The organism is Pannonibacter anstelovis, from assembly GCF_036881715.1.
Lineage (GTDB): Bacteria > Pseudomonadota > Alphaproteobacteria > Rhizobiales > Stappiaceae > Pannonibacter > Pannonibacter anstelovis.
Genome location: NZ_JBAKBF010000004.1, coordinates 140,796 through 364,029, shown reverse-complemented (window position 1 = coordinate 364,029; position 223,234 = coordinate 140,796). Strand labels below are relative to the sequence as shown.

211 protein-coding genes and 1 pseudogene (1 of these 212 running past the window's edge) are annotated in these 223,234 nt (G+C 63.7%); 70 read left to right on the top strand and 142 right to left on the bottom strand.

The genetic code is table 11. The annotated features are described in order from the left end of the window. Window positions 1-146: 146 nt before the first annotated feature. Window positions 147-512, bottom strand: a complete 366-nt coding sequence (locus tag V6L75_RS09270) for a winged helix-turn-helix transcriptional regulator (protein ID WP_334251221.1) — start codon at window positions 510-512, stop codon at window positions 147-149. 138 nt (window positions 513-650) lie between these two features. On the opposite strand from V6L75_RS09270, the gene gstA reads away from it, so the two are divergent. The 5 genes from gstA to V6L75_RS09245 all read left to right on the top strand — a co-directional run bounded on the left by gstA (window position 651) and on the right by V6L75_RS09245 (window position 5,118). Beyond that, on the top strand, window positions 651-1,277 hold the full coding sequence (gstA, locus tag V6L75_RS09265) for a glutathione transferase GstA (RefSeq protein ID WP_334251220.1): 627 nt from the start codon (window positions 651-653) through the stop codon (window positions 1,275-1,277). Continuing rightward, window positions 1,274-1,651, top strand: a complete 378-nt coding sequence (locus tag V6L75_RS09260) for a nuclear transport factor 2 family protein (RefSeq protein WP_334251219.1) — start codon at window positions 1,274-1,276, stop codon at window positions 1,649-1,651. The genes gstA and V6L75_RS09260 overlap by 4 nt, the downstream gene beginning before the upstream one ends. Before the next feature lie 44 nt (window positions 1,652-1,695). Continuing rightward, window positions 1,696-1,911, top strand: coding sequence for a tautomerase family protein (locus tag V6L75_RS09255; RefSeq protein WP_334251218.1), 216 nt, complete (start codon window positions 1,696-1,698; stop codon window positions 1,909-1,911). Between the two features lie 127 nt (window positions 1,912-2,038). After that, window positions 2,039-2,962, top strand: coding sequence for a helix-turn-helix domain-containing protein (locus tag V6L75_RS09250; RefSeq protein ID WP_334251217.1), 924 nt, complete (start codon window positions 2,039-2,041; stop codon window positions 2,960-2,962). 167 nt (window positions 2,963-3,129) lie between these two features. After that, window positions 3,130-5,118 (top strand): copper amine oxidase, encoded by a 1,989-nt coding sequence (locus V6L75_RS09245; RefSeq protein WP_334251216.1) that lies wholly within the window; start codon window positions 3,130-3,132, stop codon window positions 5,116-5,118. A gap of 91 nt (window positions 5,119-5,209) precedes the next feature. On the opposite strand, the gene V6L75_RS09240 is transcribed toward V6L75_RS09245, so the two are convergent. The 9 genes from V6L75_RS09240 to V6L75_RS09200 form a co-directional block, all read right to left on the bottom strand. Further along, a complete protein-coding gene (locus V6L75_RS09240) occupies window positions 5,210-8,284 on the bottom strand; it encodes an SMC family ATPase (protein WP_334251215.1) in 3,075 nt (1,024 codons plus the stop codon). Further along, complete coding sequence (locus tag V6L75_RS09235) at window positions 8,281-9,420, bottom strand: exonuclease SbcCD subunit D (protein WP_334251214.1); 1,140 nt, start codon at window positions 9,418-9,420, stop codon at window positions 8,281-8,283. The genes V6L75_RS09240 and V6L75_RS09235 overlap by 4 nt, the downstream gene beginning before the upstream one ends. A gap of 97 nt (window positions 9,421-9,517) precedes the next feature. After that, entirely contained in the window at window positions 9,518-9,751 is a 234-nt protein-coding gene (locus V6L75_RS09230; protein ID WP_334251213.1) for a hypothetical protein, read from the bottom strand. A gap of 258 nt (window positions 9,752-10,009) precedes the next feature. Then, complete coding sequence (gene katE / locus V6L75_RS09225; protein ID WP_334251212.1) at window positions 10,010-12,109, bottom strand: catalase; 2,100 nt, start codon at window positions 12,107-12,109, stop codon at window positions 10,010-10,012. Between the two features lie 118 nt (window positions 12,110-12,227). Beyond that, window positions 12,228-12,959, bottom strand: coding sequence for a PRC-barrel domain-containing protein (locus tag V6L75_RS09220; protein ID WP_334251211.1), 732 nt, complete (start codon window positions 12,957-12,959; stop codon window positions 12,228-12,230). 137 nt (window positions 12,960-13,096) lie between these two features. Next, window positions 13,097-13,603, bottom strand: coding sequence for a ferritin-like domain-containing protein (locus V6L75_RS09215; protein ID WP_334251210.1), 507 nt, complete (start codon window positions 13,601-13,603; stop codon window positions 13,097-13,099). A 74-nt stretch (window positions 13,604-13,677) separates the two neighbouring features. Continuing rightward, on the bottom strand, window positions 13,678-14,334 hold the full coding sequence (locus V6L75_RS09210; RefSeq protein WP_334251209.1) for a hypothetical protein: 657 nt from the start codon (window positions 14,332-14,334) through the stop codon (window positions 13,678-13,680). A 441-nt stretch (window positions 14,335-14,775) separates the two neighbouring features. Continuing rightward, window positions 14,776-15,363, bottom strand: coding sequence for a hypothetical protein (locus V6L75_RS09205; RefSeq protein WP_334251208.1), 588 nt, complete (start codon window positions 15,361-15,363; stop codon window positions 14,776-14,778). Window positions 15,364-15,412: 49 nt separating this feature from the next. Continuing rightward, window positions 15,413-15,928: a hypothetical protein gene (locus V6L75_RS09200; RefSeq protein ID WP_334251207.1), complete on the bottom strand. Its 516-nt coding sequence runs from the start codon at window positions 15,926-15,928 to the stop codon at window positions 15,413-15,415. 880 nt (window positions 15,929-16,808) lie between these two features. Here V6L75_RS09200 and V6L75_RS09195 point away from each other — a divergent pair. Continuing rightward, the gene (locus V6L75_RS09195; RefSeq protein WP_334251206.1) at window positions 16,809-17,771 is read left to right on the top strand and encodes an SDR family oxidoreductase; all 963 of its coding nucleotides are present in this window, start codon (window positions 16,809-16,811) and stop codon (window positions 17,769-17,771) included. A gap of 73 nt (window positions 17,772-17,844) precedes the next feature. Here the strand turns inward: V6L75_RS09195 and V6L75_RS09190 are convergent, their stop codons facing one another. The 3 genes from V6L75_RS09190 to V6L75_RS09180 form a co-directional block, all read right to left on the bottom strand. Next, the gene (locus V6L75_RS09190; RefSeq protein WP_334251205.1) at window positions 17,845-18,975 is read right to left on the bottom strand and encodes an NAD-dependent epimerase/dehydratase family protein; all 1,131 of its coding nucleotides are present in this window, start codon (window positions 18,973-18,975) and stop codon (window positions 17,845-17,847) included. Between the two features lie 65 nt (window positions 18,976-19,040). Continuing rightward, complete coding sequence (locus tag V6L75_RS09185; protein ID WP_334251204.1) at window positions 19,041-19,538, bottom strand: YciE/YciF ferroxidase family protein; 498 nt, start codon at window positions 19,536-19,538, stop codon at window positions 19,041-19,043. A gap of 80 nt (window positions 19,539-19,618) precedes the next feature. Further along, window positions 19,619-21,991, bottom strand: coding sequence for a membrane-bound PQQ-dependent dehydrogenase, glucose/quinate/shikimate family (locus V6L75_RS09180; protein ID WP_334251203.1), 2,373 nt, complete (start codon window positions 21,989-21,991; stop codon window positions 19,619-19,621). Window positions 21,992-22,307: 316 nt separating this feature from the next. Here V6L75_RS09180 and V6L75_RS09175 point away from each other — a divergent pair, with 316 nt between their 5' ends. Beyond that, window positions 22,308-22,928, top strand: coding sequence for a sigma-70 family RNA polymerase sigma factor (locus tag V6L75_RS09175; RefSeq protein WP_334251202.1), 621 nt, complete (start codon window positions 22,308-22,310; stop codon window positions 22,926-22,928). A gap of 98 nt (window positions 22,929-23,026) precedes the next feature. Here the strand turns inward: V6L75_RS09175 and V6L75_RS09170 are convergent, their stop codons facing one another. The 6 genes from V6L75_RS09170 to V6L75_RS09145 all read right to left on the bottom strand — a co-directional run bounded on the left by V6L75_RS09170 (window position 23,027) and on the right by V6L75_RS09145 (window position 28,850). Then, window positions 23,027-23,257 carry a hypothetical protein gene (locus tag V6L75_RS09170; protein WP_334251201.1) on the bottom strand — a complete coding sequence of 77 codons (231 nt, stop codon included), beginning with the start codon at window positions 23,255-23,257 and terminating at the stop codon, window positions 23,027-23,029. Between the two features lie 171 nt (window positions 23,258-23,428). Continuing rightward, complete coding sequence (locus V6L75_RS09165) at window positions 23,429-24,289, bottom strand: BON domain-containing protein (RefSeq protein WP_334251200.1); 861 nt, start codon at window positions 24,287-24,289, stop codon at window positions 23,429-23,431. A gap of 113 nt (window positions 24,290-24,402) precedes the next feature. Further along, complete coding sequence (locus V6L75_RS09160) at window positions 24,403-24,906, bottom strand: superoxide dismutase family protein (protein WP_334251199.1); 504 nt, start codon at window positions 24,904-24,906, stop codon at window positions 24,403-24,405. A 60-nt stretch (window positions 24,907-24,966) separates the two neighbouring features. Continuing rightward, window positions 24,967-26,352: a cytochrome c gene (locus tag V6L75_RS09155; protein WP_334251198.1), complete on the bottom strand. Its 1,386-nt coding sequence runs from the start codon at window positions 26,350-26,352 to the stop codon at window positions 24,967-24,969. Window positions 26,353-26,363: 11 nt separating this feature from the next. After that, the gene (locus V6L75_RS09150) at window positions 26,364-28,133 is read right to left on the bottom strand and encodes a GMC family oxidoreductase (RefSeq protein WP_334251197.1); all 1,770 of its coding nucleotides are present in this window, start codon (window positions 28,131-28,133) and stop codon (window positions 26,364-26,366) included. 3 nt (window positions 28,134-28,136) lie between these two features. Beyond that, window positions 28,137-28,850, bottom strand: coding sequence for a gluconate 2-dehydrogenase subunit 3 family protein (locus tag V6L75_RS09145; RefSeq protein ID WP_334251196.1), 714 nt, complete (start codon window positions 28,848-28,850; stop codon window positions 28,137-28,139). Between the two features lie 168 nt (window positions 28,851-29,018). Between V6L75_RS09145 and V6L75_RS09140 the strand changes: the two genes are divergently transcribed. Then, window positions 29,019-29,609: an exopolysaccharide biosynthesis protein gene (locus tag V6L75_RS09140; RefSeq protein ID WP_334251195.1), complete on the top strand. Its 591-nt coding sequence runs from the start codon at window positions 29,019-29,021 to the stop codon at window positions 29,607-29,609. A 275-nt stretch (window positions 29,610-29,884) separates the two neighbouring features. Here V6L75_RS09140 and V6L75_RS09135 read toward each other — a convergent pair whose 3' ends face one another. Continuing rightward, on the bottom strand, window positions 29,885-30,181 hold the full coding sequence (locus V6L75_RS09135; RefSeq protein ID WP_334251194.1) for a PRC-barrel domain-containing protein: 297 nt from the start codon (window positions 30,179-30,181) through the stop codon (window positions 29,885-29,887). A 310-nt stretch (window positions 30,182-30,491) separates the two neighbouring features. On the opposite strand from V6L75_RS09135, the gene V6L75_RS09130 reads away from it, so the two are divergent. Together V6L75_RS09130 and V6L75_RS09125 are read left to right on the top strand one after the other, a co-directional pair. Continuing rightward, window positions 30,492-31,007: an MgtC/SapB family protein gene (locus V6L75_RS09130; RefSeq protein WP_334251193.1), complete on the top strand. Its 516-nt coding sequence runs from the start codon at window positions 30,492-30,494 to the stop codon at window positions 31,005-31,007. Between the two features lie 27 nt (window positions 31,008-31,034). After that, window positions 31,035-31,235 carry a DUF3008 family protein gene (locus V6L75_RS09125; protein WP_050472992.1) on the top strand — a complete coding sequence of 67 codons (201 nt, stop codon included), beginning with the start codon at window positions 31,035-31,037 and terminating at the stop codon, window positions 31,233-31,235. On the opposite strand, the gene V6L75_RS09120 is transcribed toward V6L75_RS09125, so the two are convergent. From V6L75_RS09120 to V6L75_RS09110, 3 genes are read right to left on the bottom strand one after another with little or no spacing between them, the layout of a single operon-like run. Beyond that, window positions 31,232-31,549 (bottom strand): hypothetical protein, encoded by a 318-nt coding sequence (locus tag V6L75_RS09120; protein WP_334251192.1) that lies wholly within the window; start codon window positions 31,547-31,549, stop codon window positions 31,232-31,234. The genes V6L75_RS09125 and V6L75_RS09120 overlap by 4 nt on opposite strands. After that, window positions 31,546-34,011, bottom strand: a complete 2,466-nt coding sequence (gene ctaD / locus V6L75_RS09115; protein ID WP_334251191.1) for a cytochrome c oxidase subunit I — start codon at window positions 34,009-34,011, stop codon at window positions 31,546-31,548. The genes V6L75_RS09120 and ctaD overlap by 4 nt, the downstream gene beginning before the upstream one ends. Next, complete coding sequence (locus tag V6L75_RS09110; RefSeq protein ID WP_334251190.1) at window positions 34,008-34,676, bottom strand: cytochrome c oxidase subunit II; 669 nt, start codon at window positions 34,674-34,676, stop codon at window positions 34,008-34,010. The genes ctaD and V6L75_RS09110 overlap by 4 nt, the downstream gene beginning before the upstream one ends. 48 nt (window positions 34,677-34,724) lie before the next feature. Between V6L75_RS09110 and V6L75_RS09105 the strand changes: the two genes are divergently transcribed. After that, window positions 34,725-35,261 carry a DUF2231 domain-containing protein gene (locus V6L75_RS09105; RefSeq protein ID WP_334251189.1) on the top strand — a complete coding sequence of 179 codons (537 nt, stop codon included), beginning with the start codon at window positions 34,725-34,727 and terminating at the stop codon, window positions 35,259-35,261. Here the strand turns inward: V6L75_RS09105 and V6L75_RS09100 are convergent. The 9 genes from V6L75_RS09100 to V6L75_RS09060 form a co-directional block, all read right to left on the bottom strand. Beyond that, complete coding sequence (locus V6L75_RS09100) at window positions 35,228-35,707, bottom strand: CopD family protein (RefSeq protein ID WP_334251188.1); 480 nt, start codon at window positions 35,705-35,707, stop codon at window positions 35,228-35,230. The genes V6L75_RS09105 and V6L75_RS09100 overlap by 34 nt on opposite strands. Then, complete coding sequence (locus V6L75_RS09095) at window positions 35,704-36,438, bottom strand: cytochrome c oxidase assembly protein (RefSeq protein WP_334251187.1); 735 nt, start codon at window positions 36,436-36,438, stop codon at window positions 35,704-35,706. Before V6L75_RS09095 ends, V6L75_RS09100 begins: the two co-directional genes overlap by 4 nt. A 347-nt stretch (window positions 36,439-36,785) precedes the next feature. Continuing rightward, window positions 36,786-37,784: a Gfo/Idh/MocA family protein gene (locus V6L75_RS09090; RefSeq protein WP_334251186.1), complete on the bottom strand. Its 999-nt coding sequence runs from the start codon at window positions 37,782-37,784 to the stop codon at window positions 36,786-36,788. Next, window positions 37,784-38,671 carry a sugar phosphate isomerase/epimerase family protein gene (locus V6L75_RS09085; protein ID WP_334251185.1) on the bottom strand — a complete coding sequence of 296 codons (888 nt, stop codon included), beginning with the start codon at window positions 38,669-38,671 and terminating at the stop codon, window positions 37,784-37,786. Before V6L75_RS09085 ends, V6L75_RS09090 begins: the two co-directional genes overlap by 1 nt. Before the next feature lie 26 nt (window positions 38,672-38,697). After that, on the bottom strand, window positions 38,698-39,531 hold the full coding sequence (locus V6L75_RS09080) for a carbohydrate ABC transporter permease (RefSeq protein WP_334251184.1): 834 nt from the start codon (window positions 39,529-39,531) through the stop codon (window positions 38,698-38,700). Further along, window positions 39,531-40,457, bottom strand: a complete 927-nt coding sequence (locus V6L75_RS09075) for a carbohydrate ABC transporter permease (protein ID WP_334251183.1) — start codon at window positions 40,455-40,457, stop codon at window positions 39,531-39,533. The genes V6L75_RS09080 and V6L75_RS09075 overlap by 1 nt, the downstream gene beginning before the upstream one ends. A gap of 310 nt (window positions 40,458-40,767) precedes the next feature. Continuing rightward, window positions 40,768-41,994 (bottom strand): ABC transporter substrate-binding protein, encoded by a 1,227-nt coding sequence (locus tag V6L75_RS09070; protein ID WP_334251182.1) that lies wholly within the window; start codon window positions 41,992-41,994, stop codon window positions 40,768-40,770. A 45-nt stretch (window positions 41,995-42,039) separates the two neighbouring features. Further along, on the bottom strand, window positions 42,040-42,981 hold the full coding sequence (locus V6L75_RS09065; protein ID WP_334251181.1) for an alpha/beta hydrolase: 942 nt from the start codon (window positions 42,979-42,981) through the stop codon (window positions 42,040-42,042). Next, window positions 42,978-43,664, bottom strand: coding sequence for a GntR family transcriptional regulator (locus tag V6L75_RS09060; protein WP_334251180.1), 687 nt, complete (start codon window positions 43,662-43,664; stop codon window positions 42,978-42,980). Before V6L75_RS09060 ends, V6L75_RS09065 begins: the two co-directional genes overlap by 4 nt. A gap of 150 nt (window positions 43,665-43,814) precedes the next feature. Between V6L75_RS09060 and V6L75_RS09055 the strand changes: the two genes are divergently transcribed. Beyond that, a complete protein-coding gene (locus tag V6L75_RS09055) occupies window positions 43,815-44,909 on the top strand; it encodes an ABC transporter ATP-binding protein (RefSeq protein ID WP_334251179.1) in 1,095 nt (364 codons plus the stop codon). Between the two features lie 6 nt (window positions 44,910-44,915). On the opposite strand, the gene V6L75_RS09050 is transcribed toward V6L75_RS09055, so the two are convergent. Then, window positions 44,916-45,875 carry an alpha/beta hydrolase family protein gene (locus tag V6L75_RS09050; protein WP_334251178.1) on the bottom strand — a complete coding sequence of 320 codons (960 nt, stop codon included), beginning with the start codon at window positions 45,873-45,875 and terminating at the stop codon, window positions 44,916-44,918. Between the two features lie 162 nt (window positions 45,876-46,037). Here V6L75_RS09050 and V6L75_RS09045 point away from each other — a divergent pair, with 162 nt between their 5' ends. Next, window positions 46,038-46,532: a cupin domain-containing protein gene (locus V6L75_RS09045; RefSeq protein WP_334251177.1), complete on the top strand. Its 495-nt coding sequence runs from the start codon at window positions 46,038-46,040 to the stop codon at window positions 46,530-46,532. A 41-nt stretch (window positions 46,533-46,573) separates the two neighbouring features. Here the strand turns inward: V6L75_RS09045 and V6L75_RS09040 are convergent, their stop codons facing one another. Then, window positions 46,574-47,494 carry a LysR substrate-binding domain-containing protein gene (locus V6L75_RS09040; protein ID WP_334251176.1) on the bottom strand — a complete coding sequence of 307 codons (921 nt, stop codon included), beginning with the start codon at window positions 47,492-47,494 and terminating at the stop codon, window positions 46,574-46,576. Between the two features lie 111 nt (window positions 47,495-47,605). Here V6L75_RS09040 and V6L75_RS09035 point away from each other — a divergent pair, with 111 nt between their 5' ends. Next, window positions 47,606-48,988 (top strand): aminotransferase-like domain-containing protein, encoded by a 1,383-nt coding sequence (locus tag V6L75_RS09035; protein ID WP_334251175.1) that lies wholly within the window; start codon window positions 47,606-47,608, stop codon window positions 48,986-48,988. Between the two features lie 9 nt (window positions 48,989-48,997). On the opposite strand, the gene V6L75_RS09030 is transcribed toward V6L75_RS09035, so the two are convergent. The 9 genes from V6L75_RS09030 to nirK all read right to left on the bottom strand — a co-directional run bounded on the left by V6L75_RS09030 (window position 48,998) and on the right by nirK (window position 56,066). Then, on the bottom strand, window positions 48,998-49,555 hold the full coding sequence (locus V6L75_RS09030; protein WP_334251173.1) for an RBBP9/YdeN family alpha/beta hydrolase: 558 nt from the start codon (window positions 49,553-49,555) through the stop codon (window positions 48,998-49,000). A gap of 94 nt (window positions 49,556-49,649) precedes the next feature. Next, the gene (locus tag V6L75_RS09025) at window positions 49,650-50,060 is read right to left on the bottom strand and encodes a hypothetical protein (protein WP_334251172.1); all 411 of its coding nucleotides are present in this window, start codon (window positions 50,058-50,060) and stop codon (window positions 49,650-49,652) included. Window positions 50,061-50,075: 15 nt separating this feature from the next. Continuing rightward, on the bottom strand, window positions 50,076-51,239 hold the full coding sequence (locus V6L75_RS09020; protein WP_334251171.1) for an NnrS family protein: 1,164 nt from the start codon (window positions 51,237-51,239) through the stop codon (window positions 50,076-50,078). A gap of 320 nt (window positions 51,240-51,559) precedes the next feature. Then, window positions 51,560-51,991 carry a pseudoazurin gene (locus tag V6L75_RS09015; protein ID WP_334251170.1) on the bottom strand — a complete coding sequence of 144 codons (432 nt, stop codon included), beginning with the start codon at window positions 51,989-51,991 and terminating at the stop codon, window positions 51,560-51,562. A 79-nt stretch (window positions 51,992-52,070) separates the two neighbouring features. Beyond that, a complete protein-coding gene (locus V6L75_RS09010) occupies window positions 52,071-53,168 on the bottom strand; it encodes a hypothetical protein (RefSeq protein WP_334251169.1) in 1,098 nt (365 codons plus the stop codon). Between the two features lie 3 nt (window positions 53,169-53,171). Beyond that, the gene (locus V6L75_RS09005; protein ID WP_334251168.1) at window positions 53,172-53,540 is read right to left on the bottom strand and encodes a metal-sulfur cluster assembly factor; all 369 of its coding nucleotides are present in this window, start codon (window positions 53,538-53,540) and stop codon (window positions 53,172-53,174) included. Between the two features lie 104 nt (window positions 53,541-53,644). Next, window positions 53,645-54,037 carry a hypothetical protein gene (locus V6L75_RS09000; RefSeq protein ID WP_334251167.1) on the bottom strand — a complete coding sequence of 131 codons (393 nt, stop codon included), beginning with the start codon at window positions 54,035-54,037 and terminating at the stop codon, window positions 53,645-53,647. Beyond that, the gene (locus V6L75_RS08995) at window positions 54,022-54,855 is read right to left on the bottom strand and encodes an SUMF1/EgtB/PvdO family nonheme iron enzyme (protein ID WP_334251166.1); all 834 of its coding nucleotides are present in this window, start codon (window positions 54,853-54,855) and stop codon (window positions 54,022-54,024) included. Before V6L75_RS08995 ends, V6L75_RS09000 begins: the two co-directional genes overlap by 16 nt. Window positions 54,856-54,935: 80 nt before the next feature. Next, window positions 54,936-56,066 carry a copper-containing nitrite reductase gene (gene nirK / locus V6L75_RS08990; protein WP_334251165.1) on the bottom strand — a complete coding sequence of 377 codons (1,131 nt, stop codon included), beginning with the start codon at window positions 56,064-56,066 and terminating at the stop codon, window positions 54,936-54,938. A 175-nt stretch (window positions 56,067-56,241) separates the two neighbouring features. Here nirK and V6L75_RS08985 point away from each other — a divergent pair, with 175 nt between their 5' ends. Together V6L75_RS08985 and V6L75_RS08980 are read left to right on the top strand one after the other, a co-directional pair. Beyond that, a complete protein-coding gene (locus tag V6L75_RS08985) occupies window positions 56,242-56,946 on the top strand; it encodes a Crp/Fnr family transcriptional regulator (RefSeq protein WP_334251164.1) in 705 nt (234 codons plus the stop codon). Window positions 56,947-57,048: 102 nt separating this feature from the next. After that, window positions 57,049-57,387: a DUF2249 domain-containing protein gene (locus V6L75_RS08980; protein ID WP_334251163.1), complete on the top strand. Its 339-nt coding sequence runs from the start codon at window positions 57,049-57,051 to the stop codon at window positions 57,385-57,387. A 43-nt stretch (window positions 57,388-57,430) separates the two neighbouring features. Here the strand turns inward: V6L75_RS08980 and V6L75_RS08975 are convergent, their stop codons facing one another. From V6L75_RS08975 to V6L75_RS08950, 6 genes are all read right to left on the bottom strand, one after another. Further along, window positions 57,431-57,712: a DUF6522 family protein gene (locus tag V6L75_RS08975; RefSeq protein ID WP_334251162.1), complete on the bottom strand. Its 282-nt coding sequence runs from the start codon at window positions 57,710-57,712 to the stop codon at window positions 57,431-57,433. Then, window positions 57,709-57,942, bottom strand: coding sequence for a DUF1858 domain-containing protein (locus V6L75_RS08970; protein WP_334251160.1), 234 nt, complete (start codon window positions 57,940-57,942; stop codon window positions 57,709-57,711). The genes V6L75_RS08975 and V6L75_RS08970 overlap by 4 nt, the downstream gene beginning before the upstream one ends. Window positions 57,943-58,059: 117 nt before the next feature. Beyond that, window positions 58,060-59,967 (bottom strand): nitric oxide reductase activation protein NorD, encoded by a 1,908-nt coding sequence (locus V6L75_RS08965; RefSeq protein WP_334251159.1) that lies wholly within the window; start codon window positions 59,965-59,967, stop codon window positions 58,060-58,062. Window positions 59,968-59,970: 3 nt separating this feature from the next. Beyond that, the gene (locus V6L75_RS08960) at window positions 59,971-60,777 is read right to left on the bottom strand and encodes a CbbQ/NirQ/NorQ/GpvN family protein (RefSeq protein WP_334251158.1); all 807 of its coding nucleotides are present in this window, start codon (window positions 60,775-60,777) and stop codon (window positions 59,971-59,973) included. A 102-nt stretch (window positions 60,778-60,879) separates the two neighbouring features. After that, entirely contained in the window at window positions 60,880-62,238 is a 1,359-nt protein-coding gene (locus V6L75_RS08955; RefSeq protein WP_334251157.1) for a cbb3-type cytochrome c oxidase subunit I, read from the bottom strand. Between the two features lie 12 nt (window positions 62,239-62,250). Next, window positions 62,251-62,733 (bottom strand): c-type cytochrome, encoded by a 483-nt coding sequence (locus V6L75_RS08950; protein WP_334251156.1) that lies wholly within the window; start codon window positions 62,731-62,733, stop codon window positions 62,251-62,253. Between the two features lie 193 nt (window positions 62,734-62,926). Here V6L75_RS08950 and mog point away from each other — a divergent pair, with 193 nt between their 5' ends. The 4 genes from mog (at window position 62,927) to V6L75_RS08930 (ending at window position 66,376) form a co-directional block, all read left to right on the top strand. Next, window positions 62,927-63,460, top strand: a complete 534-nt coding sequence (gene mog, locus V6L75_RS08945) for a molybdopterin adenylyltransferase (RefSeq protein ID WP_334251155.1) — start codon at window positions 62,927-62,929, stop codon at window positions 63,458-63,460. Between the two features lie 92 nt (window positions 63,461-63,552). Beyond that, window positions 63,553-65,058 (top strand): UbiD family decarboxylase, encoded by a 1,506-nt coding sequence (locus V6L75_RS08940; protein WP_334251154.1) that lies wholly within the window; start codon window positions 63,553-63,555, stop codon window positions 65,056-65,058. Next, a complete protein-coding gene (locus tag V6L75_RS08935; protein WP_334251153.1) occupies window positions 65,055-65,684 on the top strand; it encodes a UbiX family flavin prenyltransferase in 630 nt (209 codons plus the stop codon). The genes V6L75_RS08940 and V6L75_RS08935 overlap by 4 nt, the downstream gene beginning before the upstream one ends. Then, entirely contained in the window at window positions 65,681-66,376 is a 696-nt protein-coding gene (locus tag V6L75_RS08930) for an NnrU family protein (RefSeq protein ID WP_334251152.1), read from the top strand. Before V6L75_RS08935 ends, V6L75_RS08930 begins: the two co-directional genes overlap by 4 nt. A gap of 21 nt (window positions 66,377-66,397) precedes the next feature. Here V6L75_RS08930 and V6L75_RS08925 read toward each other — a convergent pair whose 3' ends face one another. Beyond that, on the bottom strand, window positions 66,398-67,096 hold the full coding sequence (locus V6L75_RS08925; protein WP_334251151.1) for a cyclic nucleotide-binding domain-containing protein: 699 nt from the start codon (window positions 67,094-67,096) through the stop codon (window positions 66,398-66,400). 220 nt (window positions 67,097-67,316) lie between these two features. On the opposite strand from V6L75_RS08925, the gene V6L75_RS08920 reads away from it, so the two are divergent. From V6L75_RS08920 to V6L75_RS08885, 8 genes are all read left to right on the top strand, one after another. Next, window positions 67,317-70,070, top strand: a complete 2,754-nt coding sequence (locus tag V6L75_RS08920) for a nitrate/nitrite transporter (protein ID WP_334251150.1) — start codon at window positions 67,317-67,319, stop codon at window positions 70,068-70,070. Between the two features lie 22 nt (window positions 70,071-70,092). Beyond that, window positions 70,093-73,842: a nitrate reductase subunit alpha gene (locus V6L75_RS08915; protein WP_334251149.1), complete on the top strand. Its 3,750-nt coding sequence runs from the start codon at window positions 70,093-70,095 to the stop codon at window positions 73,840-73,842. Further along, window positions 73,839-75,362, top strand: coding sequence for a nitrate reductase subunit beta (narH, locus tag V6L75_RS08910; RefSeq protein WP_334251148.1), 1,524 nt, complete (start codon window positions 73,839-73,841; stop codon window positions 75,360-75,362). Before V6L75_RS08915 ends, narH begins: the two co-directional genes overlap by 4 nt. Continuing rightward, the gene (narJ, locus tag V6L75_RS08905; protein ID WP_334251147.1) at window positions 75,359-76,066 is read left to right on the top strand and encodes a nitrate reductase molybdenum cofactor assembly chaperone; all 708 of its coding nucleotides are present in this window, start codon (window positions 75,359-75,361) and stop codon (window positions 76,064-76,066) included. Before narH ends, narJ begins: the two co-directional genes overlap by 4 nt. 11 nt (window positions 76,067-76,077) lie before the next feature. Further along, window positions 76,078-76,776, top strand: a complete 699-nt coding sequence (gene narI / locus V6L75_RS08900; protein WP_425498710.1) for a respiratory nitrate reductase subunit gamma — start codon at window positions 76,078-76,080, stop codon at window positions 76,774-76,776. Window positions 76,777-76,778: 2 nt separating this feature from the next. After that, window positions 76,779-77,576: a peptidylprolyl isomerase gene (locus V6L75_RS08895; RefSeq protein WP_334251146.1), complete on the top strand. Its 798-nt coding sequence runs from the start codon at window positions 76,779-76,781 to the stop codon at window positions 77,574-77,576. 101 nt (window positions 77,577-77,677) lie between these two features. After that, window positions 77,678-78,298, top strand: a complete 621-nt coding sequence (locus V6L75_RS08890) for a carbonic anhydrase (protein ID WP_334251145.1) — start codon at window positions 77,678-77,680, stop codon at window positions 78,296-78,298. Further along, window positions 78,295-78,852 carry a DUF2478 domain-containing protein gene (locus V6L75_RS08885; protein ID WP_334251144.1) on the top strand — a complete coding sequence of 186 codons (558 nt, stop codon included), beginning with the start codon at window positions 78,295-78,297 and terminating at the stop codon, window positions 78,850-78,852. The genes V6L75_RS08890 and V6L75_RS08885 overlap by 4 nt, the downstream gene beginning before the upstream one ends. On the opposite strand, the gene V6L75_RS08880 is transcribed toward V6L75_RS08885, so the two are convergent. The 9 genes from V6L75_RS08880 to V6L75_RS08840 all read right to left on the bottom strand — a co-directional run bounded on the left by V6L75_RS08880 (window position 78,839) and on the right by V6L75_RS08840 (window position 88,835). Continuing rightward, window positions 78,839-79,774 carry an FAD:protein FMN transferase gene (locus V6L75_RS08880; protein WP_334251143.1) on the bottom strand — a complete coding sequence of 312 codons (936 nt, stop codon included), beginning with the start codon at window positions 79,772-79,774 and terminating at the stop codon, window positions 78,839-78,841. The two genes, V6L75_RS08885 and V6L75_RS08880, sit on opposite strands and share 14 nt — an antisense overlap. Window positions 79,775-79,787: 13 nt before the next feature. Continuing rightward, window positions 79,788-80,351 carry a nitrous oxide reductase accessory protein NosL gene (locus V6L75_RS08875; RefSeq protein ID WP_334251142.1) on the bottom strand — a complete coding sequence of 188 codons (564 nt, stop codon included), beginning with the start codon at window positions 80,349-80,351 and terminating at the stop codon, window positions 79,788-79,790. Beyond that, entirely contained in the window at window positions 80,348-81,169 is an 822-nt protein-coding gene (locus V6L75_RS08870) for an ABC transporter permease (RefSeq protein WP_334251141.1), read from the bottom strand. The genes V6L75_RS08875 and V6L75_RS08870 overlap by 4 nt, the downstream gene beginning before the upstream one ends. Continuing rightward, window positions 81,166-82,089 carry an ABC transporter ATP-binding protein gene (locus tag V6L75_RS08865; protein WP_334251140.1) on the bottom strand — a complete coding sequence of 308 codons (924 nt, stop codon included), beginning with the start codon at window positions 82,087-82,089 and terminating at the stop codon, window positions 81,166-81,168. Before V6L75_RS08865 ends, V6L75_RS08870 begins: the two co-directional genes overlap by 4 nt. Further along, window positions 82,058-83,401 (bottom strand): nitrous oxide reductase family maturation protein NosD, encoded by a 1,344-nt coding sequence (locus V6L75_RS08860; RefSeq protein WP_334251139.1) that lies wholly within the window; start codon window positions 83,399-83,401, stop codon window positions 82,058-82,060. Before V6L75_RS08860 ends, V6L75_RS08865 begins: the two co-directional genes overlap by 32 nt. A 1-nt stretch (window position 83,402) precedes the next feature. Next, window positions 83,403-85,352 carry a TAT-dependent nitrous-oxide reductase gene (gene nosZ / locus V6L75_RS08855; protein WP_334251138.1) on the bottom strand — a complete coding sequence of 650 codons (1,950 nt, stop codon included), beginning with the start codon at window positions 85,350-85,352 and terminating at the stop codon, window positions 83,403-83,405. Next, on the bottom strand, window positions 85,345-87,639 hold the full coding sequence (locus tag V6L75_RS08850) for a 4Fe-4S binding protein (RefSeq protein ID WP_334251137.1): 2,295 nt from the start codon (window positions 87,637-87,639) through the stop codon (window positions 85,345-85,347). The genes nosZ and V6L75_RS08850 overlap by 8 nt, the downstream gene beginning before the upstream one ends. Continuing rightward, the gene (locus tag V6L75_RS08845; protein WP_334251136.1) at window positions 87,636-88,052 is read right to left on the bottom strand and encodes a hypothetical protein; all 417 of its coding nucleotides are present in this window, start codon (window positions 88,050-88,052) and stop codon (window positions 87,636-87,638) included. Before V6L75_RS08845 ends, V6L75_RS08850 begins: the two co-directional genes overlap by 4 nt. Window positions 88,053-88,388: 336 nt before the next feature. Beyond that, complete coding sequence (locus V6L75_RS08840) at window positions 88,389-88,835, bottom strand: DUF418 domain-containing protein (RefSeq protein ID WP_334251135.1); 447 nt, start codon at window positions 88,833-88,835, stop codon at window positions 88,389-88,391. Between V6L75_RS08840 and V6L75_RS08835 the strand changes: the two genes are divergently transcribed. Further along, complete coding sequence (locus V6L75_RS08835; protein WP_334251252.1) at window positions 88,749-89,531, top strand: hypothetical protein; 783 nt, start codon at window positions 88,749-88,751, stop codon at window positions 89,529-89,531. The genes V6L75_RS08840 and V6L75_RS08835 overlap by 87 nt on opposite strands. 31 nt (window positions 89,532-89,562) lie before the next feature. Then, complete coding sequence (locus V6L75_RS08830) at window positions 89,563-90,138, top strand: TetR/AcrR family transcriptional regulator (protein ID WP_334251134.1); 576 nt, start codon at window positions 89,563-89,565, stop codon at window positions 90,136-90,138. Here V6L75_RS08830 and V6L75_RS08825 read toward each other — a convergent pair. The 15 genes from V6L75_RS08825 to V6L75_RS08755 all read right to left on the bottom strand — a co-directional run bounded on the left by V6L75_RS08825 (window position 90,124) and on the right by V6L75_RS08755 (window position 107,526). Continuing rightward, the gene (locus V6L75_RS08825; protein ID WP_334251133.1) at window positions 90,124-91,239 is read right to left on the bottom strand and encodes an FAD-dependent oxidoreductase; all 1,116 of its coding nucleotides are present in this window, start codon (window positions 91,237-91,239) and stop codon (window positions 90,124-90,126) included. The genes V6L75_RS08830 and V6L75_RS08825 overlap by 15 nt on opposite strands. Then, window positions 91,232-91,903 (bottom strand): ATP-binding cassette domain-containing protein, encoded by a 672-nt coding sequence (locus tag V6L75_RS08820; protein ID WP_334251132.1) that lies wholly within the window; start codon window positions 91,901-91,903, stop codon window positions 91,232-91,234. Before V6L75_RS08820 ends, V6L75_RS08825 begins: the two co-directional genes overlap by 8 nt. Window positions 91,904-91,905: 2 nt before the next feature. Beyond that, complete coding sequence (locus tag V6L75_RS08815; RefSeq protein WP_334251131.1) at window positions 91,906-93,603, bottom strand: ABC transporter permease; 1,698 nt, start codon at window positions 93,601-93,603, stop codon at window positions 91,906-91,908. Window positions 93,604-93,634: 31 nt separating this feature from the next. Then, window positions 93,635-94,864: an ABC transporter substrate-binding protein gene (locus tag V6L75_RS08810; RefSeq protein WP_334251130.1), complete on the bottom strand. Its 1,230-nt coding sequence runs from the start codon at window positions 94,862-94,864 to the stop codon at window positions 93,635-93,637. A gap of 92 nt (window positions 94,865-94,956) precedes the next feature. Further along, complete coding sequence (locus tag V6L75_RS08805) at window positions 94,957-95,715, bottom strand: TVP38/TMEM64 family protein (protein ID WP_334251129.1); 759 nt, start codon at window positions 95,713-95,715, stop codon at window positions 94,957-94,959. A 114-nt stretch (window positions 95,716-95,829) separates the two neighbouring features. After that, window positions 95,830-96,447, bottom strand: coding sequence for a CDP-alcohol phosphatidyltransferase family protein (locus V6L75_RS08800; RefSeq protein ID WP_334251128.1), 618 nt, complete (start codon window positions 96,445-96,447; stop codon window positions 95,830-95,832). After that, the gene (locus V6L75_RS08795; protein WP_334251127.1) at window positions 96,444-97,958 is read right to left on the bottom strand and encodes a dihydrolipoyl dehydrogenase family protein; all 1,515 of its coding nucleotides are present in this window, start codon (window positions 97,956-97,958) and stop codon (window positions 96,444-96,446) included. The genes V6L75_RS08800 and V6L75_RS08795 overlap by 4 nt, the downstream gene beginning before the upstream one ends. A 152-nt stretch (window positions 97,959-98,110) precedes the next feature. Next, on the bottom strand, window positions 98,111-99,079 hold the full coding sequence (locus V6L75_RS08790; RefSeq protein ID WP_334251126.1) for a threonine ammonia-lyase: 969 nt from the start codon (window positions 99,077-99,079) through the stop codon (window positions 98,111-98,113). Window positions 99,080-99,122: 43 nt separating this feature from the next. After that, window positions 99,123-100,115 carry an ornithine cyclodeaminase family protein gene (locus tag V6L75_RS08785; protein WP_334251250.1) on the bottom strand — a complete coding sequence of 331 codons (993 nt, stop codon included), beginning with the start codon at window positions 100,113-100,115 and terminating at the stop codon, window positions 99,123-99,125. 176 nt (window positions 100,116-100,291) lie between these two features. Then, window positions 100,292-101,977 (bottom strand): D-lactate dehydrogenase, encoded by a 1,686-nt coding sequence (dld, locus tag V6L75_RS08780; RefSeq protein WP_334251125.1) that lies wholly within the window; start codon window positions 101,975-101,977, stop codon window positions 100,292-100,294. A gap of 71 nt (window positions 101,978-102,048) precedes the next feature. After that, a complete protein-coding gene (locus V6L75_RS08775) occupies window positions 102,049-103,326 on the bottom strand; it encodes a TRAP transporter large permease (protein ID WP_334251124.1) in 1,278 nt (425 codons plus the stop codon). Next, on the bottom strand, window positions 103,323-103,814 hold the full coding sequence (locus V6L75_RS08770; RefSeq protein ID WP_334251123.1) for a TRAP transporter small permease: 492 nt from the start codon (window positions 103,812-103,814) through the stop codon (window positions 103,323-103,325). Before V6L75_RS08770 ends, V6L75_RS08775 begins: the two co-directional genes overlap by 4 nt. Beyond that, window positions 103,811-104,791, bottom strand: coding sequence for a DctP family TRAP transporter solute-binding subunit (locus V6L75_RS08765; protein ID WP_334251122.1), 981 nt, complete (start codon window positions 104,789-104,791; stop codon window positions 103,811-103,813). Before V6L75_RS08765 ends, V6L75_RS08770 begins: the two co-directional genes overlap by 4 nt. Window positions 104,792-104,847: 56 nt before the next feature. Next, window positions 104,848-106,362 (bottom strand): aldehyde dehydrogenase (NADP(+)), encoded by a 1,515-nt coding sequence (locus V6L75_RS08760; protein ID WP_334251121.1) that lies wholly within the window; start codon window positions 106,360-106,362, stop codon window positions 104,848-104,850. Window positions 106,363-106,389: 27 nt separating this feature from the next. Beyond that, the gene (locus tag V6L75_RS08755; protein ID WP_334251120.1) at window positions 106,390-107,526 is read right to left on the bottom strand and encodes an iron-containing alcohol dehydrogenase; all 1,137 of its coding nucleotides are present in this window, start codon (window positions 107,524-107,526) and stop codon (window positions 106,390-106,392) included. Between the two features lie 160 nt (window positions 107,527-107,686). Between V6L75_RS08755 and V6L75_RS08750 the strand changes: the two genes are divergently transcribed. Continuing rightward, the gene (locus V6L75_RS08750; RefSeq protein ID WP_334251119.1) at window positions 107,687-108,628 is read left to right on the top strand and encodes a LysR family transcriptional regulator; all 942 of its coding nucleotides are present in this window, start codon (window positions 107,687-107,689) and stop codon (window positions 108,626-108,628) included. A 12-nt stretch (window positions 108,629-108,640) separates the two neighbouring features. Here the strand turns inward: V6L75_RS08750 and V6L75_RS08745 are convergent, their stop codons facing one another. Beyond that, window positions 108,641-109,597, bottom strand: coding sequence for a LysR family transcriptional regulator (locus V6L75_RS08745; protein WP_334251118.1), 957 nt, complete (start codon window positions 109,595-109,597; stop codon window positions 108,641-108,643). 151 nt (window positions 109,598-109,748) lie between these two features. On the opposite strand from V6L75_RS08745, the gene V6L75_RS08740 reads away from it, so the two are divergent. The 3 genes from V6L75_RS08740 to V6L75_RS08730 are packed head-to-tail and all read left to right on the top strand — an operon-like array spanning window position 109,749 to window position 112,162. After that, the gene (locus V6L75_RS08740; RefSeq protein WP_334251117.1) at window positions 109,749-110,999 is read left to right on the top strand and encodes a flavin-containing monooxygenase; all 1,251 of its coding nucleotides are present in this window, start codon (window positions 109,749-109,751) and stop codon (window positions 110,997-110,999) included. Window positions 111,000-111,036: 37 nt separating this feature from the next. Continuing rightward, entirely contained in the window at window positions 111,037-111,450 is a 414-nt protein-coding gene (locus V6L75_RS08735) for a RidA family protein (protein WP_334251116.1), read from the top strand. 34 nt (window positions 111,451-111,484) lie between these two features. Beyond that, window positions 111,485-112,162, top strand: coding sequence for a DUF1028 domain-containing protein (locus tag V6L75_RS08730; RefSeq protein ID WP_334251115.1), 678 nt, complete (start codon window positions 111,485-111,487; stop codon window positions 112,160-112,162). A gap of 11 nt (window positions 112,163-112,173) precedes the next feature. On the opposite strand, the gene V6L75_RS08725 is transcribed toward V6L75_RS08730, so the two are convergent. Next, window positions 112,174-112,944 (bottom strand): GntR family transcriptional regulator, encoded by a 771-nt coding sequence (locus tag V6L75_RS08725; RefSeq protein WP_334251114.1) that lies wholly within the window; start codon window positions 112,942-112,944, stop codon window positions 112,174-112,176. A 40-nt stretch (window positions 112,945-112,984) separates the two neighbouring features. Next, window positions 112,985-114,676 carry a glycerol-3-phosphate dehydrogenase/oxidase gene (locus V6L75_RS08720; protein WP_334251113.1) on the bottom strand — a complete coding sequence of 564 codons (1,692 nt, stop codon included), beginning with the start codon at window positions 114,674-114,676 and terminating at the stop codon, window positions 112,985-112,987. 215 nt (window positions 114,677-114,891) lie between these two features. On the opposite strand from V6L75_RS08720, the gene V6L75_RS08715 reads away from it, so the two are divergent. From V6L75_RS08715 to V6L75_RS08680, 8 genes are all read left to right on the top strand, one after another. Continuing rightward, entirely contained in the window at window positions 114,892-116,394 is a 1,503-nt protein-coding gene (locus V6L75_RS08715) for an FGGY-family carbohydrate kinase (protein ID WP_334251112.1), read from the top strand. 32 nt (window positions 116,395-116,426) lie between these two features. Continuing rightward, window positions 116,427-118,205, top strand: a complete 1,779-nt coding sequence (locus V6L75_RS08710; RefSeq protein ID WP_334251111.1) for a thiamine pyrophosphate-binding protein — start codon at window positions 116,427-116,429, stop codon at window positions 118,203-118,205. A gap of 80 nt (window positions 118,206-118,285) precedes the next feature. After that, window positions 118,286-119,368: an ABC transporter ATP-binding protein gene (locus V6L75_RS08705; protein ID WP_334251110.1), complete on the top strand. Its 1,083-nt coding sequence runs from the start codon at window positions 118,286-118,288 to the stop codon at window positions 119,366-119,368. Between the two features lie 13 nt (window positions 119,369-119,381). After that, complete coding sequence (locus V6L75_RS08700) at window positions 119,382-120,452, top strand: ABC transporter ATP-binding protein (protein ID WP_334251109.1); 1,071 nt, start codon at window positions 119,382-119,384, stop codon at window positions 120,450-120,452. A 3-nt stretch (window positions 120,453-120,455) separates the two neighbouring features. Then, window positions 120,456-121,325: a carbohydrate ABC transporter permease gene (locus V6L75_RS08695; protein WP_334251108.1), complete on the top strand. Its 870-nt coding sequence runs from the start codon at window positions 120,456-120,458 to the stop codon at window positions 121,323-121,325. A 73-nt stretch (window positions 121,326-121,398) separates the two neighbouring features. After that, window positions 121,399-122,235: a carbohydrate ABC transporter permease gene (locus tag V6L75_RS08690; RefSeq protein WP_425498721.1), complete on the top strand. Its 837-nt coding sequence runs from the start codon at window positions 121,399-121,401 to the stop codon at window positions 122,233-122,235. A gap of 2 nt (window positions 122,236-122,237) precedes the next feature. Continuing rightward, the gene (locus V6L75_RS08685; RefSeq protein ID WP_334251107.1) at window positions 122,238-122,522 is read left to right on the top strand and encodes a DUF2160 domain-containing protein; all 285 of its coding nucleotides are present in this window, start codon (window positions 122,238-122,240) and stop codon (window positions 122,520-122,522) included. 66 nt (window positions 122,523-122,588) lie between these two features. Further along, window positions 122,589-124,313: an ABC transporter substrate-binding protein gene (locus V6L75_RS08680; RefSeq protein ID WP_334251106.1), complete on the top strand. Its 1,725-nt coding sequence runs from the start codon at window positions 122,589-122,591 to the stop codon at window positions 124,311-124,313. A gap of 77 nt (window positions 124,314-124,390) precedes the next feature. Here the strand turns inward: V6L75_RS08680 and V6L75_RS08675 are convergent, their stop codons facing one another. From V6L75_RS08675 to mbhE, 9 genes are read right to left on the bottom strand one after another with little or no spacing between them, the layout of a single operon-like run. Further along, window positions 124,391-125,746: a sigma-54-dependent transcriptional regulator gene (locus V6L75_RS08675; RefSeq protein WP_334251105.1), complete on the bottom strand. Its 1,356-nt coding sequence runs from the start codon at window positions 125,744-125,746 to the stop codon at window positions 124,391-124,393. Then, a complete protein-coding gene (locus V6L75_RS08670) occupies window positions 125,743-127,191 on the bottom strand; it encodes a sensor histidine kinase (RefSeq protein WP_334251104.1) in 1,449 nt (482 codons plus the stop codon). Before V6L75_RS08670 ends, V6L75_RS08675 begins: the two co-directional genes overlap by 4 nt. Before the next feature lie 43 nt (window positions 127,192-127,234). After that, entirely contained in the window at window positions 127,235-128,509 is a 1,275-nt protein-coding gene (gene mnhG / locus V6L75_RS08665; protein WP_334251103.1) for a monovalent cation/H(+) antiporter subunit G, read from the bottom strand. Further along, window positions 128,509-128,799 (bottom strand): MrpF/PhaF family protein, encoded by a 291-nt coding sequence (locus V6L75_RS08660; RefSeq protein ID WP_334251102.1) that lies wholly within the window; start codon window positions 128,797-128,799, stop codon window positions 128,509-128,511. The genes mnhG and V6L75_RS08660 overlap by 1 nt, the downstream gene beginning before the upstream one ends. Beyond that, entirely contained in the window at window positions 128,796-129,131 is a 336-nt protein-coding gene (locus tag V6L75_RS08655) for a Na+/H+ antiporter subunit E (protein ID WP_334251101.1), read from the bottom strand. The genes V6L75_RS08660 and V6L75_RS08655 overlap by 4 nt, the downstream gene beginning before the upstream one ends. After that, window positions 129,128-130,633, bottom strand: coding sequence for a Na+/H+ antiporter subunit D (locus V6L75_RS08650; RefSeq protein WP_334251100.1), 1,506 nt, complete (start codon window positions 130,631-130,633; stop codon window positions 129,128-129,130). Before V6L75_RS08650 ends, V6L75_RS08655 begins: the two co-directional genes overlap by 4 nt. After that, entirely contained in the window at window positions 130,626-131,012 is a 387-nt protein-coding gene (locus V6L75_RS08645) for an NADH-quinone oxidoreductase subunit K (protein WP_334251099.1), read from the bottom strand. The genes V6L75_RS08650 and V6L75_RS08645 overlap by 8 nt, the downstream gene beginning before the upstream one ends. Then, complete coding sequence (locus V6L75_RS08640) at window positions 131,009-131,413, bottom strand: MnhB domain-containing protein (protein WP_334251098.1); 405 nt, start codon at window positions 131,411-131,413, stop codon at window positions 131,009-131,011. Before V6L75_RS08640 ends, V6L75_RS08645 begins: the two co-directional genes overlap by 4 nt. Before the next feature lie 6 nt (window positions 131,414-131,419). Further along, window positions 131,420-133,747: a hydrogen gas-evolving membrane-bound hydrogenase subunit E gene (gene mbhE, locus V6L75_RS08635; RefSeq protein WP_334251097.1), complete on the bottom strand. Its 2,328-nt coding sequence runs from the start codon at window positions 133,745-133,747 to the stop codon at window positions 131,420-131,422. 456 nt (window positions 133,748-134,203) lie between these two features. On the opposite strand from mbhE, the gene V6L75_RS08630 reads away from it, so the two are divergent. Next, complete coding sequence (locus V6L75_RS08630; RefSeq protein WP_334251096.1) at window positions 134,204-135,205, top strand: hypothetical protein; 1,002 nt, start codon at window positions 134,204-134,206, stop codon at window positions 135,203-135,205. A 9-nt stretch (window positions 135,206-135,214) separates the two neighbouring features. On the opposite strand, the gene ubiV is transcribed toward V6L75_RS08630, so the two are convergent. The 8 genes from ubiV to V6L75_RS08590 all read right to left on the bottom strand — a co-directional run bounded on the left by ubiV (window position 135,215) and on the right by V6L75_RS08590 (window position 141,951). After that, the gene (ubiV, locus tag V6L75_RS08625) at window positions 135,215-136,123 is read right to left on the bottom strand and encodes a ubiquinone anaerobic biosynthesis protein UbiV (RefSeq protein ID WP_334251095.1); all 909 of its coding nucleotides are present in this window, start codon (window positions 136,121-136,123) and stop codon (window positions 135,215-135,217) included. A 4-nt stretch (window positions 136,124-136,127) separates the two neighbouring features. Continuing rightward, entirely contained in the window at window positions 136,128-137,105 is a 978-nt protein-coding gene (gene ubiU, locus V6L75_RS08620; RefSeq protein ID WP_334251248.1) for a ubiquinone anaerobic biosynthesis protein UbiU, read from the bottom strand. After that, the gene (ubiT, locus tag V6L75_RS08615) at window positions 137,105-137,692 is read right to left on the bottom strand and encodes a ubiquinone anaerobic biosynthesis accessory factor UbiT (protein WP_334251094.1); all 588 of its coding nucleotides are present in this window, start codon (window positions 137,690-137,692) and stop codon (window positions 137,105-137,107) included. The genes ubiU and ubiT overlap by 1 nt, the downstream gene beginning before the upstream one ends. 128 nt (window positions 137,693-137,820) lie before the next feature. Continuing rightward, window positions 137,821-138,471: a LysE family translocator gene (locus V6L75_RS08610; protein ID WP_334251093.1), complete on the bottom strand. Its 651-nt coding sequence runs from the start codon at window positions 138,469-138,471 to the stop codon at window positions 137,821-137,823. A 72-nt stretch (window positions 138,472-138,543) separates the two neighbouring features. Beyond that, window positions 138,544-139,032: a hypothetical protein gene (locus tag V6L75_RS08605; RefSeq protein WP_334251092.1), complete on the bottom strand. Its 489-nt coding sequence runs from the start codon at window positions 139,030-139,032 to the stop codon at window positions 138,544-138,546. A gap of 323 nt (window positions 139,033-139,355) precedes the next feature. Further along, window positions 139,356-140,558 (bottom strand): 3-oxoadipyl-CoA thiolase, encoded by a 1,203-nt coding sequence (gene pcaF, locus V6L75_RS08600; RefSeq protein WP_334251247.1) that lies wholly within the window; start codon window positions 140,556-140,558, stop codon window positions 139,356-139,358. 2 nt (window positions 140,559-140,560) lie between these two features. Beyond that, on the bottom strand, window positions 140,561-141,232 hold the full coding sequence (locus V6L75_RS08595; RefSeq protein WP_334251091.1) for a 3-oxoacid CoA-transferase subunit B: 672 nt from the start codon (window positions 141,230-141,232) through the stop codon (window positions 140,561-140,563). Further along, a complete protein-coding gene (locus tag V6L75_RS08590; RefSeq protein ID WP_334251090.1) occupies window positions 141,229-141,951 on the bottom strand; it encodes a 3-oxoacid CoA-transferase subunit A in 723 nt (240 codons plus the stop codon). The genes V6L75_RS08595 and V6L75_RS08590 overlap by 4 nt, the downstream gene beginning before the upstream one ends. A 112-nt stretch (window positions 141,952-142,063) precedes the next feature. On the opposite strand from V6L75_RS08590, the gene V6L75_RS08585 reads away from it, so the two are divergent. Next, the gene (locus V6L75_RS08585; protein ID WP_334251089.1) at window positions 142,064-142,822 is read left to right on the top strand and encodes an IclR family transcriptional regulator domain-containing protein; all 759 of its coding nucleotides are present in this window, start codon (window positions 142,064-142,066) and stop codon (window positions 142,820-142,822) included. 106 nt (window positions 142,823-142,928) lie between these two features. Here the strand turns inward: V6L75_RS08585 and V6L75_RS08580 are convergent, their stop codons facing one another. Continuing rightward, a complete protein-coding gene (locus V6L75_RS08580) occupies window positions 142,929-143,768 on the bottom strand; it encodes an alpha/beta fold hydrolase (RefSeq protein WP_334251088.1) in 840 nt (279 codons plus the stop codon). Beyond that, window positions 143,765-144,145: a hypothetical protein gene (locus tag V6L75_RS08575; protein ID WP_334251087.1), complete on the bottom strand. Its 381-nt coding sequence runs from the start codon at window positions 144,143-144,145 to the stop codon at window positions 143,765-143,767. The genes V6L75_RS08580 and V6L75_RS08575 overlap by 4 nt, the downstream gene beginning before the upstream one ends. A gap of 254 nt (window positions 144,146-144,399) precedes the next feature. Here V6L75_RS08575 and V6L75_RS08570 point away from each other — a divergent pair, with 254 nt between their 5' ends. Both V6L75_RS08570 and V6L75_RS08565 read left to right on the top strand, forming a co-directional pair. Then, window positions 144,400-145,275 (top strand): dioxygenase family protein, encoded by an 876-nt coding sequence (locus tag V6L75_RS08570; protein ID WP_334251086.1) that lies wholly within the window; start codon window positions 144,400-144,402, stop codon window positions 145,273-145,275. 169 nt (window positions 145,276-145,444) lie between these two features. Next, the gene (locus V6L75_RS08565; RefSeq protein ID WP_334251085.1) at window positions 145,445-146,332 is read left to right on the top strand and encodes a LysR substrate-binding domain-containing protein; all 888 of its coding nucleotides are present in this window, start codon (window positions 145,445-145,447) and stop codon (window positions 146,330-146,332) included. 107 nt (window positions 146,333-146,439) lie between these two features. Here the strand turns inward: V6L75_RS08565 and V6L75_RS08560 are convergent, their stop codons facing one another. Next, window positions 146,440-147,615: a muconate/chloromuconate family cycloisomerase gene (locus V6L75_RS08560; RefSeq protein WP_334251084.1), complete on the bottom strand. Its 1,176-nt coding sequence runs from the start codon at window positions 147,613-147,615 to the stop codon at window positions 146,440-146,442. A gap of 547 nt (window positions 147,616-148,162) precedes the next feature. On the opposite strand from V6L75_RS08560, the gene V6L75_RS08555 reads away from it, so the two are divergent. Together V6L75_RS08555 and V6L75_RS08550 are read left to right on the top strand one after the other, a co-directional pair. Next, entirely contained in the window at window positions 148,163-149,737 is a 1,575-nt protein-coding gene (locus V6L75_RS08555) for a Re/Si-specific NAD(P)(+) transhydrogenase subunit alpha (RefSeq protein WP_334251083.1), read from the top strand. A gap of 18 nt (window positions 149,738-149,755) precedes the next feature. Next, window positions 149,756-151,189: an NAD(P)(+) transhydrogenase (Re/Si-specific) subunit beta gene (locus V6L75_RS08550; RefSeq protein ID WP_334251082.1), complete on the top strand. Its 1,434-nt coding sequence runs from the start codon at window positions 149,756-149,758 to the stop codon at window positions 151,187-151,189. Between the two features lie 539 nt (window positions 151,190-151,728). Here V6L75_RS08550 and V6L75_RS08545 read toward each other — a convergent pair. Next, window positions 151,729-152,727, bottom strand: coding sequence for a LacI family DNA-binding transcriptional regulator (locus V6L75_RS08545; RefSeq protein ID WP_334251081.1), 999 nt, complete (start codon window positions 152,725-152,727; stop codon window positions 151,729-151,731). A gap of 302 nt (window positions 152,728-153,029) precedes the next feature. Here V6L75_RS08545 and V6L75_RS08540 point away from each other — a divergent pair, with 302 nt between their 5' ends. The 7 genes from V6L75_RS08540 (at window position 153,030) to V6L75_RS08510 (ending at window position 159,460) form a co-directional block, all read left to right on the top strand. Further along, a complete protein-coding gene (locus V6L75_RS08540) occupies window positions 153,030-154,004 on the top strand; it encodes a TRAP transporter substrate-binding protein (RefSeq protein WP_334251080.1) in 975 nt (324 codons plus the stop codon). Between the two features lie 109 nt (window positions 154,005-154,113). Then, on the top strand, window positions 154,114-154,623 hold the full coding sequence (locus tag V6L75_RS08535; RefSeq protein ID WP_334251079.1) for a TRAP transporter small permease: 510 nt from the start codon (window positions 154,114-154,116) through the stop codon (window positions 154,621-154,623). Further along, the gene (locus V6L75_RS08530; protein ID WP_334251078.1) at window positions 154,620-155,900 is read left to right on the top strand and encodes a TRAP transporter large permease; all 1,281 of its coding nucleotides are present in this window, start codon (window positions 154,620-154,622) and stop codon (window positions 155,898-155,900) included. The genes V6L75_RS08535 and V6L75_RS08530 overlap by 4 nt, the downstream gene beginning before the upstream one ends. A gap of 2 nt (window positions 155,901-155,902) precedes the next feature. Beyond that, window positions 155,903-156,799, top strand: a complete 897-nt coding sequence (gene ltnD, locus V6L75_RS08525) for an L-threonate dehydrogenase (protein ID WP_334251077.1) — start codon at window positions 155,903-155,905, stop codon at window positions 156,797-156,799. After that, complete coding sequence (gene otnK / locus V6L75_RS08520) at window positions 156,799-158,052, top strand: 3-oxo-tetronate kinase (protein ID WP_334251076.1); 1,254 nt, start codon at window positions 156,799-156,801, stop codon at window positions 158,050-158,052. Before ltnD ends, otnK begins: the two co-directional genes overlap by 1 nt. After that, window positions 158,049-158,696, top strand: a complete 648-nt coding sequence (gene otnC, locus V6L75_RS08515) for a 3-oxo-tetronate 4-phosphate decarboxylase (protein WP_019965616.1) — start codon at window positions 158,049-158,051, stop codon at window positions 158,694-158,696. The genes otnK and otnC overlap by 4 nt, the downstream gene beginning before the upstream one ends. After that, complete coding sequence (locus V6L75_RS08510) at window positions 158,696-159,460, top strand: hydroxypyruvate isomerase family protein (RefSeq protein WP_334251075.1); 765 nt, start codon at window positions 158,696-158,698, stop codon at window positions 159,458-159,460. Before otnC ends, V6L75_RS08510 begins: the two co-directional genes overlap by 1 nt. Before the next feature lie 10 nt (window positions 159,461-159,470). Here the strand turns inward: V6L75_RS08510 and V6L75_RS08505 are convergent, their stop codons facing one another. After that, window positions 159,471-160,277: a helix-turn-helix domain-containing protein gene (locus V6L75_RS08505; protein WP_334251074.1), complete on the bottom strand. Its 807-nt coding sequence runs from the start codon at window positions 160,275-160,277 to the stop codon at window positions 159,471-159,473. Between the two features lie 108 nt (window positions 160,278-160,385). On the opposite strand from V6L75_RS08505, the gene V6L75_RS08500 reads away from it, so the two are divergent. After that, window positions 160,386-161,114, top strand: a complete 729-nt coding sequence (locus V6L75_RS08500; protein WP_334251073.1) for an aspartate/glutamate racemase family protein — start codon at window positions 160,386-160,388, stop codon at window positions 161,112-161,114. After that, window positions 161,114-161,959 (top strand): asparaginase domain-containing protein, encoded by an 846-nt coding sequence (locus V6L75_RS08495; protein WP_334251072.1) that lies wholly within the window; start codon window positions 161,114-161,116, stop codon window positions 161,957-161,959. The genes V6L75_RS08500 and V6L75_RS08495 overlap by 1 nt, the downstream gene beginning before the upstream one ends. Window positions 161,960-162,086: 127 nt before the next feature. On the opposite strand, the gene V6L75_RS08490 is transcribed toward V6L75_RS08495, so the two are convergent. The 9 genes from V6L75_RS08490 to V6L75_RS08450 all read right to left on the bottom strand — a co-directional run bounded on the left by V6L75_RS08490 (window position 162,087) and on the right by V6L75_RS08450 (window position 173,706). Beyond that, a complete protein-coding gene (locus V6L75_RS08490) occupies window positions 162,087-163,460 on the bottom strand; it encodes an aspartate ammonia-lyase (RefSeq protein ID WP_334251071.1) in 1,374 nt (457 codons plus the stop codon). Between the two features lie 73 nt (window positions 163,461-163,533). Beyond that, window positions 163,534-164,964 (bottom strand): alanine/glycine:cation symporter family protein, encoded by a 1,431-nt coding sequence (locus tag V6L75_RS08485; protein WP_334251070.1) that lies wholly within the window; start codon window positions 164,962-164,964, stop codon window positions 163,534-163,536. A gap of 219 nt (window positions 164,965-165,183) precedes the next feature. Next, on the bottom strand, window positions 165,184-166,593 hold the full coding sequence (locus V6L75_RS08480) for an ABC transporter ATP-binding protein (protein ID WP_334251069.1): 1,410 nt from the start codon (window positions 166,591-166,593) through the stop codon (window positions 165,184-165,186). Further along, a complete protein-coding gene (locus tag V6L75_RS08475; protein WP_334251068.1) occupies window positions 166,590-167,405 on the bottom strand; it encodes an ABC transporter permease in 816 nt (271 codons plus the stop codon). The genes V6L75_RS08480 and V6L75_RS08475 overlap by 4 nt, the downstream gene beginning before the upstream one ends. Beyond that, window positions 167,405-168,373, bottom strand: coding sequence for an ABC transporter permease (locus V6L75_RS08470; protein WP_334251067.1), 969 nt, complete (start codon window positions 168,371-168,373; stop codon window positions 167,405-167,407). Before V6L75_RS08470 ends, V6L75_RS08475 begins: the two co-directional genes overlap by 1 nt. Next, window positions 168,373-169,893, bottom strand: a complete 1,521-nt coding sequence (locus V6L75_RS08465; RefSeq protein ID WP_334251066.1) for an ABC transporter substrate-binding protein — start codon at window positions 169,891-169,893, stop codon at window positions 168,373-168,375. Before V6L75_RS08465 ends, V6L75_RS08470 begins: the two co-directional genes overlap by 1 nt. 160 nt (window positions 169,894-170,053) lie before the next feature. Beyond that, window positions 170,054-171,145 (bottom strand): substrate-binding domain-containing protein, encoded by a 1,092-nt coding sequence (locus V6L75_RS08460; RefSeq protein WP_334251065.1) that lies wholly within the window; start codon window positions 171,143-171,145, stop codon window positions 170,054-170,056. 36 nt (window positions 171,146-171,181) lie between these two features. Continuing rightward, window positions 171,182-172,204, bottom strand: a complete 1,023-nt coding sequence (locus V6L75_RS08455; protein ID WP_123194939.1) for an ABC transporter permease — start codon at window positions 172,202-172,204, stop codon at window positions 171,182-171,184. 8 nt (window positions 172,205-172,212) lie between these two features. Continuing rightward, window positions 172,213-173,706, bottom strand: a complete 1,494-nt coding sequence (locus V6L75_RS08450) for a sugar ABC transporter ATP-binding protein (protein ID WP_334251064.1) — start codon at window positions 173,704-173,706, stop codon at window positions 172,213-172,215. 143 nt (window positions 173,707-173,849) lie between these two features. Between V6L75_RS08450 and V6L75_RS08445 the strand changes: the two genes are divergently transcribed. After that, window positions 173,850-174,857: a LacI family DNA-binding transcriptional regulator gene (locus V6L75_RS08445; RefSeq protein ID WP_334251063.1), complete on the top strand. Its 1,008-nt coding sequence runs from the start codon at window positions 173,850-173,852 to the stop codon at window positions 174,855-174,857. 339 nt (window positions 174,858-175,196) lie between these two features. Here the strand turns inward: V6L75_RS08445 and gndA are convergent, their stop codons facing one another. From gndA to V6L75_RS08425, 4 genes are all read right to left on the bottom strand, one after another. Further along, window positions 175,197-176,603 carry an NADP-dependent phosphogluconate dehydrogenase gene (gene gndA, locus V6L75_RS08440; protein ID WP_334251246.1) on the bottom strand — a complete coding sequence of 469 codons (1,407 nt, stop codon included), beginning with the start codon at window positions 176,601-176,603 and terminating at the stop codon, window positions 175,197-175,199. Beyond that, on the bottom strand, window positions 176,600-177,490 hold the full coding sequence (locus tag V6L75_RS08435) for an SMP-30/gluconolactonase/LRE family protein (RefSeq protein ID WP_334251062.1): 891 nt from the start codon (window positions 177,488-177,490) through the stop codon (window positions 176,600-176,602). Before V6L75_RS08435 ends, gndA begins: the two co-directional genes overlap by 4 nt. 178 nt (window positions 177,491-177,668) lie before the next feature. After that, window positions 177,669-178,700 carry an L-idonate 5-dehydrogenase gene (locus V6L75_RS08430; protein WP_334251061.1) on the bottom strand — a complete coding sequence of 344 codons (1,032 nt, stop codon included), beginning with the start codon at window positions 178,698-178,700 and terminating at the stop codon, window positions 177,669-177,671. 11 nt (window positions 178,701-178,711) lie between these two features. After that, window positions 178,712-179,659, bottom strand: a complete 948-nt coding sequence (locus tag V6L75_RS08425) for a 2-hydroxyacid dehydrogenase (RefSeq protein WP_334251060.1) — start codon at window positions 179,657-179,659, stop codon at window positions 178,712-178,714. A gap of 100 nt (window positions 179,660-179,759) precedes the next feature. Here V6L75_RS08425 and V6L75_RS08420 point away from each other — a divergent pair, with 100 nt between their 5' ends. The 5 genes from V6L75_RS08420 (at window position 179,760) to V6L75_RS08400 (ending at window position 183,323) form a co-directional block, all read left to right on the top strand. Then, window positions 179,760-180,515 carry an SDR family oxidoreductase gene (locus tag V6L75_RS08420; protein ID WP_019965592.1) on the top strand — a complete coding sequence of 252 codons (756 nt, stop codon included), beginning with the start codon at window positions 179,760-179,762 and terminating at the stop codon, window positions 180,513-180,515. Next, the gene (locus V6L75_RS08415) at window positions 180,515-181,021 is read left to right on the top strand and encodes a gluconokinase (protein ID WP_334251059.1); all 507 of its coding nucleotides are present in this window, start codon (window positions 180,515-180,517) and stop codon (window positions 181,019-181,021) included. The genes V6L75_RS08420 and V6L75_RS08415 overlap by 1 nt, the downstream gene beginning before the upstream one ends. Then, window positions 181,018-181,905: an NAD(P)-dependent oxidoreductase gene (locus V6L75_RS08410; protein ID WP_334251058.1), complete on the top strand. Its 888-nt coding sequence runs from the start codon at window positions 181,018-181,020 to the stop codon at window positions 181,903-181,905. Before V6L75_RS08415 ends, V6L75_RS08410 begins: the two co-directional genes overlap by 4 nt. Beyond that, the gene (locus V6L75_RS08405; RefSeq protein ID WP_019965589.1) at window positions 181,902-182,240 is read left to right on the top strand and encodes a hypothetical protein; all 339 of its coding nucleotides are present in this window, start codon (window positions 181,902-181,904) and stop codon (window positions 182,238-182,240) included. The genes V6L75_RS08410 and V6L75_RS08405 overlap by 4 nt, the downstream gene beginning before the upstream one ends. A 66-nt stretch (window positions 182,241-182,306) precedes the next feature. After that, complete coding sequence (locus tag V6L75_RS08400; RefSeq protein ID WP_334251057.1) at window positions 182,307-183,323, top strand: LacI family DNA-binding transcriptional regulator; 1,017 nt, start codon at window positions 182,307-182,309, stop codon at window positions 183,321-183,323. A gap of 270 nt (window positions 183,324-183,593) precedes the next feature. Here the strand turns inward: V6L75_RS08400 and V6L75_RS08395 are convergent, their stop codons facing one another. The 3 genes from V6L75_RS08395 to V6L75_RS08385 are packed head-to-tail and all read right to left on the bottom strand — an operon-like array spanning window position 183,594 to window position 186,382. Then, complete coding sequence (locus V6L75_RS08395; RefSeq protein ID WP_334251056.1) at window positions 183,594-184,571, bottom strand: TRAP transporter substrate-binding protein; 978 nt, start codon at window positions 184,569-184,571, stop codon at window positions 183,594-183,596. Between the two features lie 42 nt (window positions 184,572-184,613). Further along, entirely contained in the window at window positions 184,614-185,894 is a 1,281-nt protein-coding gene (locus tag V6L75_RS08390) for a TRAP transporter large permease subunit (protein WP_334251055.1), read from the bottom strand. Beyond that, window positions 185,891-186,382: a TRAP transporter small permease gene (locus tag V6L75_RS08385; protein ID WP_334251054.1), complete on the bottom strand. Its 492-nt coding sequence runs from the start codon at window positions 186,380-186,382 to the stop codon at window positions 185,891-185,893. The genes V6L75_RS08390 and V6L75_RS08385 overlap by 4 nt, the downstream gene beginning before the upstream one ends. A gap of 125 nt (window positions 186,383-186,507) precedes the next feature. Between V6L75_RS08385 and V6L75_RS08380 the strand changes: the two genes are divergently transcribed. Together V6L75_RS08380 and V6L75_RS08375 are read left to right on the top strand one after the other, a co-directional pair. Then, window positions 186,508-187,551, top strand: a complete 1,044-nt coding sequence (locus V6L75_RS08380) for a LacI family DNA-binding transcriptional regulator (RefSeq protein WP_334251053.1) — start codon at window positions 186,508-186,510, stop codon at window positions 187,549-187,551. 73 nt (window positions 187,552-187,624) lie between these two features. Continuing rightward, window positions 187,625-188,488 carry a GNAT family N-acetyltransferase gene (locus tag V6L75_RS08375; RefSeq protein WP_334251052.1) on the top strand — a complete coding sequence of 288 codons (864 nt, stop codon included), beginning with the start codon at window positions 187,625-187,627 and terminating at the stop codon, window positions 188,486-188,488. A gap of 56 nt (window positions 188,489-188,544) precedes the next feature. Here the strand turns inward: V6L75_RS08375 and V6L75_RS08370 are convergent, their stop codons facing one another. Next, window positions 188,545-189,861 (bottom strand): NAD(P)/FAD-dependent oxidoreductase, encoded by a 1,317-nt coding sequence (locus V6L75_RS08370; RefSeq protein WP_334251051.1) that lies wholly within the window; start codon window positions 189,859-189,861, stop codon window positions 188,545-188,547. A gap of 209 nt (window positions 189,862-190,070) precedes the next feature. On the opposite strand from V6L75_RS08370, the gene V6L75_RS08365 reads away from it, so the two are divergent. Then, window positions 190,071-190,547 carry an Lrp/AsnC family transcriptional regulator gene (locus tag V6L75_RS08365; RefSeq protein ID WP_334251050.1) on the top strand — a complete coding sequence of 159 codons (477 nt, stop codon included), beginning with the start codon at window positions 190,071-190,073 and terminating at the stop codon, window positions 190,545-190,547. A 232-nt stretch (window positions 190,548-190,779) separates the two neighbouring features. On the opposite strand, the gene V6L75_RS08360 is transcribed toward V6L75_RS08365, so the two are convergent. From V6L75_RS08360 to V6L75_RS08325, 8 genes are all read right to left on the bottom strand, one after another. Next, window positions 190,780-192,438, bottom strand: coding sequence for an ABC transporter ATP-binding protein (locus V6L75_RS08360; protein WP_334251049.1), 1,659 nt, complete (start codon window positions 192,436-192,438; stop codon window positions 190,780-190,782). Further along, window positions 192,438-193,277, bottom strand: a complete 840-nt coding sequence (locus V6L75_RS08355; RefSeq protein WP_334251048.1) for an ABC transporter permease — start codon at window positions 193,275-193,277, stop codon at window positions 192,438-192,440. Before V6L75_RS08355 ends, V6L75_RS08360 begins: the two co-directional genes overlap by 1 nt. Next, the gene (locus tag V6L75_RS08350) at window positions 193,274-194,227 is read right to left on the bottom strand and encodes an ABC transporter permease (protein ID WP_334251047.1); all 954 of its coding nucleotides are present in this window, start codon (window positions 194,225-194,227) and stop codon (window positions 193,274-193,276) included. The genes V6L75_RS08355 and V6L75_RS08350 overlap by 4 nt, the downstream gene beginning before the upstream one ends. A gap of 74 nt (window positions 194,228-194,301) precedes the next feature. Next, the gene (locus V6L75_RS08345; protein WP_334251046.1) at window positions 194,302-195,915 is read right to left on the bottom strand and encodes an ABC transporter substrate-binding protein; all 1,614 of its coding nucleotides are present in this window, start codon (window positions 195,913-195,915) and stop codon (window positions 194,302-194,304) included. A gap of 68 nt (window positions 195,916-195,983) precedes the next feature. Further along, window positions 195,984-196,700 (bottom strand): HAD-IA family hydrolase, encoded by a 717-nt coding sequence (locus V6L75_RS08340; protein WP_334251045.1) that lies wholly within the window; start codon window positions 196,698-196,700, stop codon window positions 195,984-195,986. Between the two features lie 228 nt (window positions 196,701-196,928). Further along, the gene (locus V6L75_RS08335) at window positions 196,929-197,843 is read right to left on the bottom strand and encodes a 2-hydroxyacid dehydrogenase (protein WP_334251044.1); all 915 of its coding nucleotides are present in this window, start codon (window positions 197,841-197,843) and stop codon (window positions 196,929-196,931) included. 4 nt (window positions 197,844-197,847) lie between these two features. Further along, window positions 197,848-199,224, bottom strand: a complete 1,377-nt coding sequence (locus V6L75_RS08330) for an aminotransferase class III-fold pyridoxal phosphate-dependent enzyme (RefSeq protein ID WP_334251043.1) — start codon at window positions 199,222-199,224, stop codon at window positions 197,848-197,850. Between the two features lie 50 nt (window positions 199,225-199,274). Next, window positions 199,275-200,132, bottom strand: a complete 858-nt coding sequence (locus V6L75_RS08325; RefSeq protein ID WP_334251042.1) for a GNAT family N-acetyltransferase — start codon at window positions 200,130-200,132, stop codon at window positions 199,275-199,277. A gap of 339 nt (window positions 200,133-200,471) precedes the next feature. Here V6L75_RS08325 and V6L75_RS08320 point away from each other — a divergent pair, with 339 nt between their 5' ends. Both V6L75_RS08320 and V6L75_RS08315 read left to right on the top strand, forming a co-directional pair. Continuing rightward, window positions 200,472-201,137 (top strand): haloacid dehalogenase type II, encoded by a 666-nt coding sequence (locus V6L75_RS08320; protein ID WP_334251041.1) that lies wholly within the window; start codon window positions 200,472-200,474, stop codon window positions 201,135-201,137. A 39-nt stretch (window positions 201,138-201,176) separates the two neighbouring features. Next, complete coding sequence (locus V6L75_RS08315) at window positions 201,177-202,454, top strand: NAD(P)/FAD-dependent oxidoreductase (protein ID WP_334251040.1); 1,278 nt, start codon at window positions 201,177-201,179, stop codon at window positions 202,452-202,454. 345 nt (window positions 202,455-202,799) lie between these two features. Here V6L75_RS08315 and V6L75_RS08310 read toward each other — a convergent pair whose 3' ends face one another. The 3 genes and pseudogenes from V6L75_RS08310 to V6L75_RS08300 form a co-directional block, all read right to left on the bottom strand. Continuing rightward, window positions 202,800-204,275: an NAD-dependent succinate-semialdehyde dehydrogenase gene (locus V6L75_RS08310; RefSeq protein WP_334251039.1), complete on the bottom strand. Its 1,476-nt coding sequence runs from the start codon at window positions 204,273-204,275 to the stop codon at window positions 202,800-202,802. A 10-nt stretch (window positions 204,276-204,285) separates the two neighbouring features. Next, complete coding sequence (locus V6L75_RS08305; RefSeq protein ID WP_334251038.1) at window positions 204,286-205,320, bottom strand: tartrate dehydrogenase; 1,035 nt, start codon at window positions 205,318-205,320, stop codon at window positions 204,286-204,288. An 8-nt stretch (window positions 205,321-205,328) separates the two neighbouring features. After that, window positions 205,329-205,574, bottom strand: a pseudogene (locus V6L75_RS08300) (aldehyde dehydrogenase family protein); the annotation flags it as partial. A 267-nt stretch (window positions 205,575-205,841) separates the two neighbouring features. On the opposite strand from V6L75_RS08300, the gene argE reads away from it, so the two are divergent. Next, entirely contained in the window at window positions 205,842-206,993 is a 1,152-nt protein-coding gene (argE, locus tag V6L75_RS08295; protein ID WP_334251037.1) for an acetylornithine deacetylase, read from the top strand. Window positions 206,994-207,114: 121 nt separating this feature from the next. Here argE and V6L75_RS08290 read toward each other — a convergent pair whose 3' ends face one another. The 15 genes from V6L75_RS08290 to V6L75_RS08220 all read right to left on the bottom strand — a co-directional run bounded on the left by V6L75_RS08290 (window position 207,115) and on the right by V6L75_RS08220 (window position 222,835). Continuing rightward, a complete protein-coding gene (locus V6L75_RS08290) occupies window positions 207,115-207,468 on the bottom strand; it encodes a cupin domain-containing protein (protein WP_334251036.1) in 354 nt (117 codons plus the stop codon). A 136-nt stretch (window positions 207,469-207,604) separates the two neighbouring features. Continuing rightward, a complete protein-coding gene (locus V6L75_RS08285) occupies window positions 207,605-209,032 on the bottom strand; it encodes an FAD-dependent oxidoreductase (RefSeq protein ID WP_334251035.1) in 1,428 nt (475 codons plus the stop codon). Between the two features lie 10 nt (window positions 209,033-209,042). Continuing rightward, entirely contained in the window at window positions 209,043-209,657 is a 615-nt protein-coding gene (locus V6L75_RS08280) for a cysteine hydrolase family protein (protein ID WP_334251034.1), read from the bottom strand. A 3-nt stretch (window positions 209,658-209,660) separates the two neighbouring features. Then, the gene (locus tag V6L75_RS08275; protein WP_334251033.1) at window positions 209,661-211,712 is read right to left on the bottom strand and encodes a hydantoinase/oxoprolinase family protein; all 2,052 of its coding nucleotides are present in this window, start codon (window positions 211,710-211,712) and stop codon (window positions 209,661-209,663) included. Next, window positions 211,709-213,445, bottom strand: a complete 1,737-nt coding sequence (locus tag V6L75_RS08270) for a hydantoinase B/oxoprolinase family protein (RefSeq protein ID WP_334251032.1) — start codon at window positions 213,443-213,445, stop codon at window positions 211,709-211,711. Before V6L75_RS08270 ends, V6L75_RS08275 begins: the two co-directional genes overlap by 4 nt. Then, window positions 213,446-214,312, bottom strand: a complete 867-nt coding sequence (locus V6L75_RS08265; protein ID WP_334251245.1) for an isocitrate lyase/PEP mutase family protein — start codon at window positions 214,310-214,312, stop codon at window positions 213,446-213,448. Beyond that, a complete protein-coding gene (locus V6L75_RS08260; protein ID WP_334251031.1) occupies window positions 214,312-214,839 on the bottom strand; it encodes a LeuD/DmdB family oxidoreductase small subunit in 528 nt (175 codons plus the stop codon). The genes V6L75_RS08265 and V6L75_RS08260 overlap by 1 nt, the downstream gene beginning before the upstream one ends. After that, on the bottom strand, window positions 214,836-216,125 hold the full coding sequence (locus V6L75_RS08255; protein WP_334251030.1) for an aconitase/3-isopropylmalate dehydratase large subunit family protein: 1,290 nt from the start codon (window positions 216,123-216,125) through the stop codon (window positions 214,836-214,838). The genes V6L75_RS08260 and V6L75_RS08255 overlap by 4 nt, the downstream gene beginning before the upstream one ends. Further along, a complete protein-coding gene (locus tag V6L75_RS08250; RefSeq protein WP_334251029.1) occupies window positions 216,125-216,829 on the bottom strand; it encodes an ABC transporter ATP-binding protein in 705 nt (234 codons plus the stop codon). The genes V6L75_RS08255 and V6L75_RS08250 overlap by 1 nt, the downstream gene beginning before the upstream one ends. Further along, window positions 216,822-217,586 carry an ABC transporter ATP-binding protein gene (locus V6L75_RS08245; RefSeq protein WP_334251028.1) on the bottom strand — a complete coding sequence of 255 codons (765 nt, stop codon included), beginning with the start codon at window positions 217,584-217,586 and terminating at the stop codon, window positions 216,822-216,824. Before V6L75_RS08245 ends, V6L75_RS08250 begins: the two co-directional genes overlap by 8 nt. Further along, window positions 217,579-218,571 (bottom strand): branched-chain amino acid ABC transporter permease, encoded by a 993-nt coding sequence (locus V6L75_RS08240; RefSeq protein WP_334251026.1) that lies wholly within the window; start codon window positions 218,569-218,571, stop codon window positions 217,579-217,581. Before V6L75_RS08240 ends, V6L75_RS08245 begins: the two co-directional genes overlap by 8 nt. Before the next feature lie 4 nt (window positions 218,572-218,575). After that, window positions 218,576-219,448, bottom strand: coding sequence for a branched-chain amino acid ABC transporter permease (locus V6L75_RS08235; protein ID WP_334251025.1), 873 nt, complete (start codon window positions 219,446-219,448; stop codon window positions 218,576-218,578). 73 nt (window positions 219,449-219,521) lie between these two features. Continuing rightward, window positions 219,522-220,757 carry an ABC transporter substrate-binding protein gene (locus tag V6L75_RS08230; RefSeq protein ID WP_334251024.1) on the bottom strand — a complete coding sequence of 412 codons (1,236 nt, stop codon included), beginning with the start codon at window positions 220,755-220,757 and terminating at the stop codon, window positions 219,522-219,524. A gap of 59 nt (window positions 220,758-220,816) precedes the next feature. Then, window positions 220,817-221,671 (bottom strand): GntR family transcriptional regulator, encoded by an 855-nt coding sequence (locus V6L75_RS08225; RefSeq protein ID WP_334251023.1) that lies wholly within the window; start codon window positions 221,669-221,671, stop codon window positions 220,817-220,819. Window positions 221,672-221,884: 213 nt separating this feature from the next. Further along, entirely contained in the window at window positions 221,885-222,835 is a 951-nt protein-coding gene (locus tag V6L75_RS08220) for a LysR substrate-binding domain-containing protein (protein ID WP_334251022.1), read from the bottom strand. A gap of 156 nt (window positions 222,836-222,991) precedes the next feature. On the opposite strand from V6L75_RS08220, the gene chvE reads away from it, so the two are divergent. Continuing rightward, window positions 222,992-223,234, top strand: the 5' end (the start) of a protein-coding gene (gene chvE / locus V6L75_RS08215) for a multiple monosaccharide ABC transporter substrate-binding protein (RefSeq protein WP_425498713.1). Its footprint extends 843 nt past the window's final position; the window shows 243 of its 1,086 coding nt (coding positions 1-243); the start codon lies at window positions 222,992-222,994; the stop codon falls past the right edge of the window.

Sequence of the window (223,234 nt, the reverse complement as noted above, 5' to 3'; positions counted from 1 at the left end):
ATCCGGACGCCGGGGCGCCTAGTGGCAATGCGGGGGGGGGGGCGTCCGGCCAAGACTGTGTTTGCAGGGCTGTCCGTATTCCGGATGATCAACAGGGCCCGGCATCCATCCCGAAATATGGGACCTTCTGCAACCGGCCCAACCCTTCAGCCGTTATCCGCTCCGTTCTCTGAGGCTGCCTTCAGTTTGTGGCCCACGGCGACTATGGCATCCAGCGCGGGGACCAGCTCCTCGCCGAGGGGCGTCAGTGCATATTCGACGGAAGGCGGCGAGGTGGGCTGGATGGTGCGGGTCAGGACGCCCTTGCTCTCCAGCTCGCGAAGTCGCTGGGAGAGAACCTTGGCCGAAACCGGCGGGATATCCAGCCGCAACTCGCTGAACCGCCGCGGCCCGGCACGCAGATGCCAGATCACATTCGGCGCCCATGCCCCGGCAATGATGGCCATGCACTCGGTCAGGGCACAGGGGGTGGGCGGCCGTGCGCTGTGGTTCTTGCGAAGTTTCAGGCTCATGTCTGGAACCGGCCGCTGCCTTGGCTGTTCGTGGGGTTACTGCGGAGAAACCTGATAATCAGGTAACTGATAGAAACCAGGTTGGCAAGGGAAACCGGAATGCCTAACCTCCAGCCATCAACAGCGAGGACCCTTCTCATGAAGCTCTATTACAAGCCCGGCGCGTGTTCCATGTCATCGCGGATCGTTCTGCATGAACTTGGACTGCCCTTCACGTCAGAAAAGGTCGATACCGAAGCCGGCCTGACCGGCTCTGGCGCCGACTACCTCAAGATCAATCCGAAGGGCTATGTGCCCGCGCTGGAAATCGAGGGCGGTGCCGTTCTGACGGAAAATCCCGCGATCCTGCAGTTTCTGGCCGACAGCCATCCGGAGGCCGGCCTTGCGCCTGCCCCGGGCACCGTAGAGCGTGCGCGCCTGCAGGAATGGCTGAACTTCACCGCTTCGGAACTGCACAAGGCATTCAGCCCTTATTTCCGCAGCAAGCCGCTCACGGATGGGGAGAAGGCGGCGGCCTCAGCCCAGCTGGAGCGGCGCATCGGTGATGTCGAGCACGGGCTGGCCGATGGCCGGAGCTTTATTCTGGGCAGCCAGTTCAGCGTCGCAGATGCCTATCTGGCCGTGGTGCTGAACTGGACCCGTTTCATCGGCGTGGACCTGGCACGCTGGCCGCATGCGGCCGCCTATCTGGCCCGGATTTCGGAACGCGCATCGGTGCGGCAGGCGATGCAGGAAGAAGGCCTGCCCGGCGGAGAAGCCGCATGACACAGGCTTTTCACGAAGTCTACGCGGTTCTCCAGGACTATTTCGACGCCCTGTATTTCTGCGACACAGGCATCCTGCAGCGCGTCTTTCATCCCAGGGCAATCTATGCCACCGCCGATGAGACGCCGCTGCTTTACCGCACCATGGAAGAGTATGTCCCTGTTGTCGCGGCCCGGCAGTCACCGGCTTCGCGAGGCGAGCCGCGCCGCGATCACATCGATGCCATCGAGCTGGCCGGAGACAACACGGCCTTTGCCCGGGTGCGCTGCTCGATCGGGCAGCGGGACTTCGTGGATTTTCTGACCCTTGTGCGCAGCGAGGGGCAATGGAGGATCATCGCCAAGGTCTTTCAGATCATCGAGCGCCAGCCTTAGTCCCTGTTTTTGTTTTCTTTCCGGGCAAACTCCAAGGAGCCGCCATGCCTTACGTGAATATCAAGATCACCCGTGAAGGGGCAACGGCCAGCCAGAAGGCCCGTCTCATCGAGGGCGTGACCCGCCTTCTGAGCGATGTGCTGGACAAGAACCCGGCAACGACCTTTGTCGTCATTGACGAGGTGGCAATGGAAGACTGGGGCATCGGCGGCCTTCCGGTTGCCGAATACCGCAAGACCCTCGCCCGCGGACGGGCCTGAGCGTCTCCCTCCGGCGTCTTCATGCCGTTGCCTCCCAGCCCCTGCGTTGTGGCTGGTAATAGGCAAAGCCCCCAAACTGTGCTGAGATAGGCGGGTTGAAGGGCTTTGCGGAAACGGGGAGGACGCCATGGAGCCGCTGACGACGACTCAGCACCGGCCGGTGCCCGTCGAGGAGCTGCAGGCGGACCTGAACAGGGTCTGCGGTGCCTTTTCCCTGCAAACCAAGCGGCCGGGCGGCGTCATCCATGGCGAGGTCTCCGGCCGCCGCACCGGGCCATTCGACACAGCCGCCGTTGTTCTCGATGCATCGTCCGTCGTGCGGGATGCGCGGGCGATCCGGCGGGCGCCGGGCGAGCATTTCTTCCTGATCGTGCAGGAGACCGGCTGCTGCCGGATCGCTCAGGAAAGCCGCTCCACCTTGCTGTCAGCCGGGGACATGTTCCTGGCCGACGCGGCCAGGCCTTCGGAATTCTCATACGGCACCGTCCAGTCCAGGCAGATTTCCCTCCATCTGCCGCGGGACGAGATTACCGGGCGTTTCGGCCATGCCTGCGATGGCGGCCTGCCCATTTCCCGCAGCGATCCGCTCTGGCTGGCGATGCGGGCGGTTCTTTCCAAGATGTCGGCCGGTCCGGGTGCCCATACCGAACTGGGCGAGGCCATGTTCAGCCTGCTGGGCGCTTATGTCAGTTCCATGCGGGCAGGTGGTCTGCCGGAACGCGGCACCGGGCTTCTGTCCCGTGCCCTGCAGCTGATCGACCGCTACAGATCCGATCCGGCATTCGGGCCGCGGGAGCTGGCGATGCGGCTCAATGTGTCCGAACGCACGCTGCAGCGCCATTTTAAGCCGCTCGGTGAAACGCCGGGCAGGCGCCTGCTTGAGCGGCGCCTTGCCCTTGCCCACGCAAGGCTGACGGGTGGCCGCGGCCGTCCAGGCGAGACAGTCACCTCCATTGCGCTAGACTGCGGCTTCAATGACCTGTCTTATTTCCACCGTGAGTTCCGCAAGAAATACGGTGCAACTCCAAAGACTGCCGCCAACGGCAGCTGACGGTTTTTTGCAATGGCCCTGTCGGCTTCGTCCAAGTTTGATGGCCAGCCCGCTTGCACAATCGGATCCCTGAAGCCTTCCGGTGGCCGGAAGCTTGAGCTTTTCAAGGCGCGATGCGTCAGCATCAGCGGCCTTGGGACAACAGCAAAAAACAAGAGGGAACACGGATGAAACTGACAAGACATCTTGCGTCCGGAGCATTGGCTCTCGGACTGGGTGCGGGGCTTTTGGCCTCTGGGGCAGCAGCCCATCCGCTCGATGGACTGACGGCGGAGGAATATCAGAAGATCAACCAGATCCTGCGCGATCAGAAGGTCGCGGATGATGACACGCTCTATCCGCTGATCGAGCTGAAGGAGCCGCCGAAGGCGGATGTTCTGGCCTGGACCGAAGGCTCCAGCCTCGACCGCAAGGCAACCGTTTACTTCACCAATGCCGGCGGCTTTGGCGAGGCGGTCGTCAACATCACGCAAGGCACGGTTGAGAGCAACGGACAGGCCGCAGGCCAGCCTATGGTGCTTTTCACGGAGTTCATCGACGCGCTGGAGGGCGCTCTCAGCCATCCGGAGATGGTGGCGGGCCTTGCCCGGCGCGGGGTGAAGCCGGAAGAGGCCTTCTGCCTGCCTCTCACGGGAGGAAACTTCTTTACTGAGGAATACACGAACTCCCGGCTGATGAAGGTGCCCTGCTACAAGGTGCCGGACGGCTCCAACTTCTATGCCAAACCTATCGAGGGGCTGTTTGCCATCTACGATATCGGCAAGAAGGAGGTGCAGCGTGTCATCGACACCGGAGCCATTGCGCTGCCTCAGGATGGCTGGGGCTATACGGAGGAGGAAGTGGCCGCGCGCCTGCCGCTGCGCCCGAAGTCCAATTCCGCCACACTGTCGCAGGAGGGCGGCCCCAATTTTACGGTCAAGGGCAGCCATCTTGAATGGGACATCTGGCGCTTCAACTTCCGTGTCGACAAGCGCCCGGGCCTCGTGATCTCCAATCTGGATGTGAATGATCAGGGAACATGGCGGTCCGTCATCTATCAGGCGCATCTGTCCGAGGTCTTCGTGCCCTATATGGACCCGACCGAGGGCTGGTACTGGCGCACCTACATGGACAGTGGTGAATATGGCTTCGGCCTGTTCCTGAGCCCGCTGCGGGCCGGGATCGACTGCCCGAAACATGCCACCTTCCTTCCGGCGACCATTGCTGATGACAAGGGGGCACCGCTGGTCATTCCCGACGCCATCTGCGTCTTCGAGCGCAACACCGGTGATCCGGCCTGGCGGCATTTCGAGGTCTTCGCCCAGACCCCGGAGACGCCTGTTCCGGCAGAAGGGCGGCCTGCAACGGAGCTCGTGGTGCGCACCGCCTCGGAAGTGGGCAACTACGACTATCTCATCGATTACCGCCTGCAGCAGAACGGGCAGATCAACATCTATGTCGGGGCCACCGGGCTTGATGCCGTGAAGGGCGTTGTTTCCGCCTCAATGAAGGATGCGACGGCAAAGGAGGACACGGCATATGGCACGCTGATCGCGCCCAATCTCGTCGCGGCCAATCACGATCACTATTTCAACTTCCGCATCGACTTTGACGTCGATCAGCCGGTGAACCACTTCTCCACCATGGACATCGTGCCTGCGAAGCTCGACCCGTCCTCACCGCGCAAGTCGATGTGGACGGTCGAGCACAACATGCCGAAGACTGAACTGGAAGCGCGTTACAAGATCTCGGCCATGCAGCCGCGCTACTTCCATATCTCGAACCCCTCGCGTGAGGGCTACCTCGGCCATGAGCCGGGCTGGATGATCCATCATGGCAATGTTGCCTATGGGCCTTTCGACTTTGCCAACGATCCGCCGATGAAGCGCAACGCCTACATCGAATACTCGGTCTGGAATACGGTCCATGATCCGGAGCAGCGCTATGCGGGCGGCAAGTTCGCCATGCAGAGCGACGGTTCGGATACGCTGGCCGAATGGGTGAAGCAGGACAGGAGCCTGATGGGGCAGGACATCGTGACCTGGTTCAGCGCCGGCTTCCACCACATTCCCCGCATGGAGGATTGGCCGGTCATGTCGACGGAGTGGAAGACCGTCCACATCATGCCGCACAACTTCTTCGCCCATAATCCGGCCCTGACGCTCAGAAAGGACTGAGTTAAGGCCCGCTTCGGGCGCTGGAACGAATGGCCGGGCTCCGCAGAGGGAATCCCTCCGGAGCCCGGCGCATAAGCGCTTCAGGGCATCATCACGGCAGACCGCGTTCCTCGATGCTGCTGCCGGCGGCGGATTTGCGGATGTGGAAGCCGTTGGGGATGGCCTCCTGCACCTGCGGCACGTGGGAAATCAGGCCGACGGCCCGGTTCTGGCTGACCAGCGCTCCCAGCACCTGCAGCACCTGATCGAGTGTGCCGGAGCCATTTTCCGTATCGAGACTGCCAAAGCCTTCGTCGATGAAGATCGTGTCGAGCCTCACCTTGCCGCTAGCGCCTTCCACAACATCGGCAAGGCCAAGTGCGAGGGCGAGGGCGGCAATGAAGCTTTCCCCGCCCGAGAGCGTGCCTGTGCCCCGTGCCTTGCCCGTGTGCATGTCGAAGACCTGAATGCCAAGGCCGCGCTTGCCGGCGCCCGTGCCGTCCATGTCGCGCTCCAGCCGGTAGCGGCTCGCCGTCATCGGCGCCAGCCGCAGGTTGGCCGCCTCCAGCACCTGATCGAACATGGCGCCGATGGCAAAGGTCTCGAGTGTCAGCTTTTGCGGGTTGGCGCCATTCACAAGTGCTGAAAGGGCGCGCAAGGGGGCTGATTCAGCCTCCGCGGCTTTTGCCTTCCCGATCATCGCGGACAGGGAAGTCTTGACGCGCTCGAGGTGCGCCGCCCGGCTGGCTGCCGCTGCGCGCTCTTCTGCTGCGAGCGTCAGCTTCGCGGTCAAGGCTGCATGCTCCGCGCGCAGGCGGGCAGTCTCCGGGCGGCTGGCATCACCAATCGCCAGCACCGCTGCCTTGGCCGCGTCTTCCGCACTCCGGTGTTCGAGCCAGAACGCTTCGACAGCTTGTCTGTCGGCTTCAAGCGTTGCGACCGCCGGTTTGAGAGACTGGAATGCATCAAGGCTCAACCCCGCAGCGGCAAGCCTTGCGGAAAAAGCCTCCTCTGCTTTCTGCTGCCGCTCCTGACAGCTCAGATGCTGCGTTTTGGCGTTCTCGAGGTCGCGTGCAGCCGCCAGTGCCGTTTCCCGTGCTGTCCGGGCAGCTGTTGCGGCTGCCATCTGCCCGGCCACGAGCGTGTCCAGCGCCTGCGAGGCCTTGTTGAGGGCTGCTAAAAGGGCCTGAGTGCTCCTGAGGGCTGCGGGCACGTCCGCGAGCTGGCTGTCCCTGGCGCTGATCGCTGCCGTTGCCCTGTTGCGGCTCTCCTCGAACTGGTCCCGCAGCCCGTCACGCTCCAGCTCCAGGGCCGCCAGCTGCCGGTCCAGCGCGGCAAGACCGTCTTCGGCGGAAGCAGCATCTGCCTCGGGCCCGAGCGCGCTGAGCGCATCAGCCAGCTGTTTCAGCTGTCCGGCCAGACGCGGCGCAGGCTCTTCGGGCTGTGCAAGCGCGGCAAGGCGCGCCTCCCGCTCCGCCAGTGTTGCCTTAAGGCCTGCCAGCTTTTCAGCGGCCTCGCCCACCTCGCGGCTTGCAGCCTCCCATGCGGCCTTTGCCGTCCGGAAGGCCGTGTCCAAGTTTGCGTTTGCGGCTTCGCCCGTGGCGGGGGCCGGGTGCTCGGTTGCGCCGCAGACGGGGCAGGGCGAGCCCGGCTCCAGCCATGCGGCCAGATGCAGCGCCTGTGCACCCGAAAGGTTCTGCTCTGCAGTATCTAGATCCAGATGCGCCTGTCCGGCCCTTTCCTGGGCTGCGGCATGAACAAGCCGCTGCCGCTCTTCCGCGTTGCGGGCTGCAGACACCTCCTCAAGCGCTCTGGCATAGGCGGATGCTGCCGCATGTCTTGCGTCAAGCTCCCGGTGCTGTCCGGTGAGAAGGGCGCGCTGCCTTTCCGTCTCGCGCTGCACCTTCTGGGTTTCCTGCACCCGGTCACGCTCCTGCCGCAGGCCGGCAAGCCTGCCCTGTGCCGTCTCCAGCTTGGCAGCAGCATCTTCCTGGGCCTTCAGCGCGGCAGTGGCCGTCTCTTCGCTTCCGGCAGTAGCTTCCAGAACACGGCCGTAGCGGACGAGCTCATCCTTGCGGCGGCGCAGTGTTTCCACTTCGTCAGACCGCGCCTCCTCGCGCTTGAGGGCCGCCTCTGCCTCTGCCGCCGCTTTTGCGGTTTTCTCTGCGCTCTCTGTTGCAAGGCGCAGAGCTCCGGCCGCCTTCGCGGTTTCTGCCGATGCGTCTTTCACCCGCTCTTCCGCGTCAAGGAGGCCGCGCGCAAGGTCTGCCTGCCGTACCAGCCCAGCCAGCGCTTCAATCTTCGGGCGCCGTGCTTCCATTTCCGCCAGCCGCGCCTGTGCCTGAGCCGCCGCGTCGAACTTTTCCTCAAGGGTTTCGGCAAGCCGCAGGCGTTTTTCGGCGGCTTCCGTTTCGGCTTTTGCTGCCGTAAGGGCAAGCTCAAGCCCGGCAAGATGCGCCTGAGCCGCTTCGATGCCCTCGTCCAGCGCATCGAAGCTTTCGAAGCCTTCCGCATTCAACTGCCGGGCGGACAGGGCAAGCTCTTCGCGCACATGCCGCTCGGCAGCCTCGGCTTCCGATTTCAGATCCGCCATGAGCGCCTCATAGCGGGAGACATCGAAGAGCTCGCGCAGGATTTCCAGCCGCTCCTTTGTCTTGGCAGCCAGAAACGCCTCAAAGCGGCCCTGCGGCAGCAGCACGATCTGGCGGAACTGCCGCGCGCCATAGCCGAGCAGATCCTCGATGGCCGCATCCACATCCCGCACCTTCTTTTCGGCGATGATGCGGCCGCGCTGCGCTTGTGAAATCTCCTCCGGCTCCAGGCCTGTGGCATCGAAGAGATAGGCTTCATGCGCGCTTCGGGTTTCGCCGCCGCCCCGGGTCTTGAGGCGCATCTGTTCCGGGCGGCGCAGGGCGGCATAGCGGCGCTCTGCGATGTCGAAGACAAATTCGACTTCTGTCAGCATGTCCGCATCGGCATGGTCCGAGCGCAGCGAGGAGGTGTCCTGTTCCGCCTTGGCGGCCTCGCCGAAAAGGGCGAAGGTCATCGCGCTGAAGATCGTCGACTTGCCCGATCCTGTCTGGCCATAGATGCCGAAAAGGCCGGCATCGACTGCCTTGCGGAAGTCAATGGTAACCCGGCCGGGGTAGGGGCCGAAGGCCTGGAGGGTGAGCCTGACCGGCCTCATTGCGCGTCCTCCTTCATGCGCAGGCGCTCCAGCGCTGCGCCGAGAACCTTCAGTTCCGCCTCAGAAAGGCGGCCGCCGCGTACCAGCTCAAGGAAGTCGCCCATCACCGTCACCGGATCGGCCGCTGCCACCGTATAGCTTGCAGACTTCATCTCCGGCGCGCGCTGATGGCGCTCGTAGACAAGTTCGCATGCATTGGGAAACACCTCCCGCAGCCGCTTCATGCCATCGATCACCGGCGCCTCGTCGGTGAGAATTGCCTTGATGAAATCACCCGAGGGCGGCGCCTGAAGCAGCTCCGCATGTGTACCCTTCAGCACGCGCACGCGGCGCAGCGGGGCGAAGGGGATTTCCTCGACTGTGGTCTGGCCGCCGGCATCCAGCTCGACAAGGCTCATGGATTTCTCACAGTCTGCCTCATCGAAACCGAAAGCCAGAGGCGATCCGGAATAACGGATATGGGGTGCTCCCACCTCCTGCGGCCTGTGCAGATGCCCGAGCGCGACATAATGGGCGCCGTTGAACACCTCCGTGCTGACGGTCTCGATGCCGCCGGCCCGGGTCAGGGGCCGTTCGCTTTCGCTGTTGGAAGCTCCGGCCACAAAGGCATGGGCGACCGCAACCCAGCGCGCCCCTTCGGGCAGATGGCTGCGGGCGCTGGTGATCTGGGCGCGCAGCACGTCTTCCGGGCTTTGCAGGGAGTCGTCGGAAAAACACTCGCGGGCGGCGTGCTCATAGGCGAAAGGCAGGCCGGTGAAGGCCACCGGTCCTGCCGCATCCTTCAGAACGAGCGGCATCTCGCTGGCGCTGATGACACCCCGGATCAGGGCGCGGCGTGTGTCGGTCATGACGGACATCGCGGCAATGCGGTCACCGGAATCATGATTACCGGCGATCATCACCACCGCGGCGCGGGTCTGAGAGGCGACCTGTGAGAGGAAGGCATTGAACTGGCGGACGGCAGGGGCAGGCGGGGCGGCCCGGTCGAAAATATCCCCGGCGATGACAAGGACATCTGCATCCCTGGACACAAGCGCATCAAGGATCTGCCCAAGGATGGCATCATGATCTGCCTCCAGCGGCAGGCCGTTGAACTGCCGCCCGAGATGCAGATCTGCCGTATGGAGAATCCTCATGCGCGCACCTGTCAGGTTTTGAACGCATGAGGTTTAAAGGCAGACCGGCCGCTTCGTCTACCTGCAGTATGTCCCGGCCCGCCGGCCAGACACTCAGTCAGTAATTCGCGGGTGGATCGCTCGCCGGAAAGGACTCGTCGCTTTCCTCATCGACCTTGTCCCATTCTTCCGGCGGATCTTTCATCTCCTGCGGACCGGCGTTGCGGATATCCGGATAGTCGCCCGTATCTGGGTAATCACCCGTATAAGCAGGAGCAGTTGCGGCGCGATAGAGAGCAAAGCCGGCAAGGGCGGCGAAGCCAAACCTGCAGAGAGTGTATATGCCGTGCATAGATTTATCTCCCTGGTCAAATATTAATCTGACCTTTCTTTGTTGTGCGGAAATATTTCATGCGAGTATATCCCATTACCGCAGGCCAAAAAATGACAGGATTGCCACGATGATAACGATCAGGCCGACCACATAAATAATGTTTCTCATGATGAAGTCCTCTCTTTTGCTGGAGATGTGACAGGATACGCAACCGGCTTCCTCTGAGGTCCAACAAATGGCGGCGGAGAATGTTCCGGCGGTCCGGGTTTGGGGCCCTCAGGGTAAAAGCACGCGCTCGCGTGACCACAGCCGCAACTCGCGGCAGCGAACGACAAAGCTGGCGCCTGTGCCTGTCTCCAGAGGCACTACGCCTTCGTCAGCATCGGTTGCGATCCCAGCGGCCTGAAACAGGGGCGCTGCGCCCGGTGTGTGGCCGATGAACTTGCAATGGGCGAAGGCATCGGTGACGAAGTCCCTGCCCGGCGCTTCCTGTGCCAGGAGGTCTGACCCCTCCGGCGTCAGGACCAACGCCACCGCATCGAAGAGCACAGAGGGGCCACCGTCGATAAGATGTGTGACGGGAACGAAGCTGCCATTACCAGCGGTGATCCCGCCAGCCTTGCGGGCTATGATTTCAAGCTTTGCGCCCTCCGCTTGAAGGGCCGTTCTTAGCTCCTGAAGCAAATTTCCGTCTGCGCCGTCGCAGGTCAGCACCCCCACCTTGCGTCCGGCAAAACTCGCCGGCGCGTTCTTCAAGATGCTGAGGGCGGGAGAGGGCGGCAGATCACGCGGAGGCACGGCAGCGTCCGCCGGTTCCGGCATAGGGTCGATGCCGAGCTTGCTGGCCACCTTTTCGGCCAGCGGGCCGTCGATGTTGAGCAGATGTGCCACCATGCGTTCGCGGATCACCGGCATCTCGCATTTCGACAACTCGAAGATCAGTGCATCCGAAATGTGCTTCTGCTCCACGGCCGTCTGGCTCAGGTAGAATTGCCGCGCCTGGCTGTAATGATCGGCAAAGCTCTCCGGACGCAGGCGCTGCTTGGGGCCCTCCACCTGCGCGGGATAGGTCCTGATGCCGGTTACCGGATCTTCGCGCGGCCCTTCGCCCCAGGAGTTCGGCTGATAATTGGCCCGTCCCCTCGGATTGTGCATGGCCATATGCCCGTCCTGCTGAAAATGTGCGAAGGGGCATTTGGGGGCATTCACCGGGATGTGGGTGAAGTTCGGGCTGCCAAGCCGTTTCAGCTGGGTGTCGAGATAGGAGAAGTTGCGTCCCTGCAGCAGCGGATCATCGGAAAAGCCGATCCCCGGCGGGACGTTCTGCGTCATGAAGGCGACCTGTTCGGTTTCGGCGAAGAAGTTGTCCGGCATCCTGTCGAGGATCATCCGTCCCACCGGGACAGGTGCGAGGATTTCTTCCGGAATGATTTTGGTCGGATCCAGCACGTCGAAATCGAAACTGTCTGCGAAATCCTGGTCGAACAGCTGCAGGCAGAGTTCCCACTCCGGGAACTGTCCGGAAGTAATGGCGTCCCAGAGATCCCGGCGATGGAAATCCGGGTCGGCGCCATTGATCTTCAACGCCTCGTTCCAAAGCACCGACTGCATCCCGGACTTCGGCTTCCAGATAAACTTGACGAAGGTTGACTTGCCTGCCTCTGACAGGAGGCGGAAGGTGTGGACGCCGAAGCCCTCCATGAAGCGGAAGGAGCGCGGTATTGCGCGGTCGGACATGACCCACATGATCATGTGCATCGATTCCGGCGTCAACGAAATGAAGTCCCAGAAATTATCGTGCGCCGATTGCGCCTGCGGAAAGGCCCTGTCGGGTTCCGGCTTCACGGAATGGATCACATCGGGGAATTTGATCGCGTCCTGAATGAAGAAGACCGGGATGTTGTTGGCCACCAGATCCCAGTTGCCTTCCTTCGTATAGAATTTGACGGCAAAGCCCCGCACATCGCGCGCAAGGTCAAAGCTGCCCTTCGAGCCTGCCACCGTGGAAAACCGGACGAAGACGGGCGTGATTTCGCCCGCGCGCTGGAAAATGTCCGCGCTGGTATATTCGGCCAGCGATTTGTAGGTCTCGAAATAGCCATGAGCTCCATAGCCCCGCGCATGCACAACGCGCTCGGGGATGCGTTCATGGTCAAAATGAAAAATCTTCTCGCGGAAATGCTGGTCCTCCATCAACACGGGCCCGCGTGCGCCGGCCCGCAGCGTGTTCTGATCATCCCCCACCGGCGTGCCTTGTGCCGTGGTCAGAATGTCCATGCCGTCCTCGGCGGTCTGGTGAAGTTCTCCGCCCTCGCCCCGGGTGAGTGTCTGGTCATGGATCCTCGCGGACCGTGCGGTTGGGTGCTGCTGGCTCATCGGTCTTCTCCGCTCGCTGGCTTGAGAAAGGTTGCCCTTTCCATTCCTGCGGAAGGGCGGCGTCAGTTGAGGGCGGGGTGCCCGCCCCCTGATGGGGGCGGGGACGGGCACCGCAAGGTCAGTTCGCCCGCGGGGCTGCTGAACGGCCAAGCGTCTCCGGATTGGTCTGGTCGTATTCCGGCAGGGCTTCGATCTGGTCACGGGTCCAGGGCAGATAGACCCGGGTCTCGCTGTTGTTGGCATAGACCGTCAGATCAGACACCGGTATGGCAACGCGGCGTTGGCCGATACCGAGAAAACCGCCCACATCGAGAAGCACATGAGTGATTGTCCCGGGCGTGGCTGAGGGAGACGGCGTCGGCTGCACCGTGCCGGAAGGTCCCGTAACGGAGCCGCCGCCCGTTGTGCCACCGGTGCCCGGCTGTGCCTGCTGGCCCGGCATGCTGCCGGTGCCACCCGTCTGACTGTCTGGCGACATGCCGGTTCCGGTGGTGGTGTCTGTGCCTGCCGCCGGAGGCGTGCCTGCCGTGCCGCCCGGACTGGTGCTGGCCGGGGGCGGAGCCGCACCGGAAGCACTGGAGTCAATCACGAGGTCCTGCACTGAGCCGATTGAGTCACCCGTGGCGTCATAGATGGTCGCGCCAATCAGATCTTCTGCCGTCAGCACGATATCCTGACGCGCATAGCCTTCAGGCGCAGTGAAGCCTGGCGTTGCGCCCGTGTTTGAGCCTGTTCCCGGCGTCGTCTGCTGCGTTCCGGGCTGGGTGCCGGGCTGCGTACTGGTCTGGGCAAGAGCGGTGGTTGCGGCGAAGGCCGAAACCAGCATGGTTGTCATAAGCAGCTTTTTCATGGGTATCTCCTTGGTGAAGCTGCCGCAGCGCGGCGGCAGCGCGGGGTTGCAGCGCAGGGACATGACGGCGGGCGCAACCCGCCTCTCTCCCCGCGTTTCGTGCGGGGGTGGTCCGGCACCGGAATGTGTGTCAGGGCTTAGCGGCCGGCCGTGAGATCGGCGGCACTGCGCTCAAGGAAACGCCGCGCGGTTCCGTCAAGATGCTCGAAAAGCCAGTCGGCCATATCCTGCTCTTCCGTGAGGATCTTCTGGAAAACGGCAATGGCAGGTTCGTCGCCCAGCTCGCGGGCGGCTGCGATCAGCACCTTGTAGGCCGCAATCTCCATGTGTTCGAACGTGTAGCTGGCCATGCCGCCCTTTACGACTTCGTCGCTGGCGAAGAGCCCGCTCAAAGCCTGGCCACTGGCCGTCATCTTGCCCATCACATCCTTGACGGTGGAGGTGTCTGTTGCCCGATCCTCCAGAAGCTTGCGCAGGGCATCCTCCTGGCGCTCGGTCTCTGTGATGTGCTGCCGGATCCGGGCGCTGAGCTCGGGATAGTTCTCCAGCCTGGACATCATGCCCCGCATCATGGTCAGGGCCTGTTCCTCCATGGCGTGCGCGTCGCGCAGCCAGGAGAGATAGTTTTCGCGGATCTCTTCCATAGGGTGTTCCTTTGTTGGCTGCCGTGTCTGTGGGGCAGGCCGCAGGGGGGGACGCTCCCCCCCTGCGTTCCGTGTCAGCGGCGGCGGTTGTCCCAGCCGCGGCGTGAAGCCTCGGAGTGGCCTTCGTAGTCACCGAACCAGCCGCCCTGGCCGTGGTCCCTGGAATGGTCATCATCCCGGTGACGCGAATAGCGGCGGTCATCATCGCCATAGCGGCTCGAGGACCGGCCATAGCTGCCGCGCTCGTCCTGCCCGCGGCGATGCTCCCACCCACGACGGGAAGCTTCCGAATGGCCCTCATGGTCACCAAACCAGCCACTCTGACCGCGGTCATGGGAGTAGTCCTCATAGTGGCCGCGGGATGAACGGCGATCGTCGTCGTCGTCCTCATAGCGGCTCGATGAACGGGAATAGGAGCCACGTCCGCCGTCCTCGCGGCGGTGTTCCCATCCGCGGCGGGATGCCTCGGAATGGCCGCGCGGGTCACCGAACCAGCCGCCATGGCTGTGCTCGCGGCCATACTCGTCATCACGGTGGCTGGAGTAGCGGCGGTCGTCTTCGTCGTGGCGGCTGCTGTAACGCCCGTTGTGGCCATCGTCGCTCATGAAGCGGCCATAACGGTCACGCTCACGGTGGGTACTGCCGCTGTGGCGTCCATAGCCACGGTGATCCTCGTCACTCACGAAGCGTCCACGGGAGTCGCGTTCGGGCATGTCGTCGTATCTCGGCATTTTATCCTCCTTCGGAGTTTCCAGCCCCTGCCACATGGTTTGCACGGGAAAAGTGCAGGGAGCAGGTCTGGTCCGGCACCATGCCGGGGTGGGACGGAAGCCTTAGACTGAGGATGGCAAATGCGCAGAGGCCAGTTGCCGCTGCCGCCGTGCCTGTCTGCTTCCGTCTGTGCCTGCCGTGTCCGGCATGCGACTGGTTCAACAGGCAGCTGGGCAGGATGTTCCTGACTTCGGGCAGATCATTTGAAAAAGCGGGAAAACCCGGCAGGATCTCTTTGCGGAGGCAGGCGGAAAATGCTTATCCTGTTGAAAGAAAGTGAGTTTTTTCCTGGAAAACGTACAGGCTCTGTCCTGCTGACATGCCATACGGCGGAGCTGCTGCTCCGCCGTATGTTCCGGTTGAAAACGTACGCTAACCGCAGATCCAGCCTTTAGGTCAGGTTAGAGCGGGGGGAGGGGCGAGCGTCCGCGCAGCCGTTCACGCCGTGTCGTTTCGGCAGTGTCATAGTTCCAGCCTTCAGCCTCGAACCGGGTTCTCAGATCGCCAAAACCAACCGCTGGTACCTGATCGAGAGCGGCAATCACCTCGGCCCGCCGCTCTTCCGGGAACCGGACGGTCAGCGCCACATTGCCGCGCCGCATGGCTTCGTCAAAAACCGGGGCATCGCTGTCACTGACGCCCATATCTGTCAAAGCGCCGATGGCACTTCCAGCGACGGCCCCGCCGACCGCACCGGCGGCTGCGGTTGCAAGCCAGCCGGCTGCGACCAGCGGACCGATGCCCGGGATGGAAATTGCACCAAGCCCGGCGAGTAGCCCCGCCCCTGCGCCGGCGACCGATCCGATCCCCGCTCCTGTTGCCGTTCCAGAAGCTTCATCATTCGGCGCAGCTGCCGGCTCGTAGCTGTCCTGTAGGCTGCTGCCGCCAACCAGCGATACATCAATATGGCCGCCTCTGAGTGCCGTCAGCTTGGCATGGGCACGTTCGGCCGCGGCTAGATCCGGATAAACTCGTGTTACAACGGGCATTGCAGTTCTCCTTGGTTGTCAAAGTGCGCTTCGTTACTGGGCGGGCTGGTTACTGCGCTGCGGGCGTTGTGACGACATTGCCCCTGTAGTCGACGGCAACAGAAACCGGCTGTCCGTCCACCGTGCCAGTTCCGCGCCAGATGCCTTGATCATCCAGCGTGAGCGGGGAGACATTCGAGACATTCGACGCGGCGGCGCGTTCGCGGGCCTGCTCTTCGGTGAAGCTGTTCGAGCCCTCAAAGGGGGCTCCCGATTCCGGCGTTGACTGAGACCAGGTGTGGGAATCACAGACCTCTAGAAACTGATCCCGGGTCAGGCCCTGTTCCCCGATGACGATGCCATCGATCATGGTCCGGGCCGCATCGCGGGCGGCCTCGCTCTGGCTAAGAGAACCGTCCCCGTCCAGATCGAATGCATCGAATTGAGCCTCGCAGTCCACCTGTGCAGCGTCCCGCCCGGTGAGCGGCTCCGCCCCTTGTGAAGGTCTCACGGTGTTCTGGGCTAAAGCCAAGGGCTGGAAAGCGAGCGCTGCGATCACCGTGAATGCAAAACCGTGGCGTATCATTTGGGTCCTCCTGGATATGCGGCGGTTCGGCCCGCCGGTCCGGTTGTGAACCTGGCCCAGGGCGAAATGTTCCAGCGCCATGTTGCGGCCCTTTTTTTGCCTCTCCCGCACCAATTTTGCGGAACAATGCCAAACCCTGGCTGTTGGCGTTCCCGAGTGCTGACGGGCTGCAGCAGTCCGGCTGTCCGGTCGGGAGCTACTGAAGAGAGACTTCGTAAGGGCAGCCCGGAGAATGCGGCACAGCATCTCTGGCGGGAGCCGTTCTGACGATGTCAGGCACTTTCCCGCCTGCGCAAAAGGTTGCGGATGTCCCTTGCCGTTGTGGCGGGCTCAATGTCTCCATGGGGACGATTCAAAACCCTGCCATCCATAGCTGCCGGTGGTGCGTAGCCTCTGATCTGGTGCGCACGCGCTTAATGAAACGGATTCCTGATGCAGATGTGCCGAATTGAGTGGAGCGTAAAAATGTCGGCACGCGTCATGATGAAATGCAAATTGGAAAAGGAAAAATGGGAAGATTATTCAGATCTTCTATTGGGAAGCGTGCGGATTTTTCCTCCGGCGGGGAGGGCCTTTTTCACGAAGTGGAGAGAGACTTTAGCAATACAGATACCGATTACTCGGTGCCGGAAAATCTTCAGGCAGCTGCAATGGCTTTGGGACAGGCCCTTGATAACTGCGAGGGCAGAGATGGGGCGCATCTGCAACGGACAAAGCCTTCTGGCCGCCGCGTTGCCCCATTCTCGGGGATGGGCGGTGGCGGCGTCCTTCAGGGATTTGACCGCACGAGACGAGGCGGCAGGTCATAAGCTGCCATCCGCCGGGAACATGCCTGCTGTTCACCGGTTGCTGACCGGTCCATAACAGCGGAGGTATTGAGATGACCCATTCTACACACAGCGGCGCAGACCGCGCTGTCCGCTCTTCCGGCAGTCCGGAGGACAGCCGGTCCGTGCAGCAGGACAATGGTGCGCCGTTCAAGGGACACCGGTCCTTTCCCCGTCCGCCGTTCCCCGAACAGACCCAGGATCTGCCGGGCAGTTTTAAGAAGATGGATCCGCGGCCGGATCATGGCGAGGAGACATGGCGCGGCGCCGACCGGCTGAAGGGGCTGGTGGCTCTTATCACCGGCGGAGACAGTGGCATCGGCCGGGCCGTGGCCATTGCCTATGCACGCGAGGGCGCTGATGTGATCCTTGCTTACCTCAACGAAAGCGACGACGCTGCCGATACTGTCCGGCTCATTGAGGAAAGCGGCCGGCGCTGCCTGTCGATTGCGGGGGACATTGCAGACGCAGAATTCTGCCGGGCCATTATCCGCAAGGCTGTCGATACCTTCGGGCGGATTGACATTCTCGTGAACAACGCCGCGCATCAGGACACGTTCGACGAACTGAGCGAGATCTCCGACGAGGAGTGGGAGCGCACCTTCGCGGTGAACATTCATGCCATGTTCTGGCTTACCCGTGCGGCGGTGCCGCACATGGCGCCTGGAAGTTCCATCGTCAACACGGCTTCGATCAACTCCGACATGCCCAACCCGGCGCTGCTTGCCTATGCCACCACCAAGGGAGCGATTCAGAACTTCACGGGCGGGCTGGCTCAGTTGCTGGCGGAGAAAGGGATCCGGGTCAACTGCGTTGCGCCCGGGCCGGTCTGGACCCCGCTCATTCCTGCCAGCATGTCCGGTGAAAAGGTGGCGAAGTTCGGCGGCGACAGTCCGATGAAACGTCCGGCACAGCCTGCGGAACTGGCATCTGCCTATGTCATGCTGGCCGAACCGGTGTCGAGCTACACGTCAGGGGCGACCATTGCCGTGACTGGCGGCAGGCCATTGATCTGATCGAATGGAAAAAGGGCTATGGGACTGAAGCTTCAGTCCCATAGCCCTTTGCTTCATCACATTTGCCGTGGAGTCAGGAGAAGGAACGCCGGGCCTGTCTCCGGCCCGGGCCGACCAGCCCGGCATGCCGGTGCAGGTTCTCGAGGATATGGCTCGCGCGCTCTTCCGTTCCTGCTTCCGCAGTCCACAGGATCAGGTCTGCAAGGCTGCGCGGCAGGGAAAGGCCGGGTACAAAGCCGATCCGGTCTTCGGTTGTGCCCGGTTCGCCAACAAGGTGCCGTGCCGTGCCCTTGCTGGCCATCTGCAGCGGGGCCGCTACTCTTTCTCCGGCATAGGCAGCCATTGCCAGCATTCCGGCGATTTCAGCTGCACTGTGCCCGATGCCTGAACTGATGTTGAGTGGCGGCATGGCCCTTGTGCAATTGAGCAGCGCCAGACGGAAGGCGCGGACGGCGTCATGCACATGCAGCCAATCGTCCGTCTGCCCGCCATCCTCCAGCACGGGCGGGCGCCTGCCGGCGAGGAGATGGCTGGCCATCAGCCCGGTTTCGCCGCAGAAGGTGCCGCCGCCCGGAAGCGGCGGGCCATAAAGGCGCCCCATGCGCAGCACAGCCGCTTGTGCACCGGTAGCTGCGCTCCATTTGTGCACCATTCTTTCCCGCATGACACAAAGCTTGGCCGCAAGGGTCAAAGGGGCTGGGGGCGTGTCAGCAGGGGTGGGCATGGCCGCTATGGGCTGGTCTCTAAGGCAGCGCGCCTGCCATCTTCCCGCCTCAAGATCATAGATCGTCCGCCGTGCGGGTTGCGGCACGCCGTCTTCGTCGATGTAGCGCCCTTCGCCGTAAACCGTCAGGCTGGACTGCAACACCAGCCGCTCGACCCCGGCGGCCGCTGCAGCCCGCAACAGCGTCACTGTCTCGGCCAAGGACGGGGGCGGGCGCAGCCGCTCCCGGTCGAGCGGGTGCGCTGGATCAATCAGATGGATCACGTGCCTGGCCCGCTTGAGGGCTTCATAGAGACGGTCAATGTCATCCAGCCCGCACGTAATCAGTTCCGCGTCCAGCGGTGGTGGCCAGAGGTCGCCATCCCATGTGCCCGGGATGCCGTCGTCCCAGGCAATCACGTCATGCCCCCGCGCGCGGAGCCCGGCCACCAGATGGCGTCCATGGTAGCTGCAGGCCGATGTCACCAATACACAGGTCATGTCTTCCCCAGATGAAAGAGGCTGGCTGCGCATGGAACGCAGCCAGCCTGTTGCATTTTCTGGTGTCAGGCTGCGTTGAGCGCGGCCTTGTTGACCGAGCCTTCGGCGAGTTTTGTCAGCTTGCCGTCGGTGGCCTCTTCCTCGTTCAGCGTATCCTGAAGGATTTTGGCGATCTCGCGCTGGCCAAGTATTTCGGCCCAGTTGCGCAGCGTGCCGTAGCGGGAGATTTCGTAATGCTCGACCGCCTGGGCAGAGGCGACAAGCCCCGCATCGAGGGCGGGCGAACCTTTGAAGCTCTCAAGCACTTCCTCGCCTTCATCCAGAATGCCTTCGATGGCCTGACAGGTCTTGCCGCGTGCAGGCTTGCCCAGAATGTCGAACACCTCCTGCAGGCGCTCCACATGCGTCTGGGTCTCCTCGTGGTGCTGTTCGAAAGCTGCGCTCAGATCGGCCGATTTGGCGCCCCTGGCCATCTTCGGCAGGGCCTTCAGGATCTTGCGCTCGGCGTAATAGACGTCCTTCAGGAGGTCGATAAACAGGTCGTCGAGGGTCTTGGTCTTCATGGCTTTCTCCTTTGATGGTGAGCTGTCCGGCCGGGCTCAGGTGCAGCAACCGGGGACCCGGCCTTTTGTTCCAGCCCGCCTCAGTTTGCAGGGGCTGACAACGGGATGTCTTCGCGCTGCAGTGCATAGGCAATGACGTAGTCTCCGGCCTTCGTGCCGACCGAGCCGTGCCCGCCTGCAACCATCACCACATACTGGCGCCCGTCGAGGGCGTAGCTCAGCGGTGTGGCCTGACCACCTGCGGGCAGCCGCGCCCGCCAGATCTCCTCACCTGTGGTCAGCTCATAGCCGCGCAGGTAGTTGTCCACCGTTGCGCCGAGGAAGGCGACGCCGCCGGCGGTAATGATAGGCCCGCCGATGCCGGGAACGCCGGTTTCGAAAGGCAGCGGCAGGGGAGTCATGTCGCGGACAGTGCCGTTGCGGTGCATCCAGACGATCTCGCCGCTGCGCAGGTCCGCTCCGGCGACGTAGCCCCAAGGCGGAGCCGAGCAGGGCACACCCAGGGGGCCGAGGAAGGGTCCCATAAAGACGCCGAAGTCAGCTCCTTCATTGCGGTTGAGGCCTTGTTCGGACGCTTTCTCGTCCTCTCCTTCCGGCGGAATCTCTGAAGCTGGAACCAGTCTGACGGTAAAGGGCAGGTAGGTCGGCATGCCGAACATTACCTGCCGGACCGGATCAACCGCGATTGAGCCCCAGTTGAACACGCCGAAGTTTCCGGGGTGGACGATGCTGCCTTCGATGGATGGCGGCGTGTAGCGGCCTTCATAGTTCAGGGTATGAAACTCGATCCTGCAGGCGAGCTGGTCGAACAGGGAGATGCCCCACATATCTGCCTCGCGCAGCTTCGGGGGTTCGAAGGACAGTGCGGAGACTGGCTGTGTGGGCGCGGTCCATTCGCCCGCAATTGCGCCTGCAGGCGCGGCGCGTTCGCCCACGGGCAGAAGCGGCTCGCCCGTTCTCCGGTTGAGGACATAGATGTCGCCCTGTTTCGTCGGCTGGACAAGAGCAGGCACACGGCCCTGCGGCATGTCGAGATCGATCAAAACGGGCTGGGCAGGCACGTCCATGTCCCACAGATCGTGATGGACAGTCTGGAATACCCAGACTCTGCGCCCGGTGCGGATATCGAGGGCCACCACGGAAGATGAATGCGCTTCGGTGGCAGCGCTGCGCCCGGTGCCCAGCTGGTCGGGCACCTTGTTGCCGAGCGGGATGTAGACCAGCCCCAACACGTCGTCATATGAAAAGACCGACCAGCTGTTGGGAGAGTTGGTTGTGTAGGTCTCGCCGCTGGCAATGTCGATCGGGGCGGTGTCGTCCGGATTGCCGCTGTCCCAGTTCCAGATCAGCTGGCCTGTCAGCAAGTCATAGGCGCGGATCACGCCGGAAGGCGAGTTTACGGAGAAATTGTCATTCACCGCGCCGCCGATGATCAGCTTGCCGTCCACTGCGACGGGGGGCGAGGTGGAGTAATAATAGCCTGGCGGCTGGTAGGGCATGCCCGGGAGCAGCGAGATTTCTCCGCCCTCGCCAAAGCTGGCGCAGGGCTCTCCGCTGGCGGCATCGAGCGCGACCACACGGGCATCGGCCGTGGGCATATAGATCCGCGCAGCACAGGCTTCACCTTCTGCAGCCGCCGGATTTTCCCAGTAGGTCACACCCCGGCAGGTCTGATGCTGACGGTCCGGTTCCATTCCGGACTTTGCGTCATGACGCCAGATTTCCCGTCCCGTGGCCGCGCTGACGGCGATGGCAACATTGTGCGGCGTGCACAGATACAGATTGTCTCCGGCCTTCAACGGCGTCACCTGATAGGTGGTTTCGGTCACATCTTCAGGCCGGCGCACATCCCCGGTTTGATAGCGCCAGACTTCTGTCAGGGAGCCAATGTTTGCCGGCGTGATCTGATCGAGCGGTGAATAGCGCTGGCCATAGCTGCCGCGCCCATAAAGCCGCCAGTCCTCATCGGCAAAATCCGCACCTCCAGCAGGGGAGGGATTGACGGTGTCGGCTCTCAGAGTGCCCGAAACGTCCTTCGGATCACGCAGGATAGAGCCCAGGGCCACTGTGCCGCAGGCCAGCAGGACAACAGCAAGCCATGCAGCCCCCGTAGACCAGCCGTTTGCCCGTGGTGCTTCGCCGGCGACAGGGCGGAACCTGTCCAGGCCGATCAGCCAAAGGCCCATCAGCACCAGCAGCCAGCCGCGCGGCGCCAGCTGGTACCAGTCTGGCCCCACCTCCCACAACGCCCAGACCATAGTGCCTGCGAGGAGGGCCGCGTAGACGATCAAAGCATATCGTGGCTGATGAAGCAGGCAGTGAGCAGTAAAGGCAAGGCCCAGCCCAATGAGCAGATAGGCAGGACTCCCGCCCAGCCAGACGAGCTTCACGCCGGGGAGTGCGAGGGCAAGGCCAATAAGTACGAAAAGAATGGCGGTCAGGAACCGGGCCATGCGGAGGGTCTCCTTCGGTTTGCGTGGACATGCGGCGGGGCCATCTGCCCGGGTGCTCCGCTGGTCCAGACAGACCCGCCAGCTGACTTCCGGCGATGAACCTGCTCCCTCTAGGTTTGTTCCCCGCGTGTCTGGATTGCTTTCTCAGATGCAGGCGGACCCGGCCATAAAATCAACTTGTATGGCACCTACATCTAGATTGCTGGGAACAATCTGCCCGTCCGTGGATTGCAATCGACGTGACTACAAGCCGCAGGCCGCACACCTATTCCTCAAACCCGCAGCCGCTGGCAAGAAGACGACCAGGGAGAATTTCATGACCGACTGGATGACAATCGCAGGGGCTGAAAGCGCAGGTACGCCTTCCTGGGGTGGCAGGGCGCCGGGACAAACGTGCAAGCAGGATATCATCCAGCTGAAACCGGACGGGCGCAGACCCAGATCGACAGCGGCAGGACAGCGCTGCGGGGAAGAGGTCGTCAGTTACATTCCGGCGCTGCGTATCTTTGCCCGGTCCTTGTGCCGCAATCCGGTTGAGGCTGATGACCTGGTGCAGGAGACCCTCTTACGCGCCATTGAGCGGGCGAATCAGTTTGAGCCTGGCACCAATCTGAGGGCGTGGCTTTTCACCATCATGCGCAACCGGTTCTATTCGAATTGGGCCAAGCGGTCGCGGGAGCGAACGGGTGATCAGGACTGCGTATCCGGAGAGCCGATTGGGGTTGCTGACACCCAGATCTGGCACCTGCGTATGCGGGAGATGGAGGAAGCCCTTCATCAGCTGCCGATCCATTACCGGGAGACCATAATTCTCGTCGCGGTGCTCGGCGAAAGCTATATTCACGCCTCACAGATCCTCGGCTGCGACATCGGCACGATCAAAAGCCGGGTGAACAGGGCGAGAGCTGCCTTGCGGGACAAGCTTGATGAAGTCTAGTAGGCCATAGGCTATTCAGCCCAAGCGATTTCAGCCATTTTGCAGACGCAGTCTTTCAGGGGCTGCGTGCTGGCGCTTTTGCACGTGTGCGAAGGAGTTCAGTGCGTCTTGCGCAAGTTTCTCGGCAGGAGCGCTGCACCGTCATGGGCGCTTTCAAGTGCCTCGCCCAGTGCAAGGGCCAGATTCTGTAGCCTTTCCGGCACCGGTTCGGCCTCTGCGGCATCAACGATTTCGCGCGCCTCCTCCTGAAAGGCTTCGCGCTCTTCAGGTCCCTCGTGAGGGGAGCTCACGGGGCCGTCCGGCTGCTGGGGCTTGTCTTCGCTGAACATCGCGGGGTTCCGGCTCTTTCGGGTATCTTGAAGTATTATATATCCTTTTCCGGCAGCGCGGCGAGGCCGGTATGGTCACATTGTTGAGCGTTCCCGAAATAAATGGTTTACATTAAGCAACCGGCGGCATGCAGAAGTGCATGCCGCCGGTTGCTTGTTTCATGCTTTCAGTCAGCCTTCCTTGGGCCGCGCCCGTGCGCCGGTTCTGGTGGCCGCTGTGCCCGTACCGGACGATTCTTCACTGTCTCCGGATGCCTCCTGGACCCGCAGATTGTTCTGGACGTGCTGCACGCCTGAACAGTCCTCGATGCAGTCTTCTGCGGCACGCTTGGCATGCCGGGAGGAGACGTGGCCATTCAGTGTCACTTCGCCATTGGAAACCTCCACGCTGATGCCGCGTGCATCCACCGAGTCAGCATCCACAAGCCTGTCGCACACGTCTTCCCGTATGCGGTCGTCGCTGCGCTTGTAGTCCTTCGGGCCATGACCGCGGAAGCCCCGCGCTCCCGATTCCTGCTGGCCGTGCTTTTGCAGGGCTGAAAGCATGCCGGGGTCATAGACGCGCGGGGGAAAACCCGGGCCGTTTTCGTAGCCGGGGCCGCCGTACATGCCGCTCTCGCTGTTGCGGCCCCAGCGGCGTCCGTCATCCCAGCCGCGCATCTGTTCATCATGGCGCTGGTCGTGACGGGCAAAGCCGAAGGCGTTGCCATCGTCCTGCACGCCATAGTCCGGACGTCCGTAATCCTGACGGCCATAGGACTGCGGCAGACGCCCCGGCGCGCGGCCCGGCTCACGGCCATACATCCGCCCGTACATGCTGCCGTTCTCGTAAGGATCCTGGCCGCGGCGGTAGCTGCTGCCGTACCGGTCGTCGTCATCGTCACGGGCCTGCGGATGATCGTATTCCCGCGTGGGCCCGTAAAGTGAGCGCTCGTCTTCCATGAAGCGGCCTTCGCGGCCATAGTGGGGTCTGCCACGGCCCTGGTCATTGCGCTCGTCGTAGTAACGCTCTTCATAACGGCGGTCTGCCATTGCTTTTCCTCCTTTGCTGCCCGCCCGCCGGCTGGCTGGCGGGGTCTTGCCGCAGAGGGCCTCTGCGCGTTGCGTCAACCATGGGGGATGGGGATTGTTCCTGGATTACGGCCTTACTCAATGACCGCGCAGGCGATGCGGTCTCCGGCATTTCCAGAAGGCTGGCTGCGATAATCATCGGGCTGCGCATGGACCATCAGCGCCCGGCCGCGGATCGAGTTTTCGCCCTCGTTGAGGGTCACAAACGGATTGTGCACCTCGACGCGTGCCATGCCCTCCGCATCGGTCCAGATGTTAGGCATGTCTCCGGCGTGCGGCGCTGTTTCTGCCTGGTATCCATGCTCCACACCGCTTGGATTGAAATGGCCACCGGCAGATTCATGTCCACCATGGGGATCGCATCTGCCTGTCTCGTGTATATGGAAGCCGAGCCATTGGTTGGGCGGAAGGGCGCCAAGGCGGAGCTTGATCAGCACGCCGCGAGGCGTCTCCGTCAGGGTCGCGGTGCCCGTTCCGGTGCCTTCCTCATTGAGAAAAGTGGCTCTTGCTTCCTGCGCAGCGGCTGGCAGAGGCAACACCACAAGCGTGCCAAGCAGGATGCGGGTCAGGTGTCTCATCGGTCTGTCCTCCAGTTGAGGACTAGGGAACCGCCTCCCGCCTGCGTTGTTCCCGCTTTGCTAAGGCCTGCCGCTGCCGTCTTTCTGCTGCGCAAGCGCCGGTTCCTGTGCGCGGATCTCCTTCACGTCTTCCGCCGGGACCGGTGTGCCGTCATTGCCCCAGGCCTGCCGCACGAAACTGGCAAGTTCAGCGATTTCGCCATCGGTCAGCCTGCCCGCGTAACCTTGCATTACCAGAGGCATCGGACGCTTTTCCGTTCCCTCAACCTTCGCGCCATGCAGGATGATTGAGATCAGCGGCGTGACTTCCTCTGACAGCACCAGGCTGTTGCCCTGAAGCGCGGGAAAGATATCCGGCGACCCCCGTCCGGTGACGAAGTGGCACTGGGCGCAATTGTCCAGATAAAGCCTTGCACCCAGGGGCATATAAGGCGTGGCCGTGCTCAGCATGCGCGTTGTTGCCGCCCCCGCCTGATCCGTGCCTGCGGGCTGCTGGGCGAGCGGGCCTTCGGGCACGGCCGTTCCTGGCGGATCATGCGGCTGGCCATCCTGCGCCTTGAGAAACCGGGCCATGGCAATGATGTCCTCATCACTGAGGTATTGCAAAGAATGCTCCACCACGAGGCCCATTTCGCCATTGGCCGTGGAGGCAAAGTTGCGGCCAGTGGCGAGAAAGGCTGTCAGTTCACCGATGGGCCATTTGCGGATGACGCTTTGCGGCCCGCGCAGTGGCGGTGCTTCCTGCCCTTCGATAAATCCCCCGGTCAGGAAGGCAGGCTCATCCGCCTTGAGGCCGTTCTGCCCCATGTAGACCGTCCGGGGGCTGTGACAAGCAGCGCAGTGGCCGGGGCCTTCCACCAGATATTGCCCGCGATCCAGAACGGGATCACCCATGGTCGCGGTGAAGCCGCTGTCATGGCGCAGGGTCAGCCAGTTCAGGACCCTGATCCCCCAGCGCTGATTGAAAGGGAAGGGCAGCGCCGGCTCCTTAACTGCATTGCGCACAGGCGGCACCTCTTCCATGAAGAAGCGGTAGAGCGCGCGAATGTCCGTCTCGGTCAGAAATCGGTAATTCTCGTAGGGCATGGCCGGGTAAAGATGGCTGCCATCGGCGCGCAGTCCATCCACCAGCGCTGACCGGAACTGCGCCAGCGTCCAGCCGCCGATGCCGGTTTCCGGGTCCGGTGTGATGTTGGCTGTATAGATTGTGCCAAGCGGGCTTTCGATCGCCCGCCCGCCCGCGAACTCCGCGCCGCCATCGGCGGTATGACAGGCGATGCAGTCACCGGCGCGCATCACATATTCGCCCGCGCCCGCTTCAGGCTCCCAGCTTTCCGGCGGGAGTTGCGGCATGGGGGTGCGGCTCACCGGAACCATAATGATGGCGGCGATCACAATGCCGCCTGCTGCGGCGAGAAACACCAGAGTTTGAACCAGGATCCTCATGCCCCATTTCTTCATGCCAGAGGACGGGGGTTGGGCAGATACTGCCTGCGGATTGCATCGGCTGCCCAGTAGGCGAGACCGCCGACCAGCCCAGTCGGATTGTACTGGGTGTTCTGGACGAAGGCGCCGGCGCCCATCACGAAGACATTGTGCTTGTCCCAGGCCTGCAGATACCGGTTCAGCGGCCCGCCATCCGGTGTTGCGCTCATGATGGAACCGCCGGTGTTATGCGTGGTCTGATAGGGCCGCACGTCATAACGGGACTCCTCGTCCTTGTAGTTGCCATGCATCAGGTCCGGCTGCATGGACCGGGCAAGCGCCTCGATCTTTTCCTGCAGAAAGGCGTTCAGCCGCAGCTCGTTGGCGTGCCAGTTGAAGGTGATCCGCATCAGCGGCCTGCCGTGCCGGTCGCGGTACGTGGGGTCGAGGTCGCAATAGTGGTCCCGGTAGGACATGACCGAGCCATGATGCGAGATGTTCATCTCGTGGCCGTACCATTCGGCAATGGCGGCCTTCCAGCGCGCGCCCCATTCGGGGGTTCCTTCCGGCAGGGGCATGTTGCGGATCGGCTGGCCATTGGTCTGTGCCGAGGAAATATAGGCCCCGCCAATGAAGCCCTCCGCACCTAAGTCGATGGCATTCACGCCGAAGTCGTCGATGCACATGCCGTTGATGCCTGAGCCGACAAAAGGATTGAAATGCTCGTTGCGGAAGAACAGCGAGGTGGAGCCGGTGATCTGATAGGCGTAGTTCTTGCCCGTCACCCCTTCGCCTGTCACCGGATCATAGGGCTGGCCGATGCCAGACAACAGCATCAGGCGCACATTCTCGAGCTGGTAAGCTGCCAGGATCACCAGGTCTGCAGGCTGGAATACCTCCTCGCCGGCCGCTTCGTCGTAATAGGTCACGCCGGTGGCCGTGCGCCCATCCGTTGCCATCTCCACGCGCAGCACTTCCGCGCCTGTCCGGTAGCTGAAATTCGACTTGCGGAACAGCGCGGCGAGGATGGTCGTCTGCGGTGAGGATTTGGAATACTGGTAGCAGCCGTAGCGCTCGCAGAAGCCGCAGAAATTGCAGGCGCCCATCTGCATGCCGTATTCGTTGACATAGGATGTTGAGGCATTGCCCCCGGGGCGGGGGAAGGGATGATAGCCCATGGCCTTTGCAGCTGCGGCGAATTTGACGCTGTTCCAAGTCATCGGCAGAGGCGGCATCGGATAGTCGCGTGAGCGCCAGCCCTCATAGGGGTTGCCGCCGTCCCGGATTTCCCCGCGGATGTTGCCGGCGATGCCGCTGATGCCCGCCACCCGTTCAAACCGGTCGAAAAAGGGCTCCAGTTCATCATAAGTCACGGGATAGTCGGCAATGGTCATGTCTTCAGGGATGATGCCCGCGTCCCAGCGCTCGGTGATGTAACTCCGCAGCCGCAGTTCCTCCGGCTGCGGGCGCCAGTTCTGGCCGTTCCAGTGCACGCCGGACCCGCCCACGCCGTTGCCCAGCAGGAATGAGCCCCATTTGCGTATTGGCAAGGCCGTCTCGGACAGGTCCCGGCGGAAGGTCACGGTGGATTGTGCCGGGCGCAGCATCATCTTATGTCGCTCGCCCTGGCTCAGCTCGTCGATCATCTGCGGATAGCGCATTTCCGGCACTGTCCGGCGGTCCGGTCCGCGTTCCAGCGCCAGGATCTCCAACCCCTCGCTGGCAAGCTCCATTCCGAGGATCGATCCTGTCCAGCCGAGACCAACGATCACGGCGTCCTTTTTCATCTCCTGCCGGGCCATCGCTCAGGCCCTCTCGCCGGAGATGGAAACCGGACCCAGCGGATAGGGGACGTTGTGCTGCTCCACCCATTCGCGGTAATGGGCACGTGCTCCGGGGAAGCCGATATGCACCCATGCCGCCATCTGATGATTGCCGCCGTGGATCGGATCGGACAGATATCCTTCCTTGGTGTTGGCGAGCAGCAGGTCAAAGAAGTCCCGCAACTCCGGCGGCAAGGGTACGGTGCCCTCTTCCAGTGCCGTTAGGGCTTTATCCTGGGCTGAGGCGGGCAAGGCGGTGAAGGCCGTGCCGAAGCTTGTCTCGCACCAGGCCTCAAACAAGGGAATGGCCTGCCGGTAGACATCAGCGGGAGCCAGTGGGGACTGCCAGCCAAATTCCGGTTCGGCATCGGGCTGGTGCGGTCCTGCCATGTACCAGTCAGCCGCTAATCCGAAATCACCGGACAGTTCCCGGTCGATGAAGACCGGCACCCGCGCCTCCAGCGCTCCCGGGCCATCGCCTTCGAAGGGGATCAGCCTTGCCACGGCCGCCAGTACGAAGGCCCATTCCGCGCCGGTGAAGAATGCCCTTGGATAGTCTTCCAGCGGCGGCAGCGGCGCCTGCGCCAAAGCGGCGGCAGGCCAAAATCCGGCTGCCGCAAAGCTGCCTGCGGACAGCTGCAGGAACTGTCTGCGGCCGGTGCGGAAGAAAGCTGGGTGGTGCGGCGGAGTGGTCATGTCGTCTCCATGGCTTGGAACTGGCTGGAAGCGGCATCTGTGATGCGTTTGTTGCCCGTGCTGGGGCCGTGAACCGCCGGAATGCCGGAATGTTCCTGCCTCGCGTGGAACACTCCGCCCCCGTGCCGGGTTTCCTGTCAGCAACCAAGGTAAAGGACGGCGCTGGACATGCAGGACAATAACCTTGTGCTGGGGGCGGTGCTGGATCACCTTGACGAGGCGGGCAAGGCGGAAGCGGTCAGTGTCGCCACGATGGTGGAAGCCATTGGCGCGCGTTCCTTCGCCACGCTCATGCTGGTCTTTGCCCTGATCTCCGTGTCACCGGTCAGCATCCTGCCTGGGGTTACGACCCTGGTTGCATTGCTTGAATTCATTCTCGCCGCGCAGATGATCCTCGGGCGGCGGCACATCTGGCTCCCGGGCATTCTGGAAAGGCAGCAGATCGCAGGCGCGCGGCTGCGTGTGGCTGTCTCCTGGCTGCGCAGGCCGGTTGCCTTCATTGATCATATCCTTCAGCCGCGCTGCAGCACATTGACGGAAAAACCCTGCCTGTATGTCTGGTTGATGATGATCATGGCACTGACCGTCTTCATGCCCTTCATGGAGCTGGTGCCTGGCAGCGGTACTGTTGCCTCCGGTTTCATCGCGCTGGTCGCGGCCGCAATCCTTACCCGAGACGGGCTCTTGCTGCTGCTTGCCGGGCTTTGCCTTGGTGCGCTGGGCTGGATGCTGCACTGGGTCGGTGAAACCATGCTCTGAAAAGTTCAGCCGCCACAGCCATCGCCCGCCGGTAAATGAAAAAAAAGGCGGGAACATAAGATCACCGGCCAGGTTGCCACATCCGAGATCTCTGCCTCAGGGCCGGGTCTCATGCCTACCCAGTCTCTCACTGGAACTTCAGGCGCCCGCCTGGCGGGCGCCGCTTTTTTGTCCGGATGCAGATAATGCGAAAGGCGGCCCGGAAATTCCGCGCCGCCTGCAAATCTCATGTGCCATTCCGCCTTGAGATGGCTCAAGCTCTGTACCGGCTGGTGTCAGTGCTTGTGCTCAGGCAGGTCTTTCAGCTGATCCTTGGTCCAGCTGGTAACGCCGTGCACCTTGCCTTTCTCATCCCTCATCAGGTTGAGCTGGTCTGCACGTACCAGGACCGGCTTGGCGCCGATGCCGAGGAAACCGCCGACATCGACGACGACTTCGGTAAGGTCACCGCTCTTGTGAACATGGGAAATGGTGCCAATCTTGCGGTCAGCAGTGTCATAAATCGGGGCATCGGTCAGAACGGCTTCATTCAGGTCCTGACGCGGCAGGGGTGTGTGTTTGCTGTGATCCACGAGTTTCTCCTTCGGTGTTGCTTGCGTCCTCCCCGCAAGTGAAAAGGGGCGAAAATGCCGCTGCGCTGGGAGGGGCAGAAGCGGGGCTGCCGTGTCAGCGGCCAAAACGGGAAGCTTGGAAGACCACCAGATCCTTCGCTTCACCAGGGCTTGCTGGCAGGCGCAGCGGCATTTTCGTGCCGTCAACCGCTGCCAGTGTGGTTTGTTCCAGAGTTTTCAAAAGGGCCTGCCACCGCTTGCAAGGCTGAAACTTGCTGGAACACAGAGGCCAGCTAAAGGGTTCATCCGGCGTCTTGCCGGGAGAAAACTCATGATCGACAGCACTGTGGCGCTGATTGCCGGGGAGTTCCGCGACCCGTTCGTCGCCGTCCGTTTCGAGGTTGCCCTGCTGAGGCTTGTCTTTGCGGCAGGACTGGGCGCTTCGATCGGATTTGAGCGCGAGATCCACTCCAGTGCGGCGGGGCTGCGCACGCATATGATCGTGTCCATGGCGGCTTGTCTCTTCACGATCATCGCCGCTGAAATCATGGCCGAAGAATTCAAGGGGGCAACGCATCTGCAGACAGACCCCTTGCGTCTGATTGAGGCAGTGACGGCCGGTGTGGCCTTCCTCGCGGCAGGTTCGATCATCAGATCCGGCGGCAAGGTTACCGGCCTGACCACGGGTGCGGGCATGTGGATGGCGGGCGCTATCGGCCTTGCCTGCGGCAGCGGTCTTCTGCCGCTTGCCATTCTGGCGGCCGCGCTGGCCATCGCCGTGCTCTGGCTGCTGAGGCGCATGTCGCAGCGCCTCGGTCACAAGGACGGGCTGGATGAGAGCAGATGAAACCCCAACCACAGAAAGGAATACCCAATGCCTGCAAGATCACAAGCACAGCAGAAGGCGGCTGGTGCTGCCCTGTCCGCGAAGCGTGGCGAGACGGACCGCAAGGACCTGTTCGGCGCTTCGCGGGAGATGTTCGACAGCATGACGGAAGCGGAGCTGGAGGAGCTTGCGTCCACGCCGCGCAAGGATCTTCCGGAGAAGCTGGAAGACGATCACAAACGGGACTAGCTCCCTGCATCGCAGGTGGTCAGCCCCACGACCGGGAACAGCGTCAGGGTGACGGAGACAAAACCGATCCACGCGCCGGCCCTGACGAGCGTTTCTTCCCTGCTTTCCCCATCCGGGGACAGCAGGAGGATAGTCCCCGCTCCTGCCAGAGCCACGAGCCAGAGGGCAAACAGCGTGAAGCGCTGCAGGTCGGCGATGGGTGCCGGCTGGGCGGGCCATCCCCAGGCGCAGCCAAGGCCATGCGCCGCATAGATGAGGGAAAAGGCGGCGGCCCAGAAGAGGGGGCCAAGCAGGGTGCGTAAAGGCCATTTCACTGGAGTGCCTCCTGTAGTGTGACAAGCAGAACCAGAATGAGGGTCGTGGCGAGCGTGTAGTCCTGCCAGATGCGCCAAACTGGCCAGGCAGATTCCCGCCCTTCTCCGATCCGCCCGTCCAGTCTCTGCACCATGCAGACGAGGGCGAGGAGCAGGCCGATAACGCAATGCAGTGCCACATAGCCGAGACCTGCCGCCCGCAGCGCGTCGCGCGCATGCCGGGTGGGATCATCCAGCAGTGGCACTAGCGCTGCGATGACGACGAGAGCAGTTAGCATAAGAAAAAGAGAGTGCTTTGCCCCTTGCGCCTGCGGAAGGCGCGCAAGGCCGCATGTGCCTGCGAGCGTCAGGCACAGAATGCCTGTCAGCACGCCTGCTGGAAGGGTGGCAATGCTGCTGGCCGGGGCTGGCCAGCTTGGAGCAATCACCGAGAGAAAGCCGACGGCGAAGAGGAAACAGGCGTAAAGCGCCGCATTGGCGATCAGAAGACAGGTCAATCCGGTGCGCGCAAGTCCGTCCGGCACTGCATGATTGACCGGCAGGCTGAGCCCCGGTGCCACGTTCAGCGGTCCCTCGTCATGTGTGCTCCCCATGAAGCGCTGCCAGCTCCAGGTGGTGGCCGCGACGGCCATCAGCGCTGCTGCCGCCAATCCGTAAAGTCCGGCAAGCATCAGCAGCACGAAGACGCCGATGGCGGCGGCCGTCACAATCGGCAGAGCCGAGTTGCCCGGAAGGACCGCCACATGCCTTGGCGCGCCGCTGATCGCATCCACCACCAGGGTTTCCCGCCGCTTGCGGGGCGCTCCGGGCAGCAGGCCTTCACCGCGCGCAATCTGCACGGCGCTCTGGCCCGGCAGAGGTTGCGAGGCGATGTTGTAGGCTGGGGCCGGGGTTGCCATGCCCCATTCCAGCGTCCCCGCCTGCCAGGGATCACGCCTTGCCTTGGGGCCGAACAGCATCTGCAGCAGAAGATCGAGCACGAACAGCGCAAAGCCTGCCGCCATGATAAAAGAGAAGAAAGAGCTGACGAGATTGGGCCACAACCATTCCAGGTTGTCCGGATAGACATCGATCCGGCGTGGCATGCCCAGCAGGCCGGTCAGATGCATGATGAAGAAGGTGCCGTGGAAGCCGATGAGGATCAGCCAGAAGGCCATTGTGCCAAGGCCGCGAATGGCCTGCCTGCCGCTGAACAGCGGCATCCAGTAGACCGCGGCCGCCATCATCGGGAAGACGAAGCCGCCGATCAGCACATAGTGCAGATGCGCCGTGACGAAGGCCGTGTCATGGGCCTGCCAGTTGAAGGGCACGATGGCAAGCATCACCCCGGTCAGCCCGCCCATGACAAAGGTCGAGAAGAAACCCATCAGATGCAGCATCGGCAGATGCATCTGCGGGCGGCCCTTCCACATGGTGCCGGTCCAGGCAAAGATCTGCACGGCGGTTGGCACGGCAACCAGCGCCGAGGCGGCCGAGAAGAAGGCCAGCGCCATATGAGGGATGCCGGTGGTGAACATGTGGTGCACCCACAGGCCGAAGGACAGGAACACCAGCCCGAGCACCGCCGCAACGATGGCGCTGTAGCCCATGATCTGCGTGCGGCACATCACCGGCAGGATGGTGGAAATGGCACCTGCCGCCGGCAGGAAGATGATGTAGACCTCCGGATGGCCGAACAGCCAGAACAGATGCTGCCACAGCAGCGGATCACCGCCGCGCGTGACGTCGAAGAACGGCCAGCCAAAGGCCCTTTCGATTTCCAGAAGCACCGAGGCAAGGATCAGCGGCGGAAAGCCCACGAGCATCATGGCCGCGGTGCCGAGCATGTACCAGGCGAAGAGGGGCATCTGCGTCAGCTTCATGCCTGGCGCGCGCATCCGCAGAATGGTGACGGTGATCTCGATGGCGGCAGCTAGCGCCGAGATCTCAACGAAGGTGACACCCAGCAGCCAGACATCGGCGTTGATGCCGGGGCTGTAGGTCTTGGACGACAGCGGCGTGTACATGAACCAGCCGCCATCCGGTGCAACACCGGCCACGAGTGCGGCAAGAATGATCAGGCCGCCGAAGAGATAGCACCACCAGCCAAGGGCGGAGAGGCGGGGGAAGGCCAGATCCCGCGATCCCAGCATCTTCGGCAGCAGATACATCCCCAGCCCTTCCAGCATCGGAATGGCAAAGAGAAACATCATCAGGCTGCCGTGCATCGTGAAGATCTGATTGTAATGCGCGGTGTCGAGAAAGGCGCCGTCCGGCGTGGCCAGCTGCGCCCGGATCAGCATGGCCAGGCATCCGGCTATGGCAAAGAACACGAATGCCGCGATCATGAACCGCAGCCCGAGATCGCTGTGGTTGACCGTCATGATCCAGCCCCGGAGCCCTTCGGGACGGCCCCAGATCCGGTCAAGGTCACGGTGCAGCCGCAGGGCATTCTGCGGAGGGTTGGGGTTTGGCCCGCTCATTCTGCGCCTCTCCCGTCTGTGCTGGTGAAATCTGGTGGCGAGGCCGGGTCATAGGCGAGCACCTCGAACAGCATTCCGGCATAGCCGTTGCCCGAGAACTCCGCCGAGCGGCCCCGGTAAAGGCCCGGTCTGAAGGCTTCGATGCGCAGCAGTGTGTCGCGCCCCGGCAAGGCATCCATCTTGCCTGCAAACTGCGGAACCCAGAAGGAATGGATCACGTCCTGCGAGCGGATGACCACATCCACCGGCTGCCCGGCCGGAATGTGCAGGCGGCCCTCCGTCTCGACCATGGTGCCGTCCGGGCCGGGCTGGCGGAAGCGCCATGCCCATTGCCGGGCCGTGGCCTCGACGCGCATTGCCTCCGTGCCGGGACGGGCCAGGTGCCGCTCGCCGGTCCAGATTCCGGCGCCAACTACTGCAAACAGCACGGTGAAGCTGAAGCCAAGGCCCATGCCCTTGATCCAGAAGGCCTCTCCGAGGGCTTCTGTGGGGGCTTTGCCGGGCGCGCGGACGAAGGCGCGCCAGACAAGTGCCAGCACAAGACAGGTGATCAGTGCCGCCCCGGCCAGCATTGCCCACCACAAGGTGGCGATGTCTGCGGCGGCCGGTCCTTGCGGGGAGAGCGTGGACAGCGGCCCCTCGCAGGCGGCAAGGGCGGGAACCATAAGTGCCGCCGCCAGTTGCCTGAAAGACAGCCTTAAGGAGGAAAAGACATGCCCCGGACCAGAGCGTTCCGCCGCCGTCTCCATGACCCGATCCACGAGCACCGCAGTTTCCACCGCACGGACTCGAAGATTGCCATCGCCGGCCACCCGATCCACGCCATGCTGGTGACCTTTCCCATTGCCATGTGCGTCAGCACGCTTGGGGCTGACGCACTCTACTGGTGGACTGGAGACCTGTTCTGGCCGCGTGCCGCATTCTGGGCGTCCGGCACCGGCTTCCTCATGGGGATATTGGCCGGCATTGCAGGCACGGCCGAATTGCTGCTGGTGCCCGGCATCCGCATCCGGGCGGCCAGCTGGACCCATTTCATTCTGGCCGTAATGCTGCTTTCGGTGCTCAGCGCAAACTGGGGTATCCGCTTTGGCGATCCGGTCCAGGCGGTGCTGCCCTGGGGTTTTCTGACCTCCCTGCTGGCCACAGGCATGACCGGAGTAACCGGCTGGCATGGCGGCAAGCTGGTCTTCGACTACGGGCTGGGGATGCAGAATGATCATAATGCCCCCTTGCGCGGCGAAAGCAGCTGATCGGGAATGAGGGCGGTGAAGACCCCGCCTAGATCCGGCTTGACCAGCGCCAGAGCGAGGATGGCCGCGATCAGCGGCAGAACCATCAGCAGGGCCGCAAGGGGGGCGGCCCGCCAGTGGCTGCGCCGCTCTTCGCCTGACCGCTGGATCAGATGACCGATCCAGGCATGCACCAGCACCATGGCGGCAACGAATGACAGCTTCAACAGCAGCCAGGGCTCGAATACTCCTGCCGCAAAGATCAGGCCTGTGCCCGCGATGATGGTGATGAGAGCTGCAGGTGTGGCAAAGCCAATGTAGCCGATGTGGGTGATCAGGCGGAACCTTGCATATTGGCGCTGGTTGTCCGCACTGCCATGCGCCCGCATCAGCAAGGGCATGGCAAGAAGGGCGGCACTCCAAGAGGCAAGGCCCGCAATATGCAGGAATTTCAGCCCGGCGATCATGGCGCGAGCCCCCGCGCCCAGGCGCGCCGGGCCATGAAGGCTGCGATCACGGCCAGCGGCAGCAGACCCGGTACCCACATGATCAGCCCTGCTGCCTGCTGGTCAGCCAGCGGTTCCAGCCCCCACATCAGGGTGACTGGCAGATGCTCCAGGTAGAGAGGCTCTGCGGCAAAGGTGAGCACGGCGCCAGTCAGCCCCATGATGCCCGCGAGTGCCCCGGTCATCAGTGCATTGGAAAGGAGCGCTCCGGCATCCTGTTCCCGCCAGTCGAACACGCCCGACCAGAAGGCTGCCGCAGGTATCAAAAGGGTTGCCTGCATCAGCCAGTACACTGCATGACTGTCCCATGCCGCCGTATAGACCACCGGCACATGCCATAGCACCAGCGCGGCGCCGGTCATCCCAAGGGCCGCGGGCACGGCTATGCCGCGCAGTGGCAGGGCAAGACCCAGAAGAGGCGCCGCGACGCTGACCAGAAGCAGGTGATGCACCGCCCGCGCGCTGAACAGGGCGCTGGTGAGCGCGCAGAGCGGTGAGACGAAGGCGAGAACGAGAACACTCCAGGCTAGCAGAAACGCCGGCCGGTTTACCGCCGCCTTGCCTCCCGCAACCAGCGCCGCAAGCAGGGCAGCGATCAGTACCGGATCAAGATTCCAGCTGCTTAGAAATGCCGCTGGAGACGGTGCTTCGCCGCAATAGGGGACTGAAGAGCCGGTTGCTGCTGTGTCCATGTCTTTCTCTCCTGCCCCCGAAAACGCGCGCTCTCTGCGTGAAATCTCTTGGCCGGACGGAACGTTTGGACATGTTTCCCCAAGCGGCATTTCTCCGGCATGCTTGCCTGCCGGAGGAAACTGGCGCTTCCGCCATTTGTTCCTGGTCCTCCAGGCTTTCACTGGAAGTGGTCCTAAAGGCTGGCAGTCTGTTCCCGGTGCAGAAGAAGTCCGCCTGCGGTAAGGTGCAAACGAACAGGGCCTGCACCTGCCGTGTCCGGCGGGTGCAGGCCCTTTTTGAACTGCTTATATTTCGGCCCCTGACGCTCTACGCAACCGACCGGCTTACTCTTGGGGGAAAGCTGGTATCACCCCTCGATCAGCGCAATCATCGTCTCCAGCCGCTTCATCGCCAGCCAGCCGTCATGGATCTGCGGAGCATTGTTGCTCTCGCCGCGCATTGTGGCAGCCACATCAAGCAGAAGGGCGTGGTAGCCTTTGTAGTCCTCGTTGGCGGCGGCGGTGAAATTGGGCGACCAGGTGAGGCTGTCGCAGCCCGGGTCAAGGCTTGCCTCAGGGTCGTCCACCTTGAAGGGCGGGTTGCGGTGCCAGGTGACGTTGATGACGTTCTCCACCTCGATGCGGTTGTGGTCGCCCATGATCTGGACGAATTCCATCGGTGTGCCGCGTGACTGGACCGTGCCCATGATGATGTTGCCGATGACGCCGTTTTCGCACTCGAAATTCATGTGCAGCAGCATCTTGCCCTTGTCCGGCACGTTCTTGCGCAGGCGCACGTCAGCAAACTCGGAACCGGCAAACCAGGTGATCAGATCCATGTAGTGGACGCAGTGGTGCAGGTAGAAGCCGGTGTAGTCCACCTCTCCGGCGAAATAGGTTGGCGCCGTCATGTAGCTGCCGTGAATGCCGAGCACCGGACCGAAGGCGCCGCCATCGAGGATGTTCTTCGCAACCTTGTTGCCGGCCGAATAGCGCTTCATGAAGCCGACAGTGACGGGCACGCGGGCGGCTTCCGAGGCCTTGACCAGTTCCAGCGCCTGCGCGGCTGTTGCTGCAGGCGGCTTTTCCATGAAGACGGGCAAGCCACGCTTCAGGGCCGCAAGGGTTGCCCGGTAATGGATATCCGGCCCCACTGCCATGCCGACGGCATCGATGCCGCCTGCTGCGATCATCTCTTCAAAGTCCGTATGGATGGATGACGCGCCGAACTGGCGGGCGGCATTGCGGGCCGCTGCTTCGTCCCGGTCGCATACTGCGGTGATTTCGAAGCCGCTGCGGGCAAGTTGCGGCAGCAGCATCCAGGTTGCGTGGCGGCCGCAGCCGATCCAGCCGATCTTGATCGTCATCAGTGATTGACCTCAGCAAATGTCAGGGCAGAGCGGATCAGGCCAAGGCCTGCCCGCAGCTTTTCATCTTCGTCTTCGTGGGGTGCGCGCCAGTGGGCGATCGGCAGGGCCACCCGCTCATCCTCGCGGCGGAAAGGCTCCAGCGACACCGGCCCCTCGTAGCTGACCGCGTGGAGTGCGCGGGCAATGGCCGTCCAGTCCATGTTGCCGGTGCCGGGAAAGCCGCGATGGTTCTCATTGGCCTGGAAATGCACCAGCCGGTTTCCGGCAGCGCGGATGGCATCGGGGATGGAGCGCTCTTCCATGTTCATGTGGAACGTGTCCAGCATCACGCCGAGGCCGGGGTTTGCAACTACATCACAGACCTCGATGGCCTGCGCAGTGGTGCAAATGATGTCGGTCTCGAAGCGGTTCAGCGGCTCCAGTCCGAACACCCTGCCAGCTTCTGCCGCCTGCCTTGCTGCAATGGACAGGCCCTCGATGGTGCGGGCGGCGCGTGCGGCGATCTGGTCTGCGCTCCAGGGGAAGGGCGGCCGGCCGGCAAAGACCAGCGGCTCGCCATAGAGAGGCCCGCCGATGATCGTGGCGCCGATGCGCTCTGCCGCCGTGATGCAGTAGGAAAGGTAATCCTGCCCGCCCTTGCGTGCGGACGCATCCTCGCTGGCGATGGAGCGTTGCAGGTTGACGCGGGCGGCCAGCACGATGCCAAGGCCTTCGCCCTCGCAGATGCGGCGCACTTCCGCCGGGTCGAGATCGTCTTCCGGCTCTGGCACCAGCAATTCGATGAAGTCGAAGCCGAGCGCGCGGGTCTTCTTCAGGAAGGGCAGGGCGGCATTGGTGAAGGGCCGGGTGTATTGCATCGAGATGATGCCGATGGGATTTTTCACGGAATGGTTCCTCGTCTTGGATGGGGTCAGCCCTTCACGGCGCCTTGCGTCAGGCCGCCCACCAGCCGCCGCTGCACGATCAGGAAAAGGAGAGTGGCCGGCATGGCGCCGATGATGCCGCCGGCCGTCAGAAGCCCCCATTGCACCTGGTATTCGCCGATCATGCTCTGCACGGCGACGGTGATGGGGCGCACGCTCTGGCCGCCGAGTGTGAGGGCGTAGAGATATTCGTTCCATGCGGTGATGAAGATGTAGATGCCCGTGGCAATGATGCCGGGGGTGCAGAGCGGCAGCACCACCCTCGTCATGGCCTGCAGGCGCGAGCAGCCATCGGTCATCGCGGCTTCATCCAGCGAGCGGGGAATGCCGTTGATGTAGCTCGTCATCATCCAGACCGAGAAGGGGATGGCGATGGTCGAGTTGGCGATGATCAGGGCAAAATGCGTGTCGAGCAGCCCGAGCTGACGCATCAGCACGAAGAGCGGCAGGATCAGCAGCACCAGCGGGAACATGTTGATCAGCAGGAACTGCAGCAGCAGCGCCCGTTTGAAGCGGAAGTCGAAACGCGAGAAGCTGTAGGCGGCAGAGACCGACAGGGCGAGCCCCACAACCACTGTGCCCGAGGCGATGATGAAGCTGTCCAGCATGTTGCGGGCAAAGCCCACATTGGCAAACAGCCGCTCATAGTTACTCAGCACGAGATCTGCGAGCGAGGGCCCGCGGGTGAAGAGCTGGTCTTCTGCTGTCAGGGATGTCAACGCCATCCAGAGGTAAGGCCCCAGCGTGAAGGTGAGGATCGCCAGCATCGGCAGGTCGACCGTCAGGATACGGGCGAGGGTTGTCTTGCGTCCGAGGGCCATCACTGCACCGCCTTTGCCGAACGTTTCAGATAAAGCACCACCACGCCCAGAAGCAGCAGGGTGAAGGTCATGGCCAAGGCCGAGCCGTAGCCAAAGTCGAGGTTGGTCCGTGCCTCGAGGAAGGCGTAGAGCGGCAGGGTGTAGGTGGAATAGCCCGGCCCGCCGCCGGTCATGACGAAGATCACGTCCATCGAGTTGGCCACCCAGATGGTGCGCAGCAGGATGGCGGTGAACAGCACGCCCGAAATGCCCGGCAGGGTGATGTGCCAGAACTGGCGCAAGGTGGACGCGCCGTCGATGGAGGCCGCTTCATAATAGCTTTTGGGGATCGACTGGAGACCTGCGAGGATCATCACCGCGAAGAAGGGAAAGCCCTGCCAGGTGAGCGTCAGGATGATTGCGTAAAGTGCAGTATCCGGGTTGGCGAGCCAGGGGATCGAGGTTTCCAGAATGCCGATGCGCAGCAGAAGGTCATTGAGGATGCCGTAGTTGGAATCGTAGATCCACGACCACATCAGTGCAATGACCACAGACGGCAGCGCCCAGGGAATGATGATGAGAGCGCGGGCAAGTGGCCGCCAGGGAAAGTGCTGGTTCAGCAGCAGAGCCGTGGCCAGCCCCAGCAGGGCCTGTGCCGGAACCGTGAGCGCAATCCAGATCACCGTATGGCGCAGCGAGATCCAGAACACCTCGTCCTGCAGGATCGCCAGATAATGCGTGAGGCCCGCCCATTCGAAGCTCTTGGGCCGGAATAGAACGTAATTGTGCAGGCTCATCCAGGCCGTCTGCACCATCGGAAAGAAGACGATGGCAAGGGTGACCAGAACGGCTGGCGACAGCAGTGCCAGCGGCAGCACCTGCCGTGACAGGGCCGCCCGCCGCGATGTCTGAATATCCCCGCCTTGGGGCAGTGTCGTGCTGGACATGGTCTGGCTCTTCAGGGTTTGCGGGCCGGGCTTGCGCGCGTGTTCAGTGTTGGTGTCAGGAGTTGGATTTGGGGCGCCTCCGCATCCCTCCCCCTCGTGGGGAGGGGGTAGGGGTGGGGGGAAGAGCCTCTCCGGTGGGCAGGGAGATAAATGGTCGTAAATGGCATTCCCTATCGATGACCCGTCCAAGAAACTTTTGATTTTTCAGTTTGTTGCAACCTCGGAGCCCCCCACCCCTTACCCCTCCCCACCAGGGGGAGGGGCGGAGAGGCCGGGTTCCAAGGCGAAAATGTCCTCCGCCCCCGCCTCGTCACTGTCCTTCGAACAGCTTGGCGATGGCGGCGTTCATTTCGGCTGCGGTGATCTGGCCGAGCAGCGCGCGCTGCATGTTGGCTGGCCACACCGTGTTGACGAATTCCGGCGTGCTGGACGAGGCTGGCAGCAGGTGGGCGAAGGGCAGGGAGTCCTTCGTTGCCTCAACGAAGCGCGCCTCATGGCCGTTCCAGCTGGCGGTATCGGTCTTGGTTACGGGAAGCTGGCCTGTCGCGGTGTTGAAAAGGGCGTTGTTGCCTTCGGTGGAGAGGAACGACACCCACTTCCATGCGGCCTCCTTGTCGGTGGCCGAGGAGAGCACGCCGGTTGATTCATCGCCGAAGGTGGTCCAGCGGCCGCCGCCGCATTCGGGCACCGGAACGGCGCTGACCTTGTCGCCAAGGGCGGCCACCAGATCGCGGGAAGAGCCAACATGGTGGATGGTCATGGCGGTCACGCCGGTCTTGAAGGCGCCGATGATCTCCTGAAAACCGTCATTCGGGGCTGAGGGCGGGAACACCTTGTCCTTCTGGAACAGGTCGACGACGAACTGCGTGCCCGCCACGCCAGCCTCGGAGTTGAGGCTTGCATCAAGTGCTACGCCGGAGCGGCCAAGGGTGAATGCGCCCCAATGCTCATGCCCGGACTTGCCGCCCCGGAAGCCGAAGCCATAGGTGTCGATCTTGCCGTCGCCGTTCGTGTCGCGGGTCAGCTTTATGGCCGCATCACGCAGTTCTTCGCAGGTCTTGGGCGGGGTCAGGCCCAGCTCGGCGAACATGTCGGCGCGGTAATAGAGATAGAGCGCCACATATTGCACCGGCAGATAATAGTGCTTGCCGTCCTGCGCTTTGGTCAGGTCAAACAGATTGTCGAGAATGTTGTCCTTGCCGTCCCAGCTGTTGATCCGCTCATCCAGGGGCTCCAGCGCTTCCATTTCCAGCAGCCGGGGCAGGGCGAACATCTTCAGCATCGCCGCGTCCGGGGCATTGCCGCCGGCAATCGCGGTGTAGAGATTGTCGTAATAGCTGTTCCAGGGGATGTTGCGGGCATCGATCTTGATGTCCGGGTTTGCTGCCTCGAACTTCTTCACCAGATCCGACATCGGGTTTTCCGGATTGTCGAAGTGGTACCAGAAACGCACCGTGCTGGCGGCATCTGCCTGACCGGCAAGCAAAGCGGTGCCGAGGCCGGCCACGAGGGCCAGCGTGCTGATCATGGTCTTCATGTGCTATTCTCCTCCCAAAGAACTCGCGGATATTTTACGGCGGGTTCAGGTCATCGTGCGGAACGCCTCGCCCGCACGGTCAAAGGCAGCCTCCGCCTGAGGCAGCCAGATGCTCATCTGCATGAAGCCGTGCACCACGCCGGGCACGGTGTCGAAAGGGTCCTTGCGGCCAAGCGCGTGCAGCCTTGCAGCCAGCGCCTCGCTGTCCGAGCGCAGCGGGTCCACCTCTGCGGCATTGAGATAGAGCGGCGGCAGGGCGGCGAGCACCTCATCGGATGCGCGCGCCGGGGTCAGGCACGGATCGGACGACCGCCGCTCCTCCGGCGCATAGAAATCCCAGTAACGCTGCATCTTGCCCCGCGTCAGGCCAGGGCCATCGGCCACCTGCCGGTAGCTGGGGCTTTCAAAGTCCGCATCGAACACACCGTAGAACAGAAGCCCGCAGTGCGGCAGATCGCGGTTCTTGAGCCGGATCATCAGCGCCAGAGCGAGATTTGCCCCGGCGCTGTCGCCGGACACGGACCAGCGCCGGCCGGAAAGGATATGCTCGCGCTCCGCCCAGAGGGAAAGGCAATCGTCCAGTCCTGCCGGATAGGGATGTTCCGGCGCCAGCCGGTAGTCGAAGGTGATGACAGGCGCGCCCGTTGCCAGAGCCAGCCGCCGGGCTGCGCCTTCATGGGTTGCAGCCGAGCAGAAGGCCCAGCCGCCGCCATGGATGTAAAGGATGGCCTCACGTCCCGTATCGGACGGGGGGATGAAGACGAATGCCCGCCGCCCGCCAGGCGTTTCCACGATCAGTTCCCGCGCCATCGCCGGGGCGGGGCCGTTCCAGCGCCGGTTGGCAGCTTCGGCCTTTGCACGGCCTTCGGCCGGCGGCAGAAGCGTGGGGTCCGGCTGCACGCCGTCTTCAGCCATCAGCCGGTCCATCACGGCCTGCATGTCCGGTGCAAGCGGCGGCAGGGGCAGGGTGTCACGGTCTGCCGTCATGATGGCATGCCTCCCACGGTCATCACCGCCGGTCCCAGATCGACGATGGTGGAGATGTGGTGTGAGAGAGCCTGATGCAGCGCCTTGGCATCGCGTGCCTCCACGGCCTCGATGATGACCACATGCCGGTTGGCGGTGGCCATCAGGTCGCGGTCTTCTGCGCGGCTGTTGAGGATCTTGAAGCGCTGGCTGTGCACAAGGCAGCGGGCCAGCACCGGCTCCACCACGGGCATATGTGCGGCGGCGAAAAGGCTCAGGTGGAAGTGGCAATCGTGCTGCAGCAGGGAGTACTCGTCCTCCTGCAAAGCCGCAAGGCGCATCATCTGCAGATGCCCTTCCAATGTTTTCATCAGTGCGCCGTCCATGGCTTCGACCACGCGGATGGCGGCACGGCATTCGATGTCATGGCGAATGTGCAGCAGCTCGCGCACATCTTCCGAGCTTGCCGGTGAAACATGGGTGTCGCGGCGGGCGCGGCGGATGATCAGCCCTTCCTCAGACAGCCGCATCAGGGCTTCGCGGATGGTGCCCTGCGCCACATCGAAACGCTGGGCCAGCTCCAGCTCACGCAGCACCTCGCCCGCAGCCAGCTTGCCGAGAACGATCTCGCGGCGCAAAGCCTCCTCAACCAGCTCGCTGCGGCTGGGCTGTGTCCGGGATCTGAGGTTTTCAACGGCGCTCATGCAGGATCTTCCGTTCGCCACGGGTATTTCAATCGTATTGATAATCGCATTCTTATTGATAATGTCAACCGTATTGATAATATGGTTTTGAAATTTCCGGCTGGGAGGCTGGAGCAGGCGATGAATGCACACAGGCTTGAGGAGGAAACGATGGCGCGGATTGAGCTGGCGAAGGTCGTTAAACGCTATGGCGCGGTAGAGGCCATTCATGGCGTTGATCTGGAGATCGGCGACGGTGAATTCGTCGCCTTTGTCGGTCCGTCGGGCTGCGGCAAGTCCACCATGCTGCGCATGATTGCGGGCCTTGAGGAGATCAGCGGCGGCACGCTGCGCATCGGCGAGGCCGTGGTCAATGATGTGGAGCCCAAGGGCCGCGATGTTGCCATGGTGTTTCAGGACTATGCCCTTTATCCGCACATGAGCGTGGCACAGAACATCGGCTTTGGCCTGAAGATGCGCGGCGAGGCGCCGGAGGTGATCCGCCAGAAGGTGGAGGAAGCTGCCCGAATCCTGCAGCTTGAAGACTATCTGGACCGCAAGCCCGGCCAGCTTTCCGGCGGCCAGCGCCAGCGCGTTGCCATGGGACGGGCCATCGTGCGCAAGCCCAAGGTCTTCCTGTTTGATGAGCCGCTGTCGAACCTCGATGCCAAGCTCCGGGTGGAAATGCGCACCCAGATCAAGCGCCTGCACCGCATGCTGCGCACTACAACCATCTACGTCACCCATGATCAGGTGGAGGCCATGACGCTGGCCGACCGTGTGGTGGTGCTGCGCGGCGGCAATCTCATCCAGCATGGCCGCCCGCTGGAGCTTTACGAGCGCCCCAACTGCCGCTTCGTTGCCGAATTCATCGGCTCACCGCAGATGAACATCCTGCCCGGCACGGTCATCAGTTCCGATGGCAGCCCAGCCGTGGAACTGGACGGCGGGGCAATGGTCCGGACGCCCGGTCTTGCGGCTGAGCCCGGACGCAAGGTGGATGTGGGTATCCGGCCGGAGCATATCGAAGCCTGCAGCGAAGCCGAGGCAGATCTCGTGGTGGACGTGGATGTGCTGGAGGAGCTTGGCTCCGACACGCTGGCCATCTGCCTGTGGGCGGGGCGCGAACTCACCGTCCGCCTTCCCGCCGGTCCCGGTTCAAGTTTTGGATCAAATCTGGGCCTCGCCGCCCGCACCCGCCTTCCCCTGCGCTTCCGGCGCGATTGCCTGCATGTGTTCGATGCTCAGACTGGTGTGCGCCTTTGAAAGATGTCACTTGCTGTTCGACATGACCCGCCCCTCCTGAAGCCAGTTCAAGGCAATGGGCCAGAGGGTGGGGCGGAAGCGGGCGTGGAAGAAGTTGAAATGGCCGATGGGCTCGCCGCCGCTGTGCTGCGGGCCGAGCCGAAGATGGTGCCGGGGGCTGGCGCTGTAGCAGGCGAGCAGCCGCTCCAATGCCTGCGGTGTGCCGAAGGGATCATCATCAAGCCCGATGGCAAGCAGCGGCGCGGTGATCCGCGCCAGACGGCGGGTCAGTATCTCGCCCTCCCGCTCGCCGCCAATGAACATGTCCTGCCGCAGCTGCTCTGAAAGCTGCGGTCCCATGCGGCTCCAGTCGCGGACCACGCCTGCGGGGGTATCCTCCAGCCAGCCAAGGCGCTTACCTGGAAAATAGCCGAAGAGCCGCGTCACCAGCGGCATGAACACATGCCATTTCAGATACATGCGGCGGCGCTGCTGGGGATCGTAATCCCGCCAGTAAGCGTGCTGCGCCCCGACTGTCAGCAGGCGTGCGGCCTTGCGGGCGGAGGGGGCAAGGCCGATGGCCAGCCCGCCGATGGAGTGGCCGATGAGATGCAGCGGCTGGCCCGGCCACAATTCATTTGCCAGCTGAAGCCCAGCTTCCACATCAAGGTCTCCCCAGTCGGCCCAGTCTGCCTGAAAGCCGCGCAAGCTCGCGGGCCGGGAAAAGCCGATGCCGCGATAGTCGAGCGTCAGCACCTCGAAACCATGCTCATGCAGATAGCTGGCAAAGCGCCCGTAGTAGCTGCAGCGCACGGAGGTGGCTGGGGCGATGACGGCAACCGGACGGCGCGGATCCGGGACCGGATGGCGCCAGACAAGCCCACCCAGCGGCATGCCATCGGGGGCTTGCAGGCGAATACGTGCGCCTTCCTTGGCGATAGGTGCCGGGTGGGTGATTTCATGACGCTGCGCTTGGCAACTGTTCAAGGCGGGTCTCCGGTTTGCAATTGCGGTCAATCGCAAGTCTCCGCCTGATGCTTCTGCCTGTCGATTGACCATAGCTGCTGCCGAATTGAAGAGCATTCACTTGCGCCGGGCCGCATTGCGGGTTCCTCTGCAAGGTGAGGAAACCTGTCAGGACGATGCAACATGAAACCGGTTGTGACACTTGCCGACTTGCCGATGGAAACGCAGGCCCATGGGCAGAGCTTTGAGGCGCGCAAGGCGGCGGTCGCAGCGCCGCTGGGTGCCACGCAGCTGGGCGCCCGCTATGTCGAAATTCCGCCTGGCAAGAAGGGCTGGCCCTGCCATTGCCATCTCGCGAATGACGAGATGTTCGTCATCCTCTCCGGCAGCGGCACCTTGCGCTATGGCGGAGAGACGTTTCCGGTGGCGGCTGGGGATGTGGTGGTCTGCCCGGCGGGCGGGCCGGAAACCGCGCATCAGCTGATTGCGGGGCCGGATCAGACACTGCGCTATCTGGCCGTGAGCAGCATGCATGATCCCGACATTGTCGAGTATCCCGACAGTGGCAAACTGGCGGTCTATGCAGGAGCGGCTCCGGGCGGCGATGCGAAGCTTCGTCGGATGGGTCTGGTATTCCAGCGTCCGGCTGCTGCGGGCTATTGGGACGGTGAATCCTGAGGGAGGACTGGCACAGCGCCGTAGCTGAGGGCTTTGCGCCTTCAGCCAGCGCGGCGCAGGTCCCCGGTTTCCTCCATCAGCCAAGCCTTGAGATTGCGGATGCGCCGGTCCCGTTCCAGTGCCGGCGGATAGCACAGGTAATAGCCGGCTTCCGCGTCCACCCGATGTTTGAAGAGTGCACGCAACCGTCCGGCAGCGATGTCCTGAGCCGCCAGTTCCGGCCCGGCAAAGGTGATGCCCGTGCCATCCAGTGCAGCCTTCAGGCTGAGGCTGGTGGAATCGACGGTGATGATGGCTGCGGGCAGCACCGTACCGCCAGGCAGGGTCTCATTCCAGCGGGCGAATGCATCCTGCCGGTGGCCCGAGATGAAAAGCGTGCTGCGGCTGACAAGTGCGCGTGGATCGTCTCCGGCTGCTGCCCGGCTCAGCAGCGTCAGTGTCTCGTCGAAAAGGTGTTCGCTCACCGTGCCGCTCCAGTGTCCTTTGCCGTGGCGCACGGCGGCATCGGCGCTGCCTGCGGCCAGATCGGCCACCTCCTGCGTGGTCTGCAGCTCCAGCTCAAAGCCCGGCCGGGCAGCTGGGTAGGCCGAAAGGCGGGGCAGCAGCCAGTGGGCGGCGAAGCCGGGCGGCAGCGACAGGCGCAACGCGCCGAGCTTGCGCTCTTTCTGCAAGCTCCCGACGCTCTCCACGATCTGGCGGAAGCCTGCCGAAAGCCCCGGGGTCAGCATCCGCCCTGCCTGCGTCAGCTCCAGTCTTGCGCCCGTCCGGCGCAGAAGTTCCACGCCAAGGCTGTCTTCCAGCAGGCGGATCTGGTGGCTGACGGCCGAAGGCGTGACACCGATTTCCGCGGCGGCTCCTTTGACCGAGAGGTGCCGCGCCGCCGCTTCGAAGGCCCTCAGGGCGTTGAGCGGAACGGCAAGGCGCATGGGTCCGCCGCGCAAGGCCTTGTTATCCTGCAGCATGGCTCTGCTCCTGTCTCCGGTTCTGTTTGCTGTCCCGGAAGGAGGATCGTAGAGTTCGTGACACTCTTGGTAAAATGCAAAAGCGTCACGTGACGCTATTGGAGAAAGCCGATGCGCCTCAAGTCGCCCTGGAAGCCGCGCCTGTCCGGTGAAGCGCAACTGCCTTGCGACAGGCTGGCGGCAGCGCTGGCGGAAGACATCCTCGATGGAAAGCTTGCCGCAGGCGAGCGCTTGCCGCCGCACCGGGATCTTGCCTGGCAGCTGGGCATCGGGCTTGGCTCCGTGACCAAGGCCTATGGCATGCTGGAGCGGCGCGGACTTGTGCATGCGCTCAAGGGCAGCGGCACTTTCGTCGCGGACACCGGCGGGCGGAAGGGGACAGTGATCGACCTGTCGCAGAACGCCCCGCCAGCAGTCATGAGCGAGCGGCTTCTGGCCCGCACGCTGAGCGCTCTGGCCCGGCAGGCTGAGCCAGCCTTGTTCAATTCCTATCCGCCGGTGCCGGGGCATGTGCGCTTCCGCACCGGCCTTGCCCGCTGGTTCGGGCGGCTGGGCACGGAGACCGGTCCCGGCCGCCTGCTGCTGACCGGTGGCGCGCAGCATGCACTCACCGTGTGCCTGTCGATGCTGTCCGGTCCGGGCTCCCTGCTGCTGGTGGAGGCGCAGACCTATCCCTGTCTGCTGACACTTGCCCGGTACTGTGGAGTGCGGCTGGCGGCTGTTGCCATGGATGGTGAGGGCATGATGCCGGAAGCGCTGGACCGTGCCTTGCTGGCCGCCGGGCCGGGCGTGCAGGCTTCTGTCTATCTGATGCCTACCATGCAGAATCCGGTTGCTACCTGCATGAGCCGCGCCCGGCGGGAAGACATTCTCACTGTCTGCCGCAGGCATGATGCCTTGATTATTGAGGATGATGTCTATGCGCTGGGCGCCGATCCGTCGCTGCCGTCGCTCGCAAGCCTTGATCCGGAGCGGGTATTCTACATCAACAGCCTGTCGAAGACGCTCAATCCCGCGCTGCGCATTGGCGGGCTGGTGGTGCCTGCTGCCTGGCAGGAGCGGGCGGAAGCGTGCCTCTATGCCAACGGACTGATGATTTCGCCGCTCAGCTGTCTGGTGATGGAGCACTGGATCATGGATGGCACCGCTCAGACCATCTGCGATGCGATCGGGGAAGAGGCGGCGCGCCGCCGGGCGCTGGCGGCCAGCATTCTGGGTGAGGCGATGCCGCCTCATCCGAACCTTGGCTATCACGTGTGGCTGCCGATGGCGGATCAGGAGGCGCAGGCGCTGGCGGCGGCTGCCCGGGCGCTCGGCATTCTCGTCACGGATCCGCTGGCAACCGCCGCAGCGCCGGAGAATGGGGCAGCAGGTGTGCGGCTGTGCATCGGCGCCCCGGCGCAGGCGGAGCTTGAAAGCGCGCTCAAGGCCATTGCCGGGCTTCTCGCCAATCTGCGCGGGACCATTGCCGGGCCGCTGGCCTTTCAGGCGTAAGCTCCGGCTCTAGTCCGGCAGTCCCGCGCAGAAGGCCTCCAGCAGCATCCGCCCCTGCGGCCAGTCCTCAAGGCCGCTGGCAGCATTTATGTGCCCGAGGACCCCTGCCTCGATCAGGCTTGTGCCCCATTCCCGCGCGCGGCGCCAGGCATGGTCTGGTGTGCCATAAGGATCATCGGCGCTTGCGATGATCAGCGCCGGAAAGGGCAGGGGCAGGGCTGGCGGATTGGCGAAGCTCGCCGCTTCCTTCGCCGGGAATGCAGGCCCGTCCGGGTCCGGCACGGCCACGAGAAAGGCGCCGCGCACCCTCCTCCCCAGCATGGGGGCGGCATGAGCTACCAGCAGGCAGGCGAGGCTGTGGGCCACGAGCACAGGCCGGGCCGGAGCTTGCGAGACGGCTGCATCAAGCGCCATTGTCCAGTCGTCCAGTTCCGGAGCATCCCAGCTTGAAGGGCGGAAGCGGCGGAAAGAGGTGTCCGCGGCTTCCCAAAGGCTTTGCCAGTGGTCCTGGCCAGAGCCGCCAATGCCGGGAAGAACGAGTTTGGGAACGATGGTCAAAGCTGCCATGCTGCGGTGCCTTCTGTAGAGGTGTGATGGCCGGAGCATAGAGGCGCAGGGGCAGCGGCAAAGTGACGGCTCTTCAGCCGTACGCCAGCATTTTTCACGTCTCGCTGTGCCAGAAACGGGGCAGCTGCGCGCAGAGGATGAGGGCCGTCAGCTGGACCAGCCCATGCGCTTCTGAAAATCTGCCGAAATGGCGGGCGAGCGGCACGCCGCACAGGCGAGCGGCGATACTTGCATCCAGCAGCAGGAACAGAAGCAGCATTCCGGCTCCGGCTGATATGGGGTGCCGCCGGATTGCCCGGTCCTGCCAGCCGCTTGCGAGCGTTGCAAGGCCGGTGGCCAGAAAGACAGCCGCCTCCAGTAAGGCACCGGGCAGTGAACCCGCATGGGCATCAAGCCAGAGGGTGCGGGCAAGGCCGGTGGCGATGTAAGCGGCGCAAAACGGCAGACCATAGGCGAAAGCAGCCTGAAAGCTATGGACGGTCCTGCTCAGCGCCTGCCGGGGCATGGGGTCAGGTTCCCTTCATCTGGCCTTTGCCGGAGGTATCAGCAGGCGGCGGGCATAACCGGCGGCAAAGGCGAGATAAGCCCCGGCCCAGGCAAGAGCCGCCATGTCCAGCAGGGGCCGCGCCGCTTCTCCCGCATGGGGCGAGGCAACGCGGGCGATTGTGCCCAGGATGACCAGCGCGAAGATGGCCAGATCCAGCCTGTCCGCCGTCAGCGGATGGCCCGAGTGGCCCCGGCTGGCCCGGGTCATGACGGCGAGTGTCATGATGCCGATGGCGCCTGCCGTCCACAGATGCACGGATGCTGTTGCATCGCCAATCTGCGGCAGCAGTAGGGCGCAAGGCACCGCCAGAAAGCCGAGCGCAAGAATGAGGTGGCCGATATGGAGGATCAGCAGCAGCGGCTCACGCCTTGCCGCAAGCCCGCACCAGCGTGTCAGCCGCCAGATCTGCCCGGCTCCCGCCAGCAGCATGATGACGGCCGTTGCCAGAGCGTCCGGCAGGATTGTCCAGAGCACCAGTGCGGCACCACTCAGCACCATGATGGAGGCGTCGGCCTTGTTGAAGGTGACCGGCAGTTTTGCTGCCTTGCGGGCATTCAGCCAGTTGCGGGTAAAGGCCGGGATGATGCGCCCGCCGATCATGAGGATGAGCAGGATCACCAGCGACAGGCTGGCCCTGAGTGAGACATCTGCCACGCCGTCTCGTGCAGCCTCCAGATGAAAGCCGAGATCCGCGAGGGCCAGCAGGCTGATCACCGCCACGATCTTCAGATTGCGCAGATTGCGGGCGGCGATCACCTCCCGCGCCATCACGGCAGCGAGGGAAAGGGGGAAGAGCACATCCAGCAAAGCCACCGGAAGGGGGCCAAGCCTGGCGCCTAACGTGACGGCCGCGCGCCCGGCCAGCCACAGCAGCACCAGCGTCAGCAGCAGCATGCCCGAAACCGGGGGGCGGCTTGTCCAGTTGGCCACAGCTGTCAGGCCAAAGCCTGCGATGATGGCCATGACACCGCCAAACAGGAGCGTATGCACATGCCAGTCCCGTGGCACGAACAGGGTGGGCAAGGAGAACAGCCCCGAATAGACCGGCACCCACATCAGCACGGATGCCGCCATGGCTAGGGCGCCAAGGAAGAAGAACGGCCTGAAGCCGCCGGAAAGCCAGTGCGGGCTGGTCATGTGATGGTCTCCCTGGCGATGCCTTGCGGGATTTTGAACGCGTCTCAGCGGCTGCGGCCTGTACGGACAGGTAGTCAGGCACCTGTTTCTCTGCCCCTCAAAAACTGCCGGATTTGCACATCAGCTTCGGGCATCGCCCGCAATGATGCAGTTGCTTTCCGGCAGGGTGCCTCCGCCCCCCTCCCCACGAGGGGGAGGGGAGCTGAAACGCCGTGCCTGAGTGACCAGACTGTGGACGTTCCCCCAGCTGTCACCAGCTTCGAGCACGATGTGTGCACGCAGGAGCTCAAGGATGGCTGAAAGGCCGTGCCGTCAGCCGTTCAAAGCCCGCCGAGCAGGGCTTGGAACTTCTTGCCACCCTTGCCGGGTGTCTTGACGGCCTTGGCGGTGTCCAGATTGACCGGCGAGCCGACGACGATAGCTGCGACCATGCCCATGCCGACATGGGGCTTGCACTTGACACCGTAGACGCCTTCCTGGGTGAAGGTCACGGTGACATCCTTGCCCATCTTGCCCACGAAGGGTTCAGCGCCCTCCGGCAGCATACCCGGAACCGTTTCGGCATTGTGGCCTGCATCGGTGGCCTTGAAGGTGACGGTGTCGCCGGGTGCGATGGTGATCAGCTCCGGTTCAAAGACCATGGCGCCGGTTGCGCCCTTGTTCAGCATTTTGACCTCGTGATCGGCAGCGGCGGCCAGGCCGGTGAGGCTGAGGATCGTGGCAGTGGCGAGGATGAGGGACTTGATGGACATGATATTCTCCAAAGTTGAATTCTGAATTCAGGTATGGGGAAGAAATAGCGTCCGGCGCGTCGGGAGACGTTGAGCCAGGTCAAACTGGATGACGGTTGTTGTGCGCTGCACAGGCTTTGCGCGGGCGGCGCCGGCTGGAGAGGATAAGTGTTGCTGCATAGAGGCCGAGCGCACCCATGGTGAGCCAGCCGGACGCATTGCGCAGGCTGTTCTGTTCCAGCAGGTTGCCCGCCACCCGCAGCGTTGTTGCGCCCTGCAGAAGCGCAAGCGGCAGGTAGAGCGCGGCCGAATAGCGGATGCGCAACCCTGCGACGGCGGGCAGGATGATGGGCGCATGGGCAAAGACCATGGACAGCACGAAGCCGAGGCCTATGGCATGCAGCGCTATGTCGTGCCCCGCCGCAGAAGTTCCCGGCGGCAGCATCAGCAGCGCCGCCGCAGCCACGGCCAGCCAGCCATAGCCGCACAGCAGGGCGGTGGCGGAATAGCGGGCAAGGCCCTCGCCCCGTATGGTGATCAGCGCCACGTCATTGACCGTCAGCCACAGGGCAAGCCCGGCGAGCGCCGCGCCTGCGAGCCAGGGCACTCCGGCAAAGGGCTCGCCCGTCAGCAGCCCGAGGCAGAAGACGGCAACCAGCAGGACCAGCACTCCGGCCTGCAGAGGCCCGCGCTGGCGCAGGCGCGACAGTTCGACCCGTTCCGCCGTGATGGTCAGGATGAGGAAGCCCAGCCAGATGTATGCGGCAAGAGCCGGATCGCCAGTGAGGAGCCACATGCCTGTGCCGATTGGCCAAAGCAGCGCGGCCACCAGCAAGATGGCGCTGAACAAAGTGCGCAGCGCCAGTGCAGCCTGTGCACTCAGCACGGCAAGTCCCGCTCCGGCAGCGAGGAAGGCGAGGGCCGCTGACTGCGGCTCGAACCAGATCAGAACGGCTCCAAGCCCCGAGACAGCCGGAACGGCAAGGGTTGAGCTGGAGCCTTGCGCCACCGCCCGCTCCAGCGAAATCAGGGTGCCGAAAAAACCGCAGAGCATGAAGACCGAGTGCCGGTCCGAAACTGAAAGGGCAAGATCGAGAAGCCCCAGCCTTGCCAGCCCGGCGCCAAGGCCGGTGACAAGGCTCGCCAGCGCCAGAAACGCGCTGAGAAGACGAATGGCGCGGATAGCAGCTTTGGGCATGAGTCAGCTCCACAGCCTTGTCCGCAACTGCTGCCACAGGCCGGAGCCCGTATCGGCGGCTGGGGCAGGACTTTCGCCGCCGAAACGCTGGCGCACGTGCGGGGCGGCAAGGTCCGGCGTCCAGCGGAAGGCGCGGTCGAGTGTCACCTTCACTTCGGTCTGCGGCGCGGCAATTTCCTCCACCGCAATGGCTGCGGTTTCGGCGATCAGCCCGCCCAGCGGACAGGTCGGTGTTGTCATGCCAAGGGTGATGCGGATGCGGCCGGGCGTGCAGGCAATGTCCCGGACAAGCCCGAGATCCACGATGCTGACGCCCAGTTCCGGATCATCGACGGTAGCGAGGGCTGCGAGGATGGAGGTTTCGCCGGTCATGGGACAATTGCTCCTGTGGAGGCTCCTGCGGGTGGATGTCCCAGGAACTGTGCGGCAGTTGCCGCTCTGCCTCTTTGTGCAGGCACAAGCTTTGACGCAGCTTGTCAGCCGTCCTGCCGGCTTGTGCCCGGAGACATTCCGGCCAGAAGCTCAAGGCTGGCGACGCCTTGCGCGGCGGCGGCGGCAATCTGGCGGAAGGCATCGGCGAGAATGGCGAGGTCGGCTGCATCCAGTTCAGCCGCACCGGGGGATTCAAGGTCCTGCAGATAGGGCAGGAAACCGGCCAGCTGGCGGGTGCGCTCCCTCGCGCTTTCCAGCAGGCGGCGGCGTGTCCGGCGGATTTCGAATTCTGTGAAGATGGCGATTGTCCGCTCCACTTCCTCCTGACAGGCGCAGGGCAGGCCCATGTCCTGAAGCACATGCGCAAGCCGCTGCAGCAGGGCGGTGTCTGCTGCAGCGGCCAGGGGCATCGGGTCCGGTTCTAGAATCCCAGCCATTGCCGCACTCCCGTTTCCTCACGCACCAGCCGTATGCCGAGATTGGCGGGTGGCACGCCCACCGAACAGGCCCCGGCCTTGGGGTCGCGGAAGAAGGTGGTCATCAGCGCCCGGTGGCGGCCTTCGGCGACGCGGATGCCGCAGTTCTCCGTCTCCCGCACCTCTCCGCCGGGCAGCACATGGTGGCGGCGGTAGCAGGTGGAGGTCCATTCCCAGACATTGCCGGCAAGGTCCAGCAGGCCGTGCTCATTGGTGCCGAAGTGTCCGGCCGGCATGGGGTCGGGGTCGATCTCTTCCTGAAGTTTCGATTCAGTGTCGTAGACTGCAATCCAGCGCTTCGACGGGTTCGCCGGGTCGCTGATCTCCGTGTAGGCGTCGTCCTTGAAGCGTGATCCGGCGGCGAGCGCCCATTCCCGGTCGGTCGGCAGGCGCCACCTCTCTCCGGTCTTGGCCGACAGCCAGGCGGCATAGGCTTCCGCATCAAGGAAGTTGACTCCGGTGACCGGCATGCCCGCCGCGCCGGGGGCATCCAGCGCCATGCATCCGCCATCGGCGACACAGGCATCATAGGCGCCGCGCGTCACCTGTGCCCGCATGATCGTAAGTGGGGCCTCCAGCGTCAGCGGCACACGCGGGCCGTTGACCGGCGTGCCCCGGTCCAGGAACTCGCCGGGCTCGCGGTAGGAAACGCTGGCCTCTTCCAGTCTGACGGTCTCCGGTGCGGGGTCTGGTGCCTTTGGTGCGGCAGCAAAGCCCTGAAGCAGAGTGAGGAGGGCAAGGCCTGCAACGGCGGCGCTGGTGTATCTGATCAAGGTCATGGATGACCTCCTGATCGCCAGGGAGGGAGAAACGGGCGAAGCCGCGGCAGCCCGGGGAGGCGGCCTGCCGCGGCAGGCTGTCAGTTGCTCGGGATCGGGCCTGGGGCCGAGACCTGCATCATCAGGTCATTGTCCCAGTCGCCTTCCACCTTGAAGTGGGCTGCTGCCCCCAGTTCCATGGCCTCGATGAGGTTGTGGTTGACATAGGCGTAGATGCCCGGCTGAAGGAACTTGTAGGTCGCCACGGCGGCGCTGCCGCCAGCCACGAACCAGGTTTCCAGCCCCTTTTCCGGCGGATTGTCGAACTTGCCGCGCTCCCAGACGTGGTCGCCGTGGCCGCCGATGAGATGCGGCCGTGTGTCCCGGTTGGCCGAGCTGTGGATCACCAGCACGGTCTCGCCGACATTGGCCTTCATGGCCTTGTCGCCCGTCAGCGCGCCAACGGCGCCGTTGAACACCACATGGGTGGGCACCAGCCCTTTCATCACCTCGACCGTATCGGCATAGGCCTCGCCGGGGCTATCATAGTCCACGTATTTGCCGTTCTCGTCCTTCGGCACATAGAGGTCGAACTCGCCGATGGTGTAGGCCCGGTCATAGTGGACCGGGTTGCCCGCCTCATCCTTCAGCCCGTCGCGCGGCAGCACCAGAATGGTGCCCGACATGCCGCTGACCACATGCCAGGCGACCATGCCCGTGGGGGCGCAGTGATAGACGAAGGCGCCGTTCTTCGTGGCCTTGAAGCGCAAGGTGGCCTGTTCGCCGGGGTTGACGAAGGTCAGCTGCGCGCCGCCGAGGGCGCCGGTTGCCGCATGAAAGTCGATGTTGTGCGGCATCGTGTTGGTTTCGGGGTTGATCAGCGTCAGCTCGACATAATCCCCTTCATGCACCACCATGGTCGGGCCGGGCATCGAGCCGTCGAAGGTCATGGCCTGGAAGGTGGTGCCTTCGCCGTCGATGACGATCTTCTTTTCCTCGATGGTCATGGTGAACTGGACGACCTTCGGTCCGCCCTTGGCCACCTGATCATGCTCCATGACGAAGGGCGGGGCGACGAGTTTGGCCTTCACGCGCTCGAGGCCAACGGTCATGTCGGTCTGTGCGGCTGCGGCCTTCAGCGTGGGGTTGGGGCCTTCTTCCGCATGGAGCGGCGCTGCGATCAGAAGGGCGATGGCGGCTGCACCACACAGGGCTTCACGGCGGGTCAACATGGCATTTCCTTTCATTCAGGTTGCCTTGGGTGTTGACGTGATTACAGAACAAAGGGCAGTAGAGGTGTTTGCGAAAAGGCAAACAGAGCAACGGTGGTTGCAGGGGATGCCATTTGGTCGCAGTTGATGAAGCAAGTCATTGCTGCGGCTTTGAAAAGTGATCTGGAGAAATTCAATGGCCGTGCATCGACTGGATCGCTCGCTCATTCGCAATCTAAGTATTTTCCAGTATATGAGTGATGCGGATCTTGATAACGTCCTTGCCATGGCCAGCGTGCGGCAGTTGCCGGACGGGGCCGCAGCCTTCATGCAGGGCGTCGAGGCGACGGAGTTTTTCTGCCTGCTGAACGGGCGGCTGAAGGTCATCCAGACCACGCCCGATGGCCAGCAGGTGGTGGTGCGGCACGTTAATCCGGGCGATATCTTCGGCATCGCGCGGGCCATGCGCCGCCCGGACTATCCGGCAACGGCCACCGCAATCGTCGACAGTCTGGCGCTGGCCTGGCCCTCGAACCAGTGGGAAGCCTTCATCGCCCGCAGCCCGACGCTGGCGCTCAATGCGTTGCAGACCGTGGGCCAGCGCCTGCAGGATGCCCACACGCGAATTCTGGAGCTTTCGACAGAAGAGGTGGAGCGGCGCGTCGCCCATGCGGTGCTGCGGCTGGTGCGGCAGGCCGGCAAGAAGACGGAAGAGGGCATTCTCATCGACTTCCCGGTGACCCGGCAGGACATTGCGGAAATGACCGGCACGACGCTGCACACCGTCAGCCGGGTAATGACCGCCTGGGAGGCAAAGGGGCTTGTCCAGTCCAGCCGCAAGCGTGTTGTCGTTGTCGATCCGCACCGGCTTTATCTCTTGGCGGAAAGCAGTGGCGACTGAGCCCGGCCGGGCAGAGGCGCTCCGGAGTTTGTTCCCCGACAAGGAAGGTAGCATGCGAAGCTTCTAGCTGTTGAGGCCTCAACCTCTGTCATGGAGCCTCTGATGACCCTTTCCGCTGCCCAGTCCGATCCTGTTCCTCCGGTCACCGTCGACCTGCGCCCCTTGCCGCGCCCGCAGCGCCACATGCTGGTCTTCCGCCAGTTCGAGGCGCTGATGCCGGGCGAAAGCTTCGAGCTGATCAACGACCACAATCCGCTCGGCCTGCTGCATCAGTTCGAGCATTACCTGCCGGGCCAGTTCACCTGGACCTACCGGGTGGAAGGGCCTGCCGACTGGCACGTCATCGTTGGCCGCCCGCATGAAGGTGAGGTAGCCGAGGTTGATCACAGCCATTCAGACAGCTGCGGTTGCGGCTCGTCCGGCCGGGGCGGCTGTGGCTGAGACTGGAATATTGGCTTGCCCGGTCCGCCAGTGCGGGCCGGGTTCAGCGCAGCTGCGGGCCCTGGCGCATCGCCGGGGGCAAGGGATGCTGGCCGAAGTCGACGAGGCTGCGGCGCAGAATGGTTCCGGCGGCATCGGCGATCAGCGTCAGGCGCTTGTTGCCGTGGAAAAACAGGCAGGCGAACCGGCCCTCGTCTTCATCGCGCCCCTCATGCAGACGGCAGGTGATGCTGCCCGCCCGCATCAGGCGCAAGGCTTCGTCCGGCGGCATCTGAAAGCCGGCGGCGATATCCTTCAGGTCGATTTCCGGCGCTTCGCGTGTCATGGCGTCTTTCCTCTGGCGCTGAGGATAGCCCGGTTCACGTCGCTCAGGAACTCCTCAAGCGGCACATGATGCTCCTCGCAGGCCTCCCGCACATCATGCAGATGGGCAATGGGGCAGCCGATGCACCGCATCTTGCGGCGGATGAAGACGGGGATGGTCTCCTTGTAGGTCTCCATCATCCCGTCAAGGATGGTTTCCGCGCAGACCGGGCCTCTCAGAATCGTGACCATGTTTCTGCCTCCGTGGCTGGTGCAGGGTGTCCCTGGGGCGGATACCTGCAGCCTTCATGCTGCGCTTTTGGACGGCGGACAACGTTGCGCGGGCGCAAAGTTTCAACTTGTTGCAAGCTATCCCACCAGCTGCCGGTAAATGGCCGGAAGCGCCGAGGGCAGCCGGTCCGGATGGGTGATGATGGCATAGGCGCCCCGGCCGAACAGCCAGGGGAAATAGTCCCGCGCCTCCTCGTCCACTGTCACGCCGAAGACCTTGAGCCCTTGCTTGCGTGCTTCCCGGATGGCCGCGCGCGTGTCCTCGATGCCATAGCGGCCTTCGTAATAGTCGATGTCATTCGGCTTGCCGTCGGTCAGCAGCAGGAGCAGCCGGTGGCGCTGCGGGCGCTGGGCCAGTTGTGCGCTCACATGACGGATGGCGGCGCCCATGCGGGTGTATTGCCCCGGCTTCAGCCCCTCGATCCGCCGCAGCACCCGGTTGTCCACCGCATCGCCGAAGTCTTTCACTGTATCCACCTGCACGGCGCTGCGGCGGCGGGAAGTGAAGGTGAAGATGGCATGCTCGTCCCCGCAGGCATCCAGCCCTTGCGTCAGAGCCAGAAGCGCGGCTTTCTCCACGTCGATCACCCGGTGGGTGCCGAGCGAGGCATCCGTCGAGAGCGACACGTCCATCAGCACGGCCATGGACAGGTCCCGCTCGATGGCGCGCCCGGCCAGAAAGAGGTTTTCCGAGCCCGCGCCACCGGCCTTGCGGTCAGCGGCGGCGCGCACCAGGGCCGACAGGTCAAGGTCCTCGCCATCCGGCTGGCCATGCAGCACCACGCGGCGCGGGCGCAGGGCCTCGAAGTGGCGCCGCACGGCCCGGATCTGGCGCTGCATTTCCGCCGTTGGCTGCCAGCCTTCCCTGCCTTCCCGTGCCCGTCCGGCGGTGACCCGGCAGTGATCCGGGCGCAGCATCTGCTTCTTCCAGTCCCATTCCGGATAGGTCAGGCCTGATGTGAGACTGGTTTCTTCAGCGTCCGCCGGGGCTAGGTCGAGGTCAAGCTTCAGCCTTGCCGCCGTGCGCTGACGGTTGGTGCCTATGGTCAAATCGCTCATGTCTTCGGCTGCCTGTCTGGCGCCATCATCGTCGTCTTCATCGACACGGCGGTTCACATTCACCATTTCAGCCAGCGAGAAAATCGTCTCGAAGCGGTGGAAGCAGAGCGGATCGCCCCGGTCGCTCTGATCGGTCTGCCGCCGCTCGGCCTGCCGGCGGCGTTCGTCGGCAGATACGGAACGCCCGCTTGCCTCGTCCCGCTCGTCAGGCTGTGCAGCCCCAACCGTCAGACGGATGTCGCCGAACAGGGGCACGGGCAGGAAAGGCCGGTAGTTGCGGGGGGCTCGGAAGCTGCCAAGGTCTGCCTCCGGCTCCTCTATGGCGGCCAGAAGGCTGGTATCCGGCGGGCGGTGGCCACCGAGAAGGGCGCAGATGGCTTCTTCCAGCCTTGCTTCCACCGGCGGCAGGCGCCGCTCGGGCCGGACGGAAAGAGCGGCCGCACGCAGCCGGTGAAGGAGCGCCCTGAGGCCCGGCCATGTGTTCAGCGCCTCCCGTGTGGCGGCAACAGCAGCCCGCAGGGTGAGAAGGTCGCTGACGAAGGGATCCTCATGGGCCGCCACTGGCTCCGCATGGGCAAACCAGGCTGCGAGCCACTCGTAGAGCGCGGCATTGTCTTCCTTCTGCGGAAAACAGTCGATCACCGGCGGCAGGCGCAGGGCTGCGGTGTCCAGAACGGCGTGCTCCAGCTTTTCCTGCCCCAGCCCCATGCGGCGCAGCAGGCTGAGCCGGTGGCTGGACACGGCGGGGGCAGCTTCGGCAATGCGGATGGCGCCGCTGCCGCCAAACGCCCGGAACAACACGCCGAGCCGCAAGCGGATGTCTGCGAGCGGCACGCCTGCCTCCGGGTGGCGAGGCAGAGTGGTGAGGCTGCCCACCAGCGCGTGCCAGTGGGAGCCGACGAATTCTTCCGGTTCGAAGATCGACATGTTTTACCCCAGTGCGAGTTCCGCCACCCGTGCCAGCGCCGCCTGCACATCGGCATCGTCGCTGAGCGGCTGCAGCAGGGCAGCTTCCAGCGCGGCGGCAGGTTTCACGCCTGCGCGGATCAGCGTGGCGGCATAGACGAGAAGCCGGGTGGAAGCGCCTTCCTCCACGTCCTGGCCCTTCAGGTCGCGCAGGGCATTGGCGACGCGCACCAGCGGCACGCAGCGGTCCTTCGGCAGGCCGCTTTCGGCCGAAACGATGGCCGCCTCCGTGTCCGGATCGGGATAGCCGAATTCCAGCGCGATGAAGCGCTGGCGGGTGGAGGGCTTCAGGGCCTTCAGCACATTCTGGTAGCCGGGATTGTAGGAGATCACGAGCATGAACTCCGGCGGAGCGCTCAGCATTTCGCCGGTACGCTCCAGCGGCAGGATGCGCCGGTCGTCGGTGACGGGATGCAGCACAACGGTCACATCCTTGCGCGCCTCCACCACCTCGTCGAGATAAAGGATCGCGCCCTCGCGGATGGCACGGGTCAGCGGGCCATCGGCCCAGACTGTCTCCCCGCCCTTCAGCAGATAGCGGCCAGTCAGGTCGGCGGCCGTCAGATCGTCGTGGCAGGCGACCGTATAGAGCGGGCGGCCAAGGCGTTCGGCCATATGGGCGACAAAGCGGGTCTTGCCGCAGCCGGTTGGTCCTTTCAGCAGCACCGGCAGGCGGTTGCGGTAGGCCTGTTCGAACAGCAGGCATTCGTTGCCCGAAGGGGCGTAGAAGGGCGCGGCGGATGCCGCTTGCGCAGAGTGCGGGGCGGTCATGAAGATCTCCTTGCTCATCTCTCTGGGATCACGGCTTTGGGATCACGGCTTTGGCGTGAAGGGGGCTCCGGGCGCGGCCCACCACCGCGCCCGGAGCAAGGCTCATTCGGCAGGCTGAGCCGCTGCCTGAGCCTTTCGCTGTGCGGCCACCCGCTGGTCGCGGACGGGGCCGAAGACGGACCAGAGGAACATCAGCGCAGCAATCAGCACCAGCACGCCGGAGCCGAGGCGCACCCAGTAGAACGGGGCAATCTCGTCCTGCACGTCCATGTAGGACATGCCCATCACCCGCTGCAGATGCACCTGCACCGCTCCGGCGAAGGTGAGAGCAAAGGTCATCACCGTCATCGCGCCGCTCATGATCCAGAAGGAGATGATGTTGAGCGTCTGGTGATAGGGCGCCTTGCCGCGCAGATAGGGCATGGCGTAGCTGATGAGCGCGAGGTTCAGCATCACATAGGCGCCGAAGAAGGCGAGATGCCCGTGGGCGGCGGTTACCTGTGTTCCGTGGGTGTAGTAGTTCACGAAAGACAGAGTGTGCAGGAAGCCCCAGACGCCCGCCCCGAAGAAAGCCCCCACCGTGCAGCCCAGCGACCACAGCATGGCCGCCCGGTTCGGATGGTCCTTGCGGCCCTTGAACACCATGGAGAAGGCGAAGATGACCATGGCGAAGAAGGGGGCAATCTCAAGGGCGGAGAAGATCGATCCCACCCACTGCCAGTAGCCCGGCGCGCCGATCCAGTAGTAGTGGTGGCCGGTACCCAGCAGCCCCGAGAAGAGGGCCAGGCCAACGATGGAATAGAGCCACTTCTCGATCACTTCCCGGTCGACGCCGGTCATCTTGATCATCAGGAAGGCAAGGACCGAAGCCATCACCAGTTCCCACACGCCTTCTACCCACAGGTGGACGATGTACCACCAGTAGACCTTGTCCAGCGACAGGTTGTCGGGGGCATAGAAGGCAAACAGCCAGAACACGGCAATGCCCCAAAGTCCCAGCAGCAGCACGCTGGTGACGGCGGTGCGGCGGCCCTTCAGCACGGTCATGGAGACGTTGTAGAGGAAGATCAGGGCCACCACGACGATGGCGATCTTGATCCAGAGCGGCTGCTCCAGGAACTCGCGACCTTCATGGATGCCCTGGGTGTAGCCGATGACGGCGGCAAGCGCGCCGGACATCAGCAGGCCAAGCTGGATATAGGCCAGCAGCGGACTTTCGATGTCCCGCTCCGCCTCTTCCGGCACCAGATAATAGGCGCAGCCGAAGAAGCCCATCAGCAGCCACACGATCAGCGCGTTGGTGTGGATCATGCGGATGATGTTGAAGGGCATCAGTTCGGACAGGGTGTTCGGCAGCACATAGACCGTGCCGGCGAGGGCACCCGCGGCGATCTGCACGCCAAACAGGATCATGGCACAGACGAAGTACCAGTAGGCCACTCTTTGGGAAGCGTATTTCATGGTTGTCCCTCCTCAGCCCGCGTCATTGGGCGGCCAGCCCTGGGTGTCGATGCGGCTGGTCCATTCGAGGAAATCGACAAGGTCGTTCAGTTCCTGGTCGGTCAGGTGAAACTGCGGCATCTGGCGGCGGCCCTCGATGCCGGAAGGCTGGGCCTGCATCCAGGCAATCAGCCCCTCGCGGGCGGCCTGCGGATCGTCCTTGCCGCCATAGCGGACCCAGACGTTGCCGACTTCGGGCGCGAAATAGGCGCCTTCGCCCAGGATCGAGTGGCAGTTGACGCAGGCGTTCTTTTCCCACACGTGCTTGCCGCGGATGACGCCTTCGGTCATCGTTGCCTCGTCTGTAGACTTGGTGACGATGTGCCAGTGGCTCTGGGCGGTGAGCCCGACGAAGACAAGGAAGAAGAAGATCGACCCGCCGTAGAAGATGTTGCGTGCGGCCGATTTCGTGAAGCGCCCGGCAGGTGGCCGGTGCGGTTCATGAGGTGATGACATGCTGTGGTCTCCCGTTGTTGGCGATTGCCAGCAGTGGGCCCACAGCTAAGGTCTTAAGGGGCGGGGGACGTTGTTGCGGAACAAACTCCAGCGTCCTTGCAAGTTGCCTATCCCTTTGCGCGAACGCAAACTGGCCACTCGCCCGCAATGCTAAGCTTTATCCCGCAGATGATTTTCAAGAGGGACAGACCCCATGCCCCTGCCCAAGATTGCCATTGTCACCGTCTCCGACCGGGCGAGTGCGGGCACTTATCAGGACCTCAGCGGCCCGGCCATTTTCGACTGGCTGAAGGAAGCCGTGCTGCCGCCGTTTGAAGTGGTGTGCCGGCTCATTCCGGATGGCGCGGACAGCGTTGCCACGACACTGCAGGCGCTGTGCGATGTGGAGCACTGCAGTCTCATTCTCGTGACGGGCGGCACAGGCCCAGCACCGCGCGACCAGACGCCGGAAGGCGTCAGTCTCATCGCCGAGCGGCATCTGCCGGGCTTCGGCGAAACCATGCGCCGGGCCAATCTTGCCGAAGTGCCGACCGCGATTCTCTCCCGGCAGGAGGCCGTGACGCGCGGCGCCAGCCTTATCATCACCCTGCCGGGCAAGCCGGCAGCCATCGCGACGTCGCTCAACGCTGTCTTTGCCGCTGTCCCGTATTGCCTCGATCTTATCGGTGCAGCCCGGATCGAAACCAATCCGGATGTGATCGCGGCCTTCCGTCCCAAGGGGGCATGAATTTCCCTTCCGCCAGATTGATGCGCATCAACCTTCGGGGGCAGGGGGGCTGCTAAGCCTTGCCGGTCTCTTGCCAGTTTTGCCCGGGCCCCATGCGCACGCTTCCTCCCTTTCCAGATCTTCGCTCCTTCCTTGGCTGGTGTGCCGGGGAAGGCACATTCCGGCGCATTGCCTCGCCTGTGGCACTTGCAGAGGAAATGACGGCTGTGCACCGGCAGGTTTTGTTGAAGGGCGGGCCGGTGCTGCAGTTTGACCAGCCAGTGCATGCGGACGGCCGGACCAGTCCGGTGCCGGTTGTTGCCAATCTCTTCGGCACGCCGGAACGGGTGGCGGCGGGGCTTGGCGTGGCGCTTGCGGATATTCCGGCACTGGGCCAGTTTCTGGCGGCTCTGCGCAGTCCGGTGCCGCCGGACGGAATGCGGGATGCACTCTCGCGCTGGCCGCAACTGGCTGCTGCCCTGCGCAACCGGCCGAGGCTGACCAGCCGGGCGCCGGTGCAGGAAGAGGCGATGAAAGAGCCTGATCTCTCGCGTCTTCCCGTGCAGACCTGCTGGCCGGAAGACGGCGGGCCGCTGGTCACCTGGCCTGTGGTTCTGACCCGCCCGGAAGGCTCAGCCCTGACGGATACGCATGCTTATAATGCCGGCGTCTACCGGGCGCAGGTGCTGGACAGCGGCAGGATGATCCTGCGCTGGCTCGCCCATCGCGGCGGGGCCGCCCATCACAGCAGCTACATGAACGCTGATGCAGGGCGCGGCAAGCCGATGCCGGTGGCGGTCGTGCTGGGCGCCGATCCCGCGCTCTTGCTGGGGGCTGCCTTGCCCCTGCCGGAAACCGTGTCGGAACTCGCCTTTTCCGGGGTTTTGCGCGGAGCGCGCACCCGTCTCGTGCCGGCCCGCAGCATACCCATGCTGGTTCCCGCGGATGCGGAGATCATCATCGAAGGCTGGGTGCAGCCGGGCGATACGGCACCCGAAGGCCCGTTCGGAGACCATACGGGTTACTACAATTCGGTCGAACCTTTCCCAGTTCTGACGGTCAGCGCCATCACTCACCGGCGCGATCCGCTGTATCTCTCCACCTGGACCGGCCGCCCGCCGGACGAGCCTTCGGTCATCGGTGAAGTCTTCAATGATCTGGCCCTGCCGGTCATCCGCCAGCAGATCCCGGAGGTGCGCGATCTGTGGCTGCCGCCAGCCGCCTGCTCCTACCGCATGGCCGTGGTCAGCATCGCCAAGCGCTATCCGGGACAGGCGCGGCGGGTGATGATGGCCCTGTGGGGCATGCTGCCGCAATTCAGCTACACCAAGATGGTCGTGGTGGTGGATGAGGATATCGATCCGCGCAATTGGGATGATATCGCCTGGGCGCTCGCCACCCGCTATGACCCGGCCCGCGACAGCATGATCCTCGACCGCACGCCCATGGATTATCTAGACTTCGCCTCACCGCTTGATGGGCTGGCGGGCAAGATCGGGCTTGATGCCACGGTAAAGACCGGCTCTGAAACCCAGCGCCCCTTCGGCAAGGTGATGAAGCTGAGCGCTGCCGCCGAGGCCGCCGCGCAGCGCATTCTGGCGGCAGAGGGCCTGTCATGAGCCATGTCGTTCTGGGCGTCTCGGGGGCATCGGGCGCTGCTCTCGCTCTGGCGGCAGCGCGAGAACTCACAGCCCGCTCCATCGGCTTCGATCTGGTGACGAGCCCGGCAGCGCAGCGCACGCTGGCGCTGGAATGCGGGGAGGGGGCATTGGAGTGCCTCTCCGCGCTTGCGGCCTGCCACCATCGGGCGGACGATGTGGGCGCGCGCATTGCCTCAGGTTCCTTTCCCGTAGACGGCATGATCGTGGCGCCCTGTTCCATGCGCAGCCTTGCGGCCGTTGCTCATGGGCTGGATGATAATCTGCTGGTGCGTGCGGCCTCGGTGCAACTGAAGGAGCGCCGCCCGCTGGTTCTGCTGGCACGCGAAGCTCCGCTGACGCTCGCCCATCTGCGCAACATGACGCTGGTCACCGAAATGGGCGGTATTATCCTGCCGCCGGTTCCGGCCTTCTATCTGCACCCGGCAAGCCTTGGCGAGGTGACGGCCCAGATTGCCGCCCGCGCCATCGATCTCCTGCGCCTCGGTCCGCCGCGCGCGGCGGCGTGGACGGGGGAAGAGGTGCGGCCAACACATGATCAGGACAGGGCTGCTGGCGCTGGCGGTCTATGGAGGACTGAGGAATGAGTGCTGTTCTTGGCGCCGGCGAGTTCATTCTTGCCTTCGTGGTGTTCCTGCTCGCCCACCGGATACCGACCGTACCAGCGGTCCGCTCGGCATGTGCCGCAAGACTGGGGCCGCGCGGCTTCACCCTGGCTTACTCGGCACTCTCCCTGTTATTGCTGGCATGGGTGATTGGCGCAGCTGGCCGTGCCCCTTACGTGCATCTCTGGGATACGGTTCCTTCTCTCGCCTATTTCGCGCTCGCTCTGATGCTGGCCGCGTTCCTGATTGCGTCTCTGGCGCTCGGGCGCCCAAATCCGTTTTCCTTCGGTGGCATGAACAACGGGCAGTTTGATCCCGCCCGGCCGGGCGTTGTGCGCTTGACGCGCCATCCGCTGCTGGTGGCGCTGGCGCTCTGGTCGCTTGCGCATCTCGTGGTCAAGGGCAATGCCGCGCATGTGCTGATGTTCGGCAGTTTCCTTGCATTCTCGTTTCTGGGCATGCGCATGCTGAACCGGCGCAAACAGCGGCAGATGGGCGGGCGCTGGCAGGACCTTGATTCAGCCGTTGCCGCAAGGCCGTTGCTGGCTTGCCTTCTGCCGCTGCGGGAAACGGTGCTGAGAAGCTGTATGGCCGTCGCGCTGCTTTACCTGATGCTGCTGCTGCATCCCGTCCTGTTCGGCGTTGACCCGCTGCATGCCTATTTTCTGGGGTAAAAACTCTGCAGGTTGCAGCTCTCAGGACGATGGATCGTCGATGAGGGGGGCTGGCCTTGCAAAGCGCTCCAGTTCCGCTCTGTTTTCGATCACCACGCGGCTGCCGTCGATATGGACGCCATAGGGTGACAGGGCCTTGATGGCACGGGACATATTTTCCGGCGTCATGCCGAGGAGAGACGCGAGCTTCCGCTTTTCAAGGTCAAGCACATAGGCGTCCACGCCGTTGCGGGCAGCACTTTCCTGCAGGATGTAATTGGCAAGCCGCTCCAGCGAGGTTCGCAGTTTCAGCGTCTTGGTGTGCTTGATCGACGCCCGGTAGCATGTTGCAAGCTCACGCACGACCGCACGGGCAAAGCCGCTGTCGGCATCGAATATGCGCCGCACGTCCTCTGACGGCAGCATGACGATGCGTGAGCGTTCAAGTGTTTTCGCTGACATCAGATAAGGCGCGTTGCGGATGGTTGCAGCCAGGATGAAGGTTGAGACTGGCCGCACGATGCTGATTGTCGTCTCCTTGCCGGACCATGTGGCGTAAAGCTCGACGCTGCCGTCAATGATGACGTGCAGAAAATCGCTGCCATCGCCTTCATGGATCAGATCCACCAGGGGAGGGAAGGACTGCACATAGGCACCACGCATGACGGCTTCGAAGTTTTCGTCCTGCATGCTGTGGAACAGATCGAGTTGCCGGATTTCATCCAGATAGGCTGTTTTCATGTCGCGCCTCAATTTCCTTCGCAAAGAGTGTCCCTTTGATTGATAATTGTCAATCCTGATATCGACGTAAGATGATTTTACTGTATTAAACGGTCAATTGAATGTAGTAATAGTTTCGATCTCTTGCTTATTTTTGTCTTCTCATAGTGTGTTTTGATGCAGGTCAAGTTTACGGCTGGATGAAATAGGCAGTATCCCCTTGGCATCGCGACGCGAATAGATGCCGGAACCGGGAGAGTTTCCTGTGATTACATCCTCCTCCGTAACGGGTGGGGCGCAGAATCGTGCGCTTGCACTCAGTACAATCGCCTTCACGGCCTGCTTTGCGGTCTGGACGATCTTTTCCATCATCGGTGTGGCCATCAAGACCGAGCTGGGTCTCTCCGAGTTCCAGTTCGGGCTGCTCGTGGCGACGCCCATCCTCACCGGCTCGGTGACGCGCCTGTTTCTCGGCGTCTGGACCGAGAGATTCGGCGGGCGGCTGGTGTTTTCCGCCCAGATGCTGCTGACGGCAGCGGCCACCTGGATCCTGACCTTCGCCAGCACCTATCCGATGTATCTGCTGGCCGCGCTTGGCATCGGCCTTGCCGGGGGCTCCTTCATCATCGGGGTTGCCTATGTCTCACGCTGGTATGACGCGGGCCATCAGGGCACGGCGCTTGGCATTTTCGGCGCAGGCAACGTGGGGGCGGCGGTCACCAAGTTCATCGCGCCCTTCGTCATGGTGGCCTATGGCTGGCAGGGGGTTGCGCACGTTTGGGCTGCAGGTCTGGCGATCATGGGTGTGGCCTTCTATCTGCTGGCGGAAGATGACCCGCAGCTGGTGGCGCGCCGCAAGTCCGGTGTGAAGGCACCGTCCTTTGCCGAGCAGTTTGCGCCTCTGAAGAACCTGCAGGTCTGGCGCTTCTCGCTCTATTACTTCTTTGTCTTCGGCGCCTTCGTCGCGCTGGCTCTTTGGATGCCGCACTATCTCATCTCCGTCTATGGCGTGGATGTGAAGACAGCCGGTATGGCGGCTGCGGCCTTCTCGCTGTCTGCTTCATTGTTCCGCGCTTATGGCGGGCATCTGTCGGACCGGTTCGGCGCACGGGCGGTCATGTACTGGACCTTCGGCTTCTCGCTGATCATCCTGTTCATGCTGTCCTACCCGCCCACCGACTATGTCATTCGAGGCAAGGACGGGCTCATCACCTTCTCCACCCAGATGGACCTGTGGCCCTTCGTCATCACCATGTTTGTCCTCGGGTTCTTCATGAGCCTCGGCAAGGCGGCGGTGTTCAAGCACATCCCGGTCTATTACCCGCAGCATGTGGGCGCGGTCGGAGGCCTGGTCGGCATGATCGGCGGTCTCGGCGGCTTCATCCTGCCGATCACCTTCGGTGCGTTGCTCGATGTTACAGGCATCTACACCAGCTGCTTTGCCCTTCTCTTCCTCATTGTTGCCGTGTCGCTTGGCTGGATGCACATGTCGATCCGCCAGATGGAGCGGGCTGTCCACGGTGCCGAACTCGACAAGCTGCCCGCCCTGCCGGAAATGCAGGAAATCCACCAGCCGGGCCGCACCGTCATGAAGAAGGTGCTGGACGACTGGCGGCCGGAAGATCCGCAGTTCTGGCAGGAAAAGGGACGCGCGATTGCCCGGCGGAACCTGTGGATCTCGATCCCCGCGCTGCTGCTGGCCTTCTCGGTCTGGATGGTGTGGTCGGTCGTCGTCGCCCGGCTTCCGGCCATCGGGTTCGATTTCACGCCCTCGCAGCTGTTCTGGCTGGCGGCCCTGCCTGGCCTGTCCGGCGCGACGCTGCGGATCTTCTACAGCTTCATGGTGCCCATCTTCGGCGGGCGTCTGTGGACGGCGCTTTCCACCGCCTCGCTGCTGCTGCCGGCCATGGGCATCGGCTATGCGGTGCAGGACCCTTCGACGCCTTACCTGATCTTCCTGGTGCTGGCGCTGCTGTGCGGCTTCGGCGGCGGCAACTTCGCCTCCTCCATGGCCAACATCGCCTTCTTCTTCCCCAAGGCGGAGAAGGGCAACGCCCTGGCCCTTAATGCCGGGCTCGGCAATCTGGGTGTGTCGGTCATGCAGTTCCTGGTGCCGGCCGTCATCACCACGGGTGTCTTCGGCGTCATGGGTGGTGCGCCGCAGACCCTGAGCGATGGCACGCAGCTGTTCATGCAGAACGCTGGTTTCATCTGGGTGCCCTTCATTCTGGCAGCCACCGCTCTGGCCTGGCTTGGCATGAATGACATTGCCGATGCCAAGGCGAGCTTCCGCGAACAGGCCATCATCTTCTCGCGCAAGCACAACTGGCTGATGTGCATCCTCTACACCGGCACCTTCGGCAGCTTCATCGGCTATTCGGCGGGCTTCCCGCTGCTGACCAAGCTGCAGTTCCCGGATGTGAATGCGCTGCAGTTCGTCTTCCTCGGGCCGCTCGTCGGTGCGCTCAGCCGCGCCGGTACGGGCTGGATCAGCGACCGCTTCGGCGGCGGGCGGGTGACGCTGTGGACCTTCGCGGGCATGATCATCGCCGTCTTCGGGGTGATCAGCTTCCTGCCGCAGGGCGGTGAGGGCGGCAGCTTTACGGGCTTCTTCGCCTGCTTCATGGCGCTGTTCTTCCTCACCGGTGTGGGCAATGCCTCCACCTTCCAGATGATCCCGGCCATCATGGCCTCGGAAATTCCCCGGCTGATGCCTGAACTGGATGAGGCGGGCCGCCGCCGTCAAGTGGAGCGGGAAAGCGCGGCCATCATCGCCTTCACCAGTGCGGTTGCGGCCTATGGCGCCTTCTTCATCCCCAAGGCCTACGGCACCTCCATCGAGATGACCGGCGGCCCGGTGGCCGCGCTCTGGGGCTTCCTCGCCTTCTACGTGATCTGCCTCGTCATCACCTGGGCTGCCTACACCCGGCCCGGCGGGCTGCTGCACGCCATCGAAACCCGCCGCGCGGCGCCCCGTGCCGCCCACCCTGCATGACCGGTCCTGAAAGGAAAGCCAGATGAGCCATCTGCTCGACCGATTGAACTTCTTCCAGTCCAGACAGCTGGACACCTTCTCGGAAGGCCACGGCCAGACGACACGCGAGGACCGCGGCTGGGAAGAGATCTACCGGAACCGCTGGCGCCACGACAAGGTCGTGCGCTCCACCCACGGGGTCAACTGCACCGGCTCCTGCTCGTGGAAGATCTATGTCAAGTCCGGGATCGTGACCTGGGAAACCCAGCAGACCGACTATCCCCGCACCCGGCCGGATCTGCCGAACCATGAGCCGCGCGGCTGTGCACGCGGTGCCTCCTACAGCTGGTATCTCTACTCGGCCAACCGGGTGAAGAACCCGCTGATCCGGGGCCGACTGATGCGTGCCTGGCGGGAGCTGCGCAAGACCATGAGCCCCGTTGCAGCCTGGACGAAGCTGCAGCGGGATCCGGTACTGCGGGCAAGCTATGTCACCACACGCGGAAAGGGCGGTTTCGTGCGCGCCTCCTGGGACGAGGCGACGGAGATCATCGCCGCCGCCAATGCCTATACTGCAAAGACCTGGGGGCCGGACCGGATCTTCGGTTTCTCGCCGATCCCGGCCATGTCCATGGTCAGCTATGCCGCCGGCTCGCGCTATCTCAGCCTCTTGGGCGGCACCTGCATGTCCTTCTATGACTGGTACTGTGACCTGCCGCCCGCCAGCCCCATGACCTGGGGCGAGCAGACGGACGTGCCGGAATCGGCCGACTGGTACAATGCCGGCTTCCTGCTGCTGTGGGGCTCCAACGTGCCGCAGACCCGCACGCCGGATGCGCATTTCTACACCGAAGCCCGCTACCGGGGTGCCAAGTCTGCGGTCATCTGCCCGGATTATTCGGAAGCAGCCAAGTTCGGGGACGTGTGGCTTGCGCCCAAGCAGGGCACGGATTCCGCGCTCGCCATGGCCATGGGCCACGTCATCCTGCGTGAGTTCCATCTCGACCGGCAGGCGGAGTATTTCGAGGACTACGTCCGCAAATACAGCGACATGCCGATGCTCGTGCGGCTGGAGGAAAAGGACGGGCGGCTGATCCCGGGCCGGTTCCTGCGCGCCGATGACTTCGACGGCAAGCTGGGCGAGACCAACAATCCGGACTGGAAGACCGTCGCCTTCGACCGCAAGTCCGGGCGCATCGTGGTGCCGAACGGCTCCATCGGCTTTCGCTGGGGTGAAGAGGGCGTGTGGAACCTCGAGGAGCGGGCGCGCGATGCAGAAACCGAGCTGCGCCTGTCGCTCTTGCTGGAAGAGGACCGCGATGATGTTGCCGAAGTGGATTTTCCCTATTTCGGCGGCAAGGCCAGCGGGCCTTTCGAAAGCTGCTCGCATCCGGACGTGCTGCCGCGCTCCGTTCCCGTCAGGCGGCTGAAGCTGGCGGATGGCGAGGCGCTGGTGGCGACGGTGTTCGACCTGTTCTGCGCTAACTACAGCCTCGATCGTGGCCTTGGCGGAAACTGGGTCACCATGTCGTATGACGACGATGTGCCTTACACGCCGGCCTGGGCCGAGAAGATCACCGGTGTGCCGCGCGACAAGATCATCCATGTGGCGCGGGAGTTTGCCCGCAACGCGGAGAAGACCCGCGGCAAGTCTATGGTCATTCTCGGGGCCGGTCTCAATCACTGGTACCACATGGACATGAACTACCGCGGCATCATCAACATGCTGGTGATGTGCGGCTGCGTCGGCCAGTCCGGCGGCGGCTGGTCGCATTATGTGGGGCAGGAAAAGCTGCGCCCGCAGACCGGCTGGGCCCCGCTTGCCTTCGCCCTCGACTGGGCCCGCCCGCCGCGCCACATGAACTCTACTTCCGCCTGGTATGCTCATACGGACCAGTGGCGCTACGAGACGGTGACCGCCGCCGATATCCTCTCGCCGACCGCACCTGAGGGTGACTGGAATGTCAGCCTTATCGACTACAACATCCGCGCCGAGCGGATGGGCTGGCTGCCGTCCGCTCCGCAGCTGAAGCAGAACCCGCTGGAGGTGGGCCGTGCTGCCAAGGCGGAAGGCATCGAGGCGAAGGACTATGTGGCGCGGGGTCTCAAGGATGGCTCGCTGCAGATGTCTTGCGAGGACCCGGATGCGCCTGAAAACTGGCCGCGCAACCTCTTCGTCTGGCGCTCCAACCTGCTGGGTTCCAGCGGCAAGGGGCACGAGTATTTCCTCAAGCATCTTCTGGGCACCGATCACGGCGTGCTCGGCAAGGATCTGGGCGAGGAAGGCGGCGTCAAGCCGGTGGAAGCCGTCTGGCACGGCGAGGCACCGCGCGGCAAGCTGGACCTCCTCGTCTGCATCGACTTCCGCATGTCGACGACGGCGGTCTATTCCGACATCGTGCTGCCGACAGCCTCCTGGTACGAGAAGGATGATCTCAACACCTCGGACATGCATCCCTTCATCCATCCGCTGCAGGCAGCGGTGGACCCTGCCTATGAAAGCCGTTCCGACTGGGAAATCTTCAAGTCCATCGCCAAGAAGTTCCAGGAAGTCGCACCGGAGGTACTTGGCAAGGAAACCGATGTGGTGGCCCTGCCGCTGCTGCATGACACGGTGGCGGAACTTGCCCAGACCGATGTGCGGGACTGGAAGAAGGGCGAATGTGACCTCATCCCCGGCAGGACGGCTCCGGCCTATATCACTGTCGAGCGTGACTACACCGCCATCCATGACCGCTTCACCGCCCTTGGCCCACTCATGGAACAGGTGGGCAACGGCGGTAAAGGCATCAGCTGGGATACCAAGCACGAGGTGCATCACCTCAAGGCGCTGAACGGCGAGCGCCGGGACGGCACGGCCAAGGGCCTTGCCCGCATCGACACCGCCATCGACGCCTGCGAAGTGATCCTGATGCTGGCGCCGGAAACCAATGGCGAAGTGGCCGTGAAGGCCTGGGATGCCCTGTCCAAGGCCACGGGCCGCGAACATGCACATCTGGCGGCGAAGAAGGAAGACGAGAAGATCCGCTTCCGCGACATCGCCGCCCAGCCGCGCAAGATCATTTCCTCGCCCACCTGGTCGGGCATCGAGAGCGAGGAGGTCTGCTACAACGCCGGCTATACCAACGTGCATGAGCTGATCCCCTGGCGCACGCTGACCGGCCGTCAGCAGCTCTATCAGGATCACCTGTGGATGCGCGCCTTTGGTGAGGGCTTCTGCCAGTACCGGCCGCCGGTGGACCTGAAGACCATCACCCCGGAGGTGAATGACAGCGCCCGCGATGGCCGCCCGCATATCGTGCTGAACTTCATCACGCCGCATCAGAAGTGGGGCATCCACTCCACCTATTCCGACAACCTCCTGATGCTGACGCTGAACCGCGGCGGCCCGGTGGTCTGGCTGTCGGAACGCGATGCTAAGAAGGCGGGCATCGCCGACAATGACTGGGTCGAGGTCTACAACTCGAACGGGGCGCTGACGGCCCGTGCGGTCGTCTCCCAGCGCATGAAGGACGGCACGCTCTTCATGTATCACGCACAGGAGAAGATCGTGAATACGCCAGGCTCGGAGAAGACCGGCCTGCGCGGCGGCATCCATAACTCGGTCACCCGCGCCACGCTCAAGCCCACCCACATGATCGGCGGCTACGCCCAGCAGAGCTACGGCTTCAACTACTACGGCACCGTCGGCTCGAACCGGGACGAGTTCGTCATTGTCCGCAAGATGAACAAGGTCGACTGGCTTGACGAACCCGCCAGCGCAACCGCCATCCACAAGGAGGCTGCGGAATGAAAATTCGCGCTCAAATCGGCATGGTGCTGAACCTCGACAAGTGCATCGGGTGCCACACCTGTTCCGTCACCTGCAAGAACGTCTGGACCACCCGCGACGGCGTCGAATACGCCTGGTTCAACAACGTGGAAACCAAGCCCGGCACCGGCTACCCGACCGACTGGGAAAACCAGAAGCGCTGGAACGGCGGCTGGACCCGCAGCCGCTCCGGCAAGCTGCAGCCGAAGCAGGGGGCGAAGTGGCGCATCCTCGCCAATATCTTCGCCAATCCGGACCTGCCGGAGATCGATGACTATTACGAGCCCTTCGACTTCGACTACGACCACCTGAAGTCCGCGCCGGAAATGAAGGCCTTCCCCACCGCCCGCCCGCGCTCGAAGATCACCGGCGAGCGGATGGAGAAGATCGAGAAGGGGCCGAACTGGGAGGAAATCCTCGGCGGCGAATTCTCCAAGCGCAGCAAGGACTACAATTTCGAGGGCGTGCAGAAGGAGATCTACGGCGAGTACGAGAACACCTTCATGATGTATCTGCCGCGCCTGTGCGAGCATTGCCTCAATCCGGCCTGCGCAGCATCCTGCCCCTCGGGTGCGATCTACAAGCGTGAGGAAGACGGCATCGTCCTGATCGATCAGGAAAAGTGCCGCGGCTGGCGCATGTGCGTCTCCGGCTGCCCCTACAAGAAGGTCTATTACAACTGGTCCACCGGCAAGTCGGAGAAGTGCACCCTGTGCTATCCGCGCATCGAAAGCGGCAATCCGACCATCTGCTCGGAAACCTGCGTCGGCCGCATCCGCTACATCGGCGTGATGCTTTATGACGCGGACCGCATCCTTGAAGCAGCTTCCGTGGAGAACGAGCAGGACCTCTACGATGCCCAGCTCGGCGTCTTCCTTGATCCCAATGATCCGGCGGTGATTGCCGAAGCACGCAAGGCCGGCATTCCGGAAGACTGGATCCGCGCTGCACAGGAAAGCCCGGTGTGGAAGATGGCGATGGACTGGAAGGTGGCCTTCCCGCTCCACCCGGAATACCGCACCCTGCCGATGGTCTGGTACATCCCGCCGCTCTCGCCGATCCAGAATGCCGCGCAGGCCGGCAAGATCGGCACGGATGGAGAAATGCCGGACGTGCGCTCCCTGCGCATCCCCGTGCGCTATCTCGCCAACATGCTGACGGCCGGCGACGAGGCGCCGGTGGTGCAGGCGCTGGAGCGGATGCTGGCCATGCGTGCCTATATGCGGGCCAAGACCATCGACGGCATCATTGACGAGGGTATCGCGGAAAAGGCGGGCCTCTCTGCTGCCATGATCGAGGACATGTACAAGATCATGGCCATCGCCGATTACGAGGACCGCTTCGTCATCCCCACCACCCACCGCGAACAGGTGGAAGAGGCCTATGACCTCAAGGGCGGCTGCGGCTTCACCGATGGCAACGGCTGCTCCACGGGCATCTCGAAGACCTCGCTCTTCGGCGCGTCCAAGCGGCCGCTGCGCATGCCGGAGGAGGTGCAATGATGGACCGTTCCCTGAAGGCCCTCTCACTGCTCCTGACCTATCCTTCCACGGAGCTTCAGGCGGCAATGCCCGAGATCACAGCGGTGCTGGTGGCAGACAGCCGCCTCACCGCCTTGGCCCGGCGCGAGCTTTCTGCCCTGTGCGGCGGACTGGCAGAGGGTGACATCTACGATCTGCAGGAGACCTATGTCGGGCTTTTCGACCGCAGCCGCAGCCTGTCGCTGAATCTCTTCGAGCATGTGCACGGCGAAAGCCGCGACCGGGGCAGCGCCATGGTGGATCTGCTGGAGACCTACCGGACTGGCGGCTTCGAGCCGGTGACGGGCGAACTGCCCGATCACCTGCCGGTGCTGCTGGAGTTCCTGGCAACGCGGCCTGCCGAAGAGGCAAAGGCGATCCTCGCCGATGCCGCCCACATCCTGACGGTGCTTGAGCGCCGTCTGGCCGGGCGGGAAAGCCCCTATGCGGCTGCCTTTGCCGCTCTGGGGCAACTGGCCGGTACGGTTGCCGCAAAGGAAACCGTCGAGGCGCTTCTGGCCGAGCCGGAGGATGACCCGCAGGATCTCGCGGCCCTTGATGCGGTCTGGGAGGAAACGCAGGTCACCTTCGGTCCGGACCCCAATGCAGGCTGTCCGCAGGTCCGCGGCATGCTCTCCCGTATGGATCAACCGGCCCGGCCCGCAGCGGCTGGCGCTGCCGGATGATGGAGGCTCACATGCACAATCTTGTCTTTGGCATCTATCCCTACATCGCCCTTTCGGTGCTCGCCATCGGCTGCATAGCCCGCTATGAGCGCGATCCCTTCACCTGGAAAAGCTCGTCCAGCCAGCTTCTGCGCCGCAGGCAGCTGGTCATCGGCTCGGTGCTGTTCCATGTGGGTGTGCTGGTCATCTTCTTCGGCCATCTCTTCGGCCTGCTGACGCCGATCTGGATCTTTGATGCGCTCGGCATCAGCCATGGTGCCAAGCAGATTCTGGCCGTGGTGGCCGGTGGTGTGGCTGGTATCATGGCACTTGCGGGCGGTTTGATGCTGCTGCACCGGCGGCTGATGGACCCGCGCATCGCCGCCAATTCCAGCTTTGCCGACACGGGCATCCTGATCCTGCTCATGGCCCAGCTGCTGCTGGGGCTTGGCACCATCTTCGTCTCGCTGCAGCATCTGGACGGGCACGAGATGACGAAGTTCATGGCCTGGGCGCAGGGCATCTTCACCTTCGAGGCGAATGCTGCGGCGCATATTTCTGATGTGAACTGGATCTTCAAGCTGCATCTGGCGCTGGGGCTGACCATCTTCCTGCTCTTCCCCTTCACCCGTCTGGTGCATATGCTCTCCGCGCCGGTGCGCTACCTGTGGCGGCCGGGTTATCAGGTGGTGCGCTCGCGCCGCCAGTTGCCCCACGTGCCGGGAGAGTGACCATGGCCAGCGTTGCCGCCCCCGTCATCACGGTCAACGGAACCGTCATTCCCGCCAGCCGCATTGCGGCTGAAGCGCAGAACCATCCGGCCGCCTCAGGGCGTCCGGGAGATGCCTGGCGCGCTGCTGCAAGGGCGCTCGCCATCCGCCAGCTGCTGCTGGACGAAGCCCTGCGGCGCGGCGTTGCTGCCGAGCCGGAAGATCTTGGCGGCGCCCGCCGCGAAACGGAGGAAGAGGCCCGCATCCGTGCCCTTCTCGACGTGGCGCTGGATGTGGCCCCGCCATCCGAAGCCGAAGTGATGGCCGAATGGCAGGCGCATCCGGAGCGTTACCGTTCGCCGGATCTCTGGGATGCCTCGCATATCCTGTGTGCCGCCGCTCCCTCCGATGCCAAGGCACGGGCGGCGGCGGAAGACCGGGCCGGGCAGATCCTTGCCCGGCTGGAGCGCGAGCCGGAGGCCTTCGCTGTGCTGGCGCGGAGCGAAAGCGATTGCGGTTCGCGTGAGGCGGGCGGCGCCCTGGGTCAGATCGCCACCGGCCAGATGGTGCCGGAGTTCGAGGCAGCGCTGGCAGCTGTGCCCGAGGGCGGTCTGTCGAGTGAGCCGGTGGCGAGCCGTTTCGGCTTTCACATCATCAAGGTCCATGCCCATGCGCCTGGCCAGCCTCTGCCCTTTGCCACGGTCCGGCCAGTCATCGCAGAAGCGCTGGAACGGGCGGCCTGGGCGCGGGCCTCGCGCGATCTCGTTGCGCAGCTTGTCAGCGCGGCGCGGATCGAAGGCATTGCCATGGAGGAAAGCTGATGGGCCAGTCCGAACCCCTCCCGCCTGCCGGCAGTCACGGGAATGGATGCGGCTGCTGCGGCGGGTCAGCCCACCCTCCGGCCGTGGCGCTGGATGCGCTGATGGCGCGCAACCGGGTCTGGTCGGCCCAGCGGCAGGCGGCGGAGCCGGGTTACTTTGCCCGCCTTGCCAGCCATCAGGCGCCCGAGTTCTTCTGGATCGGCTGTTCCGACAGCCGCGTTCCTGCCAATGTGGTGGCGGGGCTTGATCCGGGCGAGGTTTTCGTCCACCGCAACGTTGCCAATGTGGTTCACTCCTCCGACATGAACCTCCTGAGCACGCTGGAATTTGCCGTGGAAGCCTTGTCGATCCGCCAGATCATCATCTGCGGCCATTATGGCTGCGGTGGTGTCCGGGCGGCGACGGAGGACCTGCCACACGGGCTGGCCGATCACTGGCTGGAGCCGGTGCGGCGGCTGGAGCGGCTGCATGCGCTGGATCTTGCCTGCGAGCCGGACCTTGCCGCCCGGCGCGACCGGCTGGCGGAATACAACGTCATCGAGGGCGTGCGCCGTATTGCCGAAACGCCGATCCTGCAGCGGGCCTGGGCCCGGGGCGAGGATATCGCCATCCATGGCCTGATCTATGATCTGACGGACGGGCTTTTGCGCGACCTTCACTGCTCCATGGCCCGCCCGCAGCGGGTTGCCTTGCGGGCTGCCGCACAGGAAGTATCGCCATGAACGAGGCCGTGATGGATTTCCCGCTCGCCTATATCCTCGCAGAGGAAGCCGGGTCCGTTGACCCGGTCCTGCTGGAAGCCTCTGTCCGTCTCAGGGCCGCTGGGGTGAAGCTTGCCGGAACGGTGGCCCTGCCGTCCGCTGTGGAGGCCAGCCATCCGTGCGAAACGGATCTGCTGGTACTGCCCGATGGGCCGCAGATCTGCATTTCCCAGAAGTTGGGCCGTCACTCGCGTGGCTGCCGGCTGGACCCGGCAGCGCTGGAAGAGGCGGTGATGCAGGTGCAGCTTTCCTGTGCCGATGGGCCGGCCGGTGCCTTCCTGCTCAACAAGTTCGGCAGGCAGGAAGGGGAGGGCAGAGGCTTCCGCGATCTCATCGCCGGGCATCTGGCGGCAGGCAGGCCGGTCGTCACCGGCATCAATGGCCTCAATCTGCCCGTCTTTGAGGCCTTTGCCGAAGGCCTCGCCACGCGGCTGCCCTGCGACGTGGAGGCCGTGGTGGAGTGGGTTCTCTCCGTCTCTGGCGAAGCGAAGCCCAGCTTGGTCAGCTCAGGCTGACGAGGTTTGCCTGCGGCACGGCCGCCAGAGCAGCATCAATCTCCTGCCGGTTCATCAGACAAAAGGCAGTGGAGAGAGCGTCGGCGAGGGCTGCGGTTGGGGCGGTGACACTGACCTGCGTCCAGCCCTGCCGGGCGGGCAGGCCAGTGCGCGGATCCAGGATATGCCCCGTGGTGCCTGCCTGATCGAAGGTGGTGCCCAGCGGTGCGGATGTGGCGAGCGCCCGGCCGCGCAGCCTGTGCGATCCCCGCCCGCCTGCCAGCGTCACGTCCCAGTCCCCGCCACCGGGCTGCCCGCCGAGTGCGTGGATTTCGCCGGTGTCGATCAGAATGTCCGTCAGGCCTTTGCCACTCAGCCATGCCGCAATCCGGTCGGCGATATAGCCCTGGGCGATGCCGTTGAGGGTGAGGCCCGCGCCCTTGCGGTCGAGGCGGATGGCATCTGCCTCCAGCTCCACCAAAGGCCAGCCGGTAAGGGCAAGGCTCTGCGCCAGTTCGTCTGCATCCGGTGTCCTGCCTTCAACCGAGGCCTGCGCATAGGCGGCCCAGAGCGGCTGCACCGTAGGGTCGAAGGCACCGTCCGTTGCCCGCCATGCCGCGCCTGCAATAGTCAGGCATTCCAGCATCTCCGGCGCCGGGTCCCTCAGGATGCCGTCGCGGTTGAGGCGGGAAAGGGCGCTGCCGGACCGGTAGAGGCTGAAGATGTTCTCCAGCCGGTTCAGTTCCGTTTCGATCTCCCTGAACAGGCTGTCTGCCTGCGGATGCGCCAGCGTGATGCGTGCGGCGCTGCCGATGGCGGTGCCGCGCCAGGTGCTGACGGGCACGGGCAGGGATGAGGCCAGCGCCGGATGTGCCGCAAGGCTGGCCGCAGAGAGGGCGCAGGCGGAGATCGTGAGAAAGCGGCGGCGTGACAGGCGGGTCATGGTCGCGTCTCCTTCAGTTCAGCGTTGCATTTTCCGGCGGCAGGAAGTTGCCGTCCGCGTCCGTCGCAAATTCCACCGGAGCCAGAATCTCTTCGTCCGGGATATCCTTGAGCGCCACAAGCAGCCCGCCATGCTGGGCGGCAAAAGCTTCGGCCTTCTCGCGGCTGGAAAAGGGCACCAGTTCCGGCGCGCCCATACCGCCCTGCACCATGGTGCCGGTGACATAGATGGCGGCATCAGCGGCGATCCAGTTGTCTGCGCCCGGCTCGTCCCAGCTTGCAGCCTTGCCCATGTCGCTCACATAGATGGCAGTGATGACGCCGCTCTGCTCGGGCATGCGCTGATAGGCGATGGCATCACGCACCTGGCTGAAGAACAGCGGCTTGCCGTCCATGCCCGCCAGGTGCACCTGCGCCTTGGGGCCGGGATGTTCCAGCAGGTTCATCTGGCAGTAATGACCGAGCGAAGTCTCCGTCATGGCCACCGGCGCAGGCCGCTCTACGGCGGTTTCGGGCTGGCAGGCGGCCAGAAGCAGGGCGAGCGGGAAAAACACAAGGGAAAGGCGCTGGCCGGTCATGGGGTGATCCTCCGGAAGGCGGCAATGGCAGCGGCAAAGGCGGCAAAGGCCCAGACAACGAGGGAGAGGAGCGGTTGAACCGCTGGAATGGACCCGGCTGCGCCGCTGATGCCGGAGGCAGCGGCGATGGCCTGCGAGGAGGCAAGGTTGAACAGCCGGAAGGCATCGGCGGGATTGGCCAGCAGCGCCAGCGGAAAGACGCGGGTGGTGAAGACCCCGCCGTCATCGGCGGCCACCCCGGCCAGCAGCGCCAGATCGTAGAGAACGATCATGACGAGCCACAGGGCGATGACGAGCGAGGCCGCCGTGCCGGGCCGCCGGGACAGCGCGGACACGGTGTAACCGGCGCCGAGGAACACCGCGCCCAGCAGCAGCGAGGTCCACGTCAACCGCCACAGGGCGGGAAGACCCCTCACTGCGTCCATGCCGCCGGAAAAAGCCATTGCGGCAGCAATGCCATAACCGGCAGCAATGGCCAGAGCGAGAATGACAAGGTGGGCGGCAAACTTGCCCGCCACCAGTTGCCAGCGCTTGACCGGATAGGTCAGAACCAGGGCCAGCGTGCCGCGCTCCACCTCTCCGGCAATCGCGTCAAAGGACATGAGCAGCGCGATCAGCGGCACCAGATAGACGCTCAGCGAGGTGAGGCTGGCGACGGTGACGCTCAGCCGGTCAGCGCCCAGCTCCCCCATCGGGGCAGAGCCCGCCGCCGAGAGAACGCCGGCAAAGAGCACCATGATGGCCATGGCAACCGCAACCCAACGGTTGCGCAGGGCGATACGGAATTCCGCCGAAGCGGCGGCGAGAAGGCGGCTCATCCTTCGCTCCTCTTGCTGAAATGGGTGTAGATGTCCTCAAGGCTGGGAGGGATGAACTCCACATCCTCCAGAAGAGCGCCCAGCTCCGTCACGGCCCGCAGCACGGCAAGCTTGCGCTCCGGCGGGCAGAGGAGGTCGAGCCGCCTGCCGCTGTTTGCGGCTTCGCCGGTCATCTCTCCCTCCGCCAGCCTTTCCGCCAGCGCCGCCATTGCGGCTTTGCTCTGGCCGGGCGCAAGGGTGAGGTGAAAACGCAAGGGCAGGCGGGCGGAGAGCCGAAGGGCTGCCAGTGTGTCATGGGCCATCAGCTGCCCTTGCGACAGGATGGCGATCCGGTCCGTCCGCGCTTCCACTTCCGTCAGGGCGTGTGAGGAGTGGAGGATGGCCGTTCCCTCCCGCGCCAGATCGTCCAGAATGGCGTAGAATTCCTGCCGCGACACCGGATCCAGCCCGCTGGTCGGCTCGTCCAGCACCATCAGCTTCGGACGTCCGATCAGCGCCTGAGCCAGGCCAACGCGCTGGCGCATGCCCTTGGAATAGGTGCCGATGCGCCTGTTCATCGCCTGCGCCAGCCCCACCCTCTCCAGCAGGGCAGGGCCCTTGGCGGCCGGCTCACCGCGCAGGCGCAGATAGAGGCCGAGCTGCTCGCGTCCGGTGAGGGCCGGGTGAAAGGCGGCATTTTCCGGCAGATAGGCCGTCGCCTCGCGGGCGCGCTGGCTGCCGGGCTGGTGGCCGCCGACCGTCACCGTGCCGCTGCCGGGGGCCAGAAGCCCGAGCACGGTCTTCATCAGGGTCGTCTTGCCCGCACCGTTATGGCCGGTCAGGGCCACCCGCTCGCCCTGCGCCACCTCAAGGCTGACAGCGGCAAGGGCGGTGAGCGGCCCGAAGGTCTTAGTGAGCTGCGAGATCTTCAGGATCGTCATCGGCTTGCTGTCTCTGGCTGGCATCTTCAAGCGCGCGCTGTTCGAGCGCGGCATTGTCTGCGTTCACGGGAATGGTAAAGGGCCGGGTCAGCGGCGCACTGTCGGTGACACCGCCGGGCAGGATGGCGGGGAAGGATTGCTGGCTCCAGCGCACCAGCTGCACCGCTGGTGAGCCCAGCAAAAGCGCGGCGGAGGGCTGGGACCAGAGAATGTGGTCCATCAGGTCATTGGGGCGGAACACGCTGTCGGCGATGCCGTCGCCGTTGAGGTCATAGGCCGTGTGGCCGGACCAGTAGTTGCCCCGTCCTGCCTCGCTCCACTCCACATGCCGCGTGCCGACATATTTCACCTGGGTGCGGTTGGCGATGAAGGCATTGCCAGTGATGACGTTGCGTTCCGAGCCGGCGGTGAAATGGATGCCGGTCTCGCAGCCCTCGAAACGGTTACCGGAAATGCGGTTCTTGTGGGCGTTGTAGATGAAGGTGCATTTTTCCGTCCTTAGCCCGCGCACAAGATTACCGGAGATTATCGCGTTGTTGGCATAGTTCAGCATCAAACCGTGGCGCCGGTCGGCCAGCGACTGGTTGCCCGTCACGGTGATCCTGTTGGAGAACATCAGCGCATAGCCGAGCGTGTTGCCGATGGAGACATTGCCCGAGACTTCGCTGTTGTTGGTGTACATGTAATGGACCGCAAAGCGCAGGTCCCGCATACGGTTGTTGCGGAAGATGTTCTGCTTCGAGGCATTGGCGAAGATGCCATCCCGTCCCCAGCGGATGTCGTTTCCTTCCACGATGGTGCCCGGCGCGTTCCACACATAGACGCCGTTGCCCCGGTCGTTGACATGGCCGCTGCGGCGGCCTTCGATCCGGTTGCCGCTGACAAGGCTGTCCTTCGCTCCGTGCAGGGTGATGCCGTGCAGGTTCCCTGTCAGAAGATTGTCCGTGATCCTTGCATTGCGCGCGCTCTGCGCCACAAAGATACCGCTGCTGATATCCGTTGCATCATTGCCCGAACCGCTGATGGCAAGGCCCGTGACGGTTACATCCGGGCCTGTGATGGTCACCGTGTTTCCGGTGCCATCGCCGGACAGATGCGCGCCCGCCTCGCCTTGCAGTGTCAGCGGGAACCCGAGCGTGACGGGGCCGGGATGGTTTCCCGGCTCCAGCACGAGGATGTCGCCGGGGCTGGCCCCGGCGATTGCCTGCGCCAGCGCGCCCGGCACGGACGCAACCCGCCGCGTCTCCGCTGCCGCCGGAAGGGCGCCAGCAAGGCAGAACGCCAGCAGGAGAAGTGCCGGGCCGCGCTGCATCTCAGGCTTCCTTCGGTTCGACGAACATACGGCCGCGCATTTCCATGTGCAGCGCATGGCAGAACCACTGGCAGTAGTACCAGTAGACGCCGGGCTTGGCGGCGGTGAAGGTTACCGAGGCGGTGGCCTGCGGTGCCACTTCCATGGCGACGCCATGGTCGCCCATGCAGAAGCCGTGGGTCAGATCCTCGATGTCGTCCATGTTGGTCACATAGACGGTCACCTCATCACCCTCCTTCACGGTGAAGGTCTCCAGGCTGAAGGCCGGGGCGACCGAGTGCATGTAGACGCGCACCTTGTTGCCGTCGCGGATCACGTCGGCGGCGTAGTCGAGGTCCACACCATCGGCCTCGGCCTGCTTGCGGGCATCGGCAAAGAACGGATCGTTGCGGTCCCACACATGCACGGGGTTCACCACGGAGCGGTGCACGACGATGGAGTCATGCGGCTCGGCAAAGGTCGGCCCGTCATGGATGAGGGTCAGCTTGTCGCCGTCGATGGCAAAGAGCTGCTCGTTCTCCGGCTTCAGCGGGCCGACGTTGATGTAGCGGTCCTTGGAGAACTTGTTCATCGAGATGTAGTACTTGCCGTCCGCCTCCAGCGTTTCGCCCATGGAGGTGGAGTTGTGGCCCGGCTGGTAGTGCACATCCGTCTTGGAGATGATCGGATCGACCTTCTCGCCCGCAAAGGCGCGCACGGCTTTTTCGATGTTCCAGAACACGACCTGGCTGTCGAGGAAGAGCGTCGTATAGGCGTTGCCCTTGCCGTCGAAGGCGGTGTGAAGCGGCCCGAGGCCCAATTCCGGTTCGGCCACGACGGCCGAGCGCGGGTCTGCGTTCTTGTAGAACACGTCATCCAGCTTGCGCACGTCGATCACGGTAACGGTTGGCGACAGTTTGCCCGCGATGCACAGGTGGATCTTGTCCGGGGCCATGTTGCAGCCGTGCGGGTTGTTCGGCACCGGGATGTAGCGGGTGTAATTCTTGTTCTTGCCCTTGCGGCCGTCGATCACCTTGACGCCGTTCAGCTCGATATAGTCACCGGCGGCGATGCCCTTTTCGATTTCGGCAATGTTGTAGACTACGACATGGTCCCGGTCAGACTTGGTCATGTCGGCAAGGTTCATGCCCATTTCCGAGTTGTAGCTCGTGGAGAAGGCATACTTGCCATCATAGTCGGCGTCGGTGTTGTCGAGGTTGCCCGACACCATCACCTGCCAGGCCACGGTCATCTCGTCGGCGTTGATGGCGGTGTAGAAGTTCACGTACTGGGACGGATCGTCGAGGATCTTGCCGTCATTGACCATCGGGCCCTCATCCTCGCCATTGGCGAAGACATAGTTGGTGCGCGGCCACTTCTGCGGGCGCAGGCCGTGGATGGCCTTGGCATTTGGGATTTCGAGGATCTTGTCGCATTTCATCACGTCGCAGCGCACGCGGGCGACGCGGGTGTTGGCCTTGTCGTTCATGAACAGGAAGCGGCCGTCGTACTTGCCTTCGGTGAAGGACATGTGGACGTGGTGCAGGTCGCCGTTGTCGTGGATCTTCTTGCCGTTGGCGGCGAGGTACTTCTTCGTCCTTTCGGTCATGTTTTCCGTCATGACCTTGAGGGACTCGTTCGTCTGGCCCCAGCCGGTGGCCGAGCAGCGGTTGAACACCGGCACGCGCATCAGTTCGCGCATGGACGGCAGGCCCAGAATGCGCATCTCGCCCGTCTGGCCGGAAGACCAGAAGCCGTAATATTCGTCCAGTTCTCCAGGCGCGACATGGCCGCTTGCCGCGCCGCCCGAGGCTGCCGCTGCGGTGCCCGTTCCGGCCAGAAGTGCGCCGGAACTGCCGGCCGTGAGGGCGACGGCGCCAACGGCAACCGATCCGAGGGCCGCGCCGCCTGCGGCGGTGGCGCCCATCAGCTGGCGGCGTGTGAGGCCGCCGGTTTCATTCGCATCAGACATGTGCTTGTCCCTTTTTCAGGCTTGGCGTGTTGATCACGGGCTTGTGGCCCTCGGACGGGGCCGGGCGTTCGCCCGTGCCGGCCGCTGCCCGCCGCTTCAGCTTGCGCATGACGACGGGGCATCTCGTTTCGGACTGGTAGAGCACCTGGCAATTCATGCAGTTGACGCATTCATTGGGGTTGATCTCACCGGTCGGATGAATGGCCTGCACCGGGCAGGTGTTGGCGCAGGTCTGGCAGGGGTTGCCGCACTCGTGGTAGCGCTTCAGCCAGTCGAACATCCGGATACGGGCCGGAATGGCGAGCGCGGCGCCCAGCGGGCACAGGTAGCGGCAGTAGAAACGCTCGACGAAAAGCCCGGCCACCAGCAGCGTGCCCACATAGAGGAGGAAGGGCCAGCCGCGTGCGAATTTCAGCACGATGGCGGTCTTGAACGGCTCGATTTCCGCCAGATGCTCGGCCTGCTCCAGCGAAGCGAGCGAGACGCCGAACAGGCCGAGGAAGACGATGTATTTCACCGCCCACAGCCGCTCGTGCAGGCCCCAGGGCAGGGTGATCTGCGGCACGCGGAAGGCCCGGGCGATGCGGTTGGTCAGCTCCTGCAGCGCGCCGAAGGGGCACAGCCACCCGCAGTAGGCCCCCCGGCCCCAGAAGATCAGCGCAGCGGCCACCGAGAACCACAGGATGAAGGTCAGCGGATCGAGCAGGAACGCTTCCCAGGTGAAGCCGGACTTCACCGAAGCGGCCAGCGCGAAGATGTTGACCACCGACAGCTGTGCATTGGCGTACCAGCCGAGGAACACCAGCGTCACGGTGAGGAAGCTCATCCGGAACCAGTGCGTCACCCGTGCCGACCGGGTGAGGAAGGTCTGGAAGAAGAAGGCAAAGGTCAGCACCGCCAGCATGATGGTGACACCGGCAATTTCCAGGGTCTTGCTGCGCCAGATGCGCTGCCAAAGCTGCGTCTTGGCGCTGGCTTCGTCATCGATTCCGGCCTGCGGTGTATCAGAGGCCAGGGGCGTTGATGCTGCCGGGTTTTCAGATGGGGCGGGGCTGAGCGTCTTGACGAAGGCCGCCGGGGACTGCCAGCCGAGATCGAAGGTGGTGAACAGCTTCTCGATCGGACCCACATTGCGCTGGACCAGAAGCTGGATGCGGAAGGGCTCAGCCGGGTTGAAGCCCGAGTTTGCCGGGATGCGGAAGATGTCGCGTTCGCTCAGCTCCGGCGCTCCGGCAAGGGCCAGCGGGCCTGCACGCTTGTGGTCCTTGTCGCGGAAGCGGACGGATATGTCGCCCTGAATGAGATGCACCCGGTCGAAGATGCCGCCGCGCACATAGCCCGAGCCCTTGAAGGAATAGCGGCCTCTGGCAGCCAGCAGAAGGGCGCTGTCCCCCGGCTTCAGCCAGGCGTCGATGGCGGCCTTTTCGCCCGGCTCCAGCAGGCTTGCGCCAATGCCGGGAATGCTGACGAGCGTCGCATAAAGGTCGATGAAAGTGGCATCCGCCGGGCCTTCCTCCGGGCGCTCTGCAGCGCGCTGGTCCGGCAGGGCAGCAAAGGCGGCGTTGACCTGTCCGACATCCAGCGACAGGCGGCGGATGGTGCCGTCGCCGGTCTGGGTCAGCCAGTCGTCTGCGGCTTTGGCTTCCGGATCTATGACACGCAGCGGGCCTGCAGCGGGGGCTTCGGTGGAAAGCCCGCCGAGCCCGAGGCTGCGGGCCACCTTGATGCTGGCGCGCACGACGGAATCGTCGATCACCATCACCGTCACGGTGGCGCCTGAAATGATCTTAAGGTCGTGGCTGGAGCCGCCGGAGGCTGCTTCCTTGGCCACGTCGAGGCCCTTGTAGCCCTCGATCAGCTCCACCATCCGTGCCTCGGGAATACCGACCAGAACGATGGGCTCGGCATGTTTCAGCAGCTTTACGCCCTTCAGCAGCCCATCGGTGCCGATGGCCACCATCACGTGGATGGGCTTGCCGGAATAGCCCGTCGTGCCGGCAAAGTCGGAGGTGACGAAAGCATAGGCGATCGTTTCTCCCCCGCGCAGCACGGGCGCGGCGGCAAGATCCGGCCGGACAGGGCCAAAGGCATCTGCCCCTTCCACCAGCGAGGCAGGTGTGACCTGCGGCAGGAAATGGGAAAGCTGTGAGCTGTCCTTGATCTGTTGGGCCACCACCGGCATGGCCGGTGTGATCAGGAGCAGGAAAGCGGTCAGCAGTCCGGCGAGCAGAGTGCGGACGAATGAGGGAGTGGCCGCGGGGGAGGTGCGGAAGCGCAAGTCTGTCATCGGCCTGTCCTTGGCGGTGCGCGCTGGGAGGCGCGCATCAGCACCTGACCGGGTGCAAACGCGGCCGCCCATACTGGCGCTGGCTGGCTGGAGGCGGGGGCGTGAAGGGAAACGGCCGCAGGCGTGTTTCCTGCCGAAGAAGAACACATGAGGCAGCCAAGGCATTGGCCGTCGCAGCAGGGCGCCGAATGGCCGGTCTTCGCATCCTCGTCCAGCACCTGCCCGTGCTCGTCCATCTTGACGATGCGCATACCATCGTCAGTGCAGATGACGAATTCGATGACCTTGGCACTTTGGCCCGTATGGGGCACCCCGGCCTTTGCCCCCATGCCAAAGCCCGTCAGCACCGCTACGGCCAACAGCAGGCAGGCGAGCAGGACGGAAAAGACGGGCCGGGGGACACGGGTGTTCATAGCCCGAGTTAGACCAGCCGGGCCCGAGGTTTCTTTGATTTTTATCAACTTGAGAGACTTAAGTCATTTAAGTTGATGTTTTGCAATTTGACATGGCCAGTCTTTGGCAAGAGGCCCGGAGCGAGCGGCGTCCGGCAGCGGCAACGATCCGCTACGCATGAAGCCGGGCGTGGGAAAGCTCATTTGGGGCAGCCTGAAAGCCGGAAGAGCGGCGCAGACCAGCTGCCGCGATCGCATTTGCCCATTCACGACCGGAGGCCTCGAGCCCGCATGCAGCCTGAGACTTGCGGTGCCAGTTGCGGTGCAAGCCCCTTTGCAAACGGCGGGATTCCAGCGTTATCCATAAGTGACACGGCGCAATAGAAGTTCCAGGGGGCCATGGCCAAAGACACGTGCGAAGGCTGACGTCAAAGCCATGGATAGAGCCGTCAGGCCAAGGGAGAGTGGCAGCAACGCCATCTGGCCAAGCGCTCCGAACAGGCCAAGGCCATATCCTCCGAACACGAGCCCGGCCAGAATGCCCTGCAGGACATAACAGGTGAGCGAGTTTCTGCCCGCGAGAATGATGAAGTCCGGAAGCCTGATCCTGTCAGCGGCCATCAGTATTATGCCGAGCCATGCAAACGCCAGAACCGGGCCGCCGAGAGCGAGGCAGCAGAGGCCTGCGAGCGTTAAGGCTGGTGGCAAAAGGTCCGCATGAAGGCCCAGCAGATAACCGCAGTTCAGGACAAGGCCTGCTGCCAGAAGACGGGGAACCGCCCGTTGCAGCCGGGCAGCGGTCAAGTTGCCTGTTTCAAAGAAACCGGACCTTGCCGCCGCTATTCCTGCGAGGAAAGCGGCCAGTGCAAGATGCCCCTGGAAAAGAACCAGAAAACCGAAGCTGTCTGGCCAGTCCCGCCAGCGCGACTGAACCGCTTCGACGAAGCTGCCGCCAAGGTTTGGGGTATCCGGGGGCAAAATGGCGCCAGGCAGCATGAGACCAAGAAAGAAGAGGCAGGCAGCGGCGACCGGGACAAGCCCGGCAGCCAGTATCAGAAGAATGCGGGTGGGAAGCGGTCTGACGGCCCATGCTGCGAGCCCGAGCAAGGCATAGAGCAGCAGTATATCTCCGGTGAAAACCAGCATGGCATGCAGCATGCCAAGGACGGCAAGGCACGCCAAGCGGCGGCTGAACCGGCGCGCGAAAGACGCACCTTTCTGATTTGCAGCCCGGAATTGGATCTCTATCCCCCAACCGAAGATGAAGGAAAAAAGCAGGAAGAACTTTGCTTGCAGCAACAGCTCCACCAGAAGAACTGCGATCCGGTCGATGCCATCTGCTGGCAGATACAGGGTGGCCTTCACCGGGAGTGCCATGAACGGCAGATTGACCGCCGCAATACCGAACAGAGCGATAGCCCGTACCATGTCTACTGCCTGATTGCGTTCCGTCTGCATTGGGCTATGATCTCCATTGAGCGATTGCTCAATATGTATTGAGCAATCGCTCAATTCGTCAAGAGGGTTTCAGATGACTGCACTGGGCAAGCGTAACCGTATTCTGTCTGCTACCGCCGAACTGCTGATGGAGCAGGGACTCCTGGCAGTGCAGACCCGGATGGTTACGGAGCGCGCCGGCGTCGGGACTGGCTTGCTGAACCACTATTTCCGCTGGCCGGATTTGAGGGCGCAGGCCTGGACTGCGATCTTTGATGTTGTGGCGGCAGATTTGCGCCGCGAGGGCGAAAGCCCGGCGGAGGCTCTGGAGCGGTTCATGAGTGAGAGTTTCTTGCCGGAAGCCCGGCCTTTCTGGCGCTTATGGATCGAGGCAGAGAGCCTTGCAGTGAAAGATGCACAGCTGGCCGAAGCGCTGTCTGCCGCGCGGATGCGCTTGCGCCAGGGTCTTGCAGACATTCTGTCTAGCGGTTCGGTGGACGCCACATGGAAACTGAGCAACCCGCGCGCCACCGCTCTGCGGCTTGAGGCGCTCCGCGATGGTCTGGCTGGGCTGTTGCTGGCCGGAGATCCCGAACTTGATCCGGACAGCGCATGCGAGCACCTGCGCAGCGCATTCAGGCGGGAAGCGGAGAGTTCAGCCGCCACCTGAATAGCGCCGGAGGAAGCGCGTGTCGGTATGATGCTTCCAGAGCCGCACCCAGCGGCCGGATACGGCAAGCCCCCATTTGTCGGCAATCGCGCATCCGCCCGGTAGGGAGATAAGTGTGAGCCAGGCGCGCTGGGGCCGGTAGGGCGTCAGCGGCCTGCCCATGACGCTGTGGTGGATGTTCTGGGCCAGTACTGGCCCCTGCCGCACGGCAAAGACTCCGGCCTTTGGCCTCGGGTCGGGCAGGGAGGCCACATCTCCGGCAGCGAAGACATCGGGATGAGAGACAGACCGCAGCGTGGCGTCCACACGGATGAAACCAGTTGCATCGAGGGCAAGTCCGCTGTCCTGCAGCCAGCCAGGTGCTCCGCTGGAGGTGGCCCAGACCACCTCATCGGCCGCGAGCTGCCTGCCGTCGCGCGCCGTCAGCCGTCCATCTGAAAAGGCAACGGCATCAAACTCCGGATGATGACTGATCCCGGTCTTTGCGAGCTCCCTCGCCACCATGCGCTGCGCAAGTTTGCTGCGCTCCGGCAGCGGGCACTGCGAGCGTCCTGCCAGTGCGATCTTCACCCCGCGCTGGGCGAAGCGCTGCTGCAGGGCAAAGGCCAGTTCAACACCTGCCACCCCTTGGCCAACCACGGCGATCTGCAGGTGCGCTTTAGTGCGGGCGGCCAATGCATCCAGCTGCTCCAGCGCCTGCGTGAAGGTGGAAATCGGCTTCACCGGTATGCCGCCGGACAGGCCTTTCGGCAGTTGAGGCGTTGAGCCTGTGTCGATGGACAGAAGGCTGTACTCAAGGGTGCCTCCGTCCGCAAGCGTCACCGTCCTTGCTGCGGGGTCGATGCCGGTGGCCGCGGTCTCAAGGAATGTCACGCCGCAGCGCCCGCACAGGCTCACCAGATCAATATGGAAATCCTCAAAGCTGTACTCTCCGGCAGCATAGCCAGGCAGCATGCCGGAATAGGGGGTATGGCGGGCCGGGGACACGAGAGTGACCGGACGGGGCAAGCGAGCTCTGCCCAGATACCGGATCACCTCCACATGGGCATGGCCGCCACCAAGAAGCACAACCGGGGCAGGCTCTTGTGCTGCATCAGGCATCTGCGTCTCCTCTCTGGCCGAGGCGGTGCACCGCGCCGCCCGCAGCCTCGGCATCGGCAGCGTCATGGGTGACCAGCAGCACGGGCAGGCCCGCACTGCGCGCTCTTACGAACACCAGACTGCGCATCTGCGCCCGCAAGTCCGCATCAAGCTTGGAGAAGGGCTCATCCAGCAATAGCAGCCGTGGCCGCGACACGAGCACCCTGGCAAGCGCGACCCGTGCCTTCTGCCCGCCGGACAGGGTGGCCGGGTCGCGCCCGGCAAAGCCGTCAAGTTCAATTTCCGAGAGGATTGCAGCCGCGATCTTCTGCCGTTCCGCACTGAGGCGTACCTCGGCGGGAATGGCAAAGGCGACGTTTTCCCCCACGCTCATATGCGGGAAGAGCAGGGGATCCTGAAACAGGATGCCTGCGCGGCGCTGCTCCGGCGGCAGGCCGGAGAGGCTGATGCCATCTGCCAGAACATCTCCGCTGGCATGGAATGCGGGGTCGAGGAAGCCGCCGATATAGGCCAGAAGCGTTGATTTTCCTGATCCTGACGGCCCCATGACCGTCAGGACATGGCCCGGTGCTACATGCGCCGAAAGGTCAATCAGCACCCTGTCTTCATGACGGATGGCCACGTGGCTGAGTCTGAGTCCGGATGCGCCTTCGCGGTCGGGCATGGTCAAATCCTCATGGCGCGGCGGTTGCGGTGAATAAACGCCGGCACCAGCACGGCCAGCGCAAAGGCGAGGAACGGCAGGATGGCCTGCAGCAGCGCATAAACGCCGATCACCCGCCTGTTGCTGCCGGACGCAAGGACGACGGCTTCGGTGGTGACGGTCACAAGGCGTCCTTCACCGATCAGCAGGGTTGGCAGGTATTGCCCTGCCGAAACGGCAAAGCCGACAGCTGCCGCTGTAAGCAGCGGACGCAGCAGCATGGGCAAGCGGATGGTGAAGAGCACCGTCAGGCGCGGTTTGCCGAGCGCTGCTGCAATGATCTCGTATCGCCGGTCAAGCGCCCGCCAGGGACCGGCGAGAGACAGGTAGACATAGGGCAGAACGAAAACCAGATGCACGAGGATGAGCGCCGCCATCCGGTTCTGGCTGCCGCTGCCGATGAACAGCAGCTGCAGGCCGAACACAAATGTGACCTGCGGCACGATCAGCGGCAGATAGAGGATCAGCAGCCCGCGTTCTCCGGCACCTTTCCCTGTCTGGATCTCGCGCTCCAGACAGCCAGAGGCAAGGATCAGCGCGATCAGCGTTGAGGAAATGCCGATGGTGAGGGTGGTCAGAAGTGGTCCGGATATCTGTGGCAAGGCTCCGGTCCAGCTGCGCAATGTGAAATTCTGAGGCAGGAGGGCGGGAAACTGCCACAAGCCTGCAACAGACCAGAGCGCCAGAACGGCAAGGCCCGCAAAGACGGCACAGCCGGTGAGGGCAAGGGTGAACGCGGCAAGGCGGCGTAACAGGGCATCGCGCCTGAACCGCACGCCCCGATCCCGCAAGTGACAGGTGACCGTTCCGCACAGCCGCTCCAGACCGAGCCAGAGGAGAAGAGCCGCGAGCGTTACCGCCAGCTGAGCCAGGGCCCCGGCAGAGGCAAGAAAGCGGACGGAGAGGTCAGGGTCATTCATCCAGTCCACCAGCCGGGCAGCAAGCGTGCCGGGCAGGTTCGGCCCAAGGATCAGCGCCACATCCACAACCGAGGTGGAATAGGCGATGACGGCATAGACCGCAAAGCGGATCTGCCGGTACAGCGCAGGCCAGAGCAAATAGACAAAGCCTGCAACCCGGCCATAGCCGAAAGACGCCGCCAGCCGCCTGGCTCCGGCCAGATCCACCTGCGGCAGCGCTGCCAGTGTGACGAGAAATAGAAACGGCGTTTCCTTGATCACCAGCCCTGCCACCATTGCCAGGCCCCAGGGATCATGCGGGATCAGGATATCCGGCGGCCGGGTGATGCCCGTCAGCGGCGCGGCAAGGCGGATGAGATAGCCGGAGGGGGCAATGAGAAAGGCAAGCCCGAAGGCCGCAGCTGCATGCGGAACGGCAAGCAGCGGCGACAGAAGATGCTGCAGCCGCGACAGAACCGGCGTTCCGGCAAAACCGGCTATGAACAGCAAGGTGAGCAGCAGCGAAAGCGCGGAGGCCGCCAGCCCTGCTGTCAGACTGAGAACAGCGGCTGGCACGATGCCCGGCGTTGCGGCAAGTCTGCTGAAGGCATCCAGGCTGAAGCTCTCGCCGCCAAGAACCGGCAGATAGCCGGCTGCGGGCAGCAGGGTGCCGAGCAGGCCGAAGGCAATGGGCAGAAGCAGCAGGGCAAGCGTCAACAGCACCGCGCCCCTTGCAAGGAGCGCGGGTGCCCGATCGTTCATTGCGGTCTTACGCCCCCCGTCCGCCACAGCGTCAGTTGCCGCTGGCGTAGCGGCGGCGCCATTCCGTCTCGATGCGTTCCATCCAGCTGGCGTGCGGCTCTGCGATCACTGGCCCCAGCTCATCCGGCGCAAGAGTGGCAATCCCCAGATCAAGAGACCGGAATGCCTTGCGGTCCGCCTCGCCGAGCTTGTCCATGGACAGTACGGTCGGGTCTCCCCAGTAGGCAGGATCCTGTTTGCGCAGCTGCGCCTCCGGCGACAGCAGGAAGTTGGCTGTCAGCAATGCTCCTTCGCGGGCATTGGCATTGTAGGGAATGGCGACAAAATGCGTGTTGCCGAGCGTGCCGCCGGAGAAAGTGAAGGAGCGAACCGTATCCGGCAGCTCGCCTGCCCTGATGCCGGCCGAAGCCTCTGCCGGATTGAAGGCAAAGACGATATCCAGCTCGCCATCGGCCAGCTTTTGTTTCATGTCCGGATAGTTCTGCACAAAGGCCTTTCCGGACCGCCAGGCAACCGGATGCAACTCATCGAGAAAGGCAAAAAGCGGCTCTGTATCACGCTCGAAACTGGCTTCATTCACCGGCTGTGCCAGCTTTTCCGGATCTGCGATCACTTCGCTCAAGACCTGCTTCAGGAATGAGGAGCCAATGAAATCCGGCGGTGCAGGATAGGAAAAACGGCCGGGATTTTTCTTCGCCCACGCCAGCAGCTCTCCGGCGCTGTCTGGCAGGGTCTGCGCGTCCGTCCGGGCGCTGTCGTAGAAAAATACCATCTTGGCGCCGCCCCAAGGGCTCTCCAGCCCTTCCACCGGCTCGGTGAAATCCGTGAGAATGGTCGGCTGGTTTTCGGTATCTGCATAGCGCCAGTTGGGCAGGGAGCCGGCCCAGCCGGGCGAGAGCAGCAGGCCCTGCTTTTTCATGGACACGAAGTTCTCGCCATTGATCCAGATGAGATCAACCGAGCCGCCAGTGTCCTTGCCGGCCGTTTTTTCAGCGACCACCTTGGCGACGGCATTGGCCGTATCGTCCAGCTTCACATGCACCAGGGTCACGCCATGGCGCTTGAGCATTTCGGCGCCCACCCATTCCAGATAGGCGTTGATGTTTTCAGAGCCGCCCCAGGCGTTGAGATAGACCGTCTGACCGGATGCGGCCTTTTCGACTTCGGCCCAGCTGGTGACATCTGGAGCAGCCGCGGCTGCGGGCAGAGAGCTTATGGTGGCAGCCAGACCTGCTGCCAGAAGGCCGTTGCGCAAGCGCATGTTCCGTCAAACTCCGTTCGCGGCCCGGAAAAACCCCCGGCGGGCCTTTGTATCAAAGCATGGCCCGGGCGGTCAGGCCAATCTGTTGCGGCTCAGCCCGGGCCAGCCCTGTGCCTGCGGATCAGCTTCACCAGTGTGGGAAGGAGCGCAAATGCGGCCAGCACGAAAAAGGCGAGGGTAATGTCGCGCGTCACCAGATCCGAGAGTTGTACCTCACGGCCCGATGCCTTTGCAGCCAAAAGCACGCTGTCCACGCCTTGGCCGAGATAGGCATAAGCAAAGGTTCCGGGCAGGATCCCGAAAAACGTCGCCGCCACGAACCGGCCAAGGCTGATGTCGAAAAGGGCGGCGGCTATGTTGACCACGAAAAACGGGAACACGGGCGCCAGGCGGATGGCAAAAAGATAGCCGAAGGCATTCTCCCGGAAACCGTCTGCCAGCGTCTTCATGAAGCCCTTGACCCTGTGGCGCAGGAAGCCGCCGAAGGCTGAGCGCGCAGCGAGGAAAACGAGCGAAGCGCCGACTGTTGCGCCGGCAGCAACCAGCGCGCCGCCAGCGAGCCAGCCAAAAAGGAAACCGCCGAACAGGGTCAGGATGGATGCAGCGGGAAAGGAAAAGGCGACCGCTAGAATATAGATCACGAGGAACAGGGTGGCGGACCACAGCATATGGGCCTCCACATAGGCCCTGAGCGATGTCCGCTGCCCGGCAAGGTAGTCGAGGCTCAGATAGTCTTGCAGACCGAGCATATAGCCGGTCACGAGGCCGGCAACGACAAGCACGGCAGGTGCGAAGCGCCACGGGTTGCGCTCTACAGGCAGCTTCTGTGTGTCTGTGCGGGGTTCGCTCATGATTCCTGTCTGCGCAAGCATCTGATGCCTGCCATATTGCGCAAAGCTGTTCGTCCGTGTGGTCACTATGGCTTGATCAGCTCCAGCTGCAGCCTCAGACGGACGCAGGCCGCATCATGGCCCATCTTGAGAAAAGGCAACCCAGCCCTGCCGCCAGCGGATGAGGGTGGTCAGGCCGCAGAGAGCGGCAAAACCATAGGCGATCACGGCAAAATGACCGGGAAACAGGCACATGGCGGTAAAGACAGCGATTGTCTCGAAGCCCTCGGCAAGCCCCCCGGCATAGTAGATGCCTTTGGTGGGAAACTCCGGCGCCTTGCGTCCGAGCTTTGCCGCAACGGCCGAGAAGGCCAGAAAAGACGAGCCGGTGCCAACGAAGGACACAATCAGCACGGCAGCGGGCAGGGCATGGTCCTGCGGTGCCTGAATGGCAAAGCCGAGCGGGATAAGCGCATAGAATACCATATCCAGCGCGATATCGAGATAGGCGCCCCGGTCCGTGGGGCCGTGAATGCGGGCTACGGCCCCGTCCAGCCCGTCGAGCAGGCGGTTCAGCAGGATGAGCAGCAGCGCCGGCAGCCATTGGCCAAAGCAGAGCGCGCCAAAGGCACACACCCCAGCTACGAAGCCGGTGATGCTGAGCTTGTCTGCGCTGATGCCACGGCGGGCGAGAAAACCGGCCAGAGGCTGCAGGGCGGCGCGCTGCAGAGGCAAGAGGCGGGCGTCGATCATCCGCGCCTCCAGGTGTGGAAGCGCTCCAGAAGAGACAGCAGGAAGCCGTTGACATGGTTGCGCCGCCATTGGCCCGCCGTCATCTTTCCGGCCTCCGCCAGTGTCGGGTAGATATGAATCGTGCCGAGAATCTTGCCGAGCCCATGCCCATGTTTCATGGCAAAGACGAATTCCGCCAAGAGGTCACCGGCATGCTCCCCGGCAATGGTGACGCCAAGGATTCTGTCCTTGCCAGGCACCGTCAGCACCTTGACGAAACCATGGGCTGAGCCGTCGGCAATCGCCCGGTCGAGATCATCCAGCCCGTAACGCGTTACTTCATAGGGGATGTTCTGCGCCTTCGCCTCGGCTTCGGATAGCCCCACCCGGGCGACTTCCGGGTCGGTGAATGTCGCCCAGGGAATGATGCTGTAATCGGCCTTGAGGCGCTTGAAATCCCCAAACAGGGCATTGATGGCCGCAAACCAGGCCTGATGCCCCGCCACATGGGTGAACTGATAAGGGCCCGCTACGTCACCTGCCGCCAGAATGTTTGGGTGGAGCGTCTGGAGGTATTCATTGGTCTCCACAACCCTTTCCGCCCTGATGCCGAGCTCTTCCAGCCCGAAGCCCTTGAGGCGCGGTGCGCGGCCCACGGCGACGATCAAGTCGTCAAAGATGACGCGCTTTTTGCCGCCTGCATGCTCCACCTCGATCCACTTCTCCCCGGTGTCCTCCACGCCGCAGGCCGCTGCCTTGTGGCCGGTCAGAACCGTAACGCCATCGGCTTGCAGCGAGGCCGTGACCAGTGCGCTTGCATCCTCGTCCTCGCGCATCATCAGGCGGGGCGCCATTTCGATCTGAGTCACGATGGAGCCAAGCCGGGCGAAGCTTTGTGCCAGCTCGCAGCCGATCGGTCCGCCGCCAAGCACGGCCAGGCGCTTGGGCGCTTCCTCCCTGCCGCGCAGCTTCTCCCACAAGGTATCGGACGTGAGATAGCCGGTTTTGTCGAGGCCGGGGATGGGCGGCACGAAGGGCTGCGCGCCGGTGGCAAGGATGATGGCGCGCGTGGTCAGCCGCTGTGTTCCGCCGCCGTTCAGGGCGATCTCGACCGTCCACGGATCGACAAGCCTTGCATAGCCTTGCAGCACCTCGACGCCGAGGCCGGTGTAGCGCTCGATGCTGTCATGGGGTTCGATTGCGGCGATCACCTGGTGCACGCGTTCCATCACGCGGGCAAAGGGCACCTTGGGCTCAACTGCCTCAAGGCCGTAGCGGTCTGCGTGGCGCATCTGATGGGCGGCCTTTGCGCTCCGGATCAGTGCCTTCGAGGGGACGCAGCCGAAGTTGAGGCAATCGCCCCCCATCTTGTGTGCCTCGACAAGCGTAACCTTCGCCTTTGCCGCTGCCGCAATATAGGAAGACACCAGCCCGGCAGCCCCTGCGCCAATCACGATCAGATTGCGGTCGAATCGTTTCGGCTTCGTCCAGCCGCTCCCGGCTGCCACCGCCTCTTTGCCAGCCAATGCCATGGAGATCCTTCAAAAAATGCGGCGCTCGAAATTCGGGTCAGCCACAATTCTATCAGGGTTTCCTGGGCCGGTGCATCACGTCTTGGTTTTCAGCTGCAGCGAACTCCGGGCGCCGCATTGGCAGCCCGGTCAGCCGTGGCCAGTCTCAAGGGTCAGAGCCTGTTGTAGACGTCCGCGAGGCTGCTCAGATCCCAGTTGCCGCCGGTGAGGATGGCGCAGACCTTTTCACCCGGCGTCAGGCTGATAGATCCGGCGAGCAGGGCGCCGATGCCGATGGAGGCAGCGGGTTCTGCAATCAGTTTTGCATCCCTTGCCAGCACCTGCATGCCCTCGACGATGTGCGCGTCTTCGACGAGGACAATCTCGTCGACGTATCTCTCGATAATGGGATAGGGGTTGCGGCCCGGAACGCTGATCCGCAGGCCGTCTGCGATGGTGTCCAGAAGCGGCAGGGAGGTGGGCTCACCGTTCAGGCGGCTGTGGTAATATTTCGGGGTCAGGGCGGGCTCGGCGCCGATGACCCGCACTGAAGGCTTGAGTTCCTTGAACGCGGTCGCCACGCCCGAGATGAGACCGCCGCCGCCCACCGGCACGATGACTGTGCTGACATCCGGCAGATCCTCAAGGATCTCGCAGGCCATCGTCCCCTGGCCGGCCATCACCAGCGGATCCTCGAAGCCGTGCACGACAGTGTAATTGTTGCGCTCCGCGATGTCGTAGACCTGCTTCCAGCGGGAGGCATTGTCCCCGTCAAACAGGATGACTTCAGCGCCCAGAGCCTCAGTGTTGGTGATCTTCAGCTTGGGAGTTGTCACCGGCAGGACCAGAACCACCTTCACGCCCAGCATCTTTGCCACATAGGCCAGTGCCTGGGCATGGTTGCCCGACGAACTGGAGATGAGGCCCTTCGCGGTTTCCTCCCGTGGCAGCGACAGAACTTTGTTCAGGGCACCCCGGATCTTGAAGGCGCCTGTGACCTGAAGGGTTTCCGGCTTGAGGTGGAGTTCGCAGCCCAGCCTTTTCTCGATCTTGTCCGCCCGCAGCAGCGGGGTGTGGCGGATATGCGGCTTCACCCGCTCTCTTGCGTCGTGGATATCCTGGAGCGTCGGGTAGTTGCGCATGCTGGGGTGGCCTTCTGACAGTCCGGAGGGCGGAGGATATAGATTACTGGAAGAAGCTGAACCAGGTGCCGGCATTGCGTGCGACGGCGTTGTCATAGATCTTCCGGGCGGCCGTATTGTCCTGAATTGCCATGCCGGTGGAATCGAAAATGGTGATTTCGTCATCCCGCTCGCGGCCCGGCTTGTGCCCCAGCAGGATTTCGCCGATCTCGCCGTGGATCTGCTCCTGCGTGATGATGCCCGCATTCAGCGGATGCCAGGTTTCGCCCTTGCTGATGCACTGGGAGAGGGAGTCCACCACGATCCGGGCGCCGCGGAAAATCTCAGGCTCGAATTCCTGCTTGCCGTGCTGATCCGTGCCGATGGCGATGATGTGGGTTCCGGGCTTCACCCAGCCCGCTTCCACCACTGGCCCCGTACCCCGGGTCACCGTGATCAGGATGTCGGCCGCTGCCACGGCGTCTCTGGCGCAAGCGGCAGCGGTGACGGGGATGCCAAACGCCTGCTCGATCTCGTCCTTGAAGGCAGCGAGCTTTTCCGGTGTCCGGCACCAGGCGTGGATCTCACCAATCGTCATCACTTCGCGGATGGCGCGGATCTGCATCCTGGCCTGATTGCCGGTGCCGATCACCGTCACCGTCCGGGCATTCTTGCGCGCCAGCGTCTTCACGGAGACGGCGCCCGATGCGCCCGTTCTGAGCCCAGTGAGAAGGCTTCCATCCATGACGCAGGCCAGCGCGCAGCTTCTGGCATCAAACAGGAGAACGGTTCCCATACCGCTGGGCACGCCGTGCTCTGCCATGTTATGCGGGAAGCCGCCAGAGGAGGCTTTCAGCGTGATGGTTTCATTGGCCTGATTGTATCCTGCCTTGAAGTCGATCTCTCCGCGCGGGGCAGGCAGATGCAGGCCCATGTAACCGGGCTGCTGCACCAGTCCGCTGCTGAAGGTCTTGTAGGCATCCTCCACGGCGCCGATGACCTCGGCCATCGTGATCAGGCCTTTGACGTCTTCCTTCGTAAGCAGCAGTGTCTTCATCATGCGGTCCTGCCCGGAGCAATCAGCCTTGCCGAAGACCGCACTCCTGCAGCAGAAGGCGGCCTCTCCTTTTGCGGCGTAGTGTTGCATCGCAGAGGACGCAGAAAATGCTGATTGGGACCATTCAGCCAAATTTCCGGCGGGCGGGGCGCCGCCCTGCCGCATTCAATTGAGGCCTAGTGCCAGTGGCGGCACTTTGAGGTTTTGCCGATGCCGGGGTTGAAGGTGTTGGTGGGGTCGAGGCTGCGGTAGAAGTCCTGCAGCGCGGGCTTTGCCTCATAGAGATGGCCGACATTGTGCTCGGCCGGATATTCCGCGCCGCGCGCGTCCAGCAGGGCGCAGATCTCGTGCTCCAGCGCTTCGCAGTCCACACCCTTCTTCACCAGATACTCCTGATGCATGACGTGGCAGAGGAAGTGGCCGACATAGATCTTTAGCGCCATCTTGTCCGAAATCTCATCCGGCAGGGTCTCGAACCAGTCGATGGTGTCACGCGGCAGGGCAACGTCGAGGGCAACGATATCCTCCACCGTGCGGCTATGCACCGCCCGGTAGCGCACCACGGCGCTGCCCACGGTGAAGCGGTTGAGGAAGGCGGCCTTGCCTTCGGCCTCCGTGCATTCGATGAAGTTGCCCGCCTTGCTGGGAAAGAGGGAAGCGAGGTAGTCCCGCGTCTCGGAGATGCAGCCATCGCCTGCCCGGATCATCAGATGATGCGGATAGGTGTCACGGCAGTCGATCAGCCGTTTTGGCATCTGTTCTGGCAGGAAGCGGCTGGCGAATTGCAGCAGGTGATCGGACACAGCCTTGCCGAGGCCGAAGCGCTCCGTCAGGCCGTCGAACCAGCTCTTGGCCGCAAATGCGCGGGGCACGTTGACGGTGCCGAAGGTGCGGATGAAGAGATAGAGATCCTTGCCCCAGACCTGTGCCGCACGGAAGGCGTCCGCATGCATGTATTCCCCGGCAATGGGCAGGTTCTTGAAGTTTGCCAGAATATGCCGCCGGATGGCCTGCAGCTCAGCCGGGTCGCTGGTGCCGATGTAGAAGACCTTTTCCTCTTTAGCCACCGCGAAGGTATCCAGCCGAACGGCAAAGACGCCGATCTTGCCGGCCGAACCTGACGCCTCATAGTGGCGGCGCGGATCGGCGTTGAAGCGGGCGGGCGTGTGGGCGGTAATATCGCGCACATGGTCCTTGTATTCGATGTCGGAAGCCTGTGCCCCTTGCGGAAAATCCACGTCCGCCTCGGTGTAACTGCCCGCATCCAGCCGGGTGAGGATGTCCAGCGGCTGGCCGCCAAGGCGGATGCCGAGGTGATTGACGAGGTGCAGCCGGCCCTGCGCATCGACCTGTGCAAACAGGGACAGCTGGGTATAGGCCGGGCCGCGCTGCACCAGCGAGCCGCCGGAGTTGTTGCAGATGCCCCCCGTCACCGATGCGCCGATGCAGCTGGAGCCGATGACCGAATGCGGTTCCCGGCCGAGGGGCTTCAGCATGCGTTCCAGCTGATCGAGCGTTGCGCCCGGCATGCACAGCACCTGCCGCCCGTGGTCGAGAAGGTCAATGCGCCTGTTGCGCAGGGTGGAAATGATGACGATGGGGCGGTCATAACCATCCCCGAAAGGCGTGGAGCCGCCGGTCAGCCCCGTGTTCGCCGCCTGAAAGATGATGGCAACGTCTGCAGCGACGCAGGCCTCCAGCACACGCCACTGTTCCACCAGCGTGCCGGGCTCGACTGCGGCCAGAATCTCGCCGTCGCCATAGCGGTAGCCCCTGCGGAAGCGCCGGGTGCCCCGGGCGCCGGTGTGAACATAGCGGCGGCCAACGATATCCTGCAGCTGTTGGATCAGGGAGCCGGTCATGTGGGCAAACTCTTCAAGATGTGAGCAATCCGGCCTGCCCCGAAGCCGGGGCAGGCGTGTTTGGCAGGTGTTCAGCGTCCGATCAGGGACGGCAGCGTCATGCTGACGGCAGGGACGAAGGAGATCACGAGCAGGCACAGCACGATGACGCCGACGAAGACCATCAGCGGCTTCAGCATCTGCGTCACCGAGCACCCGGCGATCTGTGCGGCGGCGAAGAGATTGACCCCGAGCGGCGGCGTGATCATGCCGAGGGCGAGGTTCACCACCATCACGGTTCCGAAGTGCACTGGCGCAATCCCAACGCGGGCGGCTGCATCCTGAAGGATCGGTGCCAGAACGATGATGCTTGCGCCCGTCTCGATGAACATGCCGATGACGAAGAGCATGGCGTTGATGGCCAGCATCAGTGACACGGGACCATCAAAGGTGTTCGTCAGCCACAGCGCGGCAGCATCGGGCACGCCTTGCCGGTTGAGCAGGTAGCCCATCAGGCTGGCGGTGCCGATGATGAACATGATGACGGCGGAGGTGACGACCGACTTGCGGAAGGCGTTGATGAGATCCGTCCATGTCATCTCCCGGTGCAGGAACAGGCCCACCACCATGGCATAGATGACGGCGATGACGCTGGCCTCGGTCGGCGTGGTGACGCCGCCATAGATACCACCCATGATCAGCACCGGCATCAGCAGGGCCCAGATGGCGCGGCGGGTTGCTGTCAGCTTCGGCAGGCTGCCCTCTCCGTCACGTTTGCCCCATCCCTGGACACGGCACCAGACGAGAGCAGTCAGCAGCAGGGCGCCCGCGATCATCAGACCGGGCAGGATGCCTGCGAGGAAGAGTTCCGGGATCGAGGTCTGTGTGGCGACGCCGTACAGGATCATCGGAATCGACGGCGGGATGATGACGCCCAGTTCTGCCGAGGTGGCCATGAGGGCTGCGACGAAGCCCACCGGATAGCCGAACTTCCGCATGGCGGGAATGAGCACGACACCTACGGCGAAGGTCGTTGCAACGCTCGAACCGGAAATGGCCGAAAACAGCATGCAGGTGACGACGCAGGTGGCTGCGAGACCGCCCTGGATCCGGCCGACGAAGGCACGGGCAAACTCGACAAGACGGCGCGAAAGGCCGCCGACTTCCATCAGGTTGCCAGCAAGGATGAAGAAGGGAATGGCCGCCAGCGGAAACTTGTCGAGAGCGATGTAGATCTGCTGTGGAATGACGATCGCGGGCAGGGTGGTGAAGCCAAAAAGCCCGATCATCGAGGCAAGGCCGATGGAGATTGCGATCGGCACCGAAATGGCGAAGAGCACAAGCATCGCGGAGACAATGGCACCGGTCATTGCGCTGTCTCCTTGCCGGACTGGATGAAATGCACGATGGCGCCAAGGGCGGCGAAGAGCGATCCAACCGGAATGGCGGCATAGCCCCAGGCCATGGAAATTTCCAGACCGGCCATTTCCTGCATCTGGACGCGCTGAGCGGTGGCGATACCAAACCAGAAGAGGGTGGCGAACATGATCAGGCAGGAGACGAGAGTAATGGTCTCGATGCTGCGGCGCAGCCCGCCTGTTGTGGCCTCCCGTGCCAGATCGATTGCAACCAATGCGCCTTTGCGCAGGGCAACGGAAATGCCGAGCAGCACCATCCAGACGAGAGCAAGCCGTGTGAGCGCTTCCGACCAGCTGGAAGGGGTGTGGAACAGGAAACGTCCCATCACCTGCCAGAAGCTGGACGCCACGGCGATGGCCAGTGCAAGGGAGGCGGCAGCCGCCACCCCCCCTGCAACAAGTCCGTCAGCGCGACGGATCAGTGCCGCCACTGAACTCATTGAGCTTTCCAGTCCCGGATGCGCTTGATGAGGTCTGCACCGAACTGGGTTTCAAACGCGGCATTGGCGGAAGCCATGGCCTGACGGTAGGCGTCGCGGTCAGCGACTTCCACCACCTCGATGCCGCGCGTGCGCAGGGTCTCGATGCCAGCAGTCTCGTCCTGCTCCACCCTTGCGCGGTTGGCAGACGATGCGGCCTTGCCGCCTTCTTCCACGGCTGCCTTCTGCTCTTCCGTCAGACCGGCGATGAAGTCCGGGTTGCAAACGAAAATGCCCGGCGAATAGACGTGGCGGGTCAGGTAAAGGTGCTTCTGCATCATGTCGAGGTTGTTCGACAGGATCACCGGGATTGGGTTCTCCTGGCCATCTACCGTGCCCTGCTGCAGGGCCGAAGGCAGTTCGGAGAAGGCCATTGGCGTCGGCAGAACGCCGGCAGCCTGCCAGGCCTGCATGTGCACCTGGTTTTCCATGGTGCGGATCTTCATGCCGCGCAGGTCTTCCGGCGAGTTGACGGTCTTGTTACCGGTGGTCAGGTTGCGGAAGCCGTTTTCCAGCCAGGCAACGCCATAGAGGCCGCGTGCCGGGAAGAGGGCCAGAAGCTCGCTGCCGACATCCGAGTCCAGAACACCGCGTGCATGGTCATAGCTGTCGAACAGGAACGGCACGTCAAGGACCCGGGTCTCGGCCACAAAGTTGCCGAGCGGGCCTGCCGAGCCCATGGCACATTCCTGCGAGCCGAACTGCACGCTTTCCAGCGCTTCGCGCTCGTTGTCCATGCGCTGGATCACCACATTGATCGTGCCGCCGGATTTTTCCTCAGCCACCTTCTTGAAGGCGGCAGCCGCAAGGCCAAAGTGGCTGTCTGCGGGCGAGGAGTGGGTAACGGTAAGGGTGGTCTGTGCCATGGCGGCGGTGATGCCTCCGGCCAGGACCATGCCGGCGAGAATGGCGGTTTTCGAAGACTGCAAAAGTTTCATGTGTTTCCTCCTCCAGGTAGAAGACGTGCCCCGGCGGGGCACGCCATATCCGGGTGCTAGAGCACGCCTTCCGGCAGCAGGCCTGCCGGGAAATTCTGGTAGCTGACCGGCCTCAGGAAGCGCCGGATCGCCATGGTGCCGACGCTGGTGGCGCCGAAGTTGGTCGAGGCCGGATAGGGGCCGCCATGCACCATGGCATCGACCACCTCCACGCCGGTCGGGAAGCCGTTCACGAGCACGCGCCCGGCCTTGCGCTCCAGCACCGGCAGCAGCGTCTTTGCCAGCGGCAGGTCGCCGTCATCCATGTGCAGCGTGGCCGTCAGCTGGCCCTGGAAGCTCAGGGCAATGCGGCGCATCTCTTCAGGTGTTTCCACCCGGACGACGAGGCCGAGCGGCCCGAACACTTCTTCCGACAGCGCGTGATCGGCAAGGAACTGGCTTGCCGTCGTCTCATAGAGGTTCGGGTTGGCGCTGCGCCCTTCCGACGCGGTCTCATGCACGGGCTTAACCGTTTCGCGGTTCTGCAGGCGGGCCTGCCCGGACTGATAGGCGCGGGCAATGCCAGCGGTCAGCATCACCTGCGGACCGGTCTTGGCGAGGGCTTCCTTGGCGGCGGCCACGAAGCTGTCCGCATCGCTGCCTGCCACCACAACGGCAATACCCGGATTGGTGCAGAACTGGCCTGCGCCCATCGTCAGCGAAGCGGCCCAGCCTGCACCAAGGGCGGCGGCGCGGGCCTTCACGGCTTCCGGCAGAACGAACATCGGGTTGACGCTGCCCAGCTCGCCGAAGAAGGGGATCGGTTCCGGGCGGCTGGCGCACAGGTCAAACAGGGCCCGCCCGCCCGCCAGCGAACCGGTGAAGCCGACGGCCTTGATCAGCGGATGTGTGACGAGGGCGCTGCCCACGTCCCGGTTGCCGCCCTGCACCAGGCTGAAGACGCCCGGATCAATGCCGAGCTTGCCAATGGCAGCATGGATGGCTTCTGCGACGATTTCGGAGGTGCCCGGGTGGGCGGAATGGCCCTTCACCACCACGGGGCATCCGGCGGCGAGAGCTGCGGCCGTATCACCACCCGCCGTGGAGAAGGCGAGCGGGAAGTTGGAGGCGCCGAACACGGCAACCGGGCCAACCGGCCGCTGCATCAGACGTATTTCCGGGCGCGGTGCGGGCTGGCGGTCCGGCAGGGCCGGATCGAAGCGGCGGTCGAGATAGTCGCCCTTCTCGATGTGGCTGGCGAAAAGCCGCAGCTGACCGGCGGTGCGGCCCCGCTCGCCTTCAAGGCGCGCAGCGGGCAGGCCGGTTTCCTTGCAGCCAGTCTCGGTGATGGCGGCCCCGCGTGCCTCGATCTCATCGGCAATGGCGCGCAGCAAGGCGGCGCGCTCTGCGGCAGAGGAATAGCCGTAGGACCAGAAGGCGGTTTCAGCTGCTTCCGCAGCGCGGTTCACCAGTTCCACGGTGCCCACAGAGAAGGCTGCGGGCTCACCGGAAACGGGCTCGTTGTAAAAGCGATCGGGCGTCGCCACCCATTCGCCGGCAATCAGATGATTGCCGTGCGGCGTATAAGTCATCTTGTCACTCCCTGGGGAGGCTTGTGCTTAGAGCGCAGCCTGCAGCATGGCGTGGTAGTCTTCGGCGGTGGCGTCACGCGGATTGGTGCGGTGGCTGTGGTCGGCCAGCGCGCCCTTCACCACCTTTTCGAAAAGGTCTGCGGTCACGCCCAGTTCCGAGAGGCGGGTAGGCAGGCCGATGGCGCGGGTCATGTCTTCGATGGCAGCGCCAATGTCCGCGTCAGCGGCAAGGCCCATGGCATCGGCAAGGCGGGCGTATTTGTTCTCGTCCACCGAAGTCTTGGCGTCGCGGTTGAAGGCCAGCACAGGCGGCATGAAGATGGCATTCAGCGTGCCGTGATGCAGCTTCGGATTGATGCCGCCCAGCGAGTGGCTGAGGCTGTGCACGCAGCCGAGGCCCTTCTGGAATGCCATGGCACCCATGGTCGCTACGATGGCCATGTTGGCGCGGGCATCGCGGTTGTTCGGCTCTTCCACAGCAAGGCGGATGTTGGCCCAACCCCGGCGCAGGCCTTCCAGCGCAATGCCATCGGCAGGCGGATTGAAGGACGGGGCGAGATAGGTCTCGATGCAGTGGGAGATGGCGTCCATGCCCGTGGCGGCGGTGAGCATGGGCGGCAGGCTGAGCGTCAGCTCCGGATCGACAATGGCGGCTTTCGGGATGAGATAGGGCGACAGCAGCCCGGCCTTGCGGCCATCTTCCAGAATGATGATGGCGGCGCGGCCAACTTCACTGCCCGTGCCTGCGGTGGTGGGCACGGCGATGGTCGGGAAGGTGCGGGAGGTAATCTTCTCCAGCCCGCCTTCAACGACGGCATAGGTCTTCAGCGGGCCGTCATGCGCGGCCATGATGGCAACGGCCTTGGCCAGGTCCAGCGCCGAACCGCCGCCGATGGCGATGATGCCGTCGCCGCCAGCTTCACGGAACAGGGCGGTAGCCTTGACGGCGGCGGCTTCAGTGGGGTTGCCGGGGGTTTCGTCGAAAACAGCGGCAGGCGTGACGCCGGTCGCGGCTTCGATGCGCTCCAGCATGCCCAGGGCGCGCACGCCCTTGTCGGTGACGATGACCGGACGGGTGATTCCTGCCAGCGCCAGCTCCGCCTTCAGCGTTGCGATTTCGCCGTATCCGAACTGGACCCGCGTTACGTAATTGATCAGGCTCATACGTCCCCCTGCTTGGCTATTCCCATTTGGTAACCCAAGGGTGCGGAACATCGTCTTTCCCCTGGGCATTCCTGTTGGGCTGGCAGGATAAAGGCAGCGCAGGAGCTGTAAATACGCTATTCTCGGATACTGATATAACGAAATAGAAACTCAAAAGCCGATGCCGCGCACCCATTCCATGCCGCTGATCCGTCTCTCCATGCGGCAGATGCTGCTGATTTCCGCCATCGATGACAACGGCTCCCTGAAACGGGCGTCCGAACTGATCGGCATGAGCCAGCCGCGCGCCACCAAGGCGCTGCAGGAGGCGGAGGATCTGACGGGGACGAAGCTGTTCAACCGCACCAACCGGGGGCTCATCGCAACGCCCGCCGGGGAATGCATGATCCGCCATGCCAAGACCATGCTGTCGCAGCTGACTGCCATGGCGCAGGAAATCCACAGTGCGTCTGACGGAGAGTGGGGCCGCTTGCGCATCGGCACGATCATGGGCGCCGTGCCCTATGTGACGGAAACCATCAGCGCCTTCCTGCGGCGTTTTCCCCGCACCTCGGTGGAAATTCTGGAAGACACCAGCGTGGAACTGCTGCGCCAGCTGGACCGGGGGCTGCTGGATCTCGTCATCGGCCGCAGTTCCATGAGCACCACTCCGCAGCTTTACAATGTCACCGCCTTCCATGACGAGCTTCTGGCCGTTGTGGCCAATCCGGCTCATCCGCTGATCGGGCGCAAGAAAGTGGGGCTCAAGGATCTCGTGGATGCGCGCTGGATCGTCTACACCGCCTCGATGCCCATGCGGTTGTCACTGGAGCAGGAGTTCCGGCAGGCAGGGCTTGAAATGCCGCGTGCCCTGCTGGAAACCCGCTCGGCACTGACCACCATGTCGCTGATGCAGGCGGAGCCCAACACGGTGGCGCTGCTGTCCAGCGATGTCGCAGCGTTCTTCGTCAACTTCGGCATGGCCAGCATCCTGCCCATGCACTTGCGCTCCAAGAGCGAGCCTTACGAGGTGATCACGCGCAAATCCGCCGATCTCAGCCCGCAGACCCTCCAGTTCATCGAAGATCTGGTGGCCGGCGTGCCCAGTGCCGCCCGCCTGTGATCGTAGCCATTCTCAGTCTTTCACATCCTGCCGCCTTGGCATGAGAACCGGGGCATCCATGCCGGGCACGTAGCTGCTGGAAATCAGCTGGCGGCAATGGGTCTCGAAGGCCTGCACCAGCCGGGTGGGCACCCGCTGTCCGGCGCTCAGAAGGCCGAGCCGCATCGGTCTGTGGTCTCCGGCAAGGCGCAGGCTGACGAGGCGCCGCCCGTCGAGCGCCGCCTTGTTGCGCGGGCGCACATTGGCCAGCGTATAGCCATAGCGGCTGGCGACCATGGTGCGGATGACGTCGAGATGCTGGATCTGCGCAATGATGTTAGGGGTGATCCCGGCGGCGGCGAAAAGGGCGAGGAAATAGTCCCGAGACAGTGGCAGATCGAGCAGGATGAACGGCTGATCCGCCAGTTCCGCTAGAGAGATGGCTGTGAGCTGCGCCAGCGGATCGGTTTCGGCCACCTGCACATGGGGCGGGAGTTCGGCGAGCGGGGTGAACTCAAACCCCTCCGGCACCAGCAGGTCATAGGACAGGGCAACGTCCAGCTCCGCCCGCTCAAGCCGCGCCAGCAGCGTCTGGTGATCGCTGACCGTGGGGCGGATGGTGACACCCGGATAGGCAGCCTGAAAGCTCTGGCTGACTTCCGGCAGCACCATAGGCGCGAAGGTGAGCAGGCAGCCGAGCGACAGCGCGCCGCTGACCTGCCCGGTGGCTTCCGAGGCGGCGGTGTAGAGGTTCTGCGCCTGCCCGATCACGGCCTTGGCCTCGATCAGCAGCTTCTGCCCTGCTGGTGTCAGTGACAGCCCCTGTGCATGGCGGCGCAGGAAAAGCTGCGCGCCCAGTTCGGTTTCCAGCTGGGAGATGGCGGTGGAGATGGACGGCGGCGAGACGCGGATGCGGGCAGACGCGAGCGCAATACTGCCAGCCTCCGCTGCCGCGATAAAATACTCAAGCTGGCGTAACGTGATCCGCATTTCTGTCTCCCGGTCCGAACCCTGATGGCCTGCCTCGGGTTTTCCTAATCAATGCTGCAAGATTTCGTATTTTTCCAGATGCAATCGACCCGCTAGACCTGAGAGACCGGCGCAGGCAGGCGGTCCGGGCAAGCTGCGGAAGGGCGGGCGCATGGCAGTTGAAACGATCCACACGCTGGTTGTTGGCGCCGGTCAGGCGGGTGTCGCCATGAGCGAGCACCTCAGCCGCAATGGCATTGCCCACATCGTTCTGGAGCGTGGCCGTATCGCGGAACGCTGGCGGTCTATGCGCTGGGATTCCCTTGTGGCCAATGGCCCCGCCTGGCATGACCGTTTTCCGGGGTTGGAGTTCCCCTGCGGCCCGGATGCCTTCGTGGGCAAGGAAGGTGTGGCGGATTACTTTGTCGCCTATGCGGATATGGTGAAGGCCCCCATCCGCTGCGGAGTTGAAGTGAGCCGGGTCTCCCGGCTGGAGGGGCGCCCTGGCTTCCGGGTGGAAACGTCCGGTGGCGTTATCGAGGCGCTGAATGTGGTGGCTGCCACTGGGCCATTCCAGAAGCCCAGCATTCCGCCGATCATACCGGCAGAAGCAGCCGTGGCGCAGATCCATTCGAGTGATTACCGCAATCCCTCCCAGCTGGAGGAGGGCGCCGTGCTTGTGGTCGGCTCCGGGTCTTCTGGCGTGCAGATTGCCGAAGAGCTGATGCTGTCTGGCCGCAAGGTCTATCTTTCCGTTGGCCCGCATGACCGTCCGCCGCGCTCCTACCGGGGCCGTGATTTCGTCTGGTGGCTGGGCGTGCTGGGCAAATGGGATGCACAGGCGCAGGCCCCCGGCGCGGAGCATGTCACCATCGCCGTCAGTGGCGCTCATGGCGGCAAGACCATCGATTTCCGCCGTCTTGCAGCTCAGGGCATGGTGCTGACCGGGATGACCGGTGCTTACCGAGATGGCATCCTGACCTTCGCCGATGACCTTGCCCGCAATCTTGAGCGGGGCGACCGGAATTATCTGGCCGTGCTGGACGAGGCGGATGCCTTCGTCGCCCGTAATGGGCTTGACCTGCCGGAAGAGCCGGAGGCGCGCATTCTGGGGCCGCAGGTGGACTGCGTCAGCACTCCGTTGCGTGAGCTGGATCTGGAGGCGGCCGGCGTCTCCACCATCATCTGGGCAACGGGCTTTATGTCAGACTACAGCTGGCTTGAGGTCAACGCCTTTGACGAAGCTGGCCGGCCCAAGCATCAGCGCGGCGTCTCGGCGGAAAAGGGCATCTATTTTCTCGGGCTGCCCTGGCTGTCGGGGCGTGGCTCGAGCTTCATCTGGGGCGTCTGGCACGACGCGGGCTATGTGGCGGACCACATCCGCATTCAGGACAATTACCTTGCCTACAGGCCGCAGCCCTGAGCGGCATGCGGTATCTGACACTCGAGGGGACACGGCAATGGCACATACGCGCATCCGCAAGTTCAACACGCGGGACACCTATCCGGAGCAGAAGCTGGACAATGATCTCTGTCAGGCCGTGGTGGCACGCGGCACGATGATCTTCCTGCGCGGCCAATGCCCGCAGGATCTCGACACCGCGAAGAATATCGAGAGCCACGACCCGGTGGAGCAAACCCACAAGGTGATGCAGAACATTCGCCAGCTGGTCGAGGAAGCGGGCGGGCAGATGGAGCATGTCACCAAGCTGGTGGTTTATCTCACCGACGTGCGCCACCGCGAGGCGGTCTACCGGACCATGGGGGAATATATCAAGGGCGTGTTCCCAGTCTGCACCGGCCTTGTCGTTGTGGCACTGGCCCGGCCCGAGTGGCTGGTCGAGATCGACGCCACCGCCGTCATTCCCGATTGAGCCAGAGCGGCTGAAAGGCCGGAAAGGACCCCTCATGACCTTCTCCATCGTTGCCCGTTGCGAAAAGACCGGCCAGCTTGGTGTTGCCATCTCGTCCTCCTCGCCCGCCGTTGCTGCCCGCTGTGCCTGGGCGCAGGCAGGCATCGGGGCTGTGGCAACGCAGAATGTCACCAACCCCGCGCTGGGCCCGAAAATGCTGGAGGAGCTGGCGAAAGGCACCAGCGCAGCGGAAGCGGTTGCGGCGGCGCGGGACAGCGACGCCTTCCCGGACTACCGCCAGCTTCTGGCGGTGGACGCCGAAGGGCGGACAGCCATCCATTCCGGTCCCAAGGCGTTGGGCATCTGGACTTCAGCCGAGGGGCGCCAGTGTGTGGCGGCGGGCAATCTTCTGGCCAATGACGGTGTGCCGGCAGCGATGGCCGCGGCTTTTGAGGCTGCGTCAGGGGAACTCGGCGACAGGCTGATTGCGGCTCTGAGCGCTGCTGTTGCGGCGGGCGGCGAGGCTGGCCCCGTGCATTCGGCGGGGCTGCTGATCGTGGACGAGCAGTCCTGGCCCTATGCGGAGCTGCGGATCGACTGGCTGGACGACGGCTGCCCGGTGGCCGCCGTTGCGAAGGCTTGGGAGGTCTACAAGCCGCAGGCGGCAGATTACGTCACGCGGGCGCTCAATCCCGTTGCTGCCCCGTCTTACGGTGTGCCGGGGGATGAATAGTGGCTTCCCGCTCAGGCAGTGTGGTCAGGCCGGATGGTGAAGTGCAGGCGGGCTGCGTCTGTCCGGTAGAGGGCGGAGAAATATTCCGCGTATTTGCCGTTCCGGATCGTCGAGCGGGACTCGATCTTGATAAGTGCAGTGCCCTTTTTGATCTGCAGATGCGCGGCTTCTTCGGCGCTGGCGTTGACGGCTTCAACCCAGCGCTCCGCCCCCTCGAAGCTGATGCCGTAAAGCTCCAGCAGCAGGGCATAGAGCGAACGGTCTTCCAGCGGATGATCCAGCAGGCCCGGCACCAGCGCCTCGGGAAGCACGCTGTGCACCAGAATGCGTGGCACGCCATCCACGCTCATGATGCGCCGCAAGTACACCACCTTGTCGTCCGGTCCCAGACCCAATGCCTTGGCGGCCTTGGCATCCGGCTCGCGGATGTCGGCGGCAAGAATGGTGCGTGAAACCTGATGGTTTCGGCTGCGGATGTCTCCCGAGAAGCCGATGATCCGGCCGACGAAATCGCTGTCTTCCGTCTGCTGGGCCACAAAGGCGCCGCGGCCCTGCTGACGGTAGACGAGCCCTTCCGTCACCAGCTGGCTCATGGCCTGGCGCACAACGATGCGCGACACGCCAAACTGGTTGCACAGGTCGGTCTCGCTGGGCAGCTTGTCGCCGGGCTGCATGCCCCGCTGCACGATCATGTCCGCAATGGCCGTCTTCAGCTGAAGCCAGAGCGGAACTCTGGAAGAGCGGCCCTGCAGGGCCGGCATATCCAGGGGCTGATCGGACACGGGGGCATTTCCTTCATCCTGCCGGGCCCGCCGCGTCTCCCTATTGCGGCTGCACCCGGTGCCTCGTTTTCAGCAGCCGGAGTGTGGCCTCAGCTTCCTGGTTCATCCGCTCGCCTGTCCAGGACAGGGCGGAGGCCATGATGCCGGCAACTTCGCCAATACAGGCGTCGCTAGCCACTCCCTCGAATGCCATCAGCGTGCGCCGGAGGATCATGTCTTCCAGACGTGTGACGCGCTCATTACGAGTGATCCATAGAATTTCTTCCCTTGAATAGCAAGGTGCACTCTCAAGCGGCGTATCCGGCTGTAGTTCCTGCGCAATCTGCTTTGCCGCCGTGCCGTAACGCTTGATCAGCAGCATTGCCCGTGCCTGGCTGAGGCCAGCAGATGCTGAAATCTGGGTAGCCAGTGCCTTCAGGCCCTGCGGGGTCTTCGGGAACTCCTTGCCGCCGCCTATCTGCAGGTCGGCGGTGGAGACGCGGCGCGTCCCGGCAACACGGGGCAGAACCAGATCGGCGATCTGTTCGGCGCAGGCCCGGTAGGTCGTCCATTTGCCGCCGATCAGGGTCAGCAACGGCACATTGCGTGCGCCAGCAGGCTCGAAAATGCGGAAGGTGTGGTCGCGGCTGATCGAGCCTGCTGCGCCGCTGGTCTGCCGGGGCAGGGGGCGCACGCCGGAATAGGCAAAGGCGATATCCTGCCGCCGGGCGCGTGCTCTGGGCAGAACGGTGGCAAGCACCTCGAACAGGTAGTCGATCTCTGCCTCCGAGGTGTCCTTGTCTCCGGGGTCTTCGGTGCGGATGTCGGTGGTGCCCAGAAGCACATGCTCGCTGTCCAGCCGGTAGATCAGGCAGGCCCGGTGGTCCGGTGTTTCGAAATAGAGCATCACGTCGCCAAGACCCGCCGCCAGATCCGGACGCCTCAGCACCAGATGCGAGCCCCGCGTGCCGCCGGTCAGCCGTTCGGCAACGCCAAGGTTTGCATCCACCTCGTCGATCCAGGCCCCGGCGCAGTTGATGATGAAGCGGCAGGTCTTGCGGTAGATCCGGCCCGTGAGCACATCCTCCAGCAGGGCCGTTTCCCCGTCGATCCCGGCCAGCCGGACATAGGGAAGCGCAAGGCTTGCCGCGCAGTCTTTCTCCGCATCCGCCGCCAGCTCCAGCGTCAACCGCTCGGGGCTGGTGATCCGCGCGTCGAAATATTCGGCGACGATCTTGATGTTGCCCGCAAGACCCGGAACCGTATCCAGCGCGTTCTTCCGTTTGACCAGTCTGTGCCGGGGCATGGAGCGGTTGCGGTTGCTGAAACTGTCGAAGATGGTGAGGCCGAGCTTCAGGATCAGCGCGCCCTTCGGGCCTGGGTCCTTCATGAGGCGCAGGAAGCGCAAGCCCGCCTGCACTGTTCCCCCTGCCCAGGAGAGGGCAGGCACCCAGACACGGATCGGGCGGACCTGATGCGGGGCATTGAGCAGCAGGCTGTCGCGCTCTTCCACGGACTCGCGCACCAGCTTGAATTCGCCCTGTTCCAGATAGCGCAGCCCGCCGTGGATCAGCCGCGAGGGCGCGGCGGATGTGCCGCTGCAGAAGTCCCCCATCTCGACAAGCGTTGCGCCGATGCCCTGTGCAGCGAGATCGCGGAACACGCCAACGCCGTTGATGCCTCCGCCGATGATGAGGATATCGCCGCTCTCCCCGCGTTCCAGCGCCTGCAGCGCCTCGTCCCTTTGTCTCATGCTTTGTCCTCCCGGTTTGCCGCTGCGCTGTTCCTTGCCCGTCCTCCCGGAACAAGTGATGCGAAGGCGTATTGACAGCTTTGATCAACTCGCCTAGCCTCAACTTATTATAACAACCTTGCTTCAAGCAAGGGCGCAAACGGCGGTAAATCGCCGTTCGGAGGGATTGCCGGGGGCGGAAGAGGAGCCTCCCCGGCGCACGGGAGGAGACTACCATGCGCGAGCGCCTGATCGGCATCGACGCCGGTGGAACTATGACCAAAGCGGCCATGTTCGACCTGGACGGAAACGAGATTGCCTGCCGCAGCAGCCCCAACAGGATGCAGTTCCCCAAGCCGGGCTGGACAGAACGGGACCCCGATGCCATGTGGCAGGCCGCCTGCAATGCCATTCGTGATCTGCTTGACATCACCGGCACGCCCCCTGAGGACGTGGTTGGCGTGACGCCGTCAGGTTATGGTGCGGGAGCCTACTTCATCGATCGTGACCTCAAGCCGGTCCGTCCGGGACTTGTCTCCACCGACACGCGCACGCTTCCCATGATTGAGGAAATGCGCGGCACCGGCGAAATGGCCGAGGTTGACCGGCTGGTGGGCGCAAGGATGTTTGCCACCCATGCCATCCCGCTGCTGCGCTGGTTCGACCGGCATGAGCCCGATCTCTATGACCGCACCTGGAAGCTGGTGTTCTGCAAGGACTTCATCCGTGCCCGCCTGACCGGGCAGGTTTCGACGGACCCGACCGATGGCGGCATTGCCGGGATCTTCGATCTGGCCGCCAACCGCTATGCCACGGATGCCTTTGCCGCCGGCGGGGTATCGCGCTGGCTGGAGAAGCTGCCCGATGTCGGCCCCTCCATCGATGTGGCAGGTCATGTGACGGCGGAAGCCGCCCGTCAGACGGGCCTCAAGGAAGGCACGCCGGTGATCCGGGGCGTGGTCGATGTGACCGGCTCTGCGCTTGCCTCCGGTGTCACCAGCCCGGACCTGATCTCGGTGGTTGCGGGCACCTTCAGCATCAATTCCATCATTCTGGATCAGCCGCTGCTGACGCCGCCGCCTTTCATCCAGTCGTCCTTCCCCGTTGGCAGCCGCTTCATCGCCACGGAAGGGGCGGCGACCTCCGCCAGCAATGTGGAATGGATCTTCTCCACCTTGCTGGAAGCGGAAGGCGCACGGGCCAAGGCCATGGGCTCGTGCATCTATGAGGTCGGCAACAAGCTCGTCGCCGAGGCGATGGAGCGGGACAATGACATCCTGTTCCTGCCTTTCCTTTTTGGCGGCCCTTCGCATGTGCCGGGCGGCATCATCGGGCTTTGCGCCCGCCACACTCTGGGAGACGTGCTGCGCGCGGCCTTCGAGGGTGTGGTTTTTGCCCACAAGACGGACATCGACCGCCTGCTGCCGCAGGACGCAGCGCTGCGGCCGAAGGTGGCCCGCATGGCAGGGGGCGCGTCCAAGTCGGGACAGTGGTGCCAGATGTTCGCCGACGCGCTGAACATGCAGGTCGAGGTAGCCGATGGCTCCGAGTTCGGGGCCAAGGCAGGTGCCATCTGCGCAGCTGTCGCCCTTGGGCATCATGCGGATATTGGCACGGCAGCGCAAAGGATGGTGCGGGTCTCGCGCAGCTACGATCCGCAGCCGGACCGGAGCCAGGCGCTGGCCCGGAAAATGACGGTCTACAGGTCCGTCGTCGAAAATCTTGCGGCGCTTCACTGACGCCGCCTCACCCCACCTGTCTTCTCTGATGAATGGACCGGACAATGGCGCATATTGGCGACTTGATATCTGAAATGCTGGCACAATACGGGGTCGAACTGGTGTTCGGCATGCCCGGCGGCCAGACAACGGCACTGCATGACGGCATTTCCCGCCGGACAGACCGCATCCGCCACGTGCTGATGCGCGATGAGCGCAATGCCGCCTATGCGGCTGATGCCTATGCCCGGCTGACCGGCAAGCCCGGCGTCTGTGACGTGACCGTCGGCCCCGGCGCCAACCTGCTTTCGGCAGGCTTTCTGGAGGCGCTGAATGCGTCGATCCCCATGGTCGGCATCATCGGCGAGTTGCCGCTCGACTGGCTGACGCTGAAGGAAAAGGGCATTGCCAGTCAGGGATTTGACCAGCTCAAGTTCTTCCAGTCCATCTCCAAGAATGCCTGGCTGGTCCCATCAGTCACGGCCTTGCCGGAGATCATCCGTACGGCCTTCCGTACTGCTGTGGCGCCCCGGCCGGGTCCGGTCGCCATCATCATACCGCACGACATTTTCGATGCCGAATGGGACGAAGAGGTTCTGAAGCCCGTGGTGGACGAGCGCTCGATCCACATTCCCTACCTGCGCTCCGTGCCGGTGGCCTCGGAAATCGACAAGGCGCTGGACCTGATTGCCAAGGCTAAGCGTCCGGCGCTGGTCTGCGGCGGTGGCGTGCATGGGTCTGATGCCGCAGAAGAGGTGACGGCCTTTGCCGACCGGTTCAACGGGCTTGTCGTGACCTCCCTGTCTGGCAAGGGCTCTGTGCCGGAAACGAGGGACTATGCGGCCGGCATCCTCAACCCGCTTGGGTCCTGGGCGGCCATCGAGCTGATCAAGGAGGCCGATCTCGTCATCTGGTGCGGCTCCAAGGCCAGTCAGAACACCGCAATGAACTGGACGCTGCCGCTGCCAGAACAGGCCACGATCGTGATCGATGCCGATCCGCTGGAGCATGGCCGCACCTTCCGCCCGACCGTCTCGCTCTTCGGTGACGTGCGCGAAACCATCAAGCTTCTCGCAGCCGGCCTTCGTCCGGGTGAGAACGCAGAGTGGAAGGCGCAGATTGCCGCAGTGAAGGCGGAAGGCGAGGCTGCCAAGCAGCTGGAAATTGCCTCCGAGGAGATTCCGCTGTCGCCGCCGCGTATCATGGAGGCCGTCGGCCGGCGCCTCGGCGAGGATGATATCGTCGTCTCCGATGCCAGCTTCTCCGCCGGCTGGATCGGTGGTTACATCCCGGCGCGCAAGCCGGGGCGCAACTTCCTCTATGCCCGTGGTCAAGGCGGGCTTGGCTATTCCGTGCCGGGGGCCATTGGCGCGGCAGCGACACGGCCCGAGGCCCGCGTGGTCACGGTGTCCGGCGACGGCGCCTTCTCCTACACCATCGGCGAGCTTGCAACGCAGCTGCAGCAGAACCAGCGCGTGGTCAACATCGTGCTAAACAACGGGCGCCTTGGCTGGATCCAGCTCTGGCAGCAGCTCTACTTCGGCAATGTCCAGTCGGCTTTGCTGGAAACGCAGAGTGCCCGGCCGGGCTTCGCTGCGGCCAGCGCGGGTCTGGGGCTGCTCGGGATCTATGTCGAGACGCCCGACCAGATCGAAACCGCTCTTGATCAGGCCTTTGCTCATGACGGCCCCTCGGTCGTGGAGTTCCGCATCAATGATCTGGCCACACCGATACACAGCTTCAAGCGGCGGCTGAAGGAAGGCGGCCAGATCCGCCCGCGTCCGGGCACCGTCTACAAGCTGAGAGACTGGAAGATTTCACCAGAGCTTTGATGGATGCGGGTCCCTTTCTGGAGGGAGAGGGACCCCATGCCTGCCGCTGGCATCACCAGCACCTTTGGGAGGAGGACGGCATGCTTGAACTGCGCAATGTCTGCAGGAGCGCCGGTGCGACCGAATATATCACCGACGTCTCGATGACACTCGAAAGCGGCTCGCTGAACGTGCTGCTGGGGCCGACGCTGGCGGGGAAGACATCCCTGATGCGGCTGATGGCGGGGCTTGATGTGCCCACATCCGGCACCATCCACATGGGCGGGAAGGATGTGACCGGCGTGCCGGTGCAGCGCCGCAATGTGGCGATGGTCTATCAGCAATTCATCAATTACCCGTCGCTGACGGTTTACGAGAATATCGCCTCGCCCCTGAGGGTACAGAAGAGAGACAAGGCGGAGATTGACCGTTCCGTGCGCTGGGCGGCGGAGCTGATGCGGCTGACGCCCTATCTTGACCGCACGCCGCTGAACCTGTCCGGCGGACAGCAGCAGCGCACGGCGCTCGCCCGCGCCATCGTCAAGAACGCCAGCCTCGTGCTGCTGGACGAGCCTCTGGCCAACCTCGACTACAAGCTGCGCGAGGAACTGCGCGAGGAACTGCCCCGCATATTCGCCGAGACAGGGGCGATCTTTGTCTATGCGACGACCGAGCCGCAGGAGGCGCTGCTGCTGGGAGGCAACACGGCGGTACTGCACGAAGGCCGTGTCGCCCAGTTTGGCCGGACGATCGATGTCTTCCGCTCTCCGGTAAATCTTCGCTCGGCGCGAACTTTTGCAGACCCTCCGCTCAACACGCTGGTGATGGAAAAGCGCGGCGGCCATCTGACCCATCCCTGCGGGTTGTCGGTGCCTTTGCCAGTCTCCCTCTCGCACATTCCTGATGGCGCCTACACCGCAGGCCTGCAGCCGCACCACCTAAGCCTTGGGCGCAAGACGCCTGCCTCCAATCTGGTCGAAGTGCAGGTTCTGGTCACGGAAATCACCGGTTCGGAAAGCTTCATCCACGTGACCTTCGCCGGTCAGGACTGGGTGATCCTGACGGAGGGCGTCGAGGAACATGATCCGGAGGAAATCATCCAGGTCGGGTTCGAGGCATCCGATCTGATGATCTTCGATGCGGATGGCCTCGCCGTCGAGCACAGGGCCGCAAGGGCCGCATAGGGGAGGACGGGACATGGCAGAAATCAGCTTCGACCGCATCCGACACGCCTACCGCCCGAACCCGGAAAAGCCTGAAGACTTCGCCTTGCGCGAAATCAATCATGCCTTCCGTGATGGCGGGGCCTATGCCCTGCTGGGGCCGTCCGGCTGTGGCAAGACGACATTGCTCAACATCATCTCCGGCCTGCTGCATCCCTCGCATGGGCGGCTCAGGTTCGGCGGGCGTGATGTGACGGATCTGTCCACCCAAGACCGCAACATTGCGCAGGTGTTCCAGTTTCCCGTCGTCTACGACACCATGAGCGTTTACGACAATCTCGCATTCCCCCTGCGCAACCGAAAGGTCGAGCCGGGGCTGATCGATGCCAAGGTGCGTGAGACGCTCGAGATGGTCGGCCTGTCCGGCCGGGCGGACCGCAAGGCGCGGCGGCTGACGGCAGACGAAAAGCAGAAGATCTCGCTCGGGCGCGGGCTTGTGCGGGCGGACGTGAATGCGATCCTCTTCGATGAGCCGCTGACGGTCATCGACCCGCATATGAAATGGCAGCTGCGCTCTCAGCTCAAGAAGCTTCACCGCCGTTTCGGCTACACCATGGTCTATGTCACCCATGACCAGACCGAGGCTCTGACCTTCGCCGATGAAGTGGTGGTCATGTACGAAGGGCAGGTGGTGCAGATCGGCACGCCGGCGGAGCTGTTCGAGCGGCCCATGCACACCTTCGTCGGCTATTTCATCGGCTCGCCGGGCATGAACCTGCTGCCTGTTGCCGTGGAAGGCCGCTCTGCCCGCATCGGTGCGCACCAGATCGAGCTTCCGGGCGGCGCGCAAGGACTGCCGCCGGGCAGGACCGATCTCGGTGTGCGGCCGGAATACACCCGCATTTCGGATCAGGGCATTCCGGTGCAAATCCGCAAGGTGGAGGATGTGGGCCGCCGCCGCATCGTGCGCGCGGTTCTGGATGGCCGCGAGATCGCAGCCGTTGCCCACGAGCACGACCCCTTGCCCGCATCGCCCCATGTGCAGTTCGCACCGGGCGGCATCAATCTCTACGCCAATTCCTGGCGTGTCGAGCTGGGAGCCTGACCCATGGAAAAAACCTGGAACAACAAGGCCTGGTTCCTCGTGCTGCCAGTGCTTCTCCTTGTCGCCTTCTCGGCGGTCATCCCGCTGATGACGGTGGTTAACTATTCGGTTCAGGACACGTTCGGCAACAACGAGTTCTTCTGGGCCGGGACGGAATGGTTCAGGGATGTGCTGGCCTCTGACCGTTTCTGGGAGTCTATGGCCCGCAACCTTCTGTTCTCGGCCATTGTTCTCGTGGTCGAGATTCCGCTCGGCATCCTCATCGCCCTCAACATGCCCAAGCGCGGCATTGGTGTGCCGGTCTGCCTGGTGTTCATGTCCCTGCCGCTGCTCATCCCGTGGAATGTAGTGGGTACGATCTGGCAGTTGTTTGCCCGTACGGATGTCGGCCTGTTCGGTTCTGTGATGACCTCGCTCGGCTTCGACTACAACTATGGCCGTGACACCCTGGATGCCTGGTTCACCATCGTCATCATGGACGTGTGGCACTGGACCAGCCTCGTCGTGCTGCTGTGCTACGCCGGGCTCATGTCGATCCCCGATGCCTATTATCAGGCCGCGAAAATCGATGGCGCCTCGCGCTGGAGCGTGTTCCGTTTCATCCAGCTGCCCAAGCTCAACCGGGTGCTCCAGATCGCTATCCTGCTGCGCTTCATGGACAGCTTCATGATCTACACCGAGCCCTTTGTCGTGACCGGCGGCGGGCCGGGAAGCGTCACGACATTCCTGTCCATCGACCTGGTGAAGATTGCCGTCGGTCAGTTCGACCTCGGCCCGGCCTCTGCCATGTCGATCATCTATTTCCTGATCGTGCTGTTGGTGTCCTGGGTGTTCTACACCGTGACCACTCAGCCCGATGAAGACCGCACCTGAGGAGCCCGCCATGACACAGGACACCCAGATGAGACAGGAAAGCCGGGCGGCTCCGGATTATCCGGTCGACGCCATGATCAAGGCGCACAGCATTGCTGCAAGCAGCCGCCCGCGCTCGCTGCGCTGGCTGATCCCGGCCTTCTACATATTGTTTCTGATCATCCCGATTTACTGGCTGGTCAACCTGTCCTTCAAGACGACCAACGAGATCCTGAGCGGGCTCTCGCTGTGGCCGCAGCAGCCGACGCTGCGCAACTACACGGTCATCTTCACGGACCCGGCCTGGTACGAAACCTACTTCAACTCCATGACTTATGTGGTCATGAACACGGTGATCTGCATCGCCGTCGCCCTGCCTGCCGCCTATGCTTTCTCGCGTTACCGGTTTCTGGGCGACAAGCACCTGTTCTTCTGGCTGCTGACCAACCGTATGGCGCCGCCCGCGGTTTTCATTCTGCCCTTCTTCCAGCTCTATTCGGCCTTCGGGTTGATCGACACGCATATTGCCGTGGCGCTAGCGCACTGCCTGTTCAACGTGCCGCTGGCCGTCTGGATCCTGGAAGGCTTCATGTCCGGCGTGCCGAAAGAGATCGACGAGACGGCCTATGTCGACGGCTATTCGTTCCCGCGCTTCTTCGGAAAGATCTTCATGCCGCTGATCGCATCCGGCATCGGTGTCGCAGCCTTCTTCTGCTTCATGTTCTCCTGGGTCGAGCTTCTGATCGCCCGCACCCTCACGACAACCGACGCCAAGCCGATTGCCGCAGCAATGACGCGCACCAGCTCGGCCACGGGCTTCGACTACGGGGTGCTGGCTGCTGCCGGTGTGCTGACAATCATTCCGGGCGCACTGGTGATCTGGTTCGTCCGCAAGCATATCGCCAAGGGCTTTGCACTGGGGAGGGTGTAATCATGATAGATCTCAGCTGGATGGCCTGGACCTGGCAGACGGCCGCGTTCTTCATCCTGATCGGGCTGCTGCTCGCCGGCATGGGCATCTGGGAATATGTCTCGCCCGGCGGCAGCCCGCGCTACGGCATCCTGCGCATGACGACGACGCGCGGTGACCGGCTGTTCATTTCGCTGCTTGGCAGCGCTTTCATCAACATAGCCTGGCTTGGCTTCGGCGGGCCGGACCTGTGGTGGGCTCTCGCACTCTCGGCCGTCTACGCCATCGGCGTATTCCGCTTCGTTTAGCGAGTAGGGACCCGGCGGAGCTCTCTGCCGGGGGGAGTGATGGTGCATACGCTATGGGAGGAAAACATGCGGAAGCACATAATGACATCGGCAAGCCTGCTAGCGCTCGTGCTGGGGGCAGGTCAGGCCCAGGCGGGCATGGACGAGGCAAAGGCGTTCCTTGACAGCGAAATCAAGGACATGTCCGTTCTCGACCGGGCCGCACAGGAAGCGGAAATGCAGTGGTTCGTGGATGCCGCCAAGCCATTCCAGGGTCTGTCGCTGCGCGTTGTCTCCGAAACGATCACCGCCCACGACTATGAGTCCAAGGTTCTGGCACCGGCGTTCGAGCGGATCACGGGCATCAAGGTCAGCCATGATCTGATCGGCGAGGGGGACGTGATCGAGAAGCTGCAGACGCAGATGCAGTCGGGTGACAACATCTACGATGCCTATGTCAATGACTCCGACCTGATCGGCACCCATTGGCGCTACCAGCAGGCCCGCAACCTGACCAAGTGGATGGCGGGCGATGCCAAGGACGTGACGAACCCCGCACTGGACCTCGCGGACTTCATCGGCACCTCCTTCACCACCGCTCCGGATGGCGACCTCTATCAGCTGCCGGACCAGCAGTTCGCGAACCTCTACTGGTTCCGGTATGACTGGTTCAGCGACGAGAAGAACAAGGCCGACTTCAGGGCCAAGTATGGCTATGACCTGGGCGTGCCGGTCAACTGGTCTGCCTATGAGGATATCGCCGAGTTCTTCACCGGGCGCGATATCAATGGCAGGAAAGTCTTCGGCCATATGGATTATGGCAAGAAGGACCCTTCGCTCGGCTGGCGCTTCACTGATGCCTGGCTCTCCATGGCTGGAAACGGCGACAGGGGCATCCCGAACGGCAAGCCGGTGGATGAGTGGGGCATCAAGGTTGATGCCCAGTCCCGCCCGGTCGGGTCCTGCGTTGCCCGTGGCGGCGATACCAACGGGCCCGCCTCTGTCTACTCTGTTACCAAATATCTGGAGTGGTTGAAGAAATACGCTCCGCCGCAGGCGCAGTCCATGACCTTCTCGGAAGCAGGCCCCGTCCCGGCGCAAGGCGACGTGGCCCAGCAGATCTTCTGGTACACAGTGTTCACGGCCGACATGGTCAAGCCGGGCCTTGCGGTGGTGAACGAGGACGGTACGCCGAAGTGGCGCATGGCACCGTCTCCGCACGGCGTCTACTGGAAGGAGGGCATGAAGCTCGGCTATCAGGACGTGGGGGCCTGGACAATCCTGAAATCCACCCCGGATGACCGTGCCAAGGCAGCCTGGCTTTATGCGCAGTTCGTCACGTCCAAGACTGTCGATCTGAAGAAGAGCCATGTGGCAATCAGCTTTGTGCGCCAGTCGACCCTCGATCATCCGAGTTTCACGGAGCGTGCACCGGAGCTTGGAGGGCTTGTGGAGTTCTACCGCTCGCCGGCCCGCCTGCAGTGGTCGCCGACGGGGACCAACGTGCCGGATTATCCCAAGCTGGCCCAGCTGTGGTGGCAGGCCGTCGGTGATGCGGCAGCGGGAACGAAGACCCCGCAGGAAGCGATGGACGCGCTTTGCGCCGAACAGGAAAAGGTCCTGTCCCGTCTGGAACGTGCCGGCGTGCAGGGTGATCTCGGCCCGAAACTGGCTGACGAGCATGACCTTCAGTACTGGCATGAGGATGCGGTGAAGAACGGCAATCTCGCCCCGCAGCTGCCCATCGAAAACGAGAAGGAACAGCCCATCACCGTCAACTACGATGAGCTGGTGAAGAGCTGGCTCAAGTGACCGGGAGCACTCCGGTCTGATGCCTCTGACGGCCAGGATGCTTCCCGCATTCTGGCCGTTGTCTCATCCGGCAGTTCTCAGCCTTCTTTCTCCCGGTTGATGCCAAGGCGGCGCATTTTTTCCCACAAGGTACTGCGGGAGATGCCGAGGCTGGTGGCGGCAGCGCTGGTGGAGCCCTCCGCCTGAGCGAGGGCCGCGATGATATGGGCCTTTTCGGCAGCGTCGCGCACATCGGCAAGCGGGGCGCCCGGTCTGGTGGCAGCTGCAGACGCCTGAGGTGCTGCCGTCTCTTCCGTCTTGACGGCGCCTTCGGGGAAGAGATCTGCCTCCGTCAATGCGCTGCCGCTGCCAAGTGCGACGGCCCGTTCCACCCGGTTGATCAGCTCCCGGAAATTGCCCGGCCATGAGTGCTGCCGTGCAGCTTCTTTTGCGGCCTCGCTCAGCCTTGGTGCGCCAAGGCCCATGCGGGCGGCGGCCTCAGCGGCTAGGCGTTCCAGCAGGGCCGGGATTTCGTCCCGCCGCTCGCGCAGCGGCGGCAGGTTGCAGGTAATCACGTTGATGCGGAACCAAAGATCTTCGCGGAAGGCGCCGCTCATGGCCATGGCTTCCAGATCCTTGTTGGTGGCGCAGACCACCCGCGCCTCGAAACGCCGGTTCTGGTTGGCGCCCAGGCGCCGGAATTCGCGTGTTTCCAGCACGCGCAGCAGCTTCACCTGCAAGGCAGGCGGCAAATCGCCGATCTCGTCGAGAAACAGCGTGCCGTCTTCCGCTTCCTCAAAGAAGCCGCGATGAGCTGCGCCTGCGCCGGTGAAGGCGCCGCGCTCGTGCCCGAAAAGAAGGGAGTCTGCCAGTTCCGCAGGCAGCGCGCCGCAGTTGACCGGCACAAAGGGCTTGCCCTTGCGCGGCCCTGCTTCATGCACATAGCGGGCGGCTACTTCCTTGCCTGCGCCCGTTTCCCCAAGCAGCAGGACCGGCAGATCTATGGCCGCCGCACGGCGCAGGGTGCTGCCGGTCTTTTCCATGACAGGGCTGCCGGAAAAGGGATCGGCGGTGCTGCCTGCCGGGCTGCGGCGGCTGGTGATTGCCTGCAGGGTGTCGACGAGGGCATCGAGATCGAAGGGCTTGCTGACATAATCCAGCGCCCCGTCGCGCACCAGCCGCACTGCCTGGTCGATGTCGCCATAGGCGGTCATGAAGATCACCGGGACCATGCCGGATTGCGCGAAATGCTGCCGCATGACGCTTTCGCCATCGCCGTCCGGCAGGCGGATGTCGGAGAGGATGATGTCCGGCGCATCGCCGCCCAGTGCGGCGCGGGCCTCGCTGGCCGAGCGGGCCCAGCGGACCTTGAAGCCTTCCAGCTCCAGCCGCTGGCGCAGGGAGGCACCAAGGGTCGCGTCGTCCTCGACCACGAGGATGCGGCTTGCTGTCATCTGGCTGCGCTCCCGTTCTCCGCACGGGGCGGCAGGGTCAGCTGCACCGTTGTTCCTGCGCCCTCCTTGCTGCGGATCGACAGGTCCGCGCCGATCCGCGCCACCAGACTGGACACCACCCAGATGCCGATGCTGCGTTCCACCGGCACTTCATCGACCTGGCCGGAAATGATGGCTGCCACCAGTTCCGGCGGCATGCCGGGGCCTTCGTCGCTGACCTTCAGTACAACCGTCTGTGAGGTTGCATCCTGGGACAGGCCTACGGTGACGGTGCCGCCATGCGGGGAGGCGCGCACCGCGTTGAGCATCAGATTGATCAGGATCTGGCGCAGGGCATCCGCATCGGTCATCACCTGCGCCGTCTCATCTAGCTCCCACGCGAGGATGACGCCGGCGCGCCGGGCTTCCGGCGCAATCAGCAGCTCGAGATCCTGAATGTCGCGAGCGCTGAGGAGCTTTGCGCCCGAACGCCGCCGGTAGGTTGACAGGGTGACATCCACGACGCGCCCGATGCTGTCGAGCCCGTTCTCCAGAAAGTCGAGGGTCTCCTTGCGCACCTCTTCCCGCTCGCCAAAGCGCCGCAGGGTGGAAATGCCGTTCTTCAGCCCCGCGAGGGGATTGCGCACCTCATGGGCGATGCTGGCGGCCATGCGGGCCAGCAGCCCGTCCCGCTCCTGCTGGGCAATTTGCTCCAGCATGCTCACCCGCTGGGCTTCGGACTGCTCCCGCAGGGCGAGGGCAGCCTCCAACTGGCGCAGTTCGCCGCCGCGGCGCCATCTGGCAGCGCCGGCTGCATCGGTTTCCTGATCGGCGAGGCGATCGATGAAGCGGTCGAGCGGCATGAGCGCCCGGCGCGTCACCGCATAGGTGGCGAGCGCCGCTATGATGGCAACGAGAATATCTATTCCCAGAGCGACACTTGCCGCCATGCTGGCCGCGTCTTCGAGAGGCGTGGTGTCAAAGGTGGCTGCAAGATAAAGGCGCCGGTCCTCAAGGGGATAACTGCGGGCGATCAGCAATACGGGCCGGTCCGGCACGCTGGTGAGGCTGACACCTTCCGGCCCGAGCGTCTGAGCTTCGCTGAGCGCCTGATCCAGCAGGTCAGCGTCCGTTTCCGTCAGCACCGCCGTGCGGATGGTGCCAGTCCTGTCCGTCCACCGGGCCGCCATGCCCTGTTCAAGCAGTGCAGTGCGGAAGGTGAGGGAGGCCACCAGCTGGGCGGCAACTGCTTCTTCCGTATCCTTGCCCTTGATTTCAGCTGCGATATGTCCGGCCACAGCATCCAGAAACACAAGCGCCTGATCCCTGAGGCCGGTCTCGTTGCTGGAACGCAGCACCATCACGCCAATCTGGGTCGTGCCCACCGCCACGACGAACATGGCGATGGCCACAAACAGGGGCAGGGTTAGGGACAGAGGCAGCTTTGATCGCAAAGGTGTCGTCATGTCCAACTGCAATAGCCCAACCACAAGCCGGCGTACCAGAGCTTTATGCCGGTGCGCTGGTCTGCGGCTCCATGATCAGCACGTCGCTTTCCAGTCCCGGTGCGATGCGCTCACGCCAGGGCGTGCCGTACCAGCTGGTCCGCAGCGGCCGCGGCGTGTGACCGAGTATGACGGCACGCACGTCCTCCGTCCCCACGGGGATCGAACAATCATCGCCGTTCGCAGCCAGCTGCAAGTAGTCGCAGCCAAAGCGCCGGGCGACGCCCGCAAGATGGGAGGGGCTGCCAGGCCGGCTGGTGACATGGACAAGCTTCGTCACATCCCACAGGCCGCTGAGCAGGGCCCATTCCGTAAGGGCAGACAGGTGTTCTTCGCCGCAGTCGCGCACCACGATTGTGCGGGCGCTTTCTGGTAAGGCTTTGCCGGAGGTGTAGAGAACCGGGCCGCGGTGGCACGACGGCAGCCGCAGCAACCCGTCCGGATCCCAGGTGGTCAGGTCCCTGCGCCCCTCTGCCTGATGATGGAACCAGCCCTTGCAGGGCAGAACCAGCAGCGTCCGGCCCGGTGCCTCCGAACATGTGAGCAGCTGCTCGGGATCACCTTCGTCATAGACAAGCACCGGCTCGGACCCGGTTCGCAGGGTGCAAGCCTTCAGAGCAAGCAGCGCCCGGCTGGCCCTGTCGCGGATCTGCCTGCGCATCTGTGCCTGTTCACTGGCGGCAGCAATGGCGTGTGTGTCGATCAGGACATGGGCTGTCAGGCTGGTGCCGTTGCCTTTGGCAATTGAGCAGGCCCGTTCGGCAGGCGGCTGCACTTCACCGTCGATCACGGCAAAACGGACAGCTTGCAGGGCCGGCAGTGGCTTCAGGGCACCTCTGGGTTCCACAAGATGGCGGAACGGAGCTGACGCCTGGCGTTCGTCTGGCCCGGCCTTGCGTGCACCAGATGGCTGGTTGGGGGGCCATTTGATGCGCTCATCCAGCGGATGCGGGGCCCGGCGGAGGACGCCTTCAAGCGCATCACCACCCGCCAGCGCCAGCCGGGCACCGGAGACATAGGCCGCACGGCCCAGCAGATGGCCCGCGACCGGCACGGTCAGCAGCAGGAAGAGCAGCGTCAGCAGGCCCAGAACCACGGCATCCATTTCGCCATGGCTGAGGATACTGCCCAGCAGCACGAGGCCTGCGCCCAGAGTTCCGGCTTTGGTGGCGGCATGCATGCGCTGGAACGGGTCCGGCAGCCGGATGACACCAAGGGCCGCGATGCAGAGAAAGATGACGCCTGTGAGTTTCAGCAGGACAGAAAGCAGCATGAGCATCACTTGTCTCCCTTCTTCTTTTCAAGCAGCGCTGACAGCGAGCATGTGGCGAGGAAGCCGATCAGTGCGATGCCGAAGGCGATATCCAGAAATTCCCTCCGGCCGGTGCTTGCCATCGTCAGCGCGGCGATGGCAACCGCGATGCCCGTCAGCATGTCCAGCGCGACGAACCGGTCGGCGTAGCCAGGGCCGGTGATCATGCGGATGGCGGCAAGCGTCAGGGGCACCATCAGGATGGCGATCAGGATGGTGGCGAAGAGGGTCAGGTAGCTGTCCAGAAACTCGATCATCTTTCAATCTCCTTGATGCGCTTCTCGAATGTCTCCTTGATGCTGTCCTTCACCGCTTCCGGGTCCGGCGCATTGAGGACGTGCACATAGAGGGTGGAAAGGTCCTCACTGACGTGCAGCGAGGTGGTGCCCGGTGTCAGGCTGACGCAATTGGCCAGCGTGGTAACCCCCGCGCGGCTGCGCAGGTTCACCGGAATGGCGAGGATGGCGGGCTGCAAGGCCGAGCGGCTGCCCAGCACCTGACGGGCCACCGTGAAGGACGAGACGACCAGCTCCCTGAGGAAGACCGCCCCGAGAACGGCAGACTGGCCGATGCGTATGGCGAGGGTCATGGCGTCACTCCTGCGGTTTTGGGCTCGGTATCGAAGGCGCTGATGAATTCTGCCGGGTTGCCCATGCTGTCTCCGGCAAGGTTCGAGAAGGCGATCAGCGGCTCGGGGTTGAAGCCGATGGCCAGAGTGACGGCGGCCAGCATCACGATTGGGGCCACCATTGCCAGCGGCACCGGGCGGGCCTTGAGCTTGCGCACCGGCTCCTTCCAGAAAGCCTCGATCCAGATCTTGCTCATGGAGAAGATCGTCAGCAGGCCGACAAACAGCGCAACGGCGGCGAGCCATGCCGCATCATTCTGGAAGGAGGCATCGACCACCATGAATTTTGCCCAGAAGCCCGACAGCGGCGGAATGCCGGCCAGCGACAGGGCGGGGATGGCGAACAGCACCGCCAGCAGCGGCGAGGACTTCATCAGCCCGCCGGACTTGCGCAGGTCGAAGGACCCGGTCGCCCGGTGGATGGCGCCAGCAATGAAGAACAGGTTCGCCTTCACCACGATGTGGTGGATGATGTAGAAGACCGCGCCTGCCAGCGCGAGCGGCGTTGCGATGGCGAGGCCCAGCATGATGTAGCCGATCTGGCTGATGATGTGGAACGACAGGATGCGCCGCACGTCCCATTGCACCGCCGCACCAAAGACGCCGAACAGCATGGTTCCTGCGGCAAAGAAGGCCATCAGCGGCTTCAGGGTGCCGTTATCCACCTCGAACAGCAGGGTGAAGACGCGGAACAGCGCATAAACGCCGACCTTCGTCAGCAGGCCTGCGAATACCGCCGAAACGATGATCGAGGCCGTGTGATAGGAGGCGGGCAGCCAGAAGAACATCGGGAAGAACCCGGCCTTGATGCCGAAGGCCAGCAGGAACATCATCGCCGACAGGTTCAGTGCCGCCGAAGCCTCCGTACGGGGAAGTACGGTGGCAAGATCCGCCATGTTCAGCGTGCCGGTGGCGCCATAGAGCAGGCCAACGGCCATCAGGAACAGGATGGTGGAGAAGAGGTTCAGCACCGCATACTTGATTGCCCCATCGATCTGAGCCCGCGTGCGGTCCAGTGTGATCAGGCCGAGCGTTGCGATCAGCATCACTTCAAACCAGACATAGAGGTTGAAGATATCGCCGGTCAGGAAGGCGCCATTGACGCCGGTCATGAGGCCGAGGAACAGCGGATAGAAACCCGAGCGGATCTGCCGCTGGCGCAGGTCGGCAAGGGCAAAGACCAGTGCACACAGGGCCAGCAGGCTTGCGATCACCGCCATGGCAGCGCTGAACCTGTCTGCGGCAAAGACGATGCCGAAGGGCGGAGCCCAGCCGCCAAAGGCCTTGGTCAGAATGGCGCCGGTCATCGTCTCGCGCAGCACCAGAACGGAGGCGGCGAGCGTCAGCGTGATACCGGCGAGTGCCACGGCACGCTGGAGCGAGGGCCAGGCATGCAAGGCTGCGGCCAGAGCGGCAGCCGCCAGCGGCAGGATGACGGGCCAGAGGAGCAGTGTGTCAGCCATTGCGGGTGGCCTCCTTGTCAAAGGGCGAGCCCAGCTCTTCGGCAGCATTCTGCTCGTCGGTGAAGACGGAGCCGAGCGCCGAGTGGGCCTTGAGCACGAGGGCTGCGGCAAAGGACACCAGCGCAAAGCCGATGACGATAGCGGTGAGGATCAGCGCCTGCGGCAAAGGGTTGGCGGCGCCGGAGGCAAGCACCTGGGCCCCCTTCTCGATGATCGGCGGGGCGGTGAACTGCAGTCCGCCGGCCACAAAGATCAGCAGGTTGACGGCCGCCGACAGCAGCACGACGCCGAACAGGATGCGCATGACGTGCCGCGACAGCAGCAGGTAGACGCCAGCGCCCATCTGGGCCGATATGGCAAGAGCGTAGATGAGGCTCACTGTTCCACTCCCTCATAAAACCGGAAAACCAGCGACAGCACGCCGCCGATGACGACCAGGAAGACGCCGATGTCGAAGATTGTGGCCGTGCCCACGTGGGTGGAACCGAGGCTCGTCCACCAGTGGGTCAGATAGGAGCCATCCGACAAGAGGCCGGGCAGGCCGCTGATGAAGGACAGGGTGAGGCCAAAGCCCATCAGCACCACGGGGTGGACCATCAGTGCGCGGCGGGCCGCTGCGACATTGTCGGCGAGCGCCAGCATGGCAAAGCCGAGAGCGGCGAACAGCCCGCCGATGAAGCCGCCGCCGGGTTCGTTATGGCCACGGAACAGCATGTAGAGCGATGCGGCCAGCAGCAGCACGAAGACAAGGCGTGACATGGTTGAGAAGATGACGGACATGAGCGTTTACTCCTTGGTGCGCGCAGGCTTGAGGGCGCCGCGCAGCAGGCCCCAGGCTGCAATGGTGGCAAGGGCGACGACCGTGATTTCGCCGAGCGTGTCGATGGCGCGGTAGTCGACGAGGATGACGTTGACGACGTTGCGGCCATAGGCTTCGAGGTAACTGGTTTGGCCGAAATACTCGGACAGGCGCATGTCCACCGGGGTGACGCCGAGCGAGGCGAGGGCGATGAACATCATCACCGCAAAGCCGGCGGCGATCATTCCGTCCCGGCGCCTTTCGCCGGCACTGCGCGAGTGGCGGCGGCGGGCGGGCAGGCGGATCAGAACCGCCGTCATCAGGATGACGATCAGCGTTTCCACGGCCGTTTGCGTCAGGGCCAGATCCGGGGCGCCGTTGAGCATGAACACCACCGCAGAACCGAAACCGGAGATGCCCGCTGCCACCAGCCCCGCGATCAGAGAGCGCATGAAGATCGTGGCAATGGCGCCAGCTGCCGTCAGCAGCAGCACCAGCACGACGGAAATGCGCAGGTTGCCCTCGCTGGCGAGGAAGTCGCTCGAAGGGGCGGCGAAGAAGGCGATGGCCAGCCCTGCAATCACCGTCAGCATCACGATGGAGGTGTAGCGGTGCTGGTCGCCGTTCTGCAGCATCCGCGTGGACAGACGCGCAGCCCCCAGAACGCCGTTGAGGGCCTTCTGATAGAACCGGTCCCCCATCCAGGCATAGAACCGGTCATAGTGGCGCAGCGTGGCGTGTATGCGGGTCCATTGCAGCAGGATCACCGCGCCAATGGCGATGACGAGCGCCGACAGGAACAGCATCGGCGTTAGCCCGTGCCACAGCTTGAACGAGACGTCGAGCGGCTCGCCATAAAGGGCGGAAGCGGCCGGGCCAATCAGCCAGTTGCCAGCCGGAGCCGGGATGAGGCCGATAAGCACGCCGCCAGAGGCCAGCAGAAGGGGACCGGCCAGCAGGCCCGGCGTTTCCCCATGATGTGCCTCGCTGCGGTGTTCGGTCTTGAAATAGAACGGGCGCAGCGACACCACACCGGCGACGCCCACCATGACCGCGTTGACAAGCACGGCAGCGGCGACCGGCAGCACATTCCAGTCACTGGCAAGCTGCGCCTCGAACAGATATTCCTTCGAAATGAAACCGGCGAAGGGTGGCAGGCCGGCCATCGACAGGCTGGCCAGCACGGCAGCGACAGCCGTTACCGGCAGGAACCGGGCGAGCCCGCCCATCCGGTGCAGGCTGGTTTCGCCCGTGGCATGAATGGCCGTGCCAGCGCAGAAGAACAGCGCCGCCTTGTAAAGCGCATGGGTCAGGATGAAGCCAACTGTCGCCACGGCGGCGACTTCACCGGTCAGGCCGATCAGCATCACCAGAATGCCGAGTGATGCGACGGTGGACTGGGCCAGAACGGCCTTGAAGCCTTCGGCCCGCAGCGCCTGCAGGGCGGCGATGATCATCGTCAGCGAACCGATGATGACAAGCGTATGCCCGAAGGCAGGCATTCCGGCGAAAACCCCGTCAAACCGCGCCAGCAGAAACACGCCCAGCTTCACCATCGTGGCCGAATGCAGATAGGCAGAGGCCGGAGTCGGCGCGGTCATGGCGTTGGGCAGCCAGAAGTGGAACGGGAACTGCGCGCTCTTGGTGAAGGCGCCAATCATGATCAAAACTGCGATCGTTCCGGCCCAGGGGCTTGCCACGAGCTCGCCGGAGCGGGCGAGAATCTCCGTGAAGGAGAAGGTGCCCATCGTCATGCCGATGACGAGAATGCCGGCAAACAGCACCAGCCCGCCGCCGCCGGTGACGATGAGCGACTGAAGCGCCGCCTTGCGGGAAGCTTCCTTGTGGCCGTCAAAGCCGATGAGCAGGAAGGAGGCGAGGCTCGTCAGTTCCCAGAAGACGAACATGACGATGAGATTGTCGGAGAGCACCGTGCCCAGCATCGCCGTCATGAACAGGAGGATGAGGCTCAGGAAACGGCCCGTCTCCGAGTGCGGCTTTCCGGCGAAATAGGCACCGGCATAGATCACCACCAGCGTCCCGATGCCGCTGATCAGCAACCCGAACAGCAGCGAGAAGCCATCCAGCCGGAATGCCAGCTCCACGCCCAGCGACGGCACCCAGGCCAGCTGCGCCGTCAGCGCCCCGCCAGATGCCACCTGTCCCGCCTGCATCAGGAGTGAGGCGAAGATGGCAAGGGGTATGAGACACATCACCCAGCTGATCGCCCGTCCCAGAATTGGCGCCGCAGGTCGGGCAATCACTGCGCCCGCCAATGCGGCAAGTATGCTCCACTCAAAGCTCACGGCTTGCATCCTCCTGCTGTTTGCCAATGATTTGGCAAGAGGCGTGCCAGCCGGTTTTTGCGTTTGATATCAACGCTCCGTGAGCTTTGCCGCATCGGATCGTCCGGATTTCCGGACGCCATTCGCAGAACCTGTCCGGAAATCCGGACGGGCAGCCGGGGCCTGAAAGGGGCCTGCAAACCTATCGGGTGCCGGCCCGCAAGGTTCGCGCATGAGAGAGCGTGCACAACTGCATGTGCTGCTGCGCTGCGGTTTTGCCATTCTGCATTGTGGCGGATGATCCCTTGGTATAAATGACGTGCCTCTGGCGCTCTGCAGATCTGATCCGGATTGTTTGTGTCACTGCAGGGACCAGTGTCCGTCATCAGGCGCTGTGTTCGCCTGACGGGTCTTGAGTGGGCAGATTCTGGAGTTCCCGACGTGAGCCGCCTTGTTTCAGATGATCGTCCTGGCACGCAGGTCAGGATGCTCGTTTACATCCTCCTTGCTTATGCTGTTTACGTCCTGTTTTCCCGTATCCCATTGCCCGGCTTGGCGCCATTTGTGCGGGACCGGGTGCTGACGGGGGATAACGATGTGCAGCGCATGTCGCTGATCGCTCTCGGTCTCATCCCGATCATGACGGTTCTCATCTATGCAGAGATTCTGAAAGTCCTCTTTCCCTCCTTCATGGCCGCTGGCGAAAAGTCGCGGTTTTACGGCCCGGTCATCGGCATTCTGGTAATCGGAATGACGCTGCTGCAGGGGGAGGGAATTCTGCAGGTTTTCACGGCCATGGGGTATCTGGACGGCGGGCAGGTGATGAATTTGGCAGGCCTCGCCAGTTTTGCCGGTGTCTCGCTGCTGCTGTACTGGTTTGAAGGGAGGATCCGGCTGCCGGGGCTGGACAGCGGCATTTGGGTTCTGCTGGCCATTCCCGCCTTTGCAACCCTGTTCAGCTGGCTGCCTCAGGCTCTGGCCCTCTCGCGGCACGGGCTGCCCCTCGGCACATATACCGTGGCCGCAGCCTATATGGCGGCCGTGATTGTGCTCGCGGCCGGTGCCTGCTTGCTGCTGTCCGCCGGTTCGAAACGGCCCGATGCCCTCAGGATGCTGCTCTGGCCGCCGGTTCTCGCCAATGGTATTCTGGTATATCTGGGGCCGTTGGTGATGGTGTTGCTGCCTGAGACGCACCAGTACGAGCCTGCGGCGTGGACGCTCATTGAGGTGGCCCTGCTCGTGCCGCTCATGGCAGCCTTCGTCTTTGGTTATTGCCGCATTTACGGCAAGGGCACGAGTGCAGACGGCAAGCCCGCACTCTACCCTGTCATGCTTGCCGTTCCGGTTTTCGCGGTGCAGGTCTTTATTTTCGCCGGTTCCAAGCTCCTCAATGTGTTTGCCGAGCTGCCGGTGATGGTCGAAGGCTACATGCTGACAGTCTGTGCCGCCGTCATGTTCAGCCTGCTGCAATTGCTCCACCGGGCCTGAGATTTTGTCTCAAACCTGCGCGTGAAGGGGATTGCCGGACCATGAAACACCGGCGGCCCCTTCCAGAAAGCCGTCGCAGAAGGCGCCGCCCGGCGCATGGGGCAGGGCCTTGGCGCTCATCTCCTCTGCGCTGATGCGCCCTTGCACCAGATCATCGAACAGGCTGATCACCTCGAAGAAGCCTTGCGTCTGCGGCGAAAGCCTGAGGCCGCTCACGCCCGCGCTCTTCAGGCGCGGCAGAGTGTGGGCCATGTTGGCGCATTGGGCCGAGAGCGTCTGCACGCCGTTGATGGCCAGAAACTCCTGCCCGTCCAGCGTATCCACCGCCAGCCCATCCGGATCATCGGCGCAGACGAACTGGCACTGATCCTTGGCCCGGTCGTGGTAACGCGCATGATAGCACCGGCCGGAGATGGCCAGCGGCAGGCGGCCCCAGCCCCAGACCTCCACCGGCACCGGGCCAGCCGCCGCAGCCAGCCGCTCCACCGATGCCATCGGCAGTTCCGGCGGCAGGCAGAAGCGGACGGCACCGCGTGCCTTCAGGAAGGCCACGGTTCCCTCGTTATAGACGTTGATCAGCGGCCCTGCCGAAAAGGCCGCGCCTTCCGGCAGGTGGGCGAGGGCGGTGATGTCATTCACCTCCACCTCAAGGCCCATGTCTGCCAGTTCTGCCGTCTGCTTGCGCTCGCGCTTCAGGGTAACCAGCGCAAGGCTTGTCACGGCCACCACCTTGCCGCCTGCCTGCAGCCGTTCGATGGCCTCCGGCAGACGCATCTGATAGAAGGGCAGGCGCTTGGAACAGACCAGCTCACCGATGACGACACGCTTCACACCCGGTGTTTCAGCCAGCTTTGCATAGAAATCACTCCACGCCGCAGCATCCCAGAAGCCCATCACCGGGCCAACCGTCAGCTCCATCCTGTCATCTCCAGATCTTGTTATAGGCTCCGGCGGTGGAGCTTTGGCCCTCAGTCAGCTGCGCCAGCATGCCTGCGGGCACAGGGCGGCCTGCTTCCAGCGCCTCCACGGCGGCGCGGAAGTTGCACACCACCTGCGACACATAGGCCCGCGACCGCTGGCGGCCCTCGATCTTCAGCGCCGAAACCCCGGCCCGCGCCAGCGCGGGCAGCAGTTCGGAGGCATCAAGGCTTGCCGGGTCCTCGAAGACATAACCCGTGCGTTCGCCCACCTTGAAACAGCCCTTGCACAGGGTGGGGTAGGGGGCAGCTTCCCCCTTGGCCGAGCGGTGAATGGTGTAGCCGCCCAGCCTCGCGGCCAGATCCTGGCCCTCTTCGGCATAGTCCACATGGCTTGCGGGCGAGCAGACGCCGTTCATGTTGGGTGAGCGGCCGGTGATGTAGGACGACAGGGAGCAGCGCCCCTCCGCCATCACGCAGAGCCCGCCGAAGATGAACACCTCCGTCTCGACGCTGATCTCCCGGTTGATGGCGGCGATTTCCTCCACGCTCAGCACACGCGGCAGCACCACCCGCTTCACATCAAAGGTGTCTGCATAGAAGTTGATGACATCGGGGTTTGCGGCTGCCGCCTGAACAGAGAGATGCCGCCGCAGATTGGGATGCCGTTCTGCCGCGTAGGCGATGAGGCCGAGATCGGCGAGGATCACTGCATCGGCGCCTGCCTGTTCAGCGTCAGCGACGGCACGGTGCCACAGGCCTTCATCCCCGGCGCGGGGGAAGGTGTTGATCGCCACCAGAACCTTGGCCCCGCGTGCATGGGCGTAGGCCACACCCGCCGCCAGCTCCTCGCGGGAGAAATTGAGGCCGGGGAAGTTGCGGGCATTGGTGTCATCGGCAAAGCCGCAATAGATGGCATGGGCGCCTGCATCTGTGGCAGCTCTCAGGGCTGCAGGCGTTCCGGCAGGGCAGACGAGTTCCATCACCGGAAAGCCTCCATGGGGGCCGGGCGGCTCAGAGGCACGCCGGTCATGGACTGCAGCAGGGCAATCATCCGGCTAGCGGCTCCTGCGAGCGGACCGGTGAGGCGGGCGATTTCCGCACCCAGATCCAGCTCTGCGTCATCAATGGCATTGCGCAGGGCAAGGGCCGCCGAAGTGTCGCCCTCGATGGTGAGATCTCGGGAGAAGAACAGCGCATCCCCGTCCCAGACCCCATGCACCAGCCCGACAAGCGCCGCCAGCTTGCCGGTGATGCGGGCATCGGCGGCGGGCGGGGTGGCATGCAGGGTGATGGTCAGCGGCTCCTGCGACAGGTCCATCAGGAAGGTCAGCGGAACGTCGCTGGCCGTCAGCGCGAAGCGGCAGTGGCGGTAGGTGCCGAGCCGGGTCATCAGGCCGGGATGGCGCGCCACGATCTGCCGCGCCGCGCCCGTCAGCACGAAAGCCGCAGGAGCGGCAGGGGCAAGCCGTAATCCGAGCGCCAGAAACGGCGGAATTGCGGGAATGGAACCGGGCGCGCCCGCGCTGGGGCTGTTGTCCTGGGTGCTATTGGGACCTGAAGGGATCATGCGGGGCTCCGTCTGTCGCGTTGCCCGGCACCATAGGCAGGGCAACCGGCGCTGTAGTTGATGCGCATCAACTCCAGCGGCCTATCCCGCCTGTTCCTGCTTTTGATCCTGTGTCTGATTTCTGGCGTTCAGCCGCGCCGTTCCAGAGCCAGTCTGAGGCCGAAGGCGATCAGGACGGAGCCCGTCAGCCCGTCTATGCCGCGCGTGAAGGACGGGCGGTGCAGCAGTCCGGCAATGGGCCGGGTGGCAAGAATGATGAGGGCAAACCAGAGCACGCCCATCAGTCCATGGATGGCGGCAAGTCCCGTGCTGAAGGCGGTGACGTGTACATCCGCCGGGATGAACTGCGGCAGGAAACTGACATAGAAGACGCCGACCTTGGGATTGAGCAGATTGGTCATCAGCCCGCGCCAGAACCAGCCCCGGCTGGCGCTCTGGCCTGCGGCAACTTCAGCGGCGGCTTTTTCCAGCTGCGCCGGATCGGCAGGGCGCAGGGCGGCGCGGAACATCTTGAAGCCCAGCCAGATCAGATAGGCTGCACCGGCAAACTGCATCACCCGGTAAGCCGCTTCCGAGACAGCCAGCAGCGCACCCAGTCCCACAGAGGCGGCAAAGCCCCAGGTGATGACGCCGGCGGAGATGCCAAGCCCCGCAGCAAAGGCCTGTTTCGGGCCTTCCACGGTGGCCGTGCGCAGCACCAGCGCCGTGTCCAGTCCCGGCGTCAGTGTCATAAGGGCAGCTGCAATCGAAAAGGCGATAATGGCTGAAACCGGGTCCATGGCTGTCTCTGCATGCCGGAAGGGCAGGCCGTCATATTGCAGCTTTGGCAGGGGCGTCCAAGTGAGAAAACTTCAGTTCTCGCCACGTGCCCGATCGAGCGGCTCACTTAAGAGCGCCTTGGCGCGCGGGGAAAGCGGGCAGCCGCGCTCTTTCAAAAGGGCGATGGCCTCCCGCGTCAGCTCCTTGTTGGCGGTGTTGCCGGTGAAGGTGGTGGAGGAGTTGGCAAACTCGAAGCAGATGTTCTGCGTGCCGATGCTGTGCCGGTAGTCCACCCGGGAGATGTTGCCATAGGGCTCGGTCCGGGTGCGGATGACCTTGCATTCCACGTGGTCAGGATGAAACACCAGCTTCGGATTGATCGAATTGGTCGAGCGCGCCAGCCACGGCACGTATTTGCGTCCCGAGAACCCAGCCACCAGCGGGATAATATAACTGCCGTTTTCCTGCGTGATCCTTGCAGCCTTGGCCCGGTCGAGGCGGCTTTTGATCATCAGATAGAAGACGCCGAAGAACATCGCAAAGCACATGATGAACAGCGCGCTGAACAGGGCAAGTTCCATGCGGCGGTCCTTTCACCGGGGGGACGTGTTTACATCAGCCGAAAGGAAGAGGATCGGGCTTTCGTTTTGCCGCTGCGTCCCTCTTCCCATTTGAGGGGGAGATGTCTGCGTCAGCAGATAGAGGGGGAGAGCAGCGCCTCAGCACAGTACCATCTCTCTCATAAACGGATAGTCAGATACCCCGTCTGCCGCCTTAAGGGCTATCGGATTCACATCACGTTCGGACACCGCCCGCGGCGATGCGCCTGATTTGTGGCAGGGCCTCTCCGCTCCCCTCCCCACGAGGGGGAGGGGGCCTGAAACGCTGTGCCAGCGTTATCAGATCAGACGCGTTCGATGGCCACGGCGATGCCCTGGCCGACGCCGATGCACATGGTGGCGAGTGCCAGTGAGCCGCCGGTCTTGGCAAGTTGCAGGGCAGCGGTGCCGGTGATGCGGGCGCCAGACATGCCCAGCGGATGGCCGAGGGCGATGGCGCCGCCGTTCGGGTTGACGCGGGCATCATCATCGGCGATGCCGAGGTCGCGCAGCGTGGCAAGGCCCTGCGAGGCGAAAGCCTCGTTCAGTTCGATCACCGACAGCTTGTCCTGGGTGAGGCCGAGGCGGGCCAGCAGCTTCTTGGAAGCCGGGGCCGGTCCGATGCCCATGATGCGCGGCGGCACGCCGGCAGTGGCACCGCCCAGAATCCGGGCAATCGGGGTCAGGCCATAGCGCTTGGCAGCTTCCGCCGAGGCGATGATGAGCGCAGCGGCACCGTCATTCACACCGGACGCGTTGCCCGCCGTCACCGAACCGCCAGCGCGGAACGGCGCCTTGAGGGCAGAAAGCGCCTCGATCGTCGTCTCGCGCGGATGCTCGTCCTTGTCCACCACCTTCGGCTCGCCCTTGCGCTGCGGGATCATCACCGGGGTGATTTCTTCTGCAAGGCGGCCATTGGCTTGGGCTGCGGCCGCCTTCTGCTGGCTGCGCAGGGCAAAGGCGTCCTGATCGGCACGCGAGATGCCATAGTCTTCGGCCACGTTCTCCGCCGTCTCCGGCATGGAGTCGATGCCATACTGCGCTTTCATCAGCGGGTTGACGAAGCGCCAGCCGATGGTGGTGTCATAGACGGCATTCTCACGGGAGAAGGCGGCGTCGGCCTTGGGCATGACAAAGGGCGCACGCGACATGCTTTCCACGCCGCCTGCAATGATCAGCTCCGCTTCCCCGGCCTTGATGGCGCGGGCGGCGGCGATCACTGCATCCATGCCCGAACCGCAAAGCCGGTTCATGGTGGTGCCCGGCACTTCGACCGGCAGGCCCGCCAGCAGCAGGCTCATGCGCGCGACGTTGCGGTTGTCTTCGCCCGCCTGGTTGGCGCAGCCGTAGATCACCTCGTCCACCGCGCCCCAGTCGACGCTGCGGTTGCGGTCCATCAGCGCCTTCAGCGGAATGGCACCCAGATCGTCGGCCCGCACGCTGGCCAGAGCACCGGCATAACGGCCGATGGGCGTGCGGATGTAGTCACAGATATATGCGTCGTTCATCATCAAAGCTCCGGAACGGTCAGGTCTGCCACGGGGCCATCCAGATGCAGCTTTGCACCGGTCTGGGCCTGCAGCGCTTCGAGCGTCAAGGCTGGCAGTTTTTCGCGCAGGACGAAATGCCCCTTTTCGATATCTATGACGGCGAGCGATGTATAGACACGGGTGACGCAGCCGACGCCTGTGAGCGGCAGGGAGCAGCGCTCTACCAGCTTCGGCTTGCCATCCTTGGTTACGTGATCGGTGATGACGGCAACGCGCTTGGCGCCGTGTGCCAGATCCATGGCCCCGCCAACGGCTGGCACGCCCTTCGGTCCCGTGGACCAGTTGGCAAGGTCGCCGTTTTCCGCCACTTCATAGGCGCCGAGGATGGCCACATCCAGATGGCCGCCGCGTACCATGGCGAAGCTGTCGGCGTGGTGGAAGAAGGCTGAGCCAGGCTTCAGCGTCACCGCCTTCTTGCCCGCGTTGATCAGATCCCAGTCCTCTTCGCCTTCCGCCGGAGCCTCGCCGAAGCCGAGGATGCCGTTTTCGGTGTGGAAGATGGCCTCGCGGCCCGGCGGCTGGAACTTGGCCACCATTTCGGGAAAGCCGATGCCGAGGTTCACATAGGCACCATCGGTGATGTCCTGCGCGGCGCGCCAGGCAATCTGGGCGTTGGAGAGCTTGCTGGTCATGGGTGATGGGCTCCTGCGCGGTTGAGGGCTTCCTCCTGCTGCGGGGAGGGCACCTCCACGATCATGTCGACGAAAATGCCGGGGGTGATGACCGCCTCCGGATCAATGCTGCCTGCCTCGACGGCGCGGCTCACCTGCGCAATGGTGCAGGCTGCGGCCATGGCCATGATCGGGCCGAAGTTGCGCGCCGCCATCCGGTAGGTGAGGTTTCCGTAAGGATCTCCGGCCTCTGCCTTGATCAGCGCGAAGTCAGCCTTCAGCCAGCGCTCCTGCACATAATGGCGGCCATCGAACTCGGCCACCGGCTTGCCCTTGGCCAGATCCGTGCCATAGGCGGTGGGAGTGTAAAAAGCGGGGATGCCTGCGCCGCCCGCACGGATACGCTCGGCCAGCGTGCCCTGCGGAACCAGTTCCAGCTCGATCTTGCCGGAAAGGTACAGTTCGGTGAAGACGCGTGGATCGGCAGAACGGGGGAAAGAGCAGACCATCTTGGCGACCATGCCCTGCTCGATGAGCGCGGCAATGCCCACATGGCCGTTTCCGGCGTTGTTGTTGATGACCGTCAGGTTCTTCGGGCTGCCGGTGGCCAGATACCGGTCGATGAGGGCGTGAATGAGCTCGATCGGCGCACCAGCGCCGCCAAAGCCGCCGATCATCACCGAGGCGCCATCCGGAATGCCGGCGACGGCCTCCGCAAGCGTGGCAATTCTCTTGTCCATGAATATCCTCCCTGGGAGACTTCCGGGCAGGAAGCTACGCTGCCTTGTGACGGCGGGAAACGGCTTTGTGCGGATGTTGACTTTTGTTCAATTCCCGTAATTTTATGTGCGCATGTTGAACAAGACCGACTTCATCGCCTCTCTCGCCAAGGGGCTCAGTGTGCTGGAGGCCTTCCGGGCGGACCGTTCGCGCCTGTCCATCTCCGATGTCGCAGAAGCTACGGGGCTGGACCGGGCCACCGCCCGCCGCTGTCTTCTCACCCTGCACGAGACGGGCTATGCCGATTATGACGGCAAGTTCTTCACCTTGACGCCCAAGGTGCTGCGCCTAGGCATGGGCGCGCTGGCCGCCCTGCCACTGGCGCAGGTGGTGCAGCCCTGGCTGGATCAGCTCTCCGAACAGATCGGCCAGTCGGCCTCCGTCGCCATCCGGGATGAATTGGAGATCGTCTATCTCGCCCGGGCAGCGCAGCGCCGGGTGATGTCCATTGGCCTGATGCCGGGCTCCCGTCTGCCGGTGCATTGCACCTCTATGGGCCGCGTGCTGCTGGCGGCGATGCCCGAGGCGGAGGCCGCTGCCCTGATCGAGCGCTGCGACCTGACCCCGCGCACCCCGCGCAGCCTGACGGCGCCGCAGGAGATCATGGCCCGGGTCGCCGAGGCGCGGGCACTGGGCTATGCCATTATTGATCAGGAGGTGGAACTGGGCCTGCGTTCCATCGCCGTGCCGGTCTATTCCTCCCGCGGGCAGGTGGTAGCGGCGCTCAACGTGGGGCTTGCTGCCGTGCAGGCCAGCGCAGAGGAGCTTCCGGGCCTTTACCTGCAGCCCCTGCTGAAGGTGCAGGAGGGGCTGCGCCGTGTCATCCGCTGATGTTCACACCAATGCCCGATGAGCTTGGCTCATCGAGCATTGGTTAAGCCTATGCGGCGCTTGAGCTTTTTCAAGGCGTGATGCGTCAGCATCGAAAGCCTTGATATTACTTGGGCATCCGCGCCAGTGCATCGGCGAAATAGGGCCGGAAGGCCTCCGGATGTTCGGACATTGGGAAATGCCCCAGCTCCGGCATGATGGTCAGCGTTGCGCCGGGAATGACATCGGCGGTCCGCTTTGCGTCTTCCGGCGTGCATGTCATGTCATAGGCGCCTGCCATCACATGCACGGGGGCCCCGGCGGTGTCGATCTTGCCCAGAAGCGGAATCAGGCTGTCATCGCGGGTGTAAAATGACAGATCCCCCCGGAATACGCCCGGCCCCGACTGGCGGAACATCCAGAGCGTCCAGTTGCGCTCCTTCGCGGGCGCATAAGGGGAAATGTTGGTGGAGACGAGCGCCGCCCCCATCTCGCCGCCATGGGCGTCGGGCCGGTCGAACCAGTCGATATCATACCACGCAGGCTGGAAGTCCGAGGCCTCAATGGCGATGAAGCCTGCAAAAACGCCTGGGTGCCTTGCTGCGATCTGCAAGGCAATGCGCCCGCCCATGGAGCATCCGGCGAGAATGGGCCGCTCCAGCTTCAGCGCGGCGCAGACGGCCAGAACCGTCTCGATATAGGCTTCCGTCGTCAGCAGGTATTCCTCCCGCTCGAAGCCTTCCGGCGGCAGGGACTTGCCGTGCCAGGGCATGTCGAAGGCGTGAAAGCAGTTGCCGGCCGTCAGCCCGGCATCATTGAGCACATGCCGCCACTGGCGGGTGTCGGCACCGGCCGTGTGCAGGCACAGGACCGGGCGGCCTTCACCGGCCGTTTCCACATAGATGCGCTGCGCCCGGCCTTCGATGGTGAGGTTGAGGTAGCGGCCCGTGATGGGTTCAAAGCTCATGCTGCAATCCCCTTGCGCGGCAGGGCGAGGACTTCCTTGATAAAGCGGAGGTTCTTGACGAGGCTCAGCATGTCGCCGTCGATGCGGCCGCGGCCTGTTTTCACCAGCGCGAAGATGTCATGAAAGCCGGGCTTGGGATGCGCCTGCCAGAACTCGTTGAGCGCCTCCCGGTCCGTGCGGAAGGCAAAGCGCCAGGGCGTCTTGCGGCTGGGGCCGGGCACCACTTTCACCAGCTGCCCGTCGCGGAACGTCAGGTAGATCTCCTCGCCGTCAATCTCGATCAGAACCGTCTCGCAGAACAGCTGTCCCAGCCGCAACAGATCCGGCCTTGCGGCGATCGTCTGCGCCAGTCCTTCAAATACCGTGATCATGCTCATGTCCGCGTTCCGCCCTCCTGCGCTGCTGGAGGCAGAGGCTCGCCGCTGCCGGGCTATGCGGCAATGATCCTGCCGGTATGTGCTGATACCGGGCAGAATCTGCTCAAGCTTCGGGCTTGCCGGACGCGCCCTCAGTCCTGAGTATCGGCCCATACCCGCGCCGTCATTGGCGTAGCCCGGACCGGGGCGGATAGTTCTGCCACGGGAGGCGCGGCGCAACACCTTCTGCACCCGCCGCCGCGAGGGAGGTTCGCATGAGCAGTGTCACGATTGAGAATGTCACCGGTGTGGTGATCGAGTCCCTGGGCAAGCATGGCCCGATTACAGACCGCAACAGGGAGATCATGACCTCCCTCATCCGCCACCTGCATGATTTCTGCCGGGACGTGAAGTTGCAGCATCACGAATTCATCGCCGCCTGCCAGTATCTGGCCCGCGCCGGTCAGGTCTGCGACGACAAGCGCCAGGAGTTCATTCTGCTGGGTGATATTCTCGGCGTCGAAGTGCTCTGTGACATGCTGACCAATACGGTCGAGGGCGCAGAGAGCGAGTCCACCGTGCTCGGACCCTTCTACCGCGAGCATCCGCCGGTCCTGCCCAAGGGGGCGACCACCGCACAGACCCACTTCGACGGTGAGGAGACCGTCTATGTGGAAGGTTACGTGCGCGATGCGGAAGGCAAGCCGGTGGCCGGTGTCACCATCGACATCTGGGAAGACGCGCCCAACGGCCTTTACGAAAACCACGACCCGGCACAGCCGGACTTCAACCTGCGCGGCCGTTTCGAGACCGACGAGAATGGCCACTACGCCATGCGCGCCCTGCGTCCGGTGCCCTATCCGATTCCGGACAACGAGACGGCCGGCGAACTGCTGCGCATGATGGGGCATCACCCCAACCGCCCGGGCCACCTGCACATGCTGCTGGCCAAGGACGGCTACCGCACGCTTGTTACGCAGATCTATGATTCCGAGTCCCGCTGGCTGGACGAGGACTCCGTCTTCGCCGTCAAGGACAGCCTGATCGGCACCTTCGAGCCGGGCCGCGCCGAACACGGCACCGACCTCTACCTGCGCTTCGACTTCGTACTGAAGGACGCTGCCGCCGAACAGCAGATCGCTGCCGAATAACGCGCAGAAGCTGAGCGAAAACAAGGGCCGCTTCGTCGTTTACGGGGCGGCCATTTGCGTGGTGATGCCTGTCACGCAGCCTCGTTTGTGCGCCGCAGTATACGAATTACTTCACAATTCACGTTTTCTGGATCATGCTCCCTCAGGTGCAGAGGGGAGGCTGCCGGACATGAACATCAAGCAGCTGGAGTATTTCATCGCGCTGGCGGAGGAGCTGCATTTCGGCCGGGCGGCGGAACGGCTTGGCATGGCGCAGCCGCCGCTGTCCCGTCAGATCAAGCAGATCGAGGAAGACCTTGGCGCGCTGCTGTTCAACCGGGGGCGCAACGCCATCACGCTGACGCAGGCCGGCGAGCGGCTTTATGCGCGCGGCACGGCGCTCCTTTCCGAGTTTGCCGACATCAAGCTGGAGATCCGCCGCATTGGCCAGGGCGCGGAAGGGCGGCTGCGCATCGGCTTTGTCGGCTCTGCCACCTACGGCCTTCTGCCTGCGGTGCTGAAAAGCTTCCGTGCTGCCTGCCCGCAGGTCAGTCTCAGCCTCTATCCGATGAACAACGGCGACCTGCACCGCGCTCTCGTGCGCCGGGAGATCGACATTGCCATCGCCCGCCCTGCCATCGAGGATGCGGAGGTCATCAGCCGCAAGCTGGTGGATGAGGAACTTGTGGCGGCCGTGCCCGAAGCGCTGGATCTTGCCCCCCGGCCCATCCGCTTGCCGCAATTACAGGAAGAGACCTTTATCCTCTATCCGGAAACCCCGCGCCCTTCCTTCGCCGATTTCGTGCTGAAAGCCTGCCGCGATGCCGGAACGGAGGTGACGCGCCGCGTCTTCACCATGGATCTGCAGACCGCGCTGGCGCTTGTCTCCGTGGGGGAGGGGGTGACCATCGTGCCGAAATCTGTCGGCGCGGTGCAGCGCAACGGCATCCGCTTTCACGCGTTGGAGGGCTTTGCGGCCCGCACAGCCATTTCGGTCAATCACCGGCTGGATGAACAGGGCATCCACGTGCACAATTTCGTCGTCACCGCCCAGAAGGTGGCGCGCAAGCTGATCTGATACCAATGCTCGATGAGCCTGACTTGTCGATCATTGGTTAAGCCCGTGCAATGCTTGAGCAATTTCAAGGCGTGATGCGTCAGAATCGAAAGGTCTTGGTCTGAGTGTCACTGGCCCGCGATGGCGGTCTGATGCCGTGTGCGGTCGCGCCGGTAGAAGGCCACCTTGTCCGCGTCCAGCGCCACGCCGATGCCGGGACCTTGCGGAATGGCAACGGTGAAGTCCTGATACTCCAGAGGCTCGGCCAGAATGTCTTCCATCATCAGCAGCGGCCCGAAGAACTCGGTGCCCCAGTGCAGCACGGGCACGGTGGCGAAAAGCTGAAGCGCCGCAGCCGTGCCGAGCCCGCTTTCCAGCATGGTGCCGCCGTAGAGTTCGATTCCGGCCGCGCTGGCGATGGAGATGACGTCCCGCGCCGGGGCCAGCCCGCCGGACTGGCACACCTTGACCGCATAAACATCCGCCGCCGGACCGGCCATCGCGACACGCATGGCATCACCGGGCCCTTGCAGCGCCTCATCGGCCATGACGGCGATCTCATAGCCATCCGTCAGCTTGCGCAGGGCGGAAAGCTCATCCCGGCCCACCGGCTGTTCCACCAGAATGCAGCCGGCGTCTTGCAGGCCCTTGAGGCCCCAGCGGGCATCCTGCAGGCTCCAGGCCTGATTGACATCCACCCGCACCGTGCCGCGCTCGCCGACTGCCCTGGCAATGGCGGCCACATGGGCAATGTCGTCGCGCACCGCGCGCTTGCCGATCTTCAGCTTGAAATCCCGGTGCCGCCGCTTGTCCAGCATCCGCTCCGCTTCGGCGATGTCCGTGGCGCTGTTGCCGGAGGCGAGCGTCCAGGCGACGGGCAGCCGCTCGTGGATGGCGCCGCCAAACAGGGCAGAGACCGGCACGCCCAGCCGCCGGGCAAGGCCATCCCACAGCGCCGTCTCGACGCCGGCCCGGGCGATCGGATTGCCGCGCACGGTCTTGTCCATCAGCGCCCGCAGAGCGGTAATGCGGTTGCCATCTTCGCCGGTGAGGGCAGGGGTGATGTAGCTGTCGATGGCCAGCTTGATGCTTTCCACGCTTTCCGGCCCGTAAGACAACCCGCCGATGGACGCGCCCTCGCCAAGGCCTTCTGACCCATCGGAAAAGCGGATGCGCACCAGCACAACGGACTGCGACTGCATGGTCGTCATGGACAGCACATGCCCCCGGATTGTCGGTACATCGATGATGATGGTCTCGATCATCTCGATCCGGGCGGGATGGGAAAGGGCTGATGCGGTCATGATGAGCCTGTTGCCGTTGTGCATGGGCCAGAGCATCAATCCCCGGCGGGACGCTGTCCAATACCTCACGGGTTTGACGCGATACCGGGCTTGCTTCAGCAGCTGCCGCCGCGCTGTCCGCAACATCATCGCACTGCGGAAGAATCCAGCATACTAGAATATGAGATTCGGGTGCCCGGCCGCCCAAGGCCGAACCAAAGCCGCGCCGTTCAGGTTCATTGTTGAGTTTCCTGCAATTTAATTTAGCTTCCAAAGTAATTTCATTGCTGATTGATTGCCTGATTGCGTTTCGGCGTGTCCTGCATTGCTGCGAAAATCGTGAAGCTTTCCAGCCTTCACGGGCTGTGTGGACAAGATCGCGCAAGATTGTTGCGCAAAGTTCATTGTTGAGAAAAAATCTTGATAAACAGGGCGCGTATTTTCTTGCGCAGTGCGCTAGTGTGTTTCATCAAGCTCCTTGTGGTTCATGCAATCCGTCTGCAGCAGAAGGGTGAGATGGCCTTGGGGCTGGGGGACGGAAAAGCCATTTTCTATATCGAGGTACGGGATGAAGATTGGATCACCGCGCGAGGTCATTGACGGGGAAGCGCGCGTCGCAATGACCCCCGACAGTGCCGCGCAACTGCAGAAGCTCGGCTACAGCTGTGTCATCGAAAGCGGCGCGGGCAAAGCCGCCGGTTTTTCTGACGAGGCCTACCGCAAGGCCGGTGTGGAAGTTGCAGCTTCGGCTGCAGACCTTTTCGCCGCTGCGGACATCATCGCCAAGGTGCGCCCGCCGCTGGATAGCGAAGTTGCGCTGCTCGGCGAGGGCAAAACGCTGATTTCCTTCTTCTATCCGGCGCAGAACAAAGAGCTGCTGGAAAAGGCGAAGGCCACCGGCGCCAATGTGATCGCCATGGACATGGTGCCGCGCATCTCGCGCGCCCAGAAAATGGACGCGCTGTCCTCCATGGCCAACATCGCCGGCTACCGCGCCGTGATCGAGGCTGGCAACAACTTCGGCCGCTTCTTCACCGGCCAGGTGACGGCTGCAGGCAAGATCCCGCCCGCCAAGGTGCTGATCATCGGCGCAGGTGTCGCCGGTCTTGCCGCCATCGGCACCGCCACCTCGCTGGGTGCGGTCACCTATGCCTTCGACGTTCGCCCTGAAGTGGCCGAGCAGATCGAATCCATGGGCGCCGAGTTCGTCTATCTCGACTTCGCCGATCAGGTGCAGGATGGTGCGGCCACCGGTGGCTATGCAGCTCCCTCCTCGCCGGAATTCCGCGAAAAGCAGCTGGAGAAATTCCGCGAGCTGGCGCCGGACATGGACATCGTCATCACGACGGCGCTCATTCCGGGCCGTGATGCGCCCAAGCTGTGGCTGGCCGACATGGTTGCGGCCATGAAACCGGGTTCGGTCATTGTTGACCTTGCTGCCGAGCGTGGCGGCAACTGCGACCTGACCGTCGCCGACCAGCGTGTCGTCTCGGACAATGGCGTCATCGTCATCGGCTACACGGACTTCCCGAGCCGCATGGCCGCCCAGTCCTCGACGCTTTATGCCACCAACATCCGTCACATGATGACCGACCTGACCCCCGCCAAGGACGGGCAGGTTGTGCACAACATGGAAGATGACGTGATCCGCGGCGCGACCGTCACCTTCAAGGGCGATATCACCTTCCCGCCTCCGCCGCCGAAAGTGCAGGCCATCGCCGCACAGAAGCCGAAGGAAAAGGCCAAGGAACTGACGCCGGAAGAAAAGCGGGCGCAGGAAGTGGCTGCCTTCAAGGCGCAGACGCGCAATCAGGTGGCGCTGCTCGCTGGCAGCGGTGCGCTCATCCTGCTGGCCGGTCTTTTCGCTCCGGCAAGCTTCATGAGCCACTTCATCGTCTTCGTGCTGTCCTGCTTCGTCGGCTTCCAGGTCATCTGGAATGTCTCGCACTCGCTGCACACGCCGCTGATGGCCATCACCAATGCCATCTCCTCGATCATCATTCTGGGCGCCCTGATGCAGGTCGGCTCCGGCAGCTTCCTTGTGATCCTGTTGGGTGCCCTGTCGGTGTTCATGGCTGGCATCAACATCTTCGGCGGGTTCATGGTGACCCGGCGCATGCTTGCTATGTTCCAGAAGTCGTAAGAGGGCGGGAGAAACACGATGGAATATGGTTTCACCACAGCCGCTTACGTTGTTGCGGCAGTACTTTTCATTCTCTCGCTGGGTGGCCTCTCGGGGCAGGAAAGCGCCAAGCGCGCCGTCTGGTACGGCATCGCCGGCATGGGCCTTGCGGTTGCCGCAACGCTTGTGGGGCCGGGTTCCGGCCTCTGGCTGCTCTCCGTGCTGCTGATCGCCGCTGGCGGCGTCATCGGCTGGATCGTGGCGCAGCGGGTCCAGATGACCGAAATGCCCCAGCTTGTGGCCGCCATGCACTCGCTGGTCGGCCTTGCTGCGGTCTTCATCGGCTACAACGCCCACATCGAGCTGGTGCGCGTGCTGGCCATGGACGAGGCCGCCCGTGCCTCGCTTGAAGGCTTTGCCGCCGTGCTGGCCCACAAGAATGGCGTCGAGCAGGTCATCCTGCGGGTCGAGGTCTTCCTCGGTGTCTTCATCGGTGCGGTCACCTTCACCGGTTCCGTCATTGCCTTCGGCAAGCTGGCGGGCAAGGTGGACAGCAAGGCAACGAAGCTCCCCGGCGGCCATGCGCTGAACGCGGGTGCTGCGGCTCTCTCGCTGATCCTGCTGTTCATGTATGTGAATGGCGCGGGCGTCTGGGCGCTGATCCTGATGACGCTGCTGGCCTTCTTCATCGGCTACCACCTGATTATGGGCATCGGCGGCGCCGACATGCCGGTGGTCGTGTCGATGCTGAACAGCTACTCGGGCTGGGCGGCTGCTGCCATCGGCTTCTCGCTCTCGAACGATCTGCTGATCGTCGTCGGAGCGCTGGTGGGCTCCTCGGGCGCAATCCTGTCCTACATCATGTGCAAGGCGATGAACCGCTCCTTCGTGTCGGTCATCCTGGGCGGCTTCGGCGGCACCACGGGTCCGGCCATGGAAATCGCGGGCGAGCAGATCGCCATCGATGCGGAAGGCGTTGCCTCGGCCCTCAACGATGCGGACAGCGTCATCATCGTCCCGGGCTACGGCATGGCCGTGGCGCAGGCGCAGCAGGCCGTGTCGGAACTGACCCGCAAGCTGCGGGCCGCCGGCAAGGAAGTGCGCTTCGCCATCCACCCGGTGGCGGGCCGTCTGCCGGGCCACATGAACGTGCTCCTCGCCGAAGCCAAGGTGCCCTACGACATCGTGCTGGAAATGGACGAGATCAACGAGGACTTCCCGAACACCGACGTGGTGATCGTCATTGGCTCCAATGACATCGTCAACCCGGCTGCCCAGGAAGACCCGAACTCCCCCATCGCCGGCATGCCCGTTCTGGAAGTGTGGAAGGCCAAGCAGGTCTTCGTCTCCAAGCGTGGTCAGGGCACGGGCTATTCGGGCATCGAGAACCCGCTGTTCTACAAGGAGAACACGCGCATGTTCTACGGCGACGCCAAGAAGTCCGTCAGCGAACTGCTGCCGATGATCAAGTAAGATCCCTCAACCGGATCATCAGGGCGGAGCGGGCAACCTCTCCGCCCTTTGTTTTTTGTGGGGGAGAGCGGGGGGCAATCTGACCAGCCTGCGTATTGTCACCGCTCCAGCCCCACGCACCGCGCCGTCCCGGCCTCCGTGCCGGGACCTGTCAGGGGCGCAATGCGGTTGATATTGCGTCAGCTACCGAGAATGCAGTTGCTGAAAAGCCCTGCCCGCCTCACAGGCCCCGGCACAAGGCCGGGGCGGCGCGGAGAGGGGGCGCGCACCTGCCTGACCAGTCCTCATCTCGCCGCCTTCCGCCACCGCTCCAGTCCAAGGCACGGAGTCGTCCCGGACGAAGCGCAGCGGAGATCCGGGAACCACTCGCTTCCAGAGCGGTGAGACTGTCTTGCATGGGGACGGCAGGCGTCTGTCGCAAGGCTCAGGATGCTGGCTTCTCTCTGCAAGCGAGTAGACCCCGGGTCTGCGCTTCGCTTCGCCCGGGGCGACCGCTTGAGCGGGTTGGCAGACGGTGCGTCACAGCAAACCCATCCCCCTCACGCCGAAGCCCCCCGCAATAACCGGAAGCCTGTGTCGAGGCGGGTGGGGGTGGGGGTGCCGTGGAAGCGGGAGAGGATCATGGCGGCGGCCTGTTCGCCGATGCCGGTGCGGCCGGATTCGATGGTGGTGAGCGGGCAGGGCAGCTGCTGGCCGATGTCGAGGCCGTTGAAGCCGCAGATGGCAAGATCGCCCGGAACGTCGAGCCCCGCTGCCATGCAGTGGAAGATGCCGCCGACGGCCATGTCGTCGTTGGAATAGCATATGGCCTGCGGCCGATCCTGAGCTTCTGCAAGCAGCCGGGCGGTGAGTTCCCGGCCAAGCGCTACGGAGGAGGGGGCAGGGGCGGTGAGTTCTGCGGTGATGGTGGCGCCGGTTTCTCTTGCTGCCGCGAGGAAGCCCTCCCGCCGCTTTCCGGCGCGCCGGTCGGCCTCCAGGTCGTGGCCGATGTAGGCGAGGCGCTCATAGCCCCGGCCCGTCAGGTAATAGCCGATGGCCTTGCCTGCCTGCACCTGCGAGATGCCGGCGGCCATGTCGATAGGCTCGATGTCGCAATCCATGATCTCGACAATGGGCACATCCGCCTGCTCCAGCATCTTGCGGCTGATGCCTGTCAGGCCCGCCGTGCCGATGACGAGGGCGGCTGGCCGCCAGGCGAGAATGGTGCGGATCATCACCTCCTCGCGCTCCGGCAGATAGTCGGAGACACCGAGGATCGTGTGATATCCGGCGGCGGTCAGCCGGCTTTCGAGGCCCTGCAGAACCTGCGGAAACACGTTGTTGGTGAGGGAGGGGACGATGACGCCGATCTGGTTTGATGTGGCCCCAGCCAGTGATCCGGCGATCCTGTTGGGCAGATAGCCGAGCTGCTGGGCTGCTTCCGCCACCTTCTTCTGCGTCTGCGGGGCCACATTGGCGCCATTGCGCAGAGCCCGCGAGGCGGTGATCTCGCTGACACCGGCAAGTTCGGCCACCTGACTGAGCTTCACACGCTTCATGCTGCATCATCCGCAAGGACTTGGCTGATGGATGGAGAATGACAGAAATGATCAGCGCTGTCATTGGCAGAATTTGCAGAAATTGGCCATTATCCGCTGAAAGCATGGTGTGCATTTGATCTAATTTGATGGATTGACAGCGCTGTCATTCCTGAACTACCGTTTCACCCATGCCGGTCTGGGAGGTCCGGCGCGCAAGGCCGTGATGTCATCCGGGCTTGCCAGATCAGATCTGCCCAGCCGGGAAAGGCAGGGCGCGCTTGTCCGGTGGATCGGGCAGGCAATCAGGGAGGAAAACCGCCGTGTTCCATTTCAGAAATCTGATGATCGCTGCCAGCGCGCTGGCGCTCACCGCAGGTGCTGCCCAGGCTCAGGAAGTCATCACCGTCGCCCATGCCATTTCCGCGCAGTCGCATTACGGCGCTGGCGCGCGCGCCTTCATCGCCAAGCTGGAAGAGCTGTCCGGCGGCAAATACACCGGCAAGGAAGCGCCGGCCGGCACGCTCGGCGGTGAGCGTGATATGATCGAGGGCCTGCAGATCGGCTCCATCGACGTTGTGATCACATCCAGCGGCCCGCTCGGCAACTTCGTGCCGGAGGTCTATGCCCTCGATCTTCCGTTCCTCTTCCGCGACTATGCACATGCCCGCAAGACGCTGGATGGTGAAGTCGGGCAGGAGCTGCTGGCCAAGATCAGCGAGAACAATCTCGTTGGCCTTGCCTGGTCGGAAAACGGCTTCCGCCACATCACCAATTCCAAGAATGCCATCGCCGGTCCCGATGACCTGAAGGGCCTCAAGGTGCGCACCATGGAAAACAAGGTGCACATGAAGGCCTTCACGGATATGGGCGCCGCGCCGACGCCGATGGCCTTCCCGGAAGTCTTCGCCGCCCTGCAGCAGGGCGTTGTGGATGGGCAGGAGAACCCGATTCCGGTGATCACCGCCTCCAAGTTCTGGGAAGTGCAGAAGCACATCTCGCTCACCGGTCACGTCTATTCCCCGGCCATCGTGCTGGCTTCGCCCATCCGCATGGATGCCCTGAGCGAGGAAGAGCGCGGCTGGTTCATGGAAGCGGCCAAGGCCTCTGTCGCGGCCACCCGCGCCGAAGTGGACAAGCAGGAGCGTGAGGGCGTGCAGCTGATGAAGGACAACGGCATGGAAGTGACCATGACCGTCGACAAGGAAGCCTTCGCCAAGATCGCCGAGCCCTCCTATGAGATCTACACCAGCCAGTATGGCCCGGAGATGATCGAGCGCATCCGCGCCGTGCAGTAAGGCTTTTCCAGCGGTCCGGATATTCCGGGCCGCTCCCAAGACACCCCTGCGGGCTGCCGGCCGTTATGCACCGGCAGCCCGTTCCCTCCCGCTCGGGTGAGGCGTCATCATGTCCTTCCTTCTCAAAATCGACGAAATCCTGTCGGAAACAGCCTTGCGGCTGGCGATGGCGTTTCTTGTCATCGCCACAGTTATGGCGCTTTATCAGGTGACGACCCGCTTCGTCTTCGGCACGCCCTCCACCTGGTCGGAAGTTGCCGCCCGTTCCGCGATCATCTGGTGCGTCTTTCTGGGCGCAGCCGGGGCCATCCGCAGCGGCTCGATGATCTCGATGGAGATCGTCCAGCGGTCGCTGCCGCGCCGTCTTGGTCTGGCGCTCTATCAACTGGCGATGCTGCTCTCCTTCGTCTTCTTCGTCATCCTGTTCTGGCAGGGCTGGAACATGACCGGACGCGTGATGCGCCAGACGCTCGCAGCTCTCGAGATTTCCATCGCCTGGGTCTATGCGGCGCTGCCGGTGGGAGCCGTGTTTGCCTGCATTGCCATCCTTGGTGCCATGCTGCGCGCCACGCGCGACGGCATGCCGGGTGAAGCGCCGGTGGAAGGAGCGCAGGGATGAACGCCGTCATTGCAGTCTCGCTCCTGATCTTCTTCTTCATGGGCGTGCCTATTGCCATTGCGATTGGCCTTGCCTCGATTGCAGGCATTCATTTCGGCATCAATCTGCCGCTGCTGCTGGTGGCGCAGCGCATGTTCGTCGGGCTGGACAGTTTCCCGTTGATGGCCATCCCGCTCTTCATCCTCGCGGGCAATCTCATGTCTGCGGGCGGTATTTCGCGGCGGCTGGTGGAATTGGCCAAGGCGCTGGTCGGCGGCATCCAGGGCGGGCTGGCCTGCTCCTGCGTGCTCACCTGCATGATGTTCGCCTCCGTCTCCGGCTCTTCCGTCGCCACCACCTTTGCCATCGGCTCCATCCTCATCCCGGCTATGGTGAAGCACGGTTATGGCAAGCCGCTGGCCGCCTCCATTCAGGCCAGCTCTGCCGAACTCGGCGTTCTGATCCCGCCGTCCATTCCGCTCATCCTCTATGGCGTGTCCACGGAAACCTCGGTGGGCCAGCTCTTCATCGCCGGTTTCGGCCCCGGCCTGCTGGTGGCCGCCGCGCTGATGGTGACGGTGCTTGTGATATGCCGCCTGCGCGGCATCGGCACCCATGATGGTGACGACCGGCAGGCGCTGTGGCCCGCCTTTGTCAGCGCGGTTCCAGCGCTGCTGGTGCCCTTCGTCATTATCGGCGGCATCTATGCGGGCGTGTTCACGCCGACGGAAGCCTCCGTTGCGGCCGTTGCCTGTGCGCTTGTTGTCGGCATGCTCTGCTACCGTGAACTGCCGCTGAAGGCGCTGCCGGGCATCCTGCGCCAGACGGTGATTTCCACCACCACCATCATGCTCATCATTTCGGCTGCTGCGCTGTTCTCCTTCCTCATCGCCCGCTCCGGCCTGCCGGGCGAGGTGGCGAACTGGATCAAGACCGTGTTCTCCGAACCCTGGTCCTTCCTGCTGGCGGTCAACGTGCTGCTGCTGATTGTCGGCATGTTCATCGAGACGTCCGCCGCCATTCTGGTGCTGGCGCCGATCCTGACGCCGGTTGCGGTCAGCTTCGGCATCAATCCGGTGCATTTCGGCCTGGTCGTTGTCGTCAATCTGGCGCTCGGCATGATCACGCCGCCGCTCGGGGTCAATCTCTTCGCGGCCTGCGCCGTGGCGAAGATCCCGCTGGAGAAGATCATTCCGCAGCTCATCTGGTTCGTGCTGGTGGTGTTCTGCTGCCTGATGCTGATCACCTACATTCCGGCGATCACGCTGTGGCCGGTCGAAATCTTCATGGGGTCCTGATCATGGTTCTGAATGTTGCGGTCGTGGGGCTTGGCTCGATGGGCTACGGCATGGCGCAGTCGCTGCTGCGGGCCGGTCACAAGGTACATGGAGCGGATGTAAATGCCGCTGCCGTCTCCCGGCTGGTGGCAGAAGGCGCGCAGGCGGCCTGCGCCGCAGAGACGGCACCTCAGGCCGATGTTCTGGTTGTCGTCGTGCTGAATGCGGCGCAGACGGAAGCAGTGCTCTTCGGCGCTGATGGCTGGGCGGCCCGCATGCGCAAAGGCGCTACCATCATCTCCTGTGCCACCGTGGCTCCATCCTTTGCAAAGGACATGGCAGCGCGTTGTGCGGGCCTCGGGCTCCTTTATCTCGATGCGCCGATTTCGGGCGGTGCGGCCAAGGCGGCGGCGGGCAAGCTGTCGATCATGGCCTCGGGCTCGCAGGAAGCTTTTGACGGAGCAAGGCCTGCGCTCGATGCCATGGCCGAAACCGTCTTTGACCTCGGCAGCGAGCCGGGGGCAGGCTCGGCCATGAAAGCGGTAAACCAGCTTCTCGCCGGGGTGCATATCGCTGCCATGGGCGAGGCGCTCACCTTTGGCATGACGCAGGGGCTGGAGCCGGGCCGGATCGTTGAGGTCATCTCCCGATGCGCCGGCACCTCCTGGATGTTTGAAAACCGCGCGCCGCATGTGGTCGATGGCGACTATACGCCCCGTTCGGCCATCAACATCTGGCCGAAGGATCTCGGCATCGTGCTGGGCATTGCCGCAGAAGCGCGCTTTGGCGCGCCGCTGACGGCAGCAGCCCTGCAGCAGTTCATGGCCGCTGCTGGCTCCGGCCTTGGCGGTGAGGATGATGCAGCGGTGGCAAAGGTCTATGCCCGCAATGCCGGGCTCACCCTGCCGGGAGGCGCATGATGCTGCTGGGCTGTATTGGCGACGATTTCACCGGCTCCAGCGATCTGGCCAACACGCTGGCCAAGCAAGGCATGCGCACGGTGCAATATACCGGCGTGCCGGATGCGCCCGCCGCGCCGGATGTGGAAGCCGGTGTCGTGGCACTCAAGTCCCGCTCCATCCCTGCCGCCGAGGCCATCGCTCTGTCACTGAAGGCGCTGGACTGGCTGAAGGCGCAAGGCTGCCGCCAGTTCCTGTTCAAATATTGCTCCACCTTCGACAGCACGGATGAGGGCAACATCGGCCCGGTGGCCGAGGCGCTGGCAGCGGCGCTGGGGGAAGATGCGGTGATCTTCTGCCCTGTGTTCCCGGCCACAGGCCGCACGCTGGTGCATGGGCATCTCTTCGTCGCAGACCGCCTGCTCAGCGAAAGCGGCATGCAGCACCATCCGCTTACTCCCATGACCGACCCGGACATCCGCCGCGTGCTGGCCCGTCAGGTGAAGGGCAGCGTTGGCCATGTCTCTTATGCCGAGGTGGCCAAAGGTGCGGCTGCCGTTGAGGCTGCGCTTCAGCGCGAGAGCGGGGCAGGGCGCGGGCTGATCGTGGTGGATGCCCTGTCCGATGCTGATCTGATGACCATCGGCGAGGCTGCGGCCAGCCGCAAGCTGGTGACCGGCGGCTCCGGCATTGCCATGGGGCTTCCGGCCAACTTCCGCAAGGCGGGCCTTATCAGCGGGGCGTCTTCCGGCTGGCAGGGGCAGGGCGAAGGCAGGACGGCAGCCGTCTGCGGCTCCTGCTCGGTGATGACGCAGAAGCAGGTTGCTGCCCACAGGCAGACGAGCCCGGCGTTTGAGATCGACGCGGACAAGGTGATTTCCGGGGAACTGACCGCGCAGGCGGTGGCGGACTGGTGCCTTGCGCAGCAGGGTCTGCCGCTCGCCTATTCCTCCGCAGATCCCGCCCGTGTGCGCGCCGTGCAGGAGCGGCACGGCAAGGAAAAGGCTGCCGCCGCGCTCGAAAGCTTCTTCGCGGACCTGGCGCGCTGCCTTGTGGCAGGCGGTGTCACCCGGCTGATCAGCGCAGGCGGGGAAACCTCCGGCGCCGTGGTGGAGGGGCTGAAGCTCGGCACGCTGGAAATCGGGCCGGAGATTGATCCGGGTGTGCCCGCCATGCGGGCAGGCCCCGGGCTTGTCATTGCGCTCAAATCCGGCAACTTCGGTGCGGAAGACTTTTTCGCCAAGGCCGCAAGGCGGCTGGAGGGGCAGGCATGAGCAGCGAGGCGCGCCTGAGGGAACAGATCTGCGCGATGGCCCGCTCCATTTTCGAGCGCGGCCTCACCGGCGGTTCTTCGGGTAACATATCGGTGCGCACGGAAGATGGCGGCTTGCTGGTGACACCCACCGGCAGCTCCATGGGCAGTCTTGATCCCGCACGCCTAAGCCGTTTCGATGCCAGCGGGCGCCTTATTGGCGGAGACGAGCCCACCAAGGAAATGCCGCTGCATGCCGCCTTTTACGAAACCCGCAGCACGGCGGGGGCGGTGGTGCATCTCCATTCCTGCCATTCGGTGGCCCTGTCGCTGCTGCCGGACACGGACCCGGACAACATGCTGCCGCCGCTGACGGCCTATGGCGTGATGAAGCTGGGCAAGGTGGTGATGCTGCCGTATTTCATGCCCGGTGATCCGGCCATGGGCGATGCCATACGTGGCCTTGCAGGCAAGCGCTCCGCCGTGATGCTGGCCCATCATGGCCCCGTTGTGGCGGGCAAGGATCTGGAATCCGCCGTCTATGCCATCGAGGAGCTGGAAGAGACGGCAAAGCTGGCGCTGCTGACGCGCGGGCTCAATCCGAAGCTGCTGACGGACGCACAGATCCGCGGTCTGGTGACGAAATTCAATGTGGAGTGGGACTGATGCCGCGTTATTCCGCCAATCTCGGCTTTCTGTGGTCCGCCCTGCCGCTGCCGCAGGCGATCCGTGCCGCAAAGGCCGCCGGTTTTGATGCGGTGGAGTGCCACTGGCCCTATGATACGCCCGCTGACGAGGTGAAGGCCGCGCTTCACGAGACCGGCCTGAAGATGCTGGGCCTCAACACCCGGCGGGGTGATGTGGCCGCCGGTGACAACGGCCTTTCTGCCCTTCCGGGCCGTGAGGCGGAGGCACGCGCCGCCATCAGCGAAGCCATCACCTATGCCGCCGCGATCGGTTGCGGCGCCGTGCATGTAATGGCGGGCAAGGCCCCGGTGACGGATGCCTCCGAAGCCGCCTTCCGCGCCAATCTTGCCTATGCCGCAGAACAGGCCGCACCGCATGGTATCACCATTCTGATCGAGCCGCTGAATCGCCACGACGCGCCGGGCTACTTCCTCAGCAATGCCGATCAGGCTCTGGCCATCATCGCCGCCGTGGGCGCGCCGAACCTCAAGCTGATGTTTGACTGCTATCACATCCAGATCCAGCAGGGCGATGTGCTGCGCCGGCTTGAAGCCGCGCTCCCCCATGTCGGCCACATCCAGATTGCCGCAGTCCCCGACCGTGGCGAGCCGGACCAGGGCGAACTCGACTACCGCTGGCTTCTTCCCCGCATCGATGCCCTCGGCTGGTCCACCCCCATCGGCGCCGAATACCGCCCGCGCGGTGGTTCCGTGGAAGAGGGGCTTGGCTGGCGGGAGGGGTGAGCCTTTTCCCTCACCGCCTGCTGTAGGCGTCAAAGGTGAAGGGGCCGGACTGGGTGTTGTCGATCATCTCCAGCACGTGGCGGGGAATCTGCTGGTCCTCGGGGAGGAACAGGCCGCATGTGCGCAGGGCGCCGGTGATGTTCAAACGGGCCGGGGTGCGCTCCAGATAGACGCGGACACAGCACGGCATATGGATCTGGTCGGCGGAGACGCCGAGCTTAACCCCATGCAGGCGTGTCCAGCGCAGGGAATAATCCGGATAAAGGATGGTCTGGGTCAGTTCGATGCCGGCACTGTATTCATAGTCGGACATGAACACCCGGTCGCCGGTGAGAAGCGCGGCGCCCTGATAGCGGTAGTGGCGCAGGCAGGGCCTGTCGTGCTGGCCCATACGCTCCAGCCGCCGGTAGAACATGTGCCCGTCTTCCATCGTGAAAACGATGAGGCCACGGATGATCTTGCCCTTCTGCGACATGGAGTAGTAATACTCGTAGAACATGCCGGTCAGGTTCTGCACGCGGGCGTCGCTCAGAGTCATCACCTGATCGAAATGCTGCCGCAGGCGCCGGGTCACCGTGTCATTGCCGAGGCCGCGAATGCGGACGATCTCCGCAAATTCTTTATGCGGCAGCATCATCTCGTAGGGTTCGACGCCGAAGTAATCGCAGATCTTGCGCAGCAGCGCCGTGCGCGGTGTGGATGTGCCAGCCAGATACCGGTTCAGCTGGCTGCGGTTGATGCCGAGATCCCGCCCCACCTGCGAAATGGAAGGGCGATAGGAGCAAAGCAGGCGAAGGTTCCCGGCGATTTCGTCCATTTGCGCTCTTTGATGCTAAAAATGCACAAGAGTGCATCATTTAGTGGATGAATGCCGAATTGTCAAGGAAACTGCGGGGTTGCACCATCTGGGAAAAGGGGGAACACCATGAACCAGAGAGCTTACACCCTTGGCATCATCACCGGATCAGGCCCTGAGGCGGGTCTGGACATGTGGGCCAAGATCCTGCGCCATACCCAGGACATGATGGGCTGCAGTTTCCGTGGCGACCTTGATGCGCCGCGGCTTGTGGCCGTGTCCGAGCCTGAACTCGGCCTGTCGATGGACCTGCGCGAAAACGAGGATGCCGTCTGGGCCGCGATGGAACGGGCCGTGCAGCAGATCGCGCCCCAGGTGGATGCCTTTGCCATTGCCTGCAACACGCTGAACTGGTTTGCGCCGAAGATCGAGGTGCTGCTGGCCAAGATGGGCGTGAGTGCGCGGCTGGTATCGTTCCAGTCTGTCGTCGCCTCCGAAATCCGCCGTTCCGGCTCTGGCCGTGTCGGCCTTCTGGGCGCGGCCCCTGTGGTGGCATTGGATGAGTATTCCGCCTATGCGACGCTGACGCCGGTTTTCGATCTGGAGACACCGGCCGAGCCGCAAGCACTGCAGGGCCTCATTCACGATGTGAAGCGCCTTGGCAGCACGGATGCCTCGCTTGCCCCCCGGCTGGAAGAGATCATTCTCTCGATGGAGGCGCAGACGGTTCTGCTGGCCTGCACCGAGCTGCCGCTGATCGCCCGGCCCGTTCAGGGCAAGACGCTGATCGACGTGACGGATGCCGTGGCCGCCGCTCTGGCCGGCCTTGCGCTTGAGCACCACCGGGCAGCAGCGTGATGGAACTGCTGCTGATACATACGGGTGGCACCATCGGCATGGGTGACACCGAGCACGGTCTTGCCCCCATGGCGGGCGTGGTGGAAGAGGCGCTCGAGGCCAGACTGCCGGAAGGCGCCGTGCTGGCGGCGCATGTCTTCAATCCGCTGCTGGACAGTTCCAACGTTGGCCCCTCGCATTGGAACGAGATGCTGGATGCCATCGAGGCCCATCCAGGTGCGCCCGTTATCATCACCCACGGCACCGATACGATGGCTTTCACGGGCGCGGCCCTGTCGCAGGCGCTGGCCGGTCTTGGCCGGCATGTGGTGCTGTGCGGCTCCATGGTGCCGCTGCACCATCACGGCGATGCGGAGGGCAATCTCGATCTTGCCATCCGTGCGGCCTTCCAGCCGGGGGAGGGGGTGTGGCTGGCCTTTGACGGCAAGCTGATGCCCGCCGAAGGGCTGGTGAAGCACGAGAGCCAGGATGCTGATGCCTTCCGCGCCACGCCCCAGCTGAAGCCGGGCCTGCCCGCCCGCCGCCGCTTCGAGGACCGGCGCATCGCTGTCCTCTCCCTGTCTCCGGGTATGCCGGCCGCCATGCTGCGGGCTGCGCTTGCCGAATTGGACGGGGCGGTACTGCGCGTCTTCGGCTCCGGCACGGCCATGTCCTGCGAGGACGTTCTTGGCGCCCTGCGTGACGCAGTGGCCTCCGGCAAGCGCATCCGTGCCGTCAGCCAGTGCGAACAGGGCGGCCTCATCCCCGGCAGCTATGCCGCCGGAGCGGGCCTGTGGTCCTGCGGCGTCGAAAACGGCGGCCTCGAAACCCCGGAAGCCGCGCTTGTGCGGCTGTGGTTGAATTGAGCCACGCGATCATGAACTGAAGCTTCAAAAGAACACCCGCCGTTCCATAGGGACCGGCGGGCTTTGGCATTTTGCCAAGAAGGTGACGGGGAGCGGTGCTGGGTGGGCTTGGCTGCTCCCCGCCGGATCACTGCAGCATGGCAGTGATTTCCTCCGCCGTGCCAAAGCCAAGCTTGACGGCGGTTTCGGTGACGCTGGCGTTTTCGGCCAGGGCTGTCTTGGCCACTTTCGCAGCCTTTGCGTAGCCGATATGCGGCACCAGCATGGTGGCCAGAACCAGCGAGTTCTCCAGCATGCCTTCGCACTGGGCCACATTGGCCTCGATGCCGCTGACGCAGCGCTCGTTCAGCGTGTCCATGGCCTGCATGAGGATGCGCATGGACTGGAGCACGTTGAGGATGATCACCGGCTCGAAGGCGTTGAGCTGCAGCTGCCCCGCCTCGGCGGCCATGGTGACGGTCAGGTCGTTGCCGATGACCTGGAAGGCGACCTGATTGACCACTTCCGGGATCACGGGGTTGATCTTGCCCGGCATGATCGAGCTGCCGGCCTGCATCGGCGGCAGGCGGATCTCGTTGAAGCCGGAGCGCGGACCTGAGGACAGAAGCCGCAGATCGTTGCAGATCTTGGAGAGCTTCACCGCAATGCGTTTCAGCACGCCGGAGAAGGTGACATAGGCACCGGTATCGGATGAGGCTTCCACCAGATCGGTGGCAAGCTTCACCTTCATGCCGCAGACGCCGGACAGTTCATCCACCGCCCGCTCGGCATAGCCGTCCGGCGTGTTGACGCGGGTGCCGATGGCCGTACCGCCAAGGTTTACTTCCAGCAGCAGTTCCGACAGGCGGCCGATGATGTCGATGTCCTCGCGGATGGTCGCGGCAAAGCCGGCGAACTCCATGCCGAGTGTCATCGGCACGGCATCCTGCAGCTGGGTGCGGCCGATCTTGCGCACGTTGGCAAAGGCTTCGGCGCGCTCTGCAAAGGCCCCTGCGAGCCGCGTCTGTGCCTGACGGAACGCGTCGCACTGGCTGACGATGGCCAGCCTCAGCGCCGTCGGATAGACGTCGTTGGTAGACTGCGACCTGTTCACGTCGTCATTGGGGTGCAGCTGGGCATAGTCGCCCGGCCGGTAGCCCATGCGGATGAGGCCGAGGTTGGCAATCACCTCGTTGGTGTTCATGTTGGTTGAGGTGCCGGCCCCGCCCTGGATCATGTCCACCCGGAAATGCTCGTGATGCTGCCCGGCAATGATCTCGTCACAGACGGACGCGATCACGTCGTGCTTCACCTGCGGCAGCACGCCGAGGGCCAGGTTGGCGGCTGCGGTGGCCTTCTTCACCCAGGCCAGCGCCCGGACAAACTCCGGGAAGGCGCTGAGTGGAATGCCGGAAATCGGAAAGTTCTCGATGGCGCGGGCCGTATGAATGCCCCACACACAGTCTGCCGGCAGGGACATGCGGCCAAGACTGTCCTCTTCGATGCGCATCTGCTGTTGCATCGCTCTCTCTCACAACAATGTCGGGGATGTGAAATGGGCCGCCAGGTGGCGGCCCATGAGGCTTCTATCCGGATTACTTCCAGATGCTCGGGTCCCAGGCCTTGCGGTCAAGGTCGAGGTCGTTGAAGTTGGCTGGATCGAGGATCGGGCGGGCAACGCCTGCCTTCAACTGCTTCCGGTAGTCATCGACAACGCGCATGGCGATCGGGAAAAGCATGATGATGGCGATCAGGTTGACCAGCGCCAGAAGGCCCATCATCGGGTCGGAGAAGAAGAAGACCGAGGTGGCCTTCGGAGCGACGGCGCCAAGGAACACCACGCCGAGGATCAGCAGGCGCAGCACGAAAACAGCCGGCTTGGAGCGGGTCACGACAGCCAGTGCGTTCTCGCCGAGGTAGTAGTTGTAGATGATCGACGAGAAGGCAAAGAGCAGGATCGCCAGCGTCAGCGCATATTTTGACCATTCACCAACATGGCTGACCAGCGACTGCTGCGTCAGAACCACGCCGTCGATGCCCTGCGCGCCCGGAACGTAGACATCGCCCAGCAGGATGATCAGCGCCGTGCAGGTGCAGATCAGGATGGTGTCGATGAACACGGACAGCGACTGGGTGATGCCCTGGCTGACCGGGTGGCGGACAAGCGCGGTGGCTGCAACGTTCGGAGCCGAGCCGAGACCGGCTTCGTTCGAAAACAGGCCGCGGCGCAGGCCCTGTGCGATGGCCGCACCCATGCCGCCAGCCACGACTTCCTCAAAGCCGAAAGCGGAGCGGACGATGCGCATCAGCATGTCCGGCACTTCGGTGATGTTGAGGGCGATGACGATCAGTGCGAGGGCAATGTAGCCAAGCGCCATGACCGGCACGACAACATCTGCTGCCTTGGCAATGCGCTTGATGCCGCCAAAGATCACGAGGCCGGTGACGGCTGCAATCGCAAAGGCGGAATACATGCGGTCGATGCCGAGGGAGTCCTGAACGGCGCCGGCCATGGTGTTTCCCTGGAAGGCGTTGAAGCCAAAGCCGAAGGAGGCCAGAAGGCAGATGCCATAGACGATGGCGAGCCAGTTGTAGCGCTGTCCAAGGCCGCGGCGGATGTAGTCGGCCGGGCCGCCCCGGAAGCTGCCGTCAGTGTCCTTGGTCTTGTAAAGCTGGGCAAGGGTGCACTCGATCAGGCTGGTTGCCATGCCGCAGAGCGCAATGGCCCACATCCAGAAAACGGCGCCCGGGCCGCCCAGGGTGATGGCCACGGCCACACCGGCAATGTTGCCGCCGCCGACGCGCCCGCCGACGGAGACAAGCAGCGCCTCACGGGCCGAGATGGCGTTCGGATCGGAATTGTTGGCATTGGAGCCGAGCACGCGGAACATCCGTCCGAAGAATTCGAACTGCACAAAGCCCGACATGATGGTGATAAACACACCAAACACGACGAGGATCGGGATGAGCGCCCATCCCCACGTCAGACTGTCAATCAAGCCGAAGAACGACTGAATGTACTCCATGGTTTCCTCCTAACCACCGGCCTTGAATTGGCCGCTATTCATCCCCACTATTTTAAAGAGAAGATTTGCCGGGAAGGATTCCGCACTTCGCTGCGGAATGATGCTGTTTTGCGCTATTTGCGCGCAAAGCGGAGCAAACGGCTTTTGAATTCGTATTTTTGACAGTAAAAAAGGGACGCTTGGATGAGCGTCCCTCTCGTTTCTTGTCTGGGTTTTCTTTCACACGGCGGCGGACAACTGCACCGTTCTGTCCGCGATGGCCTTCACCAGATTCTCGTCATGGCTGACCAGGATCAGCGCCAGGCCCTGTTCGGCCACGATGTCGGTCAGCAGGGTGATGGTGTCCTTCTGGGTGATCGGGTCGAGGCGGGAGGTGGGCTCGTCTGCAAAGAGCAGGACGGGGTCCAGCAGCAATGCCCGCAGCATGGAGAAGCGCTGCAGCTCGCCGCCGGAAATCTCGTCAGCCCGCCGGGCGAGCAGGCGGTCCGCGAGGCCGAGCTTTTTCATCAGCGGTGGAACGCGGGCGCGGTCGAGCGTGTGCAGGTGCACGAGGTCTTCCACGAGTTGCTGCATTGTCGCATGGCGCGGGAAGCTGGCGGGCGGGTCCTGATAAAGCTTCTGGAACAGCGGGCGGCGCGCTCCTGAACCTGATGCTGTCTTGCGCTCTATCCGGCCTTCGTCGGGCTTCATGAGGCCGATGAGAATATCGCCCAGCGTGGACTTGCCGCAGCCGGAGGGGCCGGTGATACCTGTGATCCCGCCCGGGTGAACGGTGAGGCTGACACCCGAGAACAGCCGCCGTCCGCCCCGCGAGGCGGCAACGCCATCGGCAGTCAAAACAGGAGACCCGTTCTTGCGGGTGCTCGTGCGTTTGGGCCAGTGCAGCGGATCGCTCTGCGCCAGTGTCCGGGTGTAAGCGGGTCTTTCGGGCGAGAGCAGGTCTTCCGTCTTGCCCTGATCCGTGATCTGACCTTCCTTCATGATCATGAAGTCCCCGCCAAGCTGGCGGGCTAGCTCCAGATCATGGGTGATGGTCAGCAGAGCGCCATCGGCCCCCATCCCTTCCAGCAGCATGCGTGCCACATCATCACGCCGGGCCGCATCCAGCCCCTTGGTTGGCTCGTCGGCAAAGATCAGCCGTCCGCCGCCAGCCCGCGCCACGGCAAAGGCCAGCCGCTGCGCCATGCCGCCAGACAGCTCATAGGGCCGCTTCGCGCCGGACCCGGCGAGGCCGAGGCTTGAAAGATCTTCTGCCGTCATTGCGGCAGCATCGGCAGCCCCGCCCACAAGCGCGTGGGTCTCGCGGATCTGCTCTGCCCCGCGCATCAGCGGGTCGAGCGCAAGCCACGGCTCCTGCGGCAGGATTGCGAGAAGCCGGCCCCACAGCGGTCGTATGGCATCCGCATCTCCGGCGGCAAAGCGCTGGCCCTCGAACACCACTTCGCCTTTTGCGGTGAGGCCCTCCGGCAGGGTACCGAGCACGGCCTGCAGCAGCAGGCTCTTGCCCGAGCCGGTTTCCCCAAGGATCGTCAGCGGCCGTCCGGGCTGCAGCTCCAGCGACACGGGCTGCACGAGCACGTCCTTGCCCGCCAGAACACTCAGATTTCGGATGGAAACGGAATGAGTCATGCGCGGGAGCCTGCGATCAGGTTGAGGCCAAGGATGAGGCTAAAGATGGCGGCAACGGGCTGAAGCAGCGCCCAGGGCGCCTCGCGCCAATAGGGCATCAGCTCCACCATCATCTGGCCAAGTTCGGGCGTGGGCGGGCGCACGCCAGCGCTGACGAAGCCAAGGGCGGCAATGGTCATGATGCAGGTGGCCATGCCGAAGGCGGTGGAGGTCAGCATGACAGGTGCCAGTTCCGGCCAGACATGACGGCGGAATATGTAGGCCTTGCCGAAACCGAGGAGGCCGGATGCCTGAACCGCCGGAGAGGCAAAGATGGGCCGGGAAGCGGCGCGGGCGAGGCGGAAGAACTCGATCCACAGCACCAGCGTCAGGCCGAGCCAGAAGGCCAGCGGCTTCCACGGCACGATCACGCCGATCATCAGCACGATCAGCAGGCCGGGAATGGCCATGAAGGAGTCAGCCAGCAGGGTCAGGAGACGGTCGGTCATGCCGCCCATGCGGCTGGCGGTGACGCCGAGCCCAAGTCCAATTGCCGCCGCGCTCAGGGCGCTTGCAGCCGAAACCGTCAGCGACAGGCGCAGGGCTTCGGCAAGGCGGGCCATCATCGACCGGCCCAGATGATCGTAGCCGAAGGGGGCGGCAAGGTCGGGGGCGGCGAGTGCCAGCCTCAGGCTCTGGCGCACCGGGCTCAGCGGCGAGATCATTGGCGCGATGATGGCCAGAAGCACGGGCAGGCCAACGAGCACGATCCCGGTCCAGAAGGGCAGGGGCCGGAAGCCGCGGCTTTGCTGCGGCATTGCGGAGATATCCATCAGTTGGCCCTCCGCGGATCGATGCGCTGGATGACGAGATCCAGAAGCGTGTTGATCAGCACGAAGCCAAGGCCCAGCACGAGCGCCGTGCCCTGCACCATCGGGATGTCGCGGCCAAAGATGGCATGGACCAGAGCATGGCCGATGCCGGGCCAGCCGAAGATGCTTTCCACGATGACGACGCCTTCCACCAGCGTCACGAACTGCATGCCAAGGAAGGCGATGACCGGCGCGCCGATGTTGCGCAGGCCGTGGCGCAGCAGGATCTGGCCATCGCTGAGGCCCTTGGTTCTGGCGAACTGGTAGAAGGGAGCCTTGGCAACGCCTGCCATCACGTCCCGCGTCACACGGGCGGAAAAGGCGGCAAGGCCGAGGGCGAGAGTGACCGCAGGCAGAATGAAATGCACTGGCTTGCCGTGGCCGGCGGCGGGCAGCCAGCCAAGCTGCACGGCAAAGAGCAGGATCAGCACCAGCGCCAGCAGGAACTGCGGCAGGGCGCGGATGCCGGCCGAGACCGTCAGCAGCACCCGGTCCAGCATCCCGCCCGGCTTCAACCCGGCGAGAATGCCAAGCGGCGGGCCCATGAACAGGGACAGCACGATGGCTGCACCGGCCAGCTGCACGCTGGCGCCCAGCTGGTGGCGGATTTCGTGCCACACAGGCTCGCCGGAGATGAGCGACTTGCCGAGATCGAACGTAGCCAGATCCCGCATCCAGATGAGAAAGGCTGTAACGGGGCCACGATCCAGCCCCAGCTCCTGCCGCACGGCATCGGCGGCGGCGGCGCTCACCATGTCATAGCCATAGCGTCCGGCGGCGATCCGGTAGGCCATGTCACCGGGAAGGCTCTGCATCATCAGGAAGGTCAGAATGCCGACAAGCAGCGCCACCAGCACCGCCTGTGCAGCCCGCATGGCAAGGCCGCCGGAGAGGCGGCCCGCACGCGTTGCAAGGGAAGGAGAGGACATCAGTTCTTCCAGCTCGCATCCTTCAGGCCGAGCTTGCGCTCGTAGGGATCAAGGATTGCGCCCTGCAGCTTGCCTGAGATGGCGGCATTCTGCTGATACCAGGCGATGGGCAGCACCGGCAATTCTTCCTGCAGGATCGCTGTTGCGGTTGCGAACTGCTCTGCACTGCCGCCGTTGCGTCCGATGGACTTCAGCAGATCCGCGATTTCAGCGTTCTGCCAGTTCATCGCGCCCCAGTCGCCATTGGGGGCATAATCCTGCAGCAGGGTGCCGATCGGGTTCGGTACCAGAGCGAAGTTGCGGGCCAGCAGCGCCAGTTCCAGCGAGCCATCGTTATGCCGGGCCGGAATTTCGGAGGAGTTTGTGGAGTTGATTGTCAGCTCGATGCCCACATCCTGCAACTGCTGCTGCAGCACTGCGGCGACAAGCGGCAGCTCCGGCCGGTCCGGATAGGTCAGCAGCTCCAGCGTGAAGCGCTCACCATCCTTTTCGAGAATGCCATCAGAACCGGCCTTCCAGCCAAGCTCCGCGAGCAGTGCAGAAGCTGCCTCCGGGTCATAGGCGAGCGGGGCAAGGGCCGCATTGTGCCAGTCACCCACGGATGGCGGGAACAGCTGGGTGGCGCCGGCCTGATAGCGCAGTACGGCGATGGCAAGGCCTTCGCGGTCGATGGCAAGGCTTAGTGCCTTGCGGGCTTCCACCGTATTGAGCTTCGGGTTGGCCGCGTTGACCTTGACCAGCAGCGAGCGCGGGATTGGCACGGAGCGCACGTCCAGCCCCTCCTTGTCCTTCAGCCGGGCGACGGAAGCCGGATCAAGGTTCAGCACATAGTCGGCATCACCGCTCTCGGCCATCAGCGCGCGCGTTTCAGCACGGCTGACGGCGCTGTAGGTGGCCTTGCTGATCCTGGCCGGGCCGCCCCAATACTGGTCGAAGCGGTCTGCTTCCATCTTGCCCGGTGCCTGAAGCAGCGTGACCTTGTAGGCACCCGAGCCAATGACGGAGGTAGCCATGCCATCGGCACCATAGGAGCCTGGGGCAAGGATCTGCGAGCGGTATTCGGCCAGGAACGCGGGAAGGGTGGCGAAGGGTTCCTTCAGCTTCACCACAAGGTCTTCGCCGTCCGCTTCGATGGCGTCAACCGGCGCACGCTGCAAGAGGCCCGGCTTGGCGCGGGCGATGTTGAGCGCATTGGCCGCTGCTGCCGCTGTCACCGGTGTGCCGTCATGGAACTGAGCGCCTTCCTGCATTCTGAAGCGCCAGACAAGGCCGTCGCTTTCCACGGCCCAGCTGGCCGCAAGGCCTGGCGTCAGGCGTCCGTCCTGATCCGTGTTTACCAGCGTCTCGGCAACGTCCATGGCAAGGAAGATGTTGCCGGAAAGTGAGGGGTCTGCGCCCTTGATCTCGAAGGGACCAGCCACGTCGATGCTGTCATCGGCAGCAAAGGCGGAGCTTGAAAGCAGGGTGCTGGAAAGGGCCATCGCCAGCGCGAAGGCCTTCAGGTTGGAACGGTAACGCATCGCAGACCTCACTTGGGTTCGAATTGCGTTACGACATAACATAACGATTGTGGAGCGCAAGGCATCCTGCCGGAAAATTTGTGCGCAGCAAAAACAACGGCGCCGGTGGAGCAGACCCCACCGGCGCCAGTTATGTCAGGAACGGCTTGGCTTCAGAGGCTTACTTCTTGCCCCAGATCTTGCCGTACTGTTCGCGGTAGCCGTTGCCCGGATCGAAGATGTTCTTGTCACCGCCGTCAAAGGAGATGTTGTCCTTCGTCACCACATGCAGCGGCGAGGTGTAGCCGGACCATTCGGCGCCGTTCATGGCACGGTTCAGCTCGTCCACCAGCTGCCAGCCCTGCAGGTTCAGCGGCTCGGCCACGGTCACGGCCTGATACTGGCTGGAACGGATGCGCTGGTAGGCGCTTTCCGAGCCGTCACCGGCTGCAACGGCCTTCGGGGCGCCATCGCCTGCGATTCCGGCTGCAGCAAGGCTCGGGCCCATGAAGTCGAAGTAGATGTCGTTGATCGCCAGTGCGTGGGTCCAGCTGGCACCGTACTTCTGCAGAAGCGCGGTGGTCAGCGTCGGCATACGGGTGGATGTGTCGGCAATCGGGGTGTCGACATATTCCAGCACGGTGCCGCCGAGGCCTTCGATCGTTTCCTTGATCTTGTCCGCCTTGGCGATGGCGATGGCATAGGTGGAGTCGGTGAAGATCACCACGCCCGGCTTGCCGCCGGCATCAGCAAAGGCCCACTTGGCCGCAGCCGCCGACACTTCCATGGCGTCGGTGGAAACATTGGCGAAGATGCCGTTTTCCGGATCCGGGCCAATAACAGGGCTGGCATGCCAGCTCACCATCGGAATGCCCGCAGCCTTGGCCTGATCAAGGGCGGCCTTCTGCTCCACGGCGTCAAAGCCGTTGATGATGATGCCGTCCGGCTTGAGGGCTAGGGCCTGTCCGAAGGCTGCGGCGCGGCTCTGGATGGAGCCTGCGCCGTCCAGAACGTTGACGTTCCAGCCGATCATGAAGGCCGCTTCCTGGATGCCGTTGGTGACGCCAAGGACGCCGCCGTTCTTCATGTCGGCCGCCAGAACCACGATGTTCTTGCCTTCAGCGGCGGCGGGGCCGGATGTGGGGCCGTCCCATGTGGTCTTCTGGCCGGCGTATTTCTGCACGTCTGCCATCGCGTCGGATACGGCATCGGCATGGGCTGCCAGCGTGGTGCCGGCCAGCAGGATGGTTACAGTCAAGAGACGTTTCAGCATGTCGTTTTCCTCCCGGTTGCTGAGTGTCATCAAGGGTCAGCGGGACTTTGCGCCTTTCTTGCGCTGGGCATAGCCCGCGATGCCGATGGCGATGAGCAGGGTGGTGCCGTTGAACAGCGGCTCGACCCAGAAGCTTCCGCCAAACTGCTGGATGCCGGAGATGCCTGCGGCGAGGATCATCACGCCAACAATGGTGCCCCAGACATTGACGCGGCCCGGCTTGATCGTCGTGGAGCCCAGGAAGGCGCCGACGAGGGCGGGCAGCAGGAATTCAAGACCCACCGACGCCTGACCGATGCGCAGCTTGGAGGCGAGCAGGATGCCCGCCAGCGCCGTCATCAGGCCGGAGGTGAGGAATGCGCCGATCACGAACTTGCGCGTCGGAATGCCGTTGAGTTCGGCCGAGCGCTGATTGGCGCCGATGGCATAGAGATAGCGGCCGACGGGCGTGTATTCGAGCACCACCCACATCACCAGGGTGATGGCCAGCACATAGAAGGCCGTGATGGGCAGGCCGAAGATGAAGGTGCCGTTGATGGCATAGAAGGCATCCGGCAACTGGCCCACCATCTGCCGCCCGCCGGTGTGCCAAAGAGCCAGCGCATAGAGGATGGTGCCGGTGCCGAGGGTGGCAATGAAGCTGTCGATGCGGGCCACTTCAACGAGGATGCCGTTCAGAATGCCCGTGGCAATGCCCAGCACAAGCACGATGCCGATGGCCACCGGCCAGGGCAGGCCATAGACCGTCTGCAGCGAGATGGCGAGGATGTGCCACAGCACGATGCCGTAGCCGACCGTCAGATCGATGCGTCCCGCCACCATGGGGATCATGGCGGCAAGCGACAGCAGCGCAATGATCGCCTTGTCCGACAGGATCGACCGCAGGTTCAGCATGGTCGGGAAGGTGTTCGGCAGCAGGATCGAGAACAGGATGATGAGGCCGAACATGAGGATGACAAGCCCATAGGTGGGCGCAAGGCGCAGGGCCCGGCCCATCAGGGACAGGCCCTGCAATTCATCCTTGGTCGGTTCGATGGCGTTGGATTCGATGGAGGGCATGAGGGGCCTCAGGCAGCTTCACCGGCCGATGCGGCCTGGATCAGGGATTCAGTGGACAGTTCGACGCCGCTCAGCTCCGCGACCGCCTGGCCGCGGGAGAAGACAATGGCGCGGTGGCAGATGTTGGCGATTTCCTCGAAGTCAGTAGAGACCACGAGCACACCCATGCCGCTGGCGAGAGCTTCGTAGAGCAGGTGATAGATCTCGGCCTTGGCGCCGACATCGACACCGGCAGTCGGATCTTCGGTGATCAGCAGCCGCCGGCCGCTGTCCAGCCACCTGCCCACGATGACCTTCTGCTGGTTACCGCCAGACAGCGCCTCTATGGGCAGCGTCGGGTCATTGGGCGAAAGACCGACCCGGCGGCCGATTTCCGCTGCCATGTCCTCTTCCTTGCGCGGGCTCATCAGCGACAGCATGCCCCGTCCGGTCGCCGCCGGATTGACATAGGCGTTCTCGCGGATGGTCAGGCCGGTGGCGACGCTCTCCGCCACCCGGTCACGGGCGACAAGGCCGATGCCCGAAGCCATGGCGGTGATTGGCGAAGCCAGATCCGGCGTGCGCCCGTCCAGCACGATGGTGCCGGAATGCGGCATGACGCCGAAGAGCGCACGGCCGATATCCTCATGGCCCGCACCGCGCAGGCCCGCAAGGCCCAACAGTTCACCGCGCCTGAGTTCGAAATCGACTGGCCCCACCTGCCGGGTGAGCAGGGAGCGGACGGAGAGAATGGCCGGGCCTTCCTGAACTTCGGGGCGGCTGATCTCCCGGGTCTTGCGGCCAACGATCAGGCTCACCAGCTCTTCCGGCGTGGTGTGGCCGATGGCGCGCAAGCCCGCCATCTGCCCGTCGCGCAGCACGGCCACCCGGTCGGCGATGCGGAAAATCTCGTCCAGACGGTGGCTGACATAGATCATGCCGACGCCGCGGGACTTCAGCGGACGCAGCGCGTTGAACAGCCGCTCCACTTCGTCAGCCGGAAGGCTTGCCGTCGGCTCGTCCAGAACCAGAAAGTCGCAATCGGCGGCCAGTGCACGGGCAATGGCGACGAGGGACTTCTGCGTGCGCGTCAGATTGGCAACGCGGGCGGTGGCGGGAAAATCTGCATCCACCAGCTTCAGAGCCTCTTCGGCCATGGCCTCTGTGGCGCTCCAGTCGATCCTGCCGCGCTTGCGCACATAGCCGAGCGACAGGGCGATGTTCTCGGCAACGCTCATCCATTCGATGAGGCCGAGGTCCTGGTGGATGAAGGCGACCTTCTGGCGGCCGCCCTTGCCCGCTTCGTGATGATAGGGCACGCCATCAATCGACACCGTCCCGGTGTCGGCCTTGTGGGTGCCGGACAGAACCTTGATAAGGGTTGACTTGCCCGCGCCGTTTTCGCCCAGAAGTGCGAGGATCTCTCCCCGCTCAACCTTCAGCGAAACCCCGCGCAGGGCCTGCGTGCCGCCAAATGACTTGACGATACGGTCAAAAAACAGACCATCATTAGCCGGTTGCATACCGGTATCTCCTCCCATGTCTCCGTCTCGGCTCTTGCGGCTGAGTTACCGGTAACGTTATGTAGCGTGTATCGGCCCAGATGGGTTGTCAAGCGCAAAGTTATCGATAACATGCCCTGGGTATGCGGCAGGCTGAAAGCGTGATGGACCGGCGGAACAAGGCCAATATGGATGACATCGCCCGCGTGGCGGGGGTGTCGAAGATGACGGTGAGCCGCGTTCTGCGCGGCGGCAGCGGATTTTCCGAGGAAACGCGCGGCAAGGTGCTCGCTGCGGCGGAGACGCTTGGCTATGTGCCCAACCGTCTGGCCGCTGCCTTCGGTGCGGATCAGGCCTCGACGCTGGTGGGCATGTGTGTGCCGCGCCTGAGTTCAAGCCTCTTCGGTCAGGTGCTGGACGGTGTGGACCGGGCGCTGACCCGGCTCGGCTATCAGCTGATGATCGGCGCCAGCAATCATGCGGTGGAGCAGGAAGAGGACTGGGTGCGGCAGGTGGTCAGCTGGCGTCCGGCGGGCGTCATTCTCTCCGGCCGCCTGCACACGCCCGCTACCGTGGAGCTGCTGCGCCAGTCAGCCATGCCGGTGGTCGAGGTATGGGAGCTGACGACAAGCCCCGTGGACATGGCGGTTGGCTTTTCGCACTTTGATTGCGGCATGGAAATGGGCCAGTTCCTGCTGCGCCGCGGGCGCAGGAAAGTGGGCTACGTCGGCGCGCTGGGACTTTCCGATGTGATCAGCTCGGCCCGGCTGGACGGTTTTGAGGCATCGCTTTCTGCCGGTGGGTATCCGCTGGCGGCGAAGGAAGTTCTCATCGACAATCCCGGCTTCTACCGGGGCTTTTACGGGCTCGAAACCCTGCTCGCCCGCCAGCCGGATCTTGATGCAGTCTATTTTCACAACGACGAAATGGCCATCGGCGGACTTGCCTATTGCGAGGCGCGGGGCATCCGCGTGCCGGAGGATCTTGGAATCGCCGGGTGGGGCGGCATGGAAGCAGCCTCCGTTCTGCCGCGCCGCCTGACGACCACGGTTGTTCCTGCCACTGCCATCGGCAAATCCGCCGCCGAAGCCCTCGTCGCCCGCCTGCGCGGCGAACCGGGGCAGGATATCACCGTTGTCCCGACGCGGCTGGTGCCGGGGGAGACGGCTTAGGGGGGCGTGCTTCTGCCTCAGCCTCGTGAGTACCTTAGCCGATGGGCAAAGCCTTGTGGTCAGGCACTGAGTCACCCCGGCCAAGCGCAGCGCGAGCCGGGGGCTACTCGTTTGCAGAGAGGTGCTTTTGTCACATTCGGGGCGGCAGTCACCAGTCCGGCGCACGCCTCTTTGCCGTGTCCAGTCTCGCCGCTCTGCAAGCGAGTGGTTCCCGGATCTCCGCTTCGCTTCGTCCGGGACGACGCGGAATGTGTGGTGGGGCTGTTCGTATGCCCCTTTTGGAGTCTCAATTGAACACTGCCCCATCCCCTGAAGGAGGGGCAGTGTTCAGTTTCGTCGTCAGGAAGCCGAGAGGCCCCAGGGGCCGTGGTGGGCGTCCTTGCCGTCGAGGCGGTCGAAGCCGTGGGCGCCGAAGAAGTCGCGCTGGGCCTGGATCATGTTGGCGGTGCCGCGTGCGGTGCGCATCAGGTCGAACCAGGCAAGGCCCGAAGCCAGAGCCGGAACCGGCAGGCCGTTGAGCGCGCCGAGGGCGACGATCTTGCGCAGGGCCGGAAGCGCTGCCTCGATGCGGCGGGCAAAGTCCGGGGCCATGATCAGGTTGCGCGTGGCATCTTCCGTCAGGGCGCTGGCCATGTCGTTCAGCATGTCCGAGCGGATGATGCAGCCAGCACGCCACACGCGGGCGATTTCCGGCAGCGGCAGGTTCCAGCCGAAAGTGGCGGAGGCTGCGGTCATCATGGTGAAGCCCTGCGCATAGCACAGGATCTTGCCCGCGATGAGGGCCTGTTCCAGCTCGTCAGCGGAAGGTGCATCCGCCAGTTTCTGGGGGGCTGCGCCATAGAGTGCTTCACCGGCCTTGCGCTCGTCCACGCGGGACGAAACGTTGCGCGCCATCACGGCAGCCTCGATCACCGGCACCGGAGCGCCGAGATGCTGGGCTTCGATGACGGTCCAGCGGCCCGTGCCCTTCTGCCCGGCAGCATCCAGAATCACGTCCAGCATCGGCTGGCCGGTCAGCGGATCGGTGGCGGCGGCGACGGCGCCGGAGATTTCCACCAGATAGGAGCGCAAGGTGCCTTCGTTCCACTTCTGGAAGATGGCGGCTGCATCGGCGGCACCAAGACCCATGCCGTCGCGCATGATGCCGTAGACTTCGGCGATCATCTGCATGTCGGCATATTCGATGCCGTTGTGCACGGCCTTGACGAAGTGGCCGGCGCCAGCTTCGCCCATCCAGGTGGCGCAAGGCGTGTCACCGTGGCGGGCGGCAATGGCGGTGAGAACCGGCTTTACCCGCTCGAAATCAGCCGGGTTGCCGCCAGCCATGATCGAGGGGCCGTGACGCGCCCCTTCCTCGCCGCCCGACACGCCGATGCCCATGAAGCGGACGCCTAGGTCTGCGGCAGCGCGGCGGTTGGTGTCGTGGAAGTTGGCGTTGCCCGCGTCGATGATCAGGTCGTCCTTGTCGAGCAGCGGAGCCAGGGCCTCGATCTGGTCATCCACGGCCTTGCCGGCCGGGACCATGAGGATGATGGCACGCGGCGGCTTGATGGCCACCACCAGCTCCTTCAGGCTCTCGGTGGGAACCACGTTCGCGGCCAGACCGCCGGCTTCCGCATGGAAGCGGCGGGTCACATCCGTGGTGCGGTTCCACACGGCGATGCGAAAGCCTTTTTCGGCGATGTTCAGCGCCAGTGCGGCACCCATCGTGCCAAGTCCGATGAGCCCGATCTCTGCCGAAGTCATGGCCATTGTAGTCCTTTCCGGTTCAGGATCACGGAGTAGACGCTTGTCGTCGCCGTGATGAAGAGCTGATGTTTCGCCCTGCCGCCGAAACAGAGGTTGGACACCAGTTCCGGCACAAGGATCTTGCCCATGAGGTGGCCCTCCGGGGCGATGCAGTGGACGCCGTCAGCAGCCGAGGACCACAGATTGCCGTCCTCGTCCACCCGGAATCCATCGGCACAGCCTGGCTGGATCGTGTGGAACACACGCCCCTCGCTGGGTCTGCCGTTCTTCATGGCATATACCCGGATGTGCTGGGGATCGCTGCCGAACATGCGGCCGGTATCGGCAACATAGAGCAGACTCTCATCCGGGCTGAATGCCAGTCCGTTGGGACAGGCCATATCATCGATCACTTTGTCAATGGTGCCGTCGGGGTCAACCCGGTAGACCGCGCAGGGCAGCTCCTGCTCGGACTTGAAGCCCTCATAGTTGGTCATGATCCCGTAATGGGGATCGGTGAACCAAATGGCGCCGTCGCGCGATACGATGACATCATTGGGAGAATTCAGCCGCTTGCCTTCGAACCGGTCAGCGATCACGGTGATCGAGCCGTCCCATTCGGTGCGGGTGACGCGGCGCGTGCCATGCTCGCAGGAGATCAGCCGCCCCTGCCGGTCACGGGTGTGGCCGTTGGCATAGTTGGAAGGTTCGCGGTAGGTGGTCACCCCGTCCGGGGTCCAGCGCATGATACGGTTGTTGGGGATGTCGGAGAACAGCAGATGCCCGGCATCGCCGAACCAGACCGGGCCTTCCACCCAGTCAAAGCCGTTGGCGATCCGCTTCACCGGCGCATTGCCGAGGGCGTAGGTCTGGAAAACCGGGTCAATGACCTCGAAGAACGACATGAAACCTCCCTGTCCCTGCGGGCCGCTGGTCCGGCCTGATTGCAGGTAGCGTTACCACCTGAGGCGTGGGCAAGAAAGGCGTTTACGCGACGAGGCGGTCTGAGTTTGAGAAAGGCCGCGCCCGGCGGCCCTTGCGGGCCAGTGGAGTGCCGGGCGCGGCAGTTGATTGCGGAAAGCGTCAGGAGAAAGCGATCTGTGCCTTCATGGCCTGGCTGCGGTCTGAGGCCAGCAGGAAGGCTTCCTCTGCCTTGTCGAGGCCAACCGTGTGGGTGATCAGCGGCTTCACGTCGATGAGGCCCTTCTGCATCAGGCTGACGCCCACGGCGAATTCCGGATGGAAGCGGAACGAGCCGCGCAGATCCAGTTCCTTTGCGGTGATGGCCATCATCGGCACGCTCATGTCACCGCCAAGGCCAAGCTGCAGGATGATGCCGCGCGGGCGCAGGGCCGCGATGCCGCCGGCCAGTGCAGGGGCAGCGCCCGAGCACTCGTAGAGCACGTCGAAATAGCCCTTGTCGGCGTTGTACGCAGCCAGCGCGTCCGGTTCGCTCGCCATGTTGATGGTGCGGTCTGCACCCGCCTTGCGGGCCAGCGCCAGCGTGAAGTCCGACAGGTCCGTCGCCACGATTTCCTGCGCACCGGCGCGGCGGGCGGCGAGGATCGACAGGATGCCGATGGGGCCGCAGCCGGTCACCAGCACGCGCTTGCCCAGCATGTCGCCTGCACGGCGGGTGGCATGCAGGGTCACGGCCAGGGGCTCGGCCATGGCGGCTTCGCCCGGCGTCAGGCCGGTTGCGTCGACGCACTGGAACTGGTCAGCCACCAGCACCTCGCGGAAGGCGCCCTGAATGTGCGGGAAGGGCATGGCCGAGCCGTAGAAGCGCATGTTGAGGCACTGGTTCGGCAGGCCCTCAAGGCAGTACTTGCAAGCGCGGCAGGGGCGGGACGGGGACACGGCCACAAGCTGGCCTTCGGTGTATCCGGTGACGCCGGGGCCAACGCTCTCCACATAGGCGGAGACTTCGTGGCCGAGAATCATCGGCTCGCGCAGGCGCACCGTGCCGAAGCCGCCGTGGTTGTAGTAATGCAGGTCCGAGCCGCAGACGCCGCCAGTGGCAAGGCGCAGGCGCAGCTGGCCTTCGCCCGGGGTTTCCTCCGGGCGCTCTTCGACGCGAAGATCCTTGGCGGCGTGAATGACGATGGCACGCATGGGTGTGATCCTTACAGAACCGGTGTCGGCAGGGGCTTGCCGGCGAAATGGGCGGTCAGGTTGTCGCGCAGCAGCTGGCCCATGGCCTTGCGGGTCTCGATGGTGCCCGAGGCATGGTGCGGCTGAAGCAGCACGTTGTCGAGCTTGAGGAAGCGCGGGTTGAGCTTCGGCTCGCCTTCGAACACGTCAAGCGCGGCCGAACCGAGCTTGCCGCTCTCCAGTGCATCCAGAAGCGCCTCTTCGTCAATGTTGGAGGCGCGGCTGATGTTGATCAGCATGCCTTCCGGCCCCAGAGCCTCGATCACCTTCGGGCCGACGATGTGCCGCGTGGCAGCCGATGCGGCGAGGGTGACAAACAGGAAGTCGGAACGGGCAGCCAGTGCAACCGGGTCCTGAATGAACTCCCACTGGGAGGCGTAATCCTTGGCGGACACGTCCGAATAGGCGATCTCCATGTCAAAACCGGCGAGGCGCTTGGCCACTTCATAGCCGATGCGGCCAAGGCCCAGCACGCCAGCCTTGCGGCCCCAGACGCGGCGCTTCAGCGGATAAAGCCCCTTGGCAGCCCAGGAGCCGTCCTTGACCCAGGTTTCCGCGCCGATCATGCCGCGCGACTGCACCAGCATCATGGCAACGCCAAGGTCGGCAACGTCATTGGTCAGCACGTCCGGCGTGTTGGTCACGCGGATGCCGCGAGCCTTGGCAGCGTTCAGATCCACCGCGTCATAACCGACGCCATAGACGCTGATCACTTCCAGGTTAGGGCAGGCTGCGATCATGTCAGCATTGGCCCCCAGCTCGCCGCGTGTGGCGATGCCGCGGATTTGCGGGCCCACTTCAGCAAGGAAAGCCGCCTTGTCCGCCGCCTCGAAATAGCGGTGCACGGTGAAGGCTTCATCAAGGGGAATCTGGTCCCACTCCGGGTACGGTCCAACCTGGAGGAGGTGGGGCTTGCTCATTCTTGTCTCCGTAAGCTTCGTGCTTGACATCAAATGTTATCGATAACATAAACAGGGTCAGACGAACTTGTCGAGTGGTTTTCTGACAAAGGGGAAGAGAGTGAGCCTTCAGCTATTTGACCTGACCGGACGCCGTGCACTGGTAACCGGTTCCTCGCAGGGTATCGGTCTTGCGCTTGCCAAGGGGCTTGCTGCGGCCGGTGCGCAGGTGGTCCTGAATGGCCGGGATGCGGCGCGTCTGGCCGAAGCTGCGGCCCAGATTCCGGGTGCGGAAACCCTCGCATTTGACGTGACGGATCACGAAGGTGTCCGCGCTGCCGTCGATGCCTTCGAGGCGAAGAATGGCGCCATCGACATTCTTGTGAACAACGCCGGCATGCAGCACCGCGCCCCGCTGGAAGACTTCCCGGCGGATGCCTTCGAGCGCCTGCTGCAGACCAACATTGCCAGCATCTTCCATGTGGGTCAGGCCGTTGCCCGCCACATGATCAAGCGCGGCAAGGGCAAGATCATCAACATTGCCAGCGTGCAGACCGCGCTCGCCCGCCCGTCCATCGCCCCCTACACCGCCACCAAGGGCGCTGTCGGCAACCTGACCAAGGGCATGGCCACCGACTGGGCCAAGTATGGCATCAACTGCAACGCCATTGCGCCGGGCTACTTCGACACGCCGCTCAACGCCGCGCTGGTGGCCGATCCAGCCTTCTCCGCATGGCTGGAAAAGCGCACGCCTGCGGGCCGCTGGGGCAAGGTTGAGGAACTGGTTGGCGCCTGCGTGTTCCTGTCTTCGGAAGCAGCCTCTTTCGTCAACGGCCACGTGCTGTTCGTTGACGGCGGCATCACGGCCTCGCTGTGATGAGCACCCGCATCATTCTCATGGGCGTTGCCGGTTGCGGGAAGTCGAGCGTGGGCGAGGCCATCAGCGCCCGCACTGGCATTGCCTACCGGGACGGTGACGACCTGCATCCGGCTGCCAATGTCGAGAAGATGCGCTCCGGCATTCCCCTGACCGACGAGGACCGCTGGCCCTGGCTCGATCAGGTGGGCCGGGAACTTGCGGACAAGGCACCGCTCATCATCGGCTGCTCGGCGCTGAAGCGGGTCTACCGCGACCGCATCCGGGCACTGGCAGGCGGGCCGGTGACCTTCGTGCATCTGGCCGGCTCGCGTGATCTCATCGCCGGGCGCATGGCGCAGCGCACGGGGCACTACATGCCCCTGTCGCTGCTCGACAGCCAGTTCGCGGCGCTGGAGCTGCCGCAGCCGGACGAAGGTGCGCTCACTGCCGATATCAGCCAGCCGCTCGATGCGCTTGTGGATGGCATCGTCAAGGGGCTGAATCTGGAGGAGATCAAGGCATGACTGGACATGTTGCGCTGATTGGCGCAGGCGCCATGGGCGGTGCCATTGGCGCCCGCCTCGTTGAAACCGGCACAGCGCTGAAGGTGTTCGATCTGGACACCGCCAAGGTGGATGTGCTCGTGGCCAAGGGCGCTGTGGCTGCTGCCAGTGCTGCGGAAGCTGCATCTGGCGCCAAGGCCGTAATCCTCAGCCTCAATGCTCCGCGCATCGTCCGTGCCGCCGTTTTCGGCGCTGGCGGCGTTGCGGAAGGGGCGGCATCGGGCACGCTGATCATCGACATGTCGTCGATCGATCCGGAAGCCACGCGCCAGCTTGCTGCGGATGCAGCTGAAAAGGGCCTGCGCTGGGTGGACAGCCCGCTGTCTGGCGGCATCCCGAAGGCGGCCATTGGCCAGCTTACCCTAATGCAGGGCGGGGCAGAGGCAGACGTGAAGGAAGCGCAGCAGGTGCTTTCCGGCGTTGCCAGCAACCAGACCCACATGGGGCCGGCGGGTGCAGGCCAGACCACGAAGCTGATCAACCAGGTGCTCTGCGGCCTTGGCTTCCTGGCCGTCGCCGAGGCAACCGCGCTGGCGGAAGCCGCCGGTGTGGAGGTGACCCGCATTCCGCAGGCGCTCAAGGGCGGGCGCGCCGACAGTGCCATCCTGCAGGAGTACATGCCCCGCTTTGCTGCGCGCGATTACCGCCGCACGGGGCGTATCGACAACATGGTGAAGGACCTCAACGGCGCGCAGGATCTCGCCCGCCTGACCCACACCGCCATGCCGCTGACCGCCATTTGCGCCGAGGTGCACCGCATGCTGACCGCAGCGGGCCTTGGCGGAGAAGATCAGGCCGCCTTGATGGAGTTCTTCAAGGGGCCCAACCAGGAGAACTTCGAATGATCACCCGTTATGCCCTGTTCGAGGGCAAGGTTCATGAAGGCCAGGACGCAGCCTTCCGTGAGGCCGTTCTGTCTGAAATCCTGCCGAAGTGGAAGGGTTTCCCGGGCGCGCTGGCGGTGCGTGTCACCTTCGCAGAAAGCCGCGACGAGGGCGCTCCGGAGTATCCGATGATCCTCGCCATCAGCTATCCGGATCTTGCCACGGTTGAAGCCGCTCTCGCCAGCCCGATCCGGGCCGAAGCGCGTGCCGCGACCGAGTCCGTGCTGGAGCGCTTCTTCACGGGCCGCATCCATCACCACATCACCACAGCACACGACCACGTTCTGGCTGGCTGATTGTCCAGCCGGAGCACCTTGCGGTAATACCGTAAGGTCAGATTAACCCCAGCTTCACGGCCTCCGATGCGCCAGACCCGCAAACCGCCCACGATGGCTGATGTCGCCCGCGTCGCGGGTGTGTCGCCCATGACCGTCAGCCGCGCCTTCAAGGACGGAAGTTCGGTCTCCGAGGCGACGCGCACGGCGATCCATCAGGCGGCCGAGGAGCTGGGGTATGTCTTCGACAGCACGGCCTCCAATCTGCGCTCGCAGCGCACAGGCTTCGTTGCCGTCAGCATTCCCTCGCTGAACAACGCCAACTTTGCCGAAACGGCCGGTGGCCTCTCCGACACGTTGAAGGAGCATGGCCTCCAGATCCTTTTGGGCTACACCAATTACGACATTCACGCCGAAGAGCAGCTGATCGAACAGCTTTTGCAGCGCAGGCCGGAGGCAATCGTGGTCACCGGCGGCAGACACACGCCGCGTGCCCGCAAGCTGCTGGAAAACGCTGCCATCCCCGTTGTTGAAACCTGGGATCTGCCGCCTGCGCCCATTGGCCATGTCGTCGGCTTTTCCAACGAAGCTGCGGTGCGGGCGATGGTCGATCACTTCGTAGCGCACGGCCTGCGCAGGATTGCCTTCATCGGCGGCGATGCCGACAGGGATACCCGCGGCACGGACCGCCGCAACGGCTTTATCGCTGCGATGAAGGCTCATGGTCTGGACACAGGCCGCCTGATCGCCGCCGGTGTGCCACCCATCTCCATGCGGGAGGGCGCCAATGCCATGGGCCGGCTGCTGGAAGAAATGCCGGACACGGAAGCCGTCATCTGCGTGTCTGACCTGTCTGCCTTCGGCGCTCTCACCGAATGCCAGCGCCGGGGCGTTCCGGTGCCGGAGCGCATGTCCATCGCTGGCTTCGGTGACTATGAGATCGCCGGTATCTCCGTTCCCTCGCTGACCACGATCAACCCGCATCCGCGCCAGATCGGCGAGCAGGCCGCCAGCATCATCATCGAGGCTCTCGGCGGCAAGACCCTCTCCCGGCAGACCATCGCCATTGCGCCCGTCCTGCAGATCCGCGGCAGCAGCGTGTGAGTTTCTGCGAGGTGGGCAGCCCCATCCTCAGTCATGCCATGGCTTGATCATGGCATCCATTCCCTTTGATCTCAGCGGTGTCTGCATGAGATTGGGCTGTATGACGGTGCGCGGTGTTTCGAGGCAGTGCGGTGCGGGTGGGGAACGGCGTGGATGCCATGGTCGAGCCATGGCATGATGAAACTTATTGATTTGTCTCGCTTATCCTCGCCGAAAACAAAAGGGCAGCCCGTTGCCGGACCGCCCTTCTGAACACTCATGCGCTGCGGATTACTTCTGCAGGGCGACGATGGCGTTGACGAGGGTGTCGCCATTCTCGGCAATGAAGTTATCCCACACCGGGCGGACGACTTCCTGGAAAGCAGCTGCGTCAACGTCGCTGTTGACCATCATGCCGGCGGAGGTCAGCTCGGCAATCATGCTGGCTTCCTTTTCCTGAGCCAGCTTGCGCTGCATGGCAACGGCTTCGGCAGCCACTTCGGTGATGACCTTCTGCTCGTCAGCGGTGAGGCTCTTGAACTTGTCGTTGTTCATGACGAGGGCAAGGTTGGAGTAGGCGTGCTGGGTCAGCGAAAGGTACTTCTGCACTTCGTAGAACTTGAAGGACAGAACGATGCCGATCGGATGATCCTGAGCATCCACAACACCGGTTTCCAGCGCGGTGTAGAGCTCGGCCACCGGCAGCTGCTGCGGGTTTGCGCTCAGCAGGGTGAACATGTCGTTCAGAGCCTTGGAGTTGTTGACGCGCATGCGCAGGCCCGCAAGGTCCGCCGGGGTCTTGATCGGGCCGCGGCTGTTGGTCATGTTGCGGTAGCCGTTTTCCGGGAAACCGAGAACCTTCATGCCCAGCGGCTCGAACTTGGCGGCAATGCCCTGGCCGATTTCGCCGTCCAGAACCTTGTAGGCGACTTCGCGGTTCGGGAACATGAAGGGCAGTTCGACCACACCGGCTTCCTTGACCAGGCCAGTGAAGTTGTTGAGGCCCGACATGGCAATGTCGATGATGCCCGAACGGGTGCCGTCGATCATGGCCGCATCATTGCCCAGCTGGCCCTGCGGGAAGATGTTGACCGTCACCGAACCGTTGGTGCGGGCCTCAACCTGCTCCTTGAAGAACACGGCAAGGTTCTGCTGCAGATCCGTTTCCGGTGCTGCATGTGCGAGCTTCAGCGCGGTCTGCGCCTGTGCGCTGACAGCAGCCAGGGTCAATGCAGTGGCAAGACCAAGAGCTTTCAGGACTTTCTTCATGCTGTACTCCTCCCAGAATGATGGCGTTGAGCCAAGGTACGTTTATCCGCCCATGAAACGGGCTGGAACGGTGATCAGCTCGGGCACCAGGATGAAGAGGCCGAGCAGAAGGGCGTAGGCGATCACGAAGGGCCAGACACCTTTGACGGCACGGCTCATCGGAACACGGCCAACGCCGCAGATGACGTTGAGAACTGTTCCGACCGGCGGCGTAATGAGACCGATGGAGCAGTTCATGATGAACATGAGCCCGAAATAGACGGGGTCGATCCCAGCCATTTTAATGACGGGCATGAACAGTGGCACGAGGATCAGCACTGTTGGTGAAAGATCCATGACCATACCCACAGCCAGCACGATCAGCATGATGACCAGCATCAGGAGGCGCGGGCTGTCGATCAGTGGCTGGAGCAGGGCGGCAAGCTGCTGCGGCAGCTGCGCGACGGTGATCAGCCATGCGGCGACCATGGCGGCGCCCACGAGGAACATGACCATCGCCGTGGACCGGCCGGCGCTGATCAGAACCTGCAGGAAGTCGCGGAATGTCAGCTCGCGGTAGATCAGCGTGGAGACGAGGATCGCATAAACCGCCGCAACCACCGCCGCTTCCGTCGCCGTGAAGGCGCCGGTGCGGATGCCGCCGATGATGATGACAGGCAGCAGCAGTGCCCAGATACCTTCCTTGAGGGCCTTCCAGCGATCCGCGCCAGAGGCTTTGGGCAGGACCTCCAGGTTTTCCCTGCGGATCATGAGGCTCCAGACGAGCACCAGCGTCAGGCCCATCATCAGCCCTGGCGCAATGCCGGCGAGGAAGAGCTTTGCAATGGAGATGTTGCCTGCAACGCCGATGAGGATGAGCGGCAGGGAGGGGGGGATGATCGGCGCAATGATCCCGCCAGCAGCCAGCAGGCCAAGGCTGCGCCCTTCCGGATAGTTTCCGTCGCGCATCATCGGATAAAGGATCGAGACGAGTGCGGCGGCGTCGGCCACGGCCGAGCCGGAAAGGCCAGCCAGCACGATGGACGTCATGATCGCTACATAGCCGAGCCCGCCCTTGCGGTGGCCGACGAGCGAGGAGGCGAGGCGAACGATACGCGCGGACAACCCGCCGCGCGACATCACTTCACCGGCGACCAGGAAGAAGGGGATGGCCAGCAGCGGGAAGTTGTCGACACCGTTGATGAGATTCTGCGCCAGAATATCGGTGCTGAGCAGATCCATCTGCAGCATCAGGGCCATGGAGGCAAGCAGCAGGGCAAACGCAACCGGCAGGCCGAGCAAAATCGCACCGATCAGGACGGCCAGAAAGAGAACGAGGGTCATTCCGCGCCATCCTCCGCAAGGACTTGCTTCACGCTGTCAGGGTTGATGATGCGGACCACTGCAATGGCGGCCATGAGCACCGAGGAAACAACACCGGACAGATAGAACAGCCCGGAGGGCAGGCCTGTGAGGGGCGAGATGTTGGCCATGTTCATGATGGTCTGCTTCATGCTGCCCCAGAACAGCAGCAGCACGGTGCCAAGGATCACGAGCCAGCAGGCACGGCGCAGGAGGCCGGTGTACTTCGGGAATGCGGCTTCAGCGAATTCGGCAAGCGCAAGATGCTCGCCCCGGCGCAGGGTGACGGCAGCACCGAGCATGACCACCCAGACGAACCACAGGCGCGACAATTCCACCGAAACGCGGATGCCGGACGAGAAACCGTAGCGCAGGACGACATTGGCAAAGACGATGGCGATCATCGCGGTCAGAAGTGCCGCCATGATGAGATCGATCGAGCGCCAGATGAGGCGGATTATGCTGTGCATCCGTCCTCCTCCCAGAAGTTGGAATGCTTCAAATTGCACGGGTTGTGCGTTTGGGTTATCGTTAACCCATCATGGATGATATCGATAACAAATTTGAGCGTCAAGCTCTTCCCGAAGAGCGTCCCGTGACCATTGCCGATCTGGCAGCGCGGGCGGGCGTCAGTCCCATGACCGTATCCAAGGCGCTCAGGGATACCGGGCGGCTGAGTGCAGAAACGCGTGCGCGCATCAAGCAACTGGCCGACGAACTGGGCTATGTGCCCAACTCGCTTGCGGGGGCGCTCAGTTCTCGCACCAGCAGGCTCGTGGCGGTTCTCATTCCCTCGATCAGTGACCATGTCTATGCTGAGGTTCTGGGCGGCATTCATGGCGTGCTGCGTCCAGAGGGGATGCAGACCTTCATCGGCGAAACCTTCTTCGATCCCGGGCTGGAAGAGAGCCTGCTGCGGACCATGCTGTCGCTGAAACCTGCGGGTTTGCTGGTGTCCGGCGGGATCCTGCGCACGGAAAAAGCGCGTGTGCTGCTGGAGCGGCGGCAGGTGCCGGCAGTGCAGATTTGGGATCAGCGCAATGACGGCCTTGATGCGGCCGTGGGGGTTGACCACGCCGGGGCCGGACGCATGGCGGCACGGCGGCTGCTGGATGCAGGCCTGAGGTGCCTGGCTTATGTAGGCTCGCAGCTGGATGCCGATCTATGCGCCCGCGAGCGTTTCAAGGGATTTGCGGCGGAGGTGTCTGCCGCCGGTGCGCGCCTGACTGTTCTGGATGGCGGCACTTTGCCGCGTCAGGTGGAGAGCGGCAACCTGCTGGTCCGGCAGCTGCTGGAAAGCGTGCCGGATGTCGAGGGGATACACTTTCTCAACGATGCGATGGCGGCAGGCGGCTTGCGTTATCTTTTCGAGGCAGGGATCGATGTGCCTGGGCAGGTGTCGGTCATTGGGTTCAATGGCACGTCGCATGCATTTTCCATCCGCACTCGTCTGACTACGCTTGACCTGCCGCGCCTGCAGCTTGGGCGCGATGCGGCCTGCTGCCTGCTCCAGCTCTGCCGGAAGAACTCTCCCGTTCCAGATCAGGAGATCGGATTGCAGATTGTAGAGGGCAACACGGCGCGTCCCTTGCTGCCGCAATGGGAAAAACACCGGGCTGTGGCAGATTCTGCTTCGTAACGCCCGGAAATAGCACGAAATTCCGTGGTCAACTGTTAGACTCGGCCTGACCGCAACTTCAGGGAGCAAGCGCGTGCAGGCCGGCCTGACCAAGACGCTAGACACCTACGAGGTGACCCGCACGGACATGCTGCCGGATGACATTCCCCGGTTGCATGAGTTATCGATTGGCGTCAACTGGCCGCACCGTCCGAAGGACTGGGAACTCGCGATTAGTCTTGGCCATGGCTATGTCGCCCGCGACGAGATCGGACGTGTGCTGGGCTCAGCCATGTGGTTTCCCATGGGACCAGAGCTTGCCACTGTTGGGATGGTCATCACGTCGCCGCGGCTGCAGGAGCATGGGGCTGGTGCCTGGCTGATGCGTCACGTTCTGGCCGAAACGGCACACCGTGGCAAGATGCTCAATGCCACCAAGGCGGCTTACAGGCTGTATCTGTCGCTCGGCTTCACTCCCCGTGCGACCGTCTATCAGCATCAGGGCATGGCCGGAGAAGTGCCTGATGGGCCCGGAACGGCGGTGCCGATGCTCCCTGTGCATGCTCCGGAGATCGTGGCGCTGGACGCCAGTGCCTATGGTGCGGACCGCTGTCAGGTGTTTGACCGGCTGTTTGAGCTGTCTGAGGGCACGGTTATCCTGCGCGAGGGCAAGGTGGCTGGTTTTGCTCTGAGCCGGGAGTTTGGCCGCGGACGTGTGATCGGGCCTGTCGTTGCAGAGACAGAAGAGGATGCGATCACCGTCATCCGTCCCCATTTGGTAGCCCATCCAGGCGTATTCCTGCGCATAGATACGAGCGCTGAAGACGGTCCCTTGCGCCGCTTCCTGCATGAGGCTGGCCTTAGCCTTTTCGACACGGTCACGACCATGACCCTGGGCAGCGTGCCTGATTGCGGCCCCGCCATCACCTTCGGTCTCGTCAATCACGCTTTAGGCTAAGCCGGATAGGGTGATGGAGGGGGGCGGCAGCGCCGGTTTGACCGCCCCTTTAGACCTCAGAAATCGGCAACCTTGCCCCAGGAACTCTCGCTGAAGCGGGAGGGGTGATAGGGCTTGGCATCGAGCACCGGCTCCTTGCCCATGACGATATCAGCGATCATTTCGCCTGCACCCGTGCCGATGCCGAAGCCGTGGCCGCTGAAGCCGGCGGCAAGCACGAAGCCGGGGATCTGCGTTTCTCCAATAGCCGGAACACCGTCCGGTGTGCTGTCGATATAGCCGGCCCAGGCGGCAGTTACCTGGCTTTCCTTGAGGGCCGGGATCAGTTCGCGGGCCCGGGCGAGCGTCTCGCGGATCTGAGATGGATCTGGCTTCGGGTCGAGGATGCGCATGCGCTCCATCGGTGTTTCCCGGTCGAGCCGCCAGCGTGACAGGCCCTCATGGCCGCTGCGCAGGCCCTCAAGGCCGCCGACGGCGAGGGATTTGTGCCGCTTCAGGAACATCGGAATGAAAGTGGTGCCGAATCGCAGCATCTGCGCGGTCGGATCCACGCGGGCGCGGCCGGAAATGGCGAGAGTATGGCCGCCTTTGCGGGCCGTCAGCGAAACGCGCGCCGTGTGCAATGCATCCGGAATGCCTTCAGCTTCGCTGACAGAGAGGATGGACGCTCGGACGGACGCCTGCGGAAAGCGGATGCCGAGCTGGCGGCAGAAACTGGAGGCCCAGGCGCCGCCTGCCATCACGGCCGTCTTTGTACGAATGGTGCCCCGTTCGGTGACTACACCGCTGACGCGTCCGCCAGAAAGCTCCAGTCCGCGCACGGCGCAGTTCTGCAACACGCGGCCGCCGTGGGCTTCAATGGCCTTTGCAATCAGCGGCACGGCACTGGACGGATCAGCGATGCCGTCGGTCGGGGAGAAGACGCCGCCCTTCCAGCTCTTGCCTGTCGCCCGTCCGCGCTCCGCGGCTTCTTCGGCGGTGAGCATGTGGGTGACGACGTTCTGAGTGCGGGCGAAATCGCGCCAGCGCGCCCAGCCCTCGATCTCGGCCTCGTTGTTGGACAGATACAGCAGGCCAGAGCGGCGGAAGCCGAGGCCCGGGCCGATCCCGGCCGCCAGCTCGTCCCACAGAGCGAGGCTGCGGGTTGCCATCGGAAGCTCGCGTGCATCGCGGTTCTGCTGGCGGCACCAGCCCCAGTTCCTGCTGGATTGCTCGGCACCAGCGCGGCCTTTTTCCACCAGCGCCACCTTCACACCGCGCCTTGCGAGGTAGTAGGCGGCGCATGTTCCCACAATGCCTGCGCCGATGACTACAACATCGGCCTCGGCAGGGATGTCTCCGGCGGTCTCGACTGTCAGCAGGGGTACGCGCATGTAAGGCTCCTTTGGCTTGCACCCTAGCGGCGGCTTGTCAGGCATGGCTACTGCAGTGATGCCCTGTTGCGGCATTTTCTGCTGAATCTGCAGTGATGCTAGCTGAGAGCGTTTCTGGGGCTGGAGAAAAGTTTTTATATTCAGGGGAATTTGGCTGATTGCCTATCCGGCATTTTCTGCTTACTCTCTGCGTATTGTAAGAGGGCATCATGAAGCTGGACCGGATCGATATCCGTATTTTGCACGAGCTGCAGAAAAATGGCCGCATCACCAATGTGGAGCTGGCGGAACTGGTTCACCTGTCACCCAGCCCTTGTCTTATGCGGGTCAAGAAGCTGCAGCAGGCAGGCTATATCACCGGCTATGCGGCGCAGATCGACCTTGCCAGGCTCGGTCCGACGCTCACCGTCTTCACCGAAATCACCTTGAAGAATCATCGCAAGATGGACTTCGACCGCTTCCAGCAGGCGGCAGAAAGGGTGGAGGAAATCATCGAATGCCACCTGATCTCGGGCGGCTATGATTACCTCTTGAAGTTCGTCACCGGGAGCATTGGCGATTACCAGGCGATCATGGAACGCATGATCGACATGGATATCGGCATCGACAAGTACTTCAGCTTCGTGGTGATGAAGTCGCCTTTCGTGAAATCCCACCTGCCGCTGAAGACGATTTTCCCAATGTGAGGGGGCGGCAGACAGCTGCTTATTCTTCTCTGCCGTCAGCCTGGACGCACTTGTGCGATCCGGGGCGGTGAGCCGAGGAGCCCGTTAAGTCAGAAAGTTAAAGCCGAGGCGTTTTGGCTCACCGGCCCCGGATCTCCGCTTCGTCGCGTCCGGGGTGACGATGGAATGGGGCATGCGGATGTCCCCGCCGGATTTGATCCGGCGAGAACTTGAGCTCCCAGAACCCAGCCTCTCAATATCCCGTGCTGGCAAAGTTCTCGGGCAGGCTGTCGAGCCAGCCGGTGTCGAGTTTCGGCACGGAAGAGAAGAGCAGCTTGGAATAGGGGTGCGTGGCCCCGGCCGGAAGCTGGTCGTTGGCCAGAAGCTCCACCATCTCGCCATGCTGCATCACCATCACCTGATCGCAGATCGACTGGACGGTGGAGAGGTCGTGGCTGATGAAGACGTAGGAGAGGCCCAGTTCCCGCTGCAATTCCTTCAGCAGTTCGATCACAGCCGCCGCGACGACAGTGTCGAGAGCTGAGGTGATTTCGTCGCACAGGATGATGTCGGGCTTGGCAGCAAGGGCTCTGGCGAAGTTGACGCGCTGTTTCTGGCCGCCGGAAAGCTCGCCTGGCATGCGGTGGCGCAAGGCGCGCGGCAGCTGCACCATGTCCAGCAACTCGTTAACGCGGGCCTCCTGCGCAGCGCCCTTCTGTCCGTGGTAGAAGTCCAGCGGCCGGCCAAGGATGTCGGCGACGGAGCGGGACGGGTTCAGCGCCGTGTCGGCAAGCTGGAAGACGATCTGCATGCGCCGCAGTTCTTCCTTGCTGCGCAATCTGGCTTTCGGATCCAGTTCTCTACCGTCGAGCTGCACATGGCCGCGCACGGGCGGCAGCAGACCGGCGATGACGCGCGCGAGGGTGGATTTGCCCGAGCCGCTTTCGCCGATGACGCCAAGATTATGCCCGCGCTCCAGCTTGCAGCTGACGTTCTTCAGCACGGTCTTGAAGGGCAGGCCGTTCGGCTCGATCGGGCCATAGCCGGCATAGACACCGCTGACCTCAAGAATTGGCCGCATGACCGGCATGTCCACCTCAGCCTCAGCAGGAGCTGCGAAGGGCACAGGCTGGAAGGCGGCCAGAAGCTCTTTCGTATAGGGATGAGTGGCAGCATGCAGGATCTGCTGCGTAGAGCCCTCTTCCTGGATCTCACCGCCCTTGAGCACGATGATCCGGTCGGCAATCTGCGCGACGACGGCAAGGTCATGGGAGACATAGACCCCGGCCATGCCACCCTTGCGCATGACGGATTTGAAGGCGCGCAGTACTTCGATCTGGGTGGTCACGTCCAGCGCGGTGGTAGGCTCATCGAAGATGACGAGCTGCGGGCCGCCAATGAGGGCCATGGCGGCGGCCAGGCGTTGCAGCTGGCCGCCGGAGACCTGATGCGGATAGCGCTCGCCGATGGTTTCCGGCTCCGGCAGAGCGAGCGCACGGAACAGTTCCACGGCCTTGGCGCGGGCTTCCGTCCGGCTCATCAGCTTGTGGATGCTGGCTACCTCGACGACCTGATCGATCAGCCGGTGCGACGGATTGAAGGCAGCGGCTGCACTTTGCGGCACATAGGCCACATCCGTGCCGCGCAGCTTCTGGCGCGAGGCCTCGCTCATGGTGACCAGGTCCTGCCCGCCGAGCAGAACTTTGCCGCCGCTGATCTTGCAGCCGGTGCGGGTGTACCCCATCAGCGTAAGGGCGATCGTGGTCTTTCCTGATCCGCTTTCGCCGATCAGCGCAACGATCTCGCCCGGGTTGATGGTCAGGCTGACGCCCTTGATGATCTCCACCCGGCGGCCAGAGTCCGTGCGGGCTTCGACGTGCAGATCCAGGATTTCGGCAAGAGGTTTCGTCATCAGGCGCGGTCCCGGATCTTGACTGGCAGGTTGTCGATCAGAAGGTTGACGCTGATCGTCAGGCTGGCGATGGCAAGGCATGGCGCAATCACTGCGGGCGCACCGAAGGGCAGGCCGCCGATATTCTCCTTCACCAGTGAGCCCCAGTCCGCATTGGGCGGCTGCACGCCAAGGCCAAGGAACGAGAGGCCCGACAAGAGCAGAACGATGAAGACAAATCGCAGGCCAAGGTCAGCCAGCACCGGGCCGGTGATGTTGGGCAGGATTTCCTGAAAGATGAGATAGAGCGTCCGCTCGCCGCGCGCCCGAGCTACGGTAACGTAATCCATCGTGTTGCAGTTGACTGCCAGAGCCCGGGCAAAGCGGTAGGAACCTGGGGTGTAGATCACGGCCAGCAAGCCGATCAGCACCGGAATGGATGAGCCAATTGCCGCGACCATGACGAGGCCGAAGAGCTTGGACGGAATGGAGTTCAGTGCGTCCAGAACGCGGCTCAGCACAGTGTCGAACCAGCCGCCGGTGACGGCGGCCGTCATGCCCAGGACAACGCCGGAGAAACAGGCGATACAAACGGCGGCAAAGGAAATGCCGACAGTGTAGCGCGTGCCCAGCAGGATGCGGGAGAAGATGTCCCGGCCGAGATAGTCCGAGCCAAGCCACAGCTTTTCCGAGATGGGTCCGTAGAAATCGAAATCGACGATATCGCCGGGAGCGTAAGGGGCAATCGAGGGGCCAGCGATGGCCACGAGCGCCCAGAACAGAATAATCAGTCCAGCAACGATGCCGGTGGTGTTGATCCGGAATCCGAAGCGGGGCGAGGAAACGGGCATCTGGCTCATTTGCGCAGCCTCGGGTTGGAGAGAATGGCGATGATGTCGGCGATGGTGATCAGCAGCAGGAAGCCGAAGCAGAAGATCATGGCGCAGCTCTGGATGAGCGGCAGGTCGCGGGTGGCCACCGCATCCACCATCAGCTTGGCGATGCCCGGATAGTTGAAGATCGTCTCGACGATGATCACGCCGCCCAGCAGGTAGGACAGGGACAGGGCGACCGCATTGGCAATCGGGCCGATGGCATTGGGCAGGGCGTGGCGCAGAACCATGCGGCTGCGCGAGGCCCCCTTGAGAAGCGCCATTTCCACATAGGGCATTTTCAGGGATTCGATCACGGCGGCGCGGGTCATGCGGATCATCTGGGCCGAGATGACGCAGGTCAGCGTGATCACCGGCATGGCAAATACCTTCAGAAGCTGGCCAAGGCTGCTTACGTCATTGGCCAGCGACAGGGCAGGAAGCCAGCGCAGCCACACGGCAAAGACCAGCACGGAGAAGGTGGCGATCATGAATTCGGGAACGGAGATCACTGAAACCACGGTGGTCGTGACGGCCCGGTCATAGAATGAGCCCTTGTAGACAGCCATGGTGATACCGAGAAACAGGGCCAGGGGAACCGCGATGGCAGTTGTTACCGCTGCAAGGCGCAGCGTGTTGGCAAGGCGGCCGCCGATCATGTCGCCAATTGGCATGTTGTTGGCATAAGACATTCCAAAGTCGCCCTGGACCATGCCCAACAGCCACTGGCCATAACGGATGATGGCGGGAGAATCGAGATGCATGGCCTCGCGCAGGCCGGCGACGGCTTCGGGCGTGGCGGCCTGCCCCAGCAAGATTTCCACCACATCGCCCGGCAGCAGGAGGGTTGCGCCAAAGACTACGAAGGACACGATCAGCAGCGTGAGCAATGTCACGCCGAGCCGTCCAAGAACCAGGAAAGCGATTTGCCCCGACATTCAGGCAGCCTCTGCAGAAAAGGAAAGAGAGGACCGGAGGCGGCATGCGCCTCCGGTTCGATGCTGGCAGACTGTCAGGCTTCGAGCCAGACGTACTCTGCCATTGCATAGCCCATCTGGCCGCCCAGCGGGTTCGGCTCCAGACCCTTTACCTTGCTCTGCTTTGCATCCACGTTGGAGAGGTATGCCGGGATAACGGTGCCTGCTTCGTTGGCCACCATCACCTGCATATCACCGTAGATCGCCTTGCGTTTCTCGTTGTCCAGCTCGCCGCGGGCCTCGTTCAGCATGCGGTCGAACTTTTCAGACTTGTACTGGCTCTCGTTCCAGGGGGCGTTGGAGGCATAGAACAGCGAGAACAGGATGTCCGGCGTCGGACGCGGGTTGACGTTGCCGAAGTGGACCGGAGCCTTGAGCCAGTAGTTGGACCAATAGCCGTCGGACGGCACGCGCTGGATGTCGAAGTTCATGCCGATCTTGCTGCCTGCCTGCTGCAGGACGGTGGCCATTTCGACGGAGGCAGTGGCTGCATCGGAGGCAACGACCGGGATCGTCTGGCCCAGAAGACCTGCCTTCTCGAAGTGGTACTTGGCCTTTTCCGGATCATAGGACCGCGGCTTCAGGTCGGTATTGCGATAGGCGTTCATCGGCGGGATCGGCTGATCATTGGCGACCTCCGCAAGGCCGCGCATCACCGACATCTGGATCAGTTCGCGGTCGATCAGGTACTTTACGCCTTCGATGAGGTCGAACTTGCTGCCCGGCTCCATGTCCATGCGGAAGTTCAGGTTGGTGTAGTTGCCGGCTGTGGATTTCACCAGATCAACGCCGCTGGCGCTTTCGAGAAGACGCATGGACTGCGGTTTGATGGTTGCGCCTACATGAATGTCACCGGAAATGACGGCGCTGACGCGGGCCATTTCATCGGGAATGGCAAAATACTCAAAGCTGTCGACATTCGGGCCGCCCGGCTTGAAATAGTTCTCGTTGCGGCTCATCAGCGAGCGCACACCCGGCTCGAAGCTTTCCAGCTTGAAGGCGCCTGTGCCGATGCCCTTGCTGAAGTCGGTGGTGCCGTCCTGCACGATCATGAAGTGGTGCATGGCCAGGATGGTCGGAATGTCGGCGTTGGGGGCTTCCAGCGTGATCTCAACGGTCAGCGGGTCAACGGCCTTGATTTCCTGCATCTGCTTGGCGATGGCACTGACCTTCGAGCCGGTCTCCTTGTCGAGATGGCGCTTGAGCGAGAAGACCACGTCGGCAGAGGTGAGCGACTTGCCGTCATGGAAGGTGACGCCGGACTTCAGCTTCACGGTCCAGACCTTGGCGTCCGAACTTTCAATGCTGTCGGCCAGCTCCATGCTCAGCTTGCCGCCATCGCTGAGGAAGGTGAGGCGGTTATAGAGCGAGCAGCAGCGCACATAGTCGGTCGAGAGCGAGGCCTTGGCCGGGTCCAGCGTGTCCGAGGTGGACGAGGACCAGCCGGCGGCCTTGAAGTGGCCACCCTTCACCGGCGTGGCAGCGAGGGCAGAGGTGGCACGGGCAAACAGCGAGCCGCCAGCGGCAAGGCCGATGCCCCCTGCAAGGAACATGCGCATGATGTCGCGGCGGCTTGCGCCGCGGCGGATTGCGTCCTCGACCATCGCATCATCGTTGCGGGTCCAGTTGTTGATTTCGAATTTGCTCATCAGTGTTCCCCTTGTCGTAGATATGCCCGGCTTTTTGTTTTTATCGCTGCGTACCTGCCTGCCGGCTGTCAGGCGGCCCCGGCCTCCGCAGCCGCGGCAAGCCCGGCCATGGAGGTGAAGTGGTAATCCGGCTTCGTGAACTGCGCGGGCTCAATGGTGCCGCCGTATCCCGGCTGGGCATGCCTGCGCTCGATCCAGCAGTTGGTCATGCCAAGGCTGCGGGAGATGCCGATGTCGTGATATTGGCTCTGTGCCACATGCAGGATCGCGTTCTTGTCCGCGTCTTCCTGCTCCACAAAGCGGAAGACCTGCTGGAAGAAGGCGGGATCCGGCTTTTCCGTCCCCGTGTCATCGGTGGTAAAGGCCGCATGGAAGGGATGGCCGAGCTTTTCATTGAAGTGTTCGAAAGCCCACCGCTGCGCATTGGTCATGGCGATCAGGCGGTAGGTCTTCTTGAGCGCAGCCAGTGCCTCTACGCTATCGGCGAAGGGCTGCCAGTCTGCAACGGAGGCCTTCAACCTCTCGCCATGTGCCGGAGCGGGATCAAGCCCTAGCTTTGGGGCGATAACCGTGTAGACGCGGGCAAGGTCATCCGGAAAGCGCAGCGCGTCCGGCATGTAGCGGGCGGCGCGGTAGTGGGTGAGGGCTTCCTCGCCATCCAGGCTTACGCCCTGATCTGCCGCAATTTGCGACAGGGCGGATATTAGCCCGCCTTCAAAGTCGATGAGCGTTCCGACGACATCAAATGTCATGTAGCGGAACGCAGCGAGAGGCCGTGCCGTCATATAGAGCCCCGTATCTGCCGCAGAAGCTGCGGCGTTCTCTGGTTGGTATCCGGCATTTTCTGCCAGTTTTGTTGGCCCGGTCTGTTTTGCGGGCTTGGCTTGCGTTTTGTATGCACTACCTTGAGTTCTGCAGATCAGTTTGCGGGTCTTTCGCGCGGTATATGCTCCGAATCCAACCCAGCTTCGGCACAATATGCTGTTTTATGACACTTTGCCGCGTATGGAGCTTCAGTAGCCTCTGGTGCGATCAATGAGGCCGGGCACCGGTAATCCTGCCTGATGTGCACGGATACCCGCGATCACGTGCCTTGCGCCATCATCGGCCCGCGTCTGACAGGCGACATGCGGTGTCAGCACAATCTGCTGGTGCTGCCAGAAGGGATGCTCCGGCGGCAGCGGTTCCGGATCTGTCACGTCCAGCCAGGCGCTGGAAAGCTGACCGCTGGCGAGTGCCTCCAGCAGGGCATCGTGATCCAGCTGGCGGCCGCGCCCTGTATGTACCAGCGCCGCACCGCGCGGCAGCTGGGCGAAGAGCTTCGCATCCAGAAGACCCGCTGTCTCTGCCGTCAGTGGCAGCAGGCAGATGAGGATATCCGTGCGGGCGAGGAAAGCGGGAAGATCCGTGAAGGTCCCGGCGCCCGGAATATCCTGCGGGCTGCGGCTCCAGCCGGCCAGCGGAAAACCGAAGGGGGCAAGGGCTTCCAGCACTGCCTTGCCCAGCTGGCCAAGGCCCATGACGCCCACGCGCCGTTCCCGCGCCGGAACATTGCGTCCCGATTGCCAGAGGCTGGCAGTTTTCTGGCTGATATAGCGCGGCAGGTCCCGGTGCAGGCCAAGGACAGCGAGCGTCACATATTCCTTCATCTGCTCGGCAAGGCCTGGCTCCAGCATGCGCACCACGCCCACGTGCGGCGGCAGGGCGGCAAGGTTCAGCTGGTCGACACCTGCGCCCACCGAAAACAGCAGCTTGAGATTGGGGTAAAGGGTGCCAACATCCTGCGGTGCCGTCCATGCGACGAGATATTCCACCGCCGCCGGGTCGGGGGCTTCGTTGCGGTAGAAGGGCAGGGCGGGCAGTTCGGCGGCAAAATGCGCGGCGAATATCTCGCCGCGCCTTGCCTCTGAAGTATAGAGGACCGCCACCGGGTCAGGCCATCGCCGCGCGGACGTCCGGGTCCGCCAGTGTCTGGTCGAGGGTCAGCTTTGTGCGCGCGACGATCTGGGCAATCTCGTCTTCCGTGCAGCACAGCGGCGGGGCATAGCCGAGCACGCCCTGCGCAAAGGCGCGGATGACAAGACCGTTTTCCCAGGCCCGGTCGAAGATGCGGGTGGCAGGCTTGGCGGCCGCAGGAAGCGGCGTCTTCTTTGCCTTGTCGGTGACCAGTTCCACCGCCGCCAGCATGCCGCGCCCGCGCACCTGGCCCACAAGCGGGTGGTCTGCCAGCGAGGCAAGGCCCTGCTGCAGCAGGTTGCCCATCTTCACACCGTTGTCGAACAGGCCGTTCTCATAAAGATCCAGAACCGCCAGACCGACAGCCGCGCTGACCGGGTGGGCGGAATAGGTGAAGCCGTGGCCGATGGCAGCCGCGCCTGCGGCATCCGCCATCACCTGATACATGTGGTCCGACAGGAACACCGCGCCCATGGGCACATAGCCTGAGGTGAGGCCCTTGGCGGTGGTCATCATGTCCGGCACGATGCCTTCCTCAAGGCAGGCGAAAATCGGGCCGGTGCGGCCGAAACCGGTGATCACCTCGTCGGCGATGAACAGGATGCCCATGTCCTTGCAGGCGCCGCGCATGGCCTTGACCCAGCCCTCCGGCGGCACGATGACGCCGCCCGAGCCCTGGATTGGCTCCAGATAGAAGGCCGCGACCTTCTCTGCGCCGCCCAGTTCCGAAACCTTGGCCTTCAGGGCCGCCAGCGAGGCGGCAATGATCGCCTCCGCGCTATCCCCGGCCGGGTTGCGGTAGCTGTAGTGCGAGGGAATCTTGTGCTGCCAAGTGTAGGGCACGCCGAAACCGGCATGGAAGGCAGGCAGGGCCGTGAGGCCGGAGCCAACGGTGGTGGAGCCGTGGTAGCCCTGCTCGACGGAGATGAAATGCTCCTTCTGCGGCTGGCCCTTGGCCTGCCAGTAATAGCGCACGAAGCGGACCGTGGTGTCCACCGCATCCGAGCCGCCAAGCGTGAAATAGACATGGCTGAGATCGCCCGGTGCATGCTCGGCAAGACGCGAGGCAAGGCGGATCGCGGGTTCCGAGCCGAGGCCGAAATAGCCCGTGGCATAGGGCAGCTCGCGCAGCTGCTTCGTGGCGGCCTCGATGATGCTTTCATGCCCGTATCCGGCATTGACACACCACAGCCCGGCAAAGCCATCCAGTAGGGTGCGGCCGCTGGCGTCCGTCACGGTTGCGCCCTTGGCAGATTTCAGTACGCGCACGCCTGCGGCCTCGTGGCCACGCCAGCTGGCAACCGGATGGATGAGATGGGCACGGTCGAGTTCGACCAGCGAGTTGGCAAGCATGGGAATGTCCTTTCTGCTCCGGCCGGCCCTCAGGCCACCGGACTGTCCGTTCAGCCAAGCGCCTGCGCGGCGAGGGCGAATGTGTGAACCGGGCCGGAAGTTTCTGTGGGAGCACCGAGCCGCATGGCGATGCCGCCGCCTGCATGGGCCAGGCCATGCTCAGCGAGCCAGGGGGCAAGGCCTGTCTCCACGCCTGTGTCCACCCGCAGGAAGCGGCCTTCGCATTCCGTCAGGCAGCAGGACAGCAGCATGCGTGCCTGATCCGTGTCGCGGGCGATGACGGGGCCTGCCACCTCGCCGCGCCCGAAGGGGCGCAGGGCGGCATAGGCCGTGATCTGGCCATTCTCACGGATGGTGAAGATCTTGCCGAGCTGGAGCAGTGCGTTGATCAGCGCCATCCGGTCCATGCCGGTGGCAGCCTTGTCGAGCTGCGCCAGAACGGCTGCATCCCCAGGGTTTGCCAGATGCAGGCCATCAGTGCCTTCTGCGGCAAGGGCCGGAGCCTGTTCCGGAGCCTGTGCAATGCCCTGATGCTGGAAGATCTCGCCCACCGCACGGAAGCCGAGCTTCTCATAAAGGGGCAGACCATCCTTCGTTGCGACCAGCCGCCATTGCTTCGGCTCAAGCATGCTCATGACGCTGGTCATCATCTTGCGGCCCAGGCCGCGCCCGCGCATGCGCCCGTCTACGATGATCATGTTGATGGTCGCTGCGTCGCCGAAAGGTGTCGTCAGCGCGGTGGCGACCACTTCACCATTCTCGATAGCGACAGTGCCTTTCGACAGGCTGTGGAAGAGGCTCCAGTCCTCTGCACGGTGAGGCCACTTTTCGGCTTGCGACAGGCGCAGTGCCCCGGCGAGGTGTTCCGGTCCCATCGGCTGGATGGTCAGTGTGTCATCGGTCAGCATGTGAACCTGCGCTGGTAGATGTGTAATGAAGTGAGCCTATGCCCCGCACAGGCAAACTTACCGCCCTAGGCCTCCGTGCTGGCAGTATGTTCCGCTGTTCGCCGGGTGTTTCAAAGCATGATCTGCCGCGGCGGCGGAAGTAGGGGGGAGGCTGCCTGGGGCGCGGGAGGGCCTCTGCGCAATAAGGTGCCGTGGAACCCTCGTGATACGGCGGAATGTGCTTCCGGACGGCGTGAAAGCGGCGGGGGCTTTTTTGAAGGCTGTCTAGAATAGATCAGCAGGCAAGCAATGACCTGCCAGAGCCTTCTGCCTTCCGGTACTTGCAGCACGGGGATTTAAATGACCTTCCGCCCGAAATACGTGACCTTCGACTGCTACGGCACGCTGATCAACTTCGATATGGCCGGTGCCGCGCGCCGCATCTATGGCGAGATGCTGGACGAAGCGAAGATGGATGTCTTTATCCAGGACTTCTCCGCCTACCGGCTGGACGAGGTTCTTGGTGCCTGGAAGCCTTACATGGATGTGGTGCACAATGCGCTCAAGCGCACCTGCAAGCGCAACGGCATCACTTTCCGCGAAGAAGATGCACTGTGCATCTATAATGAGGTGCCGACCTGGGGGCCGCATCCCGACGTTCCGGAGGGGCTCGCAAAACTGGCGAAGGAGATCCCGCTTGTGATCCTCTCCAACGCCATGAACAGCCAGATCATGTCGAATGTGGAGAAGCTCGGTGCGCCCTTCCACAAGGTGATCACTGCCGAGCAAACCGGTAGCTACAAGCCGCAGATGAACGGCTTTGAGTACATGCTCGACGTCCTTGGCTGCGGCCCGGAAGACATCACTCACGTGTCGTCCTCATTCCGCTATGACCTGATGACAGCCTATGATCTGGGCATCAAGTCCAAGGTCTGGGTCAACCGCAAGCACGAGCCGGCCAATCCCTTCTATGAGTACACCGAAATCAAGGGTGTTTATGACCTGCCGGGCGTCTTCGGCATTTGAAAGCCGGTTGTGATCCGTACAAGCTCCAGGAGCTGACCCATGAAATTTGCTTCCTACTGGCAGGATACGGCGCCCGTGTTCACCGGCGGCGCCACAGCGGCACCTTCCGTGCTCTATGATGTTGCGGTGATCGGGGCCGGGTTCACTGGTCTTGGTGCGGCGCGGCGTCTGGCCATGGAAGGGCGCCGTGTTATCGTGCTGGAGGCGGCAACGGTCGGCTTCGGAGCCTCGGGGCGAAATGGCGGCCACCTCAACAACGGGGTGGCCCACAGCTTCACCGGCGCCATTTCCACCTATGGCGTCGAAACCGCCAAGGCCATGTACAAGGCCTTTGATGATGGCATCGAAACCATCGAGCGCATCGTTGGGGAAGAAGGCATCGACTGCAATTTCCGCCGCGCCGGCAAGCTGAAGCTAGCTTCCAAACCGCAGCATTATGAGGTGCTTGCCCGTAATTTTGAAGCGATCAACCGCACGGTTGATCCCGAAACGGCGATGCTGAGCAAAGCTGGGCTCGCGGGGGAAATAGGCTCGGACATCTTCCACGGCGGCATGCTGCAGAAGAAGAGTGCCATGATGCACATGGGCCGATTTGTCGTTGGCCTTGCGCATGCTGCCGCCCGGCATGGAGCGGAGATCCACGAGAACACGCCCGTCACCGGCCGCCGCCAGACGGCTGCCGGCCACGAACTGGAAACGCCGAAGGGCATTGTGCGGGCGGCAAAGGTGGTGCTGGCAACCGGTGCCTATACGCCCAGGACCTTCAGCTTCTTCCGCCGCCGCATCGTGCCCGTCGGCAGTTTCCTGCTCGCAACCCGGCCGCTGACGGATACGGAAGTGCAGTCGGTGATGCCGGGCAACCGCACCTGCGTCACCTCGCTGAACGTGGGCAACTACTTCCGCCTGGCGCCGGACAACCGCCTGATCTTCGGCGGCCGCGCCCGCTTTTCCGCCACCTCCAACCAGACCTCGGACGAAAAGAGCGGCCGCATCCTCAAGGACGCGCTCAAGGGCATCTTCCCGCAGCTCGGCGATATCGAGGTGGATTATTGCTGGGGCGGCCTCGTCGACATGACCAAGGACCGTTTCCCCCGCGCCGGCGAGGCTGATGGCGTGCATTTCGCCATGGGCTACTCCGGCCACGGCGCGCAGATCGCCACCCACATGGGCGAGATTGTCGCGGACCAGATCCTTGGCCGGGCCCGCACCAACCCTTGGTCCAGCCTCCCCTGGCCCGCCATCCCCGGCCACCTCGGTCAACCCTGGTTCCTGCCGCTCGTCGGGGCTTACTACAAGTTCAAGGACAAGATCGGGTGAAGGCCAGATCTGTGTCATGAAGCTGAAAAGGGCAGGCGCCGAGCCTGCCTTTTTTGTTGTGAGCGGCCTTCACGCTCGCGGCTCTCCATCTTTCTCCGTCATGCCATGGCTCGACCATGGCATCCACGCCGTTGCCTCGCGTGTCGGCGTGATTGTCCCGTAACCCTCTGTATTTTATTTCGTTTATTCCTGTTTGCGAGGTCAGGGAATGGTTGCCATGGTCGGGCCATGGCAAGACGAATGCGGAGGGGCGGGTCTGGTGGAGGCTGAACACAGGAGAGGGTTTGCGGCCTTCTCCTTCCTGAAAACCAAAGGAGCGGGCCGTTTGGCCCGCTCCGGTTTCCGTTAGAGCCCGCACATGTGGAAGGACTTGGTTTCGAGGTATTCCTCGATTCCGTCGCGGGCGCCTTCGCGGCCAAGGCCCGATTGCTTGACGCCGCCGAAGGGGGAGACGGCCATGGAGATGGCACCTGTGTTGAGGCCGACCATGCCCGATTCCAGTGCTTCGCCCACACGCCAGGCGCGGGCCATGTTGCGGGTGTAGAAATAGGCGGCAAGGCCGAAGGGGGTGTCGTTGGCGATCCGCACAGCCTCTTCCTCCGTCTCGAAGCGGAAGAGCGGGGCGACGGGGCCGAAGGTTTCCTCGCTGGACAGCTGCATGTCCGTGGTGCAGCCGGTCAGCACCACAGGAGCGGCGAACTGGCTGCCTTCCGGCGTTGCGGCTTTCGCGGCGATGCTGGCACCCTTGGCGACGGCGTCGGCCACGTGCCGCTCGATCTTTTCCACGGCGGCGCGGTTGATCATCGGACCGATGGCAACGCCCGCTTCAAGGCCTTCGCCCACCTTCATCGCAGCCACCCGTTCGGAGAGCTTTGCGGCAAAGGCATCGTAGATGCCCGACTGGACGAGGATGCGGTTGGAGCAGACGCAGGTCTGGCCGCCATTGCGGAACTTGGAGGCGATGGCGCCTTCCACGGCTGCATCCACATCTGCATCGTCAAAGACGAGGAAGGGTGCATTGCCGCCAAGTTCAAGGCTGAGGCGCTTCACCGTCGGGGCGCACTGGGCCATCAGCAGGGAGCCGACGCGGGTGGAGCCGGTGAAGGAGAGCTTGCGCACCACCGGGTTGGAGGTGAGCTCCGCGCCGATCTCCGCCGGCAGGCCGGTGACAATGTTGATGACACCCGCCGGAATGCCCGCGCGCTCGGCCAGAACGGCCAGCGCCAGCGCTGAATAGGGGGTGAAGTCGGAGGGCTTGATCACCACGGTGCAGCCAGCGGCGAGCGCCGGGCCGACCTTGCGTGTGATCATGGCATTAGGGAAGTTCCACGGGGTGATGATGGCCGAAACGCCCACCGGCTCTTTCAGGGCCAGGATCTTGCGGTCATTGGCGGGGGCCGGGATGATGCCGCCCTCGATGCGCCGCGCTTCCTCGGCGAACCACTTCACGAAGGAGGCGCCATAGGTGATTTCGCCCCTGGCCTCGCTAAGCGGCTTGCCCTGCTCCAGCGTCAGGATGAGCGCGAGGTCATCCGCATGCTCCTCCATCAGATCGAACCACCGCTCCAGCCTGGCGGCGCGCTCGCCATTGGGCACCTTGCGCCAGGAGCGGAAGGCGGTGTCCGCCGCTTCGATGGCCCGGCGGGTATCCTCTGCGGACATATCCGGCACGGTGCCGATGGCCTTGCCTGTGGCCGGGTTGGTGACTTCGACGGTCTTGCCCGTCGAGGCGTCACACCAGACGCCGCCGATCACGCTCTGCTGGCGGAACAGGTCTGCGTCCTTGAGGCCGGGCAGAATGTCTGAAATTGCAATCGTCATGGTCTTGTCCTCAATCCAATGCCGCCATTACGGCCTGGGTGATCTCATCCGTCTTGTTCTGCCCCGGCACGGTGCCAATGCCTTGCGCGGTGGCCTGTTCCATGGCGGTCATGATGCGGGCAGCCGCTTCTGCCTCGCCCAGATGCTCCAGCATCATGGCGGCTGACCAGATGGCGGCCAGCGGGTTGGCGATGCCCAGATGCGCGATATCAGGGGCAGACCCATGCACCGGCTCGAACATGGACGGGGCGGAACGGTCCGGGTTGATGTTGGCCGAAGCGGCAAAGCCGAGACCGCCCTGAATGGCCGCGCCCAGATCGGTGAGAATGTCGCCGAAGAGGTTGGAGGCGACCACCACGTCGAGGCTTTCGGGCGCCATCACCATGCGGGCGGCGATGGCATCGATATGGTAGTGGCTGACCGCAACGTCCGGATATTCGGCGGCCAGTTCCTTCGTTACCTCATCCCAGAACACCATGGAATATTTCTGCGCGTTGGACTTGGTGACCGAGGCAAGGCGCTTGCTGCGCTTGCGGGCCTGCTCGAAGCCGAAGCGCAGGATGCGCTCGACGCCTGCACGGGTGAATACGGCGGTTTCAACGGCCACTTCATTGGCCGTGCCCTGATGCACGCGCCCGCCGGCGCCGGAATATTCGCCCTCGGTGTTCTCGCGGATGCACAGGATGTCGAAGCCGCCCTTGCGCAGCGGGCCTTCGACGCCTGCCAGCAGGCGGTGCGGGCGGATGTTGGCATATTGCACGAAGGCCTTGCGGATCGGCAGCAGCAGGCCGTGGAGCGACACCGAATCCGGCACCTTCTGCGGCCAGCCGACTGCGCCCAGATAGATGGCGTCAAAGCCGCGCAGGGTCTCGATGCCGTCTTCCGGCATCATCCGGCCCGTCTGCAGATAATAATCGCAGGACCAGGGGAAGGTGACGGTTTCCAGCTTGCCGGGCAGGGCCTTGGCCGCAACGGCGAGTGCGGCTTCCGTAACCGGAATGCCGATGCCGTCGCCGGGGATGAGTGCAATGCGATAGGGGGCCATGTGTTCTCTCACAGGTCGATGAGCACGCTCTTGGAGCGGCGGTTGGCGTGGTAGGCGTCGCGGCCCAGATCCTTGCCGATGCCGGAGGACTTGTAGCCTCCCGTCGGCAGGATGGAAACGCGCGACCGGCCATAGCGGTTGATCCAGATGGTGCCGGCCTCGATGTGCCTGGTGCTTTTCAGAGCCCGCGAAACATCGCGGGTATAGACCCCGGCTGCAAGGCCATAGGTGGAGTGAAAGGACAGGGACACTGCAAGGCTCCGGTAAATCTGGAGCGATCCTAGGCTTCAGGCGGCACAACCATGCGCCATATGTTTGCAGCGCGCGGCCGATTGCGCTGTTCGGGAGCCCTTCGGCGCAATTCTGTGCGGCGGGGGATGGAGGTGGTAGGGTCCTTGGGCAGATTGGAGGCCTGCTCCCGGCAGGATATCCTGCTGTGGCATGTCTCTTCGGCAGGAACTGCGCGGCAAAGCGCGGATGATGGCGGGCAGGGAATTCACGGAATGACTGGAGACTTGGGAATGGCGCATTCGGCGGAGGCACTGCTGGCGGATCTGGTTGGCTTCAACGTGCTGCCCGGGGCGGCCAATGGCACGATTGCGGATTATGTGCGCAACTATCTGGCGGGCCATGGCGTGGATTGTGCCGTGCTGCCGGGGCCGGAAGGCGACCGGGTGAACCTCTTTGCCACGATCGGGCCGAAGGATGTGCCGGGCTATGTGCTCTCCGGCCATATGGATGTGGTGCCGGTGGAAGGGCAGGTGTGGACGTCTGATCCCTTCCGCCTGACGGACCAGGCCGGGCGGCTGACCGGGCGCGGGGCGACCGACATGAAGGGTTTTCTCGCCTGCGTGCTGGCGGCGGTGCCTCTGTTCAAGGCCGCAAACCTGAAGCGTCCGGTGCATATCGCCTTTTCCTATGACGAGGAAATCGGCTGCCGGGGCGTGCCGCACATGATTGCGAGGCTGCCGGAGCTATGCGCCCTGCCGGCAGGCTGCATCGTCGGCGAGCCCTCGGACATGCGCCCCGTGCTCTCCCACAAGGGCAAGCAGGCGGTGGAAATCACCTTGACCGGCAAGGCGGCGCACAGCTCCCAGCCGGCGCTTGGCGAGAATGCGCTTTATCCGGCAGCCGAACTGCTGCTGTTTATCCGCGACCTCTCGGCAAAAATGGAGATGGAAGGGCCTTTTGATGCCCGCTTTTCGCCGCCTTCCTCAACGGTGGTGGCGGGGATCGTGTCGGGCGGCAGTGCCGTCAACATCATCCCGGATCTCTGCCGCCTGGCTTTCGAGGTGCGCTCCGTGCCCGGAGCCGCGCCGCAGGATGTGAGTGCAAAGGTGCTGGCAAAGCTTGATGCGCTGATCGCGGCGGCACAGGCGGAGGGGCGCGCACTGTCGGCAAGCTGGCAGGAACTCGCCAGCTATCCCGCGCTGGCACCCACGCCGGATGCGGGCTTCATCGCGCTGATGGAGCAGCTTTCGGGCGGTGAGGCGATCCAGTCGGTGAGCTATGGCACAGAGGCGGGACTGTTTCAGGCTGCAGGCGTGCCTTCAATCATCTGCGGCCCCGGCTCCATCACCCGCGCCCACCGGCCCGATGAATATATTCTGCGCGAGGAACTTGCAGCCTGCATGGCCATGCTGGAACGGCTGGCGGGAGACCTAGCGGGGTAAGGGGGGCAGTTGGAAGCCCTGCCTCAGGGCGCAAGTTTGAAGGCGCAGCGCCCCCACTCGCGCCGTCCCGGCACAAGGCCGGGACGGCGCGAGTGGCTGGTGTTTGCGTGTATAGAACGGCTCAGTAGCAAACCACGTAGATCTTGCGCACGGTCTCGATGGTGCGCCAGGTGCCGGTGAAGCCGGGCTTCATGACGAAGCTGTCGCCGGCACGGTAGGTGATGGGCTCCTTGCCGTTTTCGGTGATTTCGACGACGCCTTCAAGGATGTGGCAGAATTCGAAGGTTTCGCCCTTGATCGAATGGGTGAGGCCGGGAGTGGCCTGCCAGATGCCGGACTTGATCTTGCCATCGCGCGACTCGTCCATGGCCCAGGTGGAGAATTCCGGATTGCCGGAAATCAGCCGCTCGGGGGCGGGCAGGGCGTGGGTGGGCTCGAAGGTGGGGTTGTGGTCGATAGTCTTGATGAGGCTCATGACAGGCTCCTGAGAGGGGGAAGGATCGGCGCCATTAGAGCCCTCCGCCGCACGCGGGTGCTGCCGTCCGCTGCCGCACGGCAGGAAATTCTGCCGTATTACCCCCTGTTCACCCAAGATCCTGCGGCGGCGGGGATCAGTCTTGCAGGGCTTGCCGCGCCGCTTCGCGCCCGGCGATCCAGCCGAAGGCGATGGCCGTGAGAAGGCCGTTGCCGGACAGATAGCCCGAGACTTCAGGCCCGGAAACGCCGCAGGCCGCGCCGCCGCCGGCAAAGAGGTTCGGCAGCGCTGTGCCATCGGGGCGCAGCACGCGGGCGTCCCCGCCGATGACGAGGCCGCCCTGGGTGTGGAACAGGGCGCCGGTCACTTTCACCGCATGATAGGGAGGGGTGAGGGCAGGCTTGGCGGTGAAGTCGCGGCCAAATTCATCAGTCATGCCCGCCCAGCCTGCCGCCAGACGGGCGGCTTGCGCCAATGTTTCCGCCAGCTGCGTTTCCGGCAGGCCGATGGCGGCGGCCAGGCTGGCAACATCGGGGGCAGAGCGGATGGCCTTGGCGGCCACGGCTTCGCAGTAGTCGGGAAAGCCAAGGGCGAACTGGTGGATACGCTCGTCGTAGATGTTCCAGGCAACGCCTTGCGGCTGGGCCAGAACATGCACCGCCTGTTCGGAATAGCCCTCGTTCTCGTTGGAGAAGCGGCGGCCTTCCAGATTGACCTGAAACCCGCCTTCCATCATCAGCGCCCAGGAAATCAGGATGCCGTGTGGATGGGCGAGGGAGCCGTGGCCCTGATAGGCGCCAAGATGGGCAAGCTGCGCGCCCAGTTGCTCACCCCAGGCGATGGCATCGCCCGTGTTGCCCTCGTGTCCATAGTAAAGCCCGCCCGCCATCTCCGGAATGTGCCGTGCGATGGCCTCGCGGCTGCCGCCATAGCCGTTGCAGGCCAGCACGATGGACTTTGCGGCGATGATCTCTTCTGCGCCGTCCGGGCGCTGGATGGCGGCGGCGAGGATGCGGCCGTCCGTTCCGGCATAAAGCGTGCTGCACCACGCTTCCGTGACAAGCGGAATGTCCCGCGCTTGCGTGGCAGACAGGAGCCCGGCGATGAGGGCGGCGCCTGTCTTTTCCTTCACCGCATGCATCCGGTGGCGGCTGTGGCCGGGATAGAGGAAGCCCTCCAGCACGATCCACTCGATGCCCGCATGCTTGCCCAGCCACTCCACCGCAGGACCGATGTTCTGGCTGGCGAGGCTTGCCAGATGCGGCAGGGCGCGGTGCTTCGTCTTGGCCTGAATATCGGCCTCGAACCGCTCCGGCGTGTCATCGCTGACGCCGATGGCCTGCTGGTAGCTGGTGGCGGGCGCAGGAACAAAGCCGGAGGACATGGACGTGGAGCCGGAGGGCGAGGCATCCCGCTCCACCACGATCACCTCGGCCCCCGTATCGGCGGCATGAAGCGCAGCGGTGAGGCCGCAGGCACCTGCGCCAATGATCAGCACGCCGGTTTCGATGTCGATCCGGGGCGGTTCTCCAAAGACGGTCTTCGGGGTGCCTGCGTTTTTCATGGCCTTGCTCTCAGAGGGCGTTGACGAGGGCGGTGGCCTCGGCGGTGGTCATCACCTTCGAGATGGTCGAGATGTCGCCCATCGCCTGTGCGTGGGTGGCCGGGGAGAAGGCGGCGCAACCGTCGGACAGGGCAATGGTGCGGAAGTCCCGCACATGCGCGTCCCGCAAGGTGGAGGCGACGCCGCCATTGGTGACGATGCCGCAGACCATCAGCGTGTCGATGCCCGCCTTCTTCAGCACCCATTCAAGGCGCGTCATGTAGAAGGCCGAATAGGCGATCTTCTCCACCGTCAGATCCGCAGGCTGCAGCAGGTCCACAAGCTGGTGGCCCCATGCGCCGGGGCAGAAGTCACCCTTGGCAAGAAAGGGCCGCAGTGACTTCAGATGCGGCGAGATGAAAGGCTCACCTCCCTTGCCGGGCACCAGCGTGAACTGGGTGGAGATGATCCAGCCGCCCCTCTTCCGCAGTGCCTCTGCCAGAGGCAGAATGCGCTGCGGCAGGGCGGCGATGTCCGGGCTGGTCTGCCCGGCACGGCCATAGGCGCCATTCGGATCAAGGAAGTCGTTCTGCAGATCGACGATCAGCAGGCCGGTGCGGGCGGGGTTAAGGGTGTCCAGCTCCATCGCTCACGCCTCCGGACGGATGATCAGGTTGCCGAAGGCATCAACGGTTCCGGCAAGGCCGGGGTCCACGAAGATCGTCGTGTCCGGCTGTTCCAGAATGGCAGGGCCTTCGATGCGGGCACCGGTCATCAGTTGCAGGCGCTCATAGATGCCTGCCTCATGCCAGGTGCCGTCCGCGTAGACGCGGCGGGTGCCGGTCCTGCATTCGGCAGCAGACTTTCCATCCACGGGGGCGAAGAGGCGCATGTCCAGCCCCGGACGGCGGCCGATGACGGCGATGCGGTAGTTCATCACGCGCATGGGGATGCCATCGAGCAGACGGCCGAACTGGGCCTTGTAGGCGGCCTCGAATGCGTCGCGGATGGCCTCGCGCGTCAGGCCGTCTGCCGGAATGGTCAGCGGCACATTCACCGTGTGGGTCTGGCCGAGATAGAGCATGTCCAGCTCGAACACCCGGTCAACGGCGGCAAAGGCGACACCGGCGGTGGCCAGCAGCTCTTCCGTTTCCGCCGCAGCGGCCAGCATGTCGGCGCCAAGCTGACCTGCGTCGATCGTGTCCAGCACCCGGTTGACGGTCTGCACCCGGTCATGCCGCATGTCGGCGACGACGCAGCCAAGCGCCGAGGTGACGCCGGGAAAGCGCGGGACGAGGGCGGAGCCGAGGCCCACATCCTTGATCAGTGCGCCCGTGTGCAGCGAGCCGCCGCCACCGAAGGGCATGGCGGCGAACTGGGCCGGATCGTGCCCTTTCTCGATGGAGACGAGGCGGATGGCGCCGGCCATCTTGGCATTGGCAAGCCGCAGGATTGCTTCGGCTGCATCCTCGATGGAGAGGCCGAGCGGCTCGGCGATATGGCTGCGGATTGCCTCGCGCGAGGCGTTGATGTCGAGCTTCGACAGCTTGCCGCCGATGGGCCGGTCCGGGTTGATGCGGCCCAGCACGAGGTTTGCGTCGGTTACTGTCGGGCGGGTGTTGCCGAGGCCGTAGCACACCGGGCCGGGGTCGGAACCTGCCGATTCCGGACCGACCTGAAGCAGGCCGCTCTTGTCCACTCCAGCGATGGAGCCGCCGCCTGCGCCGATGGTGGTGATCTCGATCATCGGCGTGCGCACGACCATGCCGAAGTCGATGGCCGTCTGTGCAGCCAGCGCTGCCTTGCCGTCTGCGACCAGGGACACGTCAAAGGAGGTGCCGCCCATGTCGCAGGTGATGATGTTGGGGAAGCCCGCTGCTTCCGCGATGGCTGTTGCCGCGATCACCCCGGCTGCGGGGCCGGAGAGGGCGGTGCGCACCGGGTACTTCTTCGCCGTGCCGATGGACATGACCCCGCCATTCGACTGGACGATGAGAATGTCGCCGGTGAAGCCCTGCGCCTTCAGGCCCGTTTCCAGACGGTCCAGATAGGAGGCAACGGCGGGTTGGAGATAGGCGTTGAGCGTTGCCGTTGACAGGCGCTCGAACTCGCGGATCTCGGGCAGGATCTCCGTTGCAGCGGTGACGTAGGAGTTGGGCCAGACGGAACGCACGGCCTCGACGGCGCGGCGCTCGTTGTCATTGTTGGCGTAGCCGTTGATGAAAAAGACGCAGACCGCATCGCAGCCGCTTTCGGCGAGGGCTTTCGCCTGGGCGCGGACTTCTTCCTCATCCACCACCTGCAGCACCGAACCATCGGCGAGCACGCGCTCCTGCACCTCCACCCGGTCCGGACGCTCTACCACGGGGGTGAAGGCGCCCTTCAGGCCCCAGGTCGTGGGCCGGTCGCGGCGGCGCATTTCCAGCACGTCGCGGAAGCCTTCCGTGGTGATGATGCCGGTGCGGGCGCCCTTGCGCTCCAGCAGGGCGTTGGTGCCCACGGTCGTGCCGTGCACCACTGTGCTGATGTCGCCGAAATCTGCCACGCGGGAGGCGATGCCCTCAATGAAGCCCTTCGACTGATCGCCCCGGGTGGAGGGCACCTTTGCGGTGACGATGGTGCCATTGGCCTCATCGAGCACAAAGACATCGGTGAAGGTGCCGCCGACATCGACGCCGATCACATAAGCCGGTTTGTTCATTCTGCAGCCTCCTGACGGCGCAAGTCATTGGTGCGGGTCATGTCAACGGAGCCATCGGCGTTGAGCCTGACGCCATAGGCCGCCTCGGCAGCTTCCGGCGTGACATAGCCAAGGCGCACGTCACGGGCGACGGCCTGCGGATCACGCAGGCGCGGGTCGCCATAGCCGCCGCCACCGGGTGTCTCCAGCCGCAGCTTCTGGCCGCGCTCGATGTGGATGCCGAGCATCTTGGAGACCATCGGCGGGCTGTGCTCGCCATCGGCCTGCTCGTAGGTGAAACGGTTGGTAAGGGCAGATCCGCCGCCAGCAATGCCGGGAGGGGCATATTTGCCGCGCTCGCCGAAGAGGAACACATCTGCCTGCTGCTCCAGCAGCTCGATCTCGTAAACAGCGCCAAGGCCGCCGCGAGTCTGGCCGGGGCCGCCGCTGTCCTGCCGGAGGCTCCATTGGGTGAAGCGGACGGGGTAGGCGCTTTCCAGAATTTCCAGCGGCGGAATGGTCGCCGTCGAAATCGGGGCGTTGCCGTGGTTCAGGCCATCACCGCCTGCATGGGCGCCGTGGCCGCCGCCGAAGAAGGAGAACATGACCCAGCGCTTGCCATCCTGCCGGTGCCCGGCCAGTGACAGCGCGTTGATGGTGCCATAGGCGCAGGCCATCGCCGGCTCCGGCGCAATCTTCGCCACAGCCTGAAACACCACGTCGATGAGACGCAGGATCGTTTCGGTGTAACCGCCGACCGGCTTGGGCGCCTTGACGGAGAGCAGGCTGTCCTCGGGGATGATGAAATCCACCGGCTCCAGCACGCCCGCATTGGCCGGGACATCGCCGAAGATGTGCTTCAGCGCCACATAGCAAGCGGCAATTGCTGTTGCGCGGGAGATGTTGACCGGGCCGAGGCAGGCGGGGGAGGAGCGGGAGAAATCCATGACCATCCGCCCCTCGCGGATCGTCAGATCCAGAGCGATCTTCAGCGGCTCGTCGCGGATGCCGTCATTGTCGAGGAAATCCTCCGCTGAAACGGTGCCCTCGGGCAGCTCGCGGATCTGCGCCCGCATCATCTCTGCGGCGCGGGCCTTCAACTCACCCAGACACTGGGCGACGGTGCCGGAGCCATATTCGTCCAGCAGGCTGGCAACGCGCTTGCGGCCAAGGTCCAGCGCGTTGATCTGGCCGTTGAGGTCGCCGTAAAGCGACAGGGGCAAACGGGAATTGGCGGAGAGAATGTCCACCACGTCCTGCCGGAACTCGCCCTTGTCGAACAGCTTCACCGGCGGGATCAGCATGCCTTCCTGGAAGCACTCGGTGGCGGCCGGGTTGTAGTTGCCCGGAACATTGCCGCCCACATCATGCCAGTGGCCGACAGAGGCGAGGAAACAGAACACCTTGCCATCCCGGAACACCGGCGTGACGAGCCGGAAGTCGGACAGGTGGGTGCCACCGGCGTAAGGATCGTTGAAGATCCACACATCGCCCCCATGGTGCCCGCCCTGTGCGGCGGCCTTGTCGATGACGGCCTTGACCGCAAAGGCCATGACGCCGACGAAAATCGGCAGGCCTGACTTGCCCTGCACAAGGGTTTCGCCGGTTACTGCATCATAGATGCCGTGTGAGGCATCATGTGCTTCGGCGATGATCGGGTTGAAGGCGGAGCGGAACAGGGTCGCGTCCATTTCGTCGGCGATCTGTTCCAGCCGGCCCTTGAGGATGGCCAGCGTGACGGCATCGATACTCATTCAGGCACTTCCTTCGTCATAACGGCTGCCGGCGGCCAGCATCTGCGGTGTCCCGATCACGCCGTTGATCCCGGCAAGGTCGAGCATGCGGTTGCGGAAGGCTTCATTGGAGCCATTGGCGATGAGATTGGCGTAATAGTCGCGGGCGGTGGCTGCGATGGCGCGGACAATGCCGCCCGGGAAAATGACGAAGCTGAAGCCCAGCTCCTCCAGACCGGCGGCATCGACGATGGGCGTCTTGCCGCCTTCCACCATGTTGGCCATCAGCGGCACGCGCCCGGCAAAGCGGCGGACGATCTCCTGCATCTGGGCAAGCGACTGCGGCGCCTCGATGAACAGCATGTCCGCTCCTGCATCCACATAGGCTTCGGCCCGGTCCATGGCGGCATCGAAGCCCTCCACGGCGATGGCATCGGTGCGGCCAATGATGAGGGTTTCGCTGCTGGCGCGGGCATCGCAGGCGGCGCGGATCTTGCCCGCCATCTCGCGGGTGGAAATCAGCGTCTTGCCATCCAGATGGCCGCAGCGTTTGGGCATGGTCTGGTCTTCAAGCTGAAGCCCGTTGGCGCCCATGCGCTCGAAACAGCGCACCGTGCGCTGCACGTTCAGCGCATTGCCGAAGCCGTTGTCCGCATCCACAATGATCGGCAGGGTGATACGGTCACGCACGGCGGCGATGGTTTCAGCCACTTCCGTCATGGAGACGAGCCCGATATCCGGCCGCCCGAGGCGGGTGTAGGCAATCGACGCGCCCGAGAGATAGACGGCCTTCGCCCCGGCCTGTTCGGCCATAAGCCCCGTGAGCGGATCGTAGATGCCGGGGGCGAGCAGGATCTGCTTCTGCCCCAGTCTTTGCTTCAGGTGCATCATCCCTGCTCCTTGCCGCGCTGGTTCGCGAATCTTTTCTTGAGGTGAGGCACCAGCCCGCCATCGGCGAGCAGGGCCTTGAGGTTTTCCGGAAGCGGGTTGAGCTGCACCACCGGCCCGCTTTCGAGCCGCAGTGCATCCGCCTCCATGTCGAGAATTGCCCTTGCGCCGTCCGTCACGGGGCCAAGGTCACTGGCCGTCAGCACCGGAAGGCCGAGGTTGATGGCGTTGCGGTAGAAGATCCCGGCAAAGGACCGGGCGATAACGGCAGCAAGGCCCAGATGCTTCAGCGCCTCAGCCGCCTGTTCGCGGGAAGAGCCCATGCCGAAGTTCTTGCCCGCCACCAGAATGTCGCCGGGGCGCACGCTGGCGGCAAAGCCGGGCAGCACGCCTTCAAGGCAATGGGCTGCCAGTTCGCCGATGCCGCCCTTCATGTACTGGCCGGGGGCGAGCTGGTCGGTGTCGATATCATCCCCGGCGAGGAAGATACGCGCTGCCGCAGTGGCGTTCCTGTCTGGCGTGCTCATGCGCAGGCCTCCCCATTGGCGGTCAGAAACTCGCGCGGGTCGGTGATGTGTCCGGTGATGGCAGCCGCGGCGACCGTGAAGGGCGAGCCGAGCCAGACCCTGGAACTGGCCGCGCCCATGCGGCCCTTGAAGTTGCGCGCCGTGGAGGAGATGCAGGTCACGTCCTCGCCCAGCCGGTGCGTGCCATAGCCCGCGCAGATGCCGCAGGCGTTGGGCAGCAGCTTGGCGCCCGCTTCCTCCAGCGCGCCAAGAATGCCCTCACGCGCGGCCCTTTCCTGATCGCGGCGGGAGGAGGGGGCCAGCAGCAGCTCGACGCCGGGGGCGACCTTGCGGCCCTTCAGCACGCGGGCGGCGTTCTTCATATCCTCGTATTTCGCACCGGTGCAGGCCCCGAGATAGGCCACCTGCACCGCCGTTCCGGCGGCGTCGCCCACCGGTCCGGAGTTCGCGGGCGAATGCGGGGCAGCCACCTGCGGCGCGAGAGCGGCGGCATCGAAGACGTGATGCTCCAGCAATGGCGCGCCTTCACCGGTGCGCAGGCGCTGCCAGTCCGTTGCGGTAAGGTCTGCGCCGCCTGCGGCCAGATAGGCCACGGTTGTCTCGTCCGGGGCGATGAGGCCGGTCTGGCCGCCCAGTTCCGCTGCCATGTTGGAGAGGGTCATCCGCTCCTGCATGGACAGGGCGCGGATGGCCTCTCCGGTGTATTCCACCGCCTGATATTTGCCGCCATCCATGCCAAGGCGGCCGCAAAGGGCGAGCATGATGTCCTTGGCCGTTACCCCGTCACCAAGGCGGCCCTGCCATTCGATGAGGATGGTCTGCGGCACCTGCAGCCAGATTTCGCCCGTGGCCAGCACCCCGGCCATTTCCGTGGCGCCAACACCGAACATGTAGGCCCCGAAGGCGCCGCCCGTCGGGGAATGGCTGTCACCGCCCACGGCCAGCATGCCCGGCTTCAGATGCCCGCGTTCGGGCAGGATGACGTGGCAGATGCCTTCCCCGTCATGGAAGGCCACGCCGGTTTCCCGTGCGAAGGCGCGGGTGAGTTCGAGGATCTTTGCCCCTTCCTCCGTGTCGCCGGGGACGAAATGGTCCGAGATCAGCACCACGCGGGAGGGATCGAACAGGCCGGTGCCCAGCTCCTTCAGGATCGGCGCCACCCGGCGCGGGCCGCCGCTGTCGTGGATCATGGCGAGATCCACCTTCGCGGTGACGATGCTGCCCGGCTCCACCGTCTCCTGTGCGCAGGCGCGGGCGATGATCTTCTGTGCCAGCGTCGTCTGCATCACGAGAGCCCCAGGTAGGAGCGCTTCAGCTCCGGATTGTCCATGAGTTCAGCTGCCGGGCCGGAGAGGGTGATCTCCCCGTTCTCCATGACGAAGGCGCGCCCGGCGATTTCCATGGATTGCAGCACGTTCTGCTCCACCAGCAGGATCGGCAGTCCATCGGCATTGAGGCGGCTGATGAGGGTGAACATTTCCTCCACCAGCAGCGGCGACAGGCCGATGGAGGGCTCATCAAGGATCAGCAGTTCCGGCTCGGCCATCATGCCCCGGCCAATGGCCAGCATCTGCTGCTCGCCGCCGGAAAGGGTGCCCGCCTTCTGGGCGAAGCGCTCCTTCAGGCGCGGGAAGATGCCAGTGATCTTCTCCATGTTGCGCGCCCTGTTGGCCTTGCCGCGCCGGTAGGCTCCCAGCTCCAGGTTCTCCCGCACGGAAAGGTTCGGGAAGATGTGGCGCCCTTCAGGCACATGGATCAGGCCGCGTTCCACGATCTTTTCGGAAGGCAGACCGGTGAGTTTCTCACCCTTGAACAGGATCTCGCCGCCCCATGGCCTGATGAGGCCGGAGAGCAGGGCGCTTGCCGTTGTCTTGCCTGCACCGTTGGAGCCCAGAAGCGCGGCGATCTCGCCGGGGCGGATGTCGAAACTGACGCCGCGCAGCACTTCCACCGGGCCATAGCCGCCGCGCAGGTTCTTCACCTCAAGCATGGCTTGCCTCCGCCTTTGCATTCATCCGGGCGGCCATGCCCTTGCCGAGATAGGCCTCGATCACCACCGGGTCGGCGACCACATCCTTCGGCGCTCCTTCGGCAATCAGCGTGCCCTGGTTCAGCACCCAGGTGTGCTCCGAAAGGCTCATCACCGCCTGCATCACATGCTCGATCAGCAGGATGGTGATGCCCTCGTCCTTGAGAGAGCGGATGACCGGGATGATGTCGCGGATTTCGGACGGATTGAGACCGGCCAGAACCTCATCAAACAGGATCATGCGCGGGTTCGTGGCAAGGGCGCGGGCCACCTCCAGCCGCTTGCGGCCTGCGACGGTGAGGCTTGCCGCATCCTGATCCAGCCTGTCTCCCAGCCCCACCTTGCGGGCGACGGCCTCTGCATGTGCCAGCGCCTCGCGGCGGGAGCGGATCTTCAGATGCGCGCCAACGGCGATGTTCTCCCGCACCGTCTGGCCCCGGAAAGGCTGCACGATCTGGAAGGTGCGGATCATGCCCATGGCGGCGATATCCTGCGGCTGGCGGCCGGTGATGACCTGACCGTCGAAGGACACCTGACCGGCATCCGGCTGATAGAAGCCAGTGATGACCGCAAAGAGCGTTGTCTTGCCTGCGCCATTTGGTCCGATCAGCGAGGTGATGCGGCCTTCCGGCACCTTCATGGAGATGTTGTTGGAGGCAACCAGCCCGCCAAAGCGCTTGGTGACGCCGTGGACTTCAAGCAGCGTGGTGTCAGTCATGGCTCTGCCCTCCGTTGGCGGCGGTTCTGGCGGACGGCCTGGCAGACTTGCGGGTCTTGCCGTTCAGCAGTCCGGCCAGTCCGCGCGGGGCGAACAGGACGACGATGACCAGCAGCACGCCATAGAGCACAAGGCTCGCCCCCGGCAGGCCGCCGGTCAGCTCGCGGGTGACTTCCGACAGGCCATGCAGGGCGGCAGCGCCCGCCAGCGGGCCGAAGAGCGTGCCCATGCCGCCGATGATCGGCACCAGCAGGCTTTCCACGGATACGGCCGGGCCATAGGCGATGGACGGATCGAGATAGAGGAAATACTGGGCGTAGAAGACCCCGGCGAGGCCGGAAAAAAGCCCCGACAGGATGATGGCGCTCATCTTGATACGGAACGGGTCCACACCAAGTGCCCGCGCTGCATCCTCGTTGTCACGCACGGCCATCAGCCTTGCACCAAAGCGGGAGTTGCCGATCCACCAGACGGTGAGGAAAGCCGCGAAGGTGATGGCGAGCAGCAGCCAGAAGAAGCCGTCCTTGCTGGCAAATTGCAGGTTGGCCATGCCGGGCTTCAGTGGAATGAGGATGCCGACACCTGCCCCGGTGAAGGGCATGGAATTGGCGAGAATGCGCAGCACCTCGGCAAAGGCGAGGGTTACGAGCGCAAAGTAGGAGCCGCGCAGGCCATAACGGAAGGTGGTGAAGCCGATGAAGGCCGCAACGGCCATCGCCAGCACAGCGCCTGCCACAAGGCCTGCCCACGGGCTGAGACCTGCGCTGACCTGCAGCACCGCGACCGTATAGGCCCCCGTGCCGAAGAAGGCGGCGTGGCCGAAGGAAAACTGGCCGCCATAGCCGCCGAGAATGTTCCAGGCCTGCCCGAGCAGGGAGGCATAGAGCGTCATGATGATCAGGTTCAGCCAGAAATCCGACACGATGACCAGAGGGGCCAGCGACAGGAGCCCGAACAGCACGAGGAGAATGACGAGGTTGCGCATGGTCCTACACCTTGTGTCCGAGCAGGCCGGCCGGGCGGAAGACCAGAACCAGGATGAAGATCACGAAGATGCCGAGCTGGCCGAGGCTTTCGCCGAGGAACAGGCCACCCAGTGCTTCGACGACACCGATGATGAGGCCGCCGATCAGTGCCCCGGCAAAGGAGCCCATGCCGCCCAGCACCACGATGGTGAAGGCAATCAGCACGAAGCCCTGACCCACGGTGGGGCTGACGTAGTAACTCGGCAGCAGCAGGCAGGCCGCGACGCCCAGGCAGGCGACGCCGATGCCGAAGCTCATGGCGAAGACATGGCCCGTGTTGATGCCCACCAGCCTTGCGCCCTTTGGCTCTTTGGCGAGGGCCCGTATGGCGCGGCCAAGGTCGGTGCGGGCCATCATCACCCACAGCAGCGCAGCCGTGACCAGCGCGCCGATGAGGGCATAGACCTTCGGCTGGGGGATGAAGGCGCCGAAGATCTCGAAGACTTCGAAACTGTAGGGCGTGTCGATGATGCGCGTGTCGGACTTGAACAGCATCAGCGCAAGGTTCTCGATCACGATTGAAAGGCCGAGGGTGACGAGCAGGATGTTCTCGTCCCGCCCGTGGCTTGCGCGGGTGATGACAAAGCGCTGCAGGCCATAGCCGAGTGCGAACATGACCGGCGGCACGATGGCCAGCGCAACGTAGGGATCAACGCCCAGGCTGACATTCAGAAAGAATACGCCATAGAGCGCCAGCATCAGCAGTGCGCCATGGGCGAAGTTAATGATGTGCAGGACCCCGTAGATGAGCGTGAGCCCAAGGGCGACGAGGGCGTAAAGCGCACCTGTCGTGAGCCCGTTCAAGACGGACGGGATGATGATCGCAAGATCTGGCATGACGAACCGCTCTGCTGAGGATAGGGGTGCCGGGCGGTCAACCGCCCGGCAGCCGGATGCAGGAGCGCCTTGCTTATCCGTTCATCGGATAGACGGGCATGGCGGAGGCGAAGTTCTGCGGGAAGATCACCTCGATCTCACCCTTCTGGATCTGCGTGTTCACCGGCAGGGCGCCAACGTTCTGGCCGTTGATCATCTGCGTCTCCTTGTAGGGCATGTAGGACATGTCCAGCGTGGAGGCGGCGAGGGCCGCATTGACAGCAGCCTTGTCCGTCGTGCCGGCGCGCTCATAGGCATCGGCCAGGGCAAGCACCGCGTTGTAGGTCAGGAACACCTCGTAGGTGTAGATGAGCCCCTTGGCTTCGGCTGCGGCCTTGCGCTTCAGGGCCACTTCGGACTTTGGATTGAACCAGTGGTTGCAATCCATGATCAGGTCAGCCGCTTCAGGGAATTCCCTGACGAACTTGTAGTTCGACGCAGCGCCGCCGAGCACCGAGTAGATGCCCTTGGCCTCGACCTTCTGCTGGCGCATGGAGCGGGCCAGAAGGACATATTCGTTGTAGTAGTTCGCCGGAATGATCAGGTCCGGCTTCTTCGACTTCAGCTGCAGCACGATGTTGGTGAAGTCGCGGGTCGGGTTGGCGTGTTTGATGACCTCGATTACTTCGATTCCGATTTCCGGCAGGCGCTTGGACAGCAGTTCCGCCGTGCCAGTGCCGAAGAGGGATTCCTCGTGGATGATCATCGCCGTCTTGGACGGGGAAGAGGTCAGGCTGTTGAGGGCGGCCAGGTTGCTGATGGCAAAGTCTGCACAGGCGCCGTAGCCGGGGCTGAACCGGAACGTGTTGGTCAGGCCGCGGGACATGATGTTGTCGGCAACGCCAACGTCCACCACGTGGGGAATGTTGGTCTTGGCCGCTTCCTGTGAGGTCGCCAGCGAGATGGCGGAAGAGTAGCCCGCGACGATGCCGTCAACACCGGCTTCTGCCAGCTTGGTCACTTCTGCCGCGCCGATCTCCGGCTTGCCCTGGCTGTCCGACAGCAAGGCTTCCAGCTTGGCGCCGCCCAGCGACTTGATGCCGCCTGCCGCGTTGATGTCCTCGATCGCCATCATCGCGCCCTCGCGGCACTGGGTGCCGGAGAAGGCAACAAATCCCGATACGGGATGAATGAGGCCGATCTTTACGGATGCGGGCTGGGCCCGCAGCACGGCAGGAAAGCCGCTGACGCCCGCGGCAAGGGCCGCTGCGCCGGTTGCTGCCAGAAAATCACGCCGTCTCAGTCCACCAGTTCCAACCTTCTCAGTCATGTCTGTCTCCCGGACACGCTGCATCCCGCAGCTGTCAGATCCCCGGAATCCCCTAGCTTTTATCCCCCGCCGGCCGGGACCGGCGCGGAGCTTGTTGTGGTCCACCGCGGGCTGCCGTCACCGGTGACCCGCCGCATGGACATTTCGAAACGGTAGAGATCGGGCCTGTAGAGAACCCGGATGTACTCAACTGGCCGCTCGGTGCTGTCGCGCACCACGCGGCGCACCTCGATCAGCGGGGCGCCGGCGTGGATATCGAGCGCCCCGGCCACATCGGCTTCGGCCAGCGTTGCGGAAATGGTTTGGCGGGCAGAGGCCACCGCCACGCCCGCGCGCTCCAGAAGATGCAGCAGCGGAATGCGGTTCAGCTCTTCATGCTCGTAATTGCGCCCGATATCGCCGGGCACATAGGTGACGAGATAGGACATGGGCTCGCCATTGAGGCGGCGCACACGCACGGCGCGCTGCACCTCGCCGCCCGGCTCCATTTCCAGAGCATGGGCTATGTCCTCGCTGGCGGGCAGATAGCTGAACTCCAGCACGGTTGCCTCGGTGGAAAGGCCCATGAGGGAGATGTTCTCAAGCCAGCCCTCGATGGACGAGGTGACAGCCGGTGACGGCGGGCGCTGCAGAACGCGGGTGCCGCGTCCGCGTTCGCGCACCACCAGCCCGGCATCCGCCAGCTCGTTCAGGGCACGCTTGGCGGTGATGCGGGAGACGCCGAACTCGTTGGTGAGATCCTGCTCGGAAGGCACAAGCTGCCCCTCGGCCAGCTCGCCCGTGTAGATCCGGTTCCGTAGGATCATGAAGATCTGGTGATAGAGCGGGACGCGGCCAGCCGTGTTGAGCCGGGCCGTTGCCCTGGGCTCTCCGGTTTCTGCTCCGGTATCTGGCGTGTTCGTTGCGTCTTGCATCAAGCTGTCCTCTCCCGAACGCCTCAAGTTGATATGAAAATATACCATTATGTCAACCGAGGCTGTTGCATATATTTTTGCCACGGCTGATTTCCGCCCACACCGCAAAGCGGCAAAGCCTCTGGCGCGGACCGGAAACCGCTTGGATAAACGAGACTATTGCATGGGAAACGGTGGCGCGGCAGGCATCTGAGATGCCTGCAATTTGAGCGGCTAGCGCTTTGCCCGGCTGCCTTCGAGGATGAGGCCGGCGATCTTGCTGGCGGCGGGCGTGAGTGTGCTGCCGCTGCGGCGGATGAGGCCGTAGGGTTCCACCTCGATGCGAAGATCCATCGGCAGGACACCGTAGACGGTGCCTTCGTCCTGGGCGAAGGTATCGGCAACGGCCTTGGCGACAGGGGCGATGGAATCGCTGTCCCGGATGATGGCGAGCGTCAGCAGGAAGGACGCTGTGGAAAGCTGCTGGCGCGGCGGAGGAAGTCCGAGGCTGCTCAGGCGGCGGATGACGGCGCGGCCCAGCACACTGTCGGGGCTCGGCATGACCCAGTCGTGCCGGATGACATCCTCCAGCGCCGTGCTGCCGGACTTGAGCAGCGGATGATCATGCCTGACCATGAGGCTGACAGGTTCGGGTTCCATCACCTGCATTTCCACCAGAGACGGATCACTGATGCCGACGAGGCGCCCCACGGCAAAGTCGATCCGGCCAGCCATCAGCGCCTTGCACAGATTGTCGGACGTATCCACGATCACCTCGATCAGCAGGCCGGGATTGAGCTCGCGCGCCTTCTGGACCGCCGGCAGCACGTGCTCGATGGACGGGGCCGTCACAGACCCGATGCGCACCTCGCCCTTGCTGCCTTCAGCCAGTTCTTCGATTTCCCGGCCCGCATCATCCAGCTCCTGCAGGATACGGGCAGCGCGGCGGGCAAGAGCCTGCCCGCTGCTGGTCAGGGAGAGGCCCCGTCCCTCGCGCTGGTGCACCGGCTGGCCGATGATGCGCTCGATTTCCGCCAGCAGGCGGGAGGCGGCTGGCTGCGTCATCCCCAGAAGCGTTGCGGCCACGCTGACCTGCGGCCGGTCGCCCAAAGTGGCCATCAGCCGAAGATGTGAGAGTTTCAGCCCGCGCTGGTGAAGACTGCTGGTGCGGAAGGAGTTATTCATATCTAATTTGCTATGTTTGATGGATATAATCGAATTTGACAGTTATGTTTTGCCGGTGCAAGCCTTCCCGCGGTGAATGGACCTCAAGCCGGGAGAAGCGGCGGGGCCAACGCCCATTTGACGCCCTATGCGCTTAGGGCGGGGGAGGAAACTGATATGAAACTGACCAAACGCGCCTTTCTGGCGCTGACCCTTGCTGGCACCCTGCTGACTGCTCCTGCCATGATGACGTCCAGCGTCTTTGCTCAGGACAAGGGCTTCATCGGCATCTCGATGCCGACCAAGTCATCTGCCCGTTGGATTTCCGACGGAAACTCGATGGTCGAGCAGTTCCAGAAGGCCGGTTTCCAGACAGATCTTCAGTATGCTGAAGATGACATTCCGAACCAGCTGGCGCAG

Excerpts from the sequence above, each read along its gene's own strand:
- V6L75_RS09130 (WP_334251193.1), top strand. The coding sequence starts at position 30,492 with ATGATCGACAGCACTGTGGCGCTGATTGCCGGGGAGTTCCGCGACCCG.
- V6L75_RS08410 (WP_334251058.1), top strand. The coding sequence starts at position 181,018 with ATGACTGGACATGTTGCGCTGATTGGCGCAGGCGCCATGGGCGGTGCC.
- V6L75_RS08810 (WP_334251130.1), bottom strand. The coding sequence starts at position 94,864 with ATGCGCTTGCGCAACGGCCTTCTGGCAGCAGGTCTGGCTGCCACCATA.
- V6L75_RS08720 (WP_334251113.1), bottom strand. The coding sequence starts at position 114,676 with ATGAGACAAAGGGACGAGGCGCTGCAGGCGCTGGAACGCGGGGAGAGC.
- V6L75_RS09025 (WP_334251172.1), bottom strand. The coding sequence starts at position 50,060 with ATGCCCCGGCAGGCGCTGAGCAGGACCGTCCATAGCTTTCAGGCTGCT.
- V6L75_RS08745 (WP_334251118.1), bottom strand. The coding sequence starts at position 109,597 with ATGCGGATCACGTTACGCCAGCTTGAGTATTTTATCGCGGCAGCGGAG.
- V6L75_RS08895 (WP_334251146.1), top strand. The coding sequence starts at position 76,779 with ATGGCCAGCGTTGCCGCCCCCGTCATCACGGTCAACGGAACCGTCATT.
- V6L75_RS08570 (WP_334251086.1), top strand. The coding sequence starts at position 144,400 with ATGAGCAGTGTCACGATTGAGAATGTCACCGGTGTGGTGATCGAGTCC.
- V6L75_RS09155 (WP_334251198.1), bottom strand. The coding sequence starts at position 26,352 with ATGAGGATCCTGGTTCAAACTCTGGTGTTTCTCGCCGCAGCAGGCGGC.
- V6L75_RS08425 (WP_334251060.1), bottom strand. The coding sequence starts at position 179,659 with ATGAGCAAGCCCCACCTCCTCCAGGTTGGACCGTACCCGGAGTGGGAC.
- V6L75_RS09245 (WP_334251216.1), top strand. The coding sequence starts at position 3,130 with ATGAAACTGACAAGACATCTTGCGTCCGGAGCATTGGCTCTCGGACTG.
- V6L75_RS08395 (WP_334251056.1), bottom strand. The coding sequence starts at position 184,571 with ATGAAGAAAGTCCTGAAAGCTCTTGGTCTTGCCACTGCATTGACCCTG.
- V6L75_RS08800 (WP_334251128.1), bottom strand. The coding sequence starts at position 96,447 with ATGATCGACGCCCGCCTCTTGCCTCTGCAGCGCGCCGCCCTGCAGCCT.
- V6L75_RS08935 (WP_334251153.1), top strand. The coding sequence starts at position 65,055 with ATGAGCCATGTCGTTCTGGGCGTCTCGGGGGCATCGGGCGCTGCTCTC.
- V6L75_RS09070 (WP_334251182.1), bottom strand. The coding sequence starts at position 41,994 with ATGAAGACCATGATCAGCACGCTGGCCCTCGTGGCCGGCCTCGGCACC.
- V6L75_RS08385 (WP_334251054.1), bottom strand. The coding sequence starts at position 186,382 with ATGCACAGCATAATCCGCCTCATCTGGCGCTCGATCGATCTCATCATG.
- V6L75_RS08965 (WP_334251159.1), bottom strand. The coding sequence starts at position 59,967 with ATGTCGATCTTCGAACCGGAAGAATTCGTCGGCTCCCACTGGCACGCG.
- V6L75_RS08950 (WP_334251156.1), bottom strand. The coding sequence starts at position 62,733 with ATGTCATCACCTCATGAACCGCACCGGCCACCTGCCGGGCGCTTCACG.
- V6L75_RS08230 (WP_334251024.1), bottom strand. The coding sequence starts at position 220,757 with ATGACTGAGAAGGTTGGAACTGGTGGACTGAGACGGCGTGATTTTCTG.
- ctaD (WP_334251191.1), bottom strand. The coding sequence starts at position 34,011 with ATGAGCGGGCCAAACCCCAACCCTCCGCAGAATGCCCTGCGGCTGCAC.
- V6L75_RS08870 (WP_334251141.1), bottom strand. The coding sequence starts at position 81,169 with ATGAGCCGCCTTCTCGCCGCCGCTTCGGCGGAATTCCGTATCGCCCTG.
- V6L75_RS08675 (WP_334251105.1), bottom strand. The coding sequence starts at position 125,746 with ATGACAGCAAGCCGCATCCTCGTGGTCGAGGACGACGCGACCCTTGGT.
- mbhE (WP_334251097.1), bottom strand. The coding sequence starts at position 133,747 with ATGCAAGCCGTGAGCTTTGAGTGGAGCATACTTGCCGCATTGGCGGGC.
- V6L75_RS09255 (WP_334251218.1), top strand. The coding sequence starts at position 1,696 with ATGCCTTACGTGAATATCAAGATCACCCGTGAAGGGGCAACGGCCAGC.
- V6L75_RS08270 (WP_334251032.1), bottom strand. The coding sequence starts at position 213,445 with ATGAGTATCGATGCCGTCACGCTGGCCATCCTCAAGGGCCGGCTGGAA.
- V6L75_RS09270 (WP_334251221.1), bottom strand. The coding sequence starts at position 512 with ATGAGCCTGAAACTTCGCAAGAACCACAGCGCACGGCCGCCCACCCCC.
- V6L75_RS09220 (WP_334251211.1), bottom strand. The coding sequence starts at position 12,959 with ATGAAAAAGCTGCTTATGACAACCATGCTGGTTTCGGCCTTCGCCGCA.
- V6L75_RS08670 (WP_334251104.1), bottom strand. The coding sequence starts at position 127,191 with ATGACGACACCTTTGCGATCAAAGCTGCCTCTGTCCCTAACCCTGCCC.
- V6L75_RS08465 (WP_334251066.1), bottom strand. The coding sequence starts at position 169,893 with ATGCGTTACCGTTCCAACCTGAAGGCCTTCGCGCTGGCGATGGCCCTT.
- V6L75_RS08710 (WP_334251111.1), top strand. The coding sequence starts at position 116,427 with ATGGACCGGACAATGGCGCATATTGGCGACTTGATATCTGAAATGCTG.
- V6L75_RS08845 (WP_334251136.1), bottom strand. The coding sequence starts at position 88,052 with ATGAACACCCGTGTCCCCCGGCCCGTCTTTTCCGTCCTGCTCGCCTGC.
- V6L75_RS08775 (WP_334251124.1), bottom strand. The coding sequence starts at position 103,326 with ATGACCGGTGCCATTGTCTCCGCGATGCTTGTGCTCTTCGCCATTTCG.
- V6L75_RS08660 (WP_334251102.1), bottom strand. The coding sequence starts at position 128,799 with ATGATCGAGTTTCTGGACAGCTACCTGACCCTCTTCGCCACCATCCTG.
- V6L75_RS09200 (WP_334251207.1), bottom strand. The coding sequence starts at position 15,928 with ATGATACGCCACGGTTTTGCATTCACGGTGATCGCAGCGCTCGCTTTC.
- V6L75_RS08495 (WP_334251072.1), top strand. The coding sequence starts at position 161,114 with ATGGAACTGCTGCTGATACATACGGGTGGCACCATCGGCATGGGTGAC.
- V6L75_RS08790 (WP_334251126.1), bottom strand. The coding sequence starts at position 99,079 with ATGCGCAACTACCCGACGCTCCAGGATATCCACGACGCAAGAGAGCGG.
- V6L75_RS09230 (WP_334251213.1), bottom strand. The coding sequence starts at position 9,751 with ATGCACGGCATATACACTCTCTGCAGGTTTGGCTTCGCCGCCCTTGCC.
- V6L75_RS09010 (WP_334251169.1), bottom strand. The coding sequence starts at position 53,168 with ATGCCCAAAGCTGCTATCCGCGCCATTCGTCTTCTCAGCGCGTTTCTG.
- katE (WP_334251212.1), bottom strand. The coding sequence starts at position 12,109 with ATGAGCCAGCAGCACCCAACCGCACGGTCCGCGAGGATCCATGACCAG.
- V6L75_RS08575 (WP_334251087.1), bottom strand. The coding sequence starts at position 144,145 with ATGAGCATGATCACGGTATTTGAAGGACTGGCGCAGACGATCGCCGCA.
- V6L75_RS08445 (WP_334251063.1), top strand. The coding sequence starts at position 173,850 with ATGGACCGGCGGAACAAGGCCAATATGGATGACATCGCCCGCGTGGCG.
- V6L75_RS08750 (WP_334251119.1), top strand. The coding sequence starts at position 107,687 with ATGCCGCGCACCCATTCCATGCCGCTGATCCGTCTCTCCATGCGGCAG.
- V6L75_RS08415 (WP_334251059.1), top strand. The coding sequence starts at position 180,515 with ATGAGCACCCGCATCATTCTCATGGGCGTTGCCGGTTGCGGGAAGTCG.
- V6L75_RS08275 (WP_334251033.1), bottom strand. The coding sequence starts at position 211,712 with ATGAACAAACCGGCTTATGTGATCGGCGTCGATGTCGGCGGCACCTTC.
- V6L75_RS08505 (WP_334251074.1), bottom strand. The coding sequence starts at position 160,277 with ATGGACGAAATCGCCGGGAACCTTCGCCTGCTTTGCTCCTATCGCCCT.
- V6L75_RS08325 (WP_334251042.1), bottom strand. The coding sequence starts at position 200,132 with ATGCTGACCGATGACACACTGACCATCCAGCCGATGGGACCGGAACAC.
- V6L75_RS08250 (WP_334251029.1), bottom strand. The coding sequence starts at position 216,829 with ATGCTTGAGGTGAAGAACCTGCGCGGCGGCTATGGCCCGGTGGAAGTG.
- V6L75_RS09190 (WP_334251205.1), bottom strand. The coding sequence starts at position 18,975 with ATGACCTGTGTATTGGTGACATCGGCCTGCAGCTACCATGGACGCCAT.
- V6L75_RS08865 (WP_334251140.1), bottom strand. The coding sequence starts at position 82,089 with ATGACGATCCTGAAGATCTCGCAGCTCACTAAGACCTTCGGGCCGCTC.
- V6L75_RS08735 (WP_334251116.1), top strand. The coding sequence starts at position 111,037 with ATGGCACATACGCGCATCCGCAAGTTCAACACGCGGGACACCTATCCG.
- V6L75_RS09000 (WP_334251167.1), bottom strand. The coding sequence starts at position 54,037 with ATGGCTGGGATTCTAGAACCGGACCCGATGCCCCTGGCCGCTGCAGCA.
- V6L75_RS08685 (WP_334251107.1), top strand. The coding sequence starts at position 122,238 with ATGATAGATCTCAGCTGGATGGCCTGGACCTGGCAGACGGCCGCGTTC.
- V6L75_RS08240 (WP_334251026.1), bottom strand. The coding sequence starts at position 218,571 with ATGCGCAACCTCGTCATTCTCCTCGTGCTGTTCGGGCTCCTGTCGCTG.
- V6L75_RS08730 (WP_334251115.1), top strand. The coding sequence starts at position 111,485 with ATGACCTTCTCCATCGTTGCCCGTTGCGAAAAGACCGGCCAGCTTGGT.
- V6L75_RS09020 (WP_334251171.1), bottom strand. The coding sequence starts at position 51,239 with ATGACCAGCCCGCACTGGCTTTCCGGCGGCTTCAGGCCGTTCTTCTTC.
- V6L75_RS08220 (WP_334251022.1), bottom strand. The coding sequence starts at position 222,835 with ATGAATAACTCCTTCCGCACCAGCAGTCTTCACCAGCGCGGGCTGAAA.
- V6L75_RS09100 (WP_334251188.1), bottom strand. The coding sequence starts at position 35,707 with ATGATCGCCGGGCTGAAATTCCTGCATATTGCGGGCCTTGCCTCTTGG.
- V6L75_RS09145 (WP_334251196.1), bottom strand. The coding sequence starts at position 28,850 with ATGACCACTCCGCCGCACCACCCAGCTTTCTTCCGCACCGGCCGCAGA.
- ubiU (WP_334251248.1), bottom strand. The coding sequence starts at position 137,105 with ATGGAACTCGTCTGCCCTGCCGGAACGCCTGCAGCCCTGAGAGCTGCC.
- V6L75_RS09095 (WP_334251187.1), bottom strand. The coding sequence starts at position 36,438 with ATGGACACAGCAGCAACCGGCTCTTCAGTCCCCTATTGCGGCGAAGCA.
- V6L75_RS09165 (WP_334251200.1), bottom strand. The coding sequence starts at position 24,289 with ATGGCAGACCGCCGTTATGAAGAGCGTTACTACGACGAGCGCAATGAC.
- V6L75_RS08535 (WP_334251079.1), top strand. The coding sequence starts at position 154,114 with ATGTCCTTCCTTCTCAAAATCGACGAAATCCTGTCGGAAACAGCCTTG.
- V6L75_RS08365 (WP_334251050.1), top strand. The coding sequence starts at position 190,071 with ATGAAGCTGGACCGGATCGATATCCGTATTTTGCACGAGCTGCAGAAA.
- V6L75_RS08595 (WP_334251091.1), bottom strand. The coding sequence starts at position 141,232 with ATGACCAGCAAGCTCTCCAACGCCCAGATTGCCTGGCGCGCCGCGCAG.
- V6L75_RS08460 (WP_334251065.1), bottom strand. The coding sequence starts at position 171,145 with ATGCTGAAACGTCTCTTGACTGTAACCATCCTGCTGGCCGGCACCACG.
- V6L75_RS08695 (WP_334251108.1), top strand. The coding sequence starts at position 120,456 with ATGGAAAAAACCTGGAACAACAAGGCCTGGTTCCTCGTGCTGCCAGTG.
- V6L75_RS08455 (WP_123194939.1), bottom strand. The coding sequence starts at position 172,204 with ATGCCCTCCATCGAATCCAACGCCATCGAACCGACCAAGGATGAATTG.
- V6L75_RS08770 (WP_334251123.1), bottom strand. The coding sequence starts at position 103,814 with ATGAGTTCAGTGGCGGCACTGATCCGTCGCGCTGACGGACTTGTTGCA.
- V6L75_RS08280 (WP_334251034.1), bottom strand. The coding sequence starts at position 209,657 with ATGGAGCTGGACACCCTTAACCCCGCCCGCACCGGCCTGCTGATCGTC.
- V6L75_RS08980 (WP_334251163.1), top strand. The coding sequence starts at position 57,049 with ATGACCCTTTCCGCTGCCCAGTCCGATCCTGTTCCTCCGGTCACCGTC.
- V6L75_RS09105 (WP_334251189.1), top strand. The coding sequence starts at position 34,725 with ATGCCCCGGACCAGAGCGTTCCGCCGCCGTCTCCATGACCCGATCCAC.
- V6L75_RS08985 (WP_334251164.1), top strand. The coding sequence starts at position 56,242 with ATGGCCGTGCATCGACTGGATCGCTCGCTCATTCGCAATCTAAGTATT.
- V6L75_RS08590 (WP_334251090.1), bottom strand. The coding sequence starts at position 141,951 with ATGGACAAGAGAATTGCCACGCTTGCGGAGGCCGTCGCCGGCATTCCG.
- V6L75_RS08740 (WP_334251117.1), top strand. The coding sequence starts at position 109,749 with ATGGCAGTTGAAACGATCCACACGCTGGTTGTTGGCGCCGGTCAGGCG.
- V6L75_RS09250 (WP_334251217.1), top strand. The coding sequence starts at position 2,039 with ATGGAGCCGCTGACGACGACTCAGCACCGGCCGGTGCCCGTCGAGGAG.
- V6L75_RS09065 (WP_334251181.1), bottom strand. The coding sequence starts at position 42,981 with ATGACGGCAGACCGTGACACCCTGCCCCTGCCGCCGCTTGCACCGGAC.
- ubiT (WP_334251094.1), bottom strand. The coding sequence starts at position 137,692 with ATGATCCCTTCAGGTCCCAATAGCACCCAGGACAACAGCCCCAGCGCG.
- V6L75_RS08585 (WP_334251089.1), top strand. The coding sequence starts at position 142,064 with ATGTTGAACAAGACCGACTTCATCGCCTCTCTCGCCAAGGGGCTCAGT.
- gstA (WP_334251220.1), top strand. The coding sequence starts at position 651 with ATGAAGCTCTATTACAAGCCCGGCGCGTGTTCCATGTCATCGCGGATC.
- V6L75_RS08430 (WP_334251061.1), bottom strand. The coding sequence starts at position 178,700 with ATGCGTGCCATCGTCATTCACGCCGCCAAGGATCTTCGCGTCGAAGAG.
- V6L75_RS09215 (WP_334251210.1), bottom strand. The coding sequence starts at position 13,603 with ATGGAAGAGATCCGCGAAAACTATCTCTCCTGGCTGCGCGACGCGCAC.
- pcaF (WP_334251247.1), bottom strand. The coding sequence starts at position 140,558 with ATGAACGACGCATATATCTGTGACTACATCCGCACGCCCATCGGCCGT.
- V6L75_RS09110 (WP_334251190.1), bottom strand. The coding sequence starts at position 34,676 with ATGGTTCCCGCCCTTGCCGCCTGCGAGGGGCCGCTGTCCACGCTCTCC.
- V6L75_RS09140 (WP_334251195.1), top strand. The coding sequence starts at position 29,019 with ATGCAGGACAATAACCTTGTGCTGGGGGCGGTGCTGGATCACCTTGAC.
- V6L75_RS08470 (WP_334251067.1), bottom strand. The coding sequence starts at position 168,373 with ATGTCCTCTCCTTCCCTTGCAACGCGTGCGGGCCGCCTCTCCGGCGGC.
- V6L75_RS08795 (WP_334251127.1), bottom strand. The coding sequence starts at position 97,958 with ATGGCATTGGCTGGCAAAGAGGCGGTGGCAGCCGGGAGCGGCTGGACG.
- V6L75_RS08655 (WP_334251101.1), bottom strand. The coding sequence starts at position 129,131 with ATGACCCTCGCCATACGCATCGGCCAGTCTGCCGTTCTCGGGGCGGTC.
- V6L75_RS08340 (WP_334251045.1), bottom strand. The coding sequence starts at position 196,700 with ATGACGGCACGGCCTCTCGCTGCGTTCCGCTACATGACATTTGATGTC.
- V6L75_RS08605 (WP_334251092.1), bottom strand. The coding sequence starts at position 139,032 with ATGGAACTTGCCCTGTTCAGCGCGCTGTTCATCATGTGCTTTGCGATG.
- V6L75_RS08500 (WP_334251073.1), top strand. The coding sequence starts at position 160,386 with ATGAACCAGAGAGCTTACACCCTTGGCATCATCACCGGATCAGGCCCT.
- V6L75_RS08545 (WP_334251081.1), bottom strand. The coding sequence starts at position 152,727 with ATGAAGCGTGTGAAGCTCAGTCAGGTGGCCGAACTTGCCGGTGTCAGC.
- V6L75_RS09125 (WP_050472992.1), top strand. The coding sequence starts at position 31,035 with ATGCCTGCAAGATCACAAGCACAGCAGAAGGCGGCTGGTGCTGCCCTG.
- V6L75_RS08890 (WP_334251145.1), top strand. The coding sequence starts at position 77,678 with ATGGCGCGCAACCGGGTCTGGTCGGCCCAGCGGCAGGCGGCGGAGCCG.
- V6L75_RS08480 (WP_334251069.1), bottom strand. The coding sequence starts at position 166,593 with ATGACTCATTCCGTTTCCATCCGAAATCTGAGTGTTCTGGCGGGCAAG.
- V6L75_RS09195 (WP_334251206.1), top strand. The coding sequence starts at position 16,809 with ATGACCCATTCTACACACAGCGGCGCAGACCGCGCTGTCCGCTCTTCC.
- V6L75_RS08785 (WP_334251250.1), bottom strand. The coding sequence starts at position 100,115 with ATGAAGACACTGCTGCTTACGAAGGAAGACGTCAAAGGCCTGATCACG.
- V6L75_RS08405 (WP_019965589.1), top strand. The coding sequence starts at position 181,902 with ATGATCACCCGTTATGCCCTGTTCGAGGGCAAGGTTCATGAAGGCCAG.
- V6L75_RS08260 (WP_334251031.1), bottom strand. The coding sequence starts at position 214,839 with ATGAGCACGCCAGACAGGAACGCCACTGCGGCAGCGCGTATCTTCCTC.
- V6L75_RS08390 (WP_334251055.1), bottom strand. The coding sequence starts at position 185,894 with ATGACCCTCGTTCTCTTTCTGGCCGTCCTGATCGGTGCGATTTTGCTC.
- V6L75_RS08560 (WP_334251084.1), bottom strand. The coding sequence starts at position 147,615 with ATGACCGCATCAGCCCTTTCCCATCCCGCCCGGATCGAGATGATCGAG.
- V6L75_RS08915 (WP_334251149.1), top strand. The coding sequence starts at position 70,093 with ATGAGCCATCTGCTCGACCGATTGAACTTCTTCCAGTCCAGACAGCTG.
- V6L75_RS08555 (WP_334251083.1), top strand. The coding sequence starts at position 148,163 with ATGAAGATTGGATCACCGCGCGAGGTCATTGACGGGGAAGCGCGCGTC.
- V6L75_RS08820 (WP_334251132.1), bottom strand. The coding sequence starts at position 91,903 with ATGCCCGACCGCGAAGGCGCATCCGGACTCAGACTCAGCCACGTGGCC.
- V6L75_RS08330 (WP_334251043.1), bottom strand. The coding sequence starts at position 199,224 with ATGCTTGCCAACTCGCTGGTCGAACTCGACCGTGCCCATCTCATCCAT.
- V6L75_RS08550 (WP_334251082.1), top strand. The coding sequence starts at position 149,756 with ATGGAATATGGTTTCACCACAGCCGCTTACGTTGTTGCGGCAGTACTT.
- V6L75_RS08700 (WP_334251109.1), top strand. The coding sequence starts at position 119,382 with ATGGCAGAAATCAGCTTCGACCGCATCCGACACGCCTACCGCCCGAAC.
- V6L75_RS09210 (WP_334251209.1), bottom strand. The coding sequence starts at position 14,334 with ATGCCGAGATACGACGACATGCCCGAACGCGACTCCCGTGGACGCTTC.
- V6L75_RS08435 (WP_334251062.1), bottom strand. The coding sequence starts at position 177,490 with ATGTCGTTCTTCGAGGTCATTGACCCGGTTTTCCAGACCTACGCCCTC.
- V6L75_RS08310 (WP_334251039.1), bottom strand. The coding sequence starts at position 204,275 with ATGACGATTGCAATTTCAGACATTCTGCCCGGCCTCAAGGACGCAGAC.
- V6L75_RS08530 (WP_334251078.1), top strand. The coding sequence starts at position 154,620 with ATGAACGCCGTCATTGCAGTCTCGCTCCTGATCTTCTTCTTCATGGGC.
- V6L75_RS08955 (WP_334251157.1), bottom strand. The coding sequence starts at position 62,238 with ATGAAATACGCTTCCCAAAGAGTGGCCTACTGGTACTTCGTCTGTGCC.
- V6L75_RS09170 (WP_334251201.1), bottom strand. The coding sequence starts at position 23,257 with ATGTTCAGCGAAGACAAGCCCCAGCAGCCGGACGGCCCCGTGAGCTCC.
- V6L75_RS08640 (WP_334251098.1), bottom strand. The coding sequence starts at position 131,413 with ATGTCCGTCATCTTCTCAACCATGTCACGCCTTGTCTTCGTGCTGCTG.
- V6L75_RS08315 (WP_334251040.1), top strand. The coding sequence starts at position 201,177 with ATGAAATTTGCTTCCTACTGGCAGGATACGGCGCCCGTGTTCACCGGC.
- gndA (WP_334251246.1), bottom strand. The coding sequence starts at position 176,603 with ATGACTTCGGCAGAGATCGGGCTCATCGGACTTGGCACGATGGGTGCC.
- V6L75_RS08400 (WP_334251057.1), top strand. The coding sequence starts at position 182,307 with ATGCGCCAGACCCGCAAACCGCCCACGATGGCTGATGTCGCCCGCGTC.
- V6L75_RS08825 (WP_334251133.1), bottom strand. The coding sequence starts at position 91,239 with ATGCCTGATGCAGCACAAGAGCCTGCCCCGGTTGTGCTTCTTGGTGGC.
- mnhG (WP_334251103.1), bottom strand. The coding sequence starts at position 128,509 with ATGCTCATGCTGCTTTCTGTCCTGCTGAAACTCACAGGCGTCATCTTT.
- V6L75_RS09080 (WP_334251184.1), bottom strand. The coding sequence starts at position 39,531 with ATGGCCCTCGGACGCAAGACAACCCTCGCCCGTATCCTGACGGTCGAC.
- V6L75_RS08350 (WP_334251047.1), bottom strand. The coding sequence starts at position 194,227 with ATGTCGGGGCAAATCGCTTTCCTGGTTCTTGGACGGCTCGGCGTGACA.
- V6L75_RS08960 (WP_334251158.1), bottom strand. The coding sequence starts at position 60,777 with ATGACCGCCCCGCACTCTGCGCAAGCGGCATCCGCCGCGCCCTTCTAC.
- nirK (WP_334251165.1), bottom strand. The coding sequence starts at position 56,066 with ATGTTGACCCGCCGTGAAGCCCTGTGTGGTGCAGCCGCCATCGCCCTT.
- argE (WP_334251037.1), top strand. The coding sequence starts at position 205,842 with ATGGCGCATTCGGCGGAGGCACTGCTGGCGGATCTGGTTGGCTTCAAC.
- V6L75_RS08815 (WP_334251131.1), bottom strand. The coding sequence starts at position 93,603 with ATGAACGATCGGGCACCCGCGCTCCTTGCAAGGGGCGCGGTGCTGTTG.
- V6L75_RS08510 (WP_334251075.1), top strand. The coding sequence starts at position 158,696 with ATGCCGCGTTATTCCGCCAATCTCGGCTTTCTGTGGTCCGCCCTGCCG.
- V6L75_RS08235 (WP_334251025.1), bottom strand. The coding sequence starts at position 219,448 with ATGCCAGATCTTGCGATCATCATCCCGTCCGTCTTGAACGGGCTCACG.
- narJ (WP_334251147.1), top strand. The coding sequence starts at position 75,359 with ATGATGGACCGTTCCCTGAAGGCCCTCTCACTGCTCCTGACCTATCCT.
- V6L75_RS08920 (WP_334251150.1), top strand. The coding sequence starts at position 67,317 with ATGCCGGAACCGGGAGAGTTTCCTGTGATTACATCCTCCTCCGTAACG.
- V6L75_RS08885 (WP_334251144.1), top strand. The coding sequence starts at position 78,295 with ATGAACGAGGCCGTGATGGATTTCCCGCTCGCCTATATCCTCGCAGAG.
- V6L75_RS08930 (WP_334251152.1), top strand. The coding sequence starts at position 65,681 with ATGAGTGCTGTTCTTGGCGCCGGCGAGTTCATTCTTGCCTTCGTGGTG.
- V6L75_RS09035 (WP_334251175.1), top strand. The coding sequence starts at position 47,606 with ATGCGCCTCAAGTCGCCCTGGAAGCCGCGCCTGTCCGGTGAAGCGCAA.
- V6L75_RS09040 (WP_334251176.1), bottom strand. The coding sequence starts at position 47,494 with ATGCTGCAGGATAACAAGGCCTTGCGCGGCGGACCCATGCGCCTTGCC.
- V6L75_RS08345 (WP_334251046.1), bottom strand. The coding sequence starts at position 195,915 with ATGAGCAAATTCGAAATCAACAACTGGACCCGCAACGATGATGCGATG.
- V6L75_RS08755 (WP_334251120.1), bottom strand. The coding sequence starts at position 107,526 with ATGAGCCTGATCAATTACGTAACGCGGGTCCAGTTCGGATACGGCGAA.
- otnC (WP_019965616.1), top strand. The coding sequence starts at position 158,049 with ATGAGCAGCGAGGCGCGCCTGAGGGAACAGATCTGCGCGATGGCCCGC.
- narH (WP_334251148.1), top strand. The coding sequence starts at position 73,839 with ATGAAAATTCGCGCTCAAATCGGCATGGTGCTGAACCTCGACAAGTGC.
- V6L75_RS09030 (WP_334251173.1), bottom strand. The coding sequence starts at position 49,555 with ATGGCAGCTTTGACCATCGTTCCCAAACTCGTTCTTCCCGGCATTGGC.
- V6L75_RS08925 (WP_334251151.1), bottom strand. The coding sequence starts at position 67,096 with ATGAAAACAGCCTATCTGGATGAAATCCGGCAACTCGATCTGTTCCAC.
- V6L75_RS08975 (WP_334251162.1), bottom strand. The coding sequence starts at position 57,712 with ATGACACGCGAAGCGCCGGAAATCGACCTGAAGGATATCGCCGCCGGC.
- V6L75_RS08760 (WP_334251121.1), bottom strand. The coding sequence starts at position 106,362 with ATGACTTATACGCCGCACGGCAATCATCTGATTGCCGGCGAATGGGTG.
- V6L75_RS08705 (WP_334251110.1), top strand. The coding sequence starts at position 118,286 with ATGCTTGAACTGCGCAATGTCTGCAGGAGCGCCGGTGCGACCGAATAT.
- V6L75_RS08370 (WP_334251051.1), bottom strand. The coding sequence starts at position 189,861 with ATGCGCGTACCCCTGCTGACAGTCGAGACCGCCGGAGACATCCCTGCC.
- V6L75_RS08565 (WP_334251085.1), top strand. The coding sequence starts at position 145,445 with ATGAACATCAAGCAGCTGGAGTATTTCATCGCGCTGGCGGAGGAGCTG.
- V6L75_RS08860 (WP_334251139.1), bottom strand. The coding sequence starts at position 83,401 with ATGCAGCGCGGCCCGGCACTTCTCCTGCTGGCGTTCTGCCTTGCTGGC.
- ubiV (WP_334251095.1), bottom strand. The coding sequence starts at position 136,123 with ATGGAGCTGACGGTTGGCCCGGTGATGGGCTTCTGGGATGCTGCGGCG.
- V6L75_RS08255 (WP_334251030.1), bottom strand. The coding sequence starts at position 216,125 with ATGCAGACGACGCTGGCACAGAAGATCATCGCCCGCGCCTGCGCACAG.
- V6L75_RS08995 (WP_334251166.1), bottom strand. The coding sequence starts at position 54,855 with ATGACCTTGATCAGATACACCAGCGCCGCCGTTGCAGGCCTTGCCCTC.
- V6L75_RS08490 (WP_334251071.1), bottom strand. The coding sequence starts at position 163,460 with ATGCAACAGCAGATGCGCATCGAAGAGGACAGTCTTGGCCGCATGTCC.
- V6L75_RS09160 (WP_334251199.1), bottom strand. The coding sequence starts at position 24,906 with ATGAGACACCTGACCCGCATCCTGCTTGGCACGCTTGTGGTGTTGCCT.
- V6L75_RS08875 (WP_334251142.1), bottom strand. The coding sequence starts at position 80,351 with ATGACCGGCCAGCGCCTTTCCCTTGTGTTTTTCCCGCTCGCCCTGCTT.
- V6L75_RS08265 (WP_334251245.1), bottom strand. The coding sequence starts at position 214,312 with ATGCACCTGAAGCAAAGACTGGGGCAGAAGCAGATCCTGCTCGCCCCC.
- V6L75_RS09205 (WP_334251208.1), bottom strand. The coding sequence starts at position 15,363 with ATGCCCGTTGTAACACGAGTTTATCCGGATCTAGCCGCGGCCGAACGT.
- otnK (WP_334251076.1), top strand. The coding sequence starts at position 156,799 with ATGCTGCTGGGCTGTATTGGCGACGATTTCACCGGCTCCAGCGATCTG.
- V6L75_RS08285 (WP_334251035.1), bottom strand. The coding sequence starts at position 209,032 with ATGAAAAACGCAGGCACCCCGAAGACCGTCTTTGGAGAACCGCCCCGG.
- V6L75_RS08850 (WP_334251137.1), bottom strand. The coding sequence starts at position 87,639 with ATGACAGACTTGCGCTTCCGCACCTCCCCCGCGGCCACTCCCTCATTC.
- V6L75_RS08970 (WP_334251160.1), bottom strand. The coding sequence starts at position 57,942 with ATGGTCACGATTCTGAGAGGCCCGGTCTGCGCGGAAACCATCCTTGAC.
- V6L75_RS09240 (WP_334251215.1), bottom strand. The coding sequence starts at position 8,284 with ATGAGGCCGGTCAGGCTCACCCTCCAGGCCTTCGGCCCCTACCCCGGC.
- V6L75_RS08940 (WP_334251154.1), top strand. The coding sequence starts at position 63,553 with ATGCGCACGCTTCCTCCCTTTCCAGATCTTCGCTCCTTCCTTGGCTGG.
- V6L75_RS08880 (WP_334251143.1), bottom strand. The coding sequence starts at position 79,774 with ATGACCCGCCTGTCACGCCGCCGCTTTCTCACGATCTCCGCCTGCGCC.
- V6L75_RS09055 (WP_334251179.1), top strand. The coding sequence starts at position 43,815 with ATGGCGCGGATTGAGCTGGCGAAGGTCGTTAAACGCTATGGCGCGGTA.
- V6L75_RS08835 (WP_334251252.1), top strand. The coding sequence starts at position 88,749 with ATGAAGGCCCAGCAGATAACCGCAGTTCAGGACAAGGCCTGCTGCCAG.
- dld (WP_334251125.1), bottom strand. The coding sequence starts at position 101,977 with ATGACCGGCTCCCTGATCCAACAGCTGCAGGATATCGTTGGCCGCCGC.
- V6L75_RS08805 (WP_334251129.1), bottom strand. The coding sequence starts at position 95,715 with ATGAGCGAACCCCGCACAGACACACAGAAGCTGCCTGTAGAGCGCAAC.
- V6L75_RS09045 (WP_334251177.1), top strand. The coding sequence starts at position 46,038 with ATGAAACCGGTTGTGACACTTGCCGACTTGCCGATGGAAACGCAGGCC.
- V6L75_RS08580 (WP_334251088.1), bottom strand. The coding sequence starts at position 143,768 with ATGAGCTTTGAACCCATCACGGGCCGCTACCTCAACCTCACCATCGAA.
- V6L75_RS09090 (WP_334251186.1), bottom strand. The coding sequence starts at position 37,784 with ATGACGATCAAGATCGGCTGGATCGGCTGCGGCCGCCACGCAACCTGG.
- V6L75_RS08360 (WP_334251049.1), bottom strand. The coding sequence starts at position 192,438 with ATGACGAAACCTCTTGCCGAAATCCTGGATCTGCACGTCGAAGCCCGC.
- V6L75_RS09175 (WP_334251202.1), top strand. The coding sequence starts at position 22,308 with ATGACCGACTGGATGACAATCGCAGGGGCTGAAAGCGCAGGTACGCCT.
- V6L75_RS09005 (WP_334251168.1), bottom strand. The coding sequence starts at position 53,540 with ATGACCGGCGAAACCTCCATCCTCGCAGCCCTCGCTACCGTCGATGAT.
- V6L75_RS08690 (WP_425498721.1), top strand. The coding sequence starts at position 121,399 with ATGATCAAGGCGCACAGCATTGCTGCAAGCAGCCGCCCGCGCTCGCTG.
- nosZ (WP_334251138.1), bottom strand. The coding sequence starts at position 85,352 with ATGTCTGATGCGAATGAAACCGGCGGCCTCACACGCCGCCAGCTGATG.
- V6L75_RS08830 (WP_334251134.1), top strand. The coding sequence starts at position 89,563 with ATGACTGCACTGGGCAAGCGTAACCGTATTCTGTCTGCTACCGCCGAA.
- narI (WP_425498710.1), top strand. The coding sequence starts at position 76,078 with ATGCACAATCTTGTCTTTGGCATCTATCCCTACATCGCCCTTTCGGTG.
- V6L75_RS08715 (WP_334251112.1), top strand. The coding sequence starts at position 114,892 with ATGCGCGAGCGCCTGATCGGCATCGACGCCGGTGGAACTATGACCAAA.
- V6L75_RS08225 (WP_334251023.1), bottom strand. The coding sequence starts at position 221,671 with ATGCAAGACGCAACGAACACGCCAGATACCGGAGCAGAAACCGGAGAG.
- V6L75_RS08765 (WP_334251122.1), bottom strand. The coding sequence starts at position 104,791 with ATGAAACTTTTGCAGTCTTCGAAAACCGCCATTCTCGCCGGCATGGTC.
- V6L75_RS08450 (WP_334251064.1), bottom strand. The coding sequence starts at position 173,706 with ATGCAACCGGCTAATGATGGTCTGTTTTTTGACCGTATCGTCAAGTCA.
- V6L75_RS08475 (WP_334251068.1), bottom strand. The coding sequence starts at position 167,405 with ATGGATATCTCCGCAATGCCGCAGCAAAGCCGCGGCTTCCGGCCCCTG.
- ltnD (WP_334251077.1), top strand. The coding sequence starts at position 155,903 with ATGGTTCTGAATGTTGCGGTCGTGGGGCTTGGCTCGATGGGCTACGGC.
- V6L75_RS09015 (WP_334251170.1), bottom strand. The coding sequence starts at position 51,991 with ATGTCCATCAAGTCCCTCATCCTCGCCACTGCCACGATCCTCAGCCTC.
- V6L75_RS09180 (WP_334251203.1), bottom strand. The coding sequence starts at position 21,991 with ATGGCCCGGTTCCTGACCGCCATTCTTTTCGTACTTATTGGCCTTGCC.
- V6L75_RS09185 (WP_334251204.1), bottom strand. The coding sequence starts at position 19,538 with ATGAAGACCAAGACCCTCGACGACCTGTTTATCGACCTCCTGAAGGAC.
- V6L75_RS08610 (WP_334251093.1), bottom strand. The coding sequence starts at position 138,471 with ATGGACCCGGTTTCAGCCATTATCGCCTTTTCGATTGCAGCTGCCCTT.
- V6L75_RS09150 (WP_334251197.1), bottom strand. The coding sequence starts at position 28,133 with ATGGCCCGGCAGGAGATGAAAAAGGACGCCGTGATCGTTGGTCTCGGC.
- V6L75_RS08245 (WP_334251028.1), bottom strand. The coding sequence starts at position 217,586 with ATGACTGACACCACGCTGCTTGAAGTCCACGGCGTCACCAAGCGCTTT.
- V6L75_RS08680 (WP_334251106.1), top strand. The coding sequence starts at position 122,589 with ATGCGGAAGCACATAATGACATCGGCAAGCCTGCTAGCGCTCGTGCTG.
- V6L75_RS08630 (WP_334251096.1), top strand. The coding sequence starts at position 134,204 with ATGCTCGTTTACATCCTCCTTGCTTATGCTGTTTACGTCCTGTTTTCC.
- V6L75_RS09075 (WP_334251183.1), bottom strand. The coding sequence starts at position 40,457 with ATGTCCAGCACGACACTGCCCCAAGGCGGGGATATTCAGACATCGCGG.
- V6L75_RS09260 (WP_334251219.1), top strand. The coding sequence starts at position 1,274 with ATGACACAGGCTTTTCACGAAGTCTACGCGGTTCTCCAGGACTATTTC.
- V6L75_RS09060 (WP_334251180.1), bottom strand. The coding sequence starts at position 43,664 with ATGAGCGCCGTTGAAAACCTCAGATCCCGGACACAGCCCAGCCGCAGC.
- mog (WP_334251155.1), top strand. The coding sequence starts at position 62,927 with ATGCCCCTGCCCAAGATTGCCATTGTCACCGTCTCCGACCGGGCGAGT.
- V6L75_RS08320 (WP_334251041.1), top strand. The coding sequence starts at position 200,472 with ATGACCTTCCGCCCGAAATACGTGACCTTCGACTGCTACGGCACGCTG.
- V6L75_RS08305 (WP_334251038.1), bottom strand. The coding sequence starts at position 205,320 with ATGGCCCCCTATCGCATTGCACTCATCCCCGGCGACGGCATCGGCATT.
- V6L75_RS08290 (WP_334251036.1), bottom strand. The coding sequence starts at position 207,468 with ATGAGCCTCATCAAGACTATCGACCACAACCCCACCTTCGAGCCCACC.
- V6L75_RS08355 (WP_334251048.1), bottom strand. The coding sequence starts at position 193,277 with ATGAGCCAGATGCCCGTTTCCTCGCCCCGCTTCGGATTCCGGATCAAC.
- V6L75_RS08485 (WP_334251070.1), bottom strand. The coding sequence starts at position 164,964 with ATGGAGTACATTCAGTCGTTCTTCGGCTTGATTGACAGTCTGACGTGG.
- V6L75_RS08650 (WP_334251100.1), bottom strand. The coding sequence starts at position 130,633 with ATGGCTGACACACTGCTCCTCTGGCCCGTCATCCTGCCGCTGGCGGCT.
- V6L75_RS09235 (WP_334251214.1), bottom strand. The coding sequence starts at position 9,420 with ATGAGGATTCTCCATACGGCAGATCTGCATCTCGGGCGGCAGTTCAAC.